We start from the raw sequence: 175,233 nt of genomic DNA on the forward strand, positions 1-175,233 counted from the left end.
AAGATAAATATAGTCGGAGGGCTCATATTTTTAGTCGTTAGTGCTTATTCATTTTTCTTTTCTTGTATATGTAATGACGAAAGAAAAGCACTAAGTTATTCAGCGAGTTTAACTATCTTATTTTTCGTATTAGATATGGTAGGGAAGTTAAGTGATAAGTTAGAATGGATGAAAAACCTATCATTATTTACGCTGTTTCGTCCGAAAGAAATTGCTGAAGGAACGTATAATATATGGCCGGTAAGTATAGGTTTAACTGCTGGAGCGCTTTGTATTTTTATCGTAGCGGTTGTAGTGTTTAAGAAGAGGGATTTACCGTTATAAAGTAGAAAGTCCACTGAGAAAGTGGGCTTTTTTTATTTGTAAATTTAAACTAGTATGTTTATTGCATACTTATAAAGGATATTTATCTTTTTAATTACAAAAATATTCAAAAAAAGTGAACCTTTTTCTAGGCTCATCCGTCTAATACATGTAAAGTTAAATTTGAAGTGAGGATGAAACAGGAGGAGCAATTGTGAAAGTAATCCCTTTATATAAAATGATTGTAAAAGAAGAAACCGATGTTTCTTTAGCGAAAAAAGGTGATCATGAAGCGTTTATGGCGCTTATACATACGGAAAAAATGAAGATGTATCGCATTGCAAAGGCTATGTTACGTGATGAGACAAATATAGAGGATGCGATACAAACAACAATTTTAAAAGCCTATGAAAATATAAAAAAATTAAAGAAAGAAGAGTTTTTTCAAACTTGGTTAATTCGAATTTTAATGAATGAATGTAATAACATTATTAGAACGTATAAAAAGATAATTGTGACAGAAGAGAATGATTACAATATGAGTGCGTGCGATCAGTATGAAGATATAGATTTGTGTAATGCGATTCAATCGTTACATGAAGAGTTAAGAGCTGTTACGGTGCTTTATTATTATGAAGATATGAATCAAGAGAGTATAGCAAAGCTTTTAGAAGTACCAAAAGGAACAGTGAAATCGAGATTGGCACGTGCGAGGGAACAACTACAGAAACGATTAAAGATGGAATAGGGGGTGCAAAGGATGGATGATGAAAAATTATTTGATGAGAAATTAAAAAAGAGAATAAACGAAGAGAATGTAATAGTGCCGCCAGAGTTAAATGAAAAGATTAATCGTACACTACATAATCTTCCGGTAAAAAAGAAAGGTTACAGAGTTTATATGATGGTTATAAGTGCTGCTGTCCTAGTGCTCTCAATTGTGTCTATGTCGGAGTTTTCTGATCAAATTTTTGCTCAAAACGGCGGAGTGTTTGAATATGTAAAGAAAAAGGCATTTTCTGATTATGAAAATGAAGAGGAAATAAAATCAAATGTAAATTATCCAGATAAGGAAAAGATTCATGAAAAGATGCTAGATTCCATTGATCATTTTAATAATATTTCAGGACAATTTGAGGAATATTCTAGTTCGTCAAGAATTGCTACAACATACAAATATGCGATTGATACGGAGCAACAAAGAGGAATCTCTTCAAAAGAAGACAAGCTAACGAAAAAACGAACCATTATATATAACGAGGGCAAGAAAAAAGAATTTGATGATGAGAAGTATACGTACAAAGAAACAAAATGGAGCCCGAAAGAAAGAAACTATGAACTATTAAAATTAAATCCTACGGGAAGGTTATTGAGAAAATCAGGTGAGAAAAAAAGATATGATGATGAATATGTGGGATTCGCGAAGTATAGTATTCAATCCGAATTTGCTGATCTATTAATTCGATATAAAGATTGGAATTATAAAGAAACGAAGTATCTTGGGCTTGATTGCTACAAAATAGAAGGGACAATAAATATAGAAATGCCTGTAAGTACATCTGAAGATTTAAGAGGGAAGTTTGAAATGGTTGTAGAGAAAAATACAGGGATTATGCTAAAATTCCTTAGTTTCCACGAAGGTATGATTCAATATTCGATTACAACAGAATGGATACAAATAAACAATGGATTGAAAGAGAATACATTTCAAAAGGATAGCGCTAAGTATGAAAAATTGAAAAATATATTAGATGAATAGAAAACGGAGGGAACGATATGGAGAATACCTCTTCTTCAAGAGAGAAGAAAAATAAACGAAAATATAAGAAGACAATGATAATCAGTGTACTGTTAGTAGTATTACTATTTGGCGGAGTTGGATATGGTACTTATATATATATGAAAACTTCTAATCTCGTACAAAAATCTAGTTTGAATTTAGCACGTGGTGAAAAATCGAATTTACGTGAGGAAACTGTAAAACCGATTACGAATAATGTTTCACTTTTAATTATGGGAATTGATGAAAATCAAGAACGACAAAAGGAGTATAATGGTGCATTTCATACAGATGCACTACTGTTAGCTACTTTTAATAAAGATGATAAGACTGTGAAATTAACGAGTATACCACGTGATACATACACATATGTTCCGGTTGAAAAGAAAAAAGATAAAATAACGCATGCATATGGAAGTGGTTTCGTTAAAAATGGTAAAGATGGAGGACCGCAAGCTTCAGTGGAAGCGGTAGAAAAGTTATTACAAGTGCCTGTTGATTATTTTGTAAAGTTTAATTTTAATTCATTTACTAAAATTGTTGATGGGTTAGATGGGATTGAAGTAGATGTCCCAGTTGAATTTACGGAGCAAAATAGTAAAGATGAACCTGAGGCGATTCATTTGAAAAAAGGACTACAAAAATTAACAGGGGAAGAAGCACTTGCCTTAGCAAGAACGCGTCATATTGATAGTGATGCAATGAGAGGGCAGCGCCAACAACTTGTTATGGAAGCGGTTTTAAGTAAATTAAAAAGTGTAGGATCGATTACGAAGCTAGAAAAAATAGTCGAGGCGGTTGAAGGTGATTTTAAAACAAATTTAGCAATGGATGATATTTTATCTTTTTATAAATACGGTTTAAATTGTTCGATTGAAAAAATTCAATTAGCAGGTGATGATTTATACTTACCTAATGGTCCAAATGGGCAACGTGTATATTATTATAATCCTAATAAAAAAGATTTGCAGAGTTTGAGTAATATGCTTAGAACACATTTAGGATTAAGTGAAAAACAGATTGAGGAGAATTAAAGCAGACGTAATGTCTGCTTTTTTATTATGTTAAATAGTATGTCGTTTATATATAAATGTTATATACTATTTTCAAATTTAAGATAATAGTGTAACATAAAATTGTGGTTTAAGTGAAATAACAGGGGGGCTATTACATAGAATATATCATTAGCAATTATTGAAATAGTATGGGAGAAATGAAAGAAACAGGGGAGTATCAAAAATGAGAATCATAAAGAATTTAACATTTCAAGTTATTGTGGCCATTATTTGTGGTATTGCAGTAGGGGCAATTTGGCCGAGTGTTGGACAAGAGATGAAGCCAATTGGTGAAACGTTCATCAATATGATTAAAATGGTTATTGCACCGATTATCTTTTTAACAATTGTGCTTGGTATTGCAAGTATGGGAAGTATGAAAAAGGTAGGTCGTGTTGGTGGGAAGGCATTATTATATTTTGAAATTGTTACAACTGCGGCTTTAATTATTGGTATCATCGTAGCGAATGTTGTACGTCCCGGAGATGGATTAGATCCCTCAAAGCTAAAGGGCGGAGATGTTTCACAATATGTACAAAGCGGGCAAGAAATGAAGTGGGTGGATTTCTTTTTACATATTGTGCCGTCTAACATGTTTGAAGCATTTGCAAAAGGTGATATTTTACAAGTGTTATTTTTCTCTATTTTATTTGGCGCAGGGTTAACGATGTTAGGGAAAAATGGACAGCCGGTAATCGACTTTTTTGAAAGATTATCGAAAGTATTTTTTAACATTTTATCAATTGTAATGAAATTAGCACCGGTTGGAGCATTCGGTGGAATGGCATTTACAATTGGAAAATATGGTTTAAGTACACTTATTCCACTTGGTAAATTAATGATTTGTGTATATGCAACAATGGCATTATTTGTTTTTATTGTTTTAAATTTCATTTGTAAATTTTATAAATTTAGTTTGTGGAAATATTTAGCGCATATTAAAGAAGAATTACTTATTGTTCTTGGGACATCATCATCAGAATCAGTATTACCGCGAATGATGACAAAGATGGAAGACTTCGGATGTTCGAAGCCGGTAGTAGGTTTAGTCATTCCGACGGGGTACTCTTTTAATTTAGATGGAACAACAATTTATTTATCGATGGCCACTATATTTTTAGCACAAGTCTTTCACGTCGATCTTTCACTAGGTCAACAATTAACGATAATAGCTATTTTGTTAGTTACATCTAAAGGAGCAGCCGCAGTAACAGGTGGAGGCTTTATTGTACTAGCGTCTACTTTATCTGCGATGAATGTTATTCCATTAGAAGGGTTAGCGCTATTACTTGGTGTAGATCGTTTCATGTCAGAAGCACGTGCTATCGTTAATTTAATTGGTAACGGTATTGCGACTGTAGTTGTTGCAAAAAGTGAAAATGAATTTGATGAAGAGAAGTATACGAGAGTAATAGAGGAAATGAAAAAAGAGAAAATGGCCGGATAAAAAGTCAGCTTTGCTGACTTTTTTATTTTTGTAGAAAAGAGGTTTGTTATGATATACATTATTTATTAACAATAATTTACAGGTGATTTATAGTGGAGGGATATAAAGACTATTAAATCAATACTTAAGATTCAATGAGGTATAGTGTTTCGAAAGATTATAGGATTTTTATAAATATTACTGTAAAAAAATAATTTTTTAAAAATTTTCAATAATAACACTTTACAAAACTCAAAAAATTAGTAGAATAATAGTTAATAAGAATCTTCTGATAAATATATAAAGAAAAACAGAATTATCAGAAAATTCTTAAATGAGAGCGTTAAGAATTAGGGAGGGTACAGAAAGTGAAAAAGAAAAAAATGAAAAAACTAACAGCAGTTGTAGCACCAGTTTTAGCAATGAGTATGGCATTAACAGCATGTTCTACATCAGGTGGAGATAAGAAGACAAGCACAAATTCTAGCTCTGGCGGAGATAGCAAATCAGAAGAAAAATTAGCAGCGAAACAAGTGTTCAATAAAACAGAAAATCAGGAAATTCCAACAATGGATACGTCGAAGAGTACAGATACTTTGGGCTCTCAAATTTTAGGGAACACAATGGAAGGCTTATACCGTTTAGATAAAGAGAATAAACCAATCCCAGCTGCGGCAGAATCAAGCACGAAGAGTGAGGATGGTAAAAAATATACATTTAAATTACGTAAAGATGCAAAATGGTCAAATGGTGATCCTGTAACAGCGAAAGATTTCGTATTTGCATGGCAACGTTTGTTAGATCCAAAAACAGCTGCTGAGTATGCATTCATTGCATTCCCAATTAAAAATGCAGAAGCTGTTAATAAAGGGGAAAAACCTGTAACAGAACTAGGAGTTAAAGCAGTAGATGACCTTACTTTAGAAGTTGAATTAGAACAAGCAGTACCATACTTCTTAAACTTAGTAGCATTCCCATCATACTATCCATTAAATGAGAAATTCGTAAAAGAAAAAGGGGATAAATACGGTTTAGAATCTGATACAACTGTATATAACGGACCGTTCGTTCTTACTGATTGGAAGCATGAGCAAGGCTGGAAACTGAAGAAGAATGATCAATATTGGGATAAAAAGACTGTAAAATTAGATGAAATTAACTATAGTGTTGTAAAAGAGCCAGCAACTAATGTGAATTTATATGATAGTGGTCAAATTGATTTCTCCTTATTAACAGGTGAATTTGTTGACAAATATAGAAATAATAAAGAGGAATATGGGGTGTATAACGAACCAAGTACGTTCTTTATACGTTTAAACCAAAAACGTGGTGGACAAGATACACCATTAAAGAGTAAAAAATTACGTGAAGCAATTGCGCTATCAATTGATAAAAAGAATTTAACAAATGTTATTTTAAATGATGGGTCAAAACCTGCAGATTATTTAGTGCCGAAAGGATTAGCAGCTGGACCTGATGGGAAAGACTTCCAAGAAACATTTAAAAACGGTGTTAAACCAGATGCGAAAAAAGCAGCTGCTGCATGGGAAGAAGCGAAAAAAGAACTTGGAAAAGATCAAGTTACAATTGAGTTTTTAAACTATGATACTGGTAATGCGAAAAAAGTTGGGGAATATGTAAAAGATCAAATTGAGAAAAATTTAAAAGGTGTAACAGTAAATATTAAACTGCAACCGTTTAAACAAAAACTTAAATTAGAATCAGATCAAGATTATGATATTTCATATGGTGGATGGAGCCCAGATTATGCGGATCCAATGACATATTTAGATATGTTTGAAAGTAAGCACTCTCATAACCAAATGAGTTTCTCTGATCAGAAATATGATGAAATAATTAAAAAAGCTGGTGGGGAATTAATGAGTGATGCGAAGAAACGCTGGGAGGAACTAGGGAAAGCAGAGAAATTACTTCTTGAAGAAGATGTAGCCCTTGTACCTTTATATCAAAGTGCTAGATCTTATGTTATGAAACCACATGTAAAAGGTGTTGTTAAGCATAATATTAGCCCAGAATACAGCTATAAGTGGGCATATGTTACTGAAAAATAATAGAGTTGAAAAAGTACTTCAAAGCAGTCTACATGCCTTGAAGTACTTTTTTTGTTGTACAATTGAACGTGAAAATGAAAGAGTAGAGAAGAAATGAAATGTAGTAGATGGAGGATACGTGTAGTATGGTCATAGAAAATAGAATGTTACTATCGCTAAGTAAAATAAATTTTCTAAATATTTTAAAAATAACTTTACAAAACTAGAAAAATTAGTAGAATATTAATTAATAAGAATTTTCTGATAACTAGTTATTAGAAAATCTCTCAAAATGAGTTTCGTACATATAATTGGGGAGGGTACAAAAATGAAGAAAAAGATGAAGAAGTTCACGGCAGTTGTAGCGCCAGTTTTAGCGATGAGTGTGGCGTTGACAGCTTGTTCTGGATCTGGTGGGGAGAAGAAATCAACTACGACGTCTAGTGGTGGTGGGGAAGAGAAAAAGTCTGAAATTAAATACGCAGCAAAACAAGTGTTAAATCGTACAGAGAATCAAGAGATTCCGACGATGGATGTTTCAAAATCTACCGATACATTAGGTTCTCAAATTTTAGGGAACACGATGGAAGGTTTATATCGATTAGATAAAGATAATAAGCCGATCCCAGCTGCAGCAGAATCTAGTACGAAAAGCGAGGATGGCAAAAAATATACATTTAAACTACGTAAAGATGCCAAATGGTCAAACGGTGATCCAGTAACAGCGAAAGATTTCGTATACGCATGGCAGCGCTTACTTGATAAAAATACAGCGGCAGAATATGCGTTTATCGCTTACTATATTAAAAACGCAGAGGCAATTAATAAAGGTGAAAAGCCACTAACAGATTTAGGGGCAAAAGCGGTAGATGATTATACGCTAGAAGTAGAATTAGAAAAACCAGTGCCGTATTTCTTGAATTTAATGGCATTCCCATCGTACTATCCTTTAAATGAAAAGTTCGTAAAAGAAAAAGGAGATAAGTTCGGTTTAGAAGCAGATACAACGTTGTATAACGGACCGTTCGTTATGGCTTCATGGAAACATGAACAAGGATGGCAGCTAAAGAAAAATGATAAGTACTGGGATAATAAAACTGTGAAATTAGAAGAAATTAACTATAGTGTAGTAAAAGAAGTTGCGACGAAAGTAAACTTATATGATACAGGATCGATTGATTTCACGCTATTATCAGGGGAGTTCGTTGATAAATATAAATCGAATAAAGAAGAGTATGGTGAATATTCAGAAGCAAGTACATTCTTCTTACGTTTAAATCAAAAACGTAATGGACAAGATACACCGTTAAAGAGTAAAAAACTACGTGAAGCAATCGCATTATCAATTGATAAAAAAGGTTTAGCAAACGTTATTTTAAATAACGGTTCAAAAGCAACAGATCAATTAGTACCAAAAGGGCTTGCGACAGGACCAGACGGTAAAGATTACCAAGATACCTTTAAAAATGGTCTGAAATATGATCCGAAAAAAGGTGCAGCAGCTTGGGAAGCAGCTAAAAAAGAACTTGGAAAAGATCAAGTGACAATTGAATTACTAAGCTATGATGATGGAACAGCGAAAAAAATTGCTGACTATTTTAAAGATCAAATTGAGAAAAACTTAAAAGGTGTAACGGTTAATACGAAAATTCAGCCGTTCAAACAAAAATTAAAATTAGAATCAGCACAAGATTATGAAATTTCATTTGCTGGTTGGAGCCCAGATTATTCGGATCCAATGACATTTATTGATATGTTCGAATCGAAGAGCCCATATAACCAAATGAGTTATTCGAATCCGAAATATGATGAAATGGTGAAAAAAGCAGGTAATGAGTTAATGTCTGATGCGAAGAAACGTTGGGAAACGTTAGGTAAAGCAGAAAAATTATTACTTGAAGAAGATGCAGGGATGGTACCTTTATATCAAACAGGTAGAGCATATGTAATGAAACCGAATGTAAAAGGTATTGTGAAACATAACATTAGTCCAGAGTATAGCTTTAAGTGGGCTTATGTAACGGAAGGTAAATAATAAAAAGAAAAATGAGCGTTTAAAAAATATATTATTTATTTTTTTAGACGCTCTTTTACTATTCAATTAAATTTAAATAAATAGAGAAGAATAAGAAAAGTGGTACTTACATATAGTAGATGTGGGAGAATTCGTATAGTAATAGTTATTATGGTTGTTAGATTAATTATTCGGAATATTCATAAAACACTTTACAAATCAGGATAAATTAGTAGAATGATAATTAGTAAGAATTTTCTGAAAATAAACGAAAGAAAGTCTCTCGAAGTTAGTTTCGTACATATAATTGGGGAGGGTACAAAAATGAAGAAAAAGATGAAAAAGTTCACAGCAGTTGTAGCACCAGTTTTAGCAATGAGTATGGCTTTAACAGCATGTTCTTCTGGATCTGGTGGGGAGAAGAAACCGACTACAACGTCTAATAATGGTGGGGAAGAGAAGAAATCTGATATTAAATATGCGGCAAAGCAAGTGCTAAATCGTACAGAAACGAATGAAATTCCGACGATGGATACTTCCAAAAATACAGATACACTTGGATCACAAATTTTAGGAAATACAATGGAAGGTTTATATCGCTTGGATAAAGATAATAAGCCAATCCCAGCTGTAGCGGAATCTAGCACAAAAAGCGAGGATGGCAAAAAATATACATTTAAATTACGGAAAGATGCAAAATGGTCAAACGGTGATCCTGTAACAGCGAAAGATTTCGTATTTGCATGGCAACGGCTAGTAGATCCAAAAACAGCTGCTGAGTATGCATTTATTGCTTACTATCTTAAAAATGCAGAAGCGATTAATCAAGGGAAAGCAGAAGTTTCTACATTAGGTGTAAAAGCGGTAGATGATTATACGCTTGAAGTAGAACTAGAAAGACCAGTACCATATTTCTTGAACTTAATGGCATTTGCGTCATACTATCCATTAAATGAAAAGTTCGTAAAAGAAAAAGGAAATAAATTCGGTTTAGAGTCTGATACAACACTTTATAATGGTCCATTTGTGCTTACTGATTGGAAGCATGAGCAAGGCTGGAAATTAAAGAAAAATGAGCAGTACTGGGACAAAAAGACTGTAAAACTAGATGAAATCAACTATAGTGTAGTAAAAGAACCAGCTACTAGAGTAAATTTATATGATACAGGTGCAATTGATTTCGCACTATTATCAGGTGAATTTGTTGATAAGTATAGAAACAATAAAGAAGAGTTTGGGGCCTATTCGGAAACAAGTACGTTTTACTTACGTCTAAATCAAAAACGTGGTGGGCAAGATACACCGTTAAAGAGCAAAAAACTACGTGAAGCAATTGCATTATCTATTGATAAGAAAGCTTTAACGAATGTTATTTTAAATGATGGTTCAAAACCAGTGGATTACTTAGTACCAAAAGGTTTAGCGAGTGGACCTGACGGTAAAGATTTTGCAGAAACGTTCAAGAATGGTTTAAAACAAGACTCCAAAAAGGCAGCAGCAGCATGGGAAGAAGCGAAAAAAGAACTTGGAAAAGATCAAGTCACGATTGAACTGTTAAATTATGATACTGGTAATGCGAAAAAAGTTGGGGAGTATGTAAAAGATCAAGTTGAAAAGAATTTAAAAGGTGTGACAGTAAATATTAAGCTACAACCATTTAAGCAAAAACTAAAATTAGAATCAGACCAAGATTATGATTTTTCATATGGTGGCTGGAATCCAGATTATGCGGATCCAATGACATATCTTGATATGTTTGAAACAAAAAATTCGCAGAACCAGATGAGTTACTCAAATTCAAAATATGACGATATCATTAATAAGAGTAAGACAGAATGGATGGCTGATGCAAAAAAACGTTGGACAGAGTTAGGGAAGGCAGAGAAATTGTTACTTGAGGATGATGTAGCGCTTGTGCCTTTATATCAAAGTGCTAAATCTTATGTGATGAAACCAAATGTAAAGGGAATTGTGAAACATAATATTAGTCCGGAATATAGCTTCAAATGGGCATATATTGAAGAGAAATAAAAAAGATAAAAGCATTTTCAAGTTGCGGTATAGCACTTGGAAATGCTTTTTTACGTGCACGATTTATTGATGGGTGAATATATGTATTATAGAAAATTTAAAGGAGAATCCCATGAAACGAAACACATACATCGATTTCCTAGCTTATTACGGAATAGGGAGTGCTCATCCTGGTGGTTTTACGTTAACAAAACAATTGTTAGCACAACTCCCTTTTAGACATGGAGCGAATGTTCTTGAGATAGGTTGCGGTACGGGGAAAACTGCAGCATATATGGCAAAAAATTTTGGATATAAAGTAACAGCGGTGGAAAAGAATGAAATTATGATTCAAAAGGCGAAAGATAGATGGTCTTTCGAGGGAATAGATATTCAATTAATTGAAGGAAGTGTAGAGCAATTACCTTGTTTGCATGAATCATTTGAGTTCGTACTCGGAGAATCTATAATCGCTTTTACAGAAAAAGAAAAGGTTATTTCAGAGTGCTATCGTGTATTACAGAAAGACGGTAAGCTTGTTGTCATTGAAATGATTATTGATAGGCACATTGATAAGGGTGAGGAAGAGAAAATCGCTCAATTATACGGGATGAAAGAGCTATTAACTGAGAGTGAGTGGGTACAATTATTTCAGAAAGCAAATTTTAAGCGGGTTACTATTGCTGGCGGTGGTACAATTGCAGAAACGATCTCTGCTTATATAGAAGAGCCAGAATGGAATGTATCACAATTTATTCCGAATGAGTTATATGAGGCATGGGTGCAACATGAAAATGTACGACTTATGTATCAATATATTTTAGGTCATCGTATTTTTATATGTGAAAAATAAAGAAAAAGAGTTGGCTAAAGATAGTCAACTCTTTACTTATGTTAAATGAAAAATAATGCAGCTAATGTAATTCCGAAGATGAAACCAAATCCGAGTTCAACACCCCAGCCACAACCGCCGCCTCCCCAGCCACCGCAACCGCAACTACTGCAACCACGACCGCCACATCCACAGCCGCTGAATCCACCACCACAACCAAATCCGCAACTATCACATCTGCTAAGGCCGCCGCAAAGGTCGCAACCACCGTTTGCATATGCGTCATAGTATCCAAAACCTGTATCAAAAGATGAGCGCTGTTGCACCGGTTCAATCCATACAGAGCTTTGTGTCACATCGATTATTTTACCTAAATGTATACGGCCATCACGGTCTTCAATCCGAACAACTTTTCCGAAGTAACGTCGGCATGTATCATAACATTTTTGTCTATGCATATTCATTCCTCCTTCCCCATTACAGTAATACGATATGTAAGGGGGACAAGTGCGGCTTGTACGAATGCCCTAACTATCATAATTGTTATAGGAAAGGGGAAATATAGGAAGAGGATATATAAGGAGGGAAAAGCATGAAATCGACAGATCAGTTTCAGACATACGAAGTACCGTGGGAAGAGTTTATTGCAGCATTGCGAGAGGAAATGAAGAAGCAAGTAGGGGCAGATATTGTTGATACAGTAGTTTGCAATTTAGAAGATGGCTTTGAAGTGTATACATATGTGCAAGGGGACTTGGATTTTGAATATAAGGAAGCGCTAGAAAGGAAATATGGGAGTGATGCAAAAACTCCTAACGTGTTAACAATTATGTTATTAGCTAATATTTATAGTACAAGTGAGGAGAATATACGCTTGCATGCGGATCATAAAGATAATCCGATTGTTGAAGTGTATGTGAAGAAATGAAACACGCTGTGAAAGGCGTGTTTTTTATTTGTATGATAAAATGTTAGAAAATTAAGAAAGAAGGTGATGGGTTGAGAATTAAACATCTTAATTTAACAGTTGCAGATGTAGTAGCTGCGAGAGAGTTTTTAGAAAAGTATTTTGGCTTAACTTGTAGCGGAACAAGGGGAAATGGCTTTGCAGTTATGCGCGATAATGATGGATTTATATTAACGTTAATGAAAGGGAAAGACGTACATTATCCAAAAACATTTCATGTAGGATTTCCACAAGAAAGTGAAGAACAAGTAAATAAGATAAATCAAAGATTGAAGGAAGATGGATTTTTGGTTGAGGCTCCTAAACGTGCACATGCGTATACGTTTTACGTGGAAGCACCTGGTGGATTTACAATAGAAGTGATGTGTTAAGTCAAAAATCAAACTTTTTGTTATGTGTTTTTAAAATAAAAAGTAGGAAAAGTCTGTTTTAAGTGTAGAGCTTAAACAGGCTTTTTTACTTATAGTATCGGATAGAAAACGCTAGAAGGAATCATATTCAGTTTTTATAACTGTTTACATAATAAAGTTATGTTATGTTCGTTGTCCTAAAATACAAGTCATATATCTTGTATCCTCTCATAAATTTAAACATAGGAATTTGTCTACAAAGGTGGCGAAGCCTCATCATGAAAATTCGAATTTGTGCCACATTCATGTTGTTTCTATTAATATGGTTACATCCTTTTTGGACTTTTGCAAAAGGAGAGGAGGCAAAGGAAAGGGTCGTTTCACTTGTATATGATGATTCGGGCAGCATGAGAAATAACGATCGCTGGAAATATGCCAATTACGCTTTGCAAAGTTTAGTTGCGCTATTAGATGAAAAAGATACATTTTCTTACGTTCCAATGAGCAAGCCAAATGATCCATTAAACATTTCGTTAACGAAGGATAAGAGACAAACGGAAATTGAGGGAATTGGAGCATGGAAAACGTATTTAAATACTCCGTTTAGCGCAGTAGAAACGGCGATGCAATCTATAAAAAAGGAAGCCGATATAGATGGGAAACGTGAATTTTGGCTTATTGTGTTAACTGACGGGGCATTTAATGATTTAGAGAAAGATAAGGTTGGCGGAAAAGAACGAATTTTGCAGAAGCTAGCGCAGTTTAAGAAAGAAATGGATGTAAAAAAGATATCATTACATCCGGTTTTAATTACGATGGAAGAGGATTTAGGACAGCAAGAAAAGGTACAACTAAATACGTTTAAAGAAATATGGAAGAAAGAGATAAATGGAGTTACGATGCCATCTAGTGGAGAGGATGGTATTGTAAAAAGCGTCAATCAAGTGGCAGCATTAGTTGCAAATCGTGATCCGTTCTCTTCAGTTGAATCGATTGTAAAAACGAAAGTAGTAGGAAAAAAAGTAGAGATTACAACACCATTTCCGTTAAAACGTATGACGCTTGTACGACAATCGCCTTCTTTGTCTAATTATCAGGTCACACAAATTTCTAAACCGTTACAATTACAATCTTCTTATTCCATACATGCACCAGGAGAAGCGAAATTATTCGGAAATATAGTTCATATCAGTACGGAAAATGAGGAAGTTATTAAACCAGGAACGTATACGATAGAGGTGGACCAGGATATTGAGAAAGAAGGATTACAAGTGCTAGTTGAACCGGCGCTTAACTATACGGTTTCTACTTATGACAAAGAGGATAGTAGTCAAAAAAATGTGGAAGAAATGTACGAAGGTGTTACTGCTGTTATTGAAGCGAAGCCTACGGAATTACCAATTCAATCTTCATATTTTCAGGCAGAAATAGAAATAGACGGAAAACAGTACCCGATGAAGTGGGACGATAAAAAACATGTGTTTTACTACGAAATGAAGATTGATAAAGGTTTAGTACGCGGGAAAGTTCATATGAACATAAAGGGGTTTTACAGACAGACGAAAGAATTTAAAATCGAAACAACGAAAAAGCCTAAATTATCACTTCAAACTGTCACGAAAGATTATGAAGAAAAAGTAACAAATTTAGAGAATAGTAAACCATTTATTATACAACCACAGTTAGATGATAAGCCGATGACAGAAGAGGCTGTAAAAAAACTATTAAAATCTACTGGTGTCACATCTAAACAATCAATCAACTATGAAATAAAACAGCATGGTAATCAAATTTACATTTATCCTCGACCGCATTACTCCGACACATTCAATTTTACAGATACCGGCACCGTAGAAGCTACCATCGTAGTGCAGGATTCAAAATTACCAAAAGTAAAGAAAGATATAACACTCCATATTCAAAATGCGCCGTTTTATGAAAAGTATGCGCTTATTTTTAAGTTTGTTATTCCTATCACTTTATTACTGTTAATAGTAGGAATAATCGTTTTAGGATGGATTGTCCGTCCAAGATTTCACCGGAAAGCATTATTGTATTACGAATGGGATCAAGAGGTAGCGAAAGATTGGTTATATCAATCTGAGCCAGAGTTACTCAAAAATAAATGGTGGAAACATTATTTTGGTATTCCGTATAGAGCAGAAAGAAAGACTGTGCAATCCGTTACGTTTATAGCAAAGAAAGGATCGAAATCGATATTTGTAGCGAAAGAGTCACAAGTAGTAGGAATGATTATTGATGGGATGTTTATAACAGAAGATGAGGTTGGAATGGAACATAAGACACTATATCCAAATGAACTTTTAGTAATTGATAGAGGATATGGTAAGGAGATTTACAAATACGAGTGTGAATAGTAGATGGGGAAAAGAGGAGAGTATTATTTTTCCCTCCTTTTTTCAAACAAGCAAGAATAGGAAGGTGGTTCACATGACGTTACAAGTTCCAACAATATTAATTGGTTTAGGTGGAATCGGTAGTACTGTGACACATCAAATATATGAAAGACTACCTGAGGAGCGCCGGAAAAAAGTAGCAATGCACGTATTTGATACAGATGTGAATACATTGAGTAAATTCGATCATATTCGAAAGTTTAAGACGCAAACGAGCTCTAGTAAAACACCTAGGGAGTATATTGCGGGAGATCCGACGATTCCAGAGTGGTTTCCGATGGATCCAACTATACTTGATAAACCATTAACAGAAGGAGCAGGACAGTTACGCGTCATTTCCCGTTTAGCGTTACGTGCTGCGATGAAAGAAGATAAATTAACGTCCTTTTGGCAAGAAATCGAGAAGATTTTTCCAGTTACAAGCGATCAAACAGAATATGGAGTACGTGTCATTATCGTAACATCACTAGCGGGCGGAACAGGTTCAGGAATGTTTCTACAAATTGCATTATATTTACGTGAAATGCTTCGAAAAAAACTGCAACATCACAACATTTTAATACGTGGTGCGTTTTTAATGCCGGATGTGTTAGTGAAGACGAGAACAGTTAGTGCGAAAGAGTTTGAAACGGTGCAAGCAAACGGCTATGCCTCGTTAAAAGAATTACATGCCATTACGCTCGGTTCTACAGGAGAACTATCCAAACGCGGCGGGGTTACGATTGAATTAGAGTATCGACCGGATCAAGTAGATGAGGATGGGAGAACAAATCACACGATTAAACAACACCATTTACCGTACAATTATTGTTTTTTATACGATTACGAAAATTTACATGGACACCATCTGCATAATTTATCAGATTATATGGAGCAAATGGCAAATACGATTTATTTACAATTATTTAGTCCGATGTCTGCAAATCATTTTGCACAGGAAGATAATCAAATTCAGCAATTAGCAGAATCAAGCGGGAAAGGGCGATATTGCGGGGCCGGAACGGCAAAGATTATTTATCCATATGAGCATGTGTTAAAATATTGTGCTTTAAAATGGGCCGTGCAAGGTTTAGATGAATCGTGGCTTCATTTAGATCAATTGTTTCAAGAGAAGAAGCATAGATATGACCAAGATGTAAAACGTGGTATGCAGCGTGAAAAGCCAGAGCGCGGGAAAAGTTATTTAGAAGATTTAGAACATCTTGCTACTCGTCCAGAGCAGGCTCATATTTTTTATAGACAAATGTACAATGAAACGCGTGAAGGAGCAGAAGGCGGCAAGGTTGGTGTTGCGAAATCTAAACTGTTTTTAGAAGCTGTAGAAAGTTATGTACAGCGTACGGTACAAAAAGACGAAGAATTAAATCGTCTGCAGCATGAGTGTAAAATTTCGGCTGCGAAGCTAAAAATGACGGAACAAATGAAAGGTGAAGTAGCAAGGGTCGATCATGCGGTTCGTTTATATGCGTATGCGATTCCGAGCCGTGTACATGAACATGTAACGACACTTTTATATGACATGATTGAATCAGACCGTTTTTCACCGAGTGGTTCTGAAGGCCAGTCCTATCAATTAAATACATGGTTTTTAAAGAAAACAGATCCAGTTCATCCAGTAGCAGCTCGTTTTATGTTGTATGAAATTCGAAAGCAGTTAGTGGAAAAAATGAATCGACTACATGAAAATAATGAACAAAAGCGTAATTTAATTCAAAATTACGATAAGAAATTTAATGTGAGTAACATTGATGGAACGGTAACAGCTGTACGTCGAGTAGAAATTGCGCAGCAACAAGGCTGGTTTGGAAAAATGATTAATAACCAGCAGCGTTTATTTAAAAAGGAATTTGAAGATATTGTAACGCAGTACGTACACAAATTAAACGAATATCGTAAAGAAATGCTATTAGAACTCGTGTATCAATCGCTATATCAAGCAGTTAATAAAATGATTCAATATTGGGAAAGGTTTTTTGATAATTTACATGAAACACGTGAAAATTTATTGTTCGAAATTCAAAAACGAAGCAAGGAATTTGAAGGAAAAACAAACCCAACGAATGTATACGTATTAGCTGAAGAGAAGTTGCAAGAAAAGATATGGCAAGATATGCAACAACATTTAAATTTAGGTGTATTACCGAAAGATATATCAGCAGAAATTTATATGAGCTTATACGGGGAATATTGCCGAGATGCGAAAACAGAAGAAATTCAATCGAAAAAGGTAGAAGACTTTTATCGTGAGCACATACTAAACTATTGTTACGATGAATTACAAATACGCTATCGCGATAAATTAGAGCTGAACATCGTTGAGGCATTACGAAAAGAAGCGGATTATAAGAATCGTGATCGTGATGAATATGTTCGTGAAAAAATTGAAGACTTGTTCCATTTAGCAAGTCCATTCGTGCCGAAAGTTTCTCATCATAGGGAATTACAATATTGGGGCATACATCCATCTTTAAAGAAAGAACTGCAAGAGGAATTAATGCAAGAAATGTTTAAAGAAAAAGATACAGTAAATGAAGCTTTCTCGCCATTTGAAGTCATTTGTTATCGTGCACATTACGGTTTATCACTACAAGACTTTCCTAAGCTTTCGTCTGGACATATTGCAAATGGATTTATGAATGATAAAGGTGATTATTTTCAGTCGTACTATCGACGTGTAAACAAGTTGAATAGTAAAAAATCTAGTTTAACACCGCATTTAGATAAGTATTGGCACTTACCAGCATTCATGCCAGACTTAAATGCAACGCAAACGAAGTTAGATTATGATAAATGTAATCGAGCTCTTCTATACGCGTATATATATCGCTGGATTAGTTTAGTTGCTGTTGATGGTCAATTCGTGTATCAATATAACGGCGTTGGACGTAGTTTCTTAATTCAGTCGATGGGGAAAAATATTTCAAGCGAAAGTTATAAATTGCACAGAGCGTTGCTTCATAATCCGTTCATTTATGAAAACATCTTATCCAGATTTGAAGAAGAACAAGAAAAGGCGATGATACAAGGTGGACATTTATATACACATCCATTTGTATTAGGTGCGCAAGATATTAGATGGCTTCGTAAAGAGCATGTCCATAATATTTTAGATATGATTTTAATGTATGACCGTGAAGCAAAGTATGACCCAACGTTAGAAGAAACTTCTGATGAATTATTAAGGTTATTCCTTGATGAAATTGAGTTATATTTCCAAAACTATTACGGTACAGGTGCCGATATGGTTGCAAAGAAAGAGAAAGAAATGTTTATTAAACAATTGTGGGATCGTTCGTATGCGAAAGGTTATGTAGATCCAAATAGTGCTCCTTATAAAAAGTGGCAAAATTTATTAAGCGTTCATGATGAAGAGGAAACGCCAAAAACGAATGTTTAATGAATGAAAAGGGAATCCTTAAAAGTGGCAGTACAACTTTAGAAAAGAGGGATTCCGATGCCGTTTTTAGGAAGTGTATATCAAATATTTGGATTGTATCCAGAAATTTATTATGGAATGATTTCAGCTGAACTTGCAGAGCAGCAAAGGTTGGAACAAGCGGAAAGTGAAGAACAAGAAACAGAAGTGTAACTGTATAAGAAGCTTCAAAATAAAAATGATAACACGCTACTTACTCTCTACACGTATAAGAGCAAGTAGCGTGTTTTTTTGCTATTTAATAATCCCATTTTCTAAAATTTTAATCGTAGGTGCTACTTTCACGTTAGCTTTTGAAAAGACACTCGGCCAATCGTCTTCAACTTTTTCCCATTCTTTATATTGAAACGCTCTCGCATAATCACCAAATCCGAATGGATCAAGTTGCTGCTTTTGAATTTTGTAGATTAAATCATTTAAATCTTTGTTTAGTTGTTTTGTAATAAGTGAAGTTAATTTCTTTCTATCTGTATCTATATCCATATTAAATGTAAGTTCAGATACGGCAATTTTAAAATCCATTTTAACATTAAATTTGAAATGTTTATCGCTATAGTCTGTATGGATATCACGATTCATGCTAAGAACATTTATTGTTACGAAATCACCGCCATCGGTATCTTTTAAATCACTATTACTTTCAACTGAAGTAGAAGGGATTTTCAATGTAAGCGAAACCGGTGTATTCGCTTTCTTTTGTAACAAAAGAAGAAGGGCGCTTTCATAACGATTTAATGACATTTTATAAATTCCGCGAGAAGTTAATAGCGCGGAACCGGTAACGATAACATCTTTTTTACCTTTTTTTATTTCTGAAATAGCAGGTGTTATACCTTTATTAAAAGTTTGCCTATGAAATTCATGGAATGTCGTAAAAACGGTCCGATTGTACAGTTTGTTCGTATTAATTAAATCTGTTAAATACTCGGGAAGGGCAGGCTTATCTTTAAAGTTATTATATATAACTGAAGAAATTGGACCGTCTACTGCAACCATACGCATGTTTCCAGTGTTTTTAGGATCACGATACCAAACATCAAGGTAAGGCATAGCCCCTTCTTGTTTTAAAAAATTTGTGCTAAATAAAATGAGCTGTAACTTTTCTGTAGATACTAAACCGCCACTTGAACTATTAAACGTTGCTTTTGCTTCTCGAGGTGTACGTACTTTCGCTTCATGTGTTTCGTACTTTTTTTCTACGTCTTCGTTAAAAATAGGGTTTACGTGGTACACAATTAATTTTCCTTTTGCTTTTGCGTCAAAGCCGTAAATTAATGAAATGGATTGTTTTTCTAAGTCTAGCCGATCTCCACAGCCTGTTAATAAGGTTATGAGAAAGCAAAGTATAGTGAAATGAATAAAGCGCCTCATTTAAATTTTTCTCCTTTTCCAATGCTGATAAAGTGTCATGTATAAGAGAAATACGACTGGGAATAGAAAAACGATAAAATAACTGGCAGTTCCCCAAAATTCTCGCAACGCACTTATTTGGTAAGAGGAAGGGATATAAAAGAATAGAACGAAAATGCATCCGAATAATAAAATCCAAACAGGTAGTGGACTCCCTTTTTTGTTAAGTAATTGATTGATTCCATCTGAAGCAGTGAAAATATAAGGAATACAAGAATCGAAAATAATGAAGAGGTAAAATGATAAAAAGATAATTTCAAATCGTTCTAGAAATGAAAAGTGAAATGGCGTAACAAGAGAAAGAGTCGGCCATAAAAACTTAGTTATACCATCCGGGCTAAAATAAACGAAAGAAACGAACGTAACTTGTAGGTAAACAAATAACGTAATCATATTTGCAATAACGATTCCTTTTTTTGCGGCTGATTTGTTAGTTAGATAGGGATAAAGGACGAATGCAAACTCGAATCCGAGAAACGCAATGATAGTTGATTTCACTGTGGTTACAACTGGTATCCATCCTTCCTTTAGAAAGGGAAGAAGATATATCCAATGACCATCTTTAAGAGGAATAAACAATAGTAATGGCATCCAAAGGGTAAAAATCACAGTGAAAACGGCAAATCGACTAATAATAAGTACACCTGTACATGCAAGCATAAGCATTGGAATAGAAAGCAAAATCATAATTAAAAACATAGGAGATCTAGGTAAAATCCAAATGTGAATAACATACAGGAGGGAAAAAACTAAGGAAACTGCTGCAAGTACAGCATATAAAATCCAAAAAATCATTCCTATTCTTCCTAGCCACTTTCCAAGATAACGAGTCAGCACATCAAGTAAAGTATATCCAGGATGCTTTTCCATAATTTTTACAATACATAAACTGACTAAAGTAGTGATAGCGCATCCGATAATAATAGACATCCAGCCATCTGTATTCGCACCTTGTGCAACTTCACGCGGAAGTGTAAGGACACCGAATCCTACTTGAACACCACTAATCGTTAAAATGTATTGAAATAAACTAATCTCCCTCTTTGCACGCTTTGTCACTTCTCTTCCTCCGTTCCTTCTATATCGCGTTGTCGATTCTCTTGTTTTAAGTTAAGGGATAGTGGGCGCTTCTTCATTATTTTCCATGGTAAACGTATAAGAATATCTTTTAAATCCGAAGCAAATAACGGAGAAAAAGGACTACCATAAGGAACACCGAGAGATTCCATAGAAAGTATATGAATAATAATGATTGCCATCCCAACCATAATACCAATGACACCAAATAAAGAGGCAATTATCATCATTGGGAAGCGAAGAAGTCGAATTCCTGCAGACATTTCTAGGTTAGGGATGATGAAAGAAGCGACTGCAGTAATAGATACGACGATAACCATGACATTACTTACTATTCCTGCTTGAACTGCAGCTTGTCCGATGACAATCCCTCCTACGACGCCAATAGTTTGTCCAACGGGACCAGGAAGCCGAACTGCAGCTTCGCGTAGCATTTCAAGTACTAATTCCATCAAAAGTGCTTCTAATATAGGAGGAAAAGGAATTTTAGCTCGAGATTCTCCAATTGTTAACAATAATTTAAGTGGAATCACTTCATAATGAAAGGAAATCATAGCAATATAAAGAGCAGGAGCAAAAATTGCAATAAATAATCCAGTGAAACGAAGTAATCGTATAAAAGATGGAATCATTGGCCTGAAGCTGTAATCATCTATCGTCTGAAAAAAAGCTGAAAAGGTCATGGGTCCAATTAATACGCCTGGTGAACGATCTACAACAACAGCAATTCGCCCATCTAGAATATGATGTGCTGTTGTGTCAGGGCGTTCAGTTATTGATAATTGCGGAAAGAGAGTAAAGGAATTATCTTCAACAAACCCCTCTAATTCACCAGTAGTAAGAATCGCATCCACTTTTACTGATTCGATACGGGATGCCATTTCTTTTACGACATCTTCGTCCGCAACATCTGCTAGATAAAGCAAAAAAACCTTTGAAGTAGCTCGTTCACCAACAGTGAATTCCTTCACTTTCAATTCGCGATTTGGAATATATCGACGAATAAGTGCAAGGCTGTCGCTCGCTACTTCATTAAATCCTTCGTGTGAGCTTTTTATGGAGCTCTCTGTTGTAGGCTCTTCAATGCTCCTTTTTGGTGCCGCTTGCGTATCAAGCTCTAAAGCGGATAATTGTCCGTTTATAAATAAAATACTTTTGCCGTGTAAAAGAGATTGTTCAATGTCTGTCCACTGCTCAATCTTTTTAATATTTCCGATAAAAACAGAGGCTTCCCAAAAATCGTCTTCATTCCACTCTTTAAATAAGAGAGGACGAAGGATGTTTACGTTAATAACAGTTTTGTCTACAAGTCCTTCCATATATATAAGTGCAGCTTCCTGTCCGTTTTTTAATGGAAAATTGCGTGTTATTAATTCTGGAATACCGCTAAACAGTTTGGACAAGTGCTTTAAATTAAGGGAAAGGGAAGAAGAAATAGATTTATTTAATGTGTGATCAGCTTGCTCTTGGGTAGAAAAAGATTTTTCACCACGAATCCATTTATTAAAAGACCCCATTTGTTTGCTTACTCCTTGTTATGTTTTATCCTGATTGGTGAGGGTTGATTAAAGTTTCACTTTATATGGGTTATTATGGATAGTTCCATACGGACATATGCGTAGTTTAAATTTTATATTGTATATTTTTAACTTTAACGCTATAATTATAGTGTTAAAGATGGAATCGTGATATGACCTGTTATGACTCTATCGTTTTATTTATGAATAAATGGATTGGTATTTTAGCAAGATGTGCTAATAAACTACTCCACCATGATAATAACGTGCCGAAATGTGGTGCGTATATTTTCGTGGTGGAGTTTTTTTATTCTCAAAAAGGGGGAAAGACCATGAATAACAACATGGTTCATATTACAATTGACGGAAAAAAGTATACAGCGGAGCCCGGTTCAACGATATTGGGTGTTATAAATGAGAACGGGATTGAACATCCGCAAATTTGTTACGTGCCAGAAGTAGATCCTATTCAAACATGTGACACTTGTATTGTAGAAGTTGACGGAAAGTTAATGCGCTCTTGTTCGACAGTAGCGACAGAAGGTATGAACATTGAACGTAACTCTACTCGTGCGAAAGAAGCACAAACAGAGGCGATGGATCGGTTATTAGAAAATCATTTATTATACTGTACAGTATGTGACAACAACAATGGGAACTGTAAACTGCATAATACAGCAGAATTAATGGAAATTGAACATCAAAAATATCCATATGAACCGAAAGTGGATGTAAGTGAAGTGGATATGACACATCCGTTTTATCGTTATGATCCTAACCAATGTATTGCATGTGGTCAATGTGTAGAGGTGTGTCAAAACTTACAAGTAAATGAAACATTATCGATAGACTGGGAAGCGGAACGCCCACGAGTGATTTGGGATGAAGGAGTAAATATTAATGATTCTTCATGCGTTAGTTGTGGTCAATGTGTAACCATTTGTCCTTGTAACGCTTTAATGGAGAAAACAATGCTCGGTGAAGCTGGATTTATGACGGGACTAAAGCCTGATATTCTTGAACCGATGGTAGATTTAATTAAAGAAGTAGAGCCTGGATATAGCGGTATTTTTGCGGTATCAGAAGTGGAAGCGGCCATGCGTGATACTCGTACGAAGAAAACGAAAACAGTATGTACATTTTGTGGTGTAGGTTGTTCATTTGAAGTGTGGACGAAAGGGCGTAAAATTCTTAAAGTACAACCTTCTTCTGATGCGCCAGTTAACGCAATTTCTACTTGTGTCAAAGGAAAATTTGGTTGGGACTTCGTAAATTCTAAAGAACGAATTACGAAACCTTTAATTCGTAAAAATGGAACGTTTGTTGAATCTACATGGGAAGAAGCGTTGAATGTAGTTGCAAGTAAATTAGGGGCGATTAAAGAAGAGTACGGTAAAGATGCTATCGGTTTTATTTCTTCATCTAAAATTACGAATGAAGATAATTATGTGATTCAAAAATTAGCTCGACAAGTATTTGAAACGAATAATATTGATAACTGCTCACGTTATTGTCAATCACCAGCGACAGACGGATTATTCCGTACAATTGGTATGGGCGGAGATGCTGGAACGATTAAAGATATTGCACAATCTGGTCTTGTTATTATTGTAGGTTGTAATCCGACAGAAGGTCATCCTGTTTTAGCTACACGTATTAAACGTGCACATAAATTACACGGACAAAAATTAATTGTAGCTGATCTTCGTAAAACAGAAATGGCAGAGCGTTCAGATGTCTTTATTAGTCCAAAACAAGGAACAGATCAAGTATGGTTAATGGCTGTTACGAAATATATGATTGATCAAGACTGGCACAATCAACGATTTATTGATGAGAATGTAAATTTCTTTGAAGATTTCAAAGAGAGCCTTGCAGAATATACACTTGAATATGCAGAAAAAATGACTGGTATTTCAAAAGAAACACTGATTCAAATGGCTGAAATGATTCGTGATGCAGATGGTACATGTATCCTTTGGGGAATGGGTGTAACGCAAAATACAGGTGGATCTGATACTTCCGCTGCGATTTCAAACTTACTACTTGCAACAGGTAATTATCGTCGTCCAGGCGCTGGTGCATATCCGCTTCGAGGTCATAATAACGTACAAGGTGCTTGTGATATGGGTACTTTACCAGGATGGCTTCCTGGATATCAACACGTTACGAACGATATAGAACGTGCGAAATTTGAAATGGCTTATGGAGTGAAAATTAATAGCGAACCAGGTCTGAATAATATTGAAATGCTTCACGCGATTGACGAAGGGAAAATGAAAGCTATGTATCTTGTCGGAGAAGACATGGCTCTTGTAGACTCTAATGCGAATCATGTACATGAAGTATTATCAAGCCTTGATTTCTTCGTTGTGCAAGATGTTTTCTTATCTAAAACGGCTCAATATGCAGATGTTGTATTACCAGCAGCGCCATCTCTTGAAAAAGAAGGTACTTTCACAAATACAGAGCGTCGTGTTCAAAGACTATATCAAGTGCTTCCTACGCTTGGAGATGCGAAGCCAGACTGGTGGATTGTGCAGGAAGTTGCGAATAAATTAGGTGCAAACTGGAGTTATAGTCATCCAAGTGAAATTTTTGCTGAAATGGCAAGTTTATCACCACTATTTTCACAAGCAAACTATGAAGTATTGGAAGGATGGAATAGTTTCCATTGGGGAAGTTTTGATGGAACGAATACACCGCTTCTTTTCCAAGATGGATTTAACTTCCCGGATAAAAAAGCTCGTTTTGCGATTGCTGACTGGGTGCGCCCAGCTGAATTCCCAGCTGAGTTCGACCTTCATATTAACAATGGTCGTATGCTTGAGCACTTCCATGAAGGGAATATGACAAATAAATCAACAGGTATTCAAACGAAAGTGCCTGGCGTTTTCGTTGAAGTTTCTCCAGCACTTGCAAAAGAACGTGGAGTAAAAACTGGTTCATTAGTCCGTCTTGTCTCTCCGTTTGGAGCGTTAAAATTACGTACACTTGTAACAGATCGTGTAAAAGCGAATGAGTTATATTTACCGATGAACTCTACAGATAATGAAACAGCAATTAATTTCTTAACAGGTCCTGCCGTTGATACGCGTACGAACACACCTGCTTATAAACAGACGAAAGTGCGTATGGAAGTGCTGGAAGTTGATGGCGAAAATCCGATGCCAAAAGCGAACCCGCGTAATAAAAAACGTCATCCTCAATCTGGTATTGAGGTACATCGTAAGTGGGCACGTCCAGGGTATGTGCATGTAACGGATAAGTAGGAGGAGAAAAATATGGCTGCACCTATAAAAATGATTCAAAAACAAGAATTAACTGAGGAAGAAGTAAAACAGCAAAAATTAGATGATGTAAAAGAGCTTCTAGCTAATAATGAAGACGCTCTAAATCAAATGTTTAATATAGTAGGGGAATTGAATGATATTGGCATGCTAGAAGCAGCAAATTCTATGCTAAAGGCGAAAGAACCAATCGCAAAGATTGTTCTTGGTCAAGTGACTCGTGAGCCCGTTACAAATTTAATTAATAATATGATGGGGGCTGCGGGTGCTTTAACAGAACTTGATCCGGAGCTTACGAAAAAGCTTATAGGTAGCTTATTAGTAGGGCTAGAAAAAGGCAATGAACATCTAGAGAGTAATAAAAAAGTAGGGGTATTCGATCTTATGAAAGTATTGAAAGACCCAGATATTAACCGTGCTATCGGGTTTGGGCTTCATTTCTTAAAAGGTATGGGAAAAGGATTAAAAGAAGAATAAACTTCATGAAGTGAACCTTTTCGCCCAAATGTTTGTACGAAATAGTTTGGGCGGAAGGCTCATTTTGGTAAAATATATAATAAAGTAAAATGAGTTTTTTTGGGGAGGTATAATTGTATGTCAAAAAAAGTACATGAGTTTAATGATATGATTCGAAAACTTCGAAAGGAACTTTTCGGAAAAGGGCCAGAACGAATTCATACTGTTTTCGCTGAAAATATGGCGATTGCGACTCTTTACGGAAACTTAACACCTACTGAAAAATTCATTTCAAGTACGATGGACGGTGCGGAAATGGTTCATATGGCTAGAACGAAAATGATTCAAGAAGTGTATGCTGCAAATTCCCGTGAACATTTGGAGGAACTTGTTGGAGCGAAATTAGTGAATTTGTTTTCAGATATGAAAGTAGAAGAAGATATTGCAGTTTCGGTATTTGTTTTTGATAAAAATATAACGTGAGAGAAGGATACTGATCGTGAAACCGATACAGGTAGAAAGAGAAATCTTTCGTTATGAACAAGGGGCGTTTAAACATATAGAGGACAGCATTGTAACAGAGTTTCCAGTCACGATTAAAATGAACGGACAGGAGTTTGTTACAATGGTTAGTACTCCAGAATATATAGAAGATATGGTAATAGGCTTCTTAGCATCTGAAGGAATCATTCGGAAGTATGAAGATATTGATGACATATGGGTACAAGAGAAAGAAGGATTTGTACATGTCACGACGGCAAAAGTAAATCCGTATTACGAACAAATGCAAAATAAACGTTATATTACTTCATGCTGTGGTATGAGTAGACAAGGGTTTGTTTTTGCAAATGATGCACTAAGTGCAAAGAAAATGAATGGCGTCCATGTACAGGTTACTGCAGAAGACTGTTTTCGATTAATGAAAGAAATGCAGCAATCTGCGGAGACATTTCGTCATACAGGGGGCGTTCATAATGCATCTTTGTGCAATGTGAATGGTATTATTTTAAGTCGAATGGATATCGGAAGGCATAATGCGTTAGATAAAATTTACGGTTATTGTTTAAAAAATAATATTTCTATAAGAGATAAAATCATTGTTTTTAGCGGTCGTATTTCTTCGGAAATATTATTGAAAGTTGCAAAAATTGGTTGTGAAATTATATTGTCAAAATCAGCTCCAACTGAGTTAGCTTTGCAGCTAGCAGAAGAATTAGGTATTACTACGATAGGGTTTATTCGGAATCAATCCTTAAATGTATATACGCACCCAGAGCGTGTTTTAAATATAAAATAAGTAAAAGCGAGGCAATAAATATGAAATCTGTCACATTAGACAAACTACAACGTCCGTTAAAGGATTTACGTATTTCAGTTACTGATCGCTGTAATTTTCGCTGTCGATATTGTATGCCAGAAGAAATATTTGGTCCGGATTACTCGTTTTTGTCTAATGATAAAATTTTATCTTTTGATGAAATTGAAAGGATAACGCGTATTTTCGTTTCTTTAGGTGTTAGAAAATTACGGATTACAGGCGGAGAACCGTTACTTCGAAGAGGTCTTCCGCAGCTTATCGAGCGCCTTAATAAAATAGATGGTGTAGAGGATATCGGCTTAACAACTAATGGATCGTTACTTAAAAAGTTTGCTCCTGATTTATATAAGGCGGGTTTATCACGTGTGACAGTTAGTTTAGATTCCTTAGAAGAAGAGCGGTTTTTCTATTTAAATGGTAATAGAAGCAAAGTACAAAGGGTTCTGGAAGGCATACAAGCTGCAGCTGAAGTTGGAATGAAAATTAAAATAAACATGGTCGTTCAAAAGGGGAAAAACGAACAGGACATCTTGCAGATGGCACAATACTTTAAGGAAAACAAACATATTCTTCGTTTTATTGAGTATATGGACGTTGGAAATTATAATGGTTGGGAGTTAAAAGAGGTCGTATCTAAACAAGAAATAGTAAATATGATTCATCAAGTTATGCCATTAGAACGAATAGAAGCGAATTATGCAGGTGAGGTTGCGACTCGCTATCGTTATATTGGAAGTGATGAAGAAATAGGTGTTATTTCATCAGTAACAGATTCTTTCTGCTCTTCATGTACGAGAGCTCGTATTTCTGCAGAAGGAAAATTATATACTTGTTTATTCGCTTCTAAAGGAAATGACTTGAGAGAACTGCTTCGATCTGACTACACTGACGAGGAAATAACAGATGTCGTACGCGACATATGGAACAACCGAGAAGATCGTTATTCAGATGAACGGTTAAGTAATAGTAATAAAAAAGCTATGCCTAAAATTGAAATGTCACATATCGGTGGTTAATATAAAGTTGACATAAAAGTGAAAAATGGAAGGTGTACAAGAATTGTAGATTTTCTATTTTATAGTAAAAGTGATGATTGATCTCTCTGTAAAAGATGTGCAGAGAAATTAAGCAGCATTCAAAAACCTTTATTTTGAAGAGGTTTTTTGAAGCTGCTTTTTTATTTGGAGAAAATGGAGGAATTGGTAATGTCATTTCATAAACCGGAACAAATTGCTGAGCTTGTCATTGAGGCCGGTGTTCAAAAAGTAAGTCAGACCTTGCCAGCAATGCTTATTCTCGGTTTTTTAGGAGGAGCATTTATTTCGCTCGGTTTTTTACTTAACATTCGCGTTTTAGGTAATTTACCTGAGCGCTGGGGGAGTTTAGTGAATGTTTTAGGAGGAGCGGTTTTTCCCGTTGGACTTATGCTCGTCGTATTAGCAGGAGGAGAATTAATTACCGGAAATATGATGTCAATGTCTATGGCGCTTTATGCAAAGAAAATTACATTCGTAAGTGTGCTGAATAACTGGATTTGGATTACTTTCATGAATTTTGTAGGAGCTATTTTCGTAGCGTATTGTTTCGGGCATCTTGGCGGATTAACAGAAGGGGATTATTTAAATAAAACAGTAGCGATAGCGGAAGGCAAGTTACACGAATCATTTGGGAGAACTTTAATTTTAGCAATTGGGTGTAATTGGCTCGTTTGTTTGGCGCTTTGGCTCGCTTATGGGACGAGTGATTTTGTCGGAAAAATAATCGGAATTTGGATTCCAATAATGGCATTTGTAGTGATTGGATTTCAGCAAGTGGTAGCAAATATGTTTGTCATCTCAGCAGTTATTTTTGCAGGTCATCTCACATGGATGGATCTTGCTAAAAATTTTGTTCCTGTCTTTATCGGAAATGTAATTGGCGGAGCTGGTTTTGTTGGATTTGCGTACTTTGCTTGTTATCAAAAACAACATTCTAATATGAAATAGAGTTCGTGAGAGGAAGGGTATGTAATGGTTGAGCGGTATTCACGACAACATTTGTTTAAACCAGTTGGGAGTAGAGGGCAAGAAAAAATTCGAAATAAACATGTGTTAATTGTAGGAGTAGGCGCATTAGGAAGTGCAAGTGCCGAAAGTTTCGTACGTGCAGGTATTGGCAAGTTGACGATCATAGATCGTGATTACGTTGAATGGAGTAATTTACAAAGGCAACAATTGTACTCTGAACAAGATGCAAGAGAGAAATTGCCAAAAGCAATCGCTGCTAAAAATCGGCTAGAAAAACTTAATTCGGAAGTACAAATACATGCTTTCGTAATGGATGCGTGTGCAGAAAACTTGGAAGGGCTATTAGAAAATGTCGATGTAATCATTGATGCAACAGATAATTTCGATATCCGATTTATAATAAATGACTTATCACAAAAACATAATATCCCGTGGGTATATGGTTCTTGCGTTGGCTCGTACGGTATGAGTTGTACAATTATTCCGCAAGAGACACCGTGTTTACATTGTGTGCTGAAGAACGTTCCAGTTACAGGTGTGACGTGTGATACAGCTGGAATTATTAGCCCGACTGTACAAATCGTCGCAGCATATCAAGTGGCGGAAGCACTCAAAATTTTAGTAGAAGATTTTGCAGCAATTAGAAAAACATTTTTTATATTTGATATATGGAGTAATCAAAACCATTTTATAAAACTAGGGAAAATCAAGACAGACAATTGCCCTTCGTGCGGTTTGAATCGCATTTATCCTTATTTATTATACGAAAATCAAACGAAGGTAGCTGCTTTATGCGGAAGAAATACAGTTCAAATTAGACCAGTAGACAATAGAAAATACAATTTTGATGATATAGAAAAAGTATTAAAAAAAGTGGGGGAAGTAGATCGGAATCCGTATTTACTATCTTGCCAATTAGATGAGTACCGCATCGTTGTTTTTCGGGATGGTCGTGTTTTTATTCATGGCACAAATGATATTTCGAAAGCGAAACAACTATATTATCGCGTATTCGGCTAATAGAAAGGGTTGTCAACAATGGAAAGAAGAGTACCAATCACAGTTGAAGAGGCTGTTCGTAAAGTGATGGGATTTGCTCATAACGGCTTAAAGGAGCTACTGCCTATTGAATTAGCTTACGGACGTATATTAGCAGAGGATTTAGTAGCTGACCATGATGTGCCGTCATTTAATCGTTCACCGTATGACGGGTTTGCTATTAGAGCAGAAGATACGAATTTAGCAAGTTATGAAACGCCAATTGTATTTGAAGTAGTGGGTGAAATTGGTGCAGGATCGCTATTCGATGAGAAAGTAGGTCCGTTTCAAGCAGTTCGAATTATGACGGGAGCACAGATTCCGAGTGGATGTGACGCGGTTGTTATGCTAGAGCTGACTCGTCAATATGAGGAGGCTGGCAGTAAGTATATGGAATTGAAACGGTCATTCAAAACGGGCGATAATATTTCTTTTCAAGGGGAAGATGCTCGTAAAGGAACGGTTCTTGCAAAGAAAGGAACATACATTCATCCAGGTATTTCAGCTCTTCTTGCTACGTTTGGGTATAGCGAGGTGCCAGTTGCGAGAAAGCCTGTAGTTGGACTATTAGCGACTGGCAGTGAATTACTGGCTGTAAACAATTCATTACAGCCAGGGAAAATCCGAAATAGTAATACGTATATGATATTGTCTCAAATCCGAAGAGCAGGCGGAAGAGTAAAATATTTTGGGAAGTTTAGCGATGATTTTTATACGTGTTTTACGGCTGTAAAAGAAGCATTAAGCCAAGTAGATATGCTCATTACAACAGGTGGTGTATCAGTAGGGGATTACGATTATTTGCCAGCTATATATGAAAAATTAGGCGCATCAGTTCTTTTCAATAAAGTTGCAATGAGGCCAGGAAGTGTTACGACTGTAGCGCAATTAAATGGCAAGTTATTATTCGGTTTATCAGGAAATCCATCTGCTTGTTACGTAGGATTTGAATTGTTTGTAAGACCTTGTATTCGAACGTATATGTTTAGTGAAAAAGCATATGTGAAAAGAGAAAAAGCGTTATTAGGAGAAGACTTTTTAAAGCCAAATCCATTTACAAGATTTGTACGAGGAAAACTAACATATAACGAAGGGCAGTTAATCGCTTATCCGTCAGGGTTTGATAAATCTAGCTCAGTTTCTTCTCTAGCAGAGACAAATATATTTATTGTACTTCCAGGTGGTACGAGAGGGTATAAAAAAGATATGTTCGTAGATGTTCTCTTGTTGGAAGATAACGAAGGTAGTGAATGGCCTTGGACATTTTATAAAGTGAGAGGTGATTCTAATGGGACAAGTGCTATTTGAAATTGTAGATATACCGATTGTAGTTGAAGAAGTAACAAATAAGGTTGCAAGAAGAGACGCAGGTGCGATTACAACTTTTATTGGTACAGTGAGAGAATTAACAAAAGGAAAACGAACGCTACATTTAGAGTATGAAGCATATAAACCGATGGCAGTAAAGCAACTTATGAGAATTGGTGAAGAAATTAGTGAAAGATGGCCGGATGCAAAAGTAGCAATTACTCACCGAGTAGGACGGCTAGAAATAATGGATATTGCGGTAGTCATTGCAGTTTCATCACCGCATCGTAAAGTAGCTTATGAAGCGAATGAATACGCAATTGAACGTATAAAGCGAATCGTCCCAATATGGAAAAAAGAATTTTGGGAAGATGGGACGATGTGGATTGGCGATCAACTTGAAAATACACCATATCCAGCAGGAAAACCGAAGAAGGAAGAATGAGAAAATGATTACAATTTTACTGTTTGCAAATTTGCGTGAGGAAGTCGGATTAGATCGATTCGTAATTTCCGAAAAACAAGAAATGACAGTGCAGCAATTAAAAGAATGGCTCAAAGCAAACTATAGTTTACAATCGCTTGATAGAGTGATGGTGGCTGTTAATGAAGAGTTTGTAACGAATGACGAGATGATACAAGCTGGAGATATCGTCGCATTTATCCCGCCTGTTAGTGGTGGATAATAAGTGTTTCTCGCAATGACAAGAAGATGTTGTATATAAAGTGAAACTTTAATCAGTGGGGGGGTTCTTCATCCCCCACTGATTATTAGTTAAAGTCGGATAAATTAGAATACGAGAAGGGATGAGTTCTATGCTTACTCAAGAACAAATAATGAATGCGTTAAAACATGTAGAGGATCCAGAATTACACAAAAGTATTGTAGAGTTAAACATGGTTAGAAATATACAAATGAATGGAACAGAGGTTAAACTTGAAGTAGTGCTAACGATTCAAGGGTGTCCGTTAAAATCAAAAATTCAACAAGATATTGAAGAATCGCTTCACGCAATTGGTGCCTCTAAAGTGGCTGTAACATTTAGTTCTATGACAAAAGAAGAACGTGCAGTCTTAACAGAGAAGTTAAAGAAAAATACTAGAACAGAAACTGGTATGCCAAGCATGCTTCGTCCTGATTCAGGAGTACAATTTCTTACTGTAACGAGCGGAAAAGGTGGAGTTGGAAAATCAACTGTAACAATTAATCTTGCAACAGCTTTAGCTCGTATGGGCAAAAAAGTGGGGATATTAGATGCAGATATATATGGTTTTAGCATTCCAGCTATGATGGAAACGAATCAAAAACCAACGATGATTGATCAAACAGCAATTCCAGTTATTAGTCACGGTGTTAAAATTATGTCTATGGGATTTTTTACAGAAGGAAATAATCCGGTTATGTGGCGCGGACCGATGTTAAATAAATGGATTCAAAATTTCCTTGCGAATACGCACTGGGGAGAATTAGATTATTTACTTCTTGATTTACCACCTGGTACAGGAGATGTTGCTATTGATGTTGCAGCAATGATTCCGCAGGCGAAAGAAATTATTGTTACAACACCACATAATGTAGCTTCATTCGTAGCATCTAGAGTAGGCGTAATGGCAAAACATACGAAACACGAGATTTTAGGTATTGTGGAAAACATGGCTTATTATGAAGAACAAGATGGATCGAAAAATTATCTGTTCGGAAAAGGCGGCGGGGAAATGTTAGCAGAACAATTGCAAACAGAAGTAATCGCACAAGTACCTTTTGCAAAACGTGAAGAAAATAGCGGTTCATCTGTATATGATGAAGATTCTCTTGTTGGAGAAGTGTTTACATCGTTAGCAGAAGATATTATTTATAAAGGATAGAGGAGGAATTTTTTATGGCGTGTAATATCGATCATTCTATTGAAGATGTAATGAATAAGCTTGAGAGCCAAAAGAGTTTTTTACCGGAAGTGATTTTTAAAGAGGTAAAGGGATTTTTGCAAGGTAATCATTCACAGGAAATATTAAATGATGTCTTTCACCTTTTAAAAAAGTATGACTTAGTAAGTGAAGAAGAAAGAGAGGCGAGAAATACTCAATTATTGCTGATTATAAAATAAATACACTTTGGCTTTTGTTTTGTAACAGGAGGGGTAAATGTAATGAATATGAAGAAGATGATTGAAACGATAGAAGCAACAAAAATGACTGATGAAGAATTATCGATTTCTACTTTACATCAAGAGCTTGTGAAGTTATATAGTCAAAAAAATGTTGCTCATTATAAGAAGCTATTAAAATATATTTTATCATTATCCGTACAGCTAAACCTACATCTTGTATTGAAATATTTTGGCGTGCGACCGATTGTTGCTATAGACGAGCGTATGCAATTTCAAGAGATATTTAAATGTTTAGCTAATAAGGATGATAATGGGGAATGGTTTTTAAATTTCGTTTCTTTATATGTAGGGCTAATTGTAGTTCTTCACTTTGATGAAAAAGTGATTGAGAGAAGTTTTTTCGATGCTATGGTAGTGGGTGAAGGGAATGAAATGAAATATAAGGATCTTGCCCATAACATCTTTCTATTTAATAGCTATAATTAGTCTTTTGATTGGCTATGTAAATATGAAGGTAACGAATTAATAAAAAGTGTTCTTCAGTTGTTTCCATCGTTTTTTCATGTTACCATTAAGCGAATTTTTCATAGGGGGAGAAAGCGATGAAATGGATTTATTTTATTATAATTAACGTTATAGCTTTTAGCCTTATGGGGCTTGATAAACGAAAAGCGAAGAAGAAACAGTGGAGAACGCCAGAAAGTACGTTGTTTTTATCAGCAGCAGCTGGGGGAGCAGTTGGAGCTTGGATTGGTATGTATATGTTTCATCATAAAACTCATAAAAAGAAATTTGTTTTCGGCATACCGTTACTTGTTGTAATAACGGTATGTTTATTATTCGTTGTATGAGAAATGTCGAAAGAAATGCAGATTGATTATTGGTAAAGTGAGCACGTGGGAACGTATAATGGAGAAAAAATGAGAAGAGGAGAAAAAGGAAGATGGGGAGTCAATCAGCAGAGCAAAAAAAAGGGATTATATATGCGGCTGGTGCGTATACGATGTGGGGAATACTACCAATCTATTGGAAATGGGTTGAGGAAGTCCCAGCAGATGAAATATTAGCACACCGCATCGTTTGGGCATTCGTGTTTATGTTAATCGTATTAGGTGTTACGAAGAGATTTCGTCAGTTTATTGGAGAGTTCGTGAATCTTTTTAAACGACCTAAATTATTAATGTCGTTAACAATAGCTTCAGTCTTGATTAGCGGAAACTGGTTTGTCTACATATGGGCCGTTAATCATAATCATGTCATTGAAGCAAGTCTTGGCTATTATATTAATCCGCTTATTAGTATTTTACTTGGTACAGTCGTTTTAAAGGAAAAGTTAAACTTTTGGCAATACGTTGCAGTTGGTTTAGCTGGAGTAGGGGTTATCATTTTAACAGTACGTTTCGGGGCTATTCCATGGGTTTCTTTATCACTTGCCCTTTCATTTGGATTATATGGATTAACGAAAAAATTGTTAAACTATGATGCGACAATTGGACTTACGATGGAAACGATGTTAGTGACGCCGTTTGCGATTATTTATTTAGTAATGACAGGAGTACATGGTTTCGGATCATTTGGCTCGATTTCAATGTTATCGACATTACTATTAATAGGGGCGGGCATTGTTACAGCATTGCCACTTTTTTATTTTGCAAAAGGAGCCCAACTTATTCCGCTTTATATGGTAGGGTTTTTACAATATATTGCACCAACAATTAGTTTGATTTTAGGTGTATTCGTATTTGGTGAACATTTCACATCTACTCATATGATTGCATTTTTCTGTATATGGGTTGCATTAGTTGTATTCTCGGTAGCGAAAACAAAGTTCTTAGTGCAGAAACAACCGAAATTTATAAAAAATAAATCAGCAAAAGTATCGTAATGCGTAGTATTTTCTACGCATTTTTCTTTATACTGATACTATAGGATTTCCATTATAGCTAGTAGGGAGCTGAGAACGTGGAAACGATTTTACATAACGATCCGCTTATGGCCGCTGTAATTTCATGGTTTTTAGCACAATTAACGAAAGTAGTCTTTAAATTATTTAAAACGGGTGAATTTGATTTTGCAAAGTTTTTCGCTTCAGGTGGGATGCCAAGTTCTCATGCTTCAACTGTTACAGCACTGGCGACAGGTGTTGGCGTTGTGGAAGGTGTGGAAAGTACTTTATTTGCAATTGCTGCTATTTTTGCCATTATAGTTATGTATGACGCTTCAGGAGTAAGGCTGGCAGTAAGTAAACAGGCGAAAATATTGAATGAGTTTTTTCACGGTAGACAAACAGAATATAAGAAGTTAAATGAACTTGTCGGGCATACGCCGTATGAAGTAGTAGTTGGTGCTTTATTAGGGATTATTGTCGGAGTAGGATATTGTTTATGAGCAGAGCATCTTATATGTTCTGCTTTTCTTTGTATTCATACATATTCAGCTGCCTTCTTGAATATCGTTATACGGATTTCGAAAGGGTGGGTGAGTAACTTGTTATTATATGAAAAAGCGCATGAAGAAATAGCGAGAAGAGCAACTGCACTTCAAACGATGCAACGGCAAGATGGTACGTGGCGATTTTGTTTTGAAGGAGCTCCATTAACAGATTGCCATATGATTTTTTTATTAAAATTATTAGGTAGAGATAAAGAGATAGAACCGTTTGTAAAAAGATTAGCATCACTTCAAACAAATGAAGGAACGTGGAAATTGTATGAAGATGAAGTGGGGGGGGATTTATCAGCTACCATTCAATCTTATGCCGCCTTACTCGCATCGAAAAAATATACAAAAGAAGATGCGAATATGAAGCGAGCGGAAAATTTTATTAAGGAACGCGGAGGCGTGGCGCGTGCTCATTTTATGACGAAGTTTTTATTAGCAATTCATGGAGAATATGAATATCCTTCACTCTTTCATGTACCAACACCAATCATGTTTCTACAGAATGATTCCCCCCTCAGTATATTTGAATTGAGTAGTTCAGCACGTATCCATTTAATTCCGATGATGCTGTGTTTAAATAAAAGGTTTCGAGTAGGGAAAAAGTTATTGCCAAATTTAAATCACATTGCGGGCGGGGGCGGGGAATGGTTTCGGGAGGATCGGTCTCCGTTGTTTCAAACGTTATTAAGTGATGTAAAACAAATTATCTCGTATCCACTCTCGTTACATCATAAAGGGTATGAGGAAGTCGAACGATTTATGAAAGCGCGTATTGATGAAAATGGAACGTTATATAGTTACGCAACTGCCTCGTTTTATATGATTTATGCTTTACTTGCGTTAGGGCATTCTCTTCAATCATCACTGATTCAAAAGGCTATAGCTGGGATAACATCTTATATATGGAAGATGGAAAGAGGGAGTCACTTGCAAAACTCTCCTTCAACTGTATGGGATACGGCTTTACTCAGCTATGCGTTACAAGAGGCACACGTTCCGAAAGATCACAAGATGATTCAACAGACAATAACATATTTATTAAAAAAACAGCATACAAAAAAAGCTGATTGGAGCGTACATGCTCCCGCACTTACTCCTGGCGGTTGGGGTTTTTCGGATGTAAATACGACAGTTCCAGATGTTGATGATACAACCGCTGTACTAAGAGTGTTGGCAAGAAGTAGAGAGAATGAAAAGGTAAATAATGCTTGGCAGAAAGGGATTGATTGGGTTAAAGGATTACAAAATAATGATGGGGGCTGGGGAGCGTTTGAAAAAGGTGTGACGAGCAAATTATTAGCAAATTTACCAATCGAAAATGCAAGTGATATGATTACAGATCCTTCCACACCAGATATTACAGGAAGAGTGTTAGAGCTTTTCGGGACATATACGCAAAATGAATTACCTGAGAAACAAAAACAAAGTGCGATAAATTGGTTAATGAATGTACAAGAGGAAAATGGATCATGGTATGGGAAATGGGGGATTTGTTATATATATGGTACGTGGGCTGTTATGACTGGTTTACGGTCACTCGGAATTCCGTCTAATAATCCATCATTGAAACGAGCAGCTTCATGGCTTGAACATATACAGCATGAAGATGGTGGATGGGGAGAATCATGCCAAAGTAGTGTGGAGAAAAGATTCGTTACTTTACCATTTAGTACACCATCTCAAACAGCATGGGCGTTAGATGCTCTCATTTCTTACTATGATACAGAAACACCAACTATTCGAAAAGGTATTTCATATTTGCTTTCGAATCCTTATGTGAATGAAAGATATCCTACTGGTACAGGTTTACCAGGTGGGTTTTATATTCGTTATCATAGCTATGCCTATATATATCCACTACTTACTTTGGCACATTATATAAAAAAATATAGAAAATAAACCGAGAGATGTCTCTCGGTTTATTTTGCCCGGTAGTAGGTCCCTGTTGAAAAGAATAAGGGTGTGCTTTCCTTATTTTTCTGTAGACTGGCGTTTTTGACGTGCATCAGCGGCATTTGCACGTGCGTTTGCTTCTAAGTCATTGTGGTCAGCAAGTTCACGAGAGAACTCTACATCAATGCCATCAGTAGCTTTGTTTTGTTTGAAATTTTTTTGTTCATTCGACACAATCTCCTTACACTTTATGCGGCGTTGCAAAGTTAGTTTGACACAAATAGACTTTTTTATGCAAAGAGGAATTGGAAAGGAAAAAGCCGAAATATACAGTATAAGTAATAGAAATGGGGGATAGGGATGGAGTTTTTAAATGGGAAAACAGCTGTTGTAACAGGAGCTGCACAGGGAATTGGAAAAGAGATTGCAAGGGTGTATGCAAAACTAGGGGCGAAAGTATTAATTAGCGATGTAAATGAAGAGAAATTACAAAAAACGACACGTGAGTTCTTGGATGAAGGATATGAAGTGAGCTTATATCGATGTGATGTGAGTAATCAAAATGAAGCAAAGTCGCTAATTGAATATGCGGTTCAAAAATTCGGAACATTACATATTTTGGTGAATAACGCTGGGATTACAAGGGATGCAATGTTACATAAAATGGAGAAGTCTGCTTGGGAACAAGTATTACAAGTGAACTTAACTGGAGTTTTTTATTGTATGCAACCAGCGCTGCTTTACATGAGACAACAAGGGTATGGACGTATTATTAATATATCTTCAATTAGTAGAGAAGGAAACATAGGTCAAGCAAACTATGCAGCTACGAAGGCAGGCGTTGTAGGTTTAACGAAAACGGCAGCGAAAGAAGTTGGAAATTTCGGTATTACGTGTAATGCGATTTGCCCAGGATTTATGGATACAGATATGACAAAAACGATACCAGATAAAGTGAAAGAAAAGATGGTCGGCGCGATTCCGGTTGGTAGAATTGGAACGCCAGAAGATATTGCGAACGCAGCTGCCTTCTTAGCATCAGAATACGCATCCTATATTACAGGAGAAGTATTAAATGTGAGCGGGGGACTGCAAGTTTAAAGACATACATAATGAAAAGAACCTGACCGGATAGGTCAGGTTCTTTCTCTTTAATTTAAGTTAAGCCAAACGCTCTTCACTTCTGTATAGTTATTTAATGCATAAGATCCCATTTCACGACCAAGACCGGATTGTTTAAATCCTCCAAATGGAGATGCTGCATCAAAGACGTTATAACAGTTTACCCATACTGTACCAGCACGTACTTTACTTGCAACGTAGTGTGCTGTTTTAACATTTTCTGTCCACACACCAGCTGCTAAGCCGAATTGTGATTTATTTGCACGTTCAATTACTTCATCAATATCGTTAAACGGTATAGCAGAAATAACTGGACCGAAAATTTCTTCTTTTGCAATCGTCATTTCATCATTAACGTCAGCGAATACAGTAGGGGAAACGAAGTATCCTTGATCAAATGGATTACTTCCTCCGCATAGTACTTCAGCACCTTCTTCAATTCCTTTTTCAATGTAGCCCATTACACGTTTTTGTTGTTCTGCAGAAACGAGAGGACCGATTGTAGTTTCTGGACTTAAGCCAGCACCTTGATTTAATTTTTTAGAGTAAAGGACAAGGTCAGCCATGACATTATCATACATTTTCTTCGGAACAAATAAACGTGATCCAGCAGAGCATACTTGTCCTTGGTTAAACATAACACCAGAAAGTGCACCAGGAATCGCGCGAGATAAATCAGCATCTGGCAGGATGATATTTGGTGATTTACCGCCTAACTCAAGTGTAACGCGCTTTAATGTTTCAGATGCTTGGCGCATAATTTGCTTACCGACTGGAGTAGAACCAGTAAATGCAATTTTATCAACGAGTGGATGATTAACAAGAGCTTGTCCAGCTGATTCACCGAATCCAGGAACGATATTAATAACACCTTTCGGGAATCCAGCTTCTTCAATTAATTCAGCTAAGTATAAGGCAGATAGTGGAGTTTGTTCTGCAGGTTTTAAAACGATTGTACATCCTGTAGCAAGCGCTGCTCCCATTTTCCACATTGCCATAAGAAGCGGGAAGTTCCAAGGGATAATTTGACCAACGACACCAACAGCTTCATGACGTGTATAGTTAAAGTAATCACCGGAAACAGGGATTGTTTGACCAACGATTTTCGTCGCCCAGCCAGCATAATAGCGCATATGCTCAATTGCAAGTGGTATGTCTGCTGCCATTGTTTCACGGATTGGCTTTCCGTTATCTAATGTTTCGAGCTGTGCAAGCTCTTCTTTATGTTCTTCCATTAAATCAGCTAACTTGTACATAAGACGGCTTCGCTCAGCAGTGCTCATGCGAGACCAAGGACCTTCGTCAAAAGCCATACGAGCTGCGACTACAGCTTTATGAATATCTTCGCGACCAGCTTCAGAAACGACGGCAAGTGTTTCGCCAGTTGCTGGGTTAGGTGTGTTAAACGTTTTGCCGGAAGCGCTTTCAATAAAGGATCCATTCATATATAACTTTTTTGTACCCTGAAGAAACTTTTCTACCTTTTCATGAAGATTTACAGCTAGTTGACTCATTGTATAACCCCCTTGAAAATATAATGTAAACGCAGTACGAGACGGCGTTTATTCCGAAATCAAGGATGTGGAAACTAGATGGAAAGCCTCTAATTAAAATCATAATTAACAAATACTGAAAATTCAAATTTCATTTGTGTTACAATTGTAAAAAATATGTAATGTAAGAAAGTCTTCTATATGATTATAAAAAATCCTGCTTGTTTTTGCTTTCTAGTAGGAAAAACTAGAAGAACAATGGTACAATAATACATCGTGAGAGGAGGGAGAAAAATGAAGAATTATCATGATGATCCACGCTTTCGAATCGCCCATAGAGAAGCGTTAATTGGTCTTGGACTTGCTATTATCAATTTTATAATATGGTACGGATTTGCTTATGGGCTTGGTAGTAAAAATCCAAGTGAATATACATATGTATTTGGTTTTCCAGCATGGTTTTTTTATAGCTGTATCGTTGGATTTATCGTTATGGTTATTTTACTTAGTTTAGTTGTTCGTTTTGTATTTCAAGATATTTCACTCGATGAGGAAGAAAAAAGTGAGGAATAATAGATGAATTGGTATGTAATCATTCCAATGATAATTTCGTTTATCGTTGTATTTTTAATTGGTGTATATGCTTCAAGACGTGTACAAGCGACTGCCCATAATAAATTTTTGCAAGAATATTTTTTAGGTGGGCGTGAGCTCGGTGGTTTATTATTAGCAATGACAATGATTGCTACGTACGGTAGTGCTAGTAGCTTCATTGGTGGCCCTGGTATAGCATACAATATGGGGCTTGGATGGGTATTGTTATCTGCGATTCAAGTTGTAACAGGGTATATCGTTTTAACAGTTATCGGTAAAAAGTTTGCAATTATCGCTAGGAAGATGGAAGCTATTACTCTTATTGATTATTTAAAGGGAAGATACAATAATAAAGCAGTCGTCATACTTTCTGCGTTATGTATTATTATCTTTTTATTTTCAGCAACAGTAGCTCAGTGGGTCGGCGGTGGTCGATTAATTGAGTCACTAACGGGTCTCTCTTATACAACAGCACTATTTTTATTTACTTTTTCTGTACTTGTGTACGTATTAATTGGTGGCTTTCGTGCAGTTGCTTTATCAGATACGTTATTAGGTATCATTATGTTAGTTGGAACGACAATCATTTTAATCGCTACTGTCGTTGCCGGTGGCGGAATTGAAAAGATTATGCAGGAACTTGTTCAAATCAATCCGAATTTAATTACACCATTTGGAGCGGATGGCAGTTTAACGAAATCATATGTGACATCATTTTGGATTTTAATTGGAATTGGCGTTGTCGGTTTACCGCAAATTAGTGTGCGTGCCATGTCTTATAAAAATTCAAAAGCGATGCATCAAGCGTTAATAATTGGTACGATTGTTGTCGGTACAATTATGATTGGTATGCATTTAACGGGTGTGTTCGCACGAGTCGTACTTCCAGGTATAACGGTACCAGATAAAGTAATGCCGCTACTCGCGATGGAAGTGTTGCCACCTTGGTTAGCTGGGGTTTTCTTAGCTGCACCAATGGCAGCGATTATGTCTACAGTAAACTCGTTATTGCTACTTGTAAGTTCATCAATCATTAAAGATATATACGTAAATTACATAAATAAAGATGCGGCAGATAGTACGATTAGAAAAGGAAGTTTATGGATTACTGCTATCGTAGGACTGCTCGTTTATGCAGCAGCAATTAAACCACCTGATTTTTTAATATGGTTGAATTTATTTTCTTTCGGTGGATTAGAAGCAGCATTCATTTGGCCGATCGTATTAGGGTTATATTGGAGGAAAGGAAATGCAACAGGAGCGCTTGCATCTATTTTAGTTGGGGTAAGCTCATATATGTGTATCCATCTTTTCTATCCAAATCCGTTCGGTATACATACAGTTGTCTTCCCAATTTGTTTTGCGCTTATCGCTTATATCGTTGGAAGTATGAGTGCTGTAAAGAAAACAGTATAGGTTAGTGGGAGAACGTAGTCCTTAGAGGACTGCGTTTTTTCGTATAAATTTGTTCTTTTTATTCTGTAATCCTGTGAATATTCATAAATTAATAACAATTGAGGGGATGGAGTTGAGGGTGATGAAAAAAGTATTGTTTTTAGGAGACCCGGGAATTGATGACTCTTTGGCAATTATGTATGGATTGTTACATCCTGATATTGATATTGTTGGTGTAGTAACTGGATATGGAAATGTAACGCAAGAAAAGGCGACAAGTAATGCGGCATATTTATTGCAACTGGCAGGGCGGGAAGACATACCTGTTATTAATGGTGCGAAAATCCCTTTATCTGGAGATATTACAACGTATTATCCAGAAATTCATGGGGCGGAAGGTTTAGGACCAATTCGACCGCCAAAAAATCTTTCTCCAAATATAAAGCCTTTTTGTGAGTTTTTTGACATACTTGAAAAATATAAAGGAGAATTGATTATAGTTGATGCTGGTAGGTCAACGACACTTGCGACAGCATTTATTTTAGAAAAACCATTGATGAAGTATGTGAAGGAATATTATATAATGGGCGGTGCTTTTTTAATGCCTGGCAATGTGACACCAGTCGCAGAAGCGAATTTTCATGGTGATCCTATTGCATCACAATTAGTAATGCAAAATGCCAAGAATGTGACATTGGTGCCGCTTAATGTTACATCTGAAGCTATAATTACGCCAGAGATGGTAAAGTACATTACGAAACATTCTAAAACGAGTTTTAATAAATTAATTGAACCGATTTTTACGTATTATTATAAAGCTTATAGAAAATTAAATCCGAAAATAACAGGGAGTCCAGTACATGACGTCGTTACAATGATGGTTGCGGCAAATCCCTCTATTTTGGACTATGTATACCGCCGTGTCGATGTAGATACAGTAGGGATTGCAAAAGGAGAGAGTATTGCTGATTTTCGTCCTCAACCTGATGCAAAAGCTTTAAAGAATTGGATTCGAATTGGTTGGTCGTTACACTATAAAAAATTCCTCGAAGATTTCGTTAAAATTATGACGTAGACATAATGGGAGAATACAAGTTAAAATAATGGAGATGATTACTAAAATAATCATCTCCATTATTTTGTTTGTAAGAGATAGATAGAGAAGAGCTACACAATAGGAGAGGAATTTTACTTGAAAAAAACTATAGTATGCGCAGTGATTGTGGGTATTTTCGTTTTGCTAATATCGGGTAATTTTTTAGTGAAAAAAGTTTGGAGTTCGAATAATGATGATGCGCAGTATATCGCATCCTTTATTGAAGAACATAAAGATGAAAAAAATAGCGCGCTTCTAGTAAAAAGAAATGATAAAGTCGTTTATTCTGTAAATCCGAATGTTGTATTGCCAGTTGCTAGTACAATGAAATTAATTGTGGCGCTTGAATTTACGAAACAAGTTACGGAAGGGAAAATTGATTCGTCTAGTTTTGTTTCCATAAATGATGTGAATCGGTATTATGTACCAAATACAGATGGTGGTGCGCAAGATAGATGGCAAAGGTATTTGGAGAAGACAGGTAAGATAACTGAAGGAGCGATTTCTTTAGAAGAAGTGGCAAAAGGAATGGTTAAGTTTAGTTCGAATGCGAATGCTGAATATTTAATGGAAGTGTTAGGATTAGATAATATTAATCGGAATTTACAAAGTTTATCGCTTCCAGCACATCAGCCGCTATTTCCAATCGTTTCATCTTTATACATTCCAGGATATTTGCATAAAGAACTACACGTTCCGAAATATAAAATAGAGAAAAAGTTAAAAGAAATGTCTCAAGAGCAATATCGTCAATATGCGATGATTATTCATGAGCGCTTAAAAAAGAAGGGACCATTATTACAGAAGGAAATTCCTCTTTATTTAGAGGAACGTTACGATAAAATTTGGTCAGATCGATTGCCAGCTGCTTCTGCAAACGATTATATGGTACTGCTTCAAAAGGCAAATCATAAGGGTGGACTGACAGAAGCAGAAGAAAAAGTATGGGCTAACATCGTTGAAACAGATATGAGCGCTAAGAAATACCGTAAAACATTTAGACATGCAGGGCAAAAAAACGGCTATACGCCATGGACAGTTACAAAAGCAGTTTATGCGATGGATAAACGGGGGAACTGTACAGAAATAGTGTTTTTAGCAAATAATTTAAATGAGGACGACAGTGCAGAAATACGGAAACATTTAGCAAACTTGCATTTCCAAGTGTTGCAAAGTGATAAGTATGATGCGACTTTTATTAAATAAACTCGGTGCAGAGAGCACCGAGTTTATTTTTGTGTACAAGCACTTTTTTGCTATCTCTGGGTATGATGGGTAGTAATACTTAGGTGAGAGGGGAAAAGGTGATGAAACAAAGTAAAGAAGAGTTTATAAAGAGTGAAGGCGCTGATTTCCCTGGGAAAACATATGTGGATTGTGTATTACAACATGTATTTCATTTTCAACGAAATTACTTATTGAAAGATATGTTTCAAGTGCATAAAGCGCATATTACGATGCTGATGGAAGAAAATTTAATGAAAAAGGAAGAAGCTAAAGTTATATTACACGCGTTAAAAAAGGTAGAGGGAATGCCAGAAGAGCAATTGCTCTATACAGAGCAGCATGAAGATCTCTTTTTTTTAGTGGAACATTTAATTTCTCAAGAAGCAAAAAGCAATTTTGTAAGTAATATGCATATTGGTAGAAGTAGAAATGATATGGGTGTCACGATGTATCGCATGAGTTTAAGACGGTATGTATTACGATTAATGGAACATCATTTGTTATTGCAAGAGAGTATATTGCAACTTGCTGCTGATCATAAGGAAACGATTATGCCAGCTTATACCCATACACAACCAGCGCAGCCAACGACATTTGGTCATTATACGTTAGCGATTTATGATACGATGCAGAGAGATTTAGAACGCATGAAAAAAACGTACAAACTTTTAAATCAGTCCCCAATGGGAGCCGCTGCGCTAGCTACAACAAGTTTCCCAATTAAACGAGAGCGAGTTGCCGAGTTACTTGGGTTTACAAATGTAATTGAGAACTCATATGATGCTGTTGCTGGAGCGGATTATTTATTAGAAGTTAGCTCTTTACTTATGGTAATGATGACGAATACGAGCAGATGGATCCATGACTTCTTACTATTAGCGACGAAAGAATATGATGGTATTACTGTGGCGAAGCCATATGTGCAAATTAGTAGTATTATGCCGCAAAAGCGAAATCCAGTTTCCATTGAACACGCCCGTGCAATTACGAGTAGTGCTTTAGGAGAAGCATTTACAGTATTTCAAATGATTCATAATACACCATTTGGTGATATTGTTGATACAGAGGATGACTTGCAGCCATACTTATATAAAGGGATTGAAAAGACTATTCGTGTTTTTTCTATTATGAATGCAGTTATTCGAACGATGAAGGTTGAGGAAGAAACGTTGAAAAATCGTTCCTATAAACATGCAATTACGATAACTGATTTCGCAGATGCTTTAACAAAAAACTATGACATTCCATTTCGGCATGCGCATCATGCAGCGAGTGCTATTGCAAATATGTTATTGGAGCAGAAAAAGGAGCTGCATGAATTACATTTGAAAGATGTGAATATGTACTTACAAGAAAAATTTAATATAACTTTATTAGAAAAAGAGTGGAAAGAAATTATATCGCCAGAAGCTTTTATACAAAAAAGAAATGTATACGGTGGGCCGAGTAAAAAAGAAATGGAGCGCATGATTAACAATCGAAAAGAGTCATTTCGACAAGAAGAAGAGGGATTTGAAAAGGAAAAACAGAGAATTTTACAAGCTGAAAATAATTTGAATACGTTAGCTTCGAATATTATTGAATCGTAAAAGAGGGATTTAGTGAATTAATCGCCAATACCTTAATAAAACTATAAATAGAGAGAAGAGATTGTCGATGATTCAATTGCATGTATATGAAGAGATTGTTAATTTTAAAGAAGAGGTTACACCATTTCTAGAAAAGAATGAGCAGGAAAATAATCTCATATTAGGCGTATTACAAATGGTCCACCAACCGATATTTATGGGGATAGCGAAACAAGGAGAAGAAATTGCGGTTGTATTTCTTCAAACAGAAGAGAAGAAACAAATTATTGTTGCTACGTCTGAAATTGCGGAAGAGGACATCGTGGAACTTGCAAAAAAATTAGCGGAAGTATATCCAAATGTTCCTGGATTAATCGGTAATAAGAAAATTGTACAGAGATTAGCCGAAGAGATTGCAGTGTTAGCAAATAAGAAAACTACTGTTGCGATGGAGCAAGGTATATATGAATTAAAACAAGTGAAGAAAAAGTGGAACGGAGATGAAGTCTTTCGAGAAGTAAATAGTGATGAGCTAACATTAATAGAACAGTGGATATACCAATTTTGCGAAGATGTGAATCTTCCTACTACGAAAGAGGAAGCAAAACAAACGGCACATACATTAATTACTAATCATCGTTTATTTGGTCTAGAAGTAGATGGAAAACTTGTTTCTGTAGCAGCAAAAACACGTCCAACTAAAAATAATATAACAGTTAATTTCGTATATACGCCGAAAGAAGAAAGGAAAAAGGGATACGCATCTAATTGTGTAGCGACACTTAGTCAACGTATGTTAGATGAAGGTTACAAAACAACGACATTATATACGGACCTGGCAAATCCAACATCGAATAAAATTTATCAAGAAATTGGTTATGAACAAATTGCGGAGTCTGTGCTTATATTTTTAGAGAAGTAGAACAAAAAGGCGTGCTAAAATAGCGCGCCTTTTTGTTATTCATCAATTCTAATAACTTCGCCTTGAGGGAAGTCTTCAGTTTCTAGTAAATTACGAATAGCTTTCGCGACATATTCAGGTGATAATAGCTTTCCTTCTTCTTTTAATGCGATGAAGCGGTCTAAATTTGTGAAGTCTTCTTTATTTGTTTCACGAATTTGTGCTTGCATATTAGTGTCAACAACACCAGGCGCAAAAGCGACGATTTTTACTGGGAATTCTTTTGCTGCTTCTTCCGTTGCTACGCACTGTGTAAACATATTTACGCCAGCTTTCGTTGTACAATAAGCGCCCCATCCGAAGTAAGGATTTTTTCCTGCACCAGATGAAATGTTTATAACACGTTTATCTACTTTCCATTCTTTCGTATGTTTCATGAAAGTGGAGGTGAGAATTATAGGTGCAAGTAAATTAATGTGAACGTTCGTAATGAATTGTTCACTTTCTGCTTTTTCAATTGGCTTCATAGGAGCAACCGTACCCGCATTATTAATTAAATGAATAGAAGATACACTGTCTTCTTGAATAGATGAAATGATTTTGTTAAAGTTCGTTTCTAAATTATGTACATCTTGAAGATCTAAGGAGTGGAAAACACAATTGTTATTATATTGTTCTGCGAGTTTCGTAAGCTCTTTATTTTCTCTTCTAGAAATAGAGATAATACTCGTGTTTTCTTCTAACAATTGCGCGGCGATAGCCTCACCTAAACCTTGTGAAGTTCCTGTTATGATAACATAGCGCATAGTGTAGTAAGCTCCTCTCGTATGTGCGGAATTTTGTTGGACAAAGTACATTGCATAGTTTGTCTACATTTTATAGTATAGAGCACTTTTTACTATAAATGAAATGAGATGATTACGTGCCTTTTTTGAATCGTTTTACGACAACAGTAACTGGTGCCGTCACGTTCACTGGGAACACGTTAGGACTTAGTCCCACATCGCCTGCACCAGGTAATATTTTTGGTACACTTGCTGTTTTTACAACGGTAAATACAGCGCTGCAAGTACCAGGGTTCCCAGCAGGTACAACGGATGACTGGCGATTGAATTCTTCAAGTGCAATTTTAAATCTTCCGGCAGGGAGTAGTATTTTGTATGCAGAGTTAGTTTGGGCAGGAACTTTCCGGACTGATACGGAAGATGTTTTACCATTTTTAAATGATAATATTACATTTACAACACCAGCAGGAACATTTTCTGTTACGCCAGACCCTGCTACCGCGCAGCAAGGTTCAGTAGGGAATCAGTTTTATTATGCACGCTCTGCTAATGTAACGAATCTTGTTAGTGCAGGTGGGGCAGGCACATATACGACAGGTGCTGTGCCAGCTACAAGAACTTCAGCTGATCCAACAATTAGTCGTTCAGCTGGCTGGACGCTTGAGGTTGTGTATCAAAATGCAAGTTTACCACTTCGGAATTTGTCAGTATATGCGGGGCAAGAAATTATCGATGCTTCATCACCACCAGTTGATGCTACTATTTCAGGATTTGCTACCCCAGCGACAGGAGCTGTTACAGGGCGAGTGCTAGTAACTGCTCAAGAAGGTGATTCTAACATAGTTGGAGATCAACTTCGCTTTGGACCGAATGCGAATGCTACAGTTGCATTATCTGGCCCGAGAAACCCCGCAAATAATTTCTTTCAATCACAAATTTGTAACGACATTGGAGAGTTAGATACAACTGGAACGTTTGGAGATTTGAATCAGCCTTTAGGGATAGCTTTGGCTGTCCGAAGACAAGGGTGGGATATTACAAATGTAAATGCCTCTGCATCATTAGTAAATAATCAAACGTCCGCAACTGTTCGATTCGTTACAAATGGAGATGGATATGCCGCGGCTGGCTTTGGTGTTCAAATTGATGCAACGGGGCCAATTATTAATCCTGTTAAATCGGTTAATAGAACAGTCGCAGGGGTAGGGGATACTCTCACTTATACGATTACGGTCCCAAATACAGGGACAGGAAGTGCAGAAAACGTTGTATTACGTGATAGTATTCCGAACGGAACGACGTTTGTTGCAGGTAGTGTAACGGTAGGAGGAGTAACACAGCCGAATGCGAACCCTGCTAATGGAATTAATTTAGGAACAATCCAAAATAACACGCAAAGAATTGTTACATTTCAAGTGCGAATAACATCGTTTCCGAACCCAAATCCTATTCCAAATCGCGCAATGGTGTCATATCAATTCCGTCCTTTCGTCGGTAGTCCACCTATTACAAGTACGTCTTCTTCAAATACAGTACAAACGACAGTGAATCAAGCAACTATAAGTATGCAAAAATCTGTAGATTTACAGACGGCAACACTTAATGATGTATTAACATACACGGTTAATGTGACGAATAATGGAAATGTCACTGCAAATAATGTTATTTTTGTCGATAGTATCCCTGGTGGAACAATATTTGTTCCAAATAGTGTTACGGTAAATGGGATAGTACGTCCAGGAGCAAATCCAGCAAGTAGTATTAATCTAGGAAGTATTAATGCCTCGCAAACGACTGTAGTGCGCTTTCAAGTTCGAGTAACATCTAATCCGCTTGTCAATCCAATTCCGAATCGTGCGAGTGCAACATTTAACTTTACTCCAGTACCTGGTCAACAACCAGTTTCAGGGCAAGCGACAAGTAATACTGTAGTTACTACTATTAATATAGCTGATATAAGAACGAGAAAAACAGTGGATAGAGCTTTTGCGACAGTGAATGACGTTCTTACGTACACTATTACAATTGAGAATATCGGAAATGTACTTGCGACAAATGTTATTTTTCAAGATCCGATTCCAGTTGGAACGACTTTTATCACAAATAGTGTGACTGTAGATGGGGTTTCACAACCTGGAGCAAATCCTTCGACTGGGTTTACGGTAGCAAATATTTCTCCTGGCGGAAGTAGGACAGTGCGTTTTCAAGTCCGAGTGACATCTACGCCATCAGGAGGCACGATTGCGAATCGCGGAAATGTATCTGCTAATTTCGTCGTTATTCCGAATCAACCACCAGTGACGATTAATAGGCAAACGAATACAGTTGTGACACAAGTGAATACAGGTGGTTTAAATGTAATAAAAGAAGTGAATACGACACAAGCGGCAGTGGGGGATACTTTAACATATACGATTGCCGTTCAAAATACAGGAAACGTGCCGTTAACAAACGTGTTTTTCCAAGACACTATTTCTCCCGCTGTTTCATTTGTTGCAAATTCTGTAACAATTAATGGAGTACCACAAAGTGGATTGAATCCAAATACAGGATTTTCTCTTCCGAATATTCCTGCGGCTCAAACAGTTGTAGTCACATTTGACGTATTAATTGTACAGGATCCAGAAAATGAAGATATTTTAAATCAAGCAAATGTAACAGCAAGTTTTCAAGTGAATCCGAGTGAACCACCTGTAACGATCAATGTTCCGAGTAATGTTGTGAATACAACAGTACAAACAGGGAACTTTGAAGTTGTGAAATCAGTGAATACGGATGTTGCAACGGTAGGGGATGTTTTAGTATATACCATCGAAATTATAAACGCTGGTAGTGTGTCAGCAACAAATGTATTTTTTCAAGATTCAATTCCACAAGGGACATTATTTATTGAAAACAGTGTATTGGTTAATGGTATTTTACAAGAAGGCGCAGATCCAGAACTTGGATTCCCGTTAAATGATTTGCCTACTGGCGCGAATGTAATTGTTTCATTTGAAGTGTTAATTGATGAAATTCCTCAAGGAAACAATGTTGTAAATAATGCGAATGTAACTGGAGATTTCCTTGTAAATCCAACAGAGCCACCGATTACTGTAACAGAACCAAGTAATACTGTTATGACAGTCGTGAATTCTTCAGGGTTAAATGTAAGGAAAAGCGTAAGTGCTACTGAAGCCGGTGTAGGAGATACGTTAACGTATACAGTTCGTATACAAAATAGTGGAACAGTAGCAGCGACAAACGTTTCATTCCTTGATCCAATTCCATCTGGAACAACGTTTGTAGCAAATAGTGTAATAATAAATGGAACGCCTCAACCAGGTTTAAACCCGACAACTGGATTTCCACTTGCTAATATTCCAGTCGGAGGGATGGTAACAGTTACTTTTCAAGTGACAATCACGAGTGTACCATCAAATAGAGTTCTTCCGAATAATGCGAATGTCACTGCTGATTTCCAAGTAAGTCCTCTCCAGCCACCAATTACAGTTGTAACGATTAGTAATATTGTAGTGACGCGAGTGAATGTAGGATCACTTAATGTAATGAAGAGTGTAAATACAACGCAAGCAGGAGTAGGAGATACGTTAACATATACGATTCGCATTCAAAATACAGGAACAGTTCCTGCAACGAATATTATTTTTCAAGATCCAATTCCGTCTGGTGCTGCGTTTGTAGCAAATAGTGTGACGATAAACGGAGTCGTTCAGCAAGGTGCGGATCCTATGGCAGGTTTCCCGGTACCGAATATTCCGGTCGGGCAAACGGCTACGATTACGTTTCAAGTTACAGTGACGAGTGTACCGAGCGGTGGAAATATAAGAAACCAATCGAACGTTACTGCAAGTTTTCTTATCAATCCAGCAAACCCTCCAATAACGACTGTTACGAATAGTAACTTTGTAGTGACGCAAGTAAATACAGCTCGATTAAATATACAAAAATCTTCATCTGTACAACAAGCTGCACTTGGAGAAACTTACACGTATTCTGTTGTCATTCGAAATAACGGTACAGTAACAGCAACGAATGCTTCCTTTATTGATCCAATTGCTCAAGAAACCACATTTGTAGCAAATAGTGTAACGATAAATGGAACGCCTCAACCTGGGTTTGATCCAAATATAGGTTTTCCGCTTCCCAATATCGCAGCTGGAACATCATTGACTGTAACGTTCCAAGTAACAGTAGTTGCGCCATCCACGCGCGGAGCCGTACTAAATACGGCATCTGCTACAGCCACTTTTTTATTAAATCCTTTACAGCCTCCTGTAACAACGACAAATTCAAGTAATACGACAGTAGTTACGATACCGTTACCTCCTCCTGGTGAAGTAACAGCAACAAAAACAGTTGATATTGCCGCTGGTGCTGTTGGAGATGTATTAACGTATACAGTGTTAATAACAAATGTAGGAATCATCCCTGTTACAGATGTGCTCTTCCAAGATGTCATTCCAGAAGGGACGGCGTTTGTAGCAAATAGTGTAACGATAGGCGGGATACAGCAACCTGGTTTAAATCCAGAAATAGGTTTTACAGTTAGTCCACTATTAAATGCTGGAGCGAGTATTTCTGTGACGTTCCAAGTGACGATTACGGAAATTCCAGATAATGAAGTTATATTAAATGATGCTGACGTTACGTTTACTTCACAACCGAATCCGCAGGAACCGCCAATTACACAAACAATATTAACGAATTTAGTCGTAACGACAATTAATATAGCTTCGATTTTCCCGTTAAAACTAGTAGATAAAGAAGTAGCGACTGTAGGAGAAATATTAACGTATGATGTATTAATCTTTAATAATGGCACAGTGGCAGCGACGAACGTTGAATTTATAGATACAACTTCCGCCGGTGTAGCATTTGTACCGGGAAGTGTGAGCATAAATGGGGTGCCGGCACCAGGATTAGATCCTTTCATTGGTTTTCCAGTTCCAGATATCTCTGTAGACGATTTTGTACTTGTCACATATCAGGAAGTGGTTACGAGCATACCTGAGGGTGGAACGATTGTTAACTTTGTAGACGTTACAGCTGCATTTGCTGTAAGTGAAACGGAGCCGCCTATTACAGAAACAACAACAAGTAATACGACATTAACAGAAATTAATGAACCTGGTTTAAATGTTTTAAAATCAGTAAGTCAGCCGGTTGTTGCAGTAGGTGATACAATCACATATACAACAGTAGTTCAAAATACAGGTACAGTGGTAGCGACGAATGTTCAATATAGTGATGTATTACCGTCCTCAATCACATTTATACCAGATAGTGTAACGATAGATGGTGTGCTACAACCTGGATTCGATCCTAATAATGGATTGCCGCTTCCAGATATAAGCCCAGGTGAAAGTGTAGAAGTTACGTTCCAAGTAACAGTTGTCAGTGTCCCATCAAACGGAACAATTGCTAATACCGCGAATGTTATGGGAAGCTTTATACTAATCCCAGGAGAACCACCAGTTGTAGTAAACCAACCGAGCAATACAACACTTACAACTGTAAACAGAGGAAGATTTAATGTTATTAAACAAGTAAATAGGGCTGCTACTCTCGTTGGAGATGTATTAACGTATACAGTTCAAATAACGAATACAGGAACGGTAACAGCTAATGATGTTCAGTTTATTGATACGATTTCAGCAGGAGCGTCATTTATACCAAATAGTGTAACGATAGATGGAACCCCGCAACCAAACTTAAATCCGATTACTGGTTTTGGAGTTGGAGATATACCAGTTGGTGAAACAGTTATCGTGACGTTCCAAGCGACAGTTACAAACATCCCGTCATCAGGAACCATTACGAACGTTGCAAATATAACAGGAAGCTTTACTTTAGTGCCAGGAGAGCCGCCGGTTGTAGTAACTGAACCGAGTAATACGACAATAACAAAGGTAAATAGAGGAAGATTTAATGTTATAAAAACCGTAAATAAGCAAGCAACACGATTAGGGGATACGTTAACTTATAGTGTGCAAGTTACAAATACGGGAACGGTAATAGCGACGAATGTTCAGTTTATTGATGTTCCGTCACCTAGTTTAGAATTCGTTCCTGGAAGTGTACAAATAAATGGAATTCCGCAAGTAGGTTTAGATCCATTTGTAGGCTTTTCATTACCAAATCTTGCAGTAGGGGACAGTATAGTAATTACATTTGAAGTAAATGTAATCGCAATTCCGCCTTCTAGTAACATTATGAATACAGCGAGAGTAACTGGTAATTTCGAATTGATTCCAGGAGAACCACCGTTTACCATTACGAACTCAAGTAATACGACAGTCACACCAGTAAATCGAGGTAGTTTAGATATGTTGAAAGAAGTAGATCATTCGGTTGTTGGAGTGGGAGAAACGGTAACGTATACAGTTCGTATATTAAATACTGGTACGGCTGATGCGATGAATGTTCAATTTATAGACGTGTTATCTCAGGAAGCTGAATTTGTTCTAAATAGTGTAACGATAAATGGAGTTCCACAGCCAGGGTTAAATCCGCAGGCTGGATTTACGATACCAGACATTCCAGTCGGTGAGACGGCACTTGTAACATATGAAGCTACGATTACAAGTTTTCCAGATGGTGGTACAGTAGTGAACGTTGCTGGGGCGTTAGCAGAATATATTTTAGTACCAGGAGAACCGCCGGTTACAGTGATGGATACGAGCAATACAGTTATCGTGACGGTAAATACGGCAATCTTATTTGTTGCAAAAGGAGCGAATTTTGAAGTAGCGATGGTAGGAGATGTTGTCACTTACGGAATTGCCGTTATAAATGATAGTACAGTTCCTGTGACCAACATTGTGTTAACGGATATCATTGATCCGAATACGTTATTTATAAATGGCACGGTAACGGTAAACGATGTAGCTCTTCCATTTGCTAATCCGAATATCGGTATTCCATTAGGTGATTTTCAGCCAAATGATGCGGCAATTATTAATTTCCAAGTCGTCATAACAGGAGGACAAATAAATAATTTAGTCACAAATACTGCTATAGCGAATGGGTTTGCAACTGTGAATCCAAATGAAGCGCCTGTAGTAGTTGAAGGCGATAGCAATACAGTTGTTATTCCGTTTATTTCTCAAAATGTCTCAACGACAGTCGTAAAAACAGCAGATTTACAGGCAGCAACGATTGGAGATGTCATTACGTTTACGACAGTTATTACAAATACGGGGGATACAGCAATACAAAATATTCGTTTTCAAGATATGTTGGATAGTAGTGTTCAATTTGTTCTTGGAAGTGTAACGGTTGATAATACACCAGTACCAAATGTAAGCCCGGTATCAGGATTTCTTATAGGGAATTTAAATCCCGGTGAAGCACGAACAGTTTCGTTCCAAGTAGTAATTCAGAGTGCCCCAAGTGGTTCGGGGAATTATATAAATCAAGCAAGTATTCGTTTCGAACATCAAGTAGGCACAGTGTTACCACCTGTTACACAAATAGTAGAAAGTAATATAGTTGTTATTCCATTTGTTCCAACGATAGAACAAATTTGCGAAACGAATCTTAATTATTTAGGAAAAATTTCTTTTCAATGTTCTCCGTGTGATCACTTGCAAATAAAGAGAAAATAAATGCAGAAAGAGCATCCTGTAAGAGAAGGATGCTCTTTTTGTATGAATCAAGTAGATTCTTTTTCGGGTGAGCTGAAAAATTCATCAATTTTGTCGGAGAGTAGAAATGGAATAGCTCCTTTTATAACAGAAATGTCCCAGTCCCACCATGAGATATTTTCTAGTTTGTCAATTGTTTCTTGCGGGAAACGATATCGAACAAATTTTGCAGGATTACCAGCTACAATTGCATATGGCGGTACATCCTTTGTAACAACACTCTTTGCGCCAATAATGGCACCGTTACCAATCGTAACACCAGATAAAATGCAGGATTGATAACCAATCCATACATCATTGCCGACTACAATATCACCTTTTGAAGAGGGGTGACCAGTAATATGGGCTCCTTCGCTGAAAAGAGCGTTAAATGGATAAGTCGTTATCCAGTCCGCGCGATGTTCTCCGCCAAGTATGAAAACAACTTCTTCTCCTAATGAACAAAACTTACCTATTTTTAATTTCGTTTCATCATTCCAAGAAAAAATAGTTGGACCTACTTTACTATAAGTATAATCACCGATATCATACTTACTATATTCAGGTTTTTGATTTAAATATAACATGATTCTTCAACCTTCTTTCTCAATCAAGAAATAAGCGTGGAATATTATATGCAAGGTGTAGTAAGGTGACCAGTGTTAATAGGTAAAATAAATAAATGGGAGTGGAATGTATGAGATATGAAATGGGATTATATAATAAACCTTTTCAGTCAATTCAATCAGGAAAAAAAGTGTATGAAGTGCGCTTATACGATAAAAAGCGTCAACTCATAAAACAAGGCGATCATATTGTATTTACGAACCTTACGACAGCAGCAACGATGGCTGTAAAAGTAACGGAGATAAAACGATATAAAAACTTTCAAGCAATGTACGAACAAATTGATAAAAAATTATTGGATTGTGAAAATGATAGTTTAGAGGAAATGTTAGAAAGTACATACAAAATATATACGAAAGAACAAGAACAAAAGTGGGGAACAGTTGCGATCGGTATTGAGGTAATAAAATGACAAGAAATCGCGGCGCGGCTATCATTGTGCAGGAAGGGAAAATTGCTCTTATAAAACGTATCCGAGAAGATGAAACGTACTATGTTTTTCCAGGTGGAGGAATTGAAGAAGGAGAAACACCTGAAGAAGCAACAAAGCGAGAAATTTTTGAAGAATTAGGGGTACATATAAAAGTGGAGCATCTAATTGCAAAGGTGGAGTATAAGGGTACGGAGTATTATTTTAATGCCGATATTGTAGGTGGAGTTTTCGGAAGTGGTAAAGCTGAAGAATTCGAAATGAAAGATAGAGGGATTTATATTCCGTTATGGTTGCCGATATATGAGTTGGAAAAAGTGAACATAAAACCGTATGAAGTGGTTGAAAGTATATTAGAACATTATAAAATATAAGGTCTGACAACATACAAAAAAAACCATTGACATAGTCTTCTGATTTAAGTATTGTATTCGAGTATGTTTATAATCAGGAGGTTTATATGAGCAATCAAACAACTACACATCATGTGAAAATGACAACAGCAGATCCATCTGGAATTGGTCTATTTGGATTAGCGATGGTAACACTTGTAGCATCATCTCAAAAGTTAGGCTTAACAGATGGCGTTTCACTAGTATTACCATGGGCAATCTTTTTAGGAGGATTTGCACAAATCTTTGCTTGCATTCACGATGCAAAGCATAACAATACATTCGGTACAACAGCATTCGGTGCATACGGTCTATTTTGGCTAGGTGTTGGAATGACTTGGTTAATTCAACTTGGAGTATTTGGCGAAAAATTAGCACAAGCTGCAGATTCAAAACAGCTTGGTGTAGCCTTTATCGGATATTTGATTTTCACAATATTTATGACAATTGGTGCAATGGAAACACATAAAGTATTATTTATGATTTTCGTCCTTATTGATTTCTTATTTATCGGTCTTTCATTAAGTACTTTAGGTGTTATGCCGCATGCAATGCATAATTTAGCAGCATATTCTGAACTTCTTATTTCATTATTATCTTTCTATGGTTCAGCAGCAGCAGTGTTAAACACACACTTCGGAAAAGTTGTTTTACCAGTTGGAAAGCCGTTTGGTATTTTTAAAAAGTAATAAAAAAGCACAGATGATTGTATAGTCATCTGTGCTTTTTTTATGAAGTAAACAGAAATAATAAAAAATATAATTGAAATTGATTCTCATTATTAATATAATGAGAATGAGAATCATTTATTATTAGAGGGGGATGCCAAATTGGCGAAAATTTTAATAGCTTATGCAAGTATGTCAGGAAATACAGAGAGTATTGCTGATTTAATTAAAGTTAGCTTAGATGCTTTTGATCATGAAGTAGTCTTGCAAGAAATGGAAGGCATGGATGCTGAAGAATTATTGGCTTATGATGGAATCATTTTAGGGTCTTATACGTGGGGAGATGGTGAACTACCATTTGAAGCGGAAGATTTCCATGATGACTTAGAAAATATAGATTTATCAGGGAAAAAAGTAGCGGTATTTGGATCAGGAGATACGGCGTATGAACTGTTTTGTGAAGCGGTAACGATATTTGAAGAGAAACTTGTAGAACGCGGTGCAGAGCTTGTACAAGAAGGATTGAAAATCGAATTAGCTCCAGAAGATGAAGAGGATGTTGAAAAATGCAGTAATTTTGCAATTGCATTTGCTGAGAAGTTCTAAGAATGGGAGTGTCAACGTGGAGACAATGTTAAGTGCGACCGCTATTACAAAGTTAAGAGATGGAAAGCTTATGTTAGCTACTACATATAATGGCTTATTTATTGAACAAGACGGAGAATGGAAACAAATTTTAAATGGTTTTCAAAAACGAATTAGGGATTTACATAGCGAAGATAATGTAGTGTATGGTGTAGGTGACGAAGGAATTTTTATTCGTAGTATGAATGGTGGAGAGAATTGGACGGTTCAACGTTTTCCAACAAAGGCAACGAGTTGGAATGTGTGTAGTAATATAGAAGGAACTGTCATTGCTCATGGAGATAAAACGTTGTATCATTCTAATGATTTTGGTTCGACATGGGAAACCATTCATCCATTTCTTGAGTATGGTAGCGGGGCACCATCTATTCGATCGTTGTTTTTATATAAACATTACTTATTTATCGGTACGAAAATACATGCTAAATATGGTGGTGTTTGGCTCTTTAATTTGGAGACACGTAAATTAAAGAGGATTAAAATCGTGATGAATCAGATGATCTCAGCGTTGACTTTACACAACTCGTATTTAGTAGCAGCCAGTGGATCGTGCAAAGGGATTAGTGGGAATATTTCTTTTTGTAAAATAGAAGAAAGTATTGAGAGTGAAAAAATATATTGGCACACATGCCAAAGCGAGCAAAAAGCAAGTAGCTATTTAGACTTAAGTGTAGATCAACATGTGTTATATACAACGTCAACGCAAAATAAGGCTGGGATTAGTACTGTTTGTCGTGTACTTTTAGAAGAAGGAATTGTAACAGTATGTGATTCAGTTAAAGGGCATGGCTGGCGCATTGTGAACCAAAAAGAAGCCTATTTTGTAGCTGGATCAGGTGAATCAAAAGCGATGCAGTGGAAGAAAAAAGTTGTATAGCAAAAAAACTTTGCTTTTATTATATTGATATGATATATTATATTTAAACCATTTTACTTTTAATAATATAGAGATTTAAATGAGCTGTAACTTCCGAGGAGGATAGCAATGTTAAATCTCCTCAGAGTTGCAGTTTTTTTAATGTCTGACTTATTTTTGTAAAGTGGTTGAAAATGAATATGTACATATAGGTACATTGTAGGAGGATTTTTTACATGCAAAACGGTAAAGTAAAATGGTTTAACTCAGAAAAAGGTTTCGGATTCATCGAAGTTGAAGGCGGAGAAGACGTATTCGTTCATTTCTCAGCTATCCAAGGCGAAGGTTTCAAAACTTTAGAAGAAGGTCAAGAAGTTACTTTCGAAGTAGAACAAGGTAACCGTGGACCTCAAGCTACAAACGTTAACAAGAAGTAATTGTGGAGAAAAGAAGGGCTTGCCCTTCTTTTTTTTTGCATTTTTATTGAATAACCTCCTATGTACATAGCATAATGAGATTGAATTTTCGTTTGTTAGACGAAGTATTACATGCATAAAGTGTATGAATAAATAAATACTGAAAATAAAGTATATGTGTGAAAAGGAATGTAGAAAGAGGTAAATAAATTGGAAAACGCTACACATTTTATTGTGTTTGATATAGAGAGAAATTTTAGGCCATATAAATCAGAAGATCCGTCAGAGATAGTTGATATCGGAGCTGTAAAAATAGAAGCAAGTACAATGAAGGTAATTGGAGAATTTTCGGAGTTAGTAAAACCGGGGGCACGACTTACTCGTCATACGACAAAATTAACGGGAATTACAAAGAAAGATTTAATTGGTGTCGAGAAATTCCCGCAAATTATAGAAAAATTTATTCAGTTTATCGGAGAAGATTCTATATTTGTTACATGGGGAAAAGAAGATTATCGATTTCTATCTCATGATTGTACGTTACATAGTGTAGAATGCCCTTGTATGCAAAAAGAAAGAAGAATTGATTTACAAAAATTTGTTTTTCAAGCGTATGAAGAATTGTTTGAGCATACACCAAGTTTACAATCTGCAGTAGAACAGCTCGGTTTAATATGGGAAGGGAAGCAGCACCGAGCTTTAGCGGATGCTGAGAATACAGCGAACATACTTCTTAAAGCATATAGCGAGAGAGATATTACTAAAAGGTATAAAAGACATGGCGAACTTGAACTTGTAGAGAACGGAAAACTAACAGAAAAAGCGAAAAAAAAGATGCGAAAATGGGTATTTAAAGAAATGAGAAAAAATACTGAGCGTCCTTTCGTTTGGAGTACATTTGAAAGTAGTGACACGTGGGAAAGTATAACGGAAAGATATTATATAAGTGAACCTACAATAGAACTTCTGAAAAAACATTTTCGTACAGCGGTTAGAAAAGCGGAAAGGCAGATTAGGTATTTGGCTGAGATGGAGAAGAATGCAGAGGTTAAATGACATTCTTCTCTATTTCTAGTTACATAAATTTACTGTCATTGTATTGATGGATGAATAAAGTATTCATATAAATAGGAATTGATTTGTTGTGCTACTTTGAAATTTAAGGTGTGGTAAGAAATTTTTTAATATATTCATAAAATTAGAGCCCATAGAAATGAAAGAGGGTAAAGTTGAATGGAAGCAATCTTTAACATTGTAACAGTTTTAGTTTTTGGGATAATATTTACCACGCTATTAGCGGTAATTACACTTCCTTTCATAGCAAAGAAGAAGAATTGGAAAAAGCTTAATATCTCTTTAAGTCGTGGTGTGTTAAAGATTAAAATAGAAGAGTAAGATAAGAGTTTTAGACAAGGTGGGTGTGATAGTGATAGACTTAGATATTAAAGACGTCAACGTACAGATGGAATTAAACGGAGTCTTTTGGAATGAGGATGGGATTGCTGAAATGACGGTGACTACAAAAGAAGAGCATTCTTTTCTTCTTCGTTTAGTAGTTGATTTAGAAAGTAAAACGATTAGGGCGACGAGTATTGAAATAGTGAATGGATTCTGTCCGCTATGCAAACAGAAAAGGAACGAATGTAGTGAATTGCATGACTTGCAAAACAAAATGGATATTTTAGAAGAAGCTTACGATTGGGTGAGAGAGCATCCGGAATATCGTTTTCAGTTATCTTTTTACGAGTACAATAAGTTTGAGGTAGTAAAGTGAAAATTTCATTTTACTAATATACATAGTGACTACTCTAATGGAAATACACTTGTACAACAAAAAACAAATCTACTGAATCCTGTGACAAATGTCCTTTTGGATTAAAAATAAGCATATTTTGTTATAAAGCAGAAAAACCGATTCTTAGTAGAATCGGTTTTTTACATAACTTTCAAATATGTCCCAAATAAAAGATCGTTTGTTAGTAGTGCTCCGTAAAAATAGGGATATAGAATGGTTTATTCAATCCCGTTCGGATCATAAGAATACTGCTGCTTATTCTCAATCCGCTCAATCACATCTTGCAATTCATCTGGCTTCAGAAACTCAATAGGAGAGAAGCCTTTCTCAAATGTAAGTGTATCAGCCTCAATCATTAATACGTATCGGTCATTTACCTTTGCGATATGTATTTGATCCCCGAAATCAGCAAGTAGGGCCTTTACAGAGATATGGTCTGCTTTTAGCTTTAATTCCACTTCAGGCGCATGCTCGACGATTTGAGCGGTAGCCTCCATTACTTCTTCGGTTGAAAATTGTTCCATAATTTCACGTTTCGGACTGGCAGCCCATACTTCCATTGCTTGGTCGAATTGTTCGCGTTCTTCCGTACCTTCTTCAAATACATCTTCAATTTGGTCGTATACCATGTCCATTACTTGTGTTTTCATAATTTCAGGCATAGAGCGTTCGTATTCGACGAATTTTAAGAAGTCTTCAAAGTAACGGGCGTGTGATGCTTGGTGAATTTTTAGCTCGCCCACTTCGACCATACCTTCTTCGGGCATGTACGGATATTGGATAGATTTCATATTTTTTGTTGTGATGGCCATCTCAACGTTACGAATTAGTGTGGATTCATCGGAAATAGAAGCGACTTTTGGCTCGAAGTCACATTTCATAACGAAGACGAATGGATCATCAAAGTATTTGCGTAGTTTTGCTTGCGCAATTAAAAATACACCACCGCGCACAGCACTTGTGTCAAGATATGTATAAACGAGAGGTTCGCTCATATCTTTGAAGTTTTCCTTCGTTTCTGCAAAGCGGATGCGATTAAATAAGTTGTAATGAGGGTTTGAGTCAAGTTCGTGCCCTTCTTCTACAATAAAGCGACCGATCTTTGTCGGAGCTTGTTCTGTTTTCGCATGACGTTCTACTTTTCGCTTTGAAATTTTTAATAATTCTCCATTCAAAAATTCTTTTAAGGAGCTATCTTCATACTCTTCAGCGTCTAATGTTTGAAAATGTTTGTAGCGTTTATCAACAGCTTCACCTTTTCCTTCTACTTGTACAACATAAAAGGAAAGATAATTTATTTCAAAATCCATATTTATCACCTTGTTTCATTTCATTAACTCTTATCAGTATAGAGATGGAAAAAACTTTCGTCAATTTATATAAGGAAGGGGAAGCCCCCCTTCCTTCATATATTTTTTATTTCCGAAATTAAAATCCGTCTTCTAATGCTGAAAATGGAATGTTCAGTCTGTTTTCTACTGTACGTAAACGTTGGTTTAAGCGGTTTAATCTACGTGTATGACGTTCAACCGTGTTTTCTAATTGACGTACTCTTTGTTCAAGCTCATTTACTCGTCTTTCTAATTGACGGTTTCCAGCACCAGGAAAAGAGATTGGAAGTTGGAATTGTCGAGTTTGATCATATGGATTAACTTGTTCTACTGGATCTATATATTGTTGGTATTGTGCTTGTAAATCATATTGAGGTTGATAACCAGTTTGGTTATATGGATCGTATGGATTGTAGGGGTACATAAAAACATCCTCCATTTCTTTAAAATAGGTTAATTCACCATAATGTATGTGTAAAAGCGGAGTGTGGCACGGCAAATACCTATTTATGTTCACAGGATGTTTTTTTTATAAATACGAATATGGAGTTTTACATTTGTATTTCGTTCGTTTTATGGTATATACTGGATAATAGGTAGGGGTTACGTAAAGGTTACAATTCTATCAAACTCAAACTTTTATGTAAATATATATAGACATTTGGAAAAGAAAAGAGTAATTTATATAGAGTAAAAAATAACTTGTAACAATTTATAAATATATTGTAAAATGATTGTAACAAAACATACATAAAAATGAAATAATACATAAGAGTAGTATTGGGGAAAAGGGGAGAGTATATTGTTCCGTAAAGTAAAGGGTATATTAGTTGGGGTTTTATGTGTAGCTGTAGTGAGTGGCTGTGGTACAAAAGTAAGTGATGTTGCATTAGTAAGTGATATTGGTGGCCACACGGTAGAGGCTAAAGCAGAAGTACAGGATTCTATTAGTTTAGTAGATGGTCGTACAGGTACGGAAGTGAAAAAGCTAGATTTGTCGAGTCTAGGTTATTTTGAAGATGAAGCGAAATTTAAAAAATCAGTTGAGAAGGTTGCTAGGGAAGTTGGAAAAAATGTTGACAAAAAGATGGTCCCTTCACGTCTAGGACCTGATGGAAGTTGGCAAGAAGGAAAACCTTCTTATGAATTAATGGAAAAAGAATTAGTAAATAAATTATTAAACGTAGGTATGTGGGATTCTTCCTATCAATTACCTATTGTTGAGAAAAAACCTACCGCTACATTAAGTGATGCGCAAGGAAGTGGTACGGTAATTGGTAGATATGAAACGAATTTAGGTGGCTCAACAGGTGGACGTATTGAAAATATTCGTTTGTCAGCAGCGAGTATAAATGGAGTTGTATTAGCGAAAGGGGACAGTTTCTCTTTCAATGCATTAATTGGTGATACAACACCGGATAAAGGATATCAATTAGGAAAAGAAATTGTAGATGGTAAGTTAGTAGATGGATATGGCGGTGGCGTTTGTCAAACATCATCAACATTATACAATGCAGCAGATCAAGCTGGTTTGAAAATGGTAGAGAGAACAACACATTCTAAAACGGTAGGTTACGTTCCACAAGGAAGAGATGCTACAATTGCATATCCATACTTAGATTTAGTGTTTGAAAACACGAATGATGCACCTGTGAAACTTTATATGGGCATTCAGGGCGGAAAGTTAGTTGCTGAAGTACATAAAATGCGATAAGGGTTATTACAGTACAGTTTGAAATAGAAACAGCATAAAAGAAGTCGGAAGGTATATAATTACCTTCCGATTTCTTTTTGATACGTAATCCAGGTAGCACAAGGATTGAAAGGAACGGATTTTAATATCTCCATTGCATATATACTTGTTGAATCGAATTCACCTTGAATGAAAGAATAGCCATGTTTATTTGCATACATAAATTGTTCGAAAACGAGCAGTTTCAGTAAGGATAAATCGTCTTTCGTGTGAGTTCCGCACCATCCTAGTTCTACCGTATTATCCTTTTCTGATGTATGGAGGAAAGAGTATGCCATAATTTGATGCTCTTCATCTATAATGAGAAAGCTCCCATCTAGTAGTACGTCATCAGCTAAAATCATCTCTTGCCAAGTTTGTAATGGGAGTTTAAAGTTTTCTCGCTTTTGAATCTCGTTTAATAAAAATTCTTCAATGTGTAGCTCTGCATAGAAAGGATTCGTATATATTCGAAAGTATGTGCAGTATGGATGGAAGTTACTGCCCCAGGTGAAAAAGATGCCTACTACATCTTTTTTATAGTAGGCAATATACGCACATTTTGTTTTATTATCTCGTAATAAGTGAAATACGTACGATTCTTCATTGTATAAATCAATAAGTTGTTTTACTTGTAGCTCATTATTTTTACTATACTTCTCTATAACAAGATTATTTTCATTGGAGGACTTTATCATAGCTCAATCCAAAAACGTCTTACTACATTCCCATCTTCCTCAATGAAATCCTCATCACGAAGCCCGCCGTTATGTAAAATTGTTTTTTCTGAAGCAGTATTTACTTCATCGCAAACGATCAGTGCTTTTGTGATGTTTAATTGCTTCGCTTTTTCCAGTGATAATGCTAGTAATTTCGTAGCGTAACCTTTTCTTCTTTCAGAAGGACGAATGCCATAACCGATATGACCGCCAGCGTTAAATAAATGTTCGGTTAAACTATGACGTATATTAACAGCTCCTACGATCCTATTATGATCTGTAACGAGCCAATACGTAGAATCTGGTACCAAAGAGTCAGGAAGATTTATTCCATTATGTGCATCGAGTAATTCTTGTACCATAGCGGGGAAGTTAGAAGGATCCTTTGTAATAACCCACGGAATCATCGTTTCACCGCTATCTTTCCATTCGTTATAAAAATCTAAGTATTCTTCTTGTAAATCGGTAGTAGGTGTAAGTAAAGAGACGTTCATTGTTAATAAGCTCCTTTATTTATGTAGTATGTATAAAAAAATTACGACACAAATTGAAAACGTTTTCTTGATTTTCTCAACATCATTTCATTCGACTTTAGTTTTTAAAGAAAATGAGTGGAGGTTTAAATCTATTGATTGTTTATTTTATGTTAATATTTAAAATATTAACATAAAACGGCCTAGGTATTAAGTGTATTTTAGTAAAATTCCTTCATATCGATAAATGGATGTGTGTGATAATTTTTATTTTATCTATCTATAATGAATGAAAGGGGGAAGGGCTCGTGAGTGTAAATATTGATTTCATTATACGAATCGGTGTTGCTGGTTTGTTAGGAGCAATAATCGGTATTGAAAGGGAAATTCGATCAAAAGAAGCGGGCTTAAAAACACATTTCCTAGTAGCGGTAGGAAGTGCTTTAATAATGGTCGTTTCGAAATATGCTTTTTCAGATATTATGAATGAAGATCATATGGCGCTAGATCCGAGTCGTATTGCAGCGCAAGTTGTTAGTGGAGTAGGTTTTTTAGGGGCAGGTACAATTATTATTCAAAAGCAGGCGGTGAAAGGATTAACGACAGCGGCTGGTTTATGGGCCACAGCAGGAATTGGATTAGCAATTGGGGCTGGCATGTATGTAGTAGGAATTGGCGCGACGATTCTCGTTTTAATTGGTTTAGAGATTGTAAGCCGTATTTTTAAGGTGCAATTTTTATTTCCTCAAAACATAACGGTGCAAATACATATAAATAAACATGAAGCGGTACAACAAATAGTAGAAACGCTACAAGTGAAAGGTATTCCAATACTTTCATATGAAGTGGAAGCTTTACAAAAGGATGCAGAAATAGTTTATAAGGTAGGGATGCAGCTGAAAAATATATCGTCAGAAGAAAAGAATGCGTTTATTCAGCATATGCAAACATTACCAGAAGTTACGTTTATAAAGTTAAAATTATAGCGTTAAAAACGAGGATAGATGTAGCAGGAAACTCGCTATTATCTATCTTCTTTTGATATAAAACGCACATAAAGTCAAGTGTTAATTTTGCATGGTATGGATACATGTGTGAACGTTACCTTATTTTTTCTCAATACAGTATAAAAAGTAAAAATAGTAAAATAATGGTGCGGTACACTAAAAAATGTAAGGTAGGGGAGAGCATGAAAGGCTATTCAAAAAAAGTGTTAGTAGGGGTAAGTTTTGCTAGTTTAATGTTAGGGAGTTTTCAAGGGGACGCATTGGCAGAAGGTACAAAGGGAGAGCAAGTTTCATATCGGAATGTGCTCAAAATGGAGCCGATTGGTTTACAATTACCAGTGCAAGAATTAGCTCATTCATCAAAAGTGTTGGAAAATAAGTCTTTTGAGAAAAGGCTACAATTTGCTGATTTGTCACAAAGACCGCCTGAAGTGAAAAAGGAAAGTAAGCAATTAGCTGTAGCGAAAACGTATACAATTGCTGAATTAAATCAATTGAGCAATCAGCAGTTAGTGGACTTACTTGTAACAATTGATTGGGAGCAAATTACTGGGCTATTTCAGTTTAATAAGGATAGTCTTGCATTCTATCAAAACGATAGTAGGATGCAGGCGATTATTGATAAATTGAAGCAGCAAGGCGGGGCTTATACGAAGGATGATTCCAAAGGGATTGAGACTTTAGTAGAGGTATTACGATCAGGATTTTATTTAGGGTTTTATCATACAGAATTAAGTAAACTAAATGAGCGGAGCTATCATGATAAATGCTTACCTGCACTACAAACGATTGCGAATAACCCGAATTTCAAACTCGGTACGTTAGAACAAAATAGAGTTGTCTCATCATATGGGAAATTAATAGGGAATGCTTCAAGTGATGTGGAAACGATAACAGCAGCTGCAAAGATTTTTAAACAATATAACGATAATTTTTCTGCGTGGGTAGACAATCTTTCAGCTGGAAATGCGATTTACGATATTATGCAAGGTGTGGATTACGACATTCAATCGTATTTGTACGATACGAGAAAAGCACCGAAAGATACAATATGGTATCAAAAAATTGATAGCTATATTAATGAATTAAGTCGTTTTGCCTTAATTGGAACGGTGACAGAGAAGAATGGATGGTTAATTAACAATGGTATTTATTATACAGGTAGACTTGGTACATTCCATAGTACAGGGACGAAAGGATTACAAGTTGTAACGGACGCAATGAAAATGTATCCGTATTTAGGAGAGCAATATTTCGTAGCTGCTGAGCAAATTGCGACGAATTATGGCGGGAAAGATGCAAATGGAAATGTTGTGAATTTAGATCAAATACGAGAAGATGGAAAGAAAAAATATTTGCCGAAAACGTATACGTTCGATGATGGAGCAATTGTGTTAAAAGCTGGAGATAAGGTGACAGAAGAAAAAGTAAAACGTCTATATTGGGCGGCAAAAGAAGTGAAGGCACAATTCCATCGTACGGTTGAAAGTGATCAGCCCTTAGAAAAAGGCAATCCTGATGATGTATTAACGATGGTTATTTATAATAGTCCAGCTGAATATCAATTTAACCGTCAATTGTACGGGTATGAAACGAATAACGGCGGTCTTTATATAGAAGGAACAGGTACGTTCTTTACTTATGAACGTACGCCAGAAGAAAGTATTTATAGTTTAGAAGAACTGTTCCGACATGAGTTCACACATTACTTACAAGGTAGATATGAAGTGCCAGGACTTTGGGGACAAGGGAAGATGTATGAGAATGAGAGATTATCTTGGTTTGAAGAAGGAAATGCGGAGTTTTTTGCAGGTGCAACGAGAACAGATAATGTTGTACCGAGAAAGAGCATTATAGGGGGAATATCTTCAAATCCAGCAGAACGTTATACAGCAGAGAGAACGTTAAATGCAAAGTATGGAACGTGGGATTTCTATAATTATTCCTTCGCTTTACAATCGTACATGTACAATAAGAGATATGATATGTTTGACAAAATTCATGATCTTATTAGAAAAAATGATGTAACAGCATATGATGCATACCGCTCTGCTTTAAGTAAAGATGCGAATTTAAATAAAGAGTATCAAGACTATATGCAAATGTTAGTAGATAACCGTGAGAAATATAATGTTCCATTAGTATCAGATGATTATTTAGCGACGCACGCACCGAAACCAGTTTCAGATATTGCAGCAGAAATTACAGCAGAAGCAAAATTAAGTAATGTATCGGTTAAGAAAAACAAATCACAGTTCTTTCATACATTTACACTACAAGGAACATATACAGGTACGACTGCAAAAGGAGAATATGAAGACTGGAAATCAATTACACAAAACGTAAATGATACGTTAAAACGGTTAAGTGCAAAAGAATGGACAGGCTATAAAACAGTAACAGCGTACTTCGTGAATTATCGTGTGAATGCATCAGGACAATTTGAGTATGATGTTGTATTCCATGGTATTAATACAGAAGAAGGCGCTGTGAATAAAGCGCCAGTTGCGGTTATAAACGGTCCATATAGCGGAAATGTAAATGAAGCAATTTCATTTAAAAGCGATGGATCAAAAGATGAAGATGGGAAAATTGTTTCTTATAAATGGGAGTTTGGTGACGGTACTGTAAGTAATGAACAAAATCCAACTCACGTGTATACAAAAGAAGGAACATATACAGCGAAATTAACAGTAACAGATGATAAAGGATTAACGAATACTGTTACAACGAATGTAACGGTTCAAAAGAAAGAAGATAACAGCGCAGAAAAAGAGCCAAATAATTCATTCCAAACAGCAAATAAACTACAATTAAATCAAGTTTTACGTGCTAGTTTAGGAAATGGTGATACGAGTGACTTCTTTGAAATAAATGTGGAAACGGCGAAAAACCTTCAAATTAATGTAACGAAGGAAAATAATATTGGAGTAAACTGGGTTCTTTATTCTGAAGCAGATTTAAATAATTATGTTACGTATGCACAGCAAGAAGGGAATAAGTTAGTAGGAAGTTACTACACGTATCCAGGAAAATATTATTTACATGTGTATCAGTATGGCGGGGGAACAGGGAATTATACGGTAGAAGTGAAATAGTAAAAGAGAAATAGTCTTTCAATGAATGGAAATCAATTTAAGCTTATATTTAGTAATGCAGGTAACGATATCAGGTACAAAAATAAATACTGGAGTATCGTTATGCGTATTAAAAAAATTTGTACTTTAAATGAAAAAATAACTGTAGGGAAGTATCTAATGATATGAAGAAATCAAGTAGTAAGAGAGCTTATCTTGAAGTTAAGCAGATCTAATCAGTAAATGAGGTACAATCTATAAATTATTATTTCATAGAGATGTGAGCAAAGTAATAAAATTCAAGTATGTTTGATTTAATTAAAGGACCAAAGTTTATCCGTAAAAATAGATAAACTTTGGTCCTTATTACTTTTAATTCATTCGCGAAATCAAGATGACTAATGAGTCGAGTAGCGGGATTTTTTAAATTTATTTAATAAGTTAAGTAGTGAAAATTTTATCATTTAAATCATTCCGTCATATTAGCAGGGGATACTAATAGAAAAACGTGTTCCTTTACCTAATTCACTCTCTATCTCTATATCTCCGTTTAATTCTTTAATAATGCTATAAGCAATCATAGTGCCAAGTCCAGTCCCTTTTTCTGTTGTTGAATAGAATGGCAAGGCAATTCGTTTTATTTGTTGAGAGGACATTCCAATCCCTGAATCAATAATATCGATTATAATATTCCCTTTTATTTTCTGTATATTTATTTGTAATACGCCACCATTTATCATGGCTTCAATTCCGTTTTGTATGATGTTGTTTAGACAGATTCTGAATTTTTCGGGGTCTCCATTTATATAAAAGGAATCTGTACTATTTTGTTTTATTTCAACTTTATATGATAGAGCGAGTGGTGAAATAGTGTCTTTCACTTGATTTAAAATATGATTAATATCTATTTTCTCATTTAGGGTGTTCTGTGGTTTTGTTAAGGATAAATAGTTATTAATAGTGGATTGTATTTGCTGCATTTCAATTAACATGATTTCTAAGTACTGATTCTGAGGTAGCTTAGAGGCATGTTTTTCATTTAACAATTGAGTGAATCCATGTACTGTGGTTAGTGGATTATGAATTTCGTGTGCAATGGACGCGGCTAGTTCGCTAGCTATATAAAATTTTTCAGCCCGTTGCAGCTTTTCTTTCATTTTATATTTCTCAATCATTCCCTCTATTAAATAAACTGATAATAATACTGTGAAAATATTAATGATTATATAATTTAATAAAAATTCTATGAGAGTAGAGTCTATTCTACCACCTGTATTTATTTGAGTTACAAAACCGCAGATAGAAAGTGAAGTTGTACATACTAAAATAAGAAGCAAGCTTAATAATAGTTTTTTTTCTTTAACATACTTAGGTAATACGTAACGAAAGAACATTGTTATAACAGAAATAATAGTAAAGATAATAAATGATGGAAGAACGCCATTTCCGCCTAAGTAAAATCGATAAGAAAGATATAAAATTCCTATAAAAACAATGTTTTTTGTATTTCCGTATAGAAAAACTAATATGATAGGAATAAAACGTAAATCATAAATAAATCCAGCATGTAAATGAAAAGGAAACGTCATGCAAAAAATAATAGCAACGGAGGAAAGGATAGAAATCAATATATGATTACATGTTATTTTTTCTTTAAATTCTAACCAAAATACATGGTAGCTAAGGATACAAATTATTATTATAAAGGTATTTAATAAAAGAGTAGAAATTCCCATAGTTTTGCATCTCCGATAGTTTGTATATAGGATTATGTATGAGTTAAACTTAGATGTTTAGTATCAGTAAACTTTCTATCTAAAAAAGGAAGGGCACTTGAAAAAGTACTATCATATTATTCGTATTAAAATTGATAAGGAAGTTAGAAAAAATAATAGATAAAAAAATCTACTTAGATATTTATATCTATGAAACTAGAAATTGATTTTTGTATAGGTGAAATTTGAATTGAGTTACTGATAAAATAATGTTTTTTAAGTGTGAATATTCTGTGAAGATAATATATGTGGTGACCTTTGTTTTATAGCCTTCGTTATATTAACATGGAATATATCAAATTACAAAGTGAAAATTTTAAAACTTTTTATTAGTATATTTTATCTAAAATGGAAACACTATTTATTTGAGTGTCTTGGTACTTAATTGTATGAATTCTTGTGGGGAAAAGGCTTTGAAATTTACATGTTCTTTTTTTTGAAGCATAATACTGTAGACTTATCTATGTCAGTTTCTTAATAACCATTAAGGTATAAATTTAAGATATATAGGTTTAAAGATATGAATTATTACATAAAAACGCACTTACAAAAGAATGTATGATGGTAATAGAATACAAACATCAAGGGGGAACTTAAAATGAAGTTTAATAAACTAGTGCTTGGTTGTGGAGTCATTTCAGCATTAACACTTGGTGTGTTAGGAAATAATACTTATGCTGAAGAAGTAAACAAAATGAATGATACAATTCATTTTGTTGAACATATTCCTACAGACATATTATTAACTCAAACAATGGATTATAGTGGAGAGGCTATAACTTCTTTTGTATATAGTGGGAGTGAAAATTTAAGCTTCTTTATGAAAAATAATGGTCAAAATACAATGGGATATAGTGTAAAAGGTCCAAATATGGAGCTAATTGTTGGTGGTTATATAAAACCTGGAGAACAACAAATTAATGTTACAAATGTACGGAATGCTCTATCTCCATTACCAATTGGAACGTATAGTATTTACGTTTCAAATGATGATGGTTCTAAGGGACAATTCCAAGTTGCAGTAAGATCTATGAATTAAATTTAAAACGCCTTTTTTATAAGTTAATTTAGTCTTTACTTACTGGAAAGAAACTATATTGAAATGAGAATTACACATAAAAGTAAAAACGAGGATGTCGATTTTGAGAATCTTAAAGTGAAGGTGACTTGAAATTCAGTTAAATTACATAAGAAACTAGAAAAACCACTTATATAAGTGGTTTTTCTAGTTTTAGGCTATACATTTAAAATTAGGCTAAGTTAAAGTAATAAGCATTTTATTTGTTTAGATTATTTTGGTTCTGGATAATGATTGTAGTACGAAATTCTAATAAATTCTTGGTATACATTTGTTAATTTAGCATCTCTAAGAGCGTCATTGAATTTTTGCATACGAACACTACCTTGAGCGTAGCCTCCACCAGGAACATAAGGATTTCTAGCTTCAAAGTCATCCATAAAGGCTTTTAATTTTTTATAGTCCTGAGATTGATAAAAAATAGCCGCTTCTTCAGGAGTGACATCAAAGTAAGAAGAGGATGTTGAGTTATAAGAAGCCGCTTGAGCGGTAGGTGTTTCTAGCATAGTTGCAGCCCCACCAAACATAGTAAGCGCCATAGAAGATACAATGATTTTTTTAAACATAATAAAACCTCCACATAGAATATTTGGATTAAAAGCGATCCTGTAATCATTATAGTTACATTGAAAATGATTATCAAATGCAATATTGCATAATTTATTATTTGAACGAGAAGTCTCCTTTATCTCTACATGGGGAAGTTTAGTAGGAGATTAATAGATTAAAAGAGGTTTACATATCATTGAGGTTAAACAGAAAATGAAATAAAAAGCATATTTTAATTGAGGAAAGTTAAAAGGATCTATTATTAAAGATAGTGATATTTTAAAAAGGTATGACAGTTACCAGCTAGAGATACTATTATAGGGGATTTAGCTACGTTTATTGCTGTTAAGAAATACATAATATATCTGTCTGTATAAGATAAAATGAAGAAACATTTCTTTTGGATTTTACAATATGTGTAAGGGGAATCAAGATTTTAATTTGTACTTTAAGTAAGGGAGAAAAGTATTACTTTTTATGCAACGAAGAATGTTAAGTCTCATTCAAAGTTATAAAATAATCCTTTTAAAACAAAATATAGTTTGGCTAAAAATTAGAGGGCATCAATTCATTGGAACAGTAAAAACTGTTTATAGGATTGATGTCTTTTTTTGTTTAAGAACGAGAATATATTTTCTCAACAGGACAAATGATAAATAGCTATAAGTACTACTTATAAGGATAATTGGAAAATAGAAATTAATAATAAAGGGGAATGCGAAATGACAACATTAATATCTAATAGAGATCTAGCTAAAATCCGAGAGGAAGATGTAGATGTATTAAAGAGAATGGCACATCCCGTTCGATTAAAAATTGTAAATGAATTAATGCATCATAAACTGTGTAATGTTACACAGTTGACAGAAATATTAAGGCTCCCGCAATCCACTGTTTCACAGCATCTATCAAAATTAAGGGGAACCGTGCTCCGTGCAGAAAGACGTGGATTAGAGATGCATTATTATATTGATAATGCTAAGGCTCGTCAGATTGTAGGAATTCTAGGTTTGTAGGTTCATAATTCGTAAAAAGTTTTCTAATAGAATCAGTGGCGTGCAAAGTAAAAAGAGTACTTTTCAAAAGTGCTCTTTTTAAGATGTGCATTAAGGCTGGAAATAGGCATCAATAATAATTTAGAAGGAGTGTGCTTAAAATAAAAGATAATTATTTACATTGTTTAATAATTACTTAATAAATTATTAAGTTTGTTACCTTACAAAACTGTAAGGTTATTTCAATTGACACTCATATATATAAGTAACTATACTAGTTACACAATGTTGGTGAATATATTGAATAGTTTCAATCTATAAGTGTATGTCTGAAGATTCTTTTCGGAATAATAGTTCGATTTTAAATTATTCATTTGTAATATAGTGTTAATACCAACTTAATCTATGCTTTATTCTAAGGAGTATTATGTAAAGATTAACTATCAATGATATATTTACTAACTTGTAATAAATTTTTAGAGGTGCTAAATTTTGAAGAACAAATTAATTGCTACAGGAATTCTTGCTGGAAGTCTACTATCTTATTCTTCTAGTATTTTTGCAGATACTCATAAATTCCCAGATGTTCCTGCATGGGCTGACAAATCCGTTACTTATTTAGTTGATAAGCAAGTATTGAATGGTTATCCAGATGGAACTTTTGGTTCAAATGACACATTAGATAGAGCTTCTGCGGCAACCATTATGACAAAGGCTCTTGGTATACACATTGATTTAAATGCAAAACCATCTTTTAAAGATTCACAAAACCACTGGGGAACTCCCTATATTGCCGCAGCTGAAAAGGCAGGAATAATTAAAGGTGAAGGAAATGGAATATTTAACCCTTCTGGAAAAGTTACTCGTGCTGCTATGGCTACTATGCTAGTGAATGCATATAAACTACAAAATAAAAGCACTAACAATGGACAAAGTAAATTTGAAGATTTAAAGGGACATTGGGGTGAAAAGTTCGCAAATATCTTAATTGATTTAAAAATTTCAGTTGGTACAGATAATGGTTGGCAACCAAATAGATTTATAACACGTGCTGAAGCTGCACAACTAACCGCAAAAACAGATATGCTTCAATATAGTCAAAGTAATCCTTTAGAAAATAAAGCAATTATTATTGACCCCGGACATGGCGGCGAAGATCCTGGAAAAAACACAAAGGGGTTACCTGAAAGTAAGATTGTACTAGATACTTCTTTACGTCTTCAACAATTGCTTGAAAAACATACTCCATTTACAGTTTTACTAACTCGTGAATCTGATACTAGACCTGGACATGATCAAAAAAGCTCTTTACAGGAACGTGTTAAGTTTGCTAAGCAAAATCAGGGTGATATCTTTATAAGCATTCATGCAAATGCTTTTAACGGTAATGCAAAAGGGACAGAAACATATTACTATAAATCTTCTAAATCTGAAAAAACAAATCCTCATGTGGAAGAAAGTCGTGTTTTAGCTGAAAAAATTCAAGAACGATTAGTAGACGCACTTCAAACACGTGATAGAGGTGTTAAACATGGAGATCTTCATGTTATAAGAGAAAATGACATGCCAGCTGTGTTAACGGAACTTGCTTTTATAGATAATGGTATTGATTACAGTAAGTTATCTACAGAAAATGGAAGACAGATTGCAGCAGAAGCCATTTACGAGGGGATTTTAGATTATTATGAATGGAAGGGGAATAATGTATCTGAATATAGGTTGCAATAGGTAAATGAATATATAGTAATTCTCGAAATAAAGAATTCTATAATTTTTTTGCACTTTTTTAAACAAGGATTTTAAATGCATATTTAAAACCCTTGTTTAAATCGTTATTCTGTGTTTTAATAATATTGATAATAGTTATCAGTAAAAAGAGATAGAAATTAGCAAAATAAGTGTTGATAGTTATTGTCATAAAGATTAATACATTTCTACATTGTAACGTTATGAATCTATCTCTAGTATTGAGAGCTAAAAATAATACGTTTATATCTTTTAAATGTTTAAAAAGGAGTGGCTGTCTGTATGAAAAAAGCAAATGGAATAGCTAAAAGTGTTGCGGTAGCGTCCGTTATTATGTCTGGATCACTTGGTTTACAAGCAACGTCTGCATTTGCAGATTCTAAAGGAACTGTAGAAAATCTTCAAAATGGTGGAAAAGTCTATAATAGTTTTAAAACTACTTATGACATGAAGCAGAATATTAAAAATTCAATAAAGGTTTCTTTTATTGAGGATCCTTACGCAGATAAAAAGATTGCAATTGTTACCACTGATGGTAGTAATATAGATGCGAAATATACAATTAATGGCGGATACTATAACGCAGGTTTAAAATGGCCATCGGCGTATCATACGGAAGCAGAAATAACAAGTGGTGATAGTGCTCAATTTCATAAAGCTGCCCCAGTGAATACAATGACTTCAGCAAAGGTTACTTCTGAAGTAGGGTATACACTTGGCGGAAGTGTGAAAGTTGGGGTAAATGATAAAGGGCCAAATGCCGATGCGAGTATTACAGGTAGCTTTGCTTGGAAAGAAAGTGTATCTTACGATCAAGTAGACTATAAAACGGTATTAGAGACTCACACAGATAAAAAATTAAATTGGAAAGTAGGATTCCAATCATTTAATTATCCGGAGTGGGGAATTTATAATCGTGATTCATTTAATACTTTCTATGGTAATCAACTATTTATGAAATCACGTAGTTATAATGAAGGAACGAATAATTTTGTTTCAAAAGATACAGTACCAGCTTTAACAGGATATGGTTTTTCTCCTAATGTAGTAGCAGTTATTACTGCAGATAAAACAGAATCTACATCTGATTTAAAAATAACAAATCGTAGAATATCAGATCAGTACAATATCGAATGGGTAAGTTCGAAATGGTGGGGAACAAATAATAAAGATACATATAATGAGTTCTTTACAAACAACTATAAATTAGACTGGAAAAACCATCAAGTTACTCTTGATAACCAAAAAGCCCTTGAAGAACAAATAAGTAGTATCAAAAATGTGAATAACCAACTTAACAAAGGAAAAGGGAAATTATCTTTTTCAATGAATGGAAACCAACTTAAAGCGACATCTAGCAATGCTGGTTATGGTATTAGTTACGAGGATAAAAATTGGGGTATCTTTGTGAATGGTGAAAAGATCTATACGTTTAATGAAAAAACAACTGTAGGTAATATTTCGAATGACATTAACAAATTAAACATCAAAGGCCCTTATATTGAGATTAAACAAATCTAATCAGTAAATGAATTGCAAATGAAAGGGCCAGAGTTTATCTGTAAAGATAGATAAACTCTGGCCCTTATTATTTATTTTATTCTGATACGCAATTAGAAAAGAGCGTGAGGTATTTAAAAGCTATTCATGCCACGCAGGGAGATATTGTTTTAAGTAGGGTGTTTATTTTTATTTCACTTTTAAAAGAATTCTTTGTATGGTGATATAGGGCAGGAGAGACTCAGGAGATGTTTCTTTTTGAGGCGTACGTTGTGTGGCGAATTGTTTAAAGTAATTAAGATTTCATCGGTTGTTAAGTTACTACTTTAAATATATAATTAAATTTCATTAAAAAGATACTCTATTCAAAGTCCTTATGGGATTTTTGAAGTGAAATATATATTATTTGAGGTGTGTGAAATGGGGAAATCTCGAGAGCAGACGATGGAAAATATTTTGAAGGCTGCTAAGAAAAAATTTGGAGAGCGTGGTTACGAAGGTACGAGCATACAAGAAATTGCAAAAGAAGCGAAAGTAAATGTCGCTATGGCTTCATACTATTTTAATGGGAAAGAAAACCTGTATTATGAAGTGTTTAAGAAATATGGCCTTGCTAATGAGTTACCTAATTTTCTTGAGAAGAATCAATTTAATCCTATTAATGCTCTAAGAGAATATTTAGCAGTCTTTACTACACATATAAAAGAAAATCCTGAAATTGGCACATTGGCATATGAGGAGATTATTAAGGAAAGTGCAAGATTAGAAAAGATTAAACCGTATTTTATAGGTAGTTTTGAACAGTTAAAAGAAATATTGCAGGAGGGCGAAAAACAAGGAGTATTTCATTTCTTCTCTATAAATCATACAATACATTGGATCACTTCTATTGTTTTATTTCCAAAGTTTAAAAAGTTCATTGATTCTTTAGGACCAAATGAAACGAATGATACGAACCATGAATGGATGCCAGAAGACTTAGTAAACAGGATTATTTCTGCTTTAACAGATAAGTCTAATATATAAATTACTCATTGTTTATGAATCTTAATTGTCTTATTAAAAAGCCTAAATTCTCAATGTATTGTAGAGAAATTAGGCTTTTTTCGACACTTCATTCAAATACTTTATAGACTAATGGCTTGATTTATTGATGATTCGAGTGGAGTTACATAGATATAGTTTTCGTTGCAACGGTTTGTTGAAATGCCTTATCATGCTCAACAATAATCATTGTGGGATTAAATTGTTGAATCAGCTCTTCAATTTGCATACGTGAATAAATATCTATAAAGTTTAATGGTTCATCCCATATATACATATGGGCTTTTTCACATAAACTTTTAGCGATAAGCAGTTTTTTCTTTTGTCCACCAGAATAATGAAATATATCTTTCTCAAATTGAATTCGGTCAAAATCCATCCATTTTTTAATTTCTCTATATAAGTTTAATGGATATTAGCGACTTATATAGAGCATTACATGTGTCACAATAGTGTCTGAATTAGCCATTTTTTTTTCGCTCCTTTATTTGTTAGGTAAATTTAGCGATTAATAAATTTTAACTTACATAAAAGGGAATAAAAAAATCCCCCAATTTTTAATCGGAAGGATTAGTCTGTCGCTTATACTTAAGTAAGTACTTATTAATCATTTGAATCATGACAAATAAAGTATGAAATGAATTATAGAAATGGATAGACTAACCCTATATTTTGTAGTTTGAAGTTATAAAATTCAACTTAAAATATAAATTAGTTAATCATTATTCATCCATCATTCCTTTCATCATTCTATTTTTAGAGTAACATTCTTTTTTGGGAGATGCAATATCATCTTCACTTAATGCTAGATCATTTATATTTCTTTGGTTAGGTCGAAATAACATTACATCTTTTTTATAAACATCGTATTTTTGTTCAAGATGTCACGTCTTTTGTCCATTAAAAGGGGAGGTATTTGAAATTGACATCACCTCTAGTTGTAACTATAATAGTTACAGTTGGTTTAGTAATTTAATTCGAATTTCTAAGTTAATGATAGTATATTTTCCTTCTTTCTAAGTGTGACAATAAGCGACTAACTATGTTGTAATGGAAGGTTAGATTCTATCTCGTATTCAAAGAACAGTTAAGTTGTATTATTCAAATTTACGATGAGCAAATACTAAAAAAATAACATTTTCCATCGTATTCTTTTTGGAATGCTTAGTTAAAAAGAGGAAATATCTGCAGAAAGCAAATCAGGCTGTGGTATGTAGAAAGAAATCTTATAAAAAGTTCATAATATGGAATAATAAGTAAGTTCGTTTTGATGAATACGAGCAGTGCAGCATCAGGTCATTTTTAATAAAGATCTAGAAAAAATTAAGAAGGTGAGTCCGTCGCGTAAACATTCACATGTGCAATTTTATGTATTGATATTAGCTCTACTAGCTTATTTAAGCTTTTGTTTTATATTTTTATTTGTTTTTCCGAATCATTATTTTGTATCAGATTTTAATATACGACTATCATCTTTAGTTGTTGAAACTACTGTATTTATCTCATTACTTTACTCTATGGTATCAAGAAAAATTAAATTAGGAGTCTTTTGGGTTTGTATTACTATTGCAATAGGGTGTTTCTTGATAGGGAATTTTATATCTGCTTTTCAAGTACTTAATGTAGAATTACCAATAGAAAATTTTAATATCTCTGATGTATTTTTATTGTTTTTTTTATTCTTCTTTCTTTTTGCTTTCTTTTATAAAATCATGATGGAATGTAATAAATGGGAAAAAGCATATTTGATTTGTGATTTATGTATTGTTGTTACTGCTATTTTTACCTTAGAGTGGTACCTATTTAATAAACCTTCTGCAAATATCTTATTCTTATCAATTGGAGATGTTTTTCTTTCATTTATTTTCCCAATTATAGATCTATTGCTGCTTTTACTAGGAGTTAGCCTTATCTTCCGACCAGCAATTTTTAATGCGAAAAGTAAATTATTTATTTTTATTTTAGTATTAACAGGATTGTCCATTACAGACTACTTATATTTCTATTTACAAGATGGTTTATCATATCGTTCACTCATATTATTAAGGTGTTTGTATAGAGTTTTTCTGTTATTTATTGCTATTTCAGCTACTATCCCAAGGAGTGCAACTTCTAGAAGAAATTATTTTATTATTAATCCGACATTTGGAAAGAAACTTCTTGTCATATTCCCTTATCTTGCAGTTGCAATTTTAATTGGTTTTACTTTAAAAGAGCAAACTGCTTCCTCTACACTGATTACGGGAAATTGTATTGCCTTTGTATTTGTACTGATTCGTCATACAATTGTACGAATGCAAAACAAAGATTTAACCGAAACATTAAAAATGTTTAATAATCAATTAGAGCAAAAAGTATCTAAAAGAACAGCAGATTTAATAAAAAAATCTAATGATTTGGTGAAAAATCAAGAGAGGTTTAAGTCTTTATATGAGTACCATCCAGATCCCATATTAACAATTGATTCAAATGGTACCGTATTAAATATAAACCAGTCTGGAAGTATGTTATTAGGAAAAGACAGTGCAGCATTAATAGGAAAAGAGTGCTTTTCTATTTTTTTAGATGAAGATAAACCTGAATTGGAAGCAGCTCTAAAGATGGGGAAACGATGTAATTCGTCTTCGTTACAGTTACGTGTGAAAAATAATAATGAGAAGGATATACATTTTTGGTACGTTACGATTGTTCCTATTATGATAGAAGGACAAACTTTTGGGAGTTATATAATGGTAAAAGACATAACGAGGATGAAGCAACAACAGGATGAGATAAACTATCTAGCATTTCATGATACGGTGACGGGGATTGGAAATCGAATATTCTTCCAACAAGAATTAGACAGATCTATTGAGCGAGTACAAAAAACACAGGATAAGTTTGGACTCCTGTATATAGATTTAAACCGCTTTAAGAACATTAATGATACACTGGGTCATGCAATTGGTGACAAGGTTTTAAAAGAAGTTGCCAACCGTTTTAGGACATGTCTGCCACCAACTATTCATATAGCAAGAATAGGGGGAGATGAGTTTGCAATCATTGTCCATAACAAAACAGAGCAACAGCTATTAGATTTGTGCGAAAGACTATTTCGTATAACTGAAGAACCATTTGTAATAAATCAACACAGCTTTTATTTATCCCTTAGTATAGGAATAGCGTTGTATCCATTTGGAGGAACAAATGCCACAACACTTTTACAACATGCTGATATTGCTATGTATAGCGCAAAGGAAGAAGGTAGCAATGCTGTTTGTATATACGACGAGACATTATCTCAAAAAATAACAAGACGATTACAATTAGAGCAAGATTTACCGAATGCAATTGAAAATAATGAGTTGTTTTTATTGTACCAACCACAAGTTGATAGTAAGGCAGGAAAGGTTATTGGTGCAGAGGCATTAATACGTTGGCAACATCCAGAGCTGGGGCTAATTTCACCTTTTGAGTTTATACCTATCGCGGAAGAAACATCACAGATTATTTCAATTGGAAAATGGACGCTACAGCAAGCGTGTTCACAACTGAAAGAATGGCATTCTGCAGGTTATACAAATCTAAAAATGGGGATAAATTTATCAGCTATAGAGTTTGAACAGAAAGATTTTGTTCAAACGATTATATCTACCATAGAAGAAATAAGAGTACCAGCTAATTTGATTGATTTGGAATTAACAGAGCGAATTGCCATGGTAGATGAAAAAGAAACTTTATTGAAGTTAAAAGCGTTAAAATCATATGGTGTACATTTATCAATTGATGATTTTGGTACAGGATATTCTTCATTAGCGTATCTACCTTTATATCCAATTGATACTTTGAAAATCCCAAGAGAATTTGTGAATAGGATTGGAACTTCAAATGATGGAGATGAAATTATACAAACTATTATTTCGCTAGCCCATACTTTAAATATGAAAGTGATTGCGGAAGGAGTAGAAACGAAGAAACAATTAACAGTGTTACAACAAAATGCATGCTATTTAATTCAAGGCTATTATTACAGTAAACCTGTAAATGAAGATGAGTTTCTCAAGTTTTTAAGCAAGGAATAAGTGAGAACTATGTACATGTGAAGTAAAGGGAAAAGAAGTTCTACCTATATTAAGTAGAACTTCTTTTTGAGTTAACTAGCAGTTAGGTTTCCAAAATATTTTGCATTAAGATGTATCATTACTCAAGCTGTGATCTTGTTCTTTAGTGATTCCTTTTTCATGACTTGTCTTCTCGTCAAGAAATTTGAAGGAATCGTATTACAGTTGTAGGTCATACTATCTAAAGTTATTTTATTATTTATCGTTTATTACATTTGAAATGATTTTTAATGTGTATATAAGCAAGTGATAAGTAAATTAAATAAACAAAAGGCCCTGTAAAAATACAGGGCCGGATACAGGGTTAAGGGAACGCATAGTTTCTTAGTAACATATTAGCATAAAATTTTCATGTAGCTACATAAGAGTTTTGACAAATTTAAGAATAAAATAGAGTGTTTTTAAGAATAAATACAGTACTGAAAATCAGAATTGTGATTTAAATTAGTCTGGTTATAATGTTAAAAAACAGATGAGTATTTTAATCATAATAACTGTTAGGAATGTATATGTAAGAAATATTTTTTGATTAGATTAAAAGAGAATTCTGATAATTTATTATATGTTATAACCAAATAACTTTAAATTTTCTCCGGAGTCTGAAATTATCTCTTCGAACTGAAATCCTATTTTTTCTAAAAGCTTTCCTGAATTGATGTTATCTATAGTAGTAATTGCTACAATTCGTTTTAGTCCTAGTTTTTGTACTCCGTATTCGATTACAGCAGAAGCTGATTCAAAGCCATACCCATTTGAACGAAATTTCTCTAAAAAAGCAAAGCCGATATCAACATCTTCTAATGAATCTCTTTTAATAAGGCCGCACATACCGAGCGGAGTGAGATCTTCTTTTCGTTCTACTAAGTAAAGGCCGAAGCCCATTTTATTATACATATCAACGGGTCCGTTTAAGATGTATTTTTTTGCATCTTCTAAGTTTTTAATCCTTTTATCACCGATATACTGAATCCATGCAGGGTCGTTTACTAACTCGAGAATAAATGGAGCATCTTTTAGATGAAACCAGCGAAGAACGAGTCGTTCCGTTTCAAGAACTATCACAATCTACTGCACCACCTTTAACATTTATAATCATTAGTATGGATTGTGTAATACAAAATCGCAACATATTTTACAAGAGCCCGGATTGTTCACATAAAGTTCGTTTGTTTTGTATAAAGGGATATTTTATAATTAGAATTGATTGTAAAGAGTGAGATGCTTATACAATGACTCCTAGGTGACTAGGAGTTTTTACTATATAACTATCATTATTACTAAATATGACACACTACACATTCTACTCAAGGAGGTACATAATGAAGAAATTATATAATGCATCGTTTACGTATTTGATTATCGGTTTATTATCAGGGATTTTCGCTAGGGAGTATGGAAAGTATAAAGGAATTGTAGGATCTACTTTGTTAAACCTTTTACATACACATACACTTGTACTCGGCTTTTTCTTCTTTTTAATTGCTTTAGGATTAGCAAAAGTATTCGCGTTTCATGAAGCGAAAAGTTTTAATAAGTGGTTTGTTGTACATAATATCGCATTAATTTTAATGTTAGGTTCGCTAGCAGCAAGAGGGCTTCTTCAGTTAAATGGAGCGGACTTTAAAGGGTTAACTTATATTGTTGGGTTTTCTCATTCGCTGATGGCATTTACTTTAATTTGGTTTATGTTGTTAATAAAGAAGTCATTTAAAATATAGTTTTATAGAAAAGAACTTGCAGTAATTGTTGCAAGTTCTTTTTTTATTCGAAAGTAAGAAATGAATTTCGTACATGTAAAACTTGAATTATTTAATTTTTCGGATTATTATGTATAAAATAGTTAACATATTTTGTAATTCAAATTTATAGAAAGTAGGAGAGTGTAAGATGGAAATAACGGTAGAGCGTTTAGTAAATGAATTAAAGGGTGTACTTCCCGAAGATCGAGTAGTAATCAATACAACAGTAAGAGAGTTACATAGTAAAGATGAATCTTATCATGCTAGTAGTTTACCTGATGTAGTAGTTTTTCCGAAAACGACCGAAGAGGTTAGCACGATAATGAAAATAGCGAGTGAGCACGGGACACCTGTCGTTCCGTTTGGGGTAGGTTCTAGTTTAGAAGGACATGTAATCCCTTATGAAAAGGGAATTACGGTTGATTTTTCATTAATGAACAAAATTCTTGAAATAAGAGAGAAAGATTTTCTGGTGAAAGTACAGCCAGGAGTGACTCGTTCTCAGCTCAATAAAGAATTGAAGAAATACGGTTTGTTTTTTAGTGTAGATCCAGGGGCAGATGCAACGTTAGGGGGAATGGCTGCTACAAATGCGAGTGGAACGACAGCCGTGAAGTATGGTGTTATGCGTGATCAAGTTCGTGATTTAGAAGTCGTTCTTGCTGATGGGGAAGTCATACATACTGGAAATTTGGCGGCGAAGTCATCATCAGGTTACCATTTAAATGGTGTCTTCGTAGGTTCAGAAGGGACGCTCGGATGCTTTACAGAATTAACATTAAAAGTATACGGTATACCAGAACATGTTATGGCTGCAAGAGCGTCGTTTCCAACTATAAATGATGCAGTAGAAGCTGTAATTAATATACTACAAGCGGGTATTCCAATTGCGAGAATTGAACTTGTAGATGAATTATCTATGAAACAAGTAAATCATTATAATGAAACAAGTTACAGAGAAGAACCTACACTGTTTTTAGAATTTCATGGCAATGAAGCAGGGCTAAAGCAAGATATTGAATTCACGAAGGAAATTGTTTTTGATCATAAATGTAAAGAAGTTGCTTTTGAAACAGAAACTGCGGCCAGAAATAAATTATGGGATGCACGGCATAATCTAGCATATTCTTACGTTCATAGCTATCCTGGTAAAAAGCTTATGAGTACAGACGTATGTGTACCAATTTCAGAATTAGCTGGTGCAATCCAACATGCGAAAGAGACGTTAGAAAAGAATGGTCTTGTTGGTGGTATTCTTGGCCATGTAGGAGACGGGAATTTCCATGTACTCTTAATGGTTGATCCAAACAATAAAGAAGAAGTGGAAAAGGCGGACGAAATAAATGAAAGTATCGTTTTATATGCTCTTAAACGAGGTGGAACGTGTACGGGAGAACATGGTGTTGGAATCGGAAAACGGAAGTATCAAGAAGAAGAACATGGGGCGGCATTACTCGTAATGGAAAAAATAAAGAAAGCTCTTGACCCACAAAATATTTTGAATCCGAATAAAGTTTTTCAGCTGAAGGATAGGGGATGATTGGGTGAAAGTACTAGAAGCGATAAGTAATATAGCTGGAAAGTATTTTGCATTTTGGGTTATTTGTATTGCAGCTATTGCATATTTCATTCCTGGACCATTTCTTGGGTTAACTAGTTACATAACAATTTTACTCGGGGTTGTAATGTTTGGGATGGGATTAACATTAAAGGCTGTTGATTTTAAGATCATTGCTACAAAACCATTGCCAGTTATTATCGGTGTATGTGCTCAGTTTATTATTATGCCACTTGTCGCATACGTACTAGCCTACGTTATGAATCTGCCAGCTGAATTAGCAGCTGGACTAGTGTTGCTCGGTTCAGTACCGGGTGGCACTGCATCAAATGTTATGGTTTATTTAGCAAAAGGGAACTTAGCGCTGTCTATTGCAATGACGTCATTATCAACGTTACTAGCACCAATTGCTACACCTCTTATTTTATTATTACTTGCAGGACAATGGATGCCGGTTAATCCTATGTCTATGTTTCTTTCTATCGTACAAGTTATTATCATACCTATTATTTTAGGATTAGTAGTGAAGAAGTTTTTCCCGAAAACTGTTACGAAAGGAATGACTGTTATTCCTTTCATATCAGTTTTAGCAATTATCATTATTGTTTCAGCGGTAGTTTCAGCGAATGTAAGTAGCATTACTTCTTCAGGCCTGCTTATCTTCATTGCAGTGATGCTCCATAATGCGTTTGGTTTTTTACTCGGATATATAACAGCGTTCGTACTTAGACTAGACGAAGGGACAAGAAGAGCTATTTCAATAGAAGTAGGAATGCAAAACTCAGGATTAGGTGTTGCGCTAGCAACAGCACATTTTGGACCAGCGGCTGCACTTCCAAGTGTATTAGCGGCAGTATGGCATAATATTGCAGGGCCGATTTTAGCAACCATCTGGTCAAAAAATGCAAAGAATACTTTCAGTGATGAAACTTTATCGGTAAATATAGAAAAATAGGAATGATAAAGAATGCAAAAGCGTATTGTACATTTTGAAGGCTTAGTTGTATTCTTGGCCGCGATTTATACGTATTCATTATATGAATTTAGTTGGATAATATTTTTTCTGTTCCTTTTAGCTCCGGATTTATCAATGTTAGCGTATGGTATAAATAATCATGTTGGGGCTAACATTTATAATTTATTTCACACATATATCATATCGATATTAATTGTTATCATAGGTGCTTATTTTAAGATAGATATAGTTATTATGATTGGTTTAATATGGATAGCACATATTGGAATGGATCGAATGTTTGGATATGGATTGAAATATGAGACTGATTTTAAGGATACTCATATTCAAAGGTTATAATGGTTTTTGAGGAGAGGGATACATTGAAACAAAGAATTACTATCGAAGAATATAACATCAAATGGGAAAATGAATTTAATAAATTACAAACTATTATTACCAATGCAATGGAAAGACTTGTTTTGTCTGTTGAACATGTGGGAAGTACAGCTGTTAAAGGACTTGTATCAAAACCAATATTAGATATTGATATAGTAATAGAAGATTATGAAATTTTTCCTGAAGTAGTAAAAAGACTTGAAACGATAGGGTATTACCATCAAGCAGACTGGAGCTTCAAAGGAAGAGAGGCGTTTGGTAGAAAGGATGCTTTCGTTCCGTGGAGTGAAGAAAATACAGTTTGGATGGAACATCATTTATATGTGTGTGATAAGAATAGTGAAGAGTTAAGAAAACATTTAGCGTTTCGGGATTACCTTCGTGAACATGAAGACGTTGCTGTTGAATATGGGAGTTTAAAGAAAGAGTTAGCAAGAGAGTCGAAAAATAGAGCGGGCTATAGTGAAGGTAAGACGGCATTTATTACAAATATATTGGAAAAAATAAACTAAGGTCGCATTGAGTATATGCGGCCTATTCTTTTTAAATTGAAAGCTGCCACTATAAAATAATGGCAAACTGTCCCTGTTGATTGATGCGATTACTAAATATAATAGGAAATAAAATAGAAAAGACCGGAAAAGAGGGAGCTTATGTACGTACCAAAATATTTCGCAATAGAAGATGAAAAGATGAAGTATGAGATAATGGAACAAAATAGCTTTGCAACATTATTTTCTCAACATAACGGGGAACCATATGCAACGCATTTGCCTTTGTTATTAAATAGGGAAACTCTAACTTTACATGGCCATTTCGCACGTCCGAATGAACAGTGGAAAGATAGTGGGAATCAACATGTGCTTGCTATATTTCAAGGGCCACATAGTTACATATCGCCATCATGGTATGAAACCAACAATGCAGTACCAACATGGAATTACGTTGCAGTGCATGTATATGGAGAACTAGAAATTGTTGAGGATGAACAGGAATTATTAAATTCTCTTCAAGAGTTAGTACATAAATATGAAGATCCAGAGAGCACCTACTCACTTAATGATGTAGATCCGAATTATATGGGAGGATTAAGTAAAGGGATAGTTGGTTTTAAAATTAAGATTAGTAAAATAGAAGGAAAAGCGAAATTAAGTCAAAATCATTCTGTGGCAAGAAGAAAATTAGTTGTGGAGGAACTTGAGAAAGTTGGTAGTGAGGGGAGTAGGGCGATTGCAGGGTTGATGAGAAAATAGAGTTTACTTGAAAGGAAAATATTCTAAATAAGCGTATTTAAAAAGACCTTCTTAATTGAAGGTCTTTCATTTTTTATAGTGCTTTTTCAGCTGTTGTTGAGTTGGAGTTTGTATTTACGTCAACGGACTGAACAAAATCAGGTCTTTGTGGTGCAGGAAGATCGGCGTGACCCGCTTGATATGTAAATGAACTATGAATACCAGTAGCCAAAATGCCGAAAACAGATAGTCCTAAAAAGACAGAGCTAATTTTTTTAATCATTTCAATGCCCCTTTCTCAAATGTTTTTTCTTTTGCTTGTAATGCTTTATGAAAATATTCACTTGCTTTAATGTGATTATTTTCATCATAAAATTTAATAGCTAATTTTTCTGAGTATTCTTGAGTGTAGTTATATAATAATTCTTTGTCGAAATACGTAATTCCTTTAAGAATAATTGTTTCTAATTCTTCAGAAGTAACATTATTATTTAGTTCGTTTAGAATTTTAAAATGATATATATATTCTTCATTATTTAAGTCCATACAAATTTTTAACCCTTTTTGGATTAACTCCTCAGCGATATTTGTTTCATCTAGTTTAGAGTGTTCTCTTGCTTGTAAGAAGAGAGCTTTGAAATGTGTAGGCTTCTTTTCAGTTACTTCTGATAGGTGACGGATTGCGAGTGTGGAGAGGTTTTGACTCGCATATAACCAACCCAAATTATTGCGTACACTTAAAATCAATTCTTTTTCATCAGATTTTTGTAAAAGGTGTATTGCTGAATTATATTGCTCTTCCGCTTGTTCATATTGTTTTAAATATACAAATGAAGCACCTAATGTATTTTTGCACAATCCAACTTTAACTTCGTAGCCAGTTTGTTTATCGAAAATCTCTTTAGCCTTAGTTGCATATTCAATGGATTCAATTGGTTGGTAAAAGTGGTAATGGAAAATTGCCATTCGATAATAAAATTCAGCATGTTCTAGATTATCGTTGTTATTTACTAATAATAACTTAGCATGTTCATAATGTTCGATAGCTAAGTTATAGTCTGTGATTAAAGTTGCATAAATGCCTTTAAAAAAATGATAGTAGTAAGAAAGTGGATGATTAGATGAGATTACGTAAGAATCTATCTTATCAAAACTATGTTTTGAGATGCTTAAACTATCTACTAAAACTTTATATCGAAAATCTAATAAGGAATGATATAATGCTAAGTTTTCATCTTCTTCAAAGTTTAGTTCCTTTTCCTCAATTTCATGCTTTAAGTTTGTCGCCTGAGACACATCTTGTTTAAGCATAGCTAAATACCAATCATTAAATAATTTCGTAATTTGTTCATTACCTTGTAGTTGAACGTTCATGAAATCCCCTCGCTTTTTGAATATTCTTATAAAATATAGTATCAAAAATAACAATATTTAGAAATACGATTTTTATTTCTCAATATTTGTTTAACAAACTTTTCAGTAAGCCGATTGGAATAGTATTAATTTTGGTTTGGAGTAAAGAAAGGAAATCGGGGAGGGGTATTTTAAAGTTCTAGTTGAGAGGTGGGAATATAAAAAAGGTGTGTTCACACAATTTGTATAAACACACCTTTTTACATATTAAACAATCAAGTCCCACAAAAAGTACGATAAGGACGATTCGTAGGCGCAGGTGGAACGCAGTATTCTTCTTGCTCTGTAGCATACGCATAAGGATTTGCTAGAGCTTCAAGAAGTTTTTCCATTACGCTATAGTCGCCATTTGTGACAGCTGCTTCTAGTGCTTCTTCTACGCGATGGTTTCTTGGGATGATTGATGGGTTATTATTTTTCATCATTTCGTAGGCATTTTCTTTCGATTCATCTTGTCTTTCTAATCGAGATTGCCACAGTTTGTACCATTCTTTAAATTCAGAGCTATCGAATAGAGGGGTATTTTCTAACGTATTAAGAGTTAATGAACGGAATGTATTAGTGTAATCCGCTTTATATTTCTCCATCATTTTTAAAAGTTGCTCAATAAGTGAATGATCTTGTTCTTCGTTGCTAAATAGTCCTAATTTCTTTTTCATTCCAAGGAACCACAGGTTTTCATACTGTACGCTAAATTTTGAAATTTCGTCTTGAGCAATTTTTAATGCTTCTTCTTCATCTTCGTGCAGAATTGGTATTAAAGATTCTGCTAGTCGCGCGAGATCCCATGCGGCCATATATGGCTGATTTCCATATGCGTAGCGACCTTGTGTATCAATCGAGCTAAATACAGTTCCTTTGTCGTAATGGTCCATAAATGCACAAGGGCCGTAATCAATCGTTTCACCGCTAATCGTTATATTGTCAGTGTTCATTACGCCGTGAATAAATCCAACAAGTTGCCATTTAGCGATGAGGCTGGCTTGTTTTTTGATGACTTCTTGTAGCAATGCAGTATATCGGTTTTCATGATCTTCAATTTCTGGGTAATGTCTTTTTATTGTATAGTCAGCTAGCGATTGAAGATCTTCGATTGAGCCGCGAGCTGCAGCATATTGAAATGTGCCGACGCGTATATGGCTGCTTGCTACTCTAGTTAAAATTGCTCCAGGTAACTTTGTTTCACGATAGGTTGGCTCGCCTGTTGTGACAACTGCTAAACTGCGGGTAGTTGGGATATCAAGTGCATACATTGCTTCGCTAATAATATATTCACGTAGCATCGGACCGAGTGCAGCACGACCATCACCACGGCGTGAATAAGGAGTAGGGCCAGAACCTTTCAGCTGAATGTCAAAACGTTTACCTGAAGGAGTAATTTGTTCACCAATTAAAAGAGCACGACCGTCGCCTAACATATTAAAATGTCCAAATTGATGCCCAGCATACGCTTGAGCTAATGGATGAGCTCCTTCTGGTAGTGCATTACCGGCGAAAATCGCAATTTCGGTTTCTTTCTTCAGTTCTTCGGGATTAAAGCCAAGAGATATCGCAAGTGAATGGTTTAGCTTAACTAACTCCGGTGAACTTACGGGAGTAGGGGGGATTTCTGTATAAAATGAATGTGGTAAAGTAGCATAACTATTGTCTAAATTCCAACCTGCTTCATTATTTTTAGTCATTTTATCTCCTCCTTGTTTATTTTTTTATTATGTATTTGTACGTATGTATTCTTTGTAAAATTAGCTAAAAGTATAATATGATATTTCCCCTTGCAATCTATTGTAAGGACTTCAGTGCACTATGTCTATTTAACAACAAATATAAAACCTCCATTTTAAGAAAATGGAGGTTTTATTATTATTTCATTTTTACGATTATTTTTCCTTTTGCTCTGCCAGCCTCTGAATATTCCATTGCTTTTTGAGCATCTTCAAATGAAAAAACTCGATCGATTACAGGTTTGATTTTTCCGGCTTCAATATAGTTTGCAATAGTACGTAGTTGATCTCCGCTTGGCTTCATAAATAAAAATGAATATTGAGCATTATGCTTCTTTTCAAGTGCAGTAAGTTTTTTGTACCTTCTTTTCGCATTAAAATAATACCGGCTTCTCGTAAAATTCTAAGGTGATGTGATACCGCTGGTCGAGAAAGGTGTGTTTGTTTCGTAATTTCTCCTACACGTAATCCGGTTTGACATTCCGTTTCCATGAGAACTAACAAAATAGCTTGACGTGTTTCATCGCCAATTGCCAATAATACTTTTTGAGAATCAATAAAATCTTTTTTTATAACATTTAATTGTTCTTGTTTATTCATTTCAATCACTTTACCTCCAAAAATTAGTCGAAAGGTTTAAGATGATGAACCATTACATCGATACGGTAATGCTACATGATTGTTGAATGAGCTGCAATATTGGGAAAGAAAATCGAGACGAATGAAATTTTATGAGTTGAAAATGGTAGGAGATAGAAAAGGCTTAATAATACGTTGTTTCCAGATGAGGATGGTTAAGCCATTGAACAAAAAATTAAGCGGTCGTAACCCTGGATAATTTTTAGGGTTACGACCGCTTATCATGTTTTTATTATTTTAAAGTGAGTTGTTTCGTTTTACTCTTTCATACATACATAATACAAGCGGATTATAGATATATGAAAGAGTAAAAGTAATTTGGGGCGTAATCTATCTATATGATACTTTAAAATGAAATATAAGTCTATATCTTTGTTGTTTTTTTGATTATATTTATGTCACTGAGCTCAGAACAATGATGTGGAGGATAAATATATGAAATCGAATGATGTACCAGTTTTAATTGTTGGAGGGGGATTATCAGGATTAGCATCTGCGTTATTCCTTGCAAAATATAACATTAAGTACTTACTTATTGAAAGGCATCCGTCTACTGCAATTCATCCAAAAGCAGGTGGAATTACTTTTCGTACGATGGAGTTATTTCGAGAATTAGGTTTAGAACAAAGAATTAGATCAGCGGGTAAAGCGTTAGAAAATTGCCGAGGAAGAATAGCGGTTCATACAATAGCTGAGGCGAATCAGGAAGAATTGGCACAAATGAGGGCGAATCAGTATGAAAATGATGAAAAGTTACTTCAGAAAATAGAAGAGATTAGTCCATCAAAACAAACTGCTTGTTATCAAATTACTTTAGAAGAGATCATGTTACAAGAAGCGAGAACATTAGGCGGAGAATTATCTTTTTATCATGAATTAGTTTCTTATGAACAAAATGAGCAAGGAGTAATCGCAACGATTCGAAATCGTGAAACAGAAAAAGAAAGTGTCATACATTGTGACTATGTAATTGCAGCAGATGGGGCAAAAAGTAAAATACGTGAGCAGCTAGGGATAAGTGCGGAGGGACGAGGTACAATCGGTGGCTATTATATGAATATTTATTTTGAAGCGGATTTAAGTGAGTTTATACAAGGAGATGCATTTGGTTTTACTATGGTACTTCATCCGGAAGTTCTCGGTGCGCTCATTCCAGTCGATAACGAAAAAAGATGGATTTACCATGTATCCTATGATCCATTAAAAGGAGAGCGACCAAAGGATTTCACTATGGAACGTTGTAAACAAATTATTCAAACCGCAATTGGAAGCACAAATGTTGAGTCAGAAATAGTAAGTGTTTTACCGTGGGAAGCGACTGAAAGTACTGCTACAAAATTTCAAGATAATCGCGTTTTTTTAGTTGGCGATACTGCACATATTATGCCGCCGACAGGAGGGTTTGGTTCCAATACAGGAATACAAGATGCACACAATCTAGCCTGGAAATTGGCGGCTGTTATAAAAGGAAAGACAAAACCAAAACTGTTAGAAACATATCATGAAGAGAGATATCCTGTTGCAAAATTAACGACAGAATATGCGAGTAGTTTGTTGTTCCGTGCTGCGAATAGAGAGGAAGGCAGTTTGAATAATATGGATGGTTTAGCTGTTACAGTTGGATATCAGTATTGTTCAGAGGCGATTATAGATGACTCAGTCACTCCACATAGAATGGATAGCGTAAAGTTGAACGGGAGACCTGGAACGCGAGCGCCACACTTTTTTGGAACATATGATGGGAAAGAAATTTCAATACTTGATTTATTAGGTAACGATTTTGTATTACTTACTATAGCAGAAAATCGTACTTGGGCTGAGTGTGTACAGAATGTTTCATCTACATTAGGAATAAATATAAAATTTTATAGCGTTGGTTTAAGGGGAGACTTTATTGCTCAAGAAGATATTTTTAGCAAATTATATGGAATAGAGAATGGAGGAGCTGTATTAATTAGACCAGATGGTTTTATAGGATGGCGCTCGGAAAAAGAGGTAGTAAATCTAGATGTAGTGCTTGAAGAGGTAATGGGTAATTTATTATGTGATTTTTAAGTAACTAAGGAAGTATTGTCTTTTATAGGACGATACTTCTATTTTTTTAGTTTAAAAAATAAAGATTGTGTAGTGAAGAGACATTATTATTATAAAAATATATGCAAATTAATTCTCTTTCTTTTTTGTTATTAGAATTTTTTTAGTTTTTAGTTATAAGTGTTGGCAATTACTAGATTGAATCATTTTTTTATTGTATTATATTTCCTAGAGATTACATACTACATTACCTCTAGCCGAAGTAAAGCAAATAGACGATGTAAAAAGACATATTTTATCACCAAAAGAATTTCTTAAAGATTGATTAAAATTAAAAACAAGTGCTTTAGGCTATGCAGCAATGGGGGTTGGTACAACTGCTGTAAGTGCCTTTGCGGGAACCAAAGCAGGTGCATTGGTTGGAACTTTTTGGGGAGGTCCAATCGGAACTGCTGCTGGAGCTTGTATTGGCTTTGGTGTTTCTATAGGAGCTAGTATAGTAACTGATGGAATCAAATTTAACAAAGGTGATTGGAATCATGATGGTAAACAGGATTCGATAAAAGATAAAGTTAAAACTGGAATTGGAGCAGCTTTAGATAAAATTTTTTAGTTTTTGGGAGATTAATATGGAAAAATACCACGGAAAGAGCACGGAACAAATTATTCAGAAATTGATGCCTGGCAGTGTAAGATCGAGTGTCGTTATGGTATGGGTAGTTATTAATTTTATGATTTTAACTCCATTTTTATTTCCTCCAACCTTTACTATATACTTATATATAATTTTACCTTTTCTTTTCATTGCTAATATATGGGGAGTATGGGTATTTTTTTATAAACCAAATGAGCTAAGGCTGGTACACATTTTATATAATGGATTTATGGGAATAACTTTTTCTTTTGGAAGCTTTATAGTGATTCAAAAGATTGCATATACTTTTATTAAAATTGAAACACCTCTGTTTTTTATTGTTACTTTTGTGCTTTACATTCTTACAAACTATAAATTGATTTCTATTGGAATGAAAAGTTTTTTAAGGCGATTAAACAATGAAGAAAATGATAATATAAAAATTTCTCCAATTGTGTATGTATCAGGATTGGGATATGTTATTGGACAAATATGTATAGGTACATTATCACAAAACGGTTTAGCGACGGTCTTAATTTTAGTCTTTTCTTTATTTGCTGTTGTGCTTAGTATATCTGGAGTATATATATGGGTATATGTTGATTTGAAGAGGAAGGAAATGGATGGGATGCATAATGGACAAATATAATGGCAACAACATAGTGGATTGTATACGAATATTAATACCATTTAATATAAGAAATATTGTAGGCTTTGTATGGTTCTTTATGAATTTTATGCTACTTATCATTTTATTCATATTTCCACCGTTCAATATATACTCTTACGTAGCTTTACCATTTTATGTGATATGTAATCTATGGGGAATTTGGGTTTCCATTTATAAGCCTCGGCAGCCTCAGTTGCAACATTTACTATATTCTGGATTTGTTGCGTTAAGTATTTCATTTTGTAGTTTTATAGCTGTGCAAAAGTTAGCTTACGAATTCGTAGAAATAGAATCTCCTTTATTTTTTATTCTATCGCTTATTGCATATAGTTTAATTGTTTATAAATCTGAATTATTCTGGATTAAATATTTTACAGCCCGCTTAAGGGGGATCACTGATCAAGATGTGAAAATCCCTAAAATTGTATATTTTTCGGGTTTAGGTTATATGATTGGTCAAGTTAGTATTGGAATTTTGAGCCAAAAAGCTATGGCGATTGTGCTAATCGTTATTTTTTCATTTATTTCAGTTGTTTTCCTAGCGCTAAGTACACATTTGTATTTTTACTTTGATTTCAAAAAACAAGGTATTACTTCGCGACATTTAAAAGAATTATATTTTCAAAAGAAGCCTAAACTGTCAAGGAAGGAAAGGAGACAATCCGTGGCTGCTTCGGGACATGTAAATATACCACATTCTCAAAAGAAACCTAAACTTGCAAGAAAGGATATACGAAATTAAGAATTTGTAATTAAGTAAAGCCTAGATTTACGTAAATATCATGTCAAATGACAATAGAATTTTATCTTGTATGAATGGAAATTAAAGAAGTTAGATAGGAATCGGGCTGTTCGGAAAAATTCGATGTGTTCAAATACTAATTAGTATAAGATAGATATATAACTTATACTGATTAAAGCTTTACCGTACTGAAAAAATAATATTCACAAATTTTAATAGGTTTGGTATGATTAATTTCGACAAGTTAATCGAGGCCGGAGATATTTGAGATAAGCCATAAATTTATTTAGGGATACAGAAGTGTCCTCTAAATAATTTATGGCTTTTTTTATTGATGAAATGTGATCAATAGGAAGTTACATGTGAATAGGAGGGATATGCAAAATAAATAGTATAGTAATAACATAGGAGAATTGTATTTGTAAGATTGGAATTTTAATATAAGCTTATAAAAATAATGAAAGTATATCTTCTATTTCGTGTAAATCTCATTAACTTGTTGAAATTTACAACGTAGGAAGGGTTAAAAGGATGAGAAAAATTATTAGCGTATTAGTTATTTTCTTTATGACGGGAAGTATTTTTGCTGGGGGAGCTGTTCATGCGAAAGCAGAAGGGAAGCATGAATGGAATAAGAATAAGTTTTTAAATATTGCACATCGCGGAGCAAGTGGACATGCACCTGAGCATACTTTTGCTTCTTATGATTTAGTGAAAAAAATGAAAGCGGATTATTTGGAGTTAGATATTCAATTAACTAAGGATGGCCAATTAATTGCAATGCATGATACAGCAGTTGACCGCACTACAAATGGAACAGGTGAAGTACGAGATAAAACGTTAAGTGAAATAAAGAGCTTAGATGCAGGATCTTGGTTTAATAAAGCTTATCCAGAAAAGGCTAAGCAAGAGTACGTTGGTCAAAAAGTTCCGACTCTTGAAGAAATTTTCCAAAAGTACGGAAGAAGTATGAAGTATTACATTGAAACAAAATCACCAGATGTGTATCCAGGAATGGAAGAGAAATTATTAGCTTTATTAGAAAAATATAATTTAATAGGTCAAAACATGTCTTCTAGCCGTGTGATGATTCAATCATTTAGTAAAGATAGTTTAACAAAGATTCATAGTATGAATGAAAATATTCCGTTAGTTCAACTGCTTTGGTATTATCCAAATGAAAACAATGAGATTGTTGAATGGTCTGGCATTACACATGAACCGAAAAGTGTAACAAATGAAGATTTTCAAGAAATTAAAAAATATGCAGTTGGTATTGGACCGAACTTACGTAATGATAACGGAGAACTAATTATTGATGAGTCATATATGAAAATGGCTAGAAATAATGGATTGCTAATTCATCCTTATACAATTAATGAGAAACCAGATATGAGATTGTTAATGAAATGGGGTGCTACAGGAATGTTTACAAATTATCCTGATCGATTACATAGTGTGTTAAAAGAAAAATAAATAGGAGAAAAAGGTATACCGACGTTTTGGTATACCTTTTTCTATTATGCTAGATTATAGTAGTAGGATACATATTCTTCTAAGCCTTGAACTTCTTTTTCAGGCGGCTCAATACCGCCTTTTCTACCGTAGCAAACATTTCTCAAGTATTCTCCAAAAATCATAGAGCGACTTTTTTCATTTTCCATCCAATTATATCTATTAATTATAAACTCACCATCGAAACTTGTATCAAATGTATATGGGATACACGTAATAGTTTTAGGTAAATGTTTTTTTAATACTCGATATTGCCGACCAGCGCCTAAACTTTTGCATACAAATAGTAGCCGATTAATCTTTGTAAAATCAAAAATCTTTTTCGCTTCCATTACATTAGCGATAGAATGGAGAGAGTTTTTCTCGAACATGATAGCGTCTTTTGGTACGCCATGTTCCATTAATTTATTTACAATTACTTCTGCTTCTGACAAATCCCCGTAATTCCAGCTCGGATGTTTCATGCCATGTAAACTAGTACCACCTGTAACGATAATTTGATTTCCTAAACCTTTTCGATAAGCTTCTAGAGGAGCTTGCCAATTGCCCGGGTGAGAACCGCCGAAAACGAAAATGACATCACATTTTTGTGGTGTTATTTCTTTTAGAAAAGTCATTTCTGTAATTTGATCGATTTGTTTTTTCGTAAGAGTAGGGACATCAGGATATTTAGGTATTACCATTTGAAAACCTCCTATATAATAAAATGACAAATTCATTATATGGCGATTTTAATAAGTGGAAAAAGGGAAGCTTTTCATTTAAAAGTACCCCTTTTAAGATAACTCTCCAATAAACCAAATCTCTTTTTTATCGATTGCATCCTCATCATAAATGACTTCTTGAAAGTGAAACGTTTGGAAAGTAGAGAAAATTGAAATTCCCCATGTCTCCCAAAACTCAGACTCATTTGAAAGAGGGATCCACTTTTGAAATTCACTATTTCTATTAAAGAAATTATGAAAGTACCTTTCATTTTTAAATATAATCATTTGCGAATTCCACAAACTTTCTATAGAAATGAAAACAACAACTCGATATGTATGTGTATCGCTCGGTTTTATTTTTATTAAATGGTTTGCTTGATTTAATAAGGTTTGTATACATAATCGTTTTACTTTTCTAGGTGTTTTATGAGACTCGATAAAAGCTTGAGAAACTGGTAAAGGCATATACCAATATTCATCGTTATAGAAAGTAGAAGGGAACGTTTTTGTATGTTCCTCAATTTGTTTTATCATAGCGTTTGTTTTTCGTTTCATCCCACGTATTTTCTTTTCATGCATTGTGAGTCATCTCCATAAATTTTTGTAATGCAGCTGAGCGAAATATATCTTTTCTAGTAATAAAAGTAGTAGGAACTTTTTTGAAGCTATTTGGTAAAGGATTGAATGATACGTCATGTTCATGCTCCTTTAAAATTGATTTCATCATAATCGCTACGCCCATACTTGATTTTACACATGCAAGTATCGCTTCAATTGTTCCAAATTCTAATACTCGTTTAGGGGAGGTCCCCACTTCTTGAAGCCAGTCTTCTAATAAACTTCTATAATAACACCCGTGACTAAAAGCGAGTAAATTCATATCTTCTATGTCTGTAAGAGAGGATAGAGGTTTTTTACTAATGAGAACCAATTCTTCTTCACGAAATACAGTTGTATGAAGTTCATTATGCTGAGTAGAGCCAGCTATAAACGCTCCGTCTAGTTTTCGCTCTAATACAAGCTTAATTAGTTGTTCAGTCGTATTTGTTTCTAAAATCAATTCGACTTCTGGGTACTTCTCATAATAGGCCGTTAATATAGAGGGGAGCCTTACCGCAGTTGTAGATTCTGTACACCCAATTTTTAAAGTGCCTTTTGGTTCAGTTCCATTACTTTGAATCGCTTTTATAGATTGATCCATTAAGTGGATAATTTGTTTGGCATATGTTAATAAAATCTCACCGTTAGAAGTTAAAGTTACACCTTTTCCGTTTCTGTAAAATAAAGGAACACCTAATTCATTTTCTAGTTGTTTCATACGCATCGTTACGCCTGATTGCACGTAGTTCAAATTTTTTGCTGCGTGAGAAATATTATTTTCCTTCGCGACTTCGTAAAATACAGTTAAATCTTTTATGTCCACGTATCATTCCTCCAAAAAGGTATCAATTTTTTTGATGGATTATATGATGAATCTTTATTTTATATGATATCAGAACTTTCATACAATGGAAGGGGGAGGGATTATTATGTTGATTGAAGAAAGGGTGAATAGTACTTATAAATGGGTTATGTTAATTGTTGCGACGATTGCTCAAACAACAGCGACACTTATAACGTATGGTATCGGGGTTTTCGCTTTATTTTGGAAAGAAGAATATGCACTTACGAATACGGAGAGTGGATTATTAGTAAGTGTTTTAAATGTTGGACCGTTATTTTGTATGCTTTTTGTCGGTCGGCTACTTGATCAATATAATGAAAAAATATTAATTTCTATTAGTTCATTTTTACTAGGGAGTTCGCTTTTGCTGACTAATATAGTAAATGGATTTAATGGGTTATTATTTGTACTTTTATTAATAGGAATGTTTTATAGTGTTTCCCAGCCAGGAGGAAGTAAAGTGATTTTAAAATGGTTCCGAAAAGAAAATCGTGGGTTAGCGATGGGAATAAGGCAAGCTGGTATACCGATTGGTGGCGCGTTAGCGGGAGTGCTAATCCCGTTTCTAACAATACAATATAATATGACTTACGCGATAAATAGTATTGCATGCATTTGTATTATTGGAGGGCTATTATTTTTTATGTTTTATAAAGAGCCATATGTTGAGGAGGAAGCGAGGAAAGGACATATTAAAATTTCCTTTTGGATGGAGCTAAAAGTAGTAATCTGTAAAAAAGAGTTGTCTCCAATTTATATAACGGGTATTTGCATGATTTCATTACAAATGGTGTTAGTTGGACACTTCATGAAATTTTTAGCAGGGGAACAATCGATTACATCTATTGTAGCCGGAACAGTATTTTCAGTTATGTTCTTTTCTGGAATGATTGGTCGTATTGCATTAGCAACTATTAGTGATGTGTTGTATAAGGGGAATCGGCGTATACTTTTATTTATAGCTGTATGCGCTTCTATCGGCTTGATTTTATTGTTAGTAATGAATATACATACAATAACGAGTGGAATCTTGTATAGTGTAAGTGCATTGTTAGGATTTTTTTCAATTGGATGGTTTAGTCTTTTTATAGCCGAAGTTGCTGAATTGGCAAGTGAAGAATTTGTAGGAATAACAGTGAGTGTAGCACTTACAATAAATCAAATTGCAATTATTATTGCCCCTGTTTTATTTGGTTATATTGTGGATGAGAAAGGGTATACGTATGCGTGGTTATGTATAGTAGTATTGTTAAGTATCTCGGCAGTCAGTTTATATAGAAAAAACAAAAAAATAAAAGAAAGTTAGCAATGTAAATTTTTTATGAAGAAAATATAAAGAAATGCCGAGTGAGCGACATTTCTTTTTTTATTTGTTGTATAATCAAAGTATAAATGAGATTCATTTTCAATGAAGTTCATTGCCTGTAATTTTAGCTATAATGGTTTGTTTTTCTTTATCGTTATTTACATGATTTATTTTGTTTGAAAATTTTTAGCATCATTTCCTTTTAAAGTTATAATCTATTTTACTTAATATTAAATTATAACTATATTTTATTGTAGGATAATGAAACATCATATCATCTAAACAATTGTTTCTATCTGTGTTTTCATCGTAACAACTCCGTTTCTTATCTTGTGTAACAAATGTTACATAATATGTTGAAATTATAGTAGGGTGCATCCGATTGTAAGGTGGAAATTTTGCAAGAAAGAAATACAATAGAGAGTAGTCAAAAACTGAATATGAGAAAAAGGAATCTAGTTCATTTAGGTGAATAATAGGTAGTATTATAAAATATTTGAAAATTAAAAGATATAGAACAGAATGGATGTACGTTAAGTGAAACTATATAAAAGAGGGTTCCTATTATGCTAAAGAAATGGTTAATCGTTTTCTTTGTTTTTGCTATTTTTTGTGGGAGTGTCGTTGCACTCATACATGCAAATAAAGGTAAGAAGTATGATATAAAGGCATTTTCTAATTTAAATAGTAAGCAAAAGGACGATATGCAAGAAGTTGATGCAACTGAGAAAAAACGCTATGAAGCTGTAGCTGGAAAACTAGATCAATATTTAAAAGATAAAGGATTTAATGGGAGCGTTCTTGTAGCTAGTAAAGATCATGTGATTTTACGAAAAGGTTATGGATATGCGAATGTGAAAGATAAAGTAGTAACAACGCCAAGAACGAAATATCGTATTGGTTCTATTACGAAAACGGTCGTTGCAATATCTATTATGCAGCTAAAAGAAAAAGGGAAATTAAATATTGAAGACAATGTAAATAAGTATATTCCATCGTTTCCAGCAGATAAAAACATTACGTTACGAAATCTATTAACACACACATCTGGCTTGCCAGATCAAGGACAAGGTAGGGTGGATGCAGGGTCACGTTTAAAGTTAGTAACGTGGATTGGAGCGCAAAAATTGCAATTTCCTGCAGGGACAGGCTGGAAATATACAGACTATAATTATATGGTGCTTGCATATATTGTAGAAAAAATTACGAATAAACCGCTCGCTGAATACGTGAAAGAAAATATTTTTACTTCTGCTGGCATGTATGAATCTGGGATGGGGGCGACTCTCCCAGAAGATATTTTTTTAGCAGAAGGTTATACGAGAAAAGATAATGAATTAATAGCTGCCCCCCGCTTAAAAATGAACTGGTTGTATGGGTGTGGTGAAATGTATACAACTGTTGAAGATATGAAAAGATTAGATGAGGCAATAATGGATGGAAAGCTGTTATCTAAACAAAGTGTATTAGATATGTTTACTGCATCACCTGCAAGAAAATATGGATTTAGTTTCTATACGTATCCAGATTATTATCATAACCACGGGGTATTAGCAGGTTGGAATACTTTTAATAATTTTAACTGGGATAAAAAAACGTTTGTCATATTATTCTCTAACGTCCAAAATGGTATGAATGATGCATTTAATCAAGAGTTTAGGAAAATGGCGAGTGATTTAATAGAAGGAAAGGGAGCATGAAAGAGAAAGAGCCTCTAGCGAGAGGCTCTTCTTTTTTATAAAGTTGAAAATTCTTCAACAAGTTCACTAAAACGATGTAATGCACTTTCAATTGGTTCTGGCGTAGTTAAATCAACACCAGCTTTTTTCAATAAGTTTAATGGGTAGTCTGAACTTCCGCCTTTAAGGAATTCAATATAATGTTTTTGAGCATTTGGATCGCCGCTCAATAACTTATCAGCAATTTGGATTGCAGAAGCGAATCCAGTTGCGTATTTGTATACGTAAAATGGACGGTAGAAATGCGGTATTCTAGCCCATCCGTATTTTACTTCTTCGTCAAATACGAGGGAGTCGCCATTATACTCTCTAAATAAGTTTTCATAAACCTCGCTAAAGACTTGGGCATTTAATGGTTTACCTTGCTGTGCCATTTCATGCGTGATTTTTTCAAATTCAGCGAACATGATTTGTGTAAAGAAAGTGCCTTTAAATTTCTCAATGAAATGGTTTACTAAATGGTTACGTACGTTAGCATCTTTTGCTTCTTTTAATAAATGATGAATTAATAGCACTTCATTTACTGTAGAAGCGACTTCTGCGACAAAGATAGTATAGTGTGCAGAAATTCTTGGTTGGTATCCGTGTGAGTAGTGCGTATGCATACCGTGCCCACATTCGTGAGTAAGAGTGAAAAGGCTATTTAAATCATCATGATGATTTAAAAGAATGAAAGGATGAACGCCGTATACACCAAAGTTATAAGCACCGGAACGTTTTCCTGGCGTTTCTCTTACGTCAATATAACGTTTATCTTTAAAGCTTTTTAATGTTTCAATATATTCTTCACCTAAAGGAGCTAGTGATTCAATCATGATGTCAAACGCGTTATCATATGGAATGTCTTGTTTTACACCTTTTACTAAATCGACACTTAAGTCATATTGTCTTAGTTCATCGACATTTAATTTCTCTTTTCGAAGTTCATTATATGTATGTAAAGATTGAATGTTTTTTTTCGTCGTTTCAATTAAATTTTCATATACTTCTTTCGGAACCATGTCGCCAAATAATGATTTCTCTAACGCTGATGGATATTTTCTTAGCTTAGAAACAGTAACATTATTTTTAATAGCAGCAGATAAAGTAGAAGCGATAGAATTTTTCAATTGAACATATGGCTTGTAGTAAGCTTTATAGGCTTCTTTACGTTTTTCGCGGTTCTCATCTTCTATTAACTTTGCATACATTCCTCGTGTTAAAGTAACTTTTTCTCCATCATTAGTAGTCACTTCACCAAATAGTATATCTGCATTATTTAACATGCCGTATGTATGCTGAGGAGAGGAAAGTGCTTCGCCCATTTGTGATAAAACCTCTTCTTGGTCCTTATTCAATACGTGTTTTTTATAACGGTATAATTCAAATAAATCTTCTTTATAATATTGTAAGCCTTCAGCTTCTTCTATATAAGTGTGTAATGTGTTTTCATCTACGCTAAGTAAGAATGGAGAAAAGAAAGATTTAGCCGCACTTACTTTTACTTGTAATTGTGATACTTTATCGACAAGAGATTGGGCGTCAGTATCGCGTGTATCAAGATCAGATTGTAATCGTGCATAAGCGAACATTAAAGATAGTATGCTAGAAATTTCTTCACTCTTTGTTAAATAGGATAATAAACTATTGCCATCGTGAATATTTCCATTAAACTCGTGTAGTTCTTTCGTTAATACTTCAATTTTATGAAAATCACTTTCCCAATCTTCAATGGTATCGTAAATATCCGTTAAATCCCATTTTTCTTTATCATCTACTTGTAGTCGATCTTTAAGTTCTGTCATAATCATTTCCTTTCTAAATATGTAGTTATATTCCTATATAACTATGAAATACAACAAATTGCAAAAAATCCCTGCTGAAAATTAAAAAGCCTTGCTAAAAGGCAAGGCTAAAAAAATTATAATGTAATTCCGAATTTTGAATGTAAAAGATTTTTATATTGCATATCTGTAACTTTTTCTTTCGTTTTTTTACCGTTTTTCGCTATGGTCAGACTATCCTTCGTTAAAGATGCATGCCCATCTTCAGTTAGTTTTACAATAAGAGGTACTTTGTTAAACGGTGAGCCATCGTGTTCAACAATAATTTTTTGTGCTGCATTTGCTTTTTTTTCATCCACTTCTTCTATATAAAATGCATAGCCTAACGTCCAATCATCAGTAGAAGATTGATCCAAAAACTCATTATTTTTACGCATCTCTAATATGTAGTTTCCTTTTTCGGTCATTTCTTTACGAATACGATAATCTCCTGTAACGGATTGAACGACTTCACCTGAGAAAGGAACAGGTGCAAGCGGTAAGTATGATCCGAATCCAACTTCAATTAAATAAAGCTCATTATGATGTGTTAAAACGGTTGCGATATGTCCGGAATCAACGGCCCATATGGAATTTGCAGCGTTATACACTGTTCCTGAAACGAGATGAACATCAAATCCAGCGTCTTTAAGGAAGTAATACATAGTAGGATTGAGTTCATAACAAAGACCACCACGATTGTTTACTAAAATTTTTTCTTTTAGATTTTCTTTTGATATTTCCTTAAAATTCTTTTCGAGAACATTTAAGTTTTCAAATGGGACAGTTTGTGCCATTGCGTACATAATGTTAGGTAAATCTTCAAATGAAACGTTGTCTTTTTCTTCTATATGTAATCGTGCGAAAAATTGTTTTTGAAAGTCTGTCATAGAAACCCCTCCGTTAAACGATTTATATATATTGTATCTAATATCGCAAGAGGAAACATCTGCATATGTGCGTACGACTAAAGTATGACACCTTTACTTCTTGCTATACATATAGTATGATGATTTCAGTAAATTAGATTTCAATGACTATAATATAAATTATTGAGAGGTGCTTTTTGTGAGTGCGGTAGGTACTAAATAGGAAAAATTGAATGAAATAAATCAGATAAGAACAGGGGATTTTTATGTATACCATACCCCTAATTTTGTCATGGATTTATTTCGATACCTATGAAGATACCTACAATACTTTATAAAGCGTGTAATAAGGGGATTGCCATCCGTTTTTTATGGCTTATTTCCCCATATGTTATTACTCATGCCTTGTAAATGTAAAAGCTGCGGTATCCCCGCAGCTTTTTTGTGTATATTTTTAATGTTTAAAAATGGTAACTGAATAATGTAGAACTCATTGGAATCTAATGAGTAGGTATCTTCATTTATGATAGAAATCAATCATAGTGAGGAGAAACAAAATGAATACGATGACTTTTGAAAAGTTACAGTATAACGAATTAAAGGATATAGTGAAATCTTATTGTGTAAGTGGATTAGGTAAGGAATTATTAAATAAATTAGAACCAAGTACGAGTATTAAAGTAGTGAGAAATCGTTTGAATGAAACAACTGAAGCACGAGCTATATTAGATGCAGAAGGGCATGTTCCTTTCTTTGGGATTTCAAATATTGCTAGTACAATTCAAAAATTAGAAAAAGGGATGATTTTAGATCCGGAAGAATTAGTAAGTGTTTCAGACTTTTTACGTGGATGTAGAAAAATTAAAAAGTTTATGTTAGATAAAGAATTTTTTGCGCCAGTATTAGCTTCTTATGCAAATTCAATGACTGAATTTAAAAGTATTGAAGAGGAAATTAATTTTTCAATAAAAAGTAATGGTATTGATTCTGCCGCTAGTAAAGAGTTAAAACGAATTCGAAATAACATTGATTCGGTAGATGGGAAAATAAAAGAACGTTTAACGAAGTTTTTAAATAGTAGTGCAAATAAGAAGTATATTCAAGAATTCTTTATTAGTAAGAAGGACGATAGGTACACGATTCCGATTAAATCTTCTTATAAAAATCAAGTTGCGGGAAGTATAGTTGAAGCTTCCGCTAAAGGTTCTACTGTATTTATAGAACCGCATACGGTTACAAAGTTAAATGTGGAACTCGCAAGTTTGAAAGCAGAAGAAGCGATGGAAGAATATCAAATTTTAGCGACTTTATCAGGAATGGTAGTAGAAAATATTTATCATATAAAAATTAATATGGAATTGATTAGTCAGTATGATATGGTGTTTGCGAAAGCGAAGTTTAGTAAATCGATTGATGGAATAGAGCCGAAGTTAAATGATCACGGCTATATTCATTTAGTAAATTGTAAGCATCCGCTTTTAAGTGGAAAAGTAGTACCATTAAACTTTGAAATCGGTCAAAACTATCGTAGTTTAATTATTACAGGGCCGAATGCGGGCGGGAAGACAATTGTGTTAAAGACGATTGGATTGTTAACATTGGCGACAATGTCAGGTTTGCATATTGCCGGAGATAAAGAAACAGAAATTGCTATTTTCGAAAATGTATTTGTAGATATTGGTGATAATCAAAGTATTGAAAATGCACTCAGTACATTTTCATCACATATGAAAAATTTATCTGAGATTATGAGGATGTCAAATAATAATACGTTGCTACTATTTGATGAAATAGGAAGCGGGACTGAACCGAATGAAGGAGCAGCACTTGCAATTTCTATTTTAGAGGAGTTTTATCTTGCAGGATGTATTACAGTTGCGAGTACGCATTACGGTGAAATTAAACGCTTCTCAGAAATGCACGATGATTTCATGAACGCAGCAATGCAATTTAATAGTGAGACGCTAGAACCGCTTTATAAATTAGTGATCGGTAAATCAGGTGAAAGTAATGCACTTTGGATTGCAAATAAAATGAACGTAAGAGAACGTGTACTGAAAAGAGCGAAAGAGTATATGGAAAATAAAGAATACGCTCTAGAAAAACTGAATGAAAGTAAAATTAGAAAGCCGAAATTCCTGCAAGAAAAAAGAGAAAATCATTACGAGTATAAAATTGGCGACCGTGTAAATTTATTGGATCATGATGATTTTGGTATCATCTATAAGGAAAAAGATAATTTCTGTAATGTCGTTGTATATTATAACGGTGAATTCATTGAAGTGAATGTAAAACGTATTACTTTAGAGGTATCAGCAAAAGAATTATATCCAGAGGGATACGATTTAAATACACTATTTGTCGATTATAAAGAAAGAAAAATGCAACATGATATTGAGCGGGGATCGAAAAAAGCACTTCGTAAAATTCAAAAAGAAATGAGAAAGAATAGAGGGTAATCCAAAGTGGTAACGATTAGACAAGAACGACAAACCGATTATAGAAAAACGGAAGAAGTTGTACAACAAGCATTTTTAAATGAAGAATTTAGTGATAAAAAGGAACATGAACTTGTAAAACGTATTAGAGAGTGTGACGCATTTATTCCAGAGTTATCAATCGTTGCAGTAGATGAAGAAATAGTCGGTCATATTATGTTATCTAAAATTACGATAGAACAAGATGGAGCTTCTGTAGATTCATTAGCGCTTGCACCAGTATCAGTTGCTAGGGGCTATCAGAAAAAAGGAATTGGTGGAAAGCTTATAGTAGCTGCGTTAGAAAAAGCGAAAGAACTTGGATACGGATCAGTTGTAGTATTAGGACATCCAAAGTACTATCCGAAATTTGGTTTTAAGAAAGCAAGTGAGTGGAATATAAAGGCACCATTTGAAGTGCCTGAAGAAGTGTTTATGGTAATGGAATTAACAGAAAATGCTCTTGAAAGTGTAAAAGGAGTTGTACAATATTCGAGTGCTTTTGCTGAGTAGGAGTATCGGTTAAGAAATGTAATCATAAAAGATGCTATCTTTTTGTATGGATATACAGAAAGGTAGCGTTTTTTATTAAGTGAAGCTACTTACATATATTTTGCTCAATGAATAATTTTGGTGGTAAAATTGATATAGAAATGTAAAGGGAGAGAAAAAAGAATGAAGACTCGAGAAACAGATAGCAACGTAGTTACGTTATATGTTACAAGACATGGTAAAACAATATTAAATACGAACCATCGCGCGCAAGGTTGGGCAGACTCTCCGTTAGTAGAAAAAGGTGTGGAAGTTGCCTCTAATTTAGGAACGGGATTAAAAGATATTCATTTTACAAGTGCGTATAGTAGTGATAGTGGCCGCGCGATTGAAACTGCTAATTTAGTATTAAAATATAGTGAGCAATCAAAATTGAAACTTGAGCAAAGGAAAAATTTAAGAGAATTAAATTTCGGTATTTTTGAGGGTGAAAAGCTTGAAAATATGTGGGATGTGGTTGGAAAAGCTGCGGGCGTTGCATCGCCAGAAGAACTTATGAAGTTTTCTATTCAAGAAGTGATTAATCTTATTAGAGCAGCAGACCCTACGAAACAGGCGGAAGATTGGGAATTATTTTCTACTCGTATAAAAGAAGAGATTGATAAAATTAGTGAAGACTCTGCTGCAAATGGTGGCGGTAACGTTTTAGTTGTCGTTCATGGGCTTTTAATTACTACCTTAATAGAAATGTTAGACAGTAGTAAAACAAAACTTGGAGTAGAAAATGCTAGTGTGACGAAGATTGTATATCGAGATGGAACATACACAGTCGAGTCTGTTGGAGATATGAGTTATGTTGCAAAAGGGAAAGAAAGTGTGGAAATATAAAAATAAGAAAAGGAAGGTAGAGAAATCTAGCTTCCCTTTTATTTTTCAATATATCATTTATTAATTCAAATCGGAATATTCCGTTAAAAATGAACTATGAAAATTATCGTAATGGTATAATTAGAGAGTAGGAACAACAAATTAGTTTGCAGTGTATTGGAGGGACATTAGCCTTACATTTCATCTCGGAATCTAAAGTAAGTATACGAGAAATAAAACAAAGTAAGGAATGTGTGAATATGGGTGGTACATGGTATGTGATTTATGTTCAGTTCTAAGAAGAAAAGAATATTAACAATTATATGGAGAAGTGATTATGTTGATTAAATTCGTTCATTTGTTATTTGGAAAACCGTGTAAAAAAGGTGATTCGTTCCAAACTAAATTTCCACGTTTTATTTATTGGAATGCAGTTGTATTTTATTTTTTTGGAATGATATTCTTTGGGATTTTTTCTTTTATTGATACTGTATTTATTGAGTCGCTCATATTTGGAGGTTTGTTTTTTCCTTTAATATTTAGATTCGTTTATTTTATGAACTTAAAAATGAGCGGTCTAGAAAAAGAAGTATAGAAAGAATATAAATAACAGGGTTATTGGGAAGAAGCGAAAGTGAACATAAATAACGTTAAAAAAGGAAGCAAAGACATACATTCTAGCTTCCTTTTTTATTGGAACGATTATGGGATTAATAAAATCTTCCCTGTGCTTTTTCTGCTCTCTAATAATTTATGTGCAAGAGCACCATCTTGTAAGGCGAATGTAGTAGGACTCGCGCTGTTTAATTTTCCAGTAGCGATCCAATCAAATAATTGAGTAGAGCGTTTTTTACGTTCTTCATACGTAGTAAGCACGTTCCAAAGGTCTCCACCAGTTAAAGTTTTTGAAGTATCCATAAGCATACGTGGATCAACGTGAGCAGGATTACCGCCGGCCATTCCGTAAAATACGACAGTACCACCAACTTTAGTAGCGTTAAAACTTTCCTCAAGTGTAGAGCCTACTGATTCATATACAACATTTACCCCGGTACCATTTGTTATTTCAAGTACTTTCGTAGCCCATGATTCCGTATATAAAAATACGTGATCAGCACCAGCTAATGTGGCTACTTTTCCTTTTTCGTTTGATGAAGTTAGACCGATTACTTTTCCGTCTAGCAGTTTAATTATTTGAATAAGAAGTTGCCCAACACCTCCAGCCGCGGCATGTACTAAAGCTATATCACCTTGTTTTATTTCATAGCTATCTTTCGTTAAATAATGTGCTGTTAACCCTTGTAATAAGACAGAAGCAGCTGTTTCAAAAGAAATAGAATCTGGAAGTATAATTGCTTTCTCAGATGGAACGGCAACTAGTTCTGCATTTGCAAAAGGTACATCAGCAAATGCAATGCGGTCTCCAGGATTAATATTCGTAACGTCAGCTCCTGCTTTTTCAACAATACCAGCGCCTTCATAACCTAATATATAAGGCGGGTTGCCAGCGAGATGATAATCACCGCGGCGTCTATAAATATCGGCGAAATTTAAACCGATTGCTTTCGTGCGGACAAGAATTTCATTTGGGTTTATGATTGGATCATGTATTTCTTTATATTGTAGTACATCCGGATTTCCAAACTGTTCGAAACAAAGTGCTTTCATATGGAATACCTCCATTATATTGTTTGTCGATGCTCTTTATCATACAATATAAATATCAATAGACAAAGAGGATTATTTCGATGGAATCAATCGGAAATATCGATTGAAAAGAGGGATGATAAATGGAGATAAAACAATTAATTACATTTAAAGTAGCGGCACATACTTTGAACTTTACACAAACTGCGAAGAAATTAAACTTTGCTCAATCGAGCGTGACAGCGCAAATTAAAACGTTAGAAGCTGAGCTAGGTACGCCGTTATTTGAAAGATTAGGAAAACGCCTTTTCTTAACTGAAGCGGGCAGAAAGTTTCAACTATATGCCGACAAGATGATTGCACTTAGTAACGAAGCGAAGATGGCTGTGAAAGATGATGAGGAAATAGCAGGTACGTTAATAATCGGTGCGCAAGAGAGCCAATGTACATATAGACTTCCTTCTATATTAAAGAGGTTTAAAGCGCAATTTCCTCAAATAAAACTTATATTTAAACCAGCACATTCCAATAAAGATGCGAAGGAACAATTGATGGAGGGAAAAGTCGATCTTGCATTTATTTTGGACGAATGTAAAACAGAAGATGCTTTACATGTGGAGCCGCTTATGAAAGAAGAATTAAAAGTAGTAGCTGCTCCAGGGCATCATTTACTTCAGCAAACTTCCGTTTCTATAAAAGATTTAGAGAAGGAAACACTTTTATTAACAGAACTAGGGTGTTCATATCGAATTTTATTTGAAGAGTTATTTCGCATCCAAGATGTGTATCCAGTAAATAAGATTGAGTTTGTTAGTGTCGAGGCAATTAAACAATGTGTCATTGCGGATTTAGGTATAGCAGTTTTGCCAGCAATAGTAGTAGAAAAAGATATACGAGAGGGGACGATAAAAGAGTTACATGTAGAAAATGCAATCTCTCCGATTTATACACAAATTGCTTGGCATAAAGACAAATGGATGACAGTGCCACTGCAGCAATTTATTGATGTAACGAGGGAGTTTTTTACAACAGACTAAGTGGAGAAATATTTATTTTATATAAAAGAAAAAATGGCAATTTTGTATAAAAGAACCGATGCTTGCATGTAACAAGTATCGGTTCTTTATGTTTTAAATAAAGGATGTTTTCAAATGTGTATTTCTCAACTTTTTTTCTTAAAAGGATAAGTAAATTTCTTCGTATATTCCAATAATCGTAAGGGAATTTACAACTTTTATTCGTTTCTGTAAGATGCCTCTAGGCAGCACGAAAGGAGGGGCGTACATAGGGGATAGATATACGTACTTATTTTGAGGGAGGAGATTTACAATGTTTAAAAAGTTAATGAAAGTATGTGTGTTAAGTGTAGCGAGTGTAGGGGTATTATTTAGTTTTCAAGGAAGTACATTTGCAGCTACCGATCTGAGTAGTTATTATGACGGGAAAAATCCAGCAACAACGAAAGTATACGGAGGCAGTACAACATGTGATGCAGATGGATTTAATGCAAAGTCTACAGCGGTGTATGAAGGTAGTAAAAAAGTAGGAACAGTGTATTTACGTTACAGTAATAAATGTCATGCGGCATGGTCTAAGCTTGTTTTAGACCAACCAGCACCTTCTGTTTCTGGAGGAGTGTATGCGTACGCTGTTGTGAATAAATACAAAAATGGTGTGTTTCAAAAATCAGTCACTTCCAATCAAGGAAATGGCACAATTAAAACTGGTCAAACGAGTACTTATACAGGAATGGTATTTGATTTAACTGCTGATTTCGGATACACAGCAGATGCTGAAGCGGTTACTTTTAATAACGGTTATGGAAAAACTGGACGCTATTAAAAAGGAGTGGAATACTTTGAAACTTTTAAAAAAGCTAAGCGCATGTTTTTGTCTATCATTGCTCGTTTTAACTAGTATGTTTAGTACGACGAATAATGATAAAGCATATGCAGAAAATCATTCGTATGATGGGAAAAGTCCGTATTACAATAGCTGTGACCAATCAGCAGTAACGAAAGAAAAGAAGTGGATTGATTCCAATTCTTTTGTGGAATTAAAATTTAGCACAACGTGTAAGACAGCGTGGGCGAAAGTTACAGTAACTCGTGCAGCAGTATATAATAACGAAGCTGATGCAAGAATCGTAAGAAAAACAGATGGAAAGGCATATACTTGCGGGAGTACTGGAGGAAATGGTGTTGTGAATAAAGGACAAACATCATGCTATACACCAATGGTATATGATTTAGATCCAAGAAAGGCACAGGCGCAAGGGAAACATGCTATTCCAAATAGTGATGCATATAATTATGCGGAGACTATTTGGTATTGATTATATTATAAAAAATTTGAGATAGCATATTTTAAAGAGCATGTTTTGATTGGTTTTCAAAGCATGCTCTTTGTTTATCCAGGCTTAACGAATAATAAGACTCTAACTTCGAATCTCAACTGAAGTAAAGCAGGTAGTGGGATTGTTTGTAAAGATCTAATTAAGTATGGATGTTCCTTTCGGTTTTTGGGATTATTTAACACAAATAGTTTTCATATCTCCTTATTTATGCTCTAATTAAACCAAAGGAGGGGAGTAGATGAGTAATGAGATTAAACGATATGTAATGTGCACTTTAATATTTACATGGATACTATGGGGGTTACTAATTAACTTAATAAAATTTAACATTACGACATTTGGTACACCGCTAGCGATGATAGTATTTGTTTTTGGGGGAATCATGCCGGCAATCGTTGCAATTAGCTTAAAGAAAAAATATGGATCACAAGAGGAGTTTAGAAGTTTCATTAAAAGTATTGTAAATCCTAAGTATCATTTTTTATGGTATATTCTAATCGTTGTTTTGGCTTTTATTAGTTGTTATCTGCCAATAATATTTGGTGGAGCAACGATGCAAAAACCATTATACGTGGCATTACTTAGTTTTCCAATAATGATCGTTGGTGGTGGTCTTGAAGAAATTGGATGGAGAGGATTCTTACAGCCTGTCCTTCAGAAAAGGTTTTCGGCATTTTTTAGTACGATTATTGTGAGTTTTATATGGGCTATTTGGCACTGGCCGTTATGGTTTATTCCGGGCACGAATCAAACTCAAAGGGATTTTATAGCTTTTATAATTACGACAATTGCCATATCGTTCTTATTAACTACAATTTATAACGCAACTAAAAGTATCTTTATGTGTCTAATTTTCCATGCGCTTCTTAATTCTTTTTGGAGTGTATACGTGCCAAATGATAAAATGTTACCAGCATTTTCAACTTTTATTTTCGGAATTTTCGTGTTTATTGTGTGTAAAGTCGTAATAAAAAGAAAGAACCTTTTATTGATTAGGTAACTGAAATAATAAAAGGAAACATATTCATATGTTTTTTTATGGATATGAAACTAATTAATAAGAACACGACACAAACATAATTAAAATATAATACAGGTTTGTGCCGCAAAAAAAATTGTGAAACTATAAACAACGTCAAAAAGAATGAAGAGCCTTTCCGTATACATAAACAATGTTAACGACAGTTATAGTAGTTCATTTGTTAAAACAATCGAATTAACTAAGATCTGTATCAGGAGGATTGTATCCAAGGTGACGAGCCATAGATACAATTTGTCCTTTATGGTGAAACTCATGCGTCTCTGTATGAGTTAAAAGCCATAGCGGAGTTGTACTCCAAGGTTCTTTTTGCCATTTTACTTCATTTGCTATATTTTCGAGCCAGCGGTCATTGTATTCATCTAAAAAACGTTGTACAGTCTCATCTACTAACTTAAATCTAGCACGGACTTTCCCCACATCTGCATGCTCAATTTCATCATCACTAGCAAATGAAAAATCCGCTCGCTTTTGCTTAAATGCAAATGATCCAAGCCAGTATCGATAGCAATCGGCTACATGAATATGTGTCTTTATAATGCTACCGCTCCCGAAATTCGGAACAGTGCTATGTAATTTTTCTAGTGGGATTTCTTCCAAAAATGAAAATAGGGCTTCTCTTGTAGAGCTAATAAGATTATATTGTTGTTTTAAAATATGTAACATGTAATTGACACTCCTCTTTTATTTAAACTGTTTGTGTAGTAAGTAATTCTATATGTACGAGAGGTGAACCTTTTTATTATTTTTACTAAGCATATTAGATGTATTTTTTCATTGTTTCTGATAGATTAAACAAGGTGAAACTTTAATGAGTTGAACATTCTTAGTTCATAATAAATGGTACATGAAGAAGGAGAACAATCAAATGAATAGACTAGTTGGCTTAAAACAATTTGAAATAACGCGCGGAGCATTACTTAAATTTATGGAAACGTTAGATGATAAAACAGTGGATACGCAACCAGAGGGTTTCAACAATACAATTCGTTGGCATATTGGGCATGTGTTAACGGCAGCAGAAGTTTTCATGTTTGGAAAAGAATTTAAACAATTACCAACTGAATATCCAGGTATGTTTGGGTATGGATCAAGACCGTCTAAATGGGAAACAGAGGGGCCGTCATTGGAAGTGTTAACGGCTCAATTAAAAGAACAAGCGAAACGTATTAACGAAATTCCAGCAGAAGCATTTGAAAATAAACTGCCAGAGCCATTCCTAGGATTGGAAACAGTAGGGGAGCTATACGGTATGATGCTTTATCATGAAGCGGATCATATTGGACAAATGAAGGCGATGGAACGTATTATTAAAGCTCTTTAGTTTAAAGTGCATATAAAAAACGAAATTACACCTATATTGTGAAATAATATAACGACAAAAAGGATAGATAATTTATTATCTATCCTTTTTGTGTTGAGCTTAAAGAGGGATAAGCGCTTGCAATCTTGAGATAAAGTAGGAATAGTTATTACTTTTTGTTTTACATAATAGAAAAATATTGAAGATAATACAGAAATAAGGTTGCGAAATCTATATGAAATATAAGTATAATAGTAGAGAAGAACTAGAAATAGGGGTGAATACTATGATTACATTAGAACAAAAGCTAGAGCAATATATACATGCATATTCACAGTTAAAGGGAGAATTAAAATGGAAAACGAGTGATTCTCGAACAGGAATGATGATTGCTGCTATGTATACAAGTAGTGATAAATTGCTTGATCTCGGACGTTTTTTAGAAATTAGTAGTTATATTAAGAATGAGGTAGGGATGTTTTCATACTTAAAGTCTTATCATCGCTTTGTGGTGGCCGCAACTTTAGATATTCACTTTACAGATTATAAGAAAGCTTTTCGGGATTTTTTAGATTTATATGAACAATTGGTCGCTGGTGGTTTTAGCCGAAGTATATTTACTTATCTCGCAGCAGCTGTACTTTTAACAGAAGAAAATGAACAGCATGGCACGCACATTCAGCGTTCGATGCAAGTATATAAACGTATGAAAGAGGATCACCTTTTTCTTACAAGTACAAATGATTACCCACTTGCAGTTTTACTAGCAGGACAATCAGAGAATGTAGAAACACTCATGGACCGAGTGGAACGTCTGTATCAGAAACTAGCGAAAGCTGGTTTGCGTAAAGGGAATGATCTTCAGTTTTTAAGTCATATCCTCTCACTAAAGAAGGATGTTCGTGAAGAAATGTTAGTTGCAACATGCACAAACATATGGAATTTGTTAAAGCAAGAGAAGGTAAAAGTGAAACAAATGCATTACCCAGCAATCGGGCTATTAGCGTTACTAGAGGATGGAGAAAAAGAGATTCATTCTATTAAAGCGTTGATTGAAAAATTGCAGGGAGAGAAATTATTCCGTTGGCATACAGATGCGAATATTCTTATTGCTATTCAACTGTTCGTAAGTCAGAAAGGTGAGGAAAGTAAAGCTACCAACACAGGTTTACAAACAATGATAGAAGTCCTCATCCAAGCACAACAGGCAGCTATGATGGCAACGATTGCCGCTTCATCTGTAGCAACATCTTCTGCTAGTAGTAGTTCATAATGTGCAACTGCTTATGCTATTGTAAATTATAACGCCTTTGATAAGGATGGTTTAAAAAATATTACTAAAAAAAGCCCATCACCCTCTAATGAGTGATGGGCTAACTATTTTTATATAATCAGTATTATCTTTTCAACTGCTTCAAATGTTTGAGTTGTGTAACAATCATAATGCTAATAACAACGAGTAAAAACCATGAGCTGATTTTACTTAAGTGAACGAGATTCCAAGCTTCCCGTTGGTTTGGATATTGCCATGCACCGAAAAATGTTGCGATGTTTTCTGCAATCCAAATAAAGAATCCGATAAGAAAAAAGGAGAGAACGAGCGGCATTTTATATGTAACGCCTCGTAATGAAAATTCCACAAATGTTCGAAAGAAAACGATGAATAGAAGTAAGGTTAAGAACCATCTAAAATCGTATAGAAAATGATGTGTGAAAAAATTGAAGTAAATCATTGCTCCTAGAGGTATTACAAAAATAGCTTTCGGCCAATGATACATTTGTAAATGTAGTCTTCTCCACGCTTGGCATATGTAACTTGCAACACTTGCATACATAAAGCCGCTGTAAAGTGGAACTCCAAAAACCTTTGAATACGCCTCTTCCGGATAACTCCATGAACCGAAATGAACTTTATATATTTCTAGTAAAAGGCCGATGAGGTGGAAGACAGTAATTACTTTTAATTCGTCTTTCGTCTCAAGGCCAGTCTTGTACATAAACCACTGCATAAGAAGACATACGATGAGTATGAAATCATAGCGGTATAACCCTGGGATAGAAATGATTTTTGATAGGGCTAGTGTTAAGAAAATAACGACTGGGAATAAACAGGATAATGCTTGCTCGTAAGTGAAATGTAATAGTTGTTTTATATAGAACATTGTATCTCCTTTTTGTTAGAAAAATCAAAATAATGACTAAGTATACTACAATTTTAAAAATAAGCCAGTAGTCTATTTTGCATGTATTTGTAAGTTTTAGAAAGGAATTGTAATAAGTATTTTAATATGTAACAAAGTAAAAAATAGTTTGCTATTTAAAAAAAGTGGGGATATAATATCTAAATGAAAATGATAATTGTTATCAATATTGATTATAAATAAAAAATAATTATAAAAAACAACTGAATATAAAGGATGAAATGAAACATGTTACATAAGTCTACTATACGTGCTGGCAATAACCGCTGGATACATATTAAGTTCATATGTTTTATGAGCTTAACAATTATATGTTTAATTGGATCTATATTTTTGGCCGTCGCATTTGGTGCAAAGGATATTCAGTTGCAAACGGTGTGGACAGCGGTTTTTGATTATAATCCGAAATTAACGCAGCATCAAATTATTTATGAATTAAGGCTCCCCAGGGTAATTGGCGCAGCAATTGTAGGAGCCGCTTTTGCAGTGGCTGGCGCTGTTATGCAAGGAGTAACACGAAATCCTTTAGCGGATGCAGGTGTGCTTGGCATAAATGCAGGTGCGATGTTTGTAGTAGCACTTAGTTTTGCCTTTTTCCCGCATATGCCGTATTCCTATTTAATGATTGTCTCCTTTATTGGAGCGGTCTTAAGTACAGTGCTCATTTTTATTATCGGATCAGCAACATCAGGCGGATTAACACCGATGAGATTAACGATCGCTGGGGCAGTTATGGCTGCGCTTTTACATTCGTTAAGTTCAGGTGTCGCGATTTATTATGACTTAAGTCAAGATTTAGCTTTTTGGTACGCTGGTGGTGTTGCAGGGGTTAAGTGGGAACACTTGAAATTTTTAGTTCCTATTATTCTCATAACCATTGTTTTTGCGACAATTTTAGGGCGGTCTATTTCACTCATATCAATGGGGGATGATGTCGCTACGAATTTAGGAGTAAAAACGAACCGAACGAGAATACTAGGGATGATTATAGTAGTCATTCTTGCAGGTGTATCTGTTTCAGCTGTTGGCTCTATTGGATTTGTAGGACTCGTTATCCCGCATATTGCTAGAAAATTAGTTGGTGTGAATTATCGCCTCATTATTCCTATGTCAGCATTTGTAGGAGCCATGTTATTAGTTGTAGCTGACTTAGGGGCAAGAACAGTAAATCCTCCTAAAGAACTTGCGATAGGAATTATGGTGGCTCTTGTTGGAGTTCCGTTCTTCCTCTATATAGCACGTAAAGTTGGGAGGGAGCTATAAGTGAAGGGTCTTATTAACACAGATAAAAAAAGAGCCATTACTGTAACTACAATTTTTGGTTGTATTAGTATCGCTGTCATTTTGCTTAGCTTAAATACGGGGACACTTAGCATTGCACCGCTCAAAGTAATTCAAACGCTTTTCGGTCATGGTGATTTTGAAAGTGCAACCGTGCTATACGATTATCGTATGCCAAGAATTATAATCACAATGTTAGCTGGCATTGGCCTTGGGATTTCTGGTGCGATTTTACAAGGGTTATCACGTAATGCCCTTGCAGATCCTGGTATTTTAGGATTGCATTCAGGTGCATCTTTCGGACTAATTATTTTCGTTACTTTCTTTCATTCAATTAATGAGAATGCATCGATTTTAATACCGTTATTTACATTTGGCGGAGGAGTGCTAGCTGCATTTTTAATTATTATACTTGCGAGTGATCGATCAAAAGGTTTACTTCCTATTAGACTTATTCTCGTTGGTATTGCTGTTTCAGCTGGATTTAGTGCGATTTCGTTATTTTTCTCTCTCAAGTTAAATGATGAGACGTATACATTCGCTTCTAGATGGTTAGTTGGTAACGTGTGGGGAAGGGATTGGATTCATGTCCTTGCATTATTACCTTGGATTTTCATACTAACCCCGTATGCATGGCTAAAATCTAAAACGTTAAATGCATTGTCACTAGGTGATAGTGTGGCAGCAGGACTTGGTGTTTCTGTTCAAAAAGAACGGTTACTACTTTTAGCTACAGCGGTTGGATTATCTTGCGCGAGTGTATCGATGGCAGGAGGGATTGGTTTTATCGGTTTAGTTGCTCCGCATATTGCAAGAAAGTTAGTAGGTACTACGTATCAACATTTCCTTCCACTAGCTGGCATTATCGGAATGATTATTTTAGTGCTAGCAGATACGATAGGTCGTTCTATATTTGAGCCAAACTCTATTCCGGCTGGTGTAGTAGTGGCCGCATTAGGAGCACCGTATTTTCTTTATTTACTTACAAAAACAAAATAAATACTTCAAAGAGGAGAACATATGAAAAAGAAACTTACTATTTTATTTAGCATCATGTGTATTTTAGTATTAGCAGCATGTGGTCAAACGAAATCTAATGAAGAGGCAACGAAAAAAACGGAAAAAAGTAATGACCCAAAAATTGCTTCAATGTCTATTCATTTAACAAATGATTTACTTGCATTAGGAATTACACCAGTAGGTTCTGTAATTGGTGGAGATTTAAAAGATTTCTTACCGCATGCAAAAGAACAACTGAAAGATACGAAAAAACTTGGTGTTGTAACAGATCCGAATATGGAAGCGTTACTTCAGTTAAAGCCATCTGAAATTTATGTGGATGAAAAATACGCTGGAAAAGATGTAGCGAAATACGAAAAAATTGCAAAAACACATTCTTTCAATTTAGATGAAGGTACGTGGAGAGACCATTTAAAACAAGTTGGTAAACTTGTAAACCGTGAGAAAGAAGCGGATCAATATATTCAAGATTACGAAGAGCAAGCAAAACGAGTAAAAAGTTTAATAGATAAAGAGCTAGGTAATAACGAAAAAGTAATGGCAATTCGCGTTACTGCAAAAGAATTACGTGTATTTAGTACGAAAAGACCGATGGGACCAATTTTATTCCAAGACTTAGGATTACAACCTGCAAATGGTGTAGAGAAAATCGATGAAAACCGTCCTTTCGAAGTCATTTCACAAGAAGTATTACCTGACTTTGATGCAGATGCTATTTTCGTTGTTGTAAACAGAGACGATAAAGCAAAAGCTGCATTTAAACAACTTCAAGAAACACCAATCTGGAAAGACTTAAAAGCAGTTAAAGGCAAGCACGTATACATTATTAATGACCAACCATGGCTTGACTATTCTGCTTTAGGAAACAAAATGGCAATGGATGAAGCGGAGAAAATGTTTACGAAATAATATCGATTCGTCGTTAGGAAGATCCTCTAAATTTAGAGGGTCTTTTTTTATTGTTAGAATAAATGAAAAATTATACAATGAATTTAATTTAACGTAGAGGAGATGTGCCAATGTCAGCGCTTATTGTAAGTATCCCGTTTATGAAACGAGGGGGTAAATAGGCTCGAATATTTATCCCCGTTATTTAATAAAGGGGGAGTTTGAAATGACGATGAATCTTTTTCAAAATAAAACGATTAAATTATCAGCTATGAGAGAAAAAGATGTTGAAGTAATGGCTATGTGGCAAGAAGATAGTGAGTATTTAAGAAATGTTGATACAGATGTAGCATTCCCGCAATCTTTAAATGAAATAGCAAGTGATGGGCTATTAAAAGGACGGAGATCGAATAGTGTATCTTTCATGTTGAGGACAGTTCAAGATGATCGTTTAATTGGTTTTGTTGCAATTCATGGCATAGAGTGGAATAACAGAACAGGGTTATTAGCAATTGGTATAGGAGATGCAAATAATAGAGGTAAGGGATATGGAAGAGAAGCAATCCATCTTATTTTAAAGTATGCTTTTTATGAATTGAATTTACACCGTGTCGGTCTTGATGTTATTTCTTATAACAAAGCTGCTATTGAGTTGTATAAAAAGATGGGTTTTCAAATGGAAGGCTGTATGAGAGAAGCAGTGCAAAGAGATGGGAAGTGTTTTGATCGCATGATTATGGGGATATTGCGCGATGAATGGATAGAGCTGCAAGGTTAGAAAGTACATTCGAAATTATATATGTAGTATGCAGGAGATATAATAATAATTGGCGAATTTTTACAGTGTACTGATTGCATTTATAAGGAGCTATGTGAGATGAATTTAGAAAAAGCAAAACCAGTAAATGAAGAAGTTGCTGAATTAAAGGAACTAATTAAAGAATTACACGGAAGTGTACATCAACTTCAAAGCGAAGTGCAGCAACTAAGGCACGAAAGACCGGTTGTTGAAGTGAGAAAAGGTGTTCAATTATCGCCAACAATCGTTGGACAAATTGGTGGTATGATTTTAGGTGGGTTAGCAATTATCGGTATATTTTGGTGATGAAAAAAGGTATGCAGCATTATGCTGCATACCTTTTGTATTTGACGATATAATTTCATGCAATACAACTTTTACATTAAATAACGTAAATAAATGTAAGCATGTGATAATAGTAATGCAATGATTGTTAACGGCAAACCAATTTTTAAGAAGTCCATATACGAGAAAGCATGTCCTTCACGTTTTGCAATACCAGCAACGACTACGTTTGCGGATGCTCCGATTAATGTTCCGTTTCCTCCTAAGCAAGCTCCAAGTGATAACGCCCACCATAGTACTTCGATTTGTGGAGAGTCTACAGATAGTCCGAGTCCTGTAGCTAAATCTTGAATAAGCGGAATCATCGTTGCGACAAAGGGGATATTATCAATTGTCGCAGATGCGATGCCTGATACCCATAAAATAAGTACAGCGGCGAAACCGATATCACCATTTGTGACGTCAATTACTTCTTTTGCGAGTGAAGAAATAAGTCCGATATCAATTAAACCACCAACGAGAACGAATAGTCCGGCGAAGAAGAAAATGGTTACCCATTCAACGTGGGCAAATACATCTTCAATATCATGTTCTTTCACACCGATTAACATAAGAAGTGTAGCACCTGTCATCGCGATAACGGCAGCATCTACATGAATAATCGAATGAAGTACAAAGCCTAAAATAGTTAGTCCTAAAATCGAAATGGATTTTAAAAGGAGGCTTTGATCTTTAATATAATCTTTTTCGTTCAATGCCATTAATATTTTAATTTGCTCAGTTGTTGTTTTTAGTTTGTTACGATACATGAAGTAAATAATGCCAAGTGTCACGATAGAAATAATAATTACGATAGGAGCTAAGTTCAGTAAAAAGGCATTGAAGTCTAAATGCTTATTTGCAGATCCAATCATAATGTTCGGTGGGTCACCGATTAATGTTGCTGTTCCGCCTATATTTGAAAATAGTACTTCTGCAATTAAATAAGGAACAGGATTTACTTTTAAAATACGTGTAATAGATAGTGTAACAGGTACGATTAATAAGACGGTCGTTACATTGTCCAAAAATGCAGATCCGACAGCAGTTAATAGGGATAGCAATAATAAAATGCGGATTGGTTTTCCGCCAGCTGCCTTCGCTGCTTTAATGGCCACAAATTCAAAGACGCCTGATTGACTCGTAATATGTACGAGAATCATCATCCCAATTAAAAGGGTGATTGTTTCCCATTGAATATGTGATGTGAAAGCAGCGTGTAAATCTACAATTCCAAAAATAATCATAATAGCAGCACCGAATAGTGCAATTACAGCACGATTCAATTTCTCAGAAATAATAAATCCGTACGTGACTAAAAATACGGCAATTGCAAAATAATATTGCCAATTTGCTACTTCATGTGCTGATTGTTCCAATCATGTCACCTTCTTTAAAGTATGTATTCAATTGTAAACATGCATCCCTCTGCATAATTTATATTGTAGCAAATTCAAAAAAGAAAGAAAACTATTTAACAAAGTGAAGGAAAAAATGTGTTTTTTACATATGATATAAAAAAATAAAGAAACACAGTGCAAATTATTAGGAAAAGTGGGCGTTGTCCTCTAATATAGAGATAGCAATTTACATTATTTTTGCGTAAAATGGTTTAAAGAGGTGAATTCCGATGGAAATAGTAAAAGATAGTTCTCTTATTCAAAATGAAATTGAACGTTTTGTAAATAAAGATGTATATATTCATTTAGAAACGACGAACGGAGCGTACGCGTCACACTTTAATGAAAAGATGATGACAGTTGGAGCATTCATTCGAAATGCAATGATTCGCTTTGAGCGCGGGAAAATAACTGGAACAAACCCATACCGAGTTGGTTTAAAGATGGATCACGGCTGGGTATATGCTGAAGGTATTACGCACTGGGAAGTAGACGATAAAGATCGTTTATTACTAGCAGGGCATGATAATCAAGGTCGTTTAGCAGTAGCGCTTGAGTTAAGCTTAACGCCATTTAAGTAAGAAGGAGGGAAACTTATGGAGAGACATGTACTTGTTGTATTTCCGCATCCAGATGATGAAGCATTTGCTGCGGGAGGAACAATTCGCTTATTAACAGATCAAGGAGTACCTGTAACGTATGCGTGTGGTACTTTAGGACAAATGGGACGTAACATGGGGAAAAACGTGTTCGCTAACCGTGAAACGATTCCAAATATCCGTAAAAAAGAATTGAAAGATGCATGTGAAGCGATGGGGATTCAAGACTTAAGAATGCTTGGTTTCCATGATAAAACGTTAGAATTTGAAGATGTTGATTTCGTAGCAGATAAAATTGAAGCGATCATTCAAGAAGTAAATCCATCTCGAATTATTACATTTTATCCAGAGCACGGCGTACATCCAGATCATGATGCATTTGGCCGCGCTGTTGTTCGCGCTGTATCACGTATGTCAAAAGAAGAACGTCCAGTTATTCATGCGGTTGCGATTACGAAAAATCGCGAAGCTGTACTAGGTGAGCCGGATGTTGTAAATAATATTAGTGAAGTATTCGAGCATAAATTAGCTGCACTAGGTGCGCACCGTTCACAAACAGAAGCGATGCTTGAAGAAACGCATGTAAAAATCAAAAACAAAGATGCAGCAACATTAAAATGGCTGCAACTGGAACAATTTTGGACTTATAAATGGGAGTAGACTAGAAGGGAACCTTCTAGTAGCTCTTACATAGAAAAAGCGCCGTCACTTGTGACGGTGCTTTTTTTTGTGCCATGAACAACATTAGCATCATGCCGTGCTAAAGATAGGACAGCTTTAGCTACTTCCTTACTAGAATGAGGATGTTATAAGAAAGTTATTTGTTTTTATCATTATTCGGAATAGAAACAGTGAATAAATAGTGATATATAATAATTTTTTATTGAAAAACAATAAATAGCATATTAATATCAAATTGAAAATTAGTAAGAGAGGTGCTTTGTATGAAATATAAAACGAATGTTATGTACTAAAAAGAAATCGATGGAAATTAGGAAAGTTATATATTTTAATAGCAAAAAAAGAAAAGGGAGTTAGAGCATGATTCATAAAACAGTAAAGAAAGTTATCTTAATTGCAGGTGGTTTGTATATTACTTATTTAGTAGGTGTAGTCACTTTAGCGGAATCGATCCTGTATCCTACATCTCAGCAACTTAAAGAAGCTGAAAAAGTAGTTGAACGCTATGTAGGTGAAAATAATGGAGTGAAAATGATAAATACATCTAGCAGCTTCACGGCTGAGATGTTCGATCGTACAATTCATATCGAAGGGAATTCAAAAGAGAATCCAGAACAAATATTTCGAATGGATTTAGATCAAGTTTCTAGTGAAAGTGAAAAGATAACCGAAAATAAGAATATAGAAAAGATAATAGTGTATTTGTAATCTATATCATTACATAAAGTTAGAGTGGAGAAGAGAGTATACTTTTTGTATGGTGTAATAAAGATATAGCCCGCCTACAGAAATAGGCAGGCTATTTTTTATAAAGAAAAGACAACTTAAGGCTAGAGCCCTTGTTAAGAAATAGGGTGAAAACAAGAATTTTTAAGGAGAGATAAGGTTGTTCAACAGATAAAGATATCGTATTTGAAACACGTGATTAATGGTGGATTAAGTTCTATTTTTAATAAAAATCTTTAAAAGGCCTTACAGTCCCTAAAATTGATATTTAGTAATAATTTGTAAGAAACATATATTTTGAATTAATTAATAAAATAATATATATTTATATCGATTTAATGATTTTAGTTTGTTAAAAATGGGGAAATCGATATGAAGGTTAAATTTGCCGTAATAAAAGATGAGAACTTTAATTGTAGTTTATTAGAAACAAAATTACTGAAAACTTTTAAAGAAGTAGATTGTGAAGCAGATATTGTAAAGGTTGAGGATGGAATTTTTGAAAACAATGGTATACAAACGCATTTATTAGAAATAACCATTCATGTTACTGGAAAAAATATTGGGTATAGGTCTGTTTCCGCCAGTATATTTATTGTTCTAGAGAGTTTATCAATGGAACTATTTCGTATTACTATTAGTATACATTAAGCAGCTAACAAAGTAGACTCTTCATAAAATCATACTGACTATATTGAGTTAGTAAACATGAAAATGGTGATGAAAAAAATAGAAATTATCTTAGGTGCTCTCGTATGCTGGAGAGCACCTTGTTTGCTGTTACATAAACAAGGGATTCTTTTTCTATATTTAATTTATCCTAACGCTAATTTTAATATAGAAGAATGGAAACATAATTAGATTGTGCAAATAATTTGGTGCGCACATATACGGAATGTATTCACCGGTAAGAGGGTTGTCTCATAATATATATAGATTTTTCTATTAAGATGAACAGAGGGTGTGAATATATGGAAGATGTTTATGCTAAAATTGACAGTCTCAAGGCCGACCAAAAAGAAATTATGAGAGACATTCGTGCTTTAGAAACGCGTACCACTATTAATGAGAAAGACATAGCAACAATCAATAAGCAATTAGAAAAAATAAGCACAAACACAACTTGGATTTTACGAATTATTATTAGTACGATAATAATGTCAGTTTTAGGATTGATATTAAAAGGGATGATATAAAAGAAAGAGGGGAGCTCCCTCTTTCTTTTATATAAATGAGAAACTATAAATTTTCCGTTTCTTTTTCATCTGCATACTTATCCTCTAAGGAAATTAATAGAGGGATTGATATAGTTACAAGAATGATTAAAGTAGTTATAAAAGATTTAGAAAGAGAAAAAGAACCTTCAATTAAAGGTGATAAAAACTTGAATGAAAGTATACTTGTTAGTAAGGAAATTACTAAAAAACTAAAAGGTAATATATTTTTATTCTTTATAGATGCCTCTATAAAGTCTTTAATACAGGTTATTACGACAAATATAGTTAATATGATTAGAGAAATAAAATAATGTGTTACATTTGTCATACTAATAGTAGGGTCATCTATGATATAAGCAAGTAACTTAGATACTAACATGCCTCCAAACAATAAAATAATAAAAGCGAGTAATCCTTCCGATATATAAGTGCTGAAATTATCTTTCTTGTTAAAAAGCTTATAGTTCAGAGTAGATTGGGTTATTTGAATTAGGAATAGGCTAATAATCCATACATAATATACAATTGGTAATTCTCCTGAGAATAGAGAGATTAGGAAGTTTAATATTGTCCTTAAAATTTCAATCATTACGAAAGGCCTCCTGTTTGTAAGCTTGTGACATTAAAATATGCTAGTCTATCGTTTAATAATTCAATCTGCCGATTCAAACCATTTCTAATTATTCCATAAAAAGGTATCTATATCAAGTTATCTTTTTAACAATCCTTCAAGGCTGAGCACTAGAAAAAGAAACACAATATGTAATATAATTGAAAAAGTATATTTAAAAATCGATGTTAATATTACCCTCCTATAAGTATTAACATACGTAATTGAGGTGTTTTCTTTGTTGTTTTATGATCGAATTTCTATAATGGCCCCTCCTGTTCCGTAGCTAAAGAAAGTCTTTTTATTTCTGAGATTTTCAAAGTTATAGGAGGGTATGAAAAATGAAAAAAGTCTCAGTACCATCACTGTTGTTAATGATTATTCTTGTCGCATTTCCGCAAATTAGTGAAACGATTTACACACCGTCTTTACCGGACATTTCAAAGGCGTTACATGTAAGTAATAATGAGGTACAGTTAACGCTTAGTGTGTATTTTGCTGGATTTGCTTTAGGTGTATTTTTTATTGGATGGTTATCAGATATAATTGGCCGTCGCCCGGCAATGTTACTTGGAATTGTCGTATATGGTGTTGGGAGTTTCTTATGCTTTATTACAAATTCCATTGAAGTTTTATTAGTAAGTCGTTTTATTCAAGCGTTTGGAGCAAGTGCAGGATCAGTTGTGACGCAAACGATTCTTCGTGAAAGTGTAGAAGGGCATAAGAGGCATGTTATGTTTGCTCAAATATCAGCAGTTATTGCTTTTACACCAGCGATAGGACCGTTAATTGGTGGCTTTCTTGATCAAATGTTTGGATTTAAAATCGTATTTTTAAGTTTAGTAGTTATGAGTGTCGGAATTTTTCTGTATACGTTTGTTTCTCTTCCAGAAACAAAAACGAACTCAGTAACAAATAAAATAAATGTCTTTTCAGTATTGAAGAGATTAATTACAAATCCGAAAGTAGTAACATATGGGCTATTAATTGGAGGAGCAAATGGTGTTTTGTTTAGCTATTATGCAGAAGCACCGTTTATCTTTATGGAATACTTTCAATTATCGCCTAGTATGTATGGATTTTTAGGAATTGTTGTTGCTTCTGCTTCTATTATTGGAGCGAAAGTTTCAAAACGATTGCTTGCTACTAATAAACCAGCGAGAATTATATATATCGGTTGTCTTGTAATGGTAGTTGGAGCAGTCGCTTTATCTATTATTACTTCAGTTGGATCAAATCCAAACATAATATATATGGGTGGATTTTTAGTAGCGATGTTTATATTGCTATTAGGAATTGGAGTAGCATTACCTAACTGTTTAAGTTTAGCATTAGTAGATTTTCAAGATGTCATTGGTACAGCGGGTGCATTGTTTAGCCTAGGGTACTATGTAATTGTAACGATAACAATTTGGGGAATGAGTCAACTTCATACGGGCTCGTTACTGGTGATGCCACTTTATTTTCTAGCTATAGTAGTTATCATGATGGTGTTTACTAAAGTGTTTATTTTAGGTAAACAAACTTCAAAAATGAGTTAAATATGAAATGGTAAAAGGGTCTCATTTTTTAATGAGACTCTTTTATATTTTATCCCGCTGTTTTGAGGCAGCAAGATTCCTGCCTCAAAATTGGGCTGGATTAAAGAAGTTAGTAGTTTATTAATATATTAAATTTCTGGTTGGTATATAAATCGGACGTGTGGGAAATTGCGTTATCAACTATAAAGATTGAAGTACATGAGATGTGAAGCCGAGGAAGAAATACTCTCCTCGGTTATTTATATTGTAATAATATTTATACCGGAATCAAATTGAATAGATGTATTTTATTGTTAATTCAGTTAAAAATTAAACATAATCATGCATATTAATTTATTGAAAAAATAATTGAATTTTTCAGATTAATGAATTAATATAAGGTAAGTAATTTTAAGATTTATAGAATATTGGAAGATGAAAGGTTTTGGGAATTTTATAAGAAGCAAAAAAACGATTTTAGGATAGCTTTAAAGCTAGTTTAAAATGACGTTTGCTTCATCATTTTCAAGGCCGAAAGGAATTAGGGAAAAGCATCTTGTTTTAAAATGCGGCTATGAATCATCTAAGAGGGGGAAGTGAAGTGGCAAACAAAGAATTGAAAAGAGGTTTAGAAGCACGTCATATTCAAATGATTGCTTTAGGCGGAACAATTGGTGTTGGTTTGTTTATGGGATCAGCCAGCACGATTAAATGGACAGGTCCGTCAGTCATGCTTGCGTATGCGATTGCAGGTATTTTTATTTTCTTCATCATGCGTGCCATGGGAGAAATGTTGTATATGGAGCCGAGTACAGGTTCATTTGCGACGTTCGGTCATAAGTATATTCATCCGCTAGCTGGTTATATGACAGCGTGGAGTAACTGGTTCCAGTGGGTTATCGTTGGGATGTCAGAAATTATTGCGGTAGGAGCATATATGCAATATTGGTTCCCGGACTTACCAGCTTGGATACCAGGTGTAATCGCAATGGTTATTCTTGGCGCAGCTAACTTAATTTCTGTTAAGTCATTTGGTGAATTTGAATTTTGGTTTGCGATGATTAAGATCGTTACGATTCTATTAATGATTATTGCAGGATTTGGACTTGTTTTCTTCGGAATTGGTAACGGCGGAGAAGCGATTGGTATATCAAATCTTTGGTCAAATGGCGGTTTCTTTACAGGTGGTTTTTCAGGCTTCTTCTTTGCATTATCACTTGTAGTGGGTGCATACCAAGGTGTGGAATTAATTGGTATTACTGCTGGTGAAGCGAAGGATCCGAAGAAGACACTTACAAGAGCGATTCAAAGTACAATTTGGCGTATTTTAATCTTCTATATTGGTGCTATTTTCGTTATTGTAACTGTGTATCCGTGGGATCAATTAAGTACAATTGGTAGCCCGTTCGTAGCAACTTTTGCGAAGGTTGGTATTACGGCAGCAGCTGGACTGATTAACTTCGTTGTTATTACAGCGGCGATGTCTGGTTGTAATAGTGGTATTTATAGTGCAGGACGTATGCTTTATACGTTAGGTGTAAATGGACAAGCGCCGAAATATTTCACAAAACTTTCTGGAAATGGTGTGCCTTTATTCGGTACAGTTGGCGTAATTATCGGTTTAGCGGTTGGTGTTGTATTAAGTTATATTGCACCGAAAAACTTATTCGTATATGTATATAGTGCGAGTGTACTTCCTGGTATGGTACCATGGTTCGTCATTTTAATTAGTCAAATTAATTTCAGAAAAGAAAAGGGAGCAGAGATGAAAAATCATCCGTTCAAAATGCCATTTGCTCCTGTTACAAATTATTTAACGATTGCCTTTTTAATTATGGTATTAATCGGAATGTGGTTTAACGATGATACGCGTATTTCACTAGTTGTAGGCATTGTTTTCTTAGCTATCGTAACAATTAGTTTCTATGCTTTTGGAATAGGAAAACGACCTCCGTTAGATGTTCCAAATGATCAAGAGATTTCAAGTAAATAAAGATAGTAAAAAAGTCCGATTTCTCATTTGGAAATCGGACTTTTTGTTATTAAAATTTTTCTAAAACGATTTTTCCAATTGTACTGCCGCTTTCAAGCAGGGCATGTGCTTTCTTTACGTTTTCAGCGTTAATTGGTGTGAATGTTTCATTTAAAGTAGTCTTTAAAATGCCTTCATCTAGTAGTTCGCTTACTTTATTTAATAGTTCGTGCTGCGTGATCATGTCTCCAGTTTCATACATCGCTTTTGTAAACATAAACTCCCAAACGAGTGTAGCACTTTTACTTTTTAAAATGCCCATCTCAAGAGGGTGTTCATTTTCTACGATAGAGCAAATTTTTCCTTGTGGTTTAATAAGTTCACATATTGCTTGCCAATGTTGATCTGTATTGTTTAGGCAGAAAATATAATCTACATCTTTTAGCCCAAACTCTAATATTTGTTCTTGTAAAGGTTGGTGATGGTTAATGATATAATCGGCACCGAATTTTTCAACCCAGTGTATCGTTTCAGTGCGGGATGCAGTTGTGATAACATTTAGTCCGGCCCATTTTGCAAGTTGAATGGCAATTGAACCTACACCACCAGCACCGCCTATAATTAAAATGTTTTTAAAGGAATTCGTATCTTTCTTATTATAATCAATACCTAAACGTTCAAATAAACCTTCCCAAGCTGTAATAGCTGTTAACGGAAGTGCTGCAGATTCCGCATCACTTAACGTTTTAGGTTTTTTACCAACAATTCTTTCATCAACGAGGTGATATTCACTATATGTACCTTGTCTCGTAATGCTTCCAGCGTAAAACACTTCGTCGCCTTCTTTAAATAACGTACAGCTTTCGCCAGTTTGCACGACAACACCACTAGCATCCCAGCCAAGTATTTTCGCTACATCTTCTTTTTTATCTTTCGGAGAGCGAACTTTTGTATCAACTGGATTAACGGAAATAGCGTTAATTTTAACGAGTATATCTCTTCCTGTGGCAACAGGTTTTTCAACTTCTAGATCAATTAAACTGTTTTCTTCTTCAATAGGTAAGTATTCATGTAAACCAATTGCTTTCATTTGTATTCCCTCCATTAAAGTAAGAGTCATTTACTCTTTTATTATAGTAGGTGGAGTGTCATTATGTAAAAAAGTTGAGTCCTTTCCATTTTGTAAAAGGCTTGTTTTAGCCTCATTTAGAACTTTGTAACTGCAGAGGGCCAGCCATCGTTTTGATTTTATTTGGATGAAAGGTATATATTTTTCTACTGTACCTTGCAATGAATAATACTAAGTGGTATGTTATACTTGTGATTACTTATTATAAAACAGTACTAAATAATAAATAGTAGTGGATATTAATTAGAATAGGGTGAATGAATATTGAATGTACAATTTAAAAAAGGAGTTTTGGAACTTTGTGTTCTTGTCTTACTGGATAAGCAAGACCGTTATGGATATGAATTAGTTCGAAATATTTCTAATCGAATTGAAATATCAGAAGGGTCTGTTTATCCTCTTCTTCGAAGGTTAACTAAGGAAGAATATTTTACCACGTATTTACAGGAGTCTTCAGAGGGTCCTTCAAGAAAGTATTATACACTAACGGATAAAGGTAGAACGTATTTGTATCAACTTTTGGAGGAATGGAATGAGTTCTCACAAGGTGTCAATCAATTAATTAAAGAAGGTGTACGTAATGACGAAAGATAAATTTTTGCAACAATTAAATGTATCTCTAAAAAGATTATCTGATAAAGAGCGTGCAGATATTTTAAAAGATTATGAAGAACATTTTACTTTCGGCTTAGAGGAAGGGAAGAGCGAAGAAGAAATTGCAACTTCATTAGGTTCTCCAGCTCAAATCGCCAAAGAGCTATTAGCAGATTATCATATTGAGAAAGTAACAACAAGTGCAACAACAGGAAATGTTTTCCGTGCAATTTGGGCAGTAATTGGATTAGGTTTTTTCAATTTGTTAATCGTACTTGCACCTGCAATCACATTAGCGGCCTTGATTTTTTCAGGATGGGTTCTCGGTATCTCATTTTTAGGGGCACCATTACTTGTTTTAGTTGATGCTATTATACATCCAAATTCATTCTTGCTATTTAATCTTTTTGTTTCTTTAGCACTTTGTGGAATTGGATATTTCATTGTTATTGCTATGTTATTTTTAACGAAGCTAGCAACGAAAGGATTTGTTCGTTATTTAAAGTTCAATATAGCACTAGTAAAAGGTGGTTTGAAGCATGATAAATAAGAAGAGTTTCTCAATCATTGCAGGTATTATTTTCATTATTGGTATTATCGGAAGTTTATTCACTTATCGTTCAATTGCTGCGGTACCAATTTCAGAAGAAAAGGTCATTAATAATAATGTGTCAAGCGTCATTATCGACACGAATAACGTTCGTGTTAACATCAACCCTACAACAGGTAGTAACGTGAAAGTAAAATTAGATGGCGAAGTTAATCCTAATGTAAAAAGGGAATTAGCTACGGATGAGAAAGATTCAACGCTTCTTATTTCTTATAAAGAAAAACAACAGAGTTGGTTCAACTTTAATATTTCTGAAGTGTGGGCGCCATTAACATTAAATGTGTATCTACCTGAAAAACAATATGAATCATTAAAAGTTTCCAATAATAATGGCTATGTTTCTGCTAAAAAACTAAACGCAACAAATTTTAATATCAATACAAGCAATGGACGTGTTGAATTAAGAGAAATCAATTCGCCAAAAATTATCGCGGAAACAAACAATGGAATTATGGATTTCAAAGATGTATTGGCACAAAATATTCATGTGAAATCGAACAACGGACGAATAATGCTAGACCATGTTGAAGGTGAAATAGAGGGGCAAACTAAAAATGGAAGTCTTACTCTGAAAACGAATGAACTGGATCGAAATCTCAATTTTACGACTCACAATGGAAAAATTAATATTGAAACTGAAAAAGAACCAACTAATGTTCAATTTAATGTTTCTGTTGACAATGGCAGAGCGAATATACTTGATAAATATAATGGAAATACGGTTATTGGAAAAGGAGAAAATGTAATTAAATTAAACACACATAACGGAAATATTACAGTGGAAAAACAATAGTATATCTGCCAAATTTAAACTACAAAATCATTGAAGGTGATTATGAAGTGGTACCTGGTGTTCGGTTATTGTATACACCAGGACATTCTCTAGGGCATCAGTCATTATTAATTGAGACGGAAAAATCCGGTCCTGTATTATTAACGATTGATGCATCTTATACGAAAGAGAATTTTGAAGATGAAGTACCGTTTGCGGGATTTGATTCGGAATTAGCTTTATCTTCAATTAAACATTTAAAAGAAGTTGTGATGAAAGAGAATCCACTTGTTTTTTGGGACATGATATAGAGCGGGAAAAGGGATGTAAAGTTATATAGTGCAAAAAGTCATGAGCTTACGTGCTCATGACTTTTTCGGTTAAATAATTTTTTTGAATAAGTTATAAACCTTTTTTGAGCTATCTTCATTTAATTGATAGTACTTGAGGTTTACATCATCAGGAGTATCTTGCTGAGCAATCATCACTTCGTTATTGTGATGATCAACTACCCATATGAAATATTTTTTATAAGTTCCATCTTCGAAAGTAATCCACATGTCACAATCTATTAAATCTGACCCTTCTTCATCTAATGTTAATTTTCCTTTTTTTGCGGTATCCATACTGTTAATGAATGTTTTTAATTCATCTGTTTTTGTGAGGAAGATATCCTTTTTTGTTTTAATGGATTCGACATGTATATCTTTTATTTCCTGTTTTCCTAAAAAGACAGGGGGCTCATTTGGATCTCTTTGAGTGGAAATAATAGTAGCTTTTTTCTTTGGCTTATTTGCTGTATACAAATCTTGAATAGATTTTCCAGAGTTTACAAACCATATGATCCCACAAATAATCAATGTGCTACTAAGCAGTAAGATGATTTTCTTAATAGAATATTCTCCTCTCTATTACTTCGTATGAAGAGCTTTTCTATTAATATATGATAGGTAAGCGTAAAGTATTATAGTTGAACGTGGTTATGTTTCACTGTTTTTATTGGGCGATCTACGAGTAAATTGTAAGTGAGCCCGATTAGTACGAAAATGCCACCAACAATTTTGCCCATTGAGAGTTCGTGTGACAAGATGAAATCAATGATAGTCCCCGCGAATAATTGTCCAATAAAGATGAGTAACGTTAAATAAAATGCTGATATTTTAGGAGTAATATAGTTCGATAAAGAGATGACAATAACGCCTACTAATCCGCCTAAATATACAGCGATAGGTATAGATTGCAACGTATGACTAGGAATGTACATTGAATCTGAACTGAAAATTAAAAATAATATAGAGAAAAATAATCCAGTAATATAATTAAAAAACGTACCTTCCCAATTGCCGATTTTCGCTGCTAAATTTGCGTTAATAATTCTAGCAACAACGATAGAAACACCAGCTAAAATAGCGATCGTAATATATAACATTTTTTTGCCTCCATTAATAAATTGTCATGATTATAATTCCAGAAGAGATGAAACATAATCCAATTAGTTTTTTCTTTTCAAATTTAGCAACTTTCATTCCTAATAAGCCGAAATGATCAATAACGATGGAAGCAATGGATTGGCCGAGTAAACTTAATGCAATCGTAATAGAGGCACCAAGGACGGAGAAACTTATATTATTAAAAAGAACAGTGAATACCCCAATCGCTCCAGCGCTATATAAAAAAAAATGGAATGCTTTTATCAAAATGGATTTTATGTTTGTTTATGATTAAAACGAAAATAACTGCAATTAAACCGACAAGGTGAATGACAACGCTTGCTGTATAATTACCAATTAACTCAGATAAAATCCCATTCAATGGAAGCATAACGGCGATGAGCACACCAATAAAGACAGAAAGAAAGTTATACAATGTAATATCCCCTTTGTATTTCATATTTGTAATGACTGTATCATGCTGAAATTGTGTATTACTATGACATATGTCATAGTGGAGGAAGAAAATTTTGATTACAATGGGGATGAGTTGTAAAGGTGGGGGACTATGAAGAAAATATGTAATTCAATTAAATTAGCAGAGTATATGAAACAAAATAACATTGACTCCTTTTTTAGTAATGATATGAAACCGTATATGGAACTTATATTTTTTAAAAAGAATGAGTTTATTTGTAGAGAAAATGAAGAGATAGATTATTTGTTTTTCTTCGTTGAAGGAAAAGCAAAAGCGTTTAATACATTAAGTAACGGGAAATCTGTATTATTATGCTTTTATGATAGTTTGCAGCTGTTAGGAGATGTGGAGTTAATTCATTCTCAAAAGACGGCTTCAAACGTACAAGTAATGGCAGATTCATATTGTGTTGGTTTGCCTTTAGGAAAAGTGAGAAATCAACTATTTCATGATGCGAAATTTTTACGATGTATTTGTGGATCATTAGCTCATAAATTAAACCGACTTTCAAAAAATAGTACCATTAATTTGCTATATCCACTTGAAAACAGACTTGCGAGTTACATGTTAGCAGCGGGAGAACGAGCTGTGCAGCATGGGAATCGAATTGTATTTAGTGGGAATTTAACGGAAACAGCGGAATTGTTAGGGACAAGTTATCGGCATTTATTGCGCACATTAAATATTTTTTGTGATAAAGAGATTATAAAAAAGAACGATGGATGCTTTGAAGTAGTGAATGTGGATGTTTTGAGAGAATTGGCGGCAGATGTTTATAAATAATATAGTAAAGTGGGGATTTAGATGAAAATAGCTATAATTTCAGATGTTCACGGGAACAGTCATGCATTAAAAGCAGTATTAGAAGATATTAAACATCGCAAGGCCGAAATGATAATAAACTTAGGGGATAGCCTGTATGGGCCGTTAGATCCTTTAGGGACAATTGAAATATTGATGAAGAACGAGATGATACATATTAAGGGTAACTGTGATCGCATGCTTTGGGAACCTATACAAGGGCAGTCTGCTACACTAACTTTTGTCCAAAATCAATTAACAGAAAATCATATAGATTGGTTACAACAACATCCTTCACAATATATTGTAGACGATATTTTATTTTGTCATGGTACGCCAACTTCAGATGAGGTGTATTTACTAGAAGAGATGGACGAGAATGGTGCAGTATTAAAGAGTGAAAAAAATATAATGGATCAACTCCAAAATATAGAACAAAAAATAATAGTATGTGGTCATACACATATTCCTAGAGTTGTTTATTTAGCAAATGGAAAAATCATAATAAATCCAGGGAGTGTAGGACTTCCAGCGTACAAAGATGAATTACCCATTGTGCATAAAATGGAATCAGGAACTCCGCATGCAAAATATGTAGTGATAGAAGAGGTTTTGGGAGAATGGATAATTGAACAAATTTCAGTTTCGTATAATTGGGAAGAAGCTGCTCGGTTAGCTACTCAACTTGAAAGGCATGATTGGGCACAGGCGATAAAGACTGGGAAGATAGAATGAAGGGGAGCTTACTTTATGGTAAACTGCTCTTTTTTATTTTGAGTACATATTGAATTATATAAAAATAAAATGTTATGATTATGGAAACGTATGAATATATGAACAAGTATTCATATATTTGAGAAGAGGAGGGATTAGAATGAAAGACCTAATTATTATTGGAGCGGGTCAAGCTGGATTAACAATGGGATATTACTTGAAACAAGAAGGGTATAATTTTTTATTACTTGAGGCAGGAAATCGAGTTGGTGATTCATGGAGAAATCGATATGATTCTTTACAGCTTTTTACTCCGCGGTCTTACAGTAGTTTACCAGGTATGGCGTTAATAGATGAAAAAAATGAATTTCCATATAAAGATGAAATTGCAACATATTTAGAAGAATATGCAAGACATTTTCAATTACCAATCCAATTGCAAACTGAAGTTTTTAAAATAAAAAAAGAAAGAGATATATTCGAATTACATACTCCTACAGAAATTTTACAAACGAAAAAAGTTATTATCGCAACAGGTGGTTTTCAACAACCGTTTATTCCCTCAGTTTCAGCAAATCTATCATTACATGTTTTTCAAATACATTCATCACAATATAAATCACCATCACAAATTCCTAAGGGGAAAGTACTCGTAGTAGGTGGCGGGAATTCAGGAATGCAAATTGCAGTAGAACTTGCAAAAACTCATGAAGTTACAATGTCTATCAGCCATCCTTTAACATTTTTACCGTTACGTCTTTTTAGAAGAAGCATTTTTAATTGGTTAGAAACATTAGGTTTATTGTATGCTGAAGTTAGTACCAAGAGGGGGAAATGGTTTCAGAAAAGAAAAGATCCTATTTTTGGATTTGAAGGTAAGGAACTCATTCGTAATGGAGCAATACAACTACAGGAAAAAGTAGTAAGTGCATCAGAAAATAACATTATGTTTCAGAACGGTGAAACATATAGTGCAGAAAGTATTATATGGTCAACAGGTTTTATTCAGAATTATAAATGGATTGAAATTGAAAAGGCAGTGAATGAGAATGGACTTCCCAATCATGTAAAGGGGATAAGTCCAGTAGGAGGATTGTATTATATCGGCTTGCCATGGCAGTCTCAAAGAGGTTCTGCACTTATTTGTGGTGTAGGAAAGGATGCGGCGTATGTACTTTCTGAAATCAAAAAAATAGATCAGTAGCAGCGACTACTGATCATCCATATGTACATGAATTAGGAGAGGTCAAACATTTATTAACTTTATTATAATTGATTTTCAAAAGAATAAAAACTGAAAATTCTAATTTTATGTTGAGAAAGTTTTTTGTATCGAAATATATAAAAGAATAGGGGTTTTTAGGAAAAAGAAATATGATATTTATATTTTAATAAATTGTGATATAGTTTATAAAGAATAGATTACATAAAATGTTATTTTATTACATATAAAGTAAGGGGGGATGGCTGTGAAGTTTGATGATCAACGCCTACTAGGAGTACGATTAGGTTCTGTACTTGTAACAGAAGAAAATCAATATTTAGTAATAAAGAAAAAAGATCATTATGCACTTTTAAATATACATAATTTAGAATGCACACATGTTGAAGTGCAGCTGGAACATATTGAAGAAATGTTGCAGGAAGATTTCCAAGAAAGTATAACGGAGATTATTGCACCAGAACATATAAAAATTGTTGCGAAAAATGTTATATAGAGAATGAGAGAAAAGAAAAAACTTCATCTTTTATCGATGAAGTTTTTTAGTTAATTCGAAGTGAATGCTTTAAAAAATTTATCGCGGTACATGTACATAAGCCATGAGGCTGTAATAAAGGAAATAATGCTTACTTTGTTTTGAATTGGCGCATTGAAAACAAGCCAGCCAACGATATCAAATAATACATGTAGTGCAATTGAAAGAACTACAAATTGTAGTAGCGTATTTAAAAATCTTTTCATTAAGTGTCCCCCTGAAATAAAAGGTTTATCAAAAGTGTTGTATATTACTATTATACATTAAATGTGTTTCGTGGTAAAATTTACATAAGTTAGTTAAATAAAACAAATGAAAGCTAGTGAGGAGGAATAGTCATGGAATTTTGGATGATCATACCGATAGCGATCTTTGGGTTTATTTATATCGTTGAAAAGTTAAATAAAATTGAAAAGAAGACGGATGCACGTTTAAAGAGGATGGAAGATAGATTACAGCTAATTACGAAAGAAATGGGAATTGTAGATAGAGAACCTGAGATTAATAAAGAGTTGCGCCAGCTTATGGAAGAAGGAAAAACAGTTACAGCAGTTAAGAGAGTAAGAGAAGCTTTTGGTTTTTCCTTATTAGAAGCGAAGCAGTATGTTGATAAATTATAAAAAAGATCATCCATTTGGGTGATCTTTTTTCAATGCACCATACGTGTGTTTACATAAGCAGCGATTATAACGTGTCCAATTATAATGATAGGAACTAAGATTTTGACATTAGGAGTAGTGAAGACACTACCAATTGTGGCAATAGCACCGGCAATTAAATTATAAAGACCAACTATTTTTGATAACTTCACTTTATCCCGCTTTAATGGGCAGTAAGACCCCCACCTCAAAATTCAGCGAAAGCAAAGAAGTTAGGTGGGAGATCAACTGCCCATAAAAGCCCGATTGGTTCAACTAATAATCAGTGGGGGATAAAGACCCCCCACTGATTAAAGTTTCACTTTATCTGGTACACGGCGTTCATTGAATCCTGATAAGAGCCAAGTGTATTGTTTAACTCCGATGAAATAGGCTAGTGCAAATGAAATGATTGCAAGTATGAATAATGATGGAGAAGCGAAGAGAGTCATTGAAAACACCTCCGTTAAAGAGTTATAAATAAATTATAGTATGAATGTTATAATTTAACAAAATAGATTTAAGTGTAATAGAAAAACGGAGTATTTATTATGAAGGGGGATTAAGTATGAATATTGTGGAATTCCAGAGATATGTATTAAATTTCAGTAAAGAAAAAGGATTTCAAGATACTACAATTGAAGAACGTGCAATGTATATAATGGCGGAATTAGGTGAATTAGCGGAAGTTATATTAAAGCGTGATAAAATACAAGATTCGAAAAGAGAGATTGGTTTAGAAATGTTTGATGTCATTTGGAATGTATGTGATTTAGCAAATAAGTTAGAAATTGATTTGGAGAAAGCATTTGAAGAAAAAATGAGGATAAATAAAAAACGTGAATGGTAAGTGGAGTATTAATGTGTAAAGATGGGGGATACTAGTGAAAAAGAAGCTTTTTATAAGAGGAATCTTTATCTTAGTTAGTGTAATGAGTGTTGTCGCTTACTTAGTTTTTCAGGGTATATTCATTCCGAATCAAATAAGTGCGGATAAGTATGAAATAAAAGGTGTAGATGTTGCGTCATATCAAGGGGATATAGATTGGAGAGAGTTGGAAAAGCAAAATATGAAGTTTGCGTTTATAAAGGCTACTGAAGGAAGCGCGTTTGTGGATAAGTACTTTTCTAAAAATTGGACGAATGCGAATAAAACAAGTATGCGCGTCGGAGCGTATCATTTTTTTAGTTTTGATAGTAAGGGTGAAACACAAGCAGAGCAATTTATACGAAATGTTCCAAAATATAAACAAGCACTGCCACCCGTAATTGATGTTGAGTTTTACGCTAACAAAAAAGATAATCCGCCTAAGCGTGAAGATGTTACGAAAGAGTTGTCGGTCATGATTGAAATGCTAGAAAAACATTACGGTAAGAAAGTAATATTGTATGCAACTCAAGAGGCATATGATTTGTATATAAAGAATGCGTATCTTCAATGTGATATATGGATTCGCAGTGTCTTTACAAAACCGAGTTTATCTGATGAGAGGAAATGGACGTTTTGGCAATACACGAACCGCGGGAGATTAAATGGTTATAATGGAAAAGAAAAGTATATTGATTTAAATGTATTTTATGGGAATGAGGAAGAGTTTGAGAATTATGGAATGAAAGATTAAGTTTTAAAGTGTACAACATGTTGTACACTTTTTTTGTTAAATACATAAAAAATATGCAAGTAAAGATGGAACAAACATTTGAGCTGAATTGTCTAATATAGGTAATAAATATTTCGTTTGAAAGAAAGGGTGGAGAAAATGAAAAATACATTATTAAAATTAGGGGTATGTGTTAGTTTACTAGGAACAACGCAATTTGTTAGTACAATTTCTTCTGTACAAGCAGAACGAACGGTAGAGCAAAAAGTAATAAAAAATGAGACAGGAACTATTTCGATTTCTCAGTTAAACAAAAATGTATGGATTCATACGGAATTAGGTTATTTTAACGGAGAAGCAGTTCCTTCGAACGGTCTAGTTCTTACCACTTCTAAAGGGTTAGTACTTGTCGATTCTTCTTGGGATGATAAGTTAACGAAGGAATTAATAGAGATGGTAGAAAAGAAATTTAAGAAGCGCGTAACAGATGTCATTATTACACATGCACACGCTGATCGAATTGGTGGAATGAAAACATTGAAAGAAAGAGGCATTAAAGCGCATAGTACAGCGTTAACTGCAGAACTAGCAAAGAAAAATGGATATGAAGAACCACTTGGAGATTTACAAACCGTTACAAAGTTGAAGTTTGGAAATATGAAAGTAGAAACATTTTATCCAGAGAAGGGACATACAGAAGATAATATTGTTGTTTGGTTGCCACAATATCAAATTTTAGCTGGAGGCTGTTTAGTTAAATCTGCGTCCTCGAAAGATTTAGGAAACGTTGCTGATGCTTATGTAAATGAATGGTCCACATCGATTGAAAATGTGCTGAAGCGATATAGAAATATAAATTTAGTAGTGCCTGGTCATGGAGAAGTAGGGGATAGAGGATTACTTTTACATACATTGGATTTGTTGAAATAAAAAAAGCGAGGAGAAACAATTTTCTCCTCGCTTTCTTCTAACTATATTTAAATGCGAAGCCTGCATACGTTATTGAGATTTTAATTCCAAGTATACAAATACCAGTACTGTCATAATTGCTATAACAACGTAAGTAGCATCAAGCATTATAAGTGTTTTTAAAGTTTCAGTCATCCTCATTCACCCCTGATATGAAAATATAACATAATCTCTTATTAATTAAATCAGAGATTATAAAGATAACAATGTACATGAAATTTATTAAGTAGATTCTATATAAATATATCATATAAATAATGTAAACGATGTTAAGATAATGTAAATGTATTGTAAATAAAGAAGGGGCTCATCATGTCAATAAATCTTATTGTTTGTAAATACTATGTATCTCTCAAGTGCTAGGTAGCAAACAGTTATAACATGTGAAAAAAACTTACTTTGACACATCAATCACGAGGCTAGTTGTTACTACATTTTCCTCTATTACTTCTACCTGTACTTGTTCATCGTTTATCCAATTGATATTGAAGTTGTCTGTCGTATACATTTCCTTAAGGGTGACCTCTTTATATTTTTCTAAAATGCTACCTCTTTTCCCATAATAGATTCTTACAGTTGAAGTGGTACTTGGTCCTTTTGATTTTATTGTTTCTCTAAGCTCGATAATATTTATTAAGTTTGGAGATTCACTTTTTTGAAAGGTAAAGGAACTGACCACTTTTTGTACCTTTTTAAAAACAGGACCATTGGATTTATTTGATATGTTAAATTCCACAACTTCAGGTACGGATTCTTTTCCTCGTAGTGTTATCGTTGCTTCATAATCGTTTTTCCAATATACGGAAACATCTGAGGAGTCGAGACGTTCCCCGTCATTTGCAATACTTGTGTCAAAATGTTCCCATAAACCGTATTTAATTCTGACGGGAGCGGGACCAAGAGAAGAGTCTGAATCTAGTTTCACTACTTTAATCGTATTTTTATTATTTGGAGAATGACTCTTTTCAAGTGTAATGTCCTGTAAATACAAAATGTAAGACAAACAGCCTACTACTAAAATAATTGGAATTACAATACGTAAGGCAGTAATGAGACGTCCTCTTGTCGTTTTTTTCTTAGTGCTTTTACTATTTTGTTCAAGTTCTTTTTCAATACTCGTTTGAACTGTTACTTTTGGCGGGCGAATAAGCCACCAAATGAAAGTTATAAGTAGTAAGAAAAGAGGTATTCCTTGAATAAAGAGAAATCCTTTCCAGAAATCTAGTCTCGTACTATACGGAGAATCTGTCGCCATCACCCCTATAAAAAATGCTACTGGACTTGCAAGTATATTTATCCCTAATCCGATCAATACGAATGAAAGATTTTTATTCCTAATTTTTCGTGATCCAGCCATAATAAACAGAAATACTGCAATACCGAGTATAAGAAATAGTGTTCCGTAATAAAACATCATATATATCATATTCTCCCTCCATAACTTTAATTGTACCATCAGTAAGGAAAAATTTTCAAAAGTGTGCCGATATATGATGCGAATAAATCAAGTGCAAGTATAAATATCAGGATACAGTAAAAATATTATGTCAACAATGTGAACTGTCACAAATTTTTATATATTTTTGTGATTGATATCACATCCCTTTTCCTCAATGGGTATTATGCTTAGATTGTAAGGAATGATTGGGAGAGGGTGGGATGATCATGTTTTGTTATCAATGTGAACAAACGCCAACAGGCGGATGTAAAGTAATTGGTGTTTGCGGTAAGAATGAAACGATTGCGAGTTTACAAGATACGATTGTGTTTGGATTAAAAGGAATTGCTGCTTATCGTACGCATGCTGCTCAGCTAGGGTATACGGATGCTTTTGTAGATGCTACGACGCAAGAAGCACTGTATATGACATTAACCAATTCTAATTTTAATGAACAAGAACATGTTGATATGGCTATGAAAGTTGGGAAATCAGCTTTACGAGTAATGGAGTTGTTAGATGAGGCGCATACGAATCACTTTGGTGTTCCAGAGCCTGTTCAAATTACACAAAACCGTGTAGAAGGTAAAGCTATTGTAGTTACAGGCCATAATTTATTTGCGTTAGAAGAATTATTAAAACAAACAGAAGGAAAAGAAATTAATATTTATACGCATTCGGAAATGTTACCAGCACACGGGTATCCGCAGCTGAAAAAATATAAACATTTAAAAGGAAACATCGGTAAGGCATGGTATGATCAAAGACGTCTTTTTGAAAAATTTACAGGTGCCATATTAGCGACAACGAACTGTGTTATGCCAATTAAAGGATCGTATTCTGATCGATTTTTTTCATATGATATTGCAGGACTAGAGGGCGTACAAAAAATTGAAAATGATGATTTTACACCATTGATTCAAAAAGCACTTGAACTTCCAGAAGTACATATGGATTCGGATGAACAGTTAGTAACAGGGTTTCATCATAATACAGTATTATCATTAGCTCCTGAAATTATTGAGGCAGTAAAAGAAGGGAAGATTAAGCGTTTCTTTGTCATCGCAGGTTGTGATGCACCAGGAAAAGGCGGAGAATATTATCGTGAATTAGCAACGTCACTTCCGCCAGAAACGGTTATTTTAACAACTTCTTGCGGGAAATTCCGTTTTAATGATGTGAGTTATGGTGTTGTACCTGGTACAGAGATTCCGCGTTACATTGATTTAGGGCAATGCAATAATTCAATTTCTACAGTGAAAATAGCGGCTGCTTTAGCAGATGCTTTCCAATGTGAAGTGAACGAACTGCCAGTTAGTATTGTCCTATCATGGTTTGAACAAAAAGCGGTTGCCATTTTACTTGGACTATTTAGTCTTGGTATTCAAGATATTCGCATCGGTCCAAAGGCGCCTGAATTTATTTCACCTGGCGTGCTCGATGTATTACAAGAAACATTCGGTTTAAAATTAATTACAACTGCAGCAGAAGATATGGATATGATGTTATCGTAACAAGAGGATGAATTGTTTTATTTAGAAGAAGAGTTAGATTATAGCGCCCCAAAACAAAAATATAGAATTATTGTTTTGGGGTATTTTCTTTTTTTATCGGGGTGGGTAATAGTTGATTTTAGAAAAATATAAAAATCGAGTTGACATTTACAACTACTCAGTCATACAATGTAGTTGTAATAGGTGATACTGAGTAGTGTTGTTTCTTAAAAAACTTTTCACTAAATAATAGGTAATAGCGGATTTTAGAAGAAATTTGAAAATCAGTTGACATGTACCGCTACTTAGTCATACAATGTAGTTGTAATAAGTAATACTGAATAGTTTGGTTTTACTCAAAAGCTATTCAGTAAAAATTCGCCTTAGTACTCTGTGATACTGAATATAAGTCAGACAGAATAGGGGGTAAAGGAGGATCAGGATATGGAAAATTTAACTGAAATGTTGAAAGGTTCACTGGAAGGGTGTGTACTGGAAATCATTAGCCGCCGTGAAACGTATGGTTATGAGATTACTCGCCACCTGAATGATCTTGGATTTACCGAAGTTGTGGAAGGAACGGTTTATACCATCCTCGTACGACTAGAGAAGAAAAAGCTTGTGAATATTGAAAAGAAACCATCAGATATGGGACCTCCTCGTAAGTTTTATTCATTAAATGAAGCTGGTCGTCAGGAGCTTGAATTATTTTGGAGAAAATGGGATTTTGTATCTTCAAAAATTAACGTCTTGAAGTCAAACTAGCCTCATAATATAAAATGTTTCGGCTCATATTTGGAGAGTTTCTTGTTCTGCTTTATAAAAAAGGAGGAAAATAATATGTTAGAAATATTCAAAAAATTAATTGGTGATAAAAAAGAGTACAGAATGATGATGGCACGTGTTGCAGCACTGCCAGAAGACTATCAGTTTGTGTTTAAGAAAATTCAAAATTACATGTGGAATTTTTCGACCGGAAACGGGATGGATATGCTGCACATTCAGTACGAATTAATTGATTTGTTTGAAGCTGGTGCAGCGGAAGGCAGACAAGTGCTAGATATTACTGGGGAAGATGTGGCATCTTTTGCTGACGAACTAGTGGCAAACGCTAAAACGTATGTTTCTAAGTATCGTGAAGATTTGAATGAAAGTATTATGAAGAAATTGAGAAAAAAATAAATGCAATACGTAATACCGACTGATTAGCTGGTTACAAATGTGAATTGCCGCCATCGCTATTCAGTTATATTTTTAAATCACTACTAAGTACTACGGATTATCAGTGGTACTAAATAGAGGGTGCAGGTAATTTAATTTTATAAGGGGGAAAAAGTATGAGTAATGCAGTGGTTTCTGTAAAAGGATTAAAAAAATCTTTTAAAGATAAAGAAGTCTTAAAGGGAGTGGATTTTAAAGTGCAGCGTGGCGAAATTTTCGCGCTGCTTGGCTCAAATGGAGCGGGAAAGACGACGATGGTCAATATCCTTTCGACGCTAATGAAGCAAGAGAGCGGTGAAGTAAGTATTTGCGGATTTGATGTCAATCGCCAACCAGATCATGTTCGTCAAAGTATCAGTTTGACAGGACAGTTTGCAGCTTTAGATGGCATGTTGACGGGGAAAGAAAACTTGATAATGATCGCCAAGTTACGTGGTGTTTCCAATCCCGCTCAAGTCGCTAACAATTTACTTGAAAGATTTAGCCTGACTGATGCGGCTAATCAGAGAGCAGATCAGTATTCGGGCGGGATGAAGCGCCGACTTGATATCGCGATGAGTTTAATTGGGGCGCCAGCAGTTATCTTTCTTGACGAACCAACGACAGGGCTTGATCCTGAAGCGCGGATTGAAGTTTGGGATACGGTGAAGGAACTTGCTGGTAGCGGCACAACGATTTTGCTTACGACTCAGTACTTGGAGGAAGCAGAACAACTGGCGGACCGTATCGCTATTTTACATGGCGGAAAAATTATTACGACAGGTACTCTTACTGAACTGAAAGAGATGTTCCCACCAGCTAAAGTGGAGTATATCGAGAAGCAGCCGACATTGGAAGAGATTTTTCTTGCTATTATCGGTAAAAAGGAGGAGATGTAAATGAAAAGCAAAACAGGGGTATTACTAGGTCGTTTAATGCGTAACATTATGCGTAGTCCGGATACAATTATTACGGTAGCGATTACACCGATTATGATGATGCTATTATTTGTCTACGTGTTTGGCGGCGCAATACAAACAGGAACGGAAAACTACGTAAATTATTTATTGCCGGGAATTTTGCTAATGGCTATCGCATCCGGTGTAGCTTACACTTCCGTTCGACTATTTACGGATGTAAAGAGTGGGCTGATGGCACGTTTCATTACGATGCCTATTAAGCGCTCATCGATATTGTGGGCTCACGTATTAACCTCTCTTGTTGCTAATGTACTTACTATCGTGGTGGTTATTCTTGTTGCACTCTTAATGGGCTTTCGTTCCAGTGCGAATATGCTAGATTGGTTTGCAGTAGCTGGGATACTAGGGGTGTTTACATTGGCGCTAACATGGTTGGCTATCATTCCAGGGCTGAAAGCGAAGTCTATGGAAGGAGCGACAGCATACTCGTACCCACTCGTTTTTCTTCCATTTATTAGTTCAGCCTTCGTACCTACTGAAACGATGCCAAAAATTGTTCGTGCATTTGCTGAGAATCAGCCTGTAACCTCAATCGTGAATGCGATTCGTGCTTTATTATATGAAGGAACTGTTGGTAACGATATTTGGATTGCGCTCGCTTGGTGCGTAGGTATCATGATCATTTCTTACTTTTTCGCTAGTAAAGCATTTAAACGTCAGTTAGGGTAAGTGAAATAAATCGTCCGAAATCATATATATTTTTGAAAAAGCACGGGAAGATTTTCCATGCTTTAATCATACATTTATACTTCGCTTAATTGTAGTAGTTTTAAAGTAAATAGGAGAATAATAAATCGAATACACATGCTTTGAAGTATGGTATGTAACGCTTCACAAAAATAACTTAAAAAGAAACAGAATATTCTATACAAAAATAGAGGTTAAATATGTTATATTTATACTTATAAGGTATATAATGTATAACCTCATTGTTTAGGGGAGGGAAAAGGGAGAGGTTCAAATGAGATGGTATTTATATACTCTCAAAAACTATGCGAAATTTAGTGGGAGAGCTACGAGAAAAGAATACTGGATTTTTACTTTATTTAATAAGATTACGTTTTGGTCATTAATATATTTGGCCTCTTATTCTTCGTCTGCTTTTTACTTAAGAGCCAACATTACCTTGTTATATATAGCAATTTTCATCGTTCCTACTCTGGCGGTGGAGGCTCGCCGATTACATGATAGTGGAAAAACAGGATGGTGGCAGCTATTAAATTTGGTGCCATTTGGAGGAGCGGTTCTACTTGTGTTTTGTATCATTGAAAGTGATGAAGGTGAGAATAAGTATGGACCAAATCCACATTCAAATCTTAAACAAGCAATTTAATGTATGTATAGTAAACTCTAATATAAAAAGGTGTGGACTAAAAATTAGTTCACACCTTTTTTGTTGTATTATTCCTAGAAGGTTCGTTCAGCATTGATAGCAAATACACTGTTTTCCTTAGGTATTTAAAAATATGGTCACCTGGTAACGAATGAAACTCAATATTTTGAGGTTTAACCGATTACTGCTTATGGAGAGTATAAACATAACCGCTTTTGTAAGTCGTTTAATACTTCTTTAGGCATTTCCTTTATTGTAATATCTTGTCCTAGGAAAAGCAGCCAATTTGTTATCTCTGTCACTTCATCGGAATTGTTAACATTGATAAATGTTTTTAAAATGGCTGTGGATTGGTAAGGGTTTGTGTAAGATATTGAAACTTTGAAAGGGTGATATTTTTTGAACTGGGCAATTGCTTTTGGACCAAGTTCAAGTACAAGGTTAATCGCTTCATCCTTCTTACTTAGTTTTTCTAAAATCTTTTTCTTATTTAGCTTTTTTTTCGTCGTGTATGGTTCGATATGGATGAGATGATCGACAGGAAACATCCTCTTCTTTTCTTCTTTTAAGTCAAACCCTTCAATGATCCATTGACTTTTTTCTTGATACAGGTGTAATAGATAAATGGAATAAGACTTGATTTCTTTCTCTTCTTTAATGGAAATCAATAAATGTCTATCCAAAAGAAGGATTTGGATGAGTTTTTCTAACATCGGATGGGGGAGGTCAGAAAGCTCAAGTAGATCAGGGTTGTGTGGGTTAGTCCCTTCAAAAAGCAAGAGTTGATTTAAAAGAACGATATCATCTTGCTGGGTTTCTGAGATGAGTCCTAACAGTTTTTCGGCTAAAGATTGACGACTTTTTAAATAGGGAAGTTGTTGATTTCTTGTAGCCATAAAGGCAATAAAAAGAGCTTTCACTTCGTTATCAGTAAAGCGAACAACGGGCAGGATAGAGTTATGCATAACAAAATATCCCCCAGTCCTCCCAACTTCAGCAACAAGTGGCATGCCCATAGCTTCTATTTCTCTAATGTCCCTAATAGCTGTTGATCGTGATATGTTAAATTCTCGTATGATTTCTGAAATTGTAAAGTGGGAGCGGTTGTTGATATACCGCATAATTGTATTAATCCGTTCAACTTTTTTCATTTGGTTCTCCTAAACAGTATCATTTTTTGACATGATTTAAAGTTATTATAAACTCATCAGATGAAAAGATAAATCATTTGATTTATTTTAAAAGAAGGAAGGTTTTGAATATGAAAAATTATACGATTGAAGAAAAAGATAGCTTTATTGTGTTAGGTATTGGAACTGAAATTAAGAGTGAATATACAGATTTTGTTGGAATAAAAAAAGAAAAGGAAGACTTTTGGTCGGCTGTTAAAGAAGATGGAAGGCTGGACACTTTAAAAGCTCTAGCTACAAATGATTACATTTTTTCTGTGAGCGAAGCGGTGAATAACAAGATGATGTATTATGCGGGTGTCATGACAGAAGCACAAATAGAAGAAGAATCTAGAGTAATCCAATTTCCGAAGGGAGAATACTTAGTAGTAAAAGGGGAAGACAAAACAGCTGAAGAGCTAAGTAATAAGCTTACTGGCATCGCCTTCGGTCAGGCTTTACCAGATGCAAATGAGTTTGCTTATGTTGGTGGACCAAATACGACGGTTGAGATGGGGAAAAGAAACGGTTTAGTGTTTGGTGAAATGTGGATTCCGGTTGTTAGGAAGTAAAGTGATAAAAGATATGATTATGGAATGTAGAGGCTAACAATCTTGAATTGTTGGCCTTTTTGACGTGAGTATAATATTCATATACTACTACACATTATGTTCTGATAAACTGGAATGAAAGGTAATTATTGTAAGGTGGTGGCGGAGTGAATAAAAAAAGATTATTTGAGCTATTCATAGTAACATTTGTTTTTCTTTTCCTCCATGTAAGCACATTTACTAATGAAAAATTTAACGATAAATTGGGATCCTTTACTTTCTTTGTGCTATTTCTTATGTTTTATATCAGCAGTATTATGAGCAAACGTATTAACCTCACTTGTTGATAATGTACGTACTATCGTGGTGGTTATCCCCGTTGCACTTTTAATGGGCGTCCGTTCCAGCGCTAACATGGTGGACTATCGTTCCAGGACTGACAGCGAATTCTATGGGAGGAGCGACAGTCTACTCGTACGCGCTAACTTTTCTAGTCTGTATCAGTTCAGTCTTTGTTCCTACCGAAACTATGCCAATAATTGTTTGTGCGTTCGCCGAGAACCAGCTTGTAACTTCAATCGTGAAGGCGATTCGTGCTCTCTTATATGAAAGGTTTGTTGGAAATGATATTTGGATCAAGCTTGCTTGGTGCGTCGGTTACTTCTTTGCTAGTAGGGCATTTAAACGTCAGTTAGGGTAAATGTACCATTAGCTTGGTATTCAGTGGCAAATAAATCTTTTGAAATAATATATATTTAGAAAAGAACGGGAAGATTTTCCGTGTTTTAATTATTTCTTTTCCTCTTAATGTAACGATTGTCGGTATAATACCTTTATGCTATGAAACGATCGACATAATTCTGGAAAAAGAATTGAGCGTGTATTTCTTTCTTGGAATTACTATATAAAGATTGTGTTATAATGTTAAAGAATAAAATAGGATTTATGTGTGCAGTTTTATAGTGTGATTATATTGAAAATAAAAAATAGATTAACATATTGCTATTTACATCTTGATTTTTTTTGAAAAATCCCCAATTATATAAAAGTAGTATATTGGGGGAGGAATATAAATGGGAGAAATAAAAATTACTCCAGAAGAGCTAAAAAATAGAGCGAAAACTTTTAGTTATGCTCAAGGGGAAGCTAAAGATAGGCATAATAAAATACTTAATGAACTTTTTAATTTGCAAACTAGGTGGATAGGGGCATCAAGTTTGAGTTTTTTTAATGAATTACCAACTTTAAATAAGGCTTGTGAATCTTATATTACTCATTTAAAGAAAATTGAAGAAGAATTAATTCGTATAGCAACTAAATTTGAAACAGTTGATAATCAAGGTGTTAATTTAGGGAATGCAAAGAATATGTCGGCTGGTAATGGTGCAAGTGATAATGGGATATTACAAAAAATAACTGATGTATTAAGTACTAAGGAAAATTCGAAGTATATGTATGAGGAAGAAAGCGGCCCCTTTTCAGCTAAGGCTTTAGGTGGAGAATTAAAGGCAGGGACAATAGCCGGAGCGAGTGCGACATATAACACAGTTAAAGTAGGTTTTGAAGTTTCAAAAGACCTTGGTGATGGTAAAAAAATAAAAAGTGAATCAAATTTAAGTATGGCGAATGTAGAGTTATCAGCTAAATTAGATAAAACTAATATCGAATTTGGTGCAGAAGCGTCTTTAGCAAAATATGAAACTGGTATAGATTTTCCTATTCCGTTTACAGATCATGATTTACATATTGGAGGGGCAGCTACACTTGGACAAGTTGGTGGTTCAGTGAAAGCTGGATCAAGTGGATTTAAGATTAGTCTTCCTTGGGGGCCAGGAGCAAGTCTTGTTGGCACAGCTCTTGAGGTAGAAGTAAAATAAAGGGGAGTATTGAATGACAGTAGAAGGTTTAAAGAAAATTTTAACAGTTCTTTTTATTATTTGTTTTTTTGGAACTATAATATTAACATTTTTTGATGCTACTTATAATATTAAAGAAAAAATTATTTTTTCTTTAATATACTTAATTACAATTCCTATTAGTTTTTTTATTTTATATAAAATCGGTAAATTTTTTATTAAATAATGAGGTGTTGAGATATGGTGAAAACAGAGGTAGAGAAGGAAACATTGTTACCTATTGGCTCAGTTGTAAGATTTAAAAGTTGGGAACAACTTGTAATGATATATGGTAGAAAGCAAATGGATTCTAAAACTAAAGAAGAGTGGGATTATGTAGCTTGTTATTATCCAATTGGTAATATTTCAACTGAATATAATTTATTTTTTAATCATGAACATGTATCGGAAATTGTTTTTACTGGATATATTAATGATGAGGAAATCAAATTGAGTGAAGATTTAAAAAGATAAATTATAACTATAATTGTTTATTGATTTCGATATATTTCCAGTCAAGTATAGCCATTTTAGTATGATTTATTTTTTTAGTAAAGGAAGAGTTAATATTGAAAATATTAAAAGGTATAATGTTATTAGCTTGTTGTTTATTAATTGTCAGTGGATGTTCTTCTAGAGAAGGAAAAGTTGTTGGTGGAAAAGTAAAAAGTTCTTCAAATAGAATATTGGGAGACTACAGAGAGTTTACTGGTTCCGCAAGTCGCGACATGGAAGTTAAAAAAGGTGAGAATTGGGTGTTTTCTTTTGATGAAACAACAAGGAAAGGAACTGTAGTTGCTTATGTTGTGGATTCAAATGATAAGACAATATTAGAGTTTGATAATGGTAAGGATGAAAAGATTCTTAAAGTCTCTAAAGATGATAAATATAAAGTGAAAGTTAAAACAGAAGAACATGGTGGGAAATTTTTAATAGAGTGGAAAAAATCATCTTAAATTGAAGAGGAAAAGTAATGACGAAAATGGTTAGGTATCCAGACATGAAAATCAATTTAGGAATGGTCACTTATTTATTGGTCTTTTTGTTATTTGAAAAGGAGTATATGGTCTGGGAGTAAGAATCTATTCGCTTGTTAAATTTTAAAAGGCCGCATTAAGGAATGTAAAGGCTAACAATCTTGAATTGTTAGCCTTTTTTGACATGAATATATTATTCATATACTACTACATATTATGTTCTAATAAACTGGAATAAAAGGTGATTTTTGTATGGTGGTGACGGAGTGAATAAAAAAAGATTATTTGAGCTATTCATAGTAACATTTGTTTTTCTTTTCCTCCATGTAAGCACATTTACTAATGAAAAATTTAACGATAAATTGGGGTCCTTTACTTTCATTGTGCTACTTCTTATGCTTTCTACTTATACCGCATTTATAGAAAAGTATTTTCATGATATACAAAAGTGGATTCGAAATATCACATTTTGTTTTGCTTTGTTAGTAGTAGTTTTAGTAGCCCTATGGATAGGTTACTTTTAGAACTTTACTTCTGGGAAAGTTCATTTAGTGCCCAATATTTTGTCCATCTGTAGGAAAAAGGAGATAGATAATTCTTTAAATGAAGACATCAAAGTGGATATTTTTTAAAGTGAAAAATAGATGGGCAATATACAGTGTTAAAAAGCTATATTTGCTAAAAACTAATACCGCTCTCATAAACAGTACATACTGTTTATGAGAGCGGTATCTAATTTAAGTCTATAAAAACAATGCAAGTTCTTACTTATTTAGAATAAGAGAGAAGATGATGTTTTATTTGTTCAATAAAATAATGATGGTGTATATTATCGTTAGATACACGACTTGCCATAATAGCGCCCTCCATTGAAGAGGCAAGGAAAGAAGCGAGCGATATAATGTCTATCTCTTCTTTAAGTTCTTGTTTCTCTATTCCTTCTTTTATGAGAGAAGCCATTAACATCACGGTATCATCATAGCCTTTTGCTGCTGCTTTTTGTAATTCTGGAAATACGCCAGTACTTTCAATTGCGCTATTAAGCAATGGACAGCCTCCAGCAATAGGGGGGTTATGAGCTGCATCTTGATATACAAGGAAAATTGCAAGGATTTTATCGATTGCTGTCTTTTTATTTTCCATTGCTTTATGAAAATGGCTCCACATAATCTCACCACTTTTGTCGTAGGCAGCAAGAACAATCTCTTCTTTATTTTTGAATCTACGATAAATAGATCCTTTCGGTAGTTCAGTGGCTGTCATTATATCCTGAATGGATGTGCGAGTTATCCCATTAGTGTTAAATAAATATAAAGATGTTTCAATAATCTTTTCTTTTACTGTATCAACTTTAGTCATGCTTTGTAGTCCTCCTAATAAAAACGAGCTTAATATCCCAGGTAATGTTTACCCTCTATTTTTTGTAAGTATAAATAAGTGTGAAGCAAAATATATTATCAATCCCTATATTATGGAAACCGCAAACAATACAGTTTGGACAGAGGTTAAGCAAATTGTATTATTTATATTTTTTAAATGAATTTTCTGTCAAAAATAACATGATCAATTGTTTAATTTAGTCATGTTAGACAACTAATTTTACCTAAAATCGTAGAGGATGTAAAAATATATAGTTAATTTTAGTGCATAGACATATGAGTATTATATATAATCTTTATCAATATGTTTAGCTAAGTTGTTTGAACTACTCCCACTTTCACTTCTTATACAATAATACCCCTCGCAGTTCTTGTAGGTAAAGGCCTGATCACTGCATTCTATAAAAGAAATAATTAATGAGTACTGGAATTTGATTGTAAATAAGAAAGCGAGTTATAAATATATTTTCTTTTTTCTATTTTATTAATCATTTGTAAAAAGGGTTTAAAAAACTAGAAACTTATAGTATCATTATATTCCAGACCGGACCGTTCGGTCTGTTAACTTATATGAATATATTTGGAAGGAGAACTTTATGAAGAAAGAAAAATCAAAGATTGTAGGTAATTTAATTAGGAGGATAATAAAATGAACTTTATAAAAATGAATAAAAAAGAACTTATTATGTTAGTAATCTTTACACTGTTTGTACCATTTCAAATTAGCTTGTTCATATTATTTGGCATATCACTTTTAACTAATGTCAATTTAGTTGAATCAGAATTTCTTCTTAGTGCCATCGGTTTTACTGTACCTGCTATTGTAGGAATAATTTTCTTTAGGAAAGAAATCATTCAAAGTTTTACTTATTTTAAAGAGAAAACAATTTTGAAAATAGTAAGTATTCCTATGGTGGTTTTACTTATGGTGATTATTGAGAGTTCTATTATGCATTTTCTAGCAACTGGTCAGCCAGAGAACCAAGAACAGCTCCTTGAAGCAGGTGCGGAGGTACCTCTTATATTTACATTGCTTGTATTTGGTATTCTAGGTCCAATACTTGAAGAAATTATATTTCGTCATATTCTAATAAATCACTTTTCACATTATATTGGTACTGCTATTGCATCTATCATTTCGATTCTAATCTTTACATTCCTTCATACGAACCAGCTTTCTGATTATGCATTTTATTTACCAGGCGCGGTGATACTTACTATTGCTTATCTAATTTCTAAAAGATCCCTTGCATATGTCATAGCGATACATATGTTAAACAATTGCCTTGGTTTCATATTGTAAGAAGTTAGCCTTGCATCTGTTACAGAGTTAAAAAACTAGATACAGAGATTGATAAATGAGGAGTACAATTTAGACGGTGACTTATGATTCATGTAATTCCTTGTACTTCAAAAAACCACAGTTTGGGTGTAAACTGTGGTTTTTTTATATAGGGGACTAACACTTCGCAAACAAGTTAAGCTCATACAACGTCAATTTTTGTTTTGTTAGCTTAATAGTAGCCCTATTATACTTAAAATAATATGTCTATATTGTTTTAAGTACTCTTTTTATAATAAAACTTAATCAATTTTAATATATGTTATGTATAACAGATATTTATCTAAAATAAGGGGGAATATCATGACTGAAATAAACGAATCTTCAGGAAGCGATTTACAAAAAGATGTGAAGTTTTCTATTATAATCCCTGCACATAATGAAGAAAAGTACATTAGAAAATGTTTGGATTCAATTGCAAAAGCATCAGAGGCATATAAAGAACAAACGGAAGTTATAGTTGTTTTAAATCGTTGCACAGATCAAACAGAGGAAATAGCAAAATCTTATAATTGTATTACATTAAAAAATGAAGATAAAAACTTATCTAAAATCCGAAATGCAGGGGCAGAAATAGCTAGTGGAGAAATAATCGTTACTATAGATGCTGATACGATAATGACAGAGTCTTTGTTATCTAATGTAGATAAATATTTATCTTCAGGTAAATATATTGGTGGTGGGGTGAATGGGAAGTTCGAAAGAATGTCTTTTGGAATATTCTTTTCTGCAATTCTAATTATAATTCCCTTACTTTTTAAGTACGGAGCTATATCTGTGGGGATTTTTTGGTGTTATAGAAAAGATTTTATGGCAATTAACGGATTTAATGAAAACATGCTTATGGCAGAAGATGCAGATTTCGCGAAACGGTTAAAAGAATGGGGAAAACGAAATAATAAGAAATTCGGTACCATTAAAAATGGAATGATAACTTCATGCAGAAGATTTGATACATATGGAGACTGGGCCTTACTTAAAAATCCAAAAGTAATATTAGCTTATCTAAAAGGAAATGATCAAAAGTATGCAGATAAGACATATTATGATAATCAAGAAAGATAACGATGGAGAAAAGCGGCAGGAAATAGTGAGAACAGCAGATTTTCTTATACATAATGAGAGCCTAACTTAATTTAATAGATATGATAAGAAAACCATCAATTTGATTAGTCCTTTTTCAAATCAATGGTTTTTATTTTTGAAATAAATATCTATTTTTTTATAAAAATATTTTTTGACCCCCATAAAACTTTATATTCCTCCGAATATGTATAGTGAAGAAAATAAATAGAAGAAAACTGATTATGAAAGAATACTGACGTGTTAATAAAATTACTAGATTAAGTGGGGCATCCGAAATAAAAGGGTGAAATTACCAATGATATAGAGAAGAGTTATTCAAGGATTGCAGATAAAATAGAAACAGAGCAAGCAAAACAAGCGGAAGAAAATAAGAAAGTAGAGTAGAATGTAAGCCTAACTGTAAGAACGATAGAAAAGTTGGCTTTGAAAAATATGAACAACAAGAAGACAAGCCTAAAGAAAATGTGGTTGAATGGTCACTTGTTTAGTGACCATTTTTCTATTTCAAGCAGAAGGAGGGAGAGAGATTACCCGTGTTGAGTTTAGTAATGAAGATCTTAAGAAAACCGAAAATAGAAGATATCGTATGTAGCATACAAAATAATGAAGAAGATAAAGAAGCTTTTATCGTACAGTATCAGCCGTTTATTAGAAAATCGATCTCGTCTGTCTGCCGCCGATATATTACAGAACAGGATGATGAATATAGTATTGGATTGTTTGCGTTTAACGAAGCAATTGAACAGTATTCATATAAAAAAGGGAAATCTTTTCTAGCGTTTGCTGATCTTCTTATAAAAAGAGATGTAATTGACTATATACGCAAGGAGTCTAAGCATAACCTTGTCTTTTTAAAAGAAGATGAGCAAGAGGAAATGTTAGAAATGCAAGTATCGCTTACGGAGTATATGAAGGAAATAGAAAATGGTAACCGTAAGGAAGAAATTCTCCATTTTCAAAGTGTGTTAGCTGAGTTTAAAATCACATTTTCAGAGCTTGCTAAAGAATCTCCTAAGCATCGTGATACGCGTGAACACTTAATAGAAATTGTAAAGATGATTATAAAAGAAGAGGAAATGATGGAGGAGCTGTTCCGGAAGAAAAAGTTACCGCTTAAACATATTGAACCGCGTGTTAGGGTAAGTCGTAAAACGTTGGAGCGGCATAGAAAATATATCATTGCAATGTGTATTATCTTCGCAAACAACTATACATACATTCTTGATTATATAAGGGGAGGGAAGCATGATGAATAAAGGAATTGTGATGGATATAAAAAAACATAGCGTAGTTGTTTTAACGCCAAATGGAGAGTTTATTACGTGTAAAAGAAAAGGGGATTCTTGCATGATTGGAGAGGAAATTTCATTTGATGAGCAAGAACAAAAAGCATCGCGTTTTTCAATCCCTTATTTCTTAAAGCCGGCATCATTACTTGTTGCTTGTTTTCTATGTGCGCTGTTATTTTTCTACAACCAACCGGAAGAAAAAGTATTTGCTTACGTCTCAGTTGATATAAATCCAAGTTTAGAGGTGAGCGTAACGAAGGATCTTCGCGTTATAGATTTACAAGCTTGTAATGATGATGGAAGACGTATTTTAAAAGAATTGAAGCAATGGGAAAATGAACAATTGCAAGAAGTAATACGTACAATTATAAAGCAGAGTCAAGAGGATAAGTATTTAACGAATGATAAGCAAGTTATGCTAACAGCTGTTGCAAAGGACAAGTCGTTAGAACAACAGTTGGAAAAGGCAATGAAAGAATTAAAGAAAGAATATGAGCTAAAACATATTACAGTCGAATATCAAAATAGCACGATGCAAGTACGAGAGAATGCTAGAAAAGCTGGAATGGGCACAGGTGTCTATATAAAGCAAGAGAATGAGAAGAACAAATCGGTTACGCCGCCCGCCACGCCGTCTAATCCGGTAGAAAACGAAGAAGAGGTGCAATCGCAGCCGGATTCATTTCCTGATGTAGCGCCAGATTTGTCTTCTGTAAAAGACAAAAAACATGAGAAGCCAGAGCATAAAGAACAAAAGAAAATAGAGGAACAGCCAACGAAGCACATAAAAGAAAACAATGGTAGAGGATCTCAGCAACAAAATAGAGGGAATCAGCAGGAGAATAATGGTAGGGGATCCCAACAAGGAAATAATGGGAATCAGCAAGGAAACAACGGTCGAGAATCCCAACAAGGGAATAATGGAAATCAGCAAGGAAACAACGGAAGAGGATCGCAAGGGAATAATGGGCACCAGCAAGAGAACAATGGAAGAGGATCGCAAGGGAATAATGGGAATCAGCAAGGAAATAACGGAAGAGGGTCCCAAGGAAATAATGGGAATCAGCAAGGAAACAACGGTCGAGAATCCCAACAAGGGAATAATGGAAATCAGCAAGGAAACAACGGAAGAGTACCCCAAGGAAATAATGGGAATCAACAAGGTGACAATGGTAGGGGATCTCGACAAGGAAATAATGGGAATCAGCAAGGTGACAATGGAAGAGGATCCCAAAAAGAAAATGTTGGAAACGAGCAAGGAAACAATGGTAGGGGATCTCAACAAGAGAATAGAGGCCACCAGCAAGGGAATGAAAAGAAGAATCAATAGAAATATAGGAGTGGGAGATTCATTTTAAAGTGAAAAGGAGTTATCTCACTATTGCGGGCAGTAAAACTCCCATCTCAAAATTTGGCTAGGGCAAAGAAGTTAGGTGGGAGTTGGGCTGCTTAAAGTTGCACTTTATTATTCTATCGTTCTATTAAGAAGGAGTATGTGAAAAATATAATGGAGAAAAACATTCAACAAGAGAAAGATAAAGTAAAACCTGTTTTTTATGATCCGAAAGGAAGAAGAAATATAGCTTTTATTTCGTTTCTATGTATTTCAATAGTTAGCGTAAGTATTGTATTTTATTTTTTCTTTCAAAGTATTTTTTCAACACCAGAAATTCCAAATATGAATACCGCTGTACAACAAGATAATAAACTTGTACCAATTAATCAAAAACTTAGTGATCAGCAGTTAAAGAAGGAAGAGTTTAAACCAAATACCGAAACGAAGGATAATAAAAATTTGGTGAATTCGCCGAAGGATAGTAAACAACGTAAAGAAGTGTATGGTTTTTATGTAAACTGGGATGAAAATAGTAACGCTTCTTTAAAAGAAAATATCGATTCATTAACCACACTAGTACCAGAATGGTATCATTTAAAAGTAGATTTAACGATTAGAAGTGAGATAAAACCTGAGATAGTAAAGTTAGCAGAAAAAAATCAAGTGAAAATTATGCCTTTACTAACTAACTATACTGAGGAAGCTTCTGGTCCGGATAGTGGGCTAATTCATAAGTTGCTGAATTCCTCAAATGATGTAAAGACAAAGTTTATAAATGATTTAGTAAAGCAAGTTGAAAAGAATCGATTTGCGGGTATTAATATTGACTTTGAGGCCGTACCTGAAAGTGATAGAGAAAACTTAACAAATTTTATGAAAGAACTTACTACGGTCTTTCATAAACATGATTTGCTCGTTACACAAGATGTTCCAGCTAATGATGAGGCTTTTGATTATAGTGCGTTAGCAAAAATAATAGATCGAATGATTGTAATGATGTACGATGAGCACTATGGAGCAGGAGAGCCAGGACCAATTGCTTCAAATAAATGGTTTCAACACACATTAAAAGAACTGAATATTCCGTCTAATAAACTTGTAGTTGCTTTCGGTAACTATGGATATGATTGGAAAGTAAATAGTAAGGAACCGGCGAAATCTTTAACTTTTTCAGAAGTTATGGCAATGGCTCATAATTCAGATATGAATATTCAATGGGATAAGATGAGTGGAAATCCTTATTTTAGATATAAAACAGGAGATAAAGAACATACTGCTTGGTTCTTAGACGGCGTTACTCTCTATAATCAAGTGAAAATTGCAATGGACAACAAAGCAAAGGGGTTTGCGTTATGGAGATTAGGAGCAGAAGATCCTACAATATGGAAAGTTTTAGAAAATCCGATTGAGGCACAAAAAAATCCTGATGTATTACATAAAATCACTAGTTTAGATGAAGTAAATTATTCTGGACAAGGTGAAATTTTACAGATTGAGAATGAAAAGCAAAATGGATTGAGAGATTTTAAAGTAGGTAAAGATGGTTATCTTACAGATGAAGTATATCAATCCTTACCATCTGCATACGAAGTGCAACGATATGGAAAACCGAAAGGGAAACAAGTAGTACTAACATTTGATGATGGACCAGACCCGAAATATACGCCGGAAATCTTAGATATATTAAAAGAGAATAAGATCAAAGCTGCTTTTTTTGTACTTGGTGAAAACGCACAACTAAATACTAGTATTGTGAAAAGAATATACGATGAAGGGCATGAAATTGGCAATCATACTTTCAAGCATCCTAACGTAGCTGATACGTCTTTACTACGAACAAAAGTAGAACTTAATACGACGCAACGTCTGATCCAGGAAATAACTGGGCATTCTACAGTTTTGTTTAGGCCACCATACGAAGCGGATGCTAACCCGGATTCCTCAAATGAAATATTGCCTATTTTACGGGCACAAAATATGAACTATACAATGGTAGCAGAAAAAGTGGATCCTGAGGACTGGGCAACACCATCAACAAATGAATTAGTAAAGCGTGCTCTTAATCCCGTTTATAAGGGAGAGGGAAATATTATTCTTCTCCACGATGCGGGAGGGAATCGTACCCATACGGTAGAGGCGCTGCCGATCATTATTAAAGAGCTTAAAAAGCATGGATATAGTTTTGTAACAATTTCAGATTTAATGAATAAAGAACGAGATGAAATTATGCCCCCAGTTTCTTCTGAGGGTGAGCAATATTTACTTTACAATAAAGCTGTCTTTTCAGGGGCTGGATACTTTAAACATATATTAACAACTATTTTTTATATCGCTATTGGATTAGGGATTTTTCGATTCGTATTCTTAATTTATTTTGCATGGAAGCAAAAAAGAAAAACGCTATCTCGCACTATTCATTCGTCCTACCAACCTTTTGTTAGTGTTGTCATAGCAGCATATAATGAAGAAAAGGTGATAGCTAAGACAATTCGCTCAATTTTGGATAGTAAGTATGGAGAATTTGAAGTTATTGTTGTGGATGACGGATCGACAGATGGTACGTCAAAAGTAATGCAAGAAACATTTTATAAACACCCTAAAGTTCGTTTCATTCAGAAAGAAAACGGCGGGAAATCATCGGCAATGAACTTAGGGTTTCAACAATCGCGAGGAGAGATTATTGTCACTTTAGATGCGGATACTATTATTGCGCAAGACGCCATTTCTCTCATGGTTAGACACTTTAAAGATCAAAATGTAGCAGCAGTTTCAGGTAATGTTAAAGTGGGGAATAGACGAAACTTGTTAACTACTTGGCAACATGTTGAATATATAACAGGATTTAATTTAGAACGTAGAGCTTTTGATGAATTAAATTGTATTACAGTAGTTCCAGGGGCTATTGGGGCGTGGCGTAAGAAGAATGTAGTTGAATCTGGATATTTAAGCGAAGATACATTAGCAGAAGATACAGATCTTACTATTACATTTTTACGTCAAGGATATAGAATTGTATATGAAGAAAAAGCGTATGCTTTTACGGAGTCACCTGAAGATGTGAAAAGTCTCATTAAACAGCGATATCGTTGGTCATATGGTACACTTCAATGTCTTTGGAAACATCGAAAAGCTTTATGTAATTCAAAGCATAAAACGTTAGGGTTTATTGCATTGCCTAACATGTGGTTATTCCAATATGTTCTGCAATTCATTGCTCCTTTTGCAGATATTTTAATGATTATGGGGCTGTTTGGTAGCAATCCGCTAAAAGTTTTAGGATTTTATTTTGTATTCTTTTTAATGGATCTTCTCGCATCTCTATTTGCATTTAAATTAGAGGAAGAGAATCCGAAACCATTAGTATGGTTAATTTTACAACGCTTTATTTATCGTCAATTTATGACTTATGTTGTTGTTAAGTCTATATTCTCATCGATTCGAGGAATAGCGGTAGGTTGGAATAAGCTAAAGAGAGTGGGAAGTGTAGAACATTCTACGGAACATAAGGAGGCATCTTAAGAGAGCAGGTTATCTGCTCTCTTTTTTATTGATTTTAGTGAGCTGAGTGTAGAGTACATACATCTGTATCTATAAGAGTTCTAATAGTGAGACATTATGTAAAGATGCTCCTTTAGTTTCGAGAAAAAGTTTTTTTATATTTTTTTAAAATGACGGACATAAAATCGTATATACCTTCGAATTATATATATGGATAACATAAATATATAAATAAAAGGGGAGCAATAAGATGAAAGAACAAAAAGAAATGTTTGAAGAAATCTCTGAAGTACTAAAGGTATTGGCGCATCCTGTTCGTTTATCCTTAGTAAAAATAATGCTTGCAAAAGGTCCAACTAATGTAACAACAATGTACGGGGATTTACAAATGCCTCAAAGTACAATTAGTCAACATTTATCTAAATTAAAAGCTGCTAAAATGGTTACAGGTACTCGAAAAGGATTAGAAATTTATTATGAGGTAACTGACAATCGCACAAAATCAATATTAGCATGTTTAGTTTAAATGCTGACTTCTATTTCAAAATAAGAAACGCTATTCTTTCCTATGTTTTTATAGAGAGAATAGCGTTTTTAACTTTTAAAGAGTATCTTTTTTATTAGTTTGATAGTGATATGGTATTACCTCTAAAATATAAAAATATCATTTTTGGGGACTTTACAACCTTAAATTAATGAAATGTGACGATACACTATTATAAGGTTTTAGAAGAATTCTTGATATGGAAGATTTAAAAAAGTTCAAAATGTACTTTTAGTCATGTAATCTTTTGATCTGATGACCTTTTCCCCATTCAAATAGTTCATTCATAATTTTCATTAAAGATTTTCCGTGCTCACTTAGTGTGTACTCAACCTTTGGTGGTACTTCTTGATATACAGTACGATGGATAATCCCATCTGCTTCAAGTTGCCGAAGTTGTTGTGTAAGTACTTTTTGTGTAAGGTTTGGAATTTCTCGTTTAATTTCATTTGTTCGCATTTTTCCATCCATCAAAACACATAAAATATAAACTTTCCATTTTCCGCCGATTACATCGAGTGTTGTTGCAATTGGGCAATTATCATTTTGATTCATATAACACCTCCACAGGTACTTTAAGGTTCCTATAGCACTTTAAAGTACGTACTTTTCAATTATATGTGACTCATTCATACTAATACGTAAAGGGTTGAATAATTTATAAAGGGGATGAAAAAAGATGAAAACACTTGTAATTGTAGCACATCCTGATATTGAAAAATCAAAAATTAATAAAAGATGGATTGAAGAACTTGAGAAATATTCGGATGAAATTACGGTGCATGAATTGTATAAAGTAGCACCGAATTGGGAGTTTAATATTGAAGAAGAGCAAAAGTTATTAGTAGAACATGACAGATATATATTTCAATTTCCGCTTTACTGGTACAGTTCACCGCCATTATTAAAAAAATGGTTTGATGATGTATTGACATATGGATTTGCGTACGGATCAAAAGGGGATAAAGTGAAGGGAAAAGAGTTTGGTGTAGCTATTTCTATAGGTGGATTAGAAAAAGATTATGAAAATAGCGGAATTACGATGGATGAGTTGACGAAACCATTCCAAGCTACATGTCTATATACAGGTATGGAATTTATACCTTCATTTTATTTATATGGTGCCGAATATAAACTAAGTGATGAAGAGATTAATAAAAGTGCACCTGAGTATGTGCAATATGTGATGAACAAGAAGTATTCTAATATATAATATAAAATAGCCATTTACTTATGAAGTAAATGGCTATTTTATATTCTTATTATATTCACTAAGTGTAATCTTTAGTAAATTAATAGTTAATCTGGTAAAATAAAAACTTAACATATATAAAGGGGAGTTTTACTTGAGAACGATGCAAAAATTATTACAAAAAAGAGCAATGCAATCACCAAATTTGGAAGCGCTTGTAGGCGGAGGGAAAAGATATTCGTTTCAGCAGTATAATGAACGAGTAAATCACCTTGCACATTATTTGTTACATAGTGGTGTGCAAAGAGGGGATCGTATAGGAATACTATGCAAAAATAATCATCCGTTTCCAAGCGTTATGATGGCCAGTTTAAAAATTGGAGCGGTATGTATTCCGTTAAATCATCAGCTTACTGTTTATGAACTCGAAACGATTGTAAAAGAAGCGAAATTAAAAGTGTTAGTTATTGATGAAGAATTTAGTGAAGTGTTATTAAATGTTGATGCTGTGAAAGAAATTCCTTATGTAATTCAAACGACAAAAGAAGGCTTTGGTTCATTTGAATTAGAGTTGCAAAAACAACCAACGATAGAACCGAACGTAGAAGTGCATGAAGAGGATGATGCCATTTACTTATTTACTTCGGGAACGACTGGACAGGCAAAAGCATGTGTAATTGGACATAAAAACTTACATCACTATTTTGCGGAGATTGCAGGACAAAGAAAAATTCCAGCAGGTGAACGCTTTTTATCCGTGCATCCATTGTTTCATATGAGTGGTGTGCTTTCTATTTTAAATTGTATTTATCATGGTGTTACGATGATCTTCTTAGCTGATTCGAATCCTGCTCTTATTTGGGATAAGATTGAAGAAGAGAAAATTACTACGATGCTTGCATTCCCAGCTGTTTATAGCTATATGCTTGATGAACTAAATAAAAAAGAACGTAACATTTCTACTTTTAAAGTAGCACAAAGCGGTGGAACAAAAGTGCCAGAAACACTCATCCAAAAATATATGGAAAAAGGAATCTATATGGTGCAAGGCTATGGTAGTACAGAAGGTTGGGTCGTAACATCATGGCATCCAATGATGGGAAAAGAAAAGATGTCTTCTGTAGGAAAAACATTGAAAAATGTAGAGGTAAAAATTGTTCATCCAGAAACAGGCGATGAACTAAAAACAAATGAAGTTGGAGAGATTCATGTAAGAAGTCCATACATGTTTAAAGGGTATTGGAATAATGAAAAGGCGACAAAGAAGGTAGTAAAAGATAATTGGTTTAACATGGGTGATGCAGGTATGATAGATGACGACGGATTCCTGCACATAATGGGAAGATATAAAGACGTTATTATACGTGGTGGTGACAATGTATATCCAGACCAAGTAGAAGATGTTATTCATGAAATACATGGTGTTTTAGAAGTTGCAGTAGTTGGAGTTCCAGATGAATTTTGGGGAGAGGTTCCAAGAGCTTACATTGTGAAGGATGGCGAAACAACAGTAACAGAAGAAAGTATTATTCAGTATTGTAAGGAGAAATTAGCAAGTTACAAAATTCCAGAAGTGGTATTCGTAGAAGAATTACCGAAAAACGCTTTAGGGAAAGTGTTGAAGAGGGAATTAAGGGATGTAGTTCTTGTGAAATAAAAATGTTATTAAACGATGAAGAACCCAGTTATGTATAAAGCATGACTGGGTTTTTGTCTATCAAAACATAATAATTTACTAGATTTTGTATTTTGTGTAAGATAATAAAGAATATTCAAATATTAATTAAGGGAAGAGATGTAAATGAAGCTACCGCTTCAGAAGAGTTAACGGACTTATTTAATATTCATTGCTTAGGTGTAATTCGAGCTGTAAAAGGTACATATGTGGCTTTAGCTAAATCGGATCATCCGAGAATAATAAATGTGTCCTCTCGGTTAGGTTCATTGCATAAAATGGCGAACAAAGAGTTTCCGCAAGGCCATTTCTCATATTCATATCGAATTGCTAAAGCTGCACAGAATATGCTAACACTCTGCTTACAACAAGAGTTTGAGAATAAAGGAATAAGTGTAACTGCCATTCATCCTGGAAAATTAAAGACTGAAATTGGTGCTTTTGATGCGAATATGACCCCGGCTGAAGGAGCAAAAAATATATATGATTGGGTAACAGATTCAAATGAGGATGTTTCAGGGCAGTTTATTGAGCCAGGTGTAGGTGAAATAAAGTGGTGATATACGATCTTGCAATCATTCAGAATCTGTTTGGCCCTTCTAAAAAAGTATTAAATGGCTTACCAAAGGCAGTAACGATTGAAGAAATAGAAGAAGATGTTTTGTATAACGTACAAACATATAAAGAAAAGATAAGTAGATTTGAAGAGGTTTGTTTTAATTGGGAGTTAAAAAGAGCAAGTATTGTATTAAACAAAAGGTTTAGTAGTCATAACTCAAGCGCAAAAGTGTTACTTGATGCCGGTTTTTCTTTGTATGCCGCAAAGATAGAAGTATGTAGAGAATTGAACAATGTAGAAGAGCTTCAAAGACAATATACATATCGATCAATAGCAGAAGGAACGTTATCGGAAAAAGATTTTAAATATATTTGGGAACAATGTATGTTGGGTTCAGGGAATCAAACTTCAATTTTAACTATCGATGAGCATTTTTATTCAGTGCAAACAGAGTTAGGTAAGGGATGGGAGAAGTCATGCATTGTTTTTTATAATAAAAATGAGCCAATTGGTATGTCCATACCGCATATAGAACCTGGAACAGTAAGTGAAGGACGGTTATTTTATTTTGGAGTAATGCCTTATTATCGCGGGAAAGGAGTAGCTTCCCAACTACATCTTCAATGTTTACATATGTTAAAAGAAATGGGGGCTACGTATTATATTGGGAGCACACATACATCAAATGAAAAGATGCAGGGGATATTTTTGAGAAATAATTGTTCGTTGAAAACGGAGATAGAGCTTTATTATAAAATTTTTAATGAGGATTAGGGGAAAAGAAAATGAAGACTATAAATGTATTTCATTATGACGCATTTACGAATAAACCGAATATGGGGAATCCAGCGGGTATTGTATTAGATGCAGATGGATTAACAGAAGAGGAAATGCAAATTATTGCTGAAAAAGTTGGATATAACGAAACAACTTTTGTTCTTTCCTCAGAAGTAGGAGATATAAGAATGCGCTACTTTACACCTGGTTTTGAAATGGATTTATGTGGTCATGGGACAGTAGGGACGATATATGCCTTGCGTGAAAGAGGTTTATTAGAAGAGAAAAGTAACCTTACGATTGAAACGAAGGCTGGGATTTTACCGATACAAATAGGTGTAAATGAAAATGGAGAAACTTTTATTAAAATGAGGCAGGCAGCGCCTCATTTTAAAGCTTTTGCAGGTTCAAAAGAAGAATTAGCTCGTAGTATTGGTTTAGAAGTAAATGATTTAGATGTAAGTTTACCAATTGTATATGGAAGTACGGGGAACTGGACTGTAATTGTACCGATTAAAAATCTAGATGCGTGTGAGAGAATGAAGCCTAACAATGAGATGTTTCCATCGGTATTAAAAGAAATACCTAACGCTTCTATTCACCCAGTTTGCCTAGAAACTTATGATGAACTAGCACAAATGCATGGACGTCATTTCTCATCAGCTTATGCTGGGACGATAGAAGATCCAGTGACAGGAACAGCTTCAGGTGTAATGGGGGCGTATTATGCGATGTATTTGGAAAAAGATTTTGACCATGAAATGGAGTTAATTGTTGAACAAGGACAGGAAATACATAAAGATGGTCGTGTAACGGTGTATGTAACGAAAGTTGAAGGGAATGCGAATTTACAAATTGATATTGCTGGAACAGCGGTGTATGTGAAAGAATTTGAAGTTTCAATATAAAGTGAAACTTTAATCAGTGGGTGGGGCATCCCCACTGATTATTAGTTGAACCAATCGGGCTTTTACGGGCAGTTGATCCCCCACCTAACTTCTTTGCTTCCGTTGAATTTTGAGGTGAGGGTCTTACTGCCCGTTAATGCGGGATAAAAAAGAAAGCACGGCATACATCCGGACTTTCACTATCTGTTCAATACTTCAATATACGAAGCATCTCCAGTTGTTCTTAAAGCAGAGCGGAAATTGTTATTTTCTAGCGTTTTAGCGACTTGTTGTAACTGCTGTGCATCATCATGATGGATAAGTAAGCTGTCGGCACCGCTTTCTTCTATATGAATGTGTTCGACATTTCCGATTGCATCATGTACAGCTTTTAAAAATTCAGGTTTCATATTGTCCTCCTATATGTATGTAACGTTGTTGTTAGTATTTCCTTATTTTTGAAATGTAAAAGTGAATGAATTTTTGTTATATTATGATTTTGGAAGGGGTTTCCTATTTATTTGTCAAATAATAGTAAAGTTGTCTTTTGAATTGAGGGAATCTTCGGGATTAAAGGGTGAGGGAATGGACATTTCAGTAATCGCTGCACAACTAGTTAAGGAGAAAGTTATTTCATATTATCCAAATAGCATAAAAGTATTAAACGGAGGAACGACAAGTACTGTGTATTTGTTGGACGAAAAATACGTTGTAAAGCTGAATGAAGCGGAAGTAATACGTGAAGAAGCTTATTTTCTTTCTTTTTATGAAGCAAATACTTTGTTTGCAAAGCTTTTGTATAAAGAGCCTTTACATACATATATTGTGTATTCTTTCCTTGAAGGTAGTACTTCGTGCGGACGAGGACATAAACGAATTACGCTTAGTACTCTTGTAAAAGAAGTTATTAATAAGTATGAAATAGTTTCACGTATAGATGGCTGGGGATGGAAAGAAAGTCCGGTTCAATCTTGGAGTGCATTTTTAACGAAAAATGTGATGGAAGCTTATGAAAATGTAAGACGTTACATAAGTGAGGAAGAGTATAGAACAGTTCTTAAGTTAGCAAATAGCCCAAATAGAGGGACTGGAATAAATCATCCATTTTTACTGCATGGTGATCTTGGGTTTCATAATTTTATATTTCAAGGAAATATGCTACATGGTGTAATTGATCCTTTACCAGTGTTAGGAGATCCTATATACGATTTAATTTATGCGTTCTGTTCAACCCCGGAAGATTTAACGAAAGAAACGATTGATTATGCGATGAAACAGTGTGTGTTTCATAAAAAAGACCGTAATTTATATGAAGAAATAGTCATAGGCTTATATTTGCGTATAGATACGTGTTTAAGACATCACCCGAAAGATTTAGAAGATTATTTAGTAGCTTGGCGTTATTGGATGGGCGAGGTTGAGGTGACTTTATAGTACAAATATTTTGGGGGAGATTGTGAAATGAATGTTTCAGAAGCGAAAAAGGATTTAGCAATAAAAACGAAGAGAGGCTTGCCAATTATATTAGCTGGTGTTTTATTTTGGATAGTTATGAGTATAGCGGGCTTTGTTCTTTCTGAAAAACAAGTGGTGTGGGTATATTTAATCGGTATGGGATGTGTGTTTCCTTTTGGATTAATGATAGCTGCTATATTGAAAATTGATATGTTTGCGAAAGGAAATCCGTTAGGGGTTTTGGCAGGATTAATTGGTGGGATAAATGTATTGAATATTCCACTTGTATTACTTGCCTATTTTCAATTTCCAGAATGGTTACCTTTTTGTAGTAGCGATGTTAATAGGTGTTCATTTTATCCCGTACGTATGGATTTACGAAAGTAAAAGTTACGGTTTATTATCAGTAGGGACTGTATTCGTAACGTCAGTTTGCGGGATTCTTTTTGCGGAAAAAGGATTTACTGTTATTCCATTATCAGTTAGCGTTGTTTATTTACTTACTTTTATCAGTTTATTAATTGAAAACAAAAAAGCAAATCAGTATCAGCAAAAATCAGCTTAATAAAAAATTTAGGGATAGGGGAAATTATGATGAAAAATTTTGTTTGTACAACGTGTGGCGTGCAGTATGCAGCGAGTGTAGAAGAACCGGTGAGTTGTCATATTTGTGATGAAGAAAGGCAATATGTGAATCCGAAAGGACAGTCTTGGACGACGCTAGAAAGCTTACAAACAGGTGATACATATAAAAATGAAATAATCGAAGAGGAAAATGAGCTTTATAGTATTACGACAAAACCAGGGTTTGCGATCGGTCAAACGGCATATGTAGTGAAAACAGAGTCATATCGTTTACTGTGGGACTGCATTACTTATTTAGATGAAATGACAATTACGAAAATAAAAGAGCTTGGCGGATTAGATGCGATTGCATTGTCTCATCCTCATTATTATTCAACGCAAGTAGAATGGGCAGAGACATTTGATGTACCAATTTACATACATGAAGATGATAAAGAGTGGGTGATGCGTCCGAGTAGTCGTATTATTTATTGGTCTGGTGAGTCTTTACAATTAGCGGATGGATTGGTCATTCATCGTTTAGGTGGTCATTTTAAAGGAGGATCTGTCTTACATTGGGAAGAAGGTAATGACGGGAAAGGAATTTTGTTAACAGGCGATATTATACAAGTTGTAGCAGATGAGCGATGGGTAAGCTTTATGTACAGCTATCCAAACTTAATTCCATTACCAGCGAGAAAAGTGGAAGAAATGGTGAATCGAGTAAAGCCGTTACAATTTAATCGTTTATACAATGCTTTTCATCGTGTAGTAAAAGAAAATGCAAATGAGGCAGTGGAACGTTCTGCTGAAAGATATATGAAGGCGGTAGAAGGAAAGTTATTTCATACGTAAAAGGAGAGTTAGACTTTATGAATACGTTAGTATGCTTCGGTGATAGTATTACAGCTGATGAAACGTTTTTTGATGGAACGCCGAGGTTAACACCGCGTTTGCAAGAGATGTTTCCGAATTGGAAGGTGGTAAATGCGGGGGTTCCGGGTGATAATACGTTCGATGCGTTACATAGAATTGAAGAAGATGTATTATCACATAAACCAGATTTCGTAACAGTTTTTCTTGGCACGAATGATGCAGTTTCTTTTTCACAAGGATCATTACAAGTATATAAAGAAAACTTAGAGAAGATTGTGAAGCGGATTTCGTCAGATAAAGTACTGCTTATTAGTCCCGCGCCAGTTGATGAGGAAAGACAGCACAATAGAACAAATAAAGTGCTTGGTCAGTATGCAGACGTGGTAGAGAAAGTGGCGAAAGAAACAGGAAGCTATTTTCTAAATTTGTACGCCGAAATGATTCAGGAACGGAATTATAAAAGGTTTGTAGAAAATGATGAAAAAGATGGTTTGCACTTTGGGATAGAAGGCTATGAGTATGTAGCGAAGTTGATTGGTGAAAAGTTAAAAGGGATTTTATAAGGAGCAAAGCACTTAGTGTTTTGCTTTTTCTTGTTTTTTGCAGTCTATAAACTTATTCACCGCTGTAATTTGCACAGATATTTTGTTTTTTTATATGCGTAAAAGGTTAGCTCTGTTTTAAAGTAATATAAATTTATTTTTAAAAATTTATATTTCGTAGTTGAAAATCAATAAAGTTGTAACTATAATAGTTACAGTAAGTTTGTTATTTTGAAATATACACATTGAATTACAAGAATGAAAGGAGTTTTTATGTAAATCAAAAAGTTATAAAAATCTATTAATTTTTATAATAAGATAAAAAGCTTTTCGGTTCATACACATTATTAAATATGTTAATTCTAATAGAAAACTAGAGGTGGAAAGATGAAAAATTTTAAAGGTATGTTGATATCATCACTTGCAATTACAACTTTTGCTGGGGTAGGTACGACATTTGTAACAAATACAGTACATGCTGCCAATAACGATTCTAGTAAAATACAATTTCGTTCTAATAAGAGTATAAACACAACAACTAGCTCGAGATTGCCTGTATTATCAATCAATCCTTATGATGAACCTAGATTTTCGAGACAGGGATATCTTGAAGAGGCACCTTTAGGAATTAATGCTCCTTATGCTTGGGGAATTAAGGGAGGAGATGGTCAAGGAGCAACCTTTGTAGATTTGGAAGAAGGCTGGTTATTAAATCATGAAGATTTAGTCGGTCAAAATATTGAATTTATGTCTGGAAAAATGAGTAATGATCTTTCTCACGGTACTTCAGTTCTAGGTGTTGTTTCTGCAGCTGACAATCGGATTGGGAACATTGGGATTGCACCAAAAGCAAAGGCAAAAGTAATTTCAGTGATCCGAGATAATGGGAGAATCGATGTAAGAGATGCTATTTTAAGTGCCGTAGACTCTTTACAGGCTGGAGATGTTTTATTAATAGAAGAATCCTTTAAATATGATGGATATGGAGATGACCCTTTACCAGTAGAAGTATACCCGAGTATATTTAACGCAATTCGCAAAGGTACAGATAAAGGCATTATTATTGTAGAAGCAGCTGGTAATGGTGGGATTGATTTAGATGAATTTAAAGACCGCAATGGTAAACAGATTTTAAATCGAAATAGTCCAGACTTTAAAGATTCAGGAGCTATTATAGTTGGAGCATCTACTGCAAGAGTTCCTCATAAACGTTTAGGTTTCTCTAACTATGGTAGTAGAATTGATGTATATGGTTGGGGAGAGTATGTTGATACATTAGATACATATCAAAATCAAAATAGTAAAGGGCAAAAAGTTACAGATCAGAATATAATGAATCGTTATACTTCTAACTTCCGTGGTACTTCTAGCGCTTCGCCTATAATTGCTGGGGCTGCTGTATCAATTCAAGGGATTGCTAAAGAACATTTAGGTAAGGCATATACACCAAAAGAATTGAGAGCAATTTTAAGTAATCCTAATACAGGCACAAAGTCTAATAACCCATCATCTGATAAAATAGGGGTTTTACCAGATTTAAAAGCGATTTTGTCTAACCTTGGATTTCATAGTGATTTAACTACCAATGATCCTATGGTATTTCCAGATAACGTAGAAAAAAATGAAGGAAAAGAAAATTCAACTTTCGTATTTCCAGGTGAAGAAACAAAAAGAACCGGGGATAAAAATTCAACTGTAACCTTCCCAGAAGAAGATTTAAAACAGGAGGAAAAAGAAGAGGGATTAATTGTTTTTCCTGATTAATAAAAAAATACTACCTTCCATTTGTGAACTGTACCCCGAATCATGGACACTAAAAAAAAGCCCCATGATTCGGGGTTTTTGTGTATTTTTATCAAAAAACCTCGTTATAATGGAATCAACGATAGAAATGAGGT

At 34.5% G+C, this 175,233-nt stretch carries 168 protein-coding genes and 10 pseudogenes (1 of these 178 running past the window's edge); 134 read left to right on the plus strand and 44 right to left on the minus strand.

Annotated elements, in window-relative coordinates:
• From MR070_RS14505 to MR070_RS14545, 9 genes are all read left to right on the plus strand, one after another.
• On the plus strand, nucleotides 1-324 hold the 3' end of the coding sequence (locus MR070_RS14505; RefSeq protein WP_242261517.1) for an ABC transporter permease subunit. 483 nt of this gene lie to the left of the window's left edge; 324 of the gene's 807 nt are visible here — the last part of the coding sequence; the start codon falls outside the window, past its left edge; its stop codon occupies nucleotides 322-324.
• Nucleotides 325-517: 193 nt separating this feature from the next.
• Complete coding sequence (locus MR070_RS14510; protein ID WP_044793395.1) at nucleotides 518-1,051, plus strand: sigma-70 family RNA polymerase sigma factor; 534 nt, start codon at nucleotides 518-520, stop codon at nucleotides 1,049-1,051.
• A 12-nt stretch (nucleotides 1,052-1,063) separates the two neighbouring features.
• Complete coding sequence (locus MR070_RS14515; RefSeq protein WP_242261518.1) at nucleotides 1,064-2,062, plus strand: anti-sigma factor; 999 nt, start codon at nucleotides 1,064-1,066, stop codon at nucleotides 2,060-2,062.
• 17 nt (nucleotides 2,063-2,079) lie between these two features.
• Complete coding sequence (locus MR070_RS14520; protein ID WP_070806666.1) at nucleotides 2,080-3,117, plus strand: LCP family protein; 1,038 nt, start codon at nucleotides 2,080-2,082, stop codon at nucleotides 3,115-3,117.
• A gap of 205 nt (nucleotides 3,118-3,322) precedes the next feature.
• Complete coding sequence (locus MR070_RS14525) at nucleotides 3,323-4,585, plus strand: dicarboxylate/amino acid:cation symporter (RefSeq protein ID WP_001220191.1); 1,263 nt, start codon at nucleotides 3,323-3,325, stop codon at nucleotides 4,583-4,585.
• A 347-nt stretch (nucleotides 4,586-4,932) separates the two neighbouring features.
• Entirely contained in the window at nucleotides 4,933-6,636 is a 1,704-nt protein-coding gene (locus tag MR070_RS14530) for a peptide ABC transporter substrate-binding protein (RefSeq protein WP_000727510.1), read from the plus strand.
• Nucleotides 6,637-6,943: 307 nt separating this feature from the next.
• The gene (locus MR070_RS14535) at nucleotides 6,944-8,650 is read left to right on the plus strand and encodes a peptide ABC transporter substrate-binding protein (RefSeq protein ID WP_070806664.1); all 1,707 of its coding nucleotides are present in this window, start codon (nucleotides 6,944-6,946) and stop codon (nucleotides 8,648-8,650) included.
• 303 nt (nucleotides 8,651-8,953) lie between these two features.
• On the plus strand, nucleotides 8,954-10,660 hold the full coding sequence (locus MR070_RS14540; protein WP_242261519.1) for a peptide ABC transporter substrate-binding protein: 1,707 nt from the start codon (nucleotides 8,954-8,956) through the stop codon (nucleotides 10,658-10,660).
• A 112-nt stretch (nucleotides 10,661-10,772) separates the two neighbouring features.
• Entirely contained in the window at nucleotides 10,773-11,492 is a 720-nt protein-coding gene (locus MR070_RS14545; protein WP_242261520.1) for a class I SAM-dependent methyltransferase, read from the plus strand.
• A gap of 41 nt (nucleotides 11,493-11,533) precedes the next feature.
• Here the strand turns inward: MR070_RS14545 and MR070_RS14550 are convergent, their stop codons facing one another.
• The gene (locus MR070_RS14550) at nucleotides 11,534-11,929 is read right to left on the minus strand and encodes a hypothetical protein (protein ID WP_242261521.1); all 396 of its coding nucleotides are present in this window, start codon (nucleotides 11,927-11,929) and stop codon (nucleotides 11,534-11,536) included.
• 134 nt (nucleotides 11,930-12,063) lie between these two features.
• Between MR070_RS14550 and MR070_RS14555 the strand changes: the two genes are divergently transcribed.
• The 5 genes from MR070_RS14555 to MR070_RS14575 all read left to right on the plus strand — a co-directional run bounded on the left by MR070_RS14555 (nucleotide 12,064) and on the right by MR070_RS14575 (nucleotide 18,794).
• On the plus strand, nucleotides 12,064-12,399 hold the full coding sequence (locus MR070_RS14555; protein ID WP_242261522.1) for a hypothetical protein: 336 nt from the start codon (nucleotides 12,064-12,066) through the stop codon (nucleotides 12,397-12,399).
• Nucleotides 12,400-12,470: 71 nt separating this feature from the next.
• Complete coding sequence (locus tag MR070_RS14560) at nucleotides 12,471-12,809, plus strand: VOC family protein (protein WP_242261523.1); 339 nt, start codon at nucleotides 12,471-12,473, stop codon at nucleotides 12,807-12,809.
• Between the two features lie 257 nt (nucleotides 12,810-13,066).
• Nucleotides 13,067-15,166: a vWA domain-containing protein gene (locus MR070_RS14565; RefSeq protein ID WP_242261524.1), complete on the plus strand. Its 2,100-nt coding sequence runs from the start codon at nucleotides 13,067-13,069 to the stop codon at nucleotides 15,164-15,166.
• Between the two features lie 73 nt (nucleotides 15,167-15,239).
• Nucleotides 15,240-18,602 (plus strand): tubulin-like doman-containing protein, encoded by a 3,363-nt coding sequence (locus MR070_RS14570; RefSeq protein ID WP_048550190.1) that lies wholly within the window; start codon nucleotides 15,240-15,242, stop codon nucleotides 18,600-18,602.
• Between the two features lie 57 nt (nucleotides 18,603-18,659).
• Nucleotides 18,660-18,794 (plus strand): phosphonate ABC transporter permease, encoded by a 135-nt coding sequence (locus MR070_RS14575; RefSeq protein ID WP_242261525.1) that lies wholly within the window; start codon nucleotides 18,660-18,662, stop codon nucleotides 18,792-18,794.
• An 81-nt stretch (nucleotides 18,795-18,875) separates the two neighbouring features.
• Here MR070_RS14575 and gerSC read toward each other — a convergent pair whose 3' ends face one another.
• Genes gerSC through MR070_RS14590 form a run of 3 tightly spaced genes read right to left on the minus strand, consistent with a single transcriptional unit; the run spans nucleotide 18,876 to nucleotide 22,645 of the window.
• Nucleotides 18,876-20,012 carry a spore germination protein GerSC gene (gene gerSC, locus MR070_RS14580; RefSeq protein WP_242261526.1) on the minus strand — a complete coding sequence of 379 codons (1,137 nt, stop codon included), beginning with the start codon at nucleotides 20,010-20,012 and terminating at the stop codon, nucleotides 18,876-18,878.
• Nucleotides 20,013-21,110, minus strand: a complete 1,098-nt coding sequence (locus tag MR070_RS14585) for an endospore germination permease (protein ID WP_242261527.1) — start codon at nucleotides 21,108-21,110, stop codon at nucleotides 20,013-20,015.
• Nucleotides 21,107-22,645, minus strand: coding sequence for a spore germination protein (locus MR070_RS14590; RefSeq protein ID WP_000534510.1), 1,539 nt, complete (start codon nucleotides 22,643-22,645; stop codon nucleotides 21,107-21,109). The genes MR070_RS14585 and MR070_RS14590 overlap by 4 nt, the downstream gene beginning before the upstream one ends.
• Before the next feature lie 332 nt (nucleotides 22,646-22,977).
• Here MR070_RS14590 and fdhF point away from each other — a divergent pair, with 332 nt between their 5' ends.
• The 17 genes from fdhF to MR070_RS14675 all read left to right on the plus strand — a co-directional run bounded on the left by fdhF (nucleotide 22,978) and on the right by MR070_RS14675 (nucleotide 38,510).
• Nucleotides 22,978-25,917: a formate dehydrogenase subunit alpha gene (gene fdhF / locus MR070_RS14595; RefSeq protein WP_242261528.1), complete on the plus strand. Its 2,940-nt coding sequence runs from the start codon at nucleotides 22,978-22,980 to the stop codon at nucleotides 25,915-25,917.
• A 12-nt stretch (nucleotides 25,918-25,929) separates the two neighbouring features.
• The gene (locus MR070_RS14600) at nucleotides 25,930-26,412 is read left to right on the plus strand and encodes a helical membrane plugin domain-containing protein (RefSeq protein WP_000729908.1); all 483 of its coding nucleotides are present in this window, start codon (nucleotides 25,930-25,932) and stop codon (nucleotides 26,410-26,412) included.
• Between the two features lie 117 nt (nucleotides 26,413-26,529).
• A complete protein-coding gene (locus MR070_RS14605; RefSeq protein WP_000039582.1) occupies nucleotides 26,530-26,874 on the plus strand; it encodes a Na-translocating system protein MpsC family protein in 345 nt (114 codons plus the stop codon).
• A gap of 16 nt (nucleotides 26,875-26,890) precedes the next feature.
• Nucleotides 26,891-27,688, plus strand: coding sequence for a formate dehydrogenase accessory sulfurtransferase FdhD (gene fdhD / locus MR070_RS14610; protein ID WP_242261529.1), 798 nt, complete (start codon nucleotides 26,891-26,893; stop codon nucleotides 27,686-27,688).
• 20 nt (nucleotides 27,689-27,708) lie between these two features.
• Nucleotides 27,709-28,725: a GTP 3',8-cyclase MoaA gene (moaA, locus tag MR070_RS14615; protein ID WP_044793369.1), complete on the plus strand. Its 1,017-nt coding sequence runs from the start codon at nucleotides 27,709-27,711 to the stop codon at nucleotides 28,723-28,725.
• Nucleotides 28,726-28,914: 189 nt separating this feature from the next.
• Nucleotides 28,915-29,694: a formate channel gene (locus MR070_RS14620; RefSeq protein WP_138321365.1), complete on the plus strand. Its 780-nt coding sequence runs from the start codon at nucleotides 28,915-28,917 to the stop codon at nucleotides 29,692-29,694.
• Nucleotides 29,695-29,718: 24 nt separating this feature from the next.
• Entirely contained in the window at nucleotides 29,719-30,735 is a 1,017-nt protein-coding gene (locus tag MR070_RS14625) for a molybdopterin-synthase adenylyltransferase MoeB (protein WP_242261530.1), read from the plus strand.
• Between the two features lie 18 nt (nucleotides 30,736-30,753).
• Nucleotides 30,754-32,061 (plus strand): molybdopterin molybdotransferase MoeA, encoded by a 1,308-nt coding sequence (gene moeA / locus MR070_RS14630; RefSeq protein ID WP_242261531.1) that lies wholly within the window; start codon nucleotides 30,754-30,756, stop codon nucleotides 32,059-32,061.
• On the plus strand, nucleotides 32,042-32,506 hold the full coding sequence (gene moaE / locus MR070_RS14635; RefSeq protein ID WP_000531873.1) for a molybdopterin synthase catalytic subunit MoaE: 465 nt from the start codon (nucleotides 32,042-32,044) through the stop codon (nucleotides 32,504-32,506). Before moeA ends, moaE begins: the two co-directional genes overlap by 20 nt.
• 4 nt (nucleotides 32,507-32,510) lie before the next feature.
• Nucleotides 32,511-32,747, plus strand: a complete 237-nt coding sequence (gene moaD, locus MR070_RS14640) for a molybdopterin converting factor subunit 1 (protein WP_000628476.1) — start codon at nucleotides 32,511-32,513, stop codon at nucleotides 32,745-32,747.
• Between the two features lie 130 nt (nucleotides 32,748-32,877).
• A complete protein-coding gene (locus tag MR070_RS14645) occupies nucleotides 32,878-33,927 on the plus strand; it encodes a P-loop NTPase (RefSeq protein ID WP_000957502.1) in 1,050 nt (349 codons plus the stop codon).
• Between the two features lie 14 nt (nucleotides 33,928-33,941).
• The gene (locus MR070_RS14650; protein WP_242261532.1) at nucleotides 33,942-34,166 is read left to right on the plus strand and encodes a group-specific protein; all 225 of its coding nucleotides are present in this window, start codon (nucleotides 33,942-33,944) and stop codon (nucleotides 34,164-34,166) included.
• Nucleotides 34,167-34,208: 42 nt separating this feature from the next.
• Nucleotides 34,209-34,655, plus strand: a complete 447-nt coding sequence (locus MR070_RS14655) for a hypothetical protein (protein WP_242261533.1) — start codon at nucleotides 34,209-34,211, stop codon at nucleotides 34,653-34,655.
• Between the two features lie 116 nt (nucleotides 34,656-34,771).
• Nucleotides 34,772-35,020 (plus strand): DUF1294 domain-containing protein, encoded by a 249-nt coding sequence (locus MR070_RS14660; RefSeq protein ID WP_000871327.1) that lies wholly within the window; start codon nucleotides 34,772-34,774, stop codon nucleotides 35,018-35,020.
• A gap of 92 nt (nucleotides 35,021-35,112) precedes the next feature.
• Complete coding sequence (gene rarD / locus MR070_RS14665) at nucleotides 35,113-36,054, plus strand: EamA family transporter RarD (RefSeq protein ID WP_000535532.1); 942 nt, start codon at nucleotides 35,113-35,115, stop codon at nucleotides 36,052-36,054.
• A 77-nt stretch (nucleotides 36,055-36,131) separates the two neighbouring features.
• Complete coding sequence (locus MR070_RS14670) at nucleotides 36,132-36,557, plus strand: divergent PAP2 family protein (protein WP_000447815.1); 426 nt, start codon at nucleotides 36,132-36,134, stop codon at nucleotides 36,555-36,557.
• A 99-nt stretch (nucleotides 36,558-36,656) separates the two neighbouring features.
• On the plus strand, nucleotides 36,657-38,510 hold the full coding sequence (locus MR070_RS14675) for a terpene cyclase/mutase family protein (RefSeq protein ID WP_242261534.1): 1,854 nt from the start codon (nucleotides 36,657-36,659) through the stop codon (nucleotides 38,508-38,510).
• A 72-nt stretch (nucleotides 38,511-38,582) separates the two neighbouring features.
• On the opposite strand, the gene MR070_RS14680 is transcribed toward MR070_RS14675, so the two are convergent.
• Entirely contained in the window at nucleotides 38,583-38,738 is a 156-nt protein-coding gene (locus tag MR070_RS14680) for a YfhD family protein (protein WP_000064259.1), read from the minus strand.
• A gap of 126 nt (nucleotides 38,739-38,864) precedes the next feature.
• Here MR070_RS14680 and fabG point away from each other — a divergent pair, with 126 nt between their 5' ends.
• Complete coding sequence (gene fabG, locus MR070_RS14685; RefSeq protein ID WP_000395021.1) at nucleotides 38,865-39,605, plus strand: 3-oxoacyl-ACP reductase FabG; 741 nt, start codon at nucleotides 38,865-38,867, stop codon at nucleotides 39,603-39,605.
• A 50-nt stretch (nucleotides 39,606-39,655) separates the two neighbouring features.
• On the opposite strand, the gene dhaS is transcribed toward fabG, so the two are convergent.
• On the minus strand, nucleotides 39,656-41,140 hold the full coding sequence (gene dhaS / locus MR070_RS14690; protein ID WP_242261535.1) for an aldehyde dehydrogenase DhaS: 1,485 nt from the start codon (nucleotides 41,138-41,140) through the stop codon (nucleotides 39,656-39,658).
• Between the two features lie 273 nt (nucleotides 41,141-41,413).
• Between dhaS and MR070_RS14695 the strand changes: the two genes are divergently transcribed.
• The 6 genes from MR070_RS14695 to MR070_RS14720 all read left to right on the plus strand — a co-directional run bounded on the left by MR070_RS14695 (nucleotide 41,414) and on the right by MR070_RS14720 (nucleotide 47,921).
• Entirely contained in the window at nucleotides 41,414-41,692 is a 279-nt protein-coding gene (locus MR070_RS14695; protein WP_000800722.1) for a YhdT family protein, read from the plus strand.
• 3 nt (nucleotides 41,693-41,695) lie between these two features.
• Nucleotides 41,696-43,129 (plus strand): sodium/pantothenate symporter, encoded by a 1,434-nt coding sequence (gene panF, locus MR070_RS14700; RefSeq protein WP_001104830.1) that lies wholly within the window; start codon nucleotides 41,696-41,698, stop codon nucleotides 43,127-43,129.
• 106 nt (nucleotides 43,130-43,235) lie between these two features.
• Entirely contained in the window at nucleotides 43,236-44,183 is a 948-nt protein-coding gene (locus MR070_RS14705) for a nucleoside hydrolase (RefSeq protein WP_206703548.1), read from the plus strand.
• A gap of 117 nt (nucleotides 44,184-44,300) precedes the next feature.
• Nucleotides 44,301-45,410 (plus strand): serine hydrolase, encoded by a 1,110-nt coding sequence (locus MR070_RS14710; RefSeq protein WP_000751358.1) that lies wholly within the window; start codon nucleotides 44,301-44,303, stop codon nucleotides 45,408-45,410.
• Between the two features lie 101 nt (nucleotides 45,411-45,511).
• Nucleotides 45,512-47,020 carry an argininosuccinate lyase gene (gene argH / locus MR070_RS14715; RefSeq protein WP_138321384.1) on the plus strand — a complete coding sequence of 503 codons (1,509 nt, stop codon included), beginning with the start codon at nucleotides 45,512-45,514 and terminating at the stop codon, nucleotides 47,018-47,020.
• Nucleotides 47,021-47,087: 67 nt separating this feature from the next.
• A complete protein-coding gene (locus MR070_RS14720; protein ID WP_097851444.1) occupies nucleotides 47,088-47,921 on the plus strand; it encodes a GNAT family N-acetyltransferase in 834 nt (277 codons plus the stop codon).
• Nucleotides 47,922-47,956: 35 nt separating this feature from the next.
• Here MR070_RS14720 and MR070_RS14725 read toward each other — a convergent pair whose 3' ends face one another.
• On the minus strand, nucleotides 47,957-48,706 hold the full coding sequence (locus MR070_RS14725; protein WP_242261536.1) for a (S)-benzoin forming benzil reductase: 750 nt from the start codon (nucleotides 48,704-48,706) through the stop codon (nucleotides 47,957-47,959).
• A 116-nt stretch (nucleotides 48,707-48,822) separates the two neighbouring features.
• Between MR070_RS14725 and MR070_RS14730 the strand changes: the two genes are divergently transcribed.
• On the plus strand, nucleotides 48,823-56,295 hold the full coding sequence (locus tag MR070_RS14730; protein WP_242261537.1) for a DUF11 domain-containing protein: 7,473 nt from the start codon (nucleotides 48,823-48,825) through the stop codon (nucleotides 56,293-56,295).
• 47 nt (nucleotides 56,296-56,342) lie between these two features.
• Here MR070_RS14730 and MR070_RS14735 read toward each other — a convergent pair whose 3' ends face one another.
• Nucleotides 56,343-56,900 (minus strand): CatB-related O-acetyltransferase, encoded by a 558-nt coding sequence (locus tag MR070_RS14735; protein WP_000966320.1) that lies wholly within the window; start codon nucleotides 56,898-56,900, stop codon nucleotides 56,343-56,345.
• A 110-nt stretch (nucleotides 56,901-57,010) separates the two neighbouring features.
• On the opposite strand from MR070_RS14735, the gene MR070_RS14740 reads away from it, so the two are divergent.
• The 9 genes from MR070_RS14740 to MR070_RS14780 all read left to right on the plus strand — a co-directional run bounded on the left by MR070_RS14740 (nucleotide 57,011) and on the right by MR070_RS14780 (nucleotide 62,121).
• Entirely contained in the window at nucleotides 57,011-57,352 is a 342-nt protein-coding gene (locus tag MR070_RS14740; RefSeq protein ID WP_001268356.1) for an ASCH domain-containing protein, read from the plus strand.
• Nucleotides 57,349-57,744: an NUDIX hydrolase gene (locus tag MR070_RS14745; RefSeq protein WP_000197781.1), complete on the plus strand. Its 396-nt coding sequence runs from the start codon at nucleotides 57,349-57,351 to the stop codon at nucleotides 57,742-57,744. The genes MR070_RS14740 and MR070_RS14745 overlap by 4 nt, the downstream gene beginning before the upstream one ends.
• 86 nt (nucleotides 57,745-57,830) lie before the next feature.
• A complete protein-coding gene (locus tag MR070_RS14750) occupies nucleotides 57,831-58,451 on the plus strand; it encodes an acetate uptake transporter (protein WP_000070938.1) in 621 nt (206 codons plus the stop codon).
• 141 nt (nucleotides 58,452-58,592) lie between these two features.
• A complete protein-coding gene (locus tag MR070_RS14755) occupies nucleotides 58,593-59,036 on the plus strand; it encodes a flavodoxin (protein WP_001062755.1) in 444 nt (147 codons plus the stop codon).
• Between the two features lie 16 nt (nucleotides 59,037-59,052).
• Nucleotides 59,053-59,952, plus strand: a complete 900-nt coding sequence (locus MR070_RS14760) for a WD40/YVTN/BNR-like repeat-containing protein (RefSeq protein WP_139896338.1) — start codon at nucleotides 59,053-59,055, stop codon at nucleotides 59,950-59,952.
• Nucleotides 59,953-60,167: 215 nt separating this feature from the next.
• Nucleotides 60,168-60,368, plus strand: a complete 201-nt coding sequence (gene cspB / locus MR070_RS14765; RefSeq protein WP_001179150.1) for a cold shock-like protein CspB — start codon at nucleotides 60,168-60,170, stop codon at nucleotides 60,366-60,368.
• Nucleotides 60,369-60,557: 189 nt separating this feature from the next.
• Complete coding sequence (locus MR070_RS14770) at nucleotides 60,558-61,403, plus strand: exonuclease (protein ID WP_242261538.1); 846 nt, start codon at nucleotides 60,558-60,560, stop codon at nucleotides 61,401-61,403.
• Between the two features lie 177 nt (nucleotides 61,404-61,580).
• Nucleotides 61,581-61,742 (plus strand): hypothetical protein, encoded by a 162-nt coding sequence (locus MR070_RS14775; RefSeq protein WP_000387290.1) that lies wholly within the window; start codon nucleotides 61,581-61,583, stop codon nucleotides 61,740-61,742.
• A 31-nt stretch (nucleotides 61,743-61,773) separates the two neighbouring features.
• Entirely contained in the window at nucleotides 61,774-62,121 is a 348-nt protein-coding gene (locus MR070_RS14780; protein ID WP_000566103.1) for a hypothetical protein, read from the plus strand.
• A gap of 239 nt (nucleotides 62,122-62,360) precedes the next feature.
• On the opposite strand, the gene MR070_RS14785 is transcribed toward MR070_RS14780, so the two are convergent.
• Together MR070_RS14785 and MR070_RS14790 are read right to left on the minus strand one after the other, a co-directional pair.
• Nucleotides 62,361-63,452, minus strand: coding sequence for a DUF3900 domain-containing protein (locus tag MR070_RS14785; protein WP_000345047.1), 1,092 nt, complete (start codon nucleotides 63,450-63,452; stop codon nucleotides 62,361-62,363).
• A gap of 118 nt (nucleotides 63,453-63,570) precedes the next feature.
• Nucleotides 63,571-63,912: a hypothetical protein gene (locus MR070_RS14790; RefSeq protein WP_001997954.1), complete on the minus strand. Its 342-nt coding sequence runs from the start codon at nucleotides 63,910-63,912 to the stop codon at nucleotides 63,571-63,573.
• 363 nt (nucleotides 63,913-64,275) lie between these two features.
• On the opposite strand from MR070_RS14790, the gene MR070_RS14795 reads away from it, so the two are divergent.
• Nucleotides 64,276-65,187: a VanW family protein gene (locus MR070_RS14795; RefSeq protein ID WP_000488987.1), complete on the plus strand. Its 912-nt coding sequence runs from the start codon at nucleotides 64,276-64,278 to the stop codon at nucleotides 65,185-65,187.
• 59 nt (nucleotides 65,188-65,246) lie between these two features.
• Here MR070_RS14795 and MR070_RS14800 read toward each other — a convergent pair whose 3' ends face one another.
• Together MR070_RS14800 and MR070_RS14805 are read right to left on the minus strand one after the other, a co-directional pair.
• Nucleotides 65,247-65,903 (minus strand): hypothetical protein, encoded by a 657-nt coding sequence (locus MR070_RS14800; RefSeq protein ID WP_000597692.1) that lies wholly within the window; start codon nucleotides 65,901-65,903, stop codon nucleotides 65,247-65,249.
• Nucleotides 65,900-66,418, minus strand: coding sequence for a GNAT family N-acetyltransferase (locus MR070_RS14805; protein ID WP_242261539.1), 519 nt, complete (start codon nucleotides 66,416-66,418; stop codon nucleotides 65,900-65,902). Before MR070_RS14805 ends, MR070_RS14800 begins: the two co-directional genes overlap by 4 nt.
• Nucleotides 66,419-66,705: 287 nt before the next feature.
• Here MR070_RS14805 and MR070_RS14810 point away from each other — a divergent pair, with 287 nt between their 5' ends.
• Both MR070_RS14810 and colA read left to right on the plus strand, forming a co-directional pair.
• Nucleotides 66,706-67,383: an MgtC/SapB family protein gene (locus MR070_RS14810; RefSeq protein WP_000115698.1), complete on the plus strand. Its 678-nt coding sequence runs from the start codon at nucleotides 66,706-66,708 to the stop codon at nucleotides 67,381-67,383.
• A 203-nt stretch (nucleotides 67,384-67,586) separates the two neighbouring features.
• Nucleotides 67,587-70,502 (plus strand): collagenase ColA, encoded by a 2,916-nt coding sequence (colA, locus tag MR070_RS14815; protein WP_242261540.1) that lies wholly within the window; start codon nucleotides 67,587-67,589, stop codon nucleotides 70,500-70,502.
• A 461-nt stretch (nucleotides 70,503-70,963) separates the two neighbouring features.
• On the opposite strand, the gene MR070_RS14820 is transcribed toward colA, so the two are convergent.
• Nucleotides 70,964-72,217, minus strand: a complete 1,254-nt coding sequence (locus MR070_RS14820) for an ATP-binding protein (protein WP_000513011.1) — start codon at nucleotides 72,215-72,217, stop codon at nucleotides 70,964-70,966.
• 637 nt (nucleotides 72,218-72,854) lie between these two features.
• Between MR070_RS14820 and MR070_RS14825 the strand changes: the two genes are divergently transcribed.
• Nucleotides 72,855-73,295, plus strand: a complete 441-nt coding sequence (locus tag MR070_RS14825; RefSeq protein ID WP_000671235.1) for a hypothetical protein — start codon at nucleotides 72,855-72,857, stop codon at nucleotides 73,293-73,295.
• Nucleotides 73,296-73,546: 251 nt separating this feature from the next.
• Here the strand turns inward: MR070_RS14825 and MR070_RS14830 are convergent, their stop codons facing one another.
• Nucleotides 73,547-73,900, minus strand: a complete 354-nt coding sequence (locus MR070_RS14830; protein WP_000473487.1) for a hypothetical protein — start codon at nucleotides 73,898-73,900, stop codon at nucleotides 73,547-73,549.
• 705 nt (nucleotides 73,901-74,605) lie between these two features.
• Between MR070_RS14830 and MR070_RS14835 the strand changes: the two genes are divergently transcribed.
• The 4 genes from MR070_RS14835 to hlyIIR all read left to right on the plus strand — a co-directional run bounded on the left by MR070_RS14835 (nucleotide 74,606) and on the right by hlyIIR (nucleotide 79,150).
• Nucleotides 74,606-74,899, plus strand: a complete 294-nt coding sequence (locus MR070_RS14835; RefSeq protein WP_000209269.1) for an ArsR/SmtB family transcription factor — start codon at nucleotides 74,606-74,608, stop codon at nucleotides 74,897-74,899.
• 471 nt (nucleotides 74,900-75,370) lie between these two features.
• On the plus strand, nucleotides 75,371-76,606 hold the full coding sequence (locus MR070_RS14840) for an N-acetylmuramoyl-L-alanine amidase (RefSeq protein WP_000791592.1): 1,236 nt from the start codon (nucleotides 75,371-75,373) through the stop codon (nucleotides 76,604-76,606).
• Nucleotides 76,607-76,906: 300 nt separating this feature from the next.
• Entirely contained in the window at nucleotides 76,907-78,145 is a 1,239-nt protein-coding gene (gene hlyII / locus MR070_RS14845; RefSeq protein WP_000710125.1) for a hemolysin II HlyII, read from the plus strand.
• A 399-nt stretch (nucleotides 78,146-78,544) separates the two neighbouring features.
• Nucleotides 78,545-79,150 carry a hemolysin II regulator HlyIIR gene (gene hlyIIR / locus MR070_RS14850; RefSeq protein ID WP_000520489.1) on the plus strand — a complete coding sequence of 202 codons (606 nt, stop codon included), beginning with the start codon at nucleotides 78,545-78,547 and terminating at the stop codon, nucleotides 79,148-79,150.
• 142 nt (nucleotides 79,151-79,292) lie between these two features.
• Here hlyIIR and MR070_RS14855 read toward each other — a convergent pair.
• Nucleotides 79,293-79,553, minus strand: a pseudogene (locus MR070_RS14855) (ATP-binding cassette domain-containing protein); the annotation flags it as partial.
• A 946-nt stretch (nucleotides 79,554-80,499) separates the two neighbouring features.
• Here MR070_RS14855 and MR070_RS14860 point away from each other — a divergent pair.
• On the plus strand, nucleotides 80,500-83,229 hold the full coding sequence (locus MR070_RS14860) for a sensor domain-containing protein (RefSeq protein ID WP_242261572.1): 2,730 nt from the start codon (nucleotides 80,500-80,502) through the stop codon (nucleotides 83,227-83,229).
• Between the two features lie 597 nt (nucleotides 83,230-83,826).
• Here the strand turns inward: MR070_RS14860 and MR070_RS14865 are convergent.
• The gene (locus MR070_RS14865; RefSeq protein ID WP_000636235.1) at nucleotides 83,827-84,330 is read right to left on the minus strand and encodes a GNAT family N-acetyltransferase; all 504 of its coding nucleotides are present in this window, start codon (nucleotides 84,328-84,330) and stop codon (nucleotides 83,827-83,829) included.
• Nucleotides 84,331-84,587: 257 nt separating this feature from the next.
• Between MR070_RS14865 and MR070_RS14870 the strand changes: the two genes are divergently transcribed.
• From MR070_RS14870 to MR070_RS14895, 6 genes are all read left to right on the plus strand, one after another.
• Nucleotides 84,588-84,986, plus strand: a complete 399-nt coding sequence (locus MR070_RS14870; protein ID WP_000737903.1) for a DUF2871 family protein — start codon at nucleotides 84,588-84,590, stop codon at nucleotides 84,984-84,986.
• Between the two features lie 169 nt (nucleotides 84,987-85,155).
• Nucleotides 85,156-86,547, plus strand: coding sequence for an FAD-binding oxidoreductase (locus tag MR070_RS14875; RefSeq protein WP_000406948.1), 1,392 nt, complete (start codon nucleotides 85,156-85,158; stop codon nucleotides 86,545-86,547).
• A 4-nt stretch (nucleotides 86,548-86,551) separates the two neighbouring features.
• Nucleotides 86,552-87,520 carry a bile acid:sodium symporter family protein gene (locus MR070_RS14880; protein ID WP_242261541.1) on the plus strand — a complete coding sequence of 323 codons (969 nt, stop codon included), beginning with the start codon at nucleotides 86,552-86,554 and terminating at the stop codon, nucleotides 87,518-87,520.
• Between the two features lie 12 nt (nucleotides 87,521-87,532).
• The gene (locus tag MR070_RS14885; protein ID WP_242261542.1) at nucleotides 87,533-87,880 is read left to right on the plus strand and encodes a DUF4260 domain-containing protein; all 348 of its coding nucleotides are present in this window, start codon (nucleotides 87,533-87,535) and stop codon (nucleotides 87,878-87,880) included.
• Between the two features lie 23 nt (nucleotides 87,881-87,903).
• The gene (locus MR070_RS14890; RefSeq protein WP_139895120.1) at nucleotides 87,904-88,431 is read left to right on the plus strand and encodes a GrpB family protein; all 528 of its coding nucleotides are present in this window, start codon (nucleotides 87,904-87,906) and stop codon (nucleotides 88,429-88,431) included.
• A gap of 141 nt (nucleotides 88,432-88,572) precedes the next feature.
• Complete coding sequence (locus tag MR070_RS14895) at nucleotides 88,573-89,172, plus strand: FMN-binding negative transcriptional regulator (protein WP_242261543.1); 600 nt, start codon at nucleotides 88,573-88,575, stop codon at nucleotides 89,170-89,172.
• Nucleotides 89,173-89,245: 73 nt separating this feature from the next.
• On the opposite strand, the gene MR070_RS14900 is transcribed toward MR070_RS14895, so the two are convergent.
• From MR070_RS14900 to MR070_RS14920, 5 genes and pseudogenes are all read right to left on the minus strand, one after another.
• Nucleotides 89,246-89,434, minus strand: coding sequence for a Phr family secreted Rap phosphatase inhibitor (locus MR070_RS14900; protein WP_242261544.1), 189 nt, complete (start codon nucleotides 89,432-89,434; stop codon nucleotides 89,246-89,248).
• Nucleotides 89,431-90,525, minus strand: a complete 1,095-nt coding sequence (locus MR070_RS14905; protein ID WP_242261545.1) for a response regulator aspartate phosphatase — start codon at nucleotides 90,523-90,525, stop codon at nucleotides 89,431-89,433. Before MR070_RS14905 ends, MR070_RS14900 begins: the two co-directional genes overlap by 4 nt.
• A 254-nt stretch (nucleotides 90,526-90,779) precedes the next feature.
• Entirely contained in the window at nucleotides 90,780-92,246 is a 1,467-nt protein-coding gene (locus MR070_RS14910; protein ID WP_000164893.1) for a protein adenylyltransferase SelO, read from the minus strand.
• 178 nt (nucleotides 92,247-92,424) lie between these two features.
• Nucleotides 92,425-92,643, minus strand: a pseudogene (locus MR070_RS14915) (zinc-binding dehydrogenase); the annotation flags it as partial.
• Nucleotides 92,586-92,894 carry an ArsR/SmtB family transcription factor gene (locus MR070_RS14920; protein WP_000571884.1) on the minus strand — a complete coding sequence of 103 codons (309 nt, stop codon included), beginning with the start codon at nucleotides 92,892-92,894 and terminating at the stop codon, nucleotides 92,586-92,588. The pseudogene MR070_RS14915 and the gene MR070_RS14920, both read right to left, overlap by 58 nt.
• Before the next feature lie 465 nt (nucleotides 92,895-93,359).
• On the opposite strand from MR070_RS14920, the gene MR070_RS14925 reads away from it, so the two are divergent.
• The 5 genes and pseudogenes from MR070_RS14925 (at nucleotide 93,360) to MR070_RS14945 (ending at nucleotide 98,480) form a co-directional block, all read left to right on the plus strand.
• Nucleotides 93,360-94,979 carry an FAD-dependent oxidoreductase gene (locus tag MR070_RS14925; RefSeq protein ID WP_242261546.1) on the plus strand — a complete coding sequence of 540 codons (1,620 nt, stop codon included), beginning with the start codon at nucleotides 93,360-93,362 and terminating at the stop codon, nucleotides 94,977-94,979.
• Nucleotides 94,980-95,199: 220 nt separating this feature from the next.
• Nucleotides 95,200-95,571 (plus strand): annotated as a pseudogene (locus tag MR070_RS14930) (WXG100 family type VII secretion target); the annotation flags it as partial.
• Between the two features lie 16 nt (nucleotides 95,572-95,587).
• Entirely contained in the window at nucleotides 95,588-96,241 is a 654-nt protein-coding gene (locus MR070_RS14935) for a hypothetical protein (RefSeq protein WP_074565372.1), read from the plus strand.
• Nucleotides 96,228-97,004, plus strand: a complete 777-nt coding sequence (locus MR070_RS14940) for a hypothetical protein (RefSeq protein ID WP_396021593.1) — start codon at nucleotides 96,228-96,230, stop codon at nucleotides 97,002-97,004. The genes MR070_RS14935 and MR070_RS14940 overlap by 14 nt, the downstream gene beginning before the upstream one ends.
• Before the next feature lie 531 nt (nucleotides 97,005-97,535).
• Nucleotides 97,536-98,480 carry a glycerophosphodiester phosphodiesterase gene (locus tag MR070_RS14945; protein ID WP_242261548.1) on the plus strand — a complete coding sequence of 315 codons (945 nt, stop codon included), beginning with the start codon at nucleotides 97,536-97,538 and terminating at the stop codon, nucleotides 98,478-98,480.
• A gap of 44 nt (nucleotides 98,481-98,524) precedes the next feature.
• On the opposite strand, the gene MR070_RS14950 is transcribed toward MR070_RS14945, so the two are convergent.
• From MR070_RS14950 to MR070_RS14960, 3 genes are all read right to left on the minus strand, one after another.
• A complete protein-coding gene (locus MR070_RS14950) occupies nucleotides 98,525-99,202 on the minus strand; it encodes a YdcF family protein (protein WP_044793313.1) in 678 nt (225 codons plus the stop codon).
• A 93-nt stretch (nucleotides 99,203-99,295) separates the two neighbouring features.
• On the minus strand, nucleotides 99,296-99,805 hold the full coding sequence (locus MR070_RS14955) for a DUF3916 domain-containing protein (protein ID WP_000544595.1): 510 nt from the start codon (nucleotides 99,803-99,805) through the stop codon (nucleotides 99,296-99,298).
• The gene (locus MR070_RS14960; RefSeq protein WP_242261549.1) at nucleotides 99,798-100,649 is read right to left on the minus strand and encodes a LysR family transcriptional regulator; all 852 of its coding nucleotides are present in this window, start codon (nucleotides 100,647-100,649) and stop codon (nucleotides 99,798-99,800) included. Before MR070_RS14960 ends, MR070_RS14955 begins: the two co-directional genes overlap by 8 nt.
• A gap of 106 nt (nucleotides 100,650-100,755) precedes the next feature.
• Between MR070_RS14960 and MR070_RS14965 the strand changes: the two genes are divergently transcribed.
• Nucleotides 100,756-101,976 carry an MFS transporter gene (locus MR070_RS14965; RefSeq protein WP_242261550.1) on the plus strand — a complete coding sequence of 407 codons (1,221 nt, stop codon included), beginning with the start codon at nucleotides 100,756-100,758 and terminating at the stop codon, nucleotides 101,974-101,976.
• Nucleotides 101,977-102,075: 99 nt separating this feature from the next.
• On the opposite strand, the pseudogene MR070_RS27230 reads toward MR070_RS14965, so the two are convergent.
• A pseudogene (locus tag MR070_RS27230) lies at nucleotides 102,076-102,188 on the minus strand (ABC transporter ATP-binding protein).
• Nucleotides 102,189-102,542: 354 nt separating this feature from the next.
• Here MR070_RS27230 and MR070_RS14970 point away from each other — a divergent pair.
• Nucleotides 102,543-103,676, plus strand: coding sequence for a serine hydrolase domain-containing protein (locus MR070_RS14970; protein WP_000915218.1), 1,134 nt, complete (start codon nucleotides 102,543-102,545; stop codon nucleotides 103,674-103,676).
• A 35-nt stretch (nucleotides 103,677-103,711) separates the two neighbouring features.
• Here MR070_RS14970 and pepF read toward each other — a convergent pair whose 3' ends face one another.
• Both pepF and MR070_RS14980 read right to left on the minus strand, forming a co-directional pair.
• Nucleotides 103,712-105,499 (minus strand): oligoendopeptidase F, encoded by a 1,788-nt coding sequence (pepF, locus tag MR070_RS14975; protein ID WP_044793307.1) that lies wholly within the window; start codon nucleotides 105,497-105,499, stop codon nucleotides 103,712-103,714.
• Nucleotides 105,500-105,615: 116 nt separating this feature from the next.
• Nucleotides 105,616-106,407, minus strand: a complete 792-nt coding sequence (locus tag MR070_RS14980; RefSeq protein ID WP_242261551.1) for an arylamine N-acetyltransferase family protein — start codon at nucleotides 106,405-106,407, stop codon at nucleotides 105,616-105,618.
• Nucleotides 106,408-106,943: 536 nt separating this feature from the next.
• Here MR070_RS14980 and MR070_RS14985 point away from each other — a divergent pair.
• The 4 genes from MR070_RS14985 to MR070_RS15000 all read left to right on the plus strand — a co-directional run bounded on the left by MR070_RS14985 (nucleotide 106,944) and on the right by MR070_RS15000 (nucleotide 110,817).
• The gene (locus MR070_RS14985; protein ID WP_242261552.1) at nucleotides 106,944-108,845 is read left to right on the plus strand and encodes an endonuclease MutS2; all 1,902 of its coding nucleotides are present in this window, start codon (nucleotides 106,944-106,946) and stop codon (nucleotides 108,843-108,845) included.
• A 6-nt stretch (nucleotides 108,846-108,851) separates the two neighbouring features.
• Complete coding sequence (locus tag MR070_RS14990) at nucleotides 108,852-109,376, plus strand: GNAT family N-acetyltransferase (RefSeq protein WP_138321430.1); 525 nt, start codon at nucleotides 108,852-108,854, stop codon at nucleotides 109,374-109,376.
• Nucleotides 109,377-109,538: 162 nt separating this feature from the next.
• The gene (locus MR070_RS14995; protein WP_242261553.1) at nucleotides 109,539-110,243 is read left to right on the plus strand and encodes a histidine phosphatase family protein; all 705 of its coding nucleotides are present in this window, start codon (nucleotides 109,539-109,541) and stop codon (nucleotides 110,241-110,243) included.
• A 316-nt stretch (nucleotides 110,244-110,559) separates the two neighbouring features.
• Nucleotides 110,560-110,817: a hypothetical protein gene (locus MR070_RS15000; RefSeq protein WP_242261554.1), complete on the plus strand. Its 258-nt coding sequence runs from the start codon at nucleotides 110,560-110,562 to the stop codon at nucleotides 110,815-110,817.
• Between the two features lie 107 nt (nucleotides 110,818-110,924).
• Here the strand turns inward: MR070_RS15000 and MR070_RS15005 are convergent, their stop codons facing one another.
• A complete protein-coding gene (locus MR070_RS15005; protein ID WP_138321436.1) occupies nucleotides 110,925-111,890 on the minus strand; it encodes a quinone oxidoreductase family protein in 966 nt (321 codons plus the stop codon).
• Nucleotides 111,891-112,012: 122 nt separating this feature from the next.
• Here MR070_RS15005 and MR070_RS15010 point away from each other — a divergent pair, with 122 nt between their 5' ends.
• The 4 genes from MR070_RS15010 (at nucleotide 112,013) to MR070_RS15025 (ending at nucleotide 115,225) form a co-directional block, all read left to right on the plus strand.
• Complete coding sequence (locus MR070_RS15010; RefSeq protein WP_138321438.1) at nucleotides 112,013-112,906, plus strand: LysR family transcriptional regulator; 894 nt, start codon at nucleotides 112,013-112,015, stop codon at nucleotides 112,904-112,906.
• A 292-nt stretch (nucleotides 112,907-113,198) separates the two neighbouring features.
• Nucleotides 113,199-113,711 carry a DUF2690 domain-containing protein gene (locus MR070_RS15015; RefSeq protein ID WP_242261555.1) on the plus strand — a complete coding sequence of 171 codons (513 nt, stop codon included), beginning with the start codon at nucleotides 113,199-113,201 and terminating at the stop codon, nucleotides 113,709-113,711.
• Nucleotides 113,712-113,727: 16 nt separating this feature from the next.
• On the plus strand, nucleotides 113,728-114,204 hold the full coding sequence (locus MR070_RS15020) for a DUF2690 domain-containing protein (protein ID WP_242261556.1): 477 nt from the start codon (nucleotides 113,728-113,730) through the stop codon (nucleotides 114,202-114,204).
• Nucleotides 114,205-114,463: 259 nt separating this feature from the next.
• The gene (locus tag MR070_RS15025; protein WP_144614055.1) at nucleotides 114,464-115,225 is read left to right on the plus strand and encodes a CPBP family intramembrane glutamic endopeptidase; all 762 of its coding nucleotides are present in this window, start codon (nucleotides 114,464-114,466) and stop codon (nucleotides 115,223-115,225) included.
• Between the two features lie 216 nt (nucleotides 115,226-115,441).
• On the opposite strand, the gene MR070_RS15030 is transcribed toward MR070_RS15025, so the two are convergent.
• A complete protein-coding gene (locus MR070_RS15030; RefSeq protein ID WP_242261557.1) occupies nucleotides 115,442-115,930 on the minus strand; it encodes a DinB family protein in 489 nt (162 codons plus the stop codon).
• A gap of 202 nt (nucleotides 115,931-116,132) precedes the next feature.
• Here MR070_RS15030 and MR070_RS15035 point away from each other — a divergent pair, with 202 nt between their 5' ends.
• Nucleotides 116,133-116,588 (plus strand): DinB family protein, encoded by a 456-nt coding sequence (locus MR070_RS15035; RefSeq protein ID WP_242261558.1) that lies wholly within the window; start codon nucleotides 116,133-116,135, stop codon nucleotides 116,586-116,588.
• Nucleotides 116,589-116,802: 214 nt separating this feature from the next.
• Entirely contained in the window at nucleotides 116,803-117,840 is a 1,038-nt protein-coding gene (locus tag MR070_RS15040; protein WP_242261559.1) for a DUF4003 domain-containing protein, read from the plus strand.
• A 124-nt stretch (nucleotides 117,841-117,964) separates the two neighbouring features.
• On the opposite strand, the gene MR070_RS15045 is transcribed toward MR070_RS15040, so the two are convergent.
• Nucleotides 117,965-118,729 carry a DUF817 domain-containing protein gene (locus tag MR070_RS15045; RefSeq protein ID WP_070806606.1) on the minus strand — a complete coding sequence of 255 codons (765 nt, stop codon included), beginning with the start codon at nucleotides 118,727-118,729 and terminating at the stop codon, nucleotides 117,965-117,967.
• A gap of 267 nt (nucleotides 118,730-118,996) precedes the next feature.
• Between MR070_RS15045 and MR070_RS15050 the strand changes: the two genes are divergently transcribed.
• From MR070_RS15050 to MR070_RS15070, 5 genes are all read left to right on the plus strand, one after another.
• Nucleotides 118,997-120,031, plus strand: a complete 1,035-nt coding sequence (locus tag MR070_RS15050) for a FecCD family ABC transporter permease (RefSeq protein ID WP_242261560.1) — start codon at nucleotides 118,997-118,999, stop codon at nucleotides 120,029-120,031.
• Nucleotides 120,032-121,048, plus strand: a complete 1,017-nt coding sequence (locus MR070_RS15055; RefSeq protein ID WP_044793294.1) for a FecCD family ABC transporter permease — start codon at nucleotides 120,032-120,034, stop codon at nucleotides 121,046-121,048.
• Between the two features lie 21 nt (nucleotides 121,049-121,069).
• Complete coding sequence (locus tag MR070_RS15060; protein ID WP_242261561.1) at nucleotides 121,070-121,978, plus strand: iron-hydroxamate ABC transporter substrate-binding protein; 909 nt, start codon at nucleotides 121,070-121,072, stop codon at nucleotides 121,976-121,978.
• Nucleotides 121,979-122,183: 205 nt separating this feature from the next.
• The gene (locus tag MR070_RS15065) at nucleotides 122,184-122,735 is read left to right on the plus strand and encodes a GNAT family N-acetyltransferase (RefSeq protein ID WP_000178479.1); all 552 of its coding nucleotides are present in this window, start codon (nucleotides 122,184-122,186) and stop codon (nucleotides 122,733-122,735) included.
• Between the two features lie 99 nt (nucleotides 122,736-122,834).
• Nucleotides 122,835-123,062, plus strand: a complete 228-nt coding sequence (locus tag MR070_RS15070; RefSeq protein ID WP_001047304.1) for a coiled-coil domain-containing protein — start codon at nucleotides 122,835-122,837, stop codon at nucleotides 123,060-123,062.
• 71 nt (nucleotides 123,063-123,133) lie between these two features.
• Here MR070_RS15070 and MR070_RS15075 read toward each other — a convergent pair whose 3' ends face one another.
• On the minus strand, nucleotides 123,134-124,459 hold the full coding sequence (locus MR070_RS15075) for an ArsB/NhaD family transporter (protein ID WP_044793292.1): 1,326 nt from the start codon (nucleotides 124,457-124,459) through the stop codon (nucleotides 123,134-123,136).
• Nucleotides 124,460-124,710: 251 nt separating this feature from the next.
• Here MR070_RS15075 and MR070_RS15080 point away from each other — a divergent pair, with 251 nt between their 5' ends.
• The 5 genes from MR070_RS15080 (at nucleotide 124,711) to MR070_RS15100 (ending at nucleotide 127,682) form a co-directional block, all read left to right on the plus strand.
• Complete coding sequence (locus MR070_RS15080) at nucleotides 124,711-125,061, plus strand: YojF family protein (protein WP_000407042.1); 351 nt, start codon at nucleotides 124,711-124,713, stop codon at nucleotides 125,059-125,061.
• A gap of 15 nt (nucleotides 125,062-125,076) precedes the next feature.
• A complete protein-coding gene (bshB2, locus tag MR070_RS15085) occupies nucleotides 125,077-125,739 on the plus strand; it encodes a bacillithiol biosynthesis deacetylase BshB2 (protein ID WP_000439477.1) in 663 nt (220 codons plus the stop codon).
• 381 nt (nucleotides 125,740-126,120) lie between these two features.
• Nucleotides 126,121-126,468: a hypothetical protein gene (locus MR070_RS15090; protein WP_242261562.1), complete on the plus strand. Its 348-nt coding sequence runs from the start codon at nucleotides 126,121-126,123 to the stop codon at nucleotides 126,466-126,468.
• A gap of 390 nt (nucleotides 126,469-126,858) precedes the next feature.
• Nucleotides 126,859-127,137 (plus strand): hypothetical protein, encoded by a 279-nt coding sequence (locus tag MR070_RS15095; protein ID WP_000865013.1) that lies wholly within the window; start codon nucleotides 126,859-126,861, stop codon nucleotides 127,135-127,137.
• A 320-nt stretch (nucleotides 127,138-127,457) separates the two neighbouring features.
• Nucleotides 127,458-127,682 (plus strand): hemolysin XhlA family protein, encoded by a 225-nt coding sequence (locus MR070_RS15100; protein WP_000390460.1) that lies wholly within the window; start codon nucleotides 127,458-127,460, stop codon nucleotides 127,680-127,682.
• A 43-nt stretch (nucleotides 127,683-127,725) separates the two neighbouring features.
• Here MR070_RS15100 and MR070_RS15105 read toward each other — a convergent pair whose 3' ends face one another.
• Nucleotides 127,726-128,292, minus strand: coding sequence for a DUF5823 family protein (locus tag MR070_RS15105; protein ID WP_242261563.1), 567 nt, complete (start codon nucleotides 128,290-128,292; stop codon nucleotides 127,726-127,728).
• A gap of 362 nt (nucleotides 128,293-128,654) precedes the next feature.
• Between MR070_RS15105 and MR070_RS15110 the strand changes: the two genes are divergently transcribed.
• Together MR070_RS15110 and MR070_RS15115 are read left to right on the plus strand one after the other, a co-directional pair.
• Nucleotides 128,655-129,854, plus strand: a complete 1,200-nt coding sequence (locus MR070_RS15110) for a multidrug effflux MFS transporter (RefSeq protein ID WP_000757993.1) — start codon at nucleotides 128,655-128,657, stop codon at nucleotides 129,852-129,854.
• A gap of 580 nt (nucleotides 129,855-130,434) precedes the next feature.
• Nucleotides 130,435-131,826: an amino acid permease gene (locus MR070_RS15115; protein WP_001284433.1), complete on the plus strand. Its 1,392-nt coding sequence runs from the start codon at nucleotides 130,435-130,437 to the stop codon at nucleotides 131,824-131,826.
• A 49-nt stretch (nucleotides 131,827-131,875) separates the two neighbouring features.
• Here MR070_RS15115 and MR070_RS15120 read toward each other — a convergent pair whose 3' ends face one another.
• On the minus strand, nucleotides 131,876-132,895 hold the full coding sequence (locus MR070_RS15120; protein WP_000643762.1) for a zinc-binding alcohol dehydrogenase family protein: 1,020 nt from the start codon (nucleotides 132,893-132,895) through the stop codon (nucleotides 131,876-131,878).
• 303 nt (nucleotides 132,896-133,198) lie between these two features.
• Here MR070_RS15120 and MR070_RS15125 point away from each other — a divergent pair, with 303 nt between their 5' ends.
• From MR070_RS15125 to MR070_RS15140, 4 genes and pseudogenes are all read left to right on the plus strand, one after another.
• On the plus strand, nucleotides 133,199-133,528 hold the full coding sequence (locus MR070_RS15125; RefSeq protein ID WP_001969260.1) for a PadR family transcriptional regulator: 330 nt from the start codon (nucleotides 133,199-133,201) through the stop codon (nucleotides 133,526-133,528).
• Complete coding sequence (locus tag MR070_RS15130; RefSeq protein ID WP_139895145.1) at nucleotides 133,515-134,078, plus strand: HAAS signaling domain-containing protein; 564 nt, start codon at nucleotides 133,515-133,517, stop codon at nucleotides 134,076-134,078. The genes MR070_RS15125 and MR070_RS15130 overlap by 14 nt, the downstream gene beginning before the upstream one ends.
• Nucleotides 134,068-134,931: a DUF4097 family beta strand repeat-containing protein gene (locus tag MR070_RS15135; protein ID WP_138321464.1), complete on the plus strand. Its 864-nt coding sequence runs from the start codon at nucleotides 134,068-134,070 to the stop codon at nucleotides 134,929-134,931. Before MR070_RS15130 ends, MR070_RS15135 begins: the two co-directional genes overlap by 11 nt.
• Before the next feature lie 5 nt (nucleotides 134,932-134,936).
• Nucleotides 134,937-135,250 (plus strand): annotated as a pseudogene (locus MR070_RS15140) (MBL fold metallo-hydrolase); the annotation flags it as partial.
• A 40-nt stretch (nucleotides 135,251-135,290) separates the two neighbouring features.
• Here MR070_RS15140 and MR070_RS15145 read toward each other — a convergent pair.
• The 3 genes and pseudogenes from MR070_RS15145 to MR070_RS15155 all read right to left on the minus strand — a co-directional run bounded on the left by MR070_RS15145 (nucleotide 135,291) and on the right by MR070_RS15155 (nucleotide 136,800).
• Nucleotides 135,291-135,785 (minus strand): hypothetical protein, encoded by a 495-nt coding sequence (locus MR070_RS15145; RefSeq protein ID WP_242261573.1) that lies wholly within the window; start codon nucleotides 135,783-135,785, stop codon nucleotides 135,291-135,293.
• 89 nt (nucleotides 135,786-135,874) lie between these two features.
• Nucleotides 135,875-136,339 carry a DMT family transporter gene (locus MR070_RS15150; RefSeq protein WP_000965799.1) on the minus strand — a complete coding sequence of 155 codons (465 nt, stop codon included), beginning with the start codon at nucleotides 136,337-136,339 and terminating at the stop codon, nucleotides 135,875-135,877.
• Nucleotides 136,340-136,352: 13 nt separating this feature from the next.
• Nucleotides 136,353-136,800, minus strand: a pseudogene (locus tag MR070_RS15155) (DMT family transporter).
• 108 nt (nucleotides 136,801-136,908) lie between these two features.
• Here MR070_RS15155 and yeiL point away from each other — a divergent pair.
• The 4 genes from yeiL to MR070_RS15175 all read left to right on the plus strand — a co-directional run bounded on the left by yeiL (nucleotide 136,909) and on the right by MR070_RS15175 (nucleotide 140,051).
• On the plus strand, nucleotides 136,909-137,601 hold the full coding sequence (yeiL, locus tag MR070_RS15160) for a transcriptional regulator YeiL (RefSeq protein ID WP_046647724.1): 693 nt from the start codon (nucleotides 136,909-136,911) through the stop codon (nucleotides 137,599-137,601).
• 21 nt (nucleotides 137,602-137,622) lie between these two features.
• Nucleotides 137,623-138,354, plus strand: a complete 732-nt coding sequence (locus MR070_RS15165; protein ID WP_138321470.1) for a metallophosphoesterase family protein — start codon at nucleotides 137,623-137,625, stop codon at nucleotides 138,352-138,354.
• A 139-nt stretch (nucleotides 138,355-138,493) separates the two neighbouring features.
• The gene (locus MR070_RS15170; RefSeq protein WP_242261564.1) at nucleotides 138,494-139,537 is read left to right on the plus strand and encodes a flavin-containing monooxygenase; all 1,044 of its coding nucleotides are present in this window, start codon (nucleotides 138,494-138,496) and stop codon (nucleotides 139,535-139,537) included.
• A 265-nt stretch (nucleotides 139,538-139,802) separates the two neighbouring features.
• Nucleotides 139,803-140,051, plus strand: coding sequence for a hypothetical protein (locus tag MR070_RS15175; RefSeq protein WP_000666946.1), 249 nt, complete (start codon nucleotides 139,803-139,805; stop codon nucleotides 140,049-140,051).
• Between the two features lie 50 nt (nucleotides 140,052-140,101).
• Here the strand turns inward: MR070_RS15175 and MR070_RS15180 are convergent, their stop codons facing one another.
• Nucleotides 140,102-140,296, minus strand: coding sequence for a hypothetical protein (locus MR070_RS15180; protein ID WP_000819652.1), 195 nt, complete (start codon nucleotides 140,294-140,296; stop codon nucleotides 140,102-140,104).
• A 132-nt stretch (nucleotides 140,297-140,428) separates the two neighbouring features.
• Here MR070_RS15180 and MR070_RS15185 point away from each other — a divergent pair, with 132 nt between their 5' ends.
• Complete coding sequence (locus MR070_RS15185; protein WP_000397700.1) at nucleotides 140,429-140,710, plus strand: hypothetical protein; 282 nt, start codon at nucleotides 140,429-140,431, stop codon at nucleotides 140,708-140,710.
• Between the two features lie 29 nt (nucleotides 140,711-140,739).
• Here the strand turns inward: MR070_RS15185 and MR070_RS15190 are convergent.
• A pseudogene (locus MR070_RS15190) lies at nucleotides 140,740-140,907 on the minus strand (DUF3784 domain-containing protein); the annotation flags it as partial.
• Between the two features lie 132 nt (nucleotides 140,908-141,039).
• Nucleotides 141,040-141,180 carry a DUF3784 domain-containing protein gene (locus MR070_RS15195; RefSeq protein ID WP_139303960.1) on the minus strand — a complete coding sequence of 47 codons (141 nt, stop codon included), beginning with the start codon at nucleotides 141,178-141,180 and terminating at the stop codon, nucleotides 141,040-141,042.
• Between the two features lie 116 nt (nucleotides 141,181-141,296).
• On the opposite strand from MR070_RS15195, the gene MR070_RS15200 reads away from it, so the two are divergent.
• From MR070_RS15200 to bla2, 3 genes are all read left to right on the plus strand, one after another.
• Nucleotides 141,297-141,578 carry a MazG nucleotide pyrophosphohydrolase domain-containing protein gene (locus MR070_RS15200; RefSeq protein WP_001028119.1) on the plus strand — a complete coding sequence of 94 codons (282 nt, stop codon included), beginning with the start codon at nucleotides 141,297-141,299 and terminating at the stop codon, nucleotides 141,576-141,578.
• 34 nt (nucleotides 141,579-141,612) lie between these two features.
• The gene (locus tag MR070_RS15205; RefSeq protein ID WP_138321478.1) at nucleotides 141,613-142,350 is read left to right on the plus strand and encodes a glycoside hydrolase family 25 protein; all 738 of its coding nucleotides are present in this window, start codon (nucleotides 141,613-141,615) and stop codon (nucleotides 142,348-142,350) included.
• A 138-nt stretch (nucleotides 142,351-142,488) separates the two neighbouring features.
• A complete protein-coding gene (gene bla2, locus MR070_RS15210) occupies nucleotides 142,489-143,259 on the plus strand; it encodes a BcII family subclass B1 metallo-beta-lactamase (RefSeq protein WP_242261565.1) in 771 nt (256 codons plus the stop codon).
• A gap of 433 nt (nucleotides 143,260-143,692) precedes the next feature.
• Here bla2 and MR070_RS15215 read toward each other — a convergent pair whose 3' ends face one another.
• Nucleotides 143,693-144,724, minus strand: coding sequence for a hypothetical protein (locus MR070_RS15215; RefSeq protein ID WP_242261566.1), 1,032 nt, complete (start codon nucleotides 144,722-144,724; stop codon nucleotides 143,693-143,695).
• A 239-nt stretch (nucleotides 144,725-144,963) separates the two neighbouring features.
• Here MR070_RS15215 and hcp point away from each other — a divergent pair, with 239 nt between their 5' ends.
• The 6 genes from hcp (at nucleotide 144,964) to MR070_RS15245 (ending at nucleotide 149,742) form a co-directional block, all read left to right on the plus strand.
• Nucleotides 144,964-146,250 carry a hydroxylamine reductase gene (gene hcp, locus MR070_RS15220; protein ID WP_014481723.1) on the plus strand — a complete coding sequence of 429 codons (1,287 nt, stop codon included), beginning with the start codon at nucleotides 144,964-144,966 and terminating at the stop codon, nucleotides 146,248-146,250.
• Nucleotides 146,251-146,673: 423 nt separating this feature from the next.
• Nucleotides 146,674-146,994 (plus strand): PadR family transcriptional regulator, encoded by a 321-nt coding sequence (locus tag MR070_RS15225; protein ID WP_000429484.1) that lies wholly within the window; start codon nucleotides 146,674-146,676, stop codon nucleotides 146,992-146,994.
• Nucleotides 146,995-147,069: 75 nt separating this feature from the next.
• Entirely contained in the window at nucleotides 147,070-147,411 is a 342-nt protein-coding gene (locus tag MR070_RS15230; protein WP_000889650.1) for a DUF1048 domain-containing protein, read from the plus strand.
• A 155-nt stretch (nucleotides 147,412-147,566) separates the two neighbouring features.
• Nucleotides 147,567-148,328: an ABC transporter ATP-binding protein gene (locus MR070_RS15235; RefSeq protein ID WP_139895150.1), complete on the plus strand. Its 762-nt coding sequence runs from the start codon at nucleotides 147,567-147,569 to the stop codon at nucleotides 148,326-148,328.
• Nucleotides 148,329-149,078 (plus strand): ABC transporter permease, encoded by a 750-nt coding sequence (locus MR070_RS15240; RefSeq protein ID WP_044793261.1) that lies wholly within the window; start codon nucleotides 148,329-148,331, stop codon nucleotides 149,076-149,078.
• Nucleotides 149,079-149,370: 292 nt separating this feature from the next.
• On the plus strand, nucleotides 149,371-149,742 hold the full coding sequence (locus tag MR070_RS15245) for a DUF805 domain-containing protein (RefSeq protein ID WP_001267895.1): 372 nt from the start codon (nucleotides 149,371-149,373) through the stop codon (nucleotides 149,740-149,742).
• Nucleotides 149,743-149,930: 188 nt separating this feature from the next.
• Here the strand turns inward: MR070_RS15245 and MR070_RS15250 are convergent, their stop codons facing one another.
• A complete protein-coding gene (locus MR070_RS15250) occupies nucleotides 149,931-150,893 on the minus strand; it encodes a helix-turn-helix transcriptional regulator (protein WP_138321488.1) in 963 nt (320 codons plus the stop codon).
• A gap of 110 nt (nucleotides 150,894-151,003) precedes the next feature.
• Between MR070_RS15250 and MR070_RS15255 the strand changes: the two genes are divergently transcribed.
• From MR070_RS15255 to MR070_RS15285, 8 genes and pseudogenes are all read left to right on the plus strand, one after another.
• Nucleotides 151,004-151,483 carry a GyrI-like domain-containing protein gene (locus MR070_RS15255; protein WP_000801044.1) on the plus strand — a complete coding sequence of 160 codons (480 nt, stop codon included), beginning with the start codon at nucleotides 151,004-151,006 and terminating at the stop codon, nucleotides 151,481-151,483.
• A gap of 146 nt (nucleotides 151,484-151,629) precedes the next feature.
• Nucleotides 151,630-151,809 carry a hypothetical protein gene (locus tag MR070_RS27130; protein ID WP_074603431.1) on the plus strand — a complete coding sequence of 60 codons (180 nt, stop codon included), beginning with the start codon at nucleotides 151,630-151,632 and terminating at the stop codon, nucleotides 151,807-151,809.
• Nucleotides 151,784-152,162 (plus strand): annotated as a pseudogene (locus tag MR070_RS27235) (ABC transporter permease); the annotation flags it as partial. The gene MR070_RS27130 and the pseudogene MR070_RS27235, both read left to right, overlap by 26 nt.
• 373 nt (nucleotides 152,163-152,535) lie before the next feature.
• Nucleotides 152,536-153,339, plus strand: coding sequence for a WXG100 family type VII secretion target (locus MR070_RS15265; protein WP_074603433.1), 804 nt, complete (start codon nucleotides 152,536-152,538; stop codon nucleotides 153,337-153,339).
• Between the two features lie 13 nt (nucleotides 153,340-153,352).
• Nucleotides 153,353-153,544, plus strand: a complete 192-nt coding sequence (locus MR070_RS15270) for a hypothetical protein (protein WP_000215399.1) — start codon at nucleotides 153,353-153,355, stop codon at nucleotides 153,542-153,544.
• Between the two features lie 14 nt (nucleotides 153,545-153,558).
• Nucleotides 153,559-153,831: a DUF4176 domain-containing protein gene (locus MR070_RS15275; protein WP_044793257.1), complete on the plus strand. Its 273-nt coding sequence runs from the start codon at nucleotides 153,559-153,561 to the stop codon at nucleotides 153,829-153,831.
• A gap of 92 nt (nucleotides 153,832-153,923) precedes the next feature.
• Nucleotides 153,924-154,313: a hypothetical protein gene (locus tag MR070_RS15280; protein WP_242261574.1), complete on the plus strand. Its 390-nt coding sequence runs from the start codon at nucleotides 153,924-153,926 to the stop codon at nucleotides 154,311-154,313.
• 287 nt (nucleotides 154,314-154,600) lie between these two features.
• Nucleotides 154,601-154,858, plus strand: a complete 258-nt coding sequence (locus MR070_RS15285) for a DUF3963 domain-containing protein (protein ID WP_001036211.1) — start codon at nucleotides 154,601-154,603, stop codon at nucleotides 154,856-154,858.
• A 244-nt stretch (nucleotides 154,859-155,102) separates the two neighbouring features.
• Here MR070_RS15285 and MR070_RS15290 read toward each other — a convergent pair whose 3' ends face one another.
• On the minus strand, nucleotides 155,103-155,693 hold the full coding sequence (locus MR070_RS15290; RefSeq protein WP_000169671.1) for a TetR/AcrR family transcriptional regulator: 591 nt from the start codon (nucleotides 155,691-155,693) through the stop codon (nucleotides 155,103-155,105).
• Between the two features lie 669 nt (nucleotides 155,694-156,362).
• Between MR070_RS15290 and MR070_RS15295 the strand changes: the two genes are divergently transcribed.
• The 6 genes from MR070_RS15295 (at nucleotide 156,363) to MR070_RS15320 (ending at nucleotide 164,790) form a co-directional block, all read left to right on the plus strand.
• Entirely contained in the window at nucleotides 156,363-157,016 is a 654-nt protein-coding gene (locus MR070_RS15295; protein ID WP_242261567.1) for a CPBP family intramembrane glutamic endopeptidase, read from the plus strand.
• A gap of 342 nt (nucleotides 157,017-157,358) precedes the next feature.
• Nucleotides 157,359-158,120 carry a glycosyltransferase family 2 protein gene (locus MR070_RS15300; protein ID WP_000136097.1) on the plus strand — a complete coding sequence of 254 codons (762 nt, stop codon included), beginning with the start codon at nucleotides 157,359-157,361 and terminating at the stop codon, nucleotides 158,118-158,120.
• A gap of 554 nt (nucleotides 158,121-158,674) precedes the next feature.
• On the plus strand, nucleotides 158,675-159,397 hold the full coding sequence (gene sigI, locus MR070_RS15305) for an RNA polymerase sigma factor SigI (protein WP_014481722.1): 723 nt from the start codon (nucleotides 158,675-158,677) through the stop codon (nucleotides 159,395-159,397).
• The gene (locus MR070_RS15310; RefSeq protein WP_242261568.1) at nucleotides 159,387-160,760 is read left to right on the plus strand and encodes an anti-sigma-I factor RsgI family protein; all 1,374 of its coding nucleotides are present in this window, start codon (nucleotides 159,387-159,389) and stop codon (nucleotides 160,758-160,760) included. Before sigI ends, MR070_RS15310 begins: the two co-directional genes overlap by 11 nt.
• Before the next feature lie 177 nt (nucleotides 160,761-160,937).
• Nucleotides 160,938-164,285, plus strand: coding sequence for a trifunctional glycoside hydrolase family 18/polysaccharide deacetylase/glycosyltransferase family 2 protein (locus MR070_RS15315; RefSeq protein ID WP_242261575.1), 3,348 nt, complete (start codon nucleotides 160,938-160,940; stop codon nucleotides 164,283-164,285).
• A gap of 229 nt (nucleotides 164,286-164,514) precedes the next feature.
• Complete coding sequence (locus tag MR070_RS15320) at nucleotides 164,515-164,790, plus strand: ArsR/SmtB family transcription factor (RefSeq protein WP_000662958.1); 276 nt, start codon at nucleotides 164,515-164,517, stop codon at nucleotides 164,788-164,790.
• A 249-nt stretch (nucleotides 164,791-165,039) separates the two neighbouring features.
• Here the strand turns inward: MR070_RS15320 and MR070_RS15325 are convergent, their stop codons facing one another.
• Nucleotides 165,040-165,363 carry a winged helix-turn-helix transcriptional regulator gene (locus MR070_RS15325; RefSeq protein WP_001072989.1) on the minus strand — a complete coding sequence of 108 codons (324 nt, stop codon included), beginning with the start codon at nucleotides 165,361-165,363 and terminating at the stop codon, nucleotides 165,040-165,042.
• Nucleotides 165,364-165,487: 124 nt separating this feature from the next.
• Between MR070_RS15325 and MR070_RS15330 the strand changes: the two genes are divergently transcribed.
• From MR070_RS15330 to MR070_RS15350, 5 genes and pseudogenes are all read left to right on the plus strand, one after another.
• On the plus strand, nucleotides 165,488-166,021 hold the full coding sequence (locus tag MR070_RS15330) for an NAD(P)H-dependent oxidoreductase (RefSeq protein WP_044793235.1): 534 nt from the start codon (nucleotides 165,488-165,490) through the stop codon (nucleotides 166,019-166,021).
• 133 nt (nucleotides 166,022-166,154) lie between these two features.
• Nucleotides 166,155-167,657 (plus strand): class I adenylate-forming enzyme family protein, encoded by a 1,503-nt coding sequence (locus MR070_RS15335; protein ID WP_242261569.1) that lies wholly within the window; start codon nucleotides 166,155-166,157, stop codon nucleotides 167,655-167,657.
• 152 nt (nucleotides 167,658-167,809) lie between these two features.
• Nucleotides 167,810-168,235: pseudogene (locus tag MR070_RS15340) on the plus strand (SDR family NAD(P)-dependent oxidoreductase); the annotation flags it as partial.
• Nucleotides 168,232-169,008, plus strand: coding sequence for a GNAT family N-acetyltransferase (locus MR070_RS15345; protein WP_242261576.1), 777 nt, complete (start codon nucleotides 168,232-168,234; stop codon nucleotides 169,006-169,008). The pseudogene MR070_RS15340 and the gene MR070_RS15345, both read left to right, overlap by 4 nt.
• Nucleotides 169,009-169,019: 11 nt before the next feature.
• Nucleotides 169,020-169,919 (plus strand): PhzF family phenazine biosynthesis isomerase, encoded by a 900-nt coding sequence (locus MR070_RS15350; RefSeq protein ID WP_242261570.1) that lies wholly within the window; start codon nucleotides 169,020-169,022, stop codon nucleotides 169,917-169,919.
• A 179-nt stretch (nucleotides 169,920-170,098) separates the two neighbouring features.
• Here the strand turns inward: MR070_RS15350 and MR070_RS15355 are convergent, their stop codons facing one another.
• Nucleotides 170,099-170,308, minus strand: a complete 210-nt coding sequence (locus MR070_RS15355) for a hypothetical protein (protein WP_000801653.1) — start codon at nucleotides 170,306-170,308, stop codon at nucleotides 170,099-170,101.
• Nucleotides 170,309-170,483: 175 nt separating this feature from the next.
• Here MR070_RS15355 and MR070_RS15360 point away from each other — a divergent pair, with 175 nt between their 5' ends.
• The 5 genes and pseudogenes from MR070_RS15360 (at nucleotide 170,484) to MR070_RS15380 (ending at nucleotide 175,099) form a co-directional block, all read left to right on the plus strand.
• Nucleotides 170,484-171,332: an aminoglycoside phosphotransferase family protein gene (locus MR070_RS15360; protein ID WP_242261571.1), complete on the plus strand. Its 849-nt coding sequence runs from the start codon at nucleotides 170,484-170,486 to the stop codon at nucleotides 171,330-171,332.
• Between the two features lie 27 nt (nucleotides 171,333-171,359).
• A pseudogene (locus MR070_RS15365) lies at nucleotides 171,360-171,918 on the plus strand (DUF7010 family protein).
• A 26-nt stretch (nucleotides 171,919-171,944) separates the two neighbouring features.
• Nucleotides 171,945-172,772 (plus strand): MBL fold metallo-hydrolase, encoded by an 828-nt coding sequence (locus MR070_RS15370; RefSeq protein WP_083322758.1) that lies wholly within the window; start codon nucleotides 171,945-171,947, stop codon nucleotides 172,770-172,772.
• A gap of 17 nt (nucleotides 172,773-172,789) precedes the next feature.
• Nucleotides 172,790-173,356: an SGNH/GDSL hydrolase family protein gene (locus MR070_RS15375; RefSeq protein ID WP_070806562.1), complete on the plus strand. Its 567-nt coding sequence runs from the start codon at nucleotides 172,790-172,792 to the stop codon at nucleotides 173,354-173,356.
• Between the two features lie 366 nt (nucleotides 173,357-173,722).
• Nucleotides 173,723-175,099 (plus strand): S8 family peptidase, encoded by a 1,377-nt coding sequence (locus MR070_RS15380; protein WP_078438863.1) that lies wholly within the window; start codon nucleotides 173,723-173,725, stop codon nucleotides 175,097-175,099.
• Nucleotides 175,100-175,233 lie beyond the last annotated feature (134 nt).

Source organism: Bacillus cereus group sp. BfR-BA-01453, from assembly GCF_022662915.1.
GTDB lineage: Bacteria > Bacillota > Bacilli > Bacillales > Bacillaceae_G > Bacillus_A > Bacillus_A paranthracis.

What these genes read in the sequence shown, in the direction of transcription:
- MR070_RS15325 (WP_001072989.1), bottom strand. Translation starts at nt 165,363, where the DNA reads ATGAATCAAAATGATAATTGCCCAATTGCAACAACACTCGATGTAATC.
- MR070_RS14740 (WP_001268356.1), top strand. Translation starts at nt 57,011, where the DNA reads ATGAGATATGAAATGGGATTATATAATAAACCTTTTCAGTCAATTCAA.
- MR070_RS15000 (WP_242261554.1), top strand. Translation starts at nt 110,560, where the DNA reads ATGTTGATTAAATTCGTTCATTTGTTATTTGGAAAACCGTGTAAAAAA.
- MR070_RS15045 (WP_070806606.1), bottom strand. Translation starts at nt 118,729, where the DNA reads ATGTTCTATATAAAACAACTATTACATTTCACTTACGAGCAAGCATTA.
- yeiL (WP_046647724.1), top strand. Translation starts at nt 136,909, where the DNA reads ATGAAGAAAATATGTAATTCAATTAAATTAGCAGAGTATATGAAACAA.
- MR070_RS14660 (WP_000871327.1), top strand. Translation starts at nt 34,772, where the DNA reads ATGAAATGGATTTATTTTATTATAATTAACGTTATAGCTTTTAGCCTT.
- moaA (WP_044793369.1), top strand. Translation starts at nt 27,709, where the DNA reads ATGAAATCTGTCACATTAGACAAACTACAACGTCCGTTAAAGGATTTA.
- MR070_RS15150 (WP_000965799.1), bottom strand. Translation starts at nt 136,339, where the DNA reads ATGTTATATATTACGATCGCTATTTTAGCTGGTGTTTCTATCGTTGTT.
- MR070_RS14895 (WP_242261543.1), top strand. Translation starts at nt 88,573, where the DNA reads ATGTACGTACCAAAATATTTCGCAATAGAAGATGAAAAGATGAAGTAT.
- bshB2 (WP_000439477.1), top strand. Translation starts at nt 125,077, where the DNA reads ATGGAGAGACATGTACTTGTTGTATTTCCGCATCCAGATGATGAAGCA.
- MR070_RS14620 (WP_138321365.1), top strand. Translation starts at nt 28,915, where the DNA reads ATGTCATTTCATAAACCGGAACAAATTGCTGAGCTTGTCATTGAGGCC.
- MR070_RS14830 (WP_000473487.1), bottom strand. Translation starts at nt 73,900, where the DNA reads ATGTTTAAAAAAATCATTGTATCTTCTATGGCGCTTACTATGTTTGGT.
- MR070_RS15315 (WP_242261575.1), top strand. Translation starts at nt 160,938, where the DNA reads ATGGAGAAAAACATTCAACAAGAGAAAGATAAAGTAAAACCTGTTTTT.
- MR070_RS14515 (WP_242261518.1), top strand. Translation starts at nt 1,064, where the DNA reads ATGGATGATGAAAAATTATTTGATGAGAAATTAAAAAAGAGAATAAAC.
- hcp (WP_014481723.1), top strand. Translation starts at nt 144,964, where the DNA reads ATGTTTTGTTATCAATGTGAACAAACGCCAACAGGCGGATGTAAAGTA.
- MR070_RS15320 (WP_000662958.1), top strand. Translation starts at nt 164,515, where the DNA reads ATGAAAGAACAAAAAGAAATGTTTGAAGAAATCTCTGAAGTACTAAAG.
- rarD (WP_000535532.1), top strand. Translation starts at nt 35,113, where the DNA reads ATGGGGAGTCAATCAGCAGAGCAAAAAAAAGGGATTATATATGCGGCT.
- MR070_RS15300 (WP_000136097.1), top strand. Translation starts at nt 157,359, where the DNA reads ATGACTGAAATAAACGAATCTTCAGGAAGCGATTTACAAAAAGATGTG.
- MR070_RS15235 (WP_139895150.1), top strand. Translation starts at nt 147,567, where the DNA reads ATGAGTAATGCAGTGGTTTCTGTAAAAGGATTAAAAAAATCTTTTAAA.
- MR070_RS14750 (WP_000070938.1), top strand. Translation starts at nt 57,831, where the DNA reads ATGAGCAATCAAACAACTACACATCATGTGAAAATGACAACAGCAGAT.
- MR070_RS15215 (WP_242261566.1), bottom strand. Translation starts at nt 144,724, where the DNA reads ATGATATATATGATGTTTTATTACGGAACACTATTTCTTATACTCGGT.
- MR070_RS15255 (WP_000801044.1), top strand. Translation starts at nt 151,004, where the DNA reads ATGAAAAATTATACGATTGAAGAAAAAGATAGCTTTATTGTGTTAGGT.
- MR070_RS15240 (WP_044793261.1), top strand. Translation starts at nt 148,329, where the DNA reads ATGAAAAGCAAAACAGGGGTATTACTAGGTCGTTTAATGCGTAACATT.
- fdhF (WP_242261528.1), top strand. Translation starts at nt 22,978, where the DNA reads ATGAATAACAACATGGTTCATATTACAATTGACGGAAAAAAGTATACA.
- MR070_RS15180 (WP_000819652.1), bottom strand. Translation starts at nt 140,296, where the DNA reads ATGAAAAGATTTTTAAATACGCTACTACAATTTGTAGTTCTTTCAATT.
- dhaS (WP_242261535.1), bottom strand. Translation starts at nt 41,140, where the DNA reads ATGAGTCAACTAGCTGTAAATCTTCATGAAAAGGTAGAAAAGTTTCTT.
- MR070_RS15185 (WP_000397700.1), top strand. Translation starts at nt 140,429, where the DNA reads ATGGAATTTTGGATGATCATACCGATAGCGATCTTTGGGTTTATTTAT.
- MR070_RS14720 (WP_097851444.1), top strand. Translation starts at nt 47,088, where the DNA reads ATGATTCAATTGCATGTATATGAAGAGATTGTTAATTTTAAAGAAGAG.
- pepF (WP_044793307.1), bottom strand. Translation starts at nt 105,499, where the DNA reads ATGACAGAACTTAAAGATCGACTACAAGTAGATGATAAAGAAAAATGG.
- MR070_RS15095 (WP_000865013.1), top strand. Translation starts at nt 126,859, where the DNA reads ATGAAGGTTAAATTTGCCGTAATAAAAGATGAGAACTTTAATTGTAGT.
- MR070_RS15035 (WP_242261558.1), top strand. Translation starts at nt 116,133, where the DNA reads ATGAATAGACTAGTTGGCTTAAAACAATTTGAAATAACGCGCGGAGCA.
- MR070_RS15295 (WP_242261567.1), top strand. Translation starts at nt 156,363, where the DNA reads ATGAACTTTATAAAAATGAATAAAAAAGAACTTATTATGTTAGTAATC.
- MR070_RS15130 (WP_139895145.1), top strand. Translation starts at nt 133,515, where the DNA reads ATGACGAAAGATAAATTTTTGCAACAATTAAATGTATCTCTAAAAAGA.
- MR070_RS14955 (WP_000544595.1), bottom strand. Translation starts at nt 99,805, where the DNA reads ATGCATGAAAAGAAAATACGTGGGATGAAACGAAAAACAAACGCTATG.
- MR070_RS14550 (WP_242261521.1), bottom strand. Translation starts at nt 11,929, where the DNA reads ATGCATAGACAAAAATGTTATGATACATGCCGACGTTACTTCGGAAAA.
- MR070_RS14965 (WP_242261550.1), top strand. Translation starts at nt 100,756, where the DNA reads ATGTTGATTGAAGAAAGGGTGAATAGTACTTATAAATGGGTTATGTTA.
- MR070_RS14725 (WP_242261536.1), bottom strand. Translation starts at nt 48,706, where the DNA reads ATGCGCTATGTTATCATAACAGGAACTTCACAAGGTTTAGGTGAGGCT.
- gerSC (WP_242261526.1), bottom strand. Translation starts at nt 20,012, where the DNA reads ATGAGGCGCTTTATTCATTTCACTATACTTTGCTTTCTCATAACCTTA.
- MR070_RS14655 (WP_242261533.1), top strand. Translation starts at nt 34,209, where the DNA reads ATGAATATGAAGAAGATGATTGAAACGATAGAAGCAACAAAAATGACT.
- MR070_RS15165 (WP_138321470.1), top strand. Translation starts at nt 137,623, where the DNA reads ATGAAAATAGCTATAATTTCAGATGTTCACGGGAACAGTCATGCATTA.
- MR070_RS14735 (WP_000966320.1), bottom strand. Translation starts at nt 56,900, where the DNA reads ATGTTATATTTAAATCAAAAACCTGAATATAGTAAGTATGATATCGGT.
- MR070_RS14835 (WP_000209269.1), top strand. Translation starts at nt 74,606, where the DNA reads ATGACAACATTAATATCTAATAGAGATCTAGCTAAAATCCGAGAGGAA.
- MR070_RS15355 (WP_000801653.1), bottom strand. Translation starts at nt 170,308, where the DNA reads ATGAAACCTGAATTTTTAAAAGCTGTACATGATGCAATCGGAAATGTC.
- fabG (WP_000395021.1), top strand. Translation starts at nt 38,865, where the DNA reads ATGGAGTTTTTAAATGGGAAAACAGCTGTTGTAACAGGAGCTGCACAG.
- MR070_RS15015 (WP_242261555.1), top strand. Translation starts at nt 113,199, where the DNA reads ATGTTTAAAAAGTTAATGAAAGTATGTGTGTTAAGTGTAGCGAGTGTA.
- MR070_RS15010 (WP_138321438.1), top strand. Translation starts at nt 112,013, where the DNA reads ATGGAGATAAAACAATTAATTACATTTAAAGTAGCGGCACATACTTTG.
- MR070_RS15005 (WP_138321436.1), bottom strand. Translation starts at nt 111,890, where the DNA reads ATGAAAGCACTTTGTTTCGAACAGTTTGGAAATCCGGATGTACTACAA.
- MR070_RS14590 (WP_000534510.1), bottom strand. Translation starts at nt 22,645, where the DNA reads ATGGGGTCTTTTAATAAATGGATTCGTGGTGAAAAATCTTTTTCTACC.
- MR070_RS14525 (WP_001220191.1), top strand. Translation starts at nt 3,323, where the DNA reads ATGAGAATCATAAAGAATTTAACATTTCAAGTTATTGTGGCCATTATT.
- MR070_RS15275 (WP_044793257.1), top strand. Translation starts at nt 153,559, where the DNA reads ATGGTGAAAACAGAGGTAGAGAAGGAAACATTGTTACCTATTGGCTCA.
- MR070_RS14805 (WP_242261539.1), bottom strand. Translation starts at nt 66,418, where the DNA reads ATGAACGTCTCTTTACTTACACCTACTACCGATTTACAAGAAGAATAC.
- MR070_RS15100 (WP_000390460.1), top strand. Translation starts at nt 127,458, where the DNA reads ATGGAAGATGTTTATGCTAAAATTGACAGTCTCAAGGCCGACCAAAAA.
- MR070_RS15375 (WP_070806562.1), top strand. Translation starts at nt 172,790, where the DNA reads ATGAATACGTTAGTATGCTTCGGTGATAGTATTACAGCTGATGAAACG.
- colA (WP_242261540.1), top strand. Translation starts at nt 67,587, where the DNA reads ATGAAAGGCTATTCAAAAAAAGTGTTAGTAGGGGTAAGTTTTGCTAGT.
- MR070_RS14775 (WP_000387290.1), top strand. Translation starts at nt 61,581, where the DNA reads ATGGAAGCAATCTTTAACATTGTAACAGTTTTAGTTTTTGGGATAATA.
- MR070_RS14540 (WP_242261519.1), top strand. Translation starts at nt 8,954, where the DNA reads ATGAAGAAAAAGATGAAAAAGTTCACAGCAGTTGTAGCACCAGTTTTA.
- bla2 (WP_242261565.1), top strand. Translation starts at nt 142,489, where the DNA reads ATGAAAAATACATTATTAAAATTAGGGGTATGTGTTAGTTTACTAGGA.
- moaE (WP_000531873.1), top strand. Translation starts at nt 32,042, where the DNA reads ATGGGACAAGTGCTATTTGAAATTGTAGATATACCGATTGTAGTTGAA.
- cspB (WP_001179150.1), top strand. Translation starts at nt 60,168, where the DNA reads ATGCAAAACGGTAAAGTAAAATGGTTTAACTCAGAAAAAGGTTTCGGA.
- MR070_RS15330 (WP_044793235.1), top strand. Translation starts at nt 165,488, where the DNA reads ATGAAAACACTTGTAATTGTAGCACATCCTGATATTGAAAAATCAAAA.
- MR070_RS15200 (WP_001028119.1), top strand. Translation starts at nt 141,297, where the DNA reads ATGAATATTGTGGAATTCCAGAGATATGTATTAAATTTCAGTAAAGAA.
- MR070_RS14575 (WP_242261525.1), top strand. Translation starts at nt 18,660, where the DNA reads ATGCCGTTTTTAGGAAGTGTATATCAAATATTTGGATTGTATCCAGAA.
- MR070_RS15230 (WP_000889650.1), top strand. Translation starts at nt 147,070, where the DNA reads ATGTTAGAAATATTCAAAAAATTAATTGGTGATAAAAAAGAGTACAGA.
- MR070_RS14950 (WP_044793313.1), bottom strand. Translation starts at nt 99,202, where the DNA reads ATGGTAATACCTAAATATCCTGATGTCCCTACTCTTACGAAAAAACAA.
- MR070_RS15290 (WP_000169671.1), bottom strand. Translation starts at nt 155,693, where the DNA reads ATGACTAAAGTTGATACAGTAAAAGAAAAGATTATTGAAACATCTTTA.
- MR070_RS14925 (WP_242261546.1), top strand. Translation starts at nt 93,360, where the DNA reads ATGAAATCGAATGATGTACCAGTTTTAATTGTTGGAGGGGGATTATCA.
- MR070_RS15050 (WP_242261560.1), top strand. Translation starts at nt 118,997, where the DNA reads ATGTTACATAAGTCTACTATACGTGCTGGCAATAACCGCTGGATACAT.
- panF (WP_001104830.1), top strand. Translation starts at nt 41,696, where the DNA reads ATGAATTGGTATGTAATCATTCCAATGATAATTTCGTTTATCGTTGTA.
- MR070_RS15135 (WP_138321464.1), top strand. Translation starts at nt 134,068, where the DNA reads ATGATAAATAAGAAGAGTTTCTCAATCATTGCAGGTATTATTTTCATT.
- MR070_RS15250 (WP_138321488.1), bottom strand. Translation starts at nt 150,893, where the DNA reads ATGAAAAAAGTTGAACGGATTAATACAATTATGCGGTATATCAACAAC.
- MR070_RS14605 (WP_000039582.1), top strand. Translation starts at nt 26,530, where the DNA reads ATGTCAAAAAAAGTACATGAGTTTAATGATATGATTCGAAAACTTCGA.
- MR070_RS14985 (WP_242261552.1), top strand. Translation starts at nt 106,944, where the DNA reads ATGAATACGATGACTTTTGAAAAGTTACAGTATAACGAATTAAAGGAT.
- MR070_RS15030 (WP_242261557.1), bottom strand. Translation starts at nt 115,930, where the DNA reads ATGTTACATATTTTAAAACAACAATATAATCTTATTAGCTCTACAAGA.
- MR070_RS14980 (WP_242261551.1), bottom strand. Translation starts at nt 106,407, where the DNA reads ATGACAGACTTTCAAAAACAATTTTTCGCACGATTACATATAGAAGAA.
- MR070_RS15360 (WP_242261571.1), top strand. Translation starts at nt 170,484, where the DNA reads ATGGACATTTCAGTAATCGCTGCACAACTAGTTAAGGAGAAAGTTATT.
- MR070_RS14995 (WP_242261553.1), top strand. Translation starts at nt 109,539, where the DNA reads ATGAAGACTCGAGAAACAGATAGCAACGTAGTTACGTTATATGTTACA.
- MR070_RS14645 (WP_000957502.1), top strand. Translation starts at nt 32,878, where the DNA reads ATGCTTACTCAAGAACAAATAATGAATGCGTTAAAACATGTAGAGGAT.
- MR070_RS14790 (WP_001997954.1), bottom strand. Translation starts at nt 63,912, where the DNA reads ATGGAGGATGTTTTTATGTACCCCTACAATCCATACGATCCATATAAC.
- MR070_RS15025 (WP_144614055.1), top strand. Translation starts at nt 114,464, where the DNA reads ATGAGTAATGAGATTAAACGATATGTAATGTGCACTTTAATATTTACA.
- MR070_RS15310 (WP_242261568.1), top strand. Translation starts at nt 159,387, where the DNA reads ATGATGAATAAAGGAATTGTGATGGATATAAAAAAACATAGCGTAGTT.
- MR070_RS14910 (WP_000164893.1), bottom strand. Translation starts at nt 92,246, where the DNA reads ATGACTAAAAATAATGAAGCAGGTTGGAATTTAGACAATAGTTATGCT.
- MR070_RS15195 (WP_139303960.1), bottom strand. Translation starts at nt 141,180, where the DNA reads ATGACTCTCTTCGCTTCTCCATCATTATTCATACTTGCAATCATTTCA.
- MR070_RS14695 (WP_000800722.1), top strand. Translation starts at nt 41,414, where the DNA reads ATGAAGAATTATCATGATGATCCACGCTTTCGAATCGCCCATAGAGAA.
- MR070_RS14870 (WP_000737903.1), top strand. Translation starts at nt 84,588, where the DNA reads ATGAAGAAATTATATAATGCATCGTTTACGTATTTGATTATCGGTTTA.
- argH (WP_138321384.1), top strand. Translation starts at nt 45,512, where the DNA reads ATGAAACAAAGTAAAGAAGAGTTTATAAAGAGTGAAGGCGCTGATTTC.
- MR070_RS14520 (WP_070806666.1), top strand. Translation starts at nt 2,080, where the DNA reads ATGGAGAATACCTCTTCTTCAAGAGAGAAGAAAAATAAACGAAAATAT.
- hlyII (WP_000710125.1), top strand. Translation starts at nt 76,907, where the DNA reads ATGAAAAAAGCAAATGGAATAGCTAAAAGTGTTGCGGTAGCGTCCGTT.
- MR070_RS15225 (WP_000429484.1), top strand. Translation starts at nt 146,674, where the DNA reads ATGGAAAATTTAACTGAAATGTTGAAAGGTTCACTGGAAGGGTGTGTA.
- hlyIIR (WP_000520489.1), top strand. Translation starts at nt 78,545, where the DNA reads ATGGGGAAATCTCGAGAGCAGACGATGGAAAATATTTTGAAGGCTGCT.
- moeA (WP_242261531.1), top strand. Translation starts at nt 30,754, where the DNA reads ATGGAAAGAAGAGTACCAATCACAGTTGAAGAGGCTGTTCGTAAAGTG.
- MR070_RS15170 (WP_242261564.1), top strand. Translation starts at nt 138,494, where the DNA reads ATGAAAGACCTAATTATTATTGGAGCGGGTCAAGCTGGATTAACAATG.
- MR070_RS14565 (WP_242261524.1), top strand. Translation starts at nt 13,067, where the DNA reads ATGAAAATTCGAATTTGTGCCACATTCATGTTGTTTCTATTAATATGG.
- MR070_RS15040 (WP_242261559.1), top strand. Translation starts at nt 116,803, where the DNA reads ATGAAATATAAGTATAATAGTAGAGAAGAACTAGAAATAGGGGTGAAT.
- MR070_RS14800 (WP_000597692.1), bottom strand. Translation starts at nt 65,903, where the DNA reads ATGATAAAGTCCTCCAATGAAAATAATCTTGTTATAGAGAAGTATAGT.
- MR070_RS15265 (WP_074603433.1), top strand. Translation starts at nt 152,536, where the DNA reads ATGGGAGAAATAAAAATTACTCCAGAAGAGCTAAAAAATAGAGCGAAA.
- MR070_RS15270 (WP_000215399.1), top strand. Translation starts at nt 153,353, where the DNA reads ATGACAGTAGAAGGTTTAAAGAAAATTTTAACAGTTCTTTTTATTATT.
- MR070_RS14875 (WP_000406948.1), top strand. Translation starts at nt 85,156, where the DNA reads ATGGAAATAACGGTAGAGCGTTTAGTAAATGAATTAAAGGGTGTACTT.
- MR070_RS14905 (WP_242261545.1), bottom strand. Translation starts at nt 90,525, where the DNA reads ATGAACGTTCAACTACAAGGTAATGAACAAATTACGAAATTATTTAAT.
- MR070_RS15370 (WP_083322758.1), top strand. Translation starts at nt 171,945, where the DNA reads ATGATGAAAAATTTTGTTTGTACAACGTGTGGCGTGCAGTATGCAGCG.
- MR070_RS14625 (WP_242261530.1), top strand. Translation starts at nt 29,719, where the DNA reads ATGGTTGAGCGGTATTCACGACAACATTTGTTTAAACCAGTTGGGAGT.
- MR070_RS15080 (WP_000407042.1), top strand. Translation starts at nt 124,711, where the DNA reads ATGGAAATAGTAAAAGATAGTTCTCTTATTCAAAATGAAATTGAACGT.
- moaD (WP_000628476.1), top strand. Translation starts at nt 32,511, where the DNA reads ATGATTACAATTTTACTGTTTGCAAATTTGCGTGAGGAAGTCGGATTA.
- MR070_RS14555 (WP_242261522.1), top strand. Translation starts at nt 12,064, where the DNA reads ATGAAATCGACAGATCAGTTTCAGACATACGAAGTACCGTGGGAAGAG.
- MR070_RS14745 (WP_000197781.1), top strand. Translation starts at nt 57,349, where the DNA reads ATGACAAGAAATCGCGGCGCGGCTATCATTGTGCAGGAAGGGAAAATT.
- MR070_RS15090 (WP_242261562.1), top strand. Translation starts at nt 126,121, where the DNA reads ATGATTCATAAAACAGTAAAGAAAGTTATCTTAATTGCAGGTGGTTTG.
- MR070_RS14545 (WP_242261520.1), top strand. Translation starts at nt 10,773, where the DNA reads ATGAAACGAAACACATACATCGATTTCCTAGCTTATTACGGAATAGGG.
- MR070_RS14600 (WP_000729908.1), top strand. Translation starts at nt 25,930, where the DNA reads ATGGCTGCACCTATAAAAATGATTCAAAAACAAGAATTAACTGAGGAA.
- MR070_RS14650 (WP_242261532.1), top strand. Translation starts at nt 33,942, where the DNA reads ATGGCGTGTAATATCGATCATTCTATTGAAGATGTAATGAATAAGCTT.
- MR070_RS14945 (WP_242261548.1), top strand. Translation starts at nt 97,536, where the DNA reads ATGAGAAAAATTATTAGCGTATTAGTTATTTTCTTTATGACGGGAAGT.
- MR070_RS15105 (WP_242261563.1), bottom strand. Translation starts at nt 128,292, where the DNA reads ATGATTGAAATTTTAAGGACAATATTAAACTTCCTAATCTCTCTATTC.
- MR070_RS14705 (WP_206703548.1), top strand. Translation starts at nt 43,236, where the DNA reads ATGGAGTTGAGGGTGATGAAAAAAGTATTGTTTTTAGGAGACCCGGGA.
- MR070_RS14970 (WP_000915218.1), top strand. Translation starts at nt 102,543, where the DNA reads ATGCTAAAGAAATGGTTAATCGTTTTCTTTGTTTTTGCTATTTTTTGT.
- MR070_RS15120 (WP_000643762.1), bottom strand. Translation starts at nt 132,895, where the DNA reads ATGAAAGCAATTGGTTTACATGAATACTTACCTATTGAAGAAGAAAAC.
- MR070_RS14900 (WP_242261544.1), bottom strand. Translation starts at nt 89,434, where the DNA reads ATGATTAAAAAAATTAGCTCTGTCTTTTTAGGACTATCTGTTTTCGGC.
- MR070_RS14885 (WP_242261542.1), top strand. Translation starts at nt 87,533, where the DNA reads ATGCAAAAGCGTATTGTACATTTTGAAGGCTTAGTTGTATTCTTGGCC.
- MR070_RS14825 (WP_000671235.1), top strand. Translation starts at nt 72,855, where the DNA reads ATGAAGTTTAATAAACTAGTGCTTGGTTGTGGAGTCATTTCAGCATTA.
- MR070_RS15065 (WP_000178479.1), top strand. Translation starts at nt 122,184, where the DNA reads ATGACGATGAATCTTTTTCAAAATAAAACGATTAAATTATCAGCTATG.
- MR070_RS14570 (WP_048550190.1), top strand. Translation starts at nt 15,240, where the DNA reads ATGACGTTACAAGTTCCAACAATATTAATTGGTTTAGGTGGAATCGGT.
- MR070_RS14535 (WP_070806664.1), top strand. Translation starts at nt 6,944, where the DNA reads ATGAAGAAAAAGATGAAGAAGTTCACGGCAGTTGTAGCGCCAGTTTTA.
- MR070_RS15060 (WP_242261561.1), top strand. Translation starts at nt 121,070, where the DNA reads ATGAAAAAGAAACTTACTATTTTATTTAGCATCATGTGTATTTTAGTA.
- MR070_RS15350 (WP_242261570.1), top strand. Translation starts at nt 169,020, where the DNA reads ATGAAGACTATAAATGTATTTCATTATGACGCATTTACGAATAAACCG.
- MR070_RS15110 (WP_000757993.1), top strand. Translation starts at nt 128,655, where the DNA reads ATGAAAAAAGTCTCAGTACCATCACTGTTGTTAATGATTATTCTTGTC.
- MR070_RS14935 (WP_074565372.1), top strand. Translation starts at nt 95,588, where the DNA reads ATGGAAAAATACCACGGAAAGAGCACGGAACAAATTATTCAGAAATTG.
- MR070_RS15245 (WP_001267895.1), top strand. Translation starts at nt 149,371, where the DNA reads ATGAGATGGTATTTATATACTCTCAAAAACTATGCGAAATTTAGTGGG.
- MR070_RS14940 (WP_396021593.1), top strand. Translation starts at nt 96,228, where the DNA reads ATGGACAAATATAATGGCAACAACATAGTGGATTGTATACGAATATTA.
- MR070_RS15380 (WP_078438863.1), top strand. Translation starts at nt 173,723, where the DNA reads ATGAAAAATTTTAAAGGTATGTTGATATCATCACTTGCAATTACAACT.
- MR070_RS15070 (WP_001047304.1), top strand. Translation starts at nt 122,835, where the DNA reads ATGAATTTAGAAAAAGCAAAACCAGTAAATGAAGAAGTTGCTGAATTA.
- MR070_RS14820 (WP_000513011.1), bottom strand. Translation starts at nt 72,217, where the DNA reads ATGGGAATTTCTACTCTTTTATTAAATACCTTTATAATAATAATTTGT.
- MR070_RS14785 (WP_000345047.1), bottom strand. Translation starts at nt 63,452, where the DNA reads ATGGATTTTGAAATAAATTATCTTTCCTTTTATGTTGTACAAGTAGAA.